Below are 229,262 nucleotides of genomic sequence, written 5' to 3'. Positions count from 1 at the left end.
CGGGGCGGTCTTGCCCTCGCGCGCGGTGAGGGTCAGCTTCTCGAGTGCGCGGGCGAGACCGCGCATGTTCAAGTCCTGCGCATCCTTGATGTTCGGGACGAGCAGGCCGCGCGGCGTCGCCGCCGCGATGCCGAGGTTGACGTAGTGGCGCACCCGGATCTCCGCGCCGTTGTCGGTCTCGACCCAGGCGGCGTTCACCATCGGGGTGCGGCGGACCGCCCACACGACCGCGCGCGCCATGATCAGCAGCGGCGAGACCTTGATGTCGGCGAAGTCGGGCGAGGCCTTCATCCGCTTGACGAGCTCCATCGTGCGCGTCGCGTCGACGTCGGTCCACACCGACACGTGCGGCGCGGTGTGGGCGGAGTCGACCATGTGCTTGGCCGTGACCTTCCGCACGCCCTTGACGGGGATCGTCTCCTCGCGGTCGTCGGCGGGTCCGGCCGACACGACGGCCGGCGGCACGGGGATCGTCTGCTCGCGCACCTCGGGTCGGGCGGGCGTCTGAAGGTTCCGGAAGACGGATGCCTGCGACGCGTGGTTCACGACATCCTCGCGCGTCACCTCACCCGCGGCGCCCGTCGGCGTGACCGAGGCGAGGTCGACGCCGAGGTCGCGCGCCAGCTTGCGGATCGGCGGCTTCGCCACGACGCCCACGGCCGCGCGAACGGGCGGCTCGGCGGGCTTGCGGCGGCGCGACTGCACCTGTCCGGCCCCGCCGTATCCGACGAGCACCGAGCCGCTCTCCTCCGACGCGTCGCCGGCGGCGGCCGGCTTCTCGGCGGGCTTCTGACCGTGCTCGGAGTTGCCGCTCGCGGCATCCGCTTCCGCCGCGGCACCGGCGATGGTGATGATCGCGGCCCCCACCTCGACCGTCGTCCCCTCGTCGACGAGCAGCTCGCCGACCGTGCCCGAGAACGGCGACGGCAGCTCGACGAGCGACTTCGCGGTCTCGATCTCGACGAGGACGTCGTTGACGGCGACCTCGTCGCCCGCGGCGACGCGCCACTGCACGATCTCGGCCTCGGTGAGGCCTTCGCCGACGTCCGGCAGGTGGAAGGTCTGGGTGCTCATGAGGGAATCCTCTCGCAGGCGCGTCGGATGGTCAGTAGGCGAGGGCGCGATCGACGGCCTCGAGGATGCGGTCGGCGTCGGGCAGGTACGCGCCCTCGAGCTTCGCCGCGGGGAACGGGACGTCGAAGCCCGACACCCGCAGCACGGGAGCCTCGAGCGAGAAGAACGCCTGCTCTGTCACCGTCGCCGCGATCTCGGAGCCCAGCGACGTGAAGCCGGGGGCCTCCTGGCCGTAGACCATGCGCCCGGTGCGGCGCACCGACTCGACGATCGGGCCGTAGTCGACCGGCGACAGCGACCGCAGGTCGACGACCTCGCACGAGACGCCCTCGCTCTCGGCGAGCGCGGCGGCCTGCAGCAGCACCGTCACCATCGCGCCGTGTCCGACGAGCGTGACGTCGGTGCCGCGGCGGACGATACGCGAGGCGTGAAGCGGCAGGGCACGTGCGGCGAGGTCGACCTCGCCCTTGGTCCAATAGCGCGACTTCGGCTCGAGGAACACGATGGGGTCGTTCGAGGCGATCGCGTCCTGGATCATCCAGTAGGCGTCGTTCGGCGTCGACGGCGAGACGACCCGCAGGCCGGCGGTGTGCGTGAAGTACGCCTCGGGGCTCTCCTGGTGGTGCTCGACCGCGCCGATGTGCCCGCCGTAAGGGATCCGGATGACGACGGGGAACGACATCCGTCCCTCGTGCCGGTTCGTCAGCTTCGCGAGCTGCGTGGTGATCTGATCGAAAGCGGGGAAGACGAATCCGTCGAACTGGATCTCGCACACCGGGCGGAAGCCGGCCATCGCGAGTCCGATCGCGGTGCCGACGATGCCCGACTCGGCGAGGGGCGTGTCGAGCACGCGCCGGTCGCCGAACTCGGCTTGCAGCCCCTCGGTGACGCGGAACACGCCGCCGAGACGGCCGATGTCCTCACCCACCATGAGGACATGGTCGTCCTGCCGCATCGCAGCGCGCATGCCCGCGTTGAGAGCCTTGCTGAACGGCAGCGTCTCGATGCTCATGCGCGTCCCTCCTCGAAGGATGCCTCGTAGTCGGCGAGCCACTTCCGCTGCCGGTCGACGAGCGGATGCTGCTCGCTGTAGACGTGCGCGAACATGCTGTCGGCCGCGGGGGCGGTGAGCTGGTTCGTGCGGACCCGGACGTCGTCGGCGTAGGCCGCGGCCGCGGCATCCACGTCGTCGAAGAAGGATGCCGACGCACCGCGGCCTTCGAGATAGGCGCGCATCCGTGCGATCGGGTCGCGCTGCGCCCAGAAAGCCTCTTCGTCGCTCGTGCGGTACTTCGTGGGGTCGTCGCTCGTCGTGTGCGCGCCCATGCGGTACGTCAGCGCCTCGATCGCACGGGGCCCCTCGCCGGAACGGGCCTCGTCGAGCGCGAGCTTGGTGACGGCATAGCTGGCGAGCACGTCGTTGCCGTCGACGCGGACCGACGGCATCCCGTAGCCGGCGCCGCGGCGCACGAGCGGGACCTTGGACTGCGTCGAGACGGGCACCGAGATCGCCCAGTGGTTGTTCTGCAGGAAGAAGACCTGCGGGGTGTTGTAGCTCGTGGCGAAGACCATCGCCTCGTGCACGTCGCCCTGGCTCGACGCGCCGTCGCCGTAGTAGACGATGACCGCTTCGTCGCGCTCGGGGTCGCCGGTGCCGGTGCGGCCGTCGAAGACCATGCCCATGCCGTAGCCCGAGGCGTGCAGCGTCTGCGAGCCGAGCACGAGCGTGTAGATGTGGGTGTTGCCGTTGCGCGGGTCGGTCGGGTCCCACCCGCCGTGCGTGAGACCGCGCATGAGTCGGATGATGTCGATCGGGTCGACGCCGCGGATCGTGCACACGACGTGCTCGCGGTATGACGGGAAGAGGTGGTCCTGGGGCCGGGCCGCTCGCGCGGATCCGACCTGCGCGGCCTCCTGCCCGAAGGACGGCGGCCACAGCGCGAGCTGCCCCTGACGCTGCAGGTTCGTCGCCTGGCGGTCGAAGGCCCGCACCGTCACCATGTCGCGGTAGAACGTCTCGAGCTCGGCGTCGCCGAGCGCCTCGATCACCGGAAGATAGCGTTCGGCTTCGGGCGACGGGTCGAGTGAGCCGTCGGCCGCGAGGACGCGGACGAGAGCGGGATCGAGTTCTGCGTCGGTCACCCTCCCACGCTAACGCCCCCGGTATGGCCCCATCTGCATGCGGTCGACAACGGATGCCGCGATTCGCGGTGGGTGCGGCACAAGCCGGGTGGGGTGGCCGTGGGGGTGTTGGTGCGTGCGGGGCCCGGATGCAAGGGATCGTGGCCGACACCCCGGCCGGGCGGCATCCGCACCGGGGTGTCATGACAGATGTCTTGCATCCGGGATGCTGCGCTGCGACCGGGACGATCGCGGGATGGGAGGATCAGCGGATGACGTCGTCGTTCGAGATCGTGACCCGCGCTGCGGTGCCGGCCGACGCGCTGTTCGACGCCTCGCGTGACATCGGGGCGCACGTCGCTTCGATGCGCGGCACCGGCGAGCGCGCGATCGGTGGTGTGACCAGCGGGCTGATCGGATTGGACGAGACGGTGACGTGGCGCGCGTGGCACTTCGGCATCCCGCTCCGGATGACATCGCGGATCACCGCGCTCGAACGACCCCACCGCTTCGTCGACGAGCAGATGACCGGGCCGTTCCGCCTCTTCCGGCACGAGCACCTCTACGTCGAACGCGACGCGACGACGATCATGACGGACCGGGTGACCCTCGCCTCGCCCGTCTTCGGCCGGGTCGCCGAACGCCTCGTGCTCGTGCCCTATCTGCGCCGTCTCCTCATCCGCCGGGCCGCGCGCCTGGTGGCCTCCGTCTCCCGCTGATCCGGCTCGTTTCGCCGCGATCGCCGCGTCGTCAAGCGGGCCCCTTTGCAAGGGTTTCTGGCCGACACCCCGCCGCGACGGCATCCATCACGGGATGTCGGCGCCGATCCCTTGCATCCACGCACGCGGCAGATCCGCCCTGCACCGCTCAGCGGGCGAGGTCGACCACGGCGGCACCGAAGGCGTCGAGCCGCAGGGTTTCGCCGTCGAGGCGCGCTCCGAACGACAGGAGAAGGATGCCGCGACCGCCGACCGCCACCTCGCACTGCCGCCCCGCGGGGTTGAGCGCGACGAGAAGCGAGCCGCCCCGCCGATAGACGAATGGGTAGCCCGTAACCTCCACCGCCGTGTGCGACCGCGCCGAGAGCCGCGGGTCGCTGCGGCGCAGCGCGATGGCCTCGCGCACGAAATGCAGGAGGGATGCCGGGTCTTCCAGCTGCTGCGCGACCGTCGGAGCGTCCGGGGCGGCGTCCACCGGCAGGTATCGCGACTCGTGCGCCCGCTGACCGAGGACCTCGTCGGCTCCCCAGGCCATAGGCGTACGCGATCCCGCCCGCTCGTAGGTCGGGCCGAGCGATGATCCCTCGAGGGGGCCGACGCCCGGCAGGTAGCGCATGCCGATCTCGTCGCCGTAGTAGATCGAGGGCATCGCCGGCCAGGTCAGCACCAGGAGGAGCGCAGCGCGGGCCTGCACGGCGTCGCGACCGCCACTGACCAGACGCGTGAAGTCGTGGTTCGCCGTCGGCAGCCCGACGATCCCGCGACTGCCGGCGGCCTCGATGGCGTCACGCGCCTCGGACCAGGCGTCGACGAAGTCTGCGGCGTCGCCCCGGCCGGCGGCATCGGCCCACGCGTCGCGCGCGGGCCACGCCTCGTGCACGGTGCCCGAGCCGTTCTCGAACAGCGACTTCAGCGGCATCCCGTCGAACTCGCCGCCGAACTGCAGAAAGAAGTCGACGTCGAATCCGGCGGGCACCGCTCGCGCCGGGTCGCCCCACTCCGAGATCAGGATGCGGCCGGGGTGCGTCCGGTCGAGGCGCCGGTGCACGTCGCGCCACAGGTTCGCGGTCTCGACGTGTCCGGGGTCGTCCTTCACGAGCGAGGCGGCCATGTCGACCCGGAAGCCCGCCACCCCGCGGTCGTACCATCGGCGGATGATGTCGACGAGGGCGTCCCGGTTGCGCAACGGCCCGGGCGCGTCGACGGCCTGACGCCACGGCTCGTCCGGGTGGGGCCGCGCGTAACCGAAGTTCAGCGCGGGCTGGAAGTCGAAGAAGTTCGGCTTGTAGAACCCGCGGCCACCCCACGGCACCGGAACGAACCCGTCGGCGGAGACGGGGCTGAAGACGTACCGGTCGCCGGCCGGGTCGCCCGCGGCGCCCGCCGACAGGGCCTCGTCGAACCAGGCATGCTCGTCCGAGGTGTGGCCGGCCACGAGGTCGAGCACGATGCCGATGCCGCGCCGCTCCGCTTCCGCGAGCAGCCGGTCCATCGCCGCGTCACCGCCGTAACGGTCGGCCACGCGGTCGAAGTCCGCGACGTCGTATCCCGCGTCGCCGAACGGCGAGACGAACACGGGGTTGAGCCACACCGCGTCGACGCCGAGCCAGGCGAGGTAGTCCAGTCGGGCCGTGACGCCGTCGAGGTCGCCCATGCCGTCGCCGTCGGCGTCGGCGAAGCTCTGCGGATAGGCCTGATACAGCACGATGCGGTCGAGGCGGTCTGCCAGGGAGACGAGGGTCATGGTGCAGCTCCTTCGCGGCGTCCCTGACGACGTCCTCGACGTCAGGCTTGATGTAACCGGTTACACCGGGCTAGAGTCCCAATGTATCCGGTTACATCGCCGGATCACAGCGCGAACCCGCGCCCGACGCCCGACACGACGAAGTGAGGTGGCCCCGTGGCATCCGACTCCCCCTCCACCCGCCCGACCATCCGCGACATCGCTCGTGAGGCCGGGGTCTCGGTCGCGACCGTCTCCCGTGTCACGCACGACGACCCGCGTGTCGTGGCCGACACCAAGCGACGCGTCCAGGATGCGATCGACAGGCTGGGCTATCGACCCTCGGCCCTCGGCCGCGCCCTGTCGTATCAGCGCACGAACACCCTCGGCATCGTGCTGCCCGGACTCGGCGGGCCGTACTTCGCCCAGCTCATCGAGGGCGCGGAGTCGGTGGCGGTCGAGCGCGGCGTCGTCATCAACGTCGTCGGAACCCACCTGCGGCCCGATGCGGTGGGCGCCGTCCGCCAGCTCGCCGAGCGTACCGACGGCCTCATCATCGCCGGCGGCACCCTGCCGTCCGACGAGGTCGCCGCGCTCGCACGCTCCGGCCGCGTGATCGTCGTCGCCGGAGAGGCCGACGAGGCGGCGACCGTCGTGACTGACGGGCGCGCCGCCGCCGCCGAGCTCACCGGTCATCTCGCCGACGTGCACGGCTTCCGCCGCATGCGTTTCGTCGGCGAGCCCTCGGGGTCGCCCGACACCGCGTGGCGCTACCAGGGCTTCCGCGAGGCCCTCGATCAGCGCGGACTCGCCGAGGCGGGCGAGCCCGTGCGCCTCGGCCTCGACGTGCGCAGCGGCGCCGTCGCCGCTCGGATGCTGCACGACGCCGCTGACCTGCCCGACGCGCTCGTCTGCGCGAACGACGAGCTCGCGATCGGCATGCTCGCGACGCTGCCGGGGCTCGGGCACCGCATCCCCGCGGATGTCGCGGTCACGGGCTTCGACGACCAGGCCCTCGCCGGCATCGCCTCCCCGCGCCTGACGACGGTGCATCAGCCGATCGCCGAGCTCGGCGCTCGCGCCGCCGCGGGAGCCCTCGGCGACGACATCCGCTCGCACACCGTCCTGGAGACCCGCCTGGTCATCCGGGAGTCGTGCGGCTGCTCGCCGGAGGGGACGCCGGACTGAGAACACGACCGGTCGACGAGCGACCGGTCTCGCAGAGGAACGAGGAGGTTCCGATGAGAAGACGCAGAACACTGGCGGCGGGAGCGCTCGCCCTGACCGCTCTGCTCACGACGTCCGCGTGCGCGAACGTGGGCCTCGAGCCCGCTCCCGAGGCGCCGCCCGGGTTCATCGACGAACTGCGGATGCCGTCGGAGGCCGGCGGCTCGGTCCAGGGGCTGCTCAACTACAACTGGCTCTCGCCCAACGCGACCGTTCAGACGTGGCTCTTCGAACCGCTCATGATCCGCGACCGGTTCACGTGCGAGGCCGTGCCGTGGCTCGCCACCGACTACGAATGGGAACGGCCGGACCGCCTCGTGCTCACCCTGCGCGAGAACGTGCAGTGGAGCGACGGCGAGCCCTTCACCGCCGCCGACGTCGTGTACACCTTCATGGCCGGCAAGGAGTTCCCCGCCGCCGACAAGTCGGGCTTGTGGGGCGACTTCTTCGGTGCGCCCGCCGAGAGGGTCACGGCGACCGACGACCACACCGTCGTGTTCGAGTTCGCCGGCCCCGCGGTGCCGAAGACCGACGCGATCCTGCAGAACACCAAGATCCTCCCGCAGCACATCTACGCCGAGCACGGCGACCCGACGCTCTTCGTCGACGAGCAGGGGGTGGGCACCGGGCCCTTCACCCCCGAGTCCTACAACGGGCGCCGCCTCGTTCTCGAGCGCAACGAGAACTACTGGAACGCCGACCAGGTGCGCGTCCAGCGCCTGTCGCTCGAGGGCCAGTACGACGCGAACTCCGGCGCACTGAAGCTGCGCAGCGGCGCGCTCGACCTCTACCGCGGCGATATCCCGAACCCCAACCGCTCGGTCGTCGCCCCCGACCCCGACAACGCCCACTTCTTCTATCCGCCCGACGCCATCACGGCCCTCGTGCTCAACAACGAGCGCCCGGTGCTGAACGACCCGAGCTTCCGCGAGGCGTTCGCCTATGCCCTCGACCGCGAGGCGCTGAGCCAGCGCGCGAGCTTCGGGATCATGGAGCCGGCGAGCCAGACGATGCTGCTGCTGCCCTTCCAGGAGCAGGCCGTTCCCGAGCAGTGGCGCGGCAAGGAGTTCATCCCCTACGACCCCGAGCGCGCGAACGAGATGCTGGATGCCGCCGGCTACGAACGCGGTCCCGACGGGCGCCGCGTCGACCAGAACGGCGAGCCGCTGTCGTTCGTCTTCAGCGTGCAGGCCGGCTGGATGGACGTCATCGCCATGGCGGACGTCGTCGCCCGCAACGCCGCCGAGGTCGGCGTCTCCGTGCGCATGGTCACGACTGATCCCAACGCGATCGAGGGGATGCAGAAGGCCGGTGACTTCGACATGACGATCGACTTCATCAGCGGCGGATGCCAGCGGGCGCGCGATCTCGGGGCGAAGCTGCAGGCCTCGCAGATCTCGACCGAGCAGGAGCTGCTCCTCAACCGGGCACGCTACGTCAATCCCGAGATCGACGCCCTCATCGCCGAATGGACCACCACCACCGACGAGAGCCGCACCGCCGAGATCGAGGGTCGGATCATCGACATCTTCATGACCGAGTTCCCCTACATCGCGCTGCAGTACGCCCCGAACCGGCTGATCTACCGCACGAACAACGCCGTCGGGTGGCCGAGCGACGACAACCCCTATCCGGTCGACCAGCTCATCCGCGTCCTGCCGAACCTGCGCCCGCCGGGCGAGGCGGATGCCGGCGAGTCGGATGCCGGCGGGGAGGGCTGAGCCGTGGCCTACTACGCCCGCAAGACCGGCTACTTCCTTCTGACCCTCTGGGCGGCGGTCACGCTGAACTTCATCATCCCGCGCCTGCAGCCCGGCGACCCGGCCGAGATCATGGTCCGTCAGCTCAATGGCCAGGGGGAGATCGATCCGGCCCAGGTCGCCGCCGTGAAGGCGATGCTCGGGTACTCGAATGACAACGTGTTCGTCGCCTACGTCGACTACCTGCGTCAGCTGGCATCCTTCGACCTCGGCACATCGTTCACGTACTTCCCCTACCCGGTCGCCGACGTCATCGGGCAAGCGCTGCCGTGGACGCTCGTCCTCGTGGGAATCACCCAGATCCTCTCGTTCGTCCTCGGCACGCTGTTCGGCGCGATCGCCGCGTGGCGACGCAACAGCCGTTTCGACGCGACGATCTCGGTCGGCTCGACGTTCGTCGGCAACCTGCAGTCGGTGTGGATCGGCCTCATCATCCTGTTCGTCTTCGCCTACACGCTCGGCTGGTTCCCGGCATCCGGCGGCTACGGATACACGACCCCGGGACTCACCCCGATCCATGTCGCCGACGTGATCTCGCACGGGTTCCTCCCCGCGCTGACGCTCATGGTGACGGCGCCGATCGGCTTCATCCTGTCGATGCGGAACACGATGGTGCAGGTGCTCGGCGAGGACTACATCCGCCTGGCCGCGGCCGCAGGGCTCAGAGAGCGCACGGTCGCCCTCGGCTACGCCGCACGAAACGCGCTGCTCCCCGTCATCACCGGGTTCGCCCTGTCGCTCGGCGTGCTCATGGGCGGCTCGATCCTCATCGAAACCGTCTTCGACTACCCCGGCATGGGCCGGCTCATGGGCGAGGCGACCTCGAACCGCGACTTCCCCCTCATGCAGGCGATCCTGCTGGCGACGATCGTCATCGTGCTGACGGCGAACTTCATCGTCGACCTGCTCTACCCCCTCATCGATCCGCGGGCCCGCCGGGCCAGAGCGTGAAAGGCAGGTGACAGACGATGTCCGATGAGACCCCCCTCCCCCAGCCGGCCTCGATGCCGCAACCGGCGCGCACCGAACCGACGCGCACCGAGCCCGTCCGGACCTTCCGGCGGCGCGTGACCGACGAGGAGGCGTCGACGAAGGAGGTCGTGGCGGTCGTCCGCCCCGCCCGGTGGTACGCCGTCATCTGGTCGAGCCGGAAGGCGCGCGTGGGCATCGTGATGCTCGCGGTGTTCCTGCTCGTCGCGGTGTTCGCCGATCTGCTGTCGCCCTATCGGCCCAACGATGCGACCTTCACGCCGTCGCAGGACCCGAGCTGGGCCCACTGGATGGGCACGAACACGCTCGGCTACGACATCTGGACCCAGCTCGTGCACGGCACCCGCCTCTCGTTCGCGATCGGGGTGCTCGGCGGACTCGCCACGATCGTCATCGCGATCGTCGTGGGGCTTCTCGCCGGATACCGCGAGGGCGGCCTGCTCGACGACATCCTGTCGTTCCTGACCAACCTGGCGCTGGTGATTCCGGTGCTGCCGCTGATGATGGTGATCGTCGCCTACAGCGAGACGCGCGGTCTCGGTCTGCTCGTCTTCGTGATCGCCATCACCAGCTGGGCCGGCGCATCGCGCGAGATGCGGTCGCTGATCATCTCGATGCGCAACCGCGACTACGTCACCGCAGCGCGGTTCGGCGGCGACGGGATGCTGCGCATCGTGTTCCGGGAGATCATGCCCAACATGTCGTCGCTGATCGTCTCGGGGTTCATCGGCGCCGCGACCGCTGCGATCGCCGCCGAGGCCGGCTTGTCGTTCATGGGCTTCGGCGACCCGAACACCGTCAGCTGGGGCCAGATGCTCGCCCAGGCCAACGCGAACGGCGCGCTTGTGCAGGGACTGTGGGTCTGGCTGGTCGCGCCCGGCATCATGCTGGCGCTGCTCATGACGTCGCTGACGTTCGTGAACTTCGGCGTCGACATGCTCAGCAACCCCCACCTTCGCGAAGAGGAGAAGTCATGAGCCCGGCATCCGATCCGAGCACGGCGCCCGTGCTCGAGGTGTCCGACCTGTCTGTGCAGTACCGACCCAAGCTCGGCGCGACGCTCGACGCGGTCAAGCGCGTGTCGCTGCGCGTCGCCCCCGGAGAGTTCGTCGGGCTCGCGGGCGAGTCGGGCTCGGGCAAGACGACGTTCGCCCAGGCGGTGCTGCGGCTGCTGCGGAGCCCCGGGCACATCACCGGCGGCTCGATCCGGTGGGGCGACCGCGACGTCACGGCACTCGGTGACGACGACCTGCGCCCCCTGCGCTGGTCGTACGTGTCGACGGTGTTCCAGTCGAGCATGAACTCGCTCAACCCGGTCGTCCGCGTTCGCAAGATGTTCGAGGACATCCTCGCCGAGCACACCGGTGCGAGCACGGCGGCCGCACGCGAACGCGCAGAAGAGCTCTTCGACCTCGTGAGCGTCGACGCGCGGTTCCTCGACATGTACCCGCACGAGCTGTCGGGCGGCATGAAGCAGCGCGTGAACCTGGCGCTCGCCCTCGCACTGAAGCCGAAGCTCGTGCTCTTCGACGAGCCCACCACAGGGCTCGACGTCGTCGTGCAGAAGTCCATCCTCGACAAGATCCGCGAGCTGCAGGAGCGCGAGCGATTCGGCGCGATCCTCATCACCCACGACATGGGCACGCTCCTCGACTTCGCCGACCGCGTCGCGGTCATGTACGAGGGCGAAGTCGTCGAGGACATGAGCGCGCAGGATGCCGTGACCACGGGGCCGCGGCATCCATACTCCGTCCATCTCGTCGGGTCGTACGCCGAGCTGCTCGGCGAAGACGTCGCCGGTTATACCGGGGCCGAGCTCGAGGCGCCCGTCGAGGTGTCGCAGGAAGCGCCGGTCGAGCACGCCCCCGTCATCGAGGTCGAGAACCTGCACCGCCGGTTCTCGAAGCGGCAGGGCTTGCGGACCGAGCACGTGGATGCCGTGAAAGACGTCTCGTTCACACTCCGCGAGGGCGAGGTGACGGCGCTCGTCGGCCAGTCGGGATCGGGCAAGTCAACGATCGCCCGCATCCTGACCCGCATCGACGATCCGACCTCGGGCGCCGTGCGCTACTACGGCCAGCGCGACGGCGAGCCGCACGACATCACCGCCTTGCACGGCCGGCTCGCCCGCGAGTACCGCCGCAACGTGCAGTACGTGTTTCAGGATCCGTATGCCGCCCTCAACCCCACGCTGACCGTCGGGTACTCGCTGTCGCGGCCCCTCGCGAACTTCCTGCACGTCGGGCGCCGCGAAGCCGTCGAGCGCTCGGCCAGCCTGCTCGAGCAGGTCGGGCTGACTCCGGCGGGTCGGTATCTCGGGCGGCTGCCGCACGAGCTCTCGGGCGGCCAGCGCCAGCGCGTCGTCATCGCCCGCGCCCTCGCGGCCGAGCCCCGGCTCGTCGTCGCGGATGAGCCGATCGCGAGTCTCGACGTGTCGATCCGCGCCGAGATCCTCGAGGTGCTGCAGTCGCTCGTCGCCGATCACGGCGTCGGGATGCTCTACATCACACACGACCTGCTGTCGGCGAAGAGCCTCGCCAATCACGCGCTCGTGCTGCGGAACGGCGAGCTCATCGAGTCGGGCCCGGCCGATCGCGTCATCGACGACCCGCAGGCCGAGTACACCCGACAACTGCTCGATGCCATCCCCAACCCGTTCGAGAGAAGGACCGCCGCGTGACCGACACCGAGCTTCCCGAGACCTACCTGCCGGAGAGTGCGCTGCCGGATGGCGTGCTGCCGGATGGCGTGCTGCCGGATGACATCCGGGAGCTGACCGAGCGGGAGGTCGACGCGTCGATCCGGTGGCTGTGGGCGCACGCGACCGGCGACCTCGACAGCCCGGGCTGCGGGCTCGTGCTCGACCGCGACGACCTGCCGGGCGTGGCGACGGTCGCGGCGACCGGCTTCGCCCTCGCGGCATGGTGCGTCGGCGTCGAGCGGGGCATCCTCGGCCGCCGTGACGTGCGTGACCGGGTCGCCGCGACCCTGCGCACGCTCGAGGAGTCGGTGCCGCATCGCGGTGGCTTCCTCGCGCACTTCGTGGATGCGGCGACCGCTGAACGGCAGGGGCGATCGGAGTACTCCACGATCGACACGACGCTCGCTCTGTGCGGTGCCGCGGTCGCGGCATCCTTCTTCGCGGCCGACGGCGACGCCGGACGGGAGATCGGCGAGCGCACCGAGCGCCTGCTGCGCCGCATCGACTGGCCGTGGATCATCGACGACGCAGGCAACCGGGCGGTCGTCCGGATGGCGTGGGTCGCCGACCGCGAGGACGACTACGCCGACGGCGCCGATGAGGCCGGCTTCGTGAGCGCCTGGTCGATGACCGCCGAGCAGCTGCCGATGTACCTCCTCGCGGCGGGGCACGAGCGAGTGTCGACCGAGCTCGCGCGTGACCTGTGGCGGGGGTTCGACAAGCCGGTGGGGTCGTACGGCGGGCACGAGTGCGTGCATGAACCGGCGGGAACCCTTTTCACCTACCACTTCCCGCTCGCGTTCTATCCGTTCCAGCGGGTGCGCGATCTCGACGGGCGCGACTGGTGGGCGAACGCGCGCGAGGCGTCGCTGGCCTCGCGCGCGTGGTGCGCCGACCAGGCCGGACGGTGGAAGACGTTCGCGAGCGGACTCTGGGGACCGGCAGCCGGCCTCGGCCCGGGCGGGTACGTCGTCAACGGCGCACGCCCGGCGCTGCGCGAGCCCCATGCCGACGGCACCGTGCCGCCCGTGTCTCTCTTCGGGGCGCTGCCGCTCGCTCCCGCGGAGGTGGCTCCGGCGCTTCGCGTGCTGCGAGATGAGCATCCTGGCGCATGGAACGAGTGGGGCGCGACCGACGGGGTCAACCTCGAGGGCGACGAGCCCTGGTACGCCGAGCCGCGCTACGGGCTCAACAAGGGAGCGACGGCGCTGCTGGGTGCCGCAGCCCTCGGCTCGACCCTCGTGTGGGATGCGTTCTCTCGGCATCCCTGGATCGCCCGCGGCGCCGACAAGCTGGGCTTCACCCCGGCTTGACGGACGCTCCGGCTCTCGGCCAGGGGGGTGTCTCGCCAGGCCAGCGGTCGAGGGCTGCACGCCCAGCGCTGACCTGGCACCTCACGCCCCCACAACCCCGGGATATGGGCGCGTACTGCCAACCCGCAGGCGAGAGCTGCGGGCCCAGCGCTGACCTGGCACCTCACGCCCCCACAACCCCGGGATATGGGCGCGTACTGCCAACCCGCAGGTCAAGGACCCGTGGCGGCGAGCGCGGGCGGTTCCGTCGGACGCCGTCCCCGGCGCAGCGCCGTGCCGCGATGCAAGGTGTTGTGACCGACGCCCCGCGACAGCGGCATCCATCACGGGGGGTCGCAGCCGATCCCTTGCATCCGCGCATCCACGCACGCGCCCGCTGGCGGGGCGGGTGGGATGCTGGTCGCATGAGCCTGCCGCACCGCGATGAGTGGAATGCCGACCCGCGAGGCTTCCGCCGATTCGAGAGGACCGTGCGCGTGGGGTCGGGGGATGCCGCGTGGCGGCGGGCCCGGACCGACCTCTTGGCGTGGCGGGTGAAGACACGCAGCGGATTCCGGGTGGTCCCCGATGTGCCGGCCGTCGTCGGTGGGCGGCACTGGCTCGAGATCGGCCGCGGCCCCCTGACGCTGCGCGAGCCGGTCGAGGTCGTCGCCTTCGTCGACGAGTCCGACCGGGTGGGCTACGTCTACCTCGCGCTGCCGGGCCATCCGCTCGAGGGAGAGGAGACGTTCCTCGTCACCCGGCGCGGCGACGACGTGCTTTTCACGCTGCGATCGCTCTCGCGGCCGGCGCCCCTGTGGTTCTGGCGGCTCGCTTATCCGGCGGTCCGCATCGTGCAGGTCATCGTGCGAACGCGCTATCTGAGTGCTCTTCGGCGCGGAGACCGCACCGCGCGCTAACGACCCGCGAGCCGCGATGCGAGGGATCGTGGCCGACACCCCGGGCGGACGGCATCCTCACCGGCGTGTCGAGCCCGACGCATTGCATCGCGGCACGCGCACCGTCGGCTCCGAGAACCCCGCTCGCGCGCCGGTCAGCCGACGACGGATGCCGCGGCCGCGACGATCCGCTCGATCGATTCCTCTTCGCCGACCGAGATGCGCACACCGTCGCCGGCGAACGCCCGCACGATCAGGCCGGCCGCGTCGAAGGCCTCGGCGATCTCGAGGGCCCGCTCACCCGCGGGCAGCCACACGAAGTTGCCCTGCGCGTTCGGGATGTCCCACCCGGCATCGCGCAACCGGTCGGCGAGTGCGTCACGTCGCACGGCGATGTGACGCACTCGCTCGAGCAGTTCGTCCTCGGCGTCGAGGCTCGCAAGCGCGGCTTCCTCCGCCTGGGCTGTGACCGAGAGGGGGATGCCGGTGCTGCGGGCCGCATCGAGAATGCGGTGGTCGCCGATGGCGTACCCGACGCGCAGTCCGGCGAGTCCGTAGGCCTTCGAGAACGTCCGCAGGATCACGACGTTGGCGTGCCCCGCGGCGAGCACGGCGGCGCCCGTCACGGCATCCGGGTCGGTCACGAACTCGGCGTAGGCCTCGTCGAGGACGATGAGGACGTCGGAGCGGACCCGCGCCACGAACGCGTCGAACGCCGCCTGGCTCACGACGGGACCGGTGGGGTTGTTCGGGCTGCAGACGATGATCATCCGCGTGCGGTCGGTGACGGCATCCGCCATCGCGTCGAGGTCGTGGCCGGCGTCGGCCGTCAGCGGCACCGCGACGGCGGTCGCGCCCGCGACAGCCGCGAGCCCGGGATAAGCCTCGAACGATCGCCAGGCGAACATGATCTCGTCACCCGGACCGCTGGTCGCCGATGCGAGCTGGTACAGGATCGACACCGAACCCGCCGCGACGTGCACGCCATCGGGGGCGACCGCGTATCGATCCGCGAGCCGCGCGCGCAACCGGCCGGCCGAGGCGTCGGGGTAGCGGTTGAAGGTCGTCGCCGCGCGCACGGCCTCGACGACGCCGGGCAGCGGGTCGAACGGGTTCTCGTTGCTCGACAGCTTGAAGGCGTCGGCGGAGGCCTGACGCCCCTGGCGGTATGCGGGCAGCGCCGCGATCTCGGGTCGGATGCGCACGGGCAGGTCGGTCACGATGCGAGTCTACGGATGCCGCCGCCTCCACCGGATGACGGATCGGAGGCCCCGTGGGAGACTGACGGCACTATGAGCCTCATCATCCGACTGATCGTCAACGCCTTCGCGGTGTGGATCGTGACGCTGATCCCGGCGCTGGAGGTGTCGGTCGTGGCGTTCCCGCCGGGCGGCGACCTGCAGCTCGTCCTCACGCTGCTGCTGATCGCCCTCATCTTCGGACTCGTCAACGCGATCGTCGGCACCGTGCTGAAGGTGCTCGCGTTCCCGCTGTACATCCTGACCCTCGGCCTGATCTCATTCGTCATCAACGGCTTCCTGCTGTGGCTCACCGGGTGGGTCACCTCGGGTTGGGACTGGGGCCTGCGCATCGGCGGCTTCTGGCTCGCGGTGCTCGCGGCCATCGTGATCGCACTGATCAACTGGGTCGCCGGCATCCTGTTCCGCCCCCGTCGCGACCGAGACCGCGACCGCCGCTGACACACGAGCAGACATACGCGCGCACCATCAGTCGGGCCTCCGCACGCGGTAGGTCGTGACCTCGGCCGGCTCGTCGCCCCCGAAGGCCGCGATGCGCTCGTGGACGTCATCGACGCGGGGGTCGTCCGAGACGTCGGCGAGCGCGGCGGTGTCGCCGTAGGCGTCGATCGAGTGGGCACCGAGCGCGACGTCCGCGATGCCGGGTGGTGGGTCGGCGACCCGTTCGACGACGATGCTGCCCGCCGCGCCCGCACGATCGGGGTGGCCGCCGGACTGCAGCGCCGGGACGAGATCGTCGGTGTGGCGCACCGTGACCTGGAGCGTGGCCTCGCCGGGATCGGCCTGCACGGGAGAGCCGAACGTCACGTTGCCCACGACGCGGAAGGGCCCGTCGACCGCGAGGCGTGACGTGATCGCGCCGCCCTGCGAGTACCCGACGGCGAGCACGGCGTCTCCCGGCCGCGCGCCTGCGGCGCGGAGGGCGCTCACCACCGATTCGTACGACGCCGAGCTGCGGCCCGCGTAGAGCTGCACGTTCGACGACATGTCGAAGGGCTCGCGGCCGCCGAATCCGAGCGGCGATCGGGTTCCCGCGACGTAGACGGCGAAACGGCGCTCGCCTCCCGCGAGGGTGTAGCCCTCGACGCGAACCTGATCGCCCTCGCGCGGGATGCGTTCCGCGAGCGCGGCGAGTGTGCCCGGCGCCGCCGCGCCCGCCTCGCGAACCGCTGACCGCGTGACCTCGACGACCTGCGGCGGCGCGGACCCGCCGCGATCGGGGGTCGCACGCCCCAGCCCCAGGGCGCCGAGAGCGGTCAGCGCGAGACCGCCCGCCGCGACGGCGGCTCCCCCGAGCAGGCCCAGTGGAACGGCGGCTCCGCCGATCTGACGCTGGAGCTCGCCGTGCCGCAGCAGCGGCCAGGTCGTCAGCAGCAGGTCGGCGCGCGCAGCGGCCGTCGGTGAACGGTCGCGGGCCGCGAAGATCCGGCGGTCGAGCAGATCCGTCGCGCGACGGTCGCCACCCTCGGCAGCCCGCCGTGCGGCTTCGAGCTCGACGATGTCGTAGACGTCTGCGGCATCCCGCAGTCTTCCGGCGAGAGCCGAGGCGTCGGCGGTGAGCGCGTCGAGGAGCTGGGTGAGGTCAGCGGCGAAGGCCGCTGCGGGCCACGCGGTCGCATCGTGCGCGGCGAGCTCGCGAGCGGCCGTCTCGAACATCGACCTCAGCACGTCGCATTCCGTCGACAGGCCGAGGAGCGCGGATGCCGCGAGGCGGAGCTGTTCCGTATCGACCGCGATGATCCCGCCGTCGCGGATGTCGAGGGAGTCGTCGCTCACGGGCCTCCCGCCACGAGCCGGGTCTGCACCCGGTGCAGTTCGTCGTCGAGGCGGTCGATGCGCATCGCCGCGTCATCCGATCGCTCACGCCACGCGGCGAGCCGCTCGCGGTACTCGCGCGCGGCGCGGGCGCGCCAGGCCGTGTCGTGCTCGAGCTCGGCCGCGCGGCGCCGGATCGCGTCCACCTCGGCGCGCAGGGCGGTCAGGCGCGGGCGCAGCGCCGCGATCATCTCGAGCGTCAGCACCGGGGCGGCATCGAGTGGCGTGGCGTTCGAAACGAGCGGCTCGGGCGGAGGCATGCCCCTCACGATGCCGGTGCGGGGAGCCGCACGGACCGCCCTCGTCCCCGCTGGGGGACGACGAACGTCGGCGATACATCTGTGCAGGAAAGGCCGCATCCTCCACAATGGGACGGTGACCCGACGCGCCGAGCCCTTCCGCGTCATGTTCGTCTGCACCGGGAATATCTGCCGCTCCCCCATGGCCGACGTGGTCTTCCGCTGGTTCATCGACCAGTCCGGGCTCGGCGACCGCGTCGTGTCGGCGAGCTCGGGAACGGGTGACTGGCACGTCGGCGAGCCCGCCGACGGACGCACGCTCGAGGCGCTCGAACGCCGCGGATACGACGGGCGGGGGCACCGGGCCCGTCGCTTCACGCTGACGGATTTCGACCGATCCGACCTCATCGTCGCGCTCGACCGTTCGCACGAGCGCGTGCTGTCGAACTGGGCGCGTACGACGGCCGACACCGACAAGCTCGGCCTCCTCATGTCGTTCGACGCGCACGCCGGCGGCGACCTCGATGTGCCCGACCCGTACTACGGCGACGCCGGAATGTTCGACGAGGTGCTCGCTATGATCGAGAGCGCGAGCCGGGCGCTCTTCCGGCAGCTCGAACCCGCGATCCGCACCACGTCCTGAGCGCCCGTTCACACTGAATGGAGCCTCGTGACCTCTCTGCCCCCGCAGCCCCTGAGCCCGCTCGACGGCCGATACGCCGCCGCCGTCGGATCCCTCGCCGACTACCTCTCCGAAGCCGGTCTGAACCGCGCACGCGTCGAGGTGGAGGTCGAATGGATCATCGCCCTGACCGACCGGAGCCTGTTCGGCAGCTCGCCCCTCGCGGATGAGCAGAAGACGCGGCTGCGCGGCCTGTACCGCGACTTCGGTCAGGCGGAGATCGACTGGCTCGCCGCCAAGGAGGCCGTCACCCGCCATGACGTGAAGGCCGTCGAGTACCTCGTCCGCGACCGGCTGTCGGCCCTCGGCCTCGACGCGATCGCCGAGCTGACGCACTTCGCGTGCACGAGCGAGGACATCAACTCGGCCTCGTACGCGCTCACCGTCAAGCGCGCCGTCGAGAACGTCTGGCTGCCGAAGCTGCACGCCGTCATCGGCGCCCTCGGCGACCTCGCCCGAGAGCACCGAGATGCCCCGATGCTCTCGCGCACCCACGGCCAGCCCGCCACCCCGTCGACGATGGGCAAGGAGATCGCCGTGTTCGCCTGGCGCCTCGCCCGCGTCGCGAAGCAGATCGAGGGCGGCGAGTACCTCGCGAAGTTCTCGGGGGCGACCGGCACCTGGTCCGCGCATCTCGCGGCAGAGCCCGACGTCGACTGGCCCGAGCTCTCGCGCTCGTTCATCGAGGGCCTCGGCATCGACTTCAACGTCCTGACCACCCAGATCGAGTCGCACGACTGGCAGGTCGAGCTCTACGACCGGGTGCGGCACGCCGGCGGCATCCTGCACAACCTCGCGACCGATGTCTGGACCTACATCTCGCTCGGCTTCTTCGCGCAGATCCCCGTCGCCGGCGCGACCGGGTCGTCGACGATGCCGCACAAGATCAACCCCATCCGGTTCGAGAACGCCGAGGCGAACCTCGAGATCTCCGGAGGCCTGTTCGCCACGCTCGCGCAGACGCTCGTCACGAGCCGCATGCAGCGCGACCTGACCGACTCGACGACGCAGCGCAACATCGGCGTCGCCTTCGGGCACTCGCTGCTGGCGCTCGACAACCTGCAGCGCGGGCTCACCGAGATCTCCCTCTCGCGCGACGTGCTGCTGGCCGACCTCGACGCCAACTGGGAGGTGCTGGCCGAGGCGATCCAGACCGTCGTCCGCGCCGAGATCGCCGCCGGCCGCTCGCAGATCACCGACCCATATGCGCTGCTCAAGGACCTGACCCGCGGTCGCCGTGTCGGCGGACCGGAGCTCGCCGAGTTCGTGCGCGGCCTCGACATCGGCGATGCCGCCAAAGAGCGCCTGCTCGCCCTGACCCCCGCGACCTACGCGGGCCTCGCCGACGACTTGGTCTCACGCCTCGGCTGACGCCGAAAACGCACCGCCCCGCCGAGAACGCTCGGGGGGCGGTGCGTTTTGGTGTGAACGGTACGCGCTCGGCGGTCGCTCAGCTCCGAGGCGACGGGCCGGATGCCGGGTCGTCGGGAGTCTCGGACTGGTCGGGGTACAGAACCGGGCGGTCGACACGCTTGCTCACCTGCGCGGGATCGACGGCGAGCATCAGCAGTGCGATGATCACGAGCGTCGCGATGAAGGCGATGCCGGCGACGACGAGGGCCACGACGACGGCACGCTCGACCGACTCGCGCGGGATCGACTGGAACGCCCCCATCGACACGAGGGTGATGACACCCGAGAAGATCGCCGCGACGAACGCGAGGCCCAGCAGCTGGACCGGGCGCATGATCTCGCGGCGGGTGGGGTGTTCGCCGCTCACGATGCGACCTCCGGATCGGACGAGGGGGATGACGGAACGGATGCCGCGGGCACGATCTCTTCGCGCCGCGGCGAGAAGCCGGCGATTCCGAGGAACACGGCGACGATCGCGGCGTAGCCGCCGAACAGTCCCACCCCGATGGTGATGCCGGTGAGCGTGAAGGCGCCGGCCTCCTCGATGACGTAGTCGAGACGGTAGGCCGGGTTCACCAGCAGCAGGCCCGCCACGAGCAGCAGGGTGATCGCGCCGATGAGCACCTCGTCGCGGGCGGCCGGGGCACCGGAGCGTCGCCCGCGGATGCCGCCGACCAGCTCGATGAGGCCCGTGACGGCGGCCCAGGAGATGACGACGGCGAAGAACCCGATCGGCGTCCGCAGCGGCGGGATGCCGGCGAGGATCGCGGCGATGAGGGTGAGTGCCCCGAGCGCGATCGGCAGCCCGCGGCGGCCCGCGGGACTCGTCAGCCAGGCTCCGACGAAGAAGATGATCGCGGTCGCTGTCGCGAAGCCGCTAAATACCGACATCCCGACGGAGGCGGAGTGATCGGGCGAGAAGGTGATCATCACGGCGGCGACGGCCGCGAAAAGGGCGCGCGCGAGCTGGACATGCCGCACCTCGAAGGTGCGGGCGGCGGATGCTGCAGACACGGCGGACTCTCGCGATTCAGAACGGGATCCCCCCGATTCTACGCTTCCGGCCCGAGACGCCGCCCTCCGGGCGGCATCCCGCCGGGGAATCCTCCGGACGGCATCGACGTTGCCCCCGCACATGAAGGCATTGACGTACAACGAGTTCGGCGGCAACGACCGCTTCGAGATCACCGAGCGGGAGATGCCCCACATCGGGCCGGACACCCTCGTGGTGCGCGTGGTCGCCGCCGGTCTGAACCCCGTCGACTACAAAGTGCGCGAGGGGTACCTGCAGGGCCTGCTCGACGTCCAGCTGCCCGCCGTCCCGGGGTGGGACGTCGCCGGAGTCGTGGAGAAGGTCGGTCTCGACACCCCGGAGTTCCAGGTCGGCGACCCGGTGCTGGCGTACGCGCGCGCCGATGTCGTGAGCGGCGGCTCGGTCGCCGAGTACATGGCGGTCCCCGTGCGAACGGCCACGCGCAAGCCGGACGGTCTCGACTTCACCGCGGCCGCTGCGATTCCGCTCACCGGCCTGACCGCGCTGCAGGCGATCGAGCGGTCGGCCGTCGGAGAGGGATCGACCGTCCTCATCCACGGCGCGGCCGGCGGAGTGGGATCGTTCGGTGTTCAGCTCGCCCGCCTGCGTGGCGCGCGCGTCATCGGCACCGCGTCGGAGCGCAACCACGACTACCTCCGCGGGCTCGGCGCCGAGCCCGTCGTCTACGGCGACGGCCTGGCCGGCCGGGTGCGCGAGATCGCTCCCGACGGCGTCGACGTCGTGCTCGACTTCGCGGGTGGCAGCTCGCTCGACTCCACGCGCGACCTGCTGCGCGAGGGCGGTGTCGTCACCTCGATCGCCGACCCGCGGGCGGCATCCGAGTTCGGCGGCAACTACATCTGGGTTCGCCCGGATGCCGCGCAGCTCGCCGAGCTCGCGCGTCTCGCCGCCGACGGTTCGCTGCGGGTCGAGGTCGCCGAGACCTTCCCGCTCGACGACGCCGCCGCCGCCTACGCCCGTCTGGAAGAGGGGCACACCCGCGGCAAGATCGTCGTCACGGTCTGACGGGTGGATGTCGGAGGCGGGCGCGATCCTGGAGTCGTGCCCGCCTCCTCGATATCCGAGATGCCGTCCGCCTGCCGCGTGTGCGGCGGACGCTCCGGCGGCATGAGCCCCGATACGGGGCACTGGGTGTGCCGGCGCTGCGGATGGCGTCTGGGTGACGCCTTCGACGCCGACCTGCCCCGCCCGGTCGTGGCCGTCGTCTACTACCTGCGATTCGGCGCCCGCGTGAAGATCGGCACGAGCGAGCGGCCACGGCAGCGGCTCGCCGCCATCCGGCACGACGAGCTCCTCGCATTCGAACGCGGCGGGCGGTCGCTCGAGCAGCAGCGGCACCGCGAGTTCGCCGCACTCCGCGAGGGCGGCGAGTGGTTCACCCTCGTGAGCCCGCTGACCGAGCACATCGAGACGGTACGGGCGGCGGCATCCGATCCGTGGCTCGCCTACGACCGATGGCTCGGCGACGCGTATCGGCGCGCGTCGTCCTGACGCCACAGCCGGCGCCCGGGCGGATACGGCGTCATCCCTCCGTGAGGAACTCGATCGCGGTCTGGCGGAACACCCGCGACCCCGGTGCGTTGAAGTGGTGCCGGTCGGGGATCTCGACGAAGCGCCCCTGCGGCGTCGCGGCGGCGAGCGCTTTCGATCCCTCGATGATGGCGTCACGAGATCCCGTGGCGAACAGCACGGGCTGCTCCGGCGCGTTCGCGGGGTCGGGATCGACGGTGCCGGAGGCGCGCATGCCGCCGGCGATCGCCAGCAGCGCCCGCAGGTCGTTGCCGGGGACGCGCTCGGTGAGCCGCACGTAGTTCTGCGTGACGGGGTCGGTCACCTCGGTGCCGTTCTCGACGAGCGCGCGCACCTGATCGATGTCGAGGCGCGCGAGCGGGATGCCGTCGGGCACGCCGCCCAGCACGCCGCGCGTGATGCGCGCGGAGAAGTCCTGGAGCACCTCCCAGCCCACACGCGCGCCCAGCGAGTAGCCGACGTACATCGCCGTGTCGACGAGATAGGTGTCGAGCACAGCTTCGACGTCGGATGCGAGCTGGTGCAGGTCGTAGTCGGCGGCACGATGCGGCTTGTCGCTCGCACCGTGTCCTCGCTGATCGAGACCGAGCACGCGGAAGCCCGCGCGCTGAAGGTCGCGCACCCACCCGGTCGAGACCCAGTTGTCCTTCGTGTTCGACGCGAACCCGTGCACGACGACGACCGTCGGAAGGTCGTCCTCTCCCCACGAGTAGGTGGCGATGCGGTGGCCGTCCTCGCCCACGAGGACGAATCGCGGTTCGGGCAGCTCGGTCAGACCTGAGGACGCGGGGATGCTCACGGCTCCATTCTCCCGCGCGGCGGAGGCCTGCTCGGCGGAGGCAGTCACTTCTTCGCGGGGTCGTGGCCCCAGTTCATGAGCGAATAGCGCCAGGCCGTCTCGGTGATGTCGCCCGAGGGGCGCTGCGCGAGGTGCCGGTTGACGTAGCCGACGACTTTCCGCATGTGCTTCAGGTCCGATTCGGTGAGCTCGTCCTTCTTGGTGCGGAGGAGGTCGACGATGCGTCGGCCCGACTGGTGGCCCGTCGACTCGCCGCCGCCGTCCTTCTGACCGACCTTCTTCGACTCGTCGGTATCGAGCCATTTCTCGAGCTCGGCGGGGCTCATGTTCACGGCGTCGCGGAACTCGTGCCGCGTCTGGTCGTCGTCGTCACTCATGGTGCGATGGTGCCCGCGGCTGCCCCCCAGCCGCATCCTCTTGACAGCAGGATGAGTCAGCTCGTCATGCCGCCTTTTCGCGGTTTCTGCTGTCGGCGGGCATGGCGATTCCTGCACAATTCGCGTACGTCGCGACTTATCCACCGTCGAACGTATATCCACCTCCGATGTCGGAGATCGCTGAGATTATGGGAACATGACATCGAACGACGGCGGAGGGCTCGGGCGCGACGGTGCCGCAGATGCGTCGCCGCACGCCGACGCGTTCTCCGTGTTCGCAAAGGCGCTCGACCAGTTCCATGCGGCTGATGTCTCGCGGGTTCGTGCGTTGGCGGAGCTGGGCTGGTCGGCCCTGCGTGAGGCGCGCCGTGATGGGGTGCGGGGGATGGCGTCGGATATGGAGCTGCGGTCGGTCGCGGCCGAAGCTGCCGGGATGGCGCGGCTCACCGACCGGCGGTTGCAGGGTGAGATCGACCACGCGATGACCGTCATCGACGACTATCCCGCGGTGTTCGACGCATGGGTTCAGCGGCGGATCGAACGCGGCCACGTCGACGTGGTCGTGCGGGTCGGTGCCGGGGTGCCGGCGGAGGTGCGGTCGGCTTACGCGGAGGCCGCGATCGGGGTGTGCGAGCGGGACGTGCCCTCCCGGGTGCGAGGCACGCTGGAGGCCCTGGCGGCCAGGTTGCACCCGCAGACGTTCACAGAGCGGCACAAGACCGCGGCGGCGGAACGATGCGTACGCGTGTTCCACGGAACCGATGGGATGTCGAACCTCGTCGCCAATTTGCCCACGGTGATCGCGGCGGGGATGCTCGACCGGCTCACGCAGATGGGACAGTCCGTGAAGGACGCTTGGGCGGAGACTGGCGCGGGCGCCGCCGGGACGGATGCTGCGGGCGCGGCCCCCGTCGCGGAGAGCGAGCCGGCCGATACGCGGACCATGGATCAACTGCGGGCCGACATCCTCGGCGACCTCGTCCTCAGTGGGACACCCGTGATCGACCCGACCTACGGGACCGACCGGCCCGGTGGGCTCGGCGCGATCCGGGCACGCGTGCAAGTCGCCGTCACCGCGGAGACCCTGATGGGGCGGGACGAGAACCCCGCCGAAGCTGTGGGCGCCGGGCTGATCGACTCCGACACGGCACGGCAGCTCGCCGGGCAGGTCAGCGAATGGGACCGGCTGTTCATCGACCCCGTCACCCGCACCCCGGTCGAGATCGACACGTACCGGCCTACCGCATCGATGAAGAAACTCCTGATGGCGCGGGATCAGCACTGCCGGTTCCCCGGATGCCGGCGAGCCGCGATCCGCTGCGAGATCGACCACACCATCGACTACGCCCTCGGCGGGCACACCCACATCTTCAACCTCGCCCACCTCTGCCAACGACACCATTCGATGAAGCAATTCACGAAATGGGAAGTCCGGCAGCTCGGCGGCGGGGTCCTCGAATGGACCTCACCCCTCGGCAGGGTCTACCGCGAAGACGTACCCATACCCGCGGTGTGCTTCACCATCGACACCGCCGATCCGCCACCGGACAGACCACCCTTCTGACCGCGCGGCGTCTGGGGCGGGTCTCATATCCGGCGCATAGGTCCACCCAACGATACGGATGGGCTGACCGGCGATGCTCGGTGGTCGAACCGACCGAGGAGTCCGACGTGAACCGCATCCCCGAACCCGACCACACGCCCGCAGGGCCGGCCTACGAGGGCCGTCTGCTCGACCGCGCCGACGACGAGGTCGTCGACCAGGGCGCCCCGTTCGACATCCGCACGCTGATGAGCCGCCGCTCCGTGCTGAGCCTCGCCGGCCTCGGACTGGGCGCCGCAGCTCTCGCGGCCTGCACTCCCACGGCGACCGCCTCGCCGTCGGCCTCGGCCACCGCGGCACCGACCGCGACACCCACCGCAACACCGTCCGCGACAGCCCTCGCGAACTCCGACCTGCCCGCCGGCGAGATTCCCGACGAAACCGCCGGCCCCTACCCCGGCGACGGGTCGAACGGACCCGACATCCTCGAGCGGTCCGGAATCGTCCGCAGCGACATCCGATCGTCGCTCGAAGGCGGGACGACGGCCGATGGCGTGCCCATGACCCTCCGGCTCACGATCCTCGACACGGCCCGGGGCGACGTCCCGTTCGCGGGTGCCGCGGTCTACGTCTGGCACTGCGACGCCGCCGGCGGGTATTCGATGTACTCGAACGGAGTCGAGAACGAGACCTACCTGCGCGGCGTGCAGGTTGCCGACGCATCCGGCGTCGTCACCTTCACCTCGGTCATCCCCGCCTGCTACACGGGCCGCTGGCCGCACATCCACTTCGAGGTGTACCCCGACACGTCGGCGATGACCGACGCCGTGAACGCCGTCGCGACATCCCAGGTCGCCCTCCCCGAGGACATCTGCACCGCCGTCTACGCGCTCCCTGCCTACAGCGGTTCCGCGCGCAACCTCGAGCAGGTGTCGCTCGCCTCCGACAACGTCTTCGGCGACGACGGCGGCGCGCTTCAGCTCGCAACGGTCTCAGGAGACACGTCATCCGGGTACGGCGTCTCACTCACGGCGCGAGTCGACACGACCACGACCCCGACGGCGGGCGCCGCTCCGGGCGGGAACTCACCCCGCCGGCCCTGAGCCGTTCACACCCCGATCACGGCCCCCGGGCACCTCCCCCGGCACGACCCGGGGCACCACCGCGACCAGCACGACCATCGCGACGAGTTCGACGAGTGTCTGCGTGATCACCACGAGCGGAGTCAGCGCGAGCGTCATCGGCAACGCGAGCGCGAGCGGGAGGACGACGAGCGAATTGCGCGTCACCGCGCTGAAGACCACCGAACGCCGTCGCGGGACGTCGAGTCGCGCGACACGGCCCACGACGACTCCCACCGCCGCCGCGCACGGCACGAAGGCCATGAAGATCGGCACGACAGGCGCCAGTTTCCACATCGCGTCCCCGACCGCTGCCGTCTGCGAGGCGACCGCGACGAACAGTGTCAGCATCATCACCGGCACCATGGCACCCAGGAGCCGCTGCGACACCGTCCGGACGCGCCGCGAGCGCCGAGCCGCGGCCTGAGCGACGGCGGCCAGCGCAAGTGGAACGACGATCAGCACAACGAACGCTTCGGCGAACGGACGCGGATCGATCGCCGCGACAGCCTGTTCCCCGGCCATCACCCACACATATGCGGGCAGGAGCAGCAGCTGCGTGATCATGAGTATCGGCGTCGCCGCCAGCAGCCGCTCACGTGACCCTCCAGCGAGGCCCGCGAAGACGATGACGTAATCGACGCAGGGCGTCAGCAGCACCAGAAGCACGCCGAGCAGCAGCGCCCGGTCACCCGCGACAAAGCGCGACAGCAGCCAGACGATCGCAGGAACCACGACGAAGTTCGCGACCATCACCGCCCCGACGAACCGAGCGTCGCGCATCGCATCGCGCATCCCGGAGAGCGGTATCGAAAGGAAGGTGAGGAACAGCAGCACGCCCAGCACGGGGGTGAGCGCCGGCTCGATCGCCTCACCGAAGCGCGGCATCGCGAGCCCCACGACCGCACCGACGCCGAGCGCCGCCAGAAACGCCGTCGCTTGGTGCCGTTCCACCACCGCGAGCGCCCGCATGATGCCAGCATGCCGCACGGTTGGCCAGGAGGGACCCGCCGGCCCTCGCATGAGGTGGAATGGGATCACCGCTACGAAGGGACAACCACCATGCGCGGAGTCATCATGCACGCCCCCGGCGACGTCCGCGTCGAGGAACGCCCCGACCCGGTCATCGAGAAGCCCACGGATGCCGTCATCCGCGTGGCGGCGGCCTGCATCTGCGGCTCCGACCTGTGGCCCTATCGCGGCGAAGACGCCATCAAGCGCCCCATCCCGATGGGGCACGAGTACGTCGGCGTCGTCGAGCAGATCGGCGACGATGTCAGCGGACTCTCCGTCGGCGACTTCGTCGTCGGCTCGTTCATCGCCTCCGACAACACCTGCGAGATCTGCCGCGACGGCTACCAGTCGCACTGCGTCGACCGCGTGCCGATGGGCCGTCTCGGCTCGCAGGCCGAACGCCTGCGCGTCCCCCTGGCCGACGGCACGCTCGTCGTCGTCCCGGGCCAGCCCACCGACGACCAGATCCGCGGCCTGCTGGCGGCATCCGACGTGCTCGGCACCGGGTGGTTCGCCGCCGTCGCCGCTCAGGCCGGCCCCGGCAAGACCGTCGCGGTCGTCGGCGATGGCGCCGTCGGACTTCTCGGCATCCTGTCTGCCAAGCAGCTCGGGGCCGAGCGCATCATCGCGATGTCGCGCCACGCCGACCGCCAGGCGCTCGCCCGCCGATTCGGCGCGACCGACATCGTCGAGGAGCGCGGCGGCGACGGCGTCGCGCGAATCAAGCAGCTCACCGACGGATTGGGCGCGCACTCGGTCATCGAAGCGGTCGGCACGCAGGAGTCGATGATGCAGGCGATCCGCTCCACCCGCGCCGGCGGTCACGTCGGATACGTCGGGGTCTCACACGACGTCGAGCTTCCCGGCGCCGAGCTCTTCGGATCGGGCGTGCACCTGCACGGCGGGCCGGCTCCCGTGCGGCAGTACCTGCCCGAGCTGATCGAACTCATCATGTCGGGGGCGATCGACCCGGGCGCCGTCTTCGACCTGGTGCTGCCGCTCGACGATGCCGCCGAGGGCTACCGGGCCATGGACGAGCGCCGCGCCACGAAGGTGCTGCTCACCCTCTGACCGGTCCCGGGATGCACGGCATCCGATCCGACACCCCGTCCAGGATGCCGCCGGCACGGCGTGTCTGCCGCGATCCCTTGCATCCGGGATCGCGGCAGACCGGGCTCAGCCCCGCGTCGTGACCGCTCGCCGGCGCACCCGCGCGACGATGAGGAGCAGGCCGACGAGGCTCAGCCCTGCGGCGAGCGCCAGCGGCGCGGGCGAGACCTGGCCTCCGGATGCCGCGAGCGAGCCGATCGCCCGGGCGTCCGAGCCACCGGCCGGCGCCCCGGCCGGACCGGTGCCCGACGAGCCTCCCGACGACCCTCCCGGCGAACCCGTGCCGCCGGGGGTTCCCCCTCCCGGCTCGCCCGTGCCCGGCTCACCCGCGCCCGGCTCACCCTCACCGGGTGCCGCCGTGACGTCAGCGAGTCCACCGTGGGTGAGGCTCAGGTACGGCGCCGAGTGGATCGTCGTCATCGGCCCTTCCTCGGCGAGCAGCGCCGCGCGCTGGTCCGTCGGGAAGTGGTTCTGCGCCAGCTCGAAGTAGCTCATGCTGTGCGCCAGGACCCCCGCGTCGCGCAGGTAGTCGATGGTTCGCACATTCGCGAGCTTCGCCGGGTCGCCCGTGTAATAGGGGAAGGATGCCGGGTCGGCGACCCATCCCGTCGCGGCGTCCGCGGCGTCGGCGAGCCCGCGCCCGTTCGCGTTGACGTGAGCGTGTACGTCGTACCCGTGCGCCGACAGCGTCTCGGCGACGAGGAAGAGCGGCAGCAGCGAGAAATGGGTGTACCAGATGCCGTAGTCTCCGACGCCGTTGTTCCGATCGACCTCGTCCGGGAGGTGCCCGTTCTCGTCGATCTGGTGCTCGAGCAGCTCGACGGCGCGCGCGTTCGCCGCGTCGAGCCCCGCCTCGTCGTCGAGGTACGCCGCCACGGCGGTCGTCGTCTCGAGGGCCCAGCTGCCCCAGTTGTTCGTGCGGTGAAGGATCGACGCCGCGACCGGCGTCGCCGTCTCGCGCAGGAAGCCGGCGAACACGGCCTCCGAGGCCGCACTCCACACCGACGTGCCGCGCAGCAGCTCGGCGGCATGGACGAAAGCCGGGAAGTGGTAGCTGAAGGCGAGCGCGGAATCTTCACGGGTGCGCACGCATTCGACCGTCGTGGTCCAGGCGTCGATGAACTGCGCGGCATGCGCACCGTAGCGGGCCTCGCCCGACAGGCGATACGCCAACGCGAGCTCGTAGGCGGTGTTCGCGTCGTTCTGCAGCCCATCCCGTGCCGCACGGTGCGCGGTCGGATCGTTGTAGAAGAACGGCACGAAGAACGTCGTCGGCGGGGCGGGCGCTCGCTCGAGACCCGCGTCGGCAGCGGTGAGCAAACGTGCGTACGCGAACGCCTGCGGCTGCTCGCCCGCCGCGATGCGCGCCGATACCGCCTCGACGCGGGCGTCGCTCACGAGCACCTCGCCGCGGCCGGCATCCGTCGCCGGCGTCCCCGACCAGCCGACGCAGTCGGTCGGCACCGGCTCGGCCCGATCGATGACGCCCGACAGCTGCACGGAGGCGGCCGACATCCGGACGTCTCGGTGCGCCGCGAGGGCGAACCCGCTGCCCGAGAAGGCGCCGTCCGTGACGTCGATCAGCGTCGTCGCCTCCCCGGCGCCGCCGAGGCCGACCCGCATCCGCTCGCCGTCGAGCGACGCCGTGACCGTGACCGGGCCGGACCCGGGGCGAGCGTCGGTCTGCGCGGTGCCGAGTACGGCGACCTGACCGTCACCGGCGGCGCGGATGACCGCCAGCTCACCGCTGTTGCGGACGAGAACGGTGTAACCGGACTGCGTGTAGTCGTCGGCTGTTCCGGTGCGACGCACCGTGAAGCCCGCCCACGCGCTGGCTCCCCCGCCCGCAGCGGAGAAGGTCACCGTCGCGGTCGCCGCCTGGTCGAGGCCGCGGCCGGTCAGCGCGAGGATCGACCCTCGTGACGACCCCGGCTGCACGACTCTCGCGACGCCGTCCGCTGCCTCCCACGTCCCGGCTGCGGGCAGCCATTCGGACGTCAGCTCGTCGAACGCCTCGTCGATCGTCGCGGGCGGTGTCGGCGCGGCGGTCGCCGGGAGGGCTGCCATCGTCAGCGCGACGACGCCGATCAGACCGAGCGAGAATCTCCATCGATTCTTCATGTCTTACCTTTCGTCGGGGTTTTCGGTGTTCACATCACGCGCAGCGAGACGATCCGCGCCTGCGCGGCACCGTTCGTGGCCGTCACCCGCACTCGCAGGCCCGTCACCCCGTCGACCTCGACCTCGTGCACGCGCTGGCGTCGGCGATTCGCCGTCACGCTGACCCGTTCGACCCAGACGCCGTCGGCGCCGCAGGTCTCCACGACGTAGTCGCGGACGAGCTCGGGGAACACGCGATCGGGTGTGCGGTGATGGTGCAGAGTGTTCAACTCGACGTCGGTGTCGTCGTCGAAGACCAGGCGCACGGTGCTGATCGACTGCGCGTCATCCCACGCGAGGGCGAGGTGCGGTGCTGCGTCGTCGGGACGCGACATCCACAGGTTCGGACCGCCGAAGAACCGCTGGTAGCCGCCGACCGCCTGCGGGGCCGCGAACGCCGCGGTGTCGGGGTGCAGGCGCACGCGCGAGGTCCGTCCCCGCATCGGGATCGCCGGCCACGCGATGACGCTCTCCGACTCGTCGACGGCGACGTTCTGATCGCCGTCGGCCTGAGGCCGGTGCGGCAGGGTCAGCACTCCCGGCACCTGAGCCTCGGCCAGCACGACGCTCACGTCGGGGTCGGCACCCAGCACCACGACGACGTTCTCGGGCTCGTCCGGTGTCCACGCCAGGGGCAACCGCACCCACTGCGGATCGGCGGCTGCCGCCACATCGACCGAGACCCGCGACCGTTCGTCGATGGGAACCGCGTTCTGCCGACGCCCGGTGGTCCACAGGGCGGCGGTGAGGGTCGTGTCGCGGGCCACCGTCAGCAGGACATCCAGGCCGTCGAGCCGCGGGTCCACGGGAACGAGCACGCCCAGGTCGGAATCGAGAGGGTGCTCAGCGACAGCGGCATCGGGAACCAGCTCGACGGGATCGACCGTGGTTGCTGCTGACGACGCCGACACGCGGGCGTGCCGCGCCAGGTCGGCCGGATCGGTGTTGCGCACGCCGAACACCGAGGCGTCCTGGCGCAGGAGCACCTGGCGCAGCTCGTCGGCGTGATCGGCCGCCAGCGCCCGCGGACGCACCCCGAGGTCGAGCGCGAGGGCGGCTCCGGTTCCCGCCGCCTCGCCGCCCGCGCCGCACGTGGCCATGACGCGGGTCGAGCCGAATGCCACGTGGCTCGCCGAGATGTCGCGGCCCGCCACGAGCAGGTTCGCGACGTTGCGCGAGTAGTAACTGCGGAACGGGATGCCGTAGATGCCGTTCGAGTACCGCTGGTGCGCCCCGGCCTCGGTGGCGTACATGCCCTCGACCGGATGCAGGTCGATCGACCAGCCGCCGAACGCGACGTCGTCGTGGTGGTCGACCTGATCGAGGATGTCGTTCTGCGTCAACACGTGGTCGCCGAGGAATCGGCGGTACTCGCGCTTGCCGGGGATCGTGCCGACCCATTCGAGGTCGAGGGTCTCGGCGTCGAAGCGGCCCGAGTTCTTGATGTAGTCCCAGATGCCGAAGATCACCGAGCGCAGCTCGTCGCGGATCGCCTCGTTGTCGTGAACGGTGTCGAGGTGGCCGCCCCACTCGATCCACCAGTAGTGCGCGCCCGAGTCGCCGGACCGCAGGATCCGCGACGTCGGGATCGGGGTTGTCGTGATGTCCTTCGCCGAGTCCGGCGCGACGAAGTCGACCGGTCTGCCCACATCCTTGGTGTAGAAGAGGATCGTCGAACCGAGGAGCTCGTCATCGGCCGTCTCGGGCGCCCACGCCTCGCCGAACTCGCCGCGGGCCTCGCGGCCGATCCGGAAGTCGGCGCCGGCCAGGTACCCGATGAGCCCGTCGCCGGTGCAGTCGAGGACGTACGGGCTGCGGAACGTCGTGGCGATCTCCGACCCCATCGTCCACCCGTGCACCGCCGTCACGACCCGCTCGCCGTCGACGTCGTCGGTGTCGATCTCGCGCACATCCGTGTTGAGGAACAACCGGATGTTGGGCTCGGCCCGCACCGCGTCGAGCACCACCTCGTCCCAGATGATCGGGTTCCCCTCCGGGTTGCGGTACTGGTTCTCGACATAGAGCTCGCCGATCACGCCGCTCTCGCGGGCGAACCGCTGGATGCCGTGCGACGTCGCGCCGACGACCCAGACCCGAACCTCCGACGACGAGTTGCCGCCCAGCACCGGCCGGTTGCCGATGAGCGCCACCCGCTTCCCCAGTCGCGCGGCGCTGATCGCCGCGCAGACGCCGGCGAGGCCGCCGCCGACGACGGTGATGTCGGATTCGATGTTCTGAGTGCGCATGGTTCCTTCAGGGCAGGGGGGACACCGGCGGGAGCGAGACGGCTCCCGCCGGTCGGATGGCGGTCTGGTCGAGCGGTGAGGCGAGCGGGCTCAGAGCAGGCGGGAGATCGCCTCCCCCGCGCTCTTCATCGCCGCAGCGGGCTGGGCCTGGCCGATGAGCACCGCCTGGACCTGTTCGGCGATCGCGGTCTCCATCTGCCCGTACGCGGGGTACTTCCACAGCGGGCTGGGCTTCGCTGTCGCGGTGATCGACGACGTGAACGCCTCGACGAAGGTGTTCGAGGTGACCGCGTTCGACGAGAGGGCGGCATCCGTCGTCGGCGGTAGGCCGAGCGCGGTGAAGTACGTCTCGCTCTGCGCGGTGTCGCTCGTGAGCCACGATGCGAAGTCGGCCGCCGTCTGCGCCCCCTCGCCGTCGACGACGACGACGAGGTGTCCCCAGAGGACGTGCTGCGGGGTCTGACCCGCCTTCAGCACCGGCCGGGCGATGGGGGTCATCTTGTCGCCGAGCGAAGCGTCGGGCGACTGCGACAGCACCGCCGACTTGCCCACGGGCGCGTCGTCGTAGAGCGCGGTCGACCCCTGTGCGAAGAGGGTGCGGGCGGCGGCACGGTCGACGTCGGGCGCGATGAGCCCCTCGTCATAGAGCTTCTTGTACCACTCGACGGCCTTGATCGACGCTTCGTCGCCGATCGCCGAGGCGTCGCCGTCGACGATCGGCGAGCCGAAGGTCTGCATCCACACGACGATGTCCTTGAGCTGCGCGGCCTTCGTGCTCGCCGCGTACGGGATCACCCCGATGCCCTTGAGCGCACGCAGGCCCTCTTCGAACTCCTCGATCGTGGCGGGGGTGAGCGACGCCCCGGCACGGTCGAACAGCTCGGCGTTGCCGATGAGACCCACGGCGCCGATCGTCCAGGGCAGTCCGAGCTGCTTGCCGTCCGACTTCCCCGCGCCCAGCGCGGCATCGGTGTATCCCTTGCCCTGCGCGAACGCCGAGAGATCGGTGAGCTTCCCCAGCGCGGCGAGCGCCGACAGCCAGGCGACGTCGAGCTGGGCGGCGCCGGCGAACTGACCGCCCCGCACCTGCAGCGTCAGCTGGTTGAGGTAGTCGTTGTACGGGTAGGCCACCGTGTCGATCGCGATGCCCTGCGCTTGCCGGAAGCCCGACAGGGCCGACTCGATCGCCGGTTTCGCCGCTTCTTCCGAGAGGCTCCACGACGAGAACCTGAAGTCGGTGGCGGTGCCGCCGCCCGGCGTCGCGGCCGGCGCACCGGAGCCTCCCGGGGCGCAGCCGGCGAGCCCGAGCACGGCCGCGCCGCCGATGCCGAACACCGAGTAACGCAGCAGCGTGCGCCGCGAGATGTCCTGGACCATGAATTCTCCTTCGAATCGGGTGGGTGGGTCAGCCCTTGACCGCGCCGGCGGTGATGCCGCCGACGAGGAAGCGCTGGAGCAGGATGAACGCGACGCATACCGGCACCGACACCACGAGGGATGCCGCCATGAGCGCGGGCCACGAGGTGCTGGCCTCGGAGATGAAGGTGTTCACGAGGCCGGGCGGCAGTGTCTGCCGATCGGGCCCGGCGAGAGTGAGCGCGAAGATGAAGTCGTTCCACCCGCGGACGAAGGCGAACAGCCCCGCCGCGACCAGACCGGGCGCGGCCAGCGGGAACACGACCGAGTGGAAGATGCGCCACGGACCGGCGCCGTCGATGCGCGCCGCCTCGATGAGGTCGTCGGGGAGCGCGTCGAAGAAGCCTTTCAGCATCCAGACGCACAGCGGCAGCGTGAACGTCGTGAACGACAGGATCAGCGCGAGGTAGGTGTTCAGGAGACCGAACTGGGCGAAGACGAGGTAGAGCGTGACGAGCAGCAGCGCCTGCGGGAACATCTGGCTCGAGAGCACGAAGTACATCAGCGACTTGCGACCGGCGAAGCGGTACTTCGAGAAGGCGTACCCCATGTACATCGACACCACGACCGACAGCACGGCGGTCACGACCGACACGATGACGCTGTTGCGGAGGTAGCCGAAGATCTGCTCGTTGCCGAAGACCGTCGCATAGTGCTCGAACGTCACCTGGGTGGGGAAGATGGCCGGCGGGAAGGCGAACACGCGGTCGCTCGGCGTGAGCGACGTCACGAGGAGCCAGTACACCGGGGCGAACCCGAACAGGACGATGACGGCGAGCGCGGTCCACATTCCCCAGCGGATGCGGGTGCGTCGGCGTCGTGTCGGACGCGGGGACTCGGGGGTCGTCGCGGCCGCTGCCACGGGCGCGGGAACGGGGGTGATGGTGCTCATCGGGAGCCTTCCTTCTCGCCGCGCTCGGAGAGCCAGACGTACACCACGACGAGTACGGTCAGCAGCGCCATCCAGACGATGCCGAGCGCGCCGGCGTGGCCCAGGTCGTACCCGCGGAAGGCGGTGTCGTACACCTCTGTCGCGAAGGTGCTGGTGGTGCCGGCGGGGCCGCCGCCGGTCAGCACGAAGATCGTGTCGAAGTGCTGGAAGTTCCAGATGAACTCGAGCAGGACCACGAGGGCCGCGACGCCGCGGATGTGCGGCCACGTGACGGCGAAGAAGCGGCGGACGACGCCGGCTCCGTCCATCGAGGCCGCCTCGTGCAGTTCGCCGGGGACCGTCTGCAGCGCGGCCAGGAGCATGACCATCACCCAGGGGAACGTGTTCCACGTCTTCGCGATGATGAGGGCGCCGCGAGCGGTGTCGGTCTGGAAGAGCCAGGCGACCGGGCTGTCGATGGCGCCGAGGCTCATGAGGATGCCGTTGAGCACGCCGTAGTTGGCATCGAAGATCCACATCCAGAGGAAGGAGACGACGACGCCGGGAATCAGCCACGGGATGAGGAAGGCGCCCCGCAGGATGCGCTGGCCCGGGAAGCGCTGGTTCAGCACGAGCGCGAGCGCGAGCCCGATCAGGAAGGGCGCGATGGTCGCGCCCACGGTGAAGATGAGGGTCTGCCAGACGAGACGACCGAAGTCGTCGGCGAGGACGGCGGACAGGTTCTCGAGCCCCACGAACTCCATGCCCGGATAGAGCAGGTTCTCGTCGAAGAACGCCGAGACGAGCGACCGCAGCAGCGGGTAGAGCACGATCGCGCAGAGCAGCACGAACCCGGGCAGCAGCAGGAAGACCAGGAAGGTGCGCTCGCTCAGCCGCGAGCCGAGTCGGCCCCGCCCGGGGCTCTCGTGAGCGGTCACGCTCGAAGAGGTCATCGTCGTCCTTCGTTTCGTCGTCCGGGCCGTCGTCTGCGACTCCCGGGGCGGCGACCATCGGCGTCGCCGAACTCAGAGTGCACGACGTGCGCACAGTGCGCAACTGTCATGCATTATGTGCATAATAGGGTGACGAACATCGGCGGCGAAAGCGAGGAAGCATGGCTGCGGAGAAGGGCGCCAATCAGAGCGTCGAGAAGGCGATCACGGTTCTCGAGACCTTCTCGGGGGGCGAGCCCATGCGCGTGAGCGATGTCGCGCGCGAAGCGGGGATCGGCCAGTCGACCGCATCCCGTCTGCTCGCGACCCTCGAGGCCGGCGGGCTGGTCGAGCGCGACCCGCAGACGTCGCTGTACTTCCTCGGCGCCGAGCTCATGACCCTCGCGGGCATCGCGATCAATCAGAACCGGGTCCACCGAGTCGGCCGTCAGATCGCGCAGAGCCTCGCCGGTGAGATCGGCCTCGGTGTCAACATCGCCCTCCTCCGCGGTGCGGAGCTGGTCTACCTCTGCAACTTCGAGGGGCCGCTCTCACCGAAGTCGCACACGCTGATGGGTCAGCGCGTCCCGTTGCATGCGACCAGCATCGGCAAGGCCACGCTCATCGGCACGAATCGCGAGAAGCGCCAGCGGTTGCTGCCGGAGCTGCCCGGATTCACCGAGGCGACCATCACGACGCACGATGACCTCGACCGCGAGGTCGCGCTGACCGCGCGACGCGGGTACGCGATCGAGGTCGAGGAGTTCGTGCTCGGACGGGCCTCGACCGCTGCGCCGATCCTCGACCGCAGCGGAAAGATCATCGCGGCCGTATCCATCTCCGGGCCGCTCACGGCGATCGATCTCGAGACGCGCGGCGCGGAGCTGGGCCGGACGGTCGTCGAGACCGCCGACCGCATCAGCTCAGGCCTGGGCTATCAGGGCCCGGCCTGAGCCTTGCGGTCCGAGCGGCGGCGCCCCGCCCGCGCGATGAAGAACAGGACCGTCCCGACCACGATGTAGCCGGCGGTACCGAGCCACACCGGGCCGGTCTGCTGGGTGAGCAGCACGATGCTGGCGATGATCGCCAGCACGGGCACGACCCGGGGCACCGAGAAGTGCTTGTGCTCGACCTTGTCCTTCTTCAGCACCAGAACGCTGACGTTGGCCGAGAGGAAGACGAGCAGAAGCAGCAGCACCGTCGTCTCGGCGAGCGTTCCGATGTCGCCGAGCACGGTGAGAAGCATCGTGGCGCCGGCGACGACGAGGATCGAGACCCACGGCGTGCGGCGCTTCGACAACACGCGGCCGAAGGCGTGCGGCAGCAGACCCGACTCGGCGAGGCCGTAACCCACGCGACTGGCCATGACCATGAAGAGGAGGGCGCCGTTGGCGATCGCCACGAGGGCGATCAGGCTGAACAGCCACGGCGGGATGGCGACGCCGCTGGCGGTCACGACATCCAGCAGCGGACCGGTCGATTCGGCCAGCTCGGCCGGCGGCACCACGATCACGGCACCGATCGCGATGAGCAGGTAGACGACAGCCGCGGTGATGATGGCGCCGAAGAGCGCCCGCGGGTACGACTTCGAGGGGTTCTTCACCTCTTCGGCCATGTTGGCCGCCGCTTCGAAGCCGAGGAACGAGAAGAAGGCGACGATGGATGCCGCGAACGCCCCCTGCAGCGGGGGCACATCCGGGGCGAACTCGAAGACGCGCGCCGGCTCGCCACCGCCGCCGGCGAACACCATCGCCGCGACGAAGATGACGATCACCAGACCCGAGACCTCGATGATCGATGCCACGAAGTTCGTTGCGAGCGACTCGCGCACACCCCGCAGGTTGATGACGGTGAGCACGGCGATGAAGGCGATCGCCACCGGGATCGGCGGGATGTCGAACAGCGCGGCGAAGTAGTCCCCCGCGAACGCGTTGGCCAGCGCCGCCGCCGTCGTGATGCCCGACGCCATCATGAGGAACCCCACGAGGAACGACAGGAACGGGATGCCGAACGCCTTGTCGACGTAGCGGGCGGCACCGCCCGCGTGCGGGTACTTCGTGATGAGCTCCGCATAGGTGCCGGCGGTGAGCAGCGCGACGACGAGCGCGATCAGCAGCGGCAGCCAGATCACGCCGCCGACGTCGTTCGCCATCGTTCCGACGAGGGTGTAGATGCCGGCGCCGAGGGTGTCGCCGACGATGAATGCGAACAGGAGGGGGGTTCCGATGGCCCGTTTCAGCCCGGGCCGATCGTCGGCGATCGGCGCACTGGTGTCGTTGGTCATCGCAACACTCCAGCGCCACATCCCGAATTCGGACAACCCCTGGCGCCGGCGCGCGATCTGTGGTTGTGAACCTGCCGCTGGCCGGTGCCCGATGCAGGCAGGATGAGAGACATGTCCGATGCCCCCGCCCGCTCGTTCCTCCGCGGCGCCGCCGACCTCGCGCGCGGCTTCGGCTTCTGGTCGCGCCGGCCGGGGGTCATGGCGCTCGGACTCATCCCCGCCGCGATCGTCGGGCTCGTCCTCCTCGGCGGACTCATCGCCCTCGGTGCCTTCCTGCCTCAGATCGTCGACGCCCTCACGCCCTTCGCGGACGCGTGGCCCGAGGTGTGGACGACGATCGTGCGCATCGCCGCGGGCACCGCCCTGCTCGGCGGGGCGATCGTGCTCGTCGCGGTGTCGTTCACCGCGCTCACCCTCATGGTGGGCGAGCCGTTCTACGACCGCATCTGGCGTGCGGCCGAAGCCGACCTCGGCGGCGCCGTTCCCGACAGCGAGGGAGGGTTCTGGCGATCGGTCGGCGATGCGATCGGGCTGATCGCCCGCGGTCTGCTGGCCGCCGTTCTGGCCGCCCTCGTCGGCCTCATCCCGGTCGTGGGCGGCGTGCTGGGGTCGGTCACCGCGGTGTCGCTCACGGGTTGGCTCCTCGCCGACGAGCTCACCTCGCGCGCCCTGTCGGCGCGCGGCATCCTGGCGGCCGACCGTCGCCGCCTGCGGCGCTCCCACCGCGCCCGGTTCCTGGGCTTCGGGATCGCGACGCAGCTGTGCTTCCTCATCCCGCTCGGGGCTCTGGTCACGATGCCTGCCGCCGTGGCCGGCTCGACCCGGTTGGCCCGCGCGGTGCTCGACGCGCGCGACTGAGGTTCAGGCGGCCGGTCTCACGCGTGCCGCATCGAGTCGGGTTCCTCATCGCGGATGTGCTCGTTCTCGATCTGGAAGGTGGAGTGCAGCACCGACACCTCGAAGTGCTCCGCGACGCACGAGCGCACCTCCTGGAGCACCTCGGCCGCGTGGCCGTCGCTGAAGCATCGGTCCTCGACGACGACGTGAGCCGTGATCGTGGGCAGCCCCGTTGCGACCGTCGACGCGTGCAGATCGTGCACGTCGGTCACATGGTCCAGACGCAGGATGTGCGCGCGCACATCGTCGAGGTCGAGCCCGCGGGGCGTGAACTCCATCAGCACCGAGGCCGTCTCGCGCATCAGCTTCACCGCGCGGGGCACGATGAGGGCGGCGATGAACAGGCCGGCGACGGCATCCGCCTGGGCGAATCCGGTCGTCGCGATCACGATCGCGGCGACGATGACGCCGACCGAGCCGAGGGCGTCGTTGAGCACTTCGAGGAACGCCGCGCGCATGTTGAAGTTCGCGCCGCGACTCGACGAGAGGACGGCGATCGCCACGATATTGGCGACGAGCCCGACGACGCCGAAGACGAGCAGCTCGATCGCGGGCACCTCCGGCGGCTCGAACAGGCGCCGGATGCCTTCGATCGCGGCGTACACGCCGACGACGAGCAGCAGCGCCGCCTGCGCGAACGCGGCGATCACCTCGATCCTGCGGAAACCCCACGTCCGGCGGGCATTCGCGGGACGCATCATGAGGTTCGCCGCGACGAGGGCGACGAGCAGACCGGAGGCATCGGTGAGGGCGTGCGCCGTGTCGGTGAGCAGCGCGAGGCTGCCCGTCACGATCGAGCCCACCGCCTGGGTCACCACGATCGCGGCGGTGATGCCGAACGCGATCCACAGCTTCACCCGGAAGTCGGCCGGCTGCCCCGCCGGGATCGCACCCGCCGGCGCGTGGCTGTGCCCCGCACCCATCAGCCGGCCACCGCGACGTCGGTCACCGGCCGCGGCCGGCGGAGGTGGGCGCACAGCGTGGCGCGGGTGCCGGTCGCGCGCAGCAGAGCCTCGGCGGCGTCGACGAGCCCCGCCGTCGCGTCGGGCTCGGCCAGGGCGTACCAGGATGAGCGCCCCTCGGGACGGAGGGTCACGAGCCCGCACTCGAGCAGGAAGGCGACGTGCTTGCTGACGGTCGACTGAGCGAGGCCGACGTGCTCGACGAGGTCGCGAACGCGGTGCTCGCCGTACGACAGGTGCTGCAGCACCGCGAGGCGGGTCGGATCGGCGAGCGCCTGGAACAGGTGCGCGTAGATCTCGGTGGCCCGCTCGTCGAGCTGCGTCGCCACCCGCGGGGAGGCCTCGGGATTCATCGTCACACGGCGATGATATCGCTGGCCAGGCGCTTCCGCCAGGGCTCGGGCGGCCCGGGCTCAGACCGCCAGGGCCCGCACCCTCCCCTCGTAGACGTCGCGATCGAGCTCCTTCCGGTCGTCTGCCACCAGCATGGCGACGAACGTGTCGCCGTTGACGTTGAGGAAGGTGCGCAGCACGCCCGCGAACCAGTCGACCGCGATGAGGAGTCCGACTCCCTCGAACGGCAGCCCGAGCGAGGTGGCGAGGAAGGTAGCGACGACGGGGAACCCGCCCGGTACCGTGATCGTGCCCATGTTGAGAAGAATCGCCAGCCCCATCCCGAGCAGGAGGGTGCCCGCGTCGAGGTGGACGCCGCCGGACTGGGCGAGGAACATCACGACGATCACATAGTTGAGCACGGCGCCGTACGACCCCATCGTCAGCCCCACCGAGAGGGTGAAGTTGGCCACGGTGCGGTCGACGCCGATCTTCTCGATCGCCGTCTTGAGCACGGTCGGGTACGTCACCGCCGAGCTCGTCGTGGTCACGGCGATCAGCGTCTGCTGAGCGAGTTTGGCCGGCAGCAAGGCGATGTTGACGCGCGTCCGCGCCCACACCACGGCGACGAAGAGGATGAGCAGGACGAGCACGCCGAGGAGGGTCGAGCCCAGATAGCCGAGCCCGCCGATCACGACCCCGAATCCGACCGTACCGGCGAGGTCGGCGAGGAGGCAGAAGACGCCGATCGGCGCGATCAGCATCACGAAACGGATCATCGTCAGGACCACCTGCTGGATCTGATCGAAGAAGTCGAGCACGAGCCGGTTGCCGCTGGCCGTCACGTAGACGTTCAGCGCGGCGCCGAACAGCAGCGAGAAGACGATGATCGGGACCATCGCGGCGCCGGACATGGCGTCGAAGATGTTCGTCGAGACGAAACCGACGATCGTGTCCTGCCAGCCCAGCGCCTCGCCGGCGGCATCCTCGAGGGACGGATCGACCGCTCCGGAGAAATCGACTCCCGACCCCGGCTGCAGGACCGAGCCGATGATCCAGGCCACCACGGCGGCCACCGCCGCGAAGACGAGCATCCACGCGAAGGTCCGCGTCGCGAGGCGGCCCATGCCCGATCCGCGGAGAGAGCCGATCGCGAAGATGATCGACGACATCACCAGCGGCACGATCGACATCTGGATGAGGCGGATGAAGATGTCACCGACGAACGCGATCGCCGCCGCCGCGTCGCCCAGCACGAGCCCGAACGCGATACCCAGCAGTGCCGCGAGTCCGATCTGCAACGCAGGGCTCTTCAATGCTCTCTTCACGGTCGTCCGTCCCTCTCGAAGCCTTCCCGCCGGACGGCGGTGACATCGACGCTAGGTCGGCGCCGATCGTCGACGCGGAGAATTGGTAGGACCGTAACGACCCGTTTACATGATCGGAACGTCGGATGACGAGGCGGCGAGCGTGACAGACTGAGCCGGCCCGCCAGATGAGGAGGATCCGCTGTGACCGACCCCGCCGGAGCGAGCCTCGGCCCCCTCCCCCGCACGCACGCGCTGATCGCCGACGACATCTCGCGACACCTCGAGCGCCTCATCGTGACCGGCGAGCTCAGCCCGGGTGCGCCGCTGCCGCCCGAGCGTGTGCTCGCGCAGACCCTCGGCGTCTCGCGCAACGCTCTCCGCGAGGCCCTGACCCGCCTCGCCGGACTCGGGCTGATCGAGCGTCGGCAGGGCAGCGCGAACCGCATCGCCCGGAGGGTTCCGCTCTCGGCGACGCTGGCCGCACGCATGAACGAGGTCTCGGCCGAGTTCCGCAACGCGGCCGAGTTCCGGGCCGTCATCGAGCCCCAGCTCGTCCGCCTCGCCGCTGCCCGCGTCGACCGGAGCCAGCTCGAGGCTCTCCGCGAGCTGCTCGAGTCCGGCGGCGAGAACGACGCCGAAGGATCGGCGGCCCTCGACATCGCGTTCCACACCGCCGTCGCACAGGCCACCGGCAACCCGCTGCTGGCGGCCCTCGGCGAGCTCACGGCGTCATGGACGGTCGCAGCCCGCCTGTACTCCCACCTCGATGCCGACGGGCGACGCCTGTCGCACGACGGCCACGCGCGCATCCTCGCGGCCCTCGCCGCGGGTGATCCCGACGCCGCCGAGTACGCCATGCGCATCCACCTGGCCGAGATCCGGCAGCTGATCGAATCGGCCGGATCGTCCGGAGCGGATGCCGCCGACGGCGCGTGAGCTCTGCCCTCCGGTAGGACCAATCTGCTCGGCATCCGCTACTGTCATCTCGAACCGGCCCGCCCCGGGCCGCTACGGAAGGCCGAACGTGCGACGCAATCCCTCGACCTCACGCCTCGCGCGTCGCGACGTGGCGCCGGCACAACGCCGGACCGCCCTCATCGCGCTCATGCTTCTGACCTTCGTGACGGGCGTGGTCGACGCGGTCGGCTATCTCGCCCTCGACCGCGTCTTCGTGGGCAACATGACCGGAAACATCGTCATCCTCGGCATGGCGGTCGCCGGCGGCGACGACCTCCCGGTTCTCGGTCCGGCGATCGCTCTGGCGGCGTTCACCGCCGCCGCCTTCGCGGCGGGGCTGTTCCTGCGGAGACGACGCAAGGAATGGGGTGGCGCGGTGACGGGCCTGCTGGCCGCGGGGGCGATCGTTCTCGCGGGTCTGGGCGTGACGTTCCTGATCCCCGGAGCCGTCGGCTCCGAGCCGGTCGTCCTCACGGCATCCACGCTCACCGCCGCCGCGATGGGCGCGCAGGCGGCCGTCGCCCGCAGCCTCGCCGTCACCGACATGACGACAGTGGTGGTCACCTCGACCCTCACGTCCCTCGCGAGCGAATCGTTCGTCGACGACGGCCTGCGCGGGATCTGGAACCGCCGCGTCGCCGCCATCCTCGTCCTCTTCCTGGGCGCACTGGTCGGAACCGTCCTGCTGCCCCTCACCCCGGGGGTCCCGCTCCTCCTGGCTGCACTGCTCACGCTCGCCGTCGTCGTGCTCGGGCATCTCCGGCTGTTCACGCCGGCGCGACGAGAAGCGGTCGTCGCGTGAGCGTGCTGCAGCCCGGCGAGGGCGATCTCCCCGGCGACCACTACCTCCCCGCCGGTCCCGACACCGTGCTGTGGGGGCGGCTGCCGTGCGCCGCCGACGCGCCGGTGCTCACGATCGCCTCGGGCACGACCGTCACGATCGACACCGTCAGCCACGAGGGAATCCTCGAGGATCAGGGCAAGGATCCCCGCGCCTACTTCGGGCGTCACGGCGTCGCCCCGGAGGCTGTCCTCGACGACGCGGTCGCGATCGCCGCGTCGCTCTCGCGCGACCCTGCTCACGACGGACCACACGTCGTCACGGGACCGATCCACGTCGAGGGCGCCCAGCCCGGCGACCTGCTGAAAATCACCGTCGAGCGCCTCGTCCCGCGCGTGCCCTATGGCGTCATCTCCAACCGGCACGGCAAAGGTGCGCTGGTCGGCGTGCTCCCGCGCGGCCCGCATCCCGTCAGCGTCTTCACCCCGGTCGAAGAACGCCCGGGCGGCCTCGTCGGCACGATGCCGCTGACCGACGACGGCCGCCGGATCGTCGAGTTCCCGCTCGCGCCGTTCCTCGGAACGATGGGCGTGGCCGTCGCCGGAGACGAGCGTCCCCATTCGGTGCCACCCGGCGACCACGGCGGCAACCTCGATGTGAAGCTGCTGACCGAGGGGGCGGCGCTCTACCTTCCGGTGCAGGTTCCCGGCGCCCTCGCCTACGTCGGCGACCCGCACTTCGCGCAGGGCGACGGCGAAGTCGCGCTCACCGCTCTGGAGGCCTCGCTGCGGGCGACGCTGCGATTCGAGGTCGTCGCGCGCACCGAGGCCCTCGCGGAGTTCGGTGAGCTCACCGGCCCACTCGCCCGCACCGACGAGTTCCTCGTGCCCATGGGGCTCGACCCCGACCTGGACGAGGCGATGCGCAAGTGCGTACGCGCGGCGCTCGACGTCATCACCGCCCGGTGGGGCATGGACGAGCACCTCGCTTACGCCTACTTGAGCGCGGCGACCGACTTCGATATCTCACAGGTCGTAGACATCGTCTGCGGCATCCACGCCCGCATCCGCGAGTCGGACTTCGGGCGGGTGCCTCAGCGCGCCGGGGTGAGCCAGGCAGTCGCCTCGCCCGGCAGCGCCCCCTCCACGACCGGGCGGGTCGACAGTGCGACCTCGCCCTCGGGCAGCGCGTAGGGCTCTTCGCCGAAGACGGTCACCACCTGCCAGCCATTCGGGCGGACGAAGTGCAGGACGTCGTCGCGATCGGTGTCGATCCATCGCAGATCCTCGCCGGTCTGGAAGAGACGCCGCAGCCGCAATGCCTCGCGGTAGAGGTTCAGCGTCGACGCCGGCGCGCCGTCGAGAGTCGCGACCGCATGCTCGGCGAACCACGCCGGCTGCGGGAGGTGCGAGCCCCCGTCGCCGAACCCGAACGCGGGCTCTTCCGCCGACCAGGGCAACGGGACACGACATCCGTCGCGTCCGATCTCCGCACCCCCGGTGCGGAAGAAGGTCGGGTCCTGGCGATCGGATGCCGCGATGTCGGCGACCTCGTGCAGCGCGAGTTCCTCACCCTGGTAGATGTAGGTCGATCCCGGCAGGCCGAGGATGAACATCGTGGCGGCCGTCGCGCGGCGCAACCCCCGATCGCGGTCCAGGCCCGCCTCGTCGCCACCGTCGATGAGCCACTGCCCGCCGTGCCGCGAGGGCATGCTCGTCTCCGCCGTCGGCGTCTTCAACCCGTACCTCGTCGCGTGCCGGACGACGTCGTGGTTCGAGAGCACCCAGGTGCTCGACGAACCCGACTGACGGGCGAGAGCGAGGTTGTCCGTGATGATCCGGCGGAAGGCCGCGGCGTCGAAGTCGGCTTCGAGCAGGTCGAAGTTGAAGGCCTGGCCGAGGCTCTCCGGGCGCGCGTACAGGTGGATGCGGGTCGGGTCGACCCATGCCTCCGCGACCGCGGTGCGGGGCGGGTCGTACGAGTCGAAGACCGCACGCCACTCGGCGTACACCTCGTGGACGTCATCCCGGTCGATCAGCGGATGATTGCCGTCGCGCGGGATGCGGTCGAGCTCGGCCCGCGAGGGAAGCGGTTCGGTGAGGTCCTTCGTGAGCATGTGCGCCACGTCGATGCGGAACCCGTCGACACCGCGATCCGACCAGAACCGGAGCGTCTCGACGAAGTCGGCTCGCACCTCGGGGTGGTCCCAGTTCAGATCGGGTTGTTCGCGGGCGAAGTTGTGCAGGTACCACTGCCCGTCCGCGACGCGTTCCCACGCCGATCCCCCGAACACCGACAGCCAGTCCGTCGGCGGCTCGGCGCCCTCCGGTCCCGTGCCCTCGCGGAAGATGTAGCGCTCACGGGCTGCGGACCCCCGGCCCGCGGCGAGCGCTTCCTGGAACCAGACGTGCTGGTCCGAGGTGTGATTGGGCACGATGTCGACGACCACATGGATGCCGCGCCGGTGCAGTGCCGCGAGCATCGCGTCGAAGTCGTCGAGGGTCCCGAGCCGCGGGTCGACGTTGCGATAGTCCGCCACGTCGTAGCCGCCGTCGGCGAGCTCGGAGGGGTAGAACGGGCTGAGCCACACGGCATCCACTCCGAGCTCCGCCAGGTAGTCGACGCGCGCCGTGATGCCCGGGAGGTCGCCCAGCCCGTCGCCGTTGGCGTCGGAGAAGCTCCGGGGATAGATCTGATAGACCACCCCCTGCCGCCACCACGGGGCGGTCTCATCACCGAGGGTGGTGTCGGCGTCGGCAGCGAGGTCGAGCGAGGTTGTCACGGAGAAGCGTCCTTTCATGGGGTTCGCGTGGTCAGCCCTTGACCGCACCCTGGGTGACGCCCTCCATGACCCAGCGCTGCGTGAACAGGTATGCCAGGATCGCGGGCGCCATCGCCATGAGGTACGAGGCGAAGGAGACGTTGTAGTTGTTGCTGAACTGGGTCTGGAACAGGTTCTGTCGCACCGGCAGGGTCTGCATGGCGGGGTCCGAGATGATCAGCGACGGCAGCATGAAGTCGTTCCAGGCGTAGAGGAAGGCGAAGATCCCGACCGTCGCACTCATGGGCGCGAGCAGCGGGAAGATCAGCTTCCAGAAGGTCTGCCACGTCGACGCGCCGTCGATGCGCGCACTCTCCTCGAGCTCGATGGGGATCGAGCGCAGGAACGCGGTGAACAGCAGCACACTGAAGCTGAGCTGGAACATCGTCGCCAGGAGCACGACGCCGACCGGATTGTCGAGGCCGAGTCGGCCGGTCAGCTGGATCTGCGGCAGCGCCACCACGGGGAACGGAATGAACATCGCCGCCAGCAGGTAGAAGAACGAGTAGCGGAACAGCCGACGGTCCCAGTTGCGGACGATCGCGTACGACGCGAAAGCGGCGAGGATGATGGTCGCGACGACGGTGCCGGCGGTGACGAAGAACGAGATCGCCGCCCCGACCGGGAATCGCGTCAGGTTCCACGCCTGCACGAACCCGTCGATGCTGAAGGGCGCCGGCAGCGAGAACGCGTTGCCGTCGACGGCCTGACCGGTCGTCTTGAACGCCATCGAGATGGTGACGTACAGCGGCAGCAGCACCGTGACGGCGCAGAGGATCAGGATGACCGTCGCCGACCAATTGACCCGCTCGCCCTTCCCGGCGCGTGACGTGCGGGATGGACGGGCACGACGGCGGGCGTCGACGGTGACGGCATCCGCCTGCTCGAAAACGAGCGCGGGCTGAGAGGTGGACATCAGAACGAGTTCCTTCCGCGCGTGAGCGAGAGCTGGAGCAGCGAGATGAGCACGGCGACGATGAAGAAGATCGTCGCGTTAGCCATCTGGTAGGCGTAGTCGCCGCCGTTGAAGCCCGCGATGATCGTCATCGCGACACTGCGGGTCGCCGTTCCGGGCCCGCCGTTGGTCAGGCCCACGATGATGTCGTAGGCGTTGAGGAAGCCCTTGAATCCGAGGATGACGTTGATGACGACATATCCCGCGACGAGCGGCACCGTGATGCGCAGCAGTTGCTGCGTCTTCGTTGCCCCGTCGAGGTCTGCCGCCTCGTAGACATCGCCGGGAACCGACAGCAGCCCGGCGATGTAGATCAGGAGCGTGCCGGGGATCGCCTGCCATGCCGTCACGATCACGATCGCGACCCACGCGAGGTCGGGGTTAGCCAGCAGGCTCGTCTCGAGCCAGGCAAGCCCGAGCGACGTGCCCGCGGCAGGAAGCGAGTTCGAGAAGAGGAAGTTGAAGACGTAGGCGATGATGATGCCCGAGATCACCATCGGGATGACGAAGATCGTGCGCAGGCCCGTCTTGAAGCGGATACGGGCGGTCAGACCCACGGCGAGCAGGAACGCGATGACGTTCACGACGATGACCGTCGCAACCGCGAAGCCGGCGGTGAACAGATAGCTCTGCAGGATCGCCGGGTCGCTGAAGAGGGCGATGTAGTTCGTCAACCCGACGAAGCGCCATTCGCCGATGCCGATCGAGTCGGTGAAGCTGAAGAAGATGCCGATGAGACCGGGCACCGTGATCGCGAGCGTGAACAGCAGCAGGCTGGGCAGCAGGAACAGGTAGTAGATCGGCTCGACCCGGCGGTGGCTCCGGCGGGCGCGACGGTCACCGCCGGTGAGAATCGTCGTCGTAGAACCCGTCGTCGCGGTCATCGCGCGCCCTCCGCCTCGTTCGTCAGCGCGGGCTGGCGGAAGGCCAGTCGCGCCCAGTCGGTGTCCATCGTGCGGAGGACGGATGCCGGGCTGTCGCCGAACACCATCGCCTGCGCATATCCGAACACCGGGATGGTCTTCGGCACCAGCACCGAGGGACCCTGGTAGACGCGCCCGGCGTCGTAGAACTCCTGCATCCCCGCGATGCGGGGATCGTCGGGCGGCGCGGCATCCGTCGTCGGGCTGAAGCCGAGCTGCGAGGCGTTGTAGGCCTCGATGATCTCGGGGCGGAACAGGTACTCGAGGAAGTCACGGGCGGCGTCCTGATGACGCGACCCCTCGGGGATCATCGCCGCAAGGTCCATGTTCACCCGTACCGCCCGATCGCTCGGGTCGTCGGTCATCGGTAGCGGGAACGTGCCGAGCTCGAGGTCGGGGGCGGTCTTGGCGATCTCACTGAACGCCCACGGGCCCTGCAGGTACATCGCCGCCTCGCCCTGGGCGAACGCGAGGTTGCCGTCGCCGTAGCCCCGGCTCGCGGCGTCGCGGTTGACGTAGGCGCTGGCGAGCTGCAGCATCCGTTCTGCGGGCTCGGCGAAGTCCTTCTCGAACGACGTGGAGGACGCGGGACCGACATCGGCGCCCTCCGTCGCGAGCCGGTCGAAGAAGTCGAGGACGTCCACCGAGCCGCCCACGGCGTAGTCGTACCAGCCCTGACCGACGGTCCAGTCGTCCTTGAAGGTCGCGTAGAACGGGGTGACCCCGGCCGCCTGCAGCGCGTCGCACACCGCGATGAGCTCGCTCCACGTGGTCGGGACCTCGAGGTCGAGTTCTTCGAAGATCGCGGTGTTGTAGATGACCGACGACGCCATGACCGAGTAGGGCAAGGCGCTCGTGCGTCCGGGGCACGTACCGTACTGATCCATGAGCGGCTGCAGGTCTTCGCGGGTGCTCGCGGCGGCGTCGGTGCCGGCGAGATCCGTCAGCGCGCACCGCTGGACGAATCGGGCGACCTCGTAGTTGTAGTTGGCCAGCATGATGTCGGGAGGATTGCCCCGGACGAAGCTCGCGGAGACGACATCCACTCCCGACGTGTCCATCTCGACGCGCACGCGGTCTTGCGAGGCGTTGTACTGCGAGACCACGTCCTGCATGAACGTCAGCGCCTCACGCTTGCTGAAGGTGAAGCGGATGGTCTCCCGCCCGTCCGCCGAGCACCCCACGAGCAGCGTCACGGCGAGCGCGGCCACCGCCGCCGACGCGACGATGCGCCTCGCTCGCCTCGCTCTGTTCCACACCGGCTCCATCACCTGGGTCCTCCGATCGCCTCATTGCGGCTCGAATCATCGCTGAGTAAATTTACTCGCCAAATCAATTGCTGAACGGCAGTATGGCAGGGCCGGATCAGAAAGGTCAACACGCATGTCGACGACGATGACGACGGTGGCCGCGCGCCCCGCGAGCCACGACGCGATCCTCGCCTTCGCCTGGACCTCGGCGGAGTTCACCGCGACCGACGTCATCGCCGCGACCGGGCTGACCCGCTCGACGACGATCGACGCTCTCGACGCGCTTGTCGAGCTCGGACTGCTGCGAGAGCTCCCCAACGCACGCCTCGCGGGCGACTACCGCAAGGGCCGTCCCGCCCGCCGGTTCGCGCTCCGCGACGATGCTGCCGTCCTGGTCGGGGTGGATGCCGGGCACGTGCACCTCACCGCGACCGTGACAGACCTCCGCTCGCGCAGCCTCGCCACCCAGCGCGCGACCCTCGTGCGCGACGGCGACGATGCCGCGACCCGCGCCTGGCGAATCATCGCCGTCATCGACGCGGCACTCGACGCCGCCGGGCGAACGCGTGGCGATGTACTCGCCGTGTGCGTCGGCGTGCCGGCACCCGTCGACGGCGACGGGCGCTCGCCTCAGCACCCCCGCGGCTTCTGGGCGCGGATGAACCCCGGCCTCGTCGACGAGCTGTCGTGGGCGCCGATCGTGCGAGTCGACAACGACGCGTCGCTGGCCGCCGTCGCCGAAGGCTCCGTCGGCGCCGCGGCCGGATGCCGCGACTTCGTCGCCCTGCTCGCGGGTACCCGCCTCGGGGCGGGCGTCGTCGTCGACGGCAATCTGCTTCGGGGACGACACGGCGGCGTCGGCGAGATGGTCGCCTTCGATCACGTCGAGGGGGTCGGGAACGCGGAGGGGCTCGGCACGCGTGCCGTCCAGTGGGCGACGGAAGCCGCGGCGAGCGGCGAGCTCTCGCCGGGGAGCCCTCTCGCTACCCCTGCGTCCGCCGACCTCGATGCCCGTGCCGTGCTCGAGCTCGCCGCCCGCGGTGACACCGATGCCCTCCGCATAGCCGAACGCGTCGGAATGACGCTCGCCCGCATCGTCAGCGTGCTGGGCAGCATGTTCGACCCGCAGCGCGTCGTCGTTTCGGGGGGCATCTCCGCGGGCATCGAGGAAGTCGTCGCCGCCGCACGCCGGTTCCTCCCCACCGACCTCGACCTGCCGGCTCCCGAGCTGGTGGCATCCGATCTCGGCGCCGATGTCGTCGTGGTCGGGGCCGTCGCCGGAGCGGCCGAAGCCGCCCGGGGCTCGGTACTCGACGTGTGGGCGGCGCGGACGGGCGCCTAACGGAGCGGCGGCGTCACTGCTGCGGGTCGATCTCGATGACGATCCGGCGCCCGGCGTCGATCACGCCCGGGCCCTTGTCGGGAGATGGCGCGGGAACCGGCAGCTCCTGCGCGACCTCCCAGGTGAGCCGGGCGTTGTGTGCCGCGGGGTGGAACAGCTCGTCGAACCCGAGCAACCCTCCCGACGACGGCTGAGATGCATCGTCACGGCGTCGGGTCGCGAACGCGGAGCCGATGAAGACCACCGGCACCGAGAGCACGAGCACGATGGTGCCCCAGCCGAAGACATCCGCCATGCCGACAGGCTAGAGCGAGTCGCTCCTCGCGGCTACCGGCGAGCGCGACGAATGCGGATCGGCCCTTTCGCGGTCGACGGGTCGACGACGGTACCGCGCTGCGTGATTTCGACCTCGCCGTCGGCGACGAGCCGTCGCGCGGCACGGCGCGCGGGCTCCATCAGGTCGCGCCACTCCTCCCCGCCGACGGCGCGTGCCGCCTCGGAGGGACAGATCGTCGCCCCCGCGGCACGAGCGCTCAGCAGTTCGAGGATCTTCTCGCTCAGTTGCGTGTCGACAGGACGGATGCCGCGACGGCGGCAGGCGTCCGAGCAGTAGCGCACCTCGTCCCAGTTCCGGGCCCACTTCGCACGCCACTGCATCTCGCGCCCGCACGACGCGCACGTCTTCGGCGGCGGGGTCGCGGCGGAGGCGGCTCGGGGCATATGTCCAGTCTGCGCGCGCTGCGGCCGTTGGGGGCGGGCTGTTGACAGGAGCCCGGGAGGTGGTCAGGCGAGAAGGCGCGTCTCGCAGCGAGTCTCGGCGACACCGGTTCTGCGAGCATGACAAACGACCTACGTTCCACGCGGCATTCGTCGCGAAGCCCGACAGGACTCGACGAGAGCAAGCAGATGCCAGCGACCTAAAAACATATGCCGCACGTGCGATAAGCGATCATCCTCGTTCGCCCCTTGACGTCCACCGAGGGGATTGCATAGAGTCTCACGAAATCAACACACATCGGCGGAGTGTCATTTGAATCGCTCAAGGACAGTCAGAATCGTTGCCTCCATAATCATCGTCGCCATCGGCTTCTATCTCGCCCTGACAACGGACGGATTCACGCGTGCTTTGGCGGTTGGGCAAATACTCGTCGGCGTAGTGATGCTAATCGGCTCCTGGAGAGCCAAGTCAAATGGACGCGATCGTCGGGCAGAGCGAAAATAGGCAACTGATACGTCATCGTGGCGCTAGGAGGAACTATGCCGAATAGGCAATAAACATACCTGGGTTTCGATGACTCATGTAGTTATTGCCGTAACATAGCAGGTGCACTTGCTCGCGCTCTAGGTGACGCAGTAGTCACTGTTCCGCTCACAGACGAGCGAATGCAAAGATGGCGCAAGGAAGTGTGGGGAGACAACGCCCCCTGGGCGCCGACCCTCATACGCGTCGGCGACGGATCGCCAGTTCAAGGGTGGACCGGCTGGAGAATCGCACCCGCGCTCACCAGAGCGGTTGGACCACAAAGAGCGATGGCCGCCCTGTCCGCACTCGGCGCCGAGGAACTCGGCCGTTCGTCGAACCGGCCAGGTAGGCAAGCGCAACCACGCAATATAACCCGGAGGACATCTCTTCAGGCGGGCCTGGCTCTGACTGCGGGCGTCCTACTCTTCAATGGCGGTGGGTTGTTCGGCCGTGGGAGTTCAGCCGCCGCCGCCCCTTCACGGCGCGCACTGTCAGAATCACGTTTAACTGGTGAAAGCGCAGACGAAGCGGTCCGAAAGATGTGGGAGTCAATCGATGTACGGAATGTTGTAAACGAGGCGGAAGCGTCAGGGTTGGTTGCGGCCGGCGACTTCGCGGGCTTGCTTGGATCGCCCCGCTTTGGGGTAGCTACGGCGCTTGCTCCCACGGTCGAGACGACCGTACTGCGGACTGACCTCGAGGGTGGGATAGAACGCCTTCTCGTGGTCGAGTACGACGAGACCAACGAGCGACTCCTCTGTTATGCGGTCTATAGCGAGCCTATCGATGGTGTGTTGTCCTCAGCTTTCGCAGTTCAGTTCAGCGGCTGGGACGCTGAGAACGCGCGACCCGAGAGGTTCCGTGTGTTGGCCAGTAGTTTCAATGGGGAAGTTCCGACACCAGTACCTGAAGCAAAGATGGCGGCCGCGCTCCGAGACGGCAAGGACCCCTGCGGGGGCTGTAACGGGGTTTGCCAAGTCGGGGGGCAGCAGCTGCGAGGTGAATGCCGAACTGGAAACGTCGTTTCGTGCGTTCTGGGCGCTGCCGGGTGCGCGCTCTGCGCGACGTGCAGCGGAACGGGGGTCTGCATCGCTTGTTTCATCGTCAGTTGCGGCGGTGCGCTCCTCTCATGCTGTGAGGGCATCCACAACGAAGCCTGCCGTCGGTGCGTCAGGGTGTGCTGAGACGCGCGTGTAGCGCAGCGTGCTCCGGATCCCGGCGCTCCTCGCCGCACTGGGCGGAGACGTGCACTGTTCCGCGGTCCTGCGGACATCCTCCGACGAAATCGCGGCCCAACGGCTCGCCCGTCGTGAGATCGGGACCGCACTCGACGAGCACATCCGCCGCAGCGAAGCCGCTGCCCGGCGGCTCGATCAAGCCGGAGACGGGATTCGCCGCATCGCCACGGACGGCCGATCCGCCGCCGAGATCGCGCTCGAGGTGCTCACCGGCGCCGGCTGGCTGCCGACTGAATCGGATCAGGCGAGAAGGCGCGTCTCGCAGCGAGTCTCGGCGACACCGTCGCCATCGCGCTCGACGGCCCACACCGCACCGTCGGCCGACTCGGTGAGCATCTCGACCGGCTCGCCGTCGATGTAGAGCACCGCTGCGCCCTCGTCGAGGCCGAACCCGTTCGGCAACGTTCCGTCGGCGATCGCGCGTTGCAGCGCGGGGCGCCGGCCGGGCTGCGAGTCGTAGTGAACCCCGACGGATCGGTCGACGAAACCGAGCGCGTCGTCGATCACGGCGACCGGGCCGAACGTCGTGGTGGGGCCGCCGACGTGCCAGCAGATCGCGCCCGCTGACGTCCCCGCCAGAACAGTCCCCTGATCCGCCGCCTCGGCGAGCACCTCGGGCAGCCCATGCACCCGCCACACGGCCAGCAGGTTCGCGACGCTGCCACCGGCGACCCAGACGAGATCGCTCGCCAGAACGGCCTCGCGGAGGTCCGGCTGGTTCCGCCCGAACAGCCGGATGTGGACGGCATCCACACCGCGCTGCTGCGCCGCAGCCAGCTCCCGGCCCTCGTCGACGCGCTGGTCACCGGCCGCCGTGTTCACGAACGCGACACGCGGGCGACGTCCGGTGACACCCGTCAGATCCAGGGCATATCGCTGCAACGGGCTGAACTCGACATCACCCCACTGCGCGGGGCTCCACCCGCCGCACGTGGCCAGGATCGTCCGCCTCTTGCTCATGAGAGCATCACCTCCGGTGCGTTCCAGGCTCGCACACGAACGCCGTCGAGCCCGTTGCCGTCCGAGCCGTCGGGCAGGGCGAAGCCGACGCGGCGCTCCTCGCCGGCATCGAGCCCGAACGCGTTGTCGTCGAGCACCGCCCCCAGCCCGTGCGGGAACCCATCGATCAGCACGATCGGCGCCGGGTGTTCGCCGACATTGCGAACGACGATGGCGTCATTCTCGACATGCGCCGACACGGCAGTCGACGGCAGCTCCGACAGGGGCGACGTCAGGTCCGCATACGGCTGCAGCAGCTCGGCAACCGGCGTCGCCGCGGCCTCGTCGAGGGGCCGCGCCTCCAGCTCGCGCAGCGCGGCGTCCTTCCGCTGGTGGTTGAACGGGTACCACTGCGACGAGATCCGCCCGCCCGCGGCATCCTGCAGCGTCACGGCGAGGACGAGTGGCTCGACCGGCCGCCCGCCGAGCGGCGCGACGATCTCGGTGACGTCCACCCGACCATCGGCCGCGACGTCGACCCTCGACTCGTTCTCGACCACGACCCGAAGATCGGCGTCGTACAGGCGCACGAACAACCGGGCGCCGGAAACCGTCGAGGGCGTGTCGTTCGACACGTGGATGCGGGCTCGGAACGTCTCGGCCACCGACCAGTCGAACTTCTCGTACGTCGCATAGGCCGACACCGGGGCGCCGAACTGCTTCGCACGGTAGTACGACAGCTTCGGCACTCCGTAGTAGTCGATGACCGCCCAGGACGCGCCCGGAAACGCTTCGCCGATCTTGTAGAACCAGTAGGCCGACGTCGTGTCGCCGCTGTGGGCGCGCATCCGCTCCGATGCGAACCGCAGCGCGTCGCCCTGCCCCAGCTGCGAATACTCGACGAACGTGCGCCAGTCGCGAATGGGCCCGTACGCGGCATATCGCGCCTGCTTGAACAGATCGAACAGCGAGAACTGCGACTGATGCTGCACGATCGCCCCGTGCTCGGGCGGCGGCCACTGCTCGAGCAGGGCTGGGTCGAGGAAGCGCGCCATGCTCGACAGGTCGCACTGGCTCGACAGGCCGTACTCGCCGAAGACCGCAGGCAGCAGGCCGGTGTACGCCTCGACGGGCATGCCCTCGTGATAGACGCCGTAGAAGTGCTCGCTGCCGCCCCAGGGGTCGGTCCGGTGGAACGGTCGTCCGGGGTCGTACTGCGCGACACGGCGCCCGATGACCGTCAGCAGATCGTCCGAGGTGATGGTCGCGGGATTCTCGTTGCCCCCGCCCCACATGACGAGCGAAGGGTGGTTTCGCAGCCGGCGCACGATGCGCGAGACCTGCTCGTCGATCGTCGCGAGATCGGCGCCCGTGGCATCGAGACCGAAGGTCAGCGGGAACTCCTGCAGGACCAGGATGCCGCGACGGTCGCACTCGTCGTAGAACTCGTCGCTCTCGATCGTCCCGCCGCCCCACGCCCGGAGCATCTGCAGATTGCCGCGCTCGACCAGGTCGAGGATGTGCCGGTCGACGTCGAACCCGCGGCGTGCCATCGGATCGGTCCAGCACCAGTTCGCGCCCTTGAGGAACAGCTCGCGCCCGTTGACGACGAACCGCCAGTCGTAGACGTCGGGACCGTGATTGCCGACGAGCGGCTCCATGCGCACCGAGCGGATGCCGAAGGTGGTGGCGAGCACCTGCCCGGCGGCCCGTAGCTCGGCGGTGTAGATCGGCTGCTCGCCGTACCCGAACGGCCACCAGAGCCGCGCATCCGGCACGTCGATCTCGACGTGATGTCGTGTGAGGTCGGGACCGACGTCGGCCGACAGCTCGAGCTCGGAGACGGCGGAGCCGTCGGGATCGCGGATCGTCACCGACACCGGAAGCGACTCCGTCAGCGGCTCCGTGCGGCTCGGAGGCGCGACGACGTCCCACTGAACGCGCACCCGTGCCGCGCCCTCCCGGGCGTCGGTGACCACGACGGCGAGATCGGCGAGCTCGACCTCGGGTACGCGCTCGAGACGGACGCCGCGCCAGATGCCCATCGAGATGAGATGACCGTAGTGCCAGCCCCAGCCCGGCGACGGCTTCATCACGCCGTGCCAGTCGTGCGGCGGCGGATCGATCCGCACGACGATCTCGTTCTCGGCCTCGAGGTCGAGCACCGCCGTCACGTCGACATCCGGGCCGCCGTACATGCCGACGTGTCGCGCGACGGGCCGGCCGTTCACGAACACGGATGCCGCGTAGTCGAGACCGTCGAACGAGAGGCGGATGCGGTCGCCCCGCCAGCCCTCGGGCACGCGGAAGCGTCGGGCGTACCACCACTCCTGCTGCTCGATCCGCGTGCGGCGGAAATACCACGACCATTTCTCGGGCACGCCGTGCTCGACGAGTTCGGCGTAGGTGTTGTCGTCGACGAGCGGGTCGGCGATGACTCCCGCCGCGGCCAGCGCGCCCTGGACGGTGCCCGGGACCGTCGCCCTCACCCAGGTCGAGCGGTCGGTGTCGGGGCGATGCCAGCCGACGGGGCTGCGGCGCGCAGCATCCGATCGGTCGCCGAGCCAGCGCTCGATCGAGAACTCCCGCCCAGGAAGCGACCCCGCGAGCAGCCACTCACCGTCGAGCGACACGACGTCGGCCTGAGAACCGGCGGGCGCCGCGGCGACCGCGTCCTCCCGCGAGACACGCGCTGCCCGAGACGGGACCGACGCGTGGTGCTCGATCCAGCGGTCTCCGAACAGCGGCGAGCTCAGCCACCGCTCCCGTTCGATGCCGTCCAGCGACGCGGTCACCGGCTACTTCACCGCACCCGCGTAGAGACCGCTGACGAAGTATCGCTGAGCGAAGACGAACAGCAGGAGGATAGGCAGGCTCATGATGAGCACGGCGGCCATGATGTTGCCCCAGTCGGCGAGGTACTGCGCTTTGAAGTACAGGACACCGGTTGTCAGCGTGCGTTTGCCCGGGTCGGTGAGCAGCAGCTGCGGCACGAGGTAGTCGTTCCACACGCCCACACCCTGCAGCACCCAGAACGTGGCGACGGCGGGACGCGCGAGGGGGAAGAAGATGCGCCAGAACAACTGGAAGTAGCCGGCACCGTCGATGACCGCGGCCTCCACGATCTCGCGCGGCACCTGCCGCATGAACGCGGCCATCAGGAAGACGCCGAAGGGTAGAGCGCCGGCGATGTAGAGGAGGATGACGCCGGCGTAGCTGTTGATCAGCCCGAGGTCGCGCACGACGCGGAACTGCGGCACGAGGGCGAGCTGCATCGGCAGGAAGATGCCGGCGGCGAGCAACAGGTAGATGCCCGAGCCGATCTTCGTGGCCTGGCGCACGATGGCGTACGAGGCGAGCGCGGCCACGAAGGTCGCGACGGTCATGCTGACGAGTGTCAGCAGGATCGAGTTCGCGAACAGGTTGGTGAAGTTCGCCTCGTTCCACGAGGTGACGAAGTTGTCGAACGTCGGCGAGATCGGCAGTCCCGTCGGGTTCGTCAGCACCTCGAGGTTGGGCTTGAACGCCGTGATCACGATGATCACGAGGGGGTAGATCATCAGGATGCTGAGGACGATCAGCAGGACGTTGACGGGAACGCGTCGCAGCAGACGCGTCGCGGTTCGGCTGTTCATCGGCCCTCCTCCTCCGCGGCGATGCGGTTGTTCAAGCGGTTCTGCACCGCGGCGATGGCGATGAGCACGATGATGACCAGCACGGCCATGGCCGAGGCGTAGCCGAAGTTGTTGTTGACCATGCCCTCCTGGAAGACCTGGGTCATATACAGCTGTGTCGAGTTGCCCGGCCCGCCTCTGGTCATCAGGTAGACGGTGTCGAACGCGCGCAGCGCACCGTTGATCGACAGCACCAGCACCAGGCCAATCGAGGGGATCATCAGCGGCAGCGTGATGAAGCGCAGGGCCTTCCAGCCGCGCGCCCCGTCGACCTTCGCCGCCTCGAGGATCTCGCCCGGGATCGTCGACAGCCCGGCGAGGAAGATGACGATGTTGAAGCCCAGACCGCTCCACAGATCGACCAGGATGACGCTGTACAGGGCGAGGTCGTAGTTGCCGAGCCAGTCCTGCGCGAGGCCGCCGAGCCCGAGGCTGCGGAGGATGGTGTTGAACGTCCCCGTGGTGGGGTCGTACATGAAGCTCCACACGAACACGATCGCGACCGGAGAGATCACCATCGGCGCGAAGAAGATCGCACGGTAGATGTTGCCTAGTCGCAGCTGCCGGTGCAGCAGCACGGCGAACAGGAACGCCAGCACCGTCTGCACGACGATCTTGAAGAAGCCGTAGATCGCGGTGTTGCCCACCGCCTCCATCAGCACGGGGTCGCCCGAGAAGATCCGTACGAAGTTGTCGAGTCCCAGGAACTCCCACGCGCGATTGAACCCGCGGGCGTCGGTGAAGCTCGCCACGACGACCTGCCCCATCGGGTACACGGTGAACACGAGGTACAGGATGAGGGCCGGCGAGATCGCCACCCAGAACTTCCCGGCCGAGCTCCGGCCGGTCCACAGGCGTTCCTTCAGCGTCGTGCGCTTGCGGAGCGCAGTCACGTTCTCCGGGTCGTCCAAGGCGAGGACGCGAGGATCTTCGACGCGCGTGCTGCTCATGTCGTTCCAATCGGGTCGGTCGGGGGAACCACGACGGCGGCGTCGCGGGGATCGATGGTGAGGATCGCGTCTGTCGCGTCGAGGTCCGTCTCAGCCGAGCCGTCGAGACGGACGACATGCGATCCGGCCGGGAGACCGGCGACGCGCACTCGCGCGGGGGCGTCACCGAAGTTGGCGACGACCACGACGCGCGAGGGGTCGCCCTGACCACGGCGCCAGACGGTGTGGCGAACCAGCGCGGCCGAACCGGAGGCACCGGCCTCCGCCACCGTGACGGCGTCGTCGGCCACGAGCTCGCCGTTCCACAGCCAGTCGGCGTACCGGCCGCGCACCTCCTCCGCGCGACGCGCTCGCTCGACGGTGACCGGCATGTCACGGGGGCGTCCCTTGAAGTTGAAGGGCTCGAGGCTCATCGCGTATGCGTCCAGCAGGCTCTGGGCGATCATGCCGCGCTCGTCGAAACCGGTCAGCGCCGTGACGATGCGGGCGCCGGGACGCAGCATCCTGCCGACGGGCCGATGGTGGGGCGATGCGCTGCGGAAGTACGACACGTCGTAGTCCTCGAACTGGGCGTCGTAAGCGCCCTCGGCAGCGATGACGAAGGTGTCGGCCGCGTCGCCGAGGCGAGCGCGCATGTCGTCGATGTACGCCGCGTCCCACGTGAAGGCGCTCGCGCCGACGGGATGGCCGTGATCGTCGGCGAAGCACAGCAGAGCGCGACCGTGGTAGAGCGACTCGTCGGCCAGGATGCCGTCGGCGCCCCAGGATGCCATCTCGGCGACCTCGTCGGCGATGCGGTCGCGCAGCTCACGCACGCCGAAGCACAGGGGCACGTACCAGGGCGTGCTGATGCCGTAGCGCTTGCGCGAGGAGTGGTAGACCGGACCGGGCTGCGCGTAGGGCTGCCCGTGGGGATCGCGCGATACGAAGCGCTCGAGCTCATTCCAGTTCGGGCCGGGCTTCTCGACCCACACGTACTTGACGTAGAGCACGGTGGCGACGTCGAGCTCGCGGGCGCGATCGAGCGCCCGCTGCAGGCCGGCGGCTCCGCCGAGCTTCGCCGCCGGGCGGTGCCACGGGACGAGGCCGTCCTGTCCGCCCTCGTTCCAACCGACGATCTGGATCGCGCCGATCCCGGTCGACGCGCACTCCTCGATGATGTCGACGAGGTCGTCGAAGTCGTAGCGGGGCTCGCCCTCGGTCGACATGAGCTGCACCTGCAGCCAGAGCCGGGGCTCCGCGAGCCAGTCCGCGCGGGAGCGCCGGGTGGGCGCCTGGTTGCGACGGTACGGCACGAGCGAACCGGTCCAGTCCCCCGCGTACGGCATGAGCGACATCGCGGGCAGCTCGATGCGGTCGCCGGTCGCGGCGGGGAAGTGGATGGCGTCGAGCGTGACGGCGGCATCGGGCCCGGCGGTGCGGGCGAGGCTGTCGGCGAACCCGGGCTCGAGCGATGCACGCCAGCCGATGAAGTCGAGCGTCGGCGCCGCGGGCATGACGGTGATGCCGCCGGCATCGGTCACGAGGGCGACGAACGGTGAGGTGGGGTTGCCGACGAGCTCGGGCCGCAGGTTGCCGCTGGCATAGTCCGGGAACATCGTGCCCCAATAGGGTGCGTTGCTGTCGAACACGGGCAGCAGGCCGACGCGCGTGCCGGTCGAGTAGTCGACCCCCCGAAGCTCGAGCTCGCGCGCCGCCGGACGCACGCCTCGTATTGACGGGAACCGTACCGCTTCGACGCCGCCTTCCTCGAGGGCGAGCGACAGCGAGACCCGGAGACCGCCCTGATCGATCGCCGCAGTGACCGTGATGTCGCCGTGAAGCGTCTCGCCGGCGGACGTGATCGGGTCGGTCCAGCGCAGCGTCACGGCGTTGCCGTCGGCGGTGAACTCGTGACCGGAGAGCGACTGCTGCGCGGTCTGGACGACGACGGTGCGGTCGCCGCCGCGCGGAATCTCGACGACGAACAGCGAACCGGCGCTCGCCTCTTCCAGCCACGAACCGACCCTGCCATCATCGAATCGCACGAGCCCACCGGTGCGGGCATCGAAGGCGATCGACAGATGCGGGTCCTCGAGGGTGAGGAGCTGGGTCACGGAACACTTCCTTGAGTTGCGTTGTGTAGCCAGACTACACGAATGACGGGCGAAGACCCCCGAAATTGCTCGATTCGAGCGAATTTCGGGGGTCTTGGGTAGCCGCGCTACCCGCTAGCTCACCGCGACGCGCGTATCTCGTCGAGCGTCGCGTCGAGCTCCGCGACAACCGACGCCGAGTCGGTCCGACCGGCGATGAGGTTCTGCATACCCACCAGCAGCGTCTCCTGCAGCTGCGGGTGGGCGGGCAGCACCATGGGGCGGAACGTCTTGCCCTGCCAGGCGGCCTCCATCTCGCCGAACAGCGGATCCACCGACGAGACGTCGATGCCCTCGGTCACGGGGAAGGCCTTCACCCCTGTCAAGAACTCGGCGTAGACGTCGTCCTGGAAGAAGAAGTCGATGAAGCGCTCAGCCGCATCGGTCTTGTCGTTGCCCGGGTTGATGCCCCACGCGACGAGGTAGCTCCCCCACATGTCGGCGACGTCGGTGTCGAGGGTAGGGAAGTTCATGTAGCCCGGCTCCACGCCCGCCGCGCGAGCGTCGGAGAGGATCCACGTCGCGGGGAACATCGCGGCGTTGCCGGAGAGGAACGCCGTCTTGGCAGCCGACTGGTTCGTGCCGACCGGGTCGGGCATGTAGTAGGGCACCAGCTCCTCGACGACATCCAGAGCACTCTCGTAGCCGGGCGTCTCAGCGAACGTCGCCTCCCCCGCGAGCAGCTCCTCGATGATGTCGGGCTTGTCCGGGAACACGTGTTCCGCCATCGCGTAGTACGCGATGAACTGCGGCCACCAACTGTCCTGAGCCGACATGGCGAACGGCACGATGCCCGCGTCCGACAGCTTCTGTGCGGCATCCTTCAGCTCGGTGTAGGTCTGCGGGACCTCGTCGATGCCGGCCTGCTCGAAGAGCGCGGCGTTGTAGATGATCCCGTTGCCCGATTGAGAGATCGGCACGGAGTAGGCGCCTTCACCGCCGGAGTCGCGCGTCGCCTCGAGTGCCGCGGCCTCGTTCAGCCTTCCGAGGAAGTCGGTCGACGACAGATCGGCGGCGAAGCCGTCCTGGATGAAGTCGGTCAGGTTCTTCGGGTCGAAGCCGTAGACGTCCGGTCCCGCTCCACCCGACAGACGCGTCTTCAGAACGTTGTCGTAGTCGTTGGTGTTGACGAACTCCGCGTTGACGGTGACGTCGGGGTTGGCCTCCTCGAAGGCCGCGATCACCTTCTCGTACGCCTTCTGGTTGTCGCCGCCGTCGCCCCACATCAAGAAGCTGAGCTGCGTGCCGCCACCGCCCGCACTGCCGCATCCGGTGAGTGCCGCCGCCGCGAGCGCGACCAGACCGGCCGCGCTCGCGAGACGGACACGGGGACCGTGCGTCATCGGTTTGCGACGTACTGCGCCAGGGCAGCGTCGAGGTCGGTCAGCACTTCCTCGGTGCTCTGACGATCACCGATGATGTTCTGCAGCCCGACCAGCAGAGTGTCCTGGATGCTGGGATCGGTCGGCGAGAACGCCGCGATGAACTGCTTGCCCTCCCACGACGCCTGCATGTCGGGGAACAGCGGGTCGACGTCCTCGCCGACCTCGACGCCCGTCGTTGTCGGGAAGAGCTTCACCTTGTCCAAGAAGCTGCTGTAAACCTCGTCCTGCATGAAGTAATCGAGGAACTTCTGGCCCGCGTCGAGCTTGGCGTCGCCGTTGTTCGGGTTCAGCCCGAAACGCACCTGGTATGTGCCCCAGATCGCGTCGGACCCCTCATCCGTGGTCGGGAAGTTCATGTAGTCGACATCGAGGTCGGCGTCGCGAGCGTCGGAGAGGATCCACGTCGCGGGGAACATCGCGGCCTGTCCGGCGAGAAACGCGGACTGCGCCGCGGTCTGGCTGGTGCCGAGCGGGTTGGGCATGTAGTACGGCGTCAGCTCGCGGACGATGTCGAGCGAGTCAGCCCACGCCTTGCTCTCGGAGAACGTGGCCTCGCCGGCCGCCATCTCGGCACCCAGCTCTTCGTTGGCCCCGTGCTCCGCGAGGGCGTAGTAGATGATGAACTGCGGCCAGAAGTTGTCCTGAGCGCTCATCGCGAAGGGCGTGATGCCGGCGGCCTTCAGCTTTTCCGAGGCGGCCAGCAGCTCGGTGTAGGTCGTCGGCTCCTCGGTGATGCCGACCTGATCGAACAGCGCCTTGTTGTAGATGATGCCGTTCCCCGAGAGCGAGATCGGCAGGTTGTAGGTGCCGCCCTCCCGCTGCGCATCCTCAGCCGCCTCGGGGTTGAGCTTAGACAGGTAGCTCTCGCCGCCGTCGGAGAGATCGGCAGCGAAGCCGTCGGCGACGAAGGTCTCGATGTTGCCGAGGTCGAAGCCGTAGACGTCCGGGCCGGCGCCGCCGGAGAGACGGGTCTTGAGGATGTTGTCGTAGTCGTTGGTGTTGAAGAACTCGGCATTGACGGCGATGTCCGGGTTCGTGTCCTCGAATGCATCGATGACGTCCTGGTAAGCCTGTTGTGCGTCGCCACCGTCGCCCCACATCAGGAAGCTGATCTCGGTCTTCCCGCCGGCTGCGTCACCCGCGCACCCGGCCAGGGTGCCGATGGTCGCGAGCGCGACTCCGACGAATGCTGTCCCCTTGAGCCACTTCTTCATGGCTTCTCCCTGTCTTCATCGATGGTCGACGCCCGCTGGAGGCGCGGCGTCCGGGTATTGGTAGCGATACTACACACGAGCCGCCGTTTAGTCTCGTGTTTACCGAAATGAGACGTTCAACACGACAATTTCGCTAGTGCCACTACTTTCTCGACCGAGATCGTGGCTAGGGTGATGCCTCATGGAATCCTCCCAGCAGCCCGACGCCATCGGCCGACGCATCACCGTCAACACCGTGGTCCGGCGCCACCAGATCGAGGCCACCCGCACCCGCTCACTGTGGGAGGACGAATCCGAGCTCCACTCCGCGGCGCTCGTCGAGCGGTTCTCCGACACCGTACGCGCGGCCATTCCGGATGCTCGCGTCACCTGGGCGCTGTCATGGGGAGCGCTCACCGACGCGTCGCCCCGCTACCGCGACGTGCGGGCCGCGGTCCGCCGCGCGGCCGAGGCGCACGGCGACGACGTCGCCTTCGTGCCCGGGGGGTTCTTCGCCAACCTGTACGGCTCACGCGAGGACGTCTCGCGCGATATCACCGACGCCGCCGACCTCATCGCGCAGGAGTTCGGCCGCGCCCCCCGATCGCTCGTCGCCGGCTTCCTCTCGGCGCACAACATCGCCGACGCACGCGCCCGCGGAATGCGGACGGTGCAGGGCAACATCTGGAGCCAGTTCGACATCGATCTGCAGGACGGCGACGGCTCGATCGCCTACCCCTACTACCCGTCGTCATCCCACTTCCTCGTGCCGGGGACAGGCGACCAGCGCATCGACGCCGTCCAGCTCGACGGCTGGACGGTCGATCTCGTCGCCGCCCGCACCGCCGGGATGTCGTCGGACTACAACTCGCGTCTCGGGCTCGGCCCCATCGAGACGCTGCACCGCCTGCCGCGCGGCGAGGCGCTCCGCGAGCTCGACGCGACGAGCGAGGCGCACCTGAACGACCGGAACGTCGAGCGCAACGGCCTCGGCTGGCTGACGGTGAACTACGAGATCAGCGAGGTCGCCCGCGGACTCGAGACCGACCCGTCGACGCTCGAGGCCTGGGGCGGCTGGCTCGGCGGCCTGCGGGAGCGCTGGCCCGACCTGAGGATGCCGACGATCGCCGAGTTCGGCGAGGAGTGGCGCACCCGGCACCCCGACAACGAGGGACTGGCGTACCTCCTCGAACAGAGCGGCAGCGGCGTGCAGGCCTCGCGCCTGGGCGAGACGGTGACCTGGTTCATGACGGCAGGCTTCCGCCTGGGCGTCGTCACGGACGCCGACGGCATCCGGGTGTTCGACTACACCGCTTACGACGGCGACGCGATCGAACCGTCAGGTCTCGGCGACCGGCGCTGGAGCCTGCTCGGCGAGATCAATCAGAAGCGCACGCGCCCGCAGGACGAGCCGGTGCCGCTGCTCCGGTTCCTGGCCGCGCATCCGACGGTCGACGCCGCCCTGAACGAGCACTACGGCGGCAGCGACGAGCTGTCGCGCCTGAAGGATGATGCATGACCGCCTTGCGCGAGCTCACCGTCGACCACTCCGCGAACCCCGTCGGAACCGGCGCGCGACCGGTCTTCGGCTGGCAGATCACGAGCGATCAGCCCGACACCCGGCAGCGGTCTCGGCGCATCGAGGTGCGGGATCTCGCCGGAAGCGTCGTGTGGGACTCAGGCGTCGTCACCGACGATCACTCGGTCGACATCGGCTACGGGGGTGCGCCGCTGCGACCGCTCGCCCGCTATCGATGGTCCATCGAGGTGGAGACGACCGCCGGGCGCGCCGAGAGCGCGGGCACGTTCGTCACCGGAGTGGTGGATGCCGATTGGCGCGGCGCCTCCTGGATCGGCGCGTCCCAGCCCACCCCCGCGGCTCCGATCGTGCGCGGCGCATTCGAGGTCGACGCTGCGCCCGACGAGGCCTACCTCGTCATCGCCGCGGGCGGCCTCGCGCACGTCGAGCTCGACGGACGACCCGTCGACGACTCCGTGCTCGGACCGGGGTTCACCGATTACGACGTCGTCACCCAGTACACCGTTGCCGACGTCACCGCGCAGCTGGCAGCGGGCACCCATGTGCTGACGGCGGAGCTCGGCCGCGGCTTCTACGGGATGCTCGGCCGCAACACCTGGAACTGGGAGACCGCGCCCTGGCACGACGATCCCTGCGTCCGGCTGCTGCTCGTCATCCGGGGAGCCGACGGTGAACAGGTCGTCGTGACGGACGACACCTGGCGCGCCGTCGACGGCGCGACCACGAGCGACGACCTGTACGCCGGCGAGGACTTCGACGCACGGCGTCGTGTCGTCGGAGCGGGCTCCGCCGGCACCGACGTCTCCGACTGGCCGCGCGTTCGGGTGGCGACCGGCCCGGCCGGCGCACCGGAGCCGCAGCGACAGCCGCCCATCGTCGTCGCGGGGCACCTCGAGCCGGAGTCCGTGGTCGAGCTCGGCGAGGGCCGCTGGGTCGTAGGCTTCGAACGGGTCGTCGCGGGCTGGGTCGAGATCGAGGCCGATGGTGCCGCCGGTGACGTGATCGAGCTCCGCTTCGGAGAGACCCTCGAGCCCGACGGGACGCCGAACCACGAAGACGAGAAGGGCTACTTCGACGGCCGCTTCCAGACCGACCGCATCATCCTCGACGACACGCGCGAGACCGGCCCGCTGCGCTGGCATCCCCGATTCACCTGGCACGGATTCCGCTACGTCGAGGTCCGCGCGCCCCGCCTTCCCCGATTGCGGGCGGCGATCGTGCATACCCGGGCCCCGCGAATCGGCCGCTTCTCGTGCTCCGATCCGCTGCTGAACACGATCCACGAGCTCACGGTGCGCACGATCCTGAGCAACCTGCACGGCATCCCGACCGACACCCCGAAGTACGAGAAGAACGGGTGGACGGGCGACGGGATGGTCGGCGCGCGGATGATGCTCCAGAACCTCGACACGCACGAGCTGCTGGCCAAATGGTCGGCCGACATCGCCCACTCCCGCCACGGTGCGGGCGCCCCGCAGGTGATCGCACCGCACGGCGGATGGCGCATGGACTGGTCTCCCGCGCCGACGTGGCACTCCGCGCTGCTCCTCGTGCCGTGGGAGGTGCACCTGCAGCGAGGCGACCGAGACGTGCTCGCGGCGGTGTGGCCCGACGCCCGCGACTACCTCCGCTTCGAGATCGACCGATCGCCCGGCGGCATCGCCGAGACGACGCTCGGCGACTGGGTCGCCCCCGACACGGATGCCGGCGGCGGCAACCCGCCCGAGGACGCGCGCATCGCCGCGACCGCCTTCCTCATCGCGATGTGCGACACCGCCGCCAGGATCGCCGTCGAGCTCGGCGAACCCGCGGACGAATGGCTCGCGGCGGCGCAGCGCAGTCGCGCGGCGTTCGTCGCGACCTTCTGGGATGCCGGTCGCGCCGAGGTGCGAGGCGTCGGCGACGACGGGTACCGGCAGGCGCATGCGGTTCTCGCCCTCGCTTTCGACGTCCTGCCCGAGGATGCCCGGCAGCCCGCCGCCGATCGTCTCGCCGCCGACGTACGCGACCGAGGCGACCACCTGTGGACCGGCGCGCTCGCGACGAAGCACATCCTGCCCGTGCTGACGCGGTTCGGGCATGCGGATGCCGCTGTCGCGATCGCGACGCAGACGACCTTCCCGAGCTGGGGCCACTGGGTCGAGCTCGGGGCCACGTCGCTGTGGGAGCACTGGAAGCCGGAGTCGCGCTCGCGCGGACACTACTTCCTCGGCACCATCGACGACTGGCTCTACGGCGACGTCGCCGGTCTGCGCCCGCTCGCACCCGGGTGGCAACGTGCCCGCATCGAGCCGGGCGTCACGGCGACCGCTCTGTCCGAGGCCGAGGGTGCCGTGCGCACGCCGTACGGCGACCTCTCGGTGCGCTGGCGACGCGGAGGCGCAGGTCTCGCTCCCGACGAGCTCGAGCTCACCTGCGAGGTTCCCGTCGGGGTCACCGCCGAGGTCGTGCTGCCCGGCGTCCGGCGGGAGGTCGGCTCAGGCGTGCACACGCTCCGCGCGCACGCCTGAGCCGGCGGTCCGCCTCACCAGGCCGAGTAGCCTCCGTCGGCGAGCACGATCGACCCGGTCAGGTACGAGGCGGCATCCGACGCGAGGAAGGCGACGAGCGACGCGACCTCCTCGGGCGCGCCGAGTCGCTGCATCGGAGTGCGCCGGATCCAGTCGTCCCACCACTCGCCCGGCACCCCGTCCTTCGTCAGGTCGGTGCCGATGTAGCCCGGCGCGACGGCATTGACCCGGATGCCGGCATCGACGTACTCGACGGCGAGCGACTTCACCGCGAGGTGGACCGCGCCCTTCGACGCGTTGTAGGCGGCCTGCCTCTGCGGCGCGTTCGCGAGCTCGCCCGACATCGAACCGATGGCGACGATCGACGCACCACGGGTCATGTGCCGGGCGGCCTCACGGGCGCACCAGAAGGTTCCGGTCGCGTTGACCGCGAGCACCGCATCCCATGCCTCGCGCGTGATCTCGGAGGAGGGCTGATGGTTGGCGATGCCCGCCGAGGTCACCAGGATGTCGAGCCGGCCGTGGCGAGCGGCGACGTCGGCGAACACCTCGGCGACCCCCGCCGCGTCGGTCACGTCGAGGTGCACGTACTCGACCCCGCCGTCGAATGATTCTGCGGCCGCGCGGCCGACGTCGTCGAGGAGGTCGGCGATGACGACGGTCGCTCCGAACTCGCGCAGCGCCGTGACGCAGGCGAGTCCGATGCCCCGGGATCCGCCGGTGACGACGGCCACTCTGCCGTCCAGTTCGAGCCGTTCGCGGTACATCTCTGTGCCCTTCGGGGGTGGTGGGGTAAGGTTTGTAGCGATACTACATGGAGGGGGGATCCGTGACCACGGACACCGCACCCGGCGCATCCGGCACCACGGCAGCACGCACGGAGGACTCGAGCGACACGCTGCTGGAGCGCATCACCCGGCAGCTTCCGAGCCTGCGGCGATCAGAACAGCGCGTCGCAGCCATCGTGCTCGACAACCCCGTCGGGGCGGTGCAGTTCACGATGGCCGGGCTGGCCGAAGCCGCCGAGGTGAGCGAGCCGACGGTGATGCGCTTCTGCGCCTCGGTCGGGTGCGAAGGGTTCCAGGACTTCCGCATCCAGCTCGCTCAGACGCTCGCGCTCGGCCTGCCCGTGACGCACTCGTCGATCACACCCGACGACTCGAGCGCCGACCTGTCGGAGAAGATCTTCGACCACACGATCTCGAGCCTCGATCGGGCTCGCCGCACGCTCGACGCCGCGGCGGTCGAAGACGCCATCGCGCTGATCCTCGACGCATCCGACATCCTGTTCGTCGGCTTCGGCGCGAGCGGCATCATCGCGCAGGACGCGCAGCAGAAGTTCCCCCTCTTCGGCGTGCCGTGCCAGGCACCCGAAGACTTCCACCAGCAGTTCATCGCCGCGACGATGAGCGGCCCGCGCTCGGTCACCGTCGCGATCTCGAACACCGGCCACACCGAGCAGACGATGATCGTCGCCGAGGCGGCGCGCAAGGCCGGCGCGTCCGTCATCTCCATCACCGGACGCCAGAGCCCGCTGTCGGAGATCGCCACAGTGCCGCTGATCGCACGCACCTTCGAGGACACCGACGTCTACACGCCGTCGACCAGCCGCCTCGCCGGTCTCGTCGTCATCGACATCCTCGCCACGGGCGTCGCGCTGCGCCGCAGCCCCGAGCACACCGCAGCCATCCGGCGGATGAAAAGCGAGCTCGCGTCGATGCGCCACCGCGACGCCGACGACGAGCAGGCCGCGGGCGGCGAGCAGGCGTCGTGACGTCGGCCGCGCGCCGCCGGGTGCTGGTCACCTCGCGGTCGTTCGGCGGCGGCGGCACCGACTTCGCCGCCGAGCTGGACGCCGCCGGCTACGAAGTCGTGCGATCGAGCCCCGCTCACGACCTCGCGGAGCTCGAGGCGCTCCTGCCCGGCGTCGACGGATGGATCGCCGGCACCGGCCCGGTCACGGCGGCGCACCTCGAGCTCGCACCCGCACTGCGGGTCGTCGCACGCTACGGCGTCGGGATCGACAAAGTGGACGTCGCGGCGGCCGCGGCGCGCGGCGTCGTCGTCACCAACACCCCCGGAGCGAACTCGAGCGCGGTCGCCGAGCACACCGTCGCCCTCCTCCTGGCCGCCCTCCGGGGCGTGCCCGCCGCCGACCGCCGCGTGCGGGCGGGCGACTGGTCGGGCTGGCAGGCACGCGAGCTGTCGGCCCTCACCGTCGGAGTGCTCGGCCTCGGGCGCATCGGACGCCTCGTCATCGAGCGCCTCGGCGGATTCCGTCCGCGCGTGCTCGGTGCCGACCCCTGGGTGCCGACCGACGACCCGATCTTCGACGAGATCGAGCGAGCGTCCGCCGACGACCTCGCCCGATCGTGCGACGTCGTCACCCTGCACGCCCCCGGGGGCCAGACCGTCGTCGACGACGCCTGGCTCGGGGCATCCGATCGTCCGGTGCTGCTGGTGAACACCGCGCGCGCCGACCTCATCGACGAGGATGCCGTCGCCGCCGCGCTGCGCTCCGGCCGCGTCTGGGCCTACGCAGCCGACACCCTGGCGACCGAGAACCATGGCGAGGGCGCCTCACCCCTCCTCGCCCCCGACCTCGCCGATCGGGTCATCGTCACACCCCACCTCGCCGCCCAGACCCGCGAGGGCGTCGACGGCATGGGTCGCATGGCGACCGCCGATCTGCGTGCCGTGCTCGAGGGCCGTGAGCCACGGCACCCGGTCGCGCCATGAGCGATGCCATGACCGGGATGCGCGGGCAGGTCCGCACGGTGACGGGCGACGTCGAGCCCGACGCCCTCGGCACCGTGAACTACCACGAGCACCTGTTTCAGCGCTCCCCGCTGCTGCCGGGCGACGACCTCGACGACGAAGACGCCTCGGGGCGCGAGGCAGCCGAGCTGCGAGAGTCGGGCTTCGCCGCGCTCGTCGACGCGACCCCGCTCGGCCTGGGACGACGACCTGACGCGATCCGCCGCATCTCGCGCGCGACGGGCCTCACCGTCGTCATGACCACCGGCGTCCACCGCCGCGAGCACTACGCCGCGGACCACCCGCTGCTCCGGGCATCCGAGGACGAGCTCGTGGCCGCATTCCACCGCGACCTGACGGTCGGTGCCGCCGAGGGGCTCTCGCCGGCGTCCCTCGACTCGGAGCCCGACCAGGATGCCGCGCCGCGCGCCGGGGTGCTCAAGGCCGGCCTCGGCTATTGGCGCATCGATGACGCCGCCCGCCGGGCGATCGCCGCGGTCGGAGCCGCTCATCGCGACACCGGCGCCCCGGTCATGGTGCACCTCGAGCACGGCTCGGCCGCCCACGAGGCCCTCGACGCCCTCGCGTCCGTCGGCGTCGCAGCCGATCGCGTCGCGCTCGCCCACGTCGACCGCAATCCCGACCCGGGCCTGCACGCGGAGCTCGCCGCGCGCGGCGCGTTCCTCGGTTACGACGGCGCTGCGCGGGCGCGCGACTGGCCCGACGCGGTGCTGATCGACTGCCTCACCGAGACCGCGCGGCGCGGCGGCGCCGACCGCGTGCTGCTCGGGGGCGACGTCGCCCGCGCGACGCGGTACCGCGCCTACGGCGGCATCCCGGGCCTGCGCTATCTCGGCGACCGCTTCGTGCCACGCCTGCGCGACGCCGCCGGCGACGACGTCGTCGATCGCGTCCTGCGACGGAACCCCGCCGCCTGGCTAGCCTGGCGCGTCTGACGCGAGCGAGCCGGCGGCGGGGACTTTCCGTCAGACGCGGACGGGGTTCAGATCGCCGGCCGAGCGGATGATGCCGGGCGCCGTGAAGACGTGCGGATCGATCCCGGCAGGGGCCGTGATGGTGAACGTCTCGCTCTCTCCGGGAAGCAGCGTCACGAGGCCGCGATCCACTCGCGCCGTCGCGTCGATGCGGTCGACCTGCAGCACGAGGTCCTTCACGAGCGATCGAGCCGTCATGCGCACCTCGTAGCCCGCATCGGTCGCGACCGCGGAGGCCTCGAACCCATCGGGCTCGAGCGCGAGCATGGGGTCCTCGGCGAAGTACCAGAGTGCGCGCTCCTCGGTCGACAGCTCGGCGGCGATCAGCTCGCGGGCCGGATCCGACGCCGTGGCGACTGTGTCGGGCACCGGCACCGTCACCGCCTGGCGGGGTGCGATGCTCACCGTGACCGGCTCGTCGGCCGAGACCGCACCCTCGAACCCGATACGCCGCAGCGACAGCGAGGCATCCCACACCGCATCCGTGTCGTTGTGCAGGACGACGGCCAGGCCCCGCTCGCGTGGCTGGATGGTGACGAAGCGGTCGGCGTACACGGCGCGCAGCGCGTGCCACAGCGGCTTGCGATGACCGTGCCCATCGACGGCGGCCCACGAGATGACCGGCCAGCAGTCGTTGAGCTGCCAGACGATCGCACCCTGGTTGAGGGGATGCAGAGACCGGAAGTGCTCGATCCCGAAGCGCACAGCGCGCGCCTGATTGAGCTGAGTCGCCCAGTGCCAGTCCTCGATCGAGCGCGGCGCGGCGATATGGGCGCCGAGGCCCCGCTCGAGCTTGCCGTTGCCGTCCTGCGCCTTCTGGTGCACGAGCATGAGCGGGCCGTACGGGTCGGCCGGCTCATCGTGGACGACGGAGAACAGCGTCGACCATGCGGGCGGACCTTGGAAGCCGAACTCGGATACGAACCGCGGGCGGTACGTGCGGTAGACGTCGTAGTCGACCTGATTCCAGACGTCCCAGATGTGCGTCGTGCCGTGCGCGGGGTCGTTGGGGTGCACGTACGAGCTGAAGCCGTACGGGCTTCCGGGCGAGTAGGGCGTCGTGGGCGCGAGCTCGGCCACGATCTCGGGGAAGAGCCGCTGGTAGTAGCCGTCGCCCCACGTCGCGCCGCGCAGCCGGGGCCGCCACTTCCAGTCGACCCAACCCCAGATGTTCTCGTTCCCGCCGTTCCAGATCACGAGACTCGCGCGACCGGTCAGGCGGGCGACGTTGTCGCGCGCCTCTGCGGCGAACTCGTCCCACAGCTCGGCGTCCTCGCTGTAGGCGGCGCACGCGAGCAGGAAGTCCTGCCAGACCAGGATGCCGCGCTCGTCGGCGAGGTCGTAGAAGTCCTCCGACTCGTAGATCCCGCCGCCCCAGACGCGCAGCAGGTTCATGTTCGCGTCGACGGCGTCGTCGAATCGCTCGGCGAGACGCTCGCGCGTCACGCGCGGAAAGAAGGTGTCCTCGGGAATCCAGTTCGCGCCCTTGATGTACACGGGACGACCGTTGACGGCGAGCGCGAAGGGGCTGCCGTCCTCGTCCGCCTCGACGTCGAGCCTCACCGAGCGGAAGCCGATGCGACGACCGGCCTCGACCTCGCCGACCGCGAGCCGCAGGTCGTAGAGCGGCTGGTCGCCGTACCCGCGGGGCCACCAGAGCTCCGCGTCCGCGGCGCGCAACGACAGGGTCGCGCGAGCGTCACCGTGCGCGACCGATGCGGCGGCACGCGCGCCCGCGACCTCGGCCACGATCTCTCGGGCCCCCGTGCCGGCGGCATCCGCGTCGAGCGCCTGCCACTCGAGCTCGACGTGCACGTCGACCCGCCGCGGGTCGTCATCGACGCCGATGACGGGACGAAGGGCGGCGATGCGGACGTCGCTCCAGCCCTCGATGCCGATGTCACGCCAGATGCCGGCCGTCACCACGGCGGGACCCCAGTCCCACCCGAAGTTGCACGCCGACTTGCGGATCGTGTTGAAGGGATGGACGTATGAGTGCGGACGCTCACCCAGGACCGCCTCCCGCTCACGGGCGTAGGCGATGGGCGACGAGAACTCGACGCGCAGGACGTTGTCGCCCTCGCGGAGCAGCGCGCCGAGCCGCCACCGGTAGGTGCGGTGCTGATTGACGGTTCGGCCCAGCTCTCGACCGTTCAGACTCACGCGAGCGACGGTGTCGAGCCCGTGCGCGACGAGGTCGTGGATCGCCTCGCCGTCGTCCGACCAGGCGAAGGTCGTCTCGTACGCCCAGTCGGAGTGACCGATCCAGGCGAGCGCCGACTCGTTGTCGTCGATGTAGGGGTCGGGGATCAGGCCGGCGGCCAGCAGATCGGTGTGCACGACTCCGGGCACCGTCGCAGGGATGCTCGAACGAGTGGTCTCGGCGAAGGTCTCCGGCACGTCTCCAGCGACGTGCGTGAGGTGCCAGCCGGAATGCAGGGCATGGAAAGTCACCCTCTAGAAGTAGCACAACTACCGGAATACCGCGCCTCCCGCCGCGCTTACGCGCGTTCGTTGCACCTCGCACGCCTATTCACGTAGTATCACTACCGATCCGAGACCCGGGTCGTGATGAATGGATGTGAGCATGTGCGCCGCTGCACGACCGGCTGAACCCGCCGCCCTCACCGTCGAGGCCCTCGCCGGAGCTCTCGCGGGTCCCACCGAACGGTACGAGAAGCACCTCGCCGACCTGCGCGGCCTCTACCGCGATGCCGAAGCCTTCGAGACCGCCGTCGCGGCCGATGACGGGACTCCCGTGTACTGGGTCGACAGCAGCACACCCGACACCGGCCGCGGAGCCCTCACGATCGGGCTCAGCGTGCTGCGCCCCGGCCGAGTCGGCGACGAATGGGCGATGACGCGCGGCCACCTGCACGCACAGGCCGAATTCGCGGAGCTGTACTTCGGCATCTCGGGGTCGGGCGTCATGCTCCTCGACAGCGTCGACGGAGAGTCTCGGGCCCTGCCGATCGCACCCGGCGTCGCCGTCCACGTGCCGGGCGGATGGGTGCACCGCAGCGTCAACGTCGGCGACGAGCTGCTCGTGACACTGTTCGCGTACGCGACCGAGGCGGGGCAGGACTACGGCATCATCGAACGCGCGGGCGGGATGAGCCAGCTCGTGGTCGCCGACGACACCGGCGGCTGGACCACCCGCCCCAATCCGGACCACGGAGGCTACCGTGCCTGACACCACCATCGCACCCGGCGCCGAGAGCGTCCTGGCCGACCTCGCCGCGCATATCGACATCAGCTGCGTCCAGGCGCAGCACGCGCGCGCCGACGTCGAGGAGCTCGCGCGGCGCGCCGTCGCGGGAGGCTTCGTCAGCGCGCATGTCCTTCCGGGGTGGCTCCCCATCATCCGCGAGCTGCTCACCGGGTCTCGCGTCCTCGCCGGATCGCCCGTCGGCTTCCCCAGCGGCGGTGCGACCACCGCGACGAAGGTCGCCGAGGCGCGCGAGCTGCTCGATCTCGGCGCGCAGGAGCTCGACGTCGTCGTGGCGATCGGCCGCCTGCGCTCGGGCGAGACCGACTACGTGACCGACGAGCTCGCCGCGGTCGCGGACGTGGTCGGCGGACGGGTGCCGCTGCGCGCGATCCTCGAGGTCGGGCACCTCGACGAGGCCGCGATCCGCCGTGGCGTGGATGCCGCCGTCGCGGCCGGAATCCCGTGGATCAAGACGGGCACCGGGTGGTCGGGCCGCCCCACGACGATCGATCACATCCGGATCATCGCCGACCAGGTCGACGGCCGCGCCGCCATGAAGGCCGCCGGCGGCATCCGCGACATCGAGACGATCCGGACCATGGCGGCCCTGGGGGTCACCCGGTTCGGCATGAACGCCGACTCGGCCGTCGCGGCGGTCGCGGCGGCGGCAGGCGAACGGGGAGACGACGCATGAGCATCATCCAGACCATGAACGCGGCCGAGCTGCGGCCGGCGCAGACCCCGACGCTCTACTTCATCGGCGTGACGACCGGCCGATCGTCGATCCAGCAGGTGTTCCCACGCTGGGCCGACGAGCTCGGGCTCGACGGCGCCGTGCTGCAGGGCATCGACCTGCCCCTCCATGCACCGCGTGAGGACTACCGCCGGGTCGTCGAGTTCATCGCGAACGACCCGTTGAGCCTCGGCGCCCTCGTCACCACCCACAAGATCGACCTCTACGCCGCCTGCGCCGACATGTTCGACGAGATCGACCCGTTCGCGCGCCTCATGGGCGAGACGAGCTGCATCTCCAAGCGCGGCGGGCGGCTCATCTGCCACGCGAAGGACCCGATCTCGAGCGGCCTCGCCCTCGACGCGTTCCTGCCCCGCGGGTACTGGGACGGCTCGGGTGCCGACGCCCTCTGCATGGGTGCCGGTGGCTCGACGATCGCCATCAGCTGGTACCTCTCGCGTCGTGAGTCGGGCGCCGACCGCCCCCGGCGCATCATCGTCACCAACCGGTCGGCGCAGCGCCTCGACCACATCCGCGCGATCCATGCCGAGCTCGATACCGACACCGTCTTCGAGTACGTCCTGACTCCGACGCCCGAAGACAACGATCGCGTGCTCGCCGGTCTCGCGCCGCGCTCGCTCGTGGTCAACGCGACCGGTCTCGGCAAGGACGCGCCCGGCTCGCCGATCACCGCCGCCGGTGTCTTCCCCGAGCACGGCGTCGCGTGGGACCTCAACTACCGCGGCGACCTCGTGTTCCTCGACCAGGCACGTGCGCAGGAGCAGTCCCGCGCACTACAGGTCGAAGACGGATGGATCTACTTCGTGCACGGCTGGACGCAGGTGATCGCCGAGGTGTTCGACGTCGACATCCCCACCTCGGGAGCGTCGTTCGACCGGCTCGGCGAGCTCGCCGGCTCGACGCGCTGACGATGACCGACCTCGGCGCGGCGCCAGACCTCGTCCTGGCCTACGACCTCGGCACCGGGGGCTGCAAGGCCTCGTTGTGGACGCCCGCGGCGACGATGCTCGCCGAGACCGTCGTGCCCTACCCGACGAGCCATCCCGCGCCCGGACGCAACGAGCAGAGACCGGCCGACTGGTGGGATGCCGTCGCCGCGTCGACCCGGCAGCTGCTGGAACACTCCCCCGGAGCACGCGAGCGCATCGCCGGCATCGCCCTGTCGGGTCAGAGTCTCGGCGCCGTCCAGATCGACGACGACGGCGAGCTCGTCGCTCCCACGACCCCGATCTGGTCCGACACCCGCGGGCGCCCGGATGCCGTCTTCGGCGGCCTGTCCGAGGCCGAGTGGTACCGGCGCACCGGCAACGGGTTCGGGGCCGCGCTGTACCCGCTGACGAAGGCCGCCGCGTTCCGCGCGGAAGACCCCGGCTCCTGGGCGCGCACGCGGCACCTCGTCGGATCGAAGGACTGGATCAACCTGCGCCTGACCGGCCAGCTCGCGACCGACCCCTCGATGGCGTCGGGCAGCGGAGCCTACGACCTCGCGACGGGCGACTACGACGACGAACTGCTCGCCGCAGCCGACCTCCATCGCGACGTTCTTCCGCGCATCGCGCCGTCGTCGGATCGGGTGGGCTCGCTCACCCGGGCGGCCGCCACAGCGCTCGACCTGCCGACCGGCATCCCCGTGTTCGCCGGCGCCGTCGACAACGCGGCCATGGCACTCGGCTCGCGCGGCACCGCCGAAGGGCGCATCTACGCCGCGCTGGGGTCGTCGAGCTGGATCACCGTCACCTCGGCGCGACCGGTCATCGATGAGCACGCGCGTCCCTACGTCTTCGCGCACGCGATCCCCGGCATGTTCGTCAGCGCCCTGTCGACCTTCAGCAGCGGCACGAGCCTCGAGTGGCTGCACGCGACCCTCGCGCCGGGCACCGACACCGCGGCGTTCATCGATCTCGCGGCCGGCAGCGTCCCCGGGGCCCGCGGCGTGAGCTTCGTCCCCACCCTCGCCGGCGGCACTCCGCTCGAGGGCGGCAGCGGTGTCCGGGGCGGCTTCACGGGTCTCCACCTGGGCGCCGATCCCGCCGACCTCGTGCGCGCCTGCCTCGAAGGCATCGCGTTCTCGCTCGACCGCAGCCTGACGCTCATGCGCGAGCTCAGCGGCTCGCACGAGGCGCTGCTCGTCACCGGCGGCGGCAGTCGTTCTCCTCTGTGGAACGGCATCTATGCCGACATCCTGCGATCTCCCCTGCAGCGCTCGGCCGTGGACCAGCAGGCCGCGACGCTCGGCGCGGCCGCCATCGCACTCGTCGGACTCGGCATCTGGGACGACTACGGGCGAACGGATGCCGCGCACACGGGCCTCGACGAGATCGTGCCGACCTCACCCGAGTCGTACGCCGGCGCCCGAGATCGATTCGACGCGGCCGTCTCGGCGCTCGCCTCCCTCACCCCGACACAGGAGAACCTCTCATGACCGACCTTCCCCTCGTCGTCATCACCGGCGCGAGCTCCGGCATCGGCGCCGCCACCGCGCGGGCCTTCGCCGCCGCAGGCCACCCCCTGCTGCTCATCGCCCGTCGCCTCGAGCCCATGGTCGAGCTCGGCCTCGAGAACGCCGAGCTCGCCGCCGTCGACGTCACCGACACCGCGGCCGTGGCCGACGCGCTCGCCCGCGCCGAGGAGCGCTTCGGCCCCGCCGACCTGCTCGTCAACAACGCGGGGCTCATGGCCCTGTCGGCGGTGGCCGAGCAGGATCCCGCGCTCGTCCAGGAGCAGTTCGACGTCAACTGCGTCGCGCTCATGAAGAACAGCCAGCTCGTGCTGCCCGGGATGCAGGCGCGCCGCCGCGGCACGATCGTCAACATCGGCTCGATCGCGGGCAAGCAGCTGTACACCGACCACACCGTCTACAACGGCACGAAGTACGCCGTCCACGCCATGACCGAGGGGCTTCGCCGCGAGAACGCCGCTCACGGCGTGCGGGTGCTGCTCGTCGCCCCGGGGATGGTCGACACCGGCCTGCTCGGCAACACCGGCGAGGGCGCCGTCCTCGACGGCTACCTCGACTACAAGAGCAGCATCGGCGGCGGCCTGCGTCCCGGCGACATCGCGCAGGCGATCCTGACCGCCTACCAGCTGCCCCAGCACATCAGCTTCCGCGAGATCGTGGTCGCCCCGACGTCGCAGGACGCCTGATGAAGCGTGGGGGCATCCCCGACGCCGGACCGCTGCGCGGCGAACCGATCGTGCCGGTCGTGGTGCTGCACGATGCGGATGACGCGCACCCTCTCGCCGACGCGCTCGTGGCCGGCGGCATCCGGTGCGCTGAGATCACGCTGCGGACCGCAGCGGGCATCGACGCCATCCGCGCGCTGCGCGATCGTGGCGACATCCTCGTGGGCGCCGGCACCGTCGTCGACCCCGACCAGGTCGACGCGGTCGTCGAGGCGGGAGCCGCATTCGCCGTCTCGCCGGGCTTCGACGCGGACGTCGTCGACCGCTGCACCGAGCGCGGCCTGCCGATCGTGCCCGGCGTCGCCACGGCCAGCGACATCCAGGCGGCGCTGCGCCGCGGCCTCCGCTATCTGAAGCTCTTCCCCGCGGGACTCGTCGGCGGCCTCGCCGCGGTCCGGGCGTTCGCCGGCCCGTTCCCCGACGTGCGGTTCCTGCCGTCGGGCGGGGTCTCGGCCGCCAACGCCGCGGAGTACCTCGCCGACCCCGCCGTGTTCGCCGTCAGCGGCTCGTGGATGGTGCCGGCCGACGCGCTCCGCGCCGGCGATTGGGATGCCGTCGAGCGCCTCTCGCGCGCCGCTCAGACCTGAGCCCGCGGACCCGCCAGCGCCTCGCGCAGCACGATCGCGGCACCGCCGAGGGCGGCTGAGCGGCTCGGGTCGGCCGAGGCCACGACCCGCACGGGGTGAGAACGGCGCGCGAAGAAGGTGTCGTCCAGGACCGAGCCGATCCGTTCGGCGAACACGGGCCCGGCGCCCGCGAACCCGGCCCCTGTGAGCACGACGAGGTCGAGGTCCAGGAGGTTCACGAGGCTCGTCACCGCGACGGCAAGCGCATCCGCCGACTGCGCAACCGTGTCGACGGCGTGGGGGTCGTCGCCCCCGCCCGCGCGCGCCGCGATGTCGATCCAATCGCGACGCTCGCCCGACACGGCGAAGTAGCGTTCCTCCGCCGCGGGCGGTGCGGCGAACAGCTCGAGACAGCCGCGGTTGCCGCAGTGGCAGCGCGGTCCGTCGAGGTCGATCGACACGTGACCGATCTCCCCCGCGTTACCGCTGATGCCGCGAAGCAGCTCGCCCGCGATCATGATGCCGGCCCCGATACCGATGCCCATGTGGATCGTGGCGAACGTCCCTTGGCCGTTCGTCGCGCGCGACCAGTACTCCCCCGCGGCAGCGGCGGTCGCGTCGTTCTCCATGACGACCGGCAGGGCGAGAGCCTCGGCGAGCGCGTCGCGAATGCTGAAGTCCGACCAGGGCAGCGATGACGGCAGCTGCACGGCGGCTCCACTCAGGATGTCGATCGGCCCCGGCACGACCATGCCCACACCCGCGACGATCTCGCGCTCGATGCCCGCCTCGGCGATGATCGAGTCGACCTCGTCCGCGATGCGCCGGACGACCTCGGCCGGCTCGAGACGGTCGGCCCCCGGCCCGGAGCGCTCGGCGACGAGCTCGCCCCACACGTTGACCACGACGTACGAGGTCGCGGCGAACCCCAGCACGATGCCGATCGCGTAGCGCGAGTCGGGCCGCGCCTCGAGGAGCGTCCGCCGTTTGCCGCCGGTCGGCTCCCCGACGCCGGTCTCGACGACGAGACCGTCGGCGATGAGGTCGCGGACGACGGTGGTCATGGTCGCGGGTGTCAGCGCGGTCGCCTCCGCGAGCTCGGTGCGGCTGATCGGGCCCGCCACCCGGATGAGCTCGAGCACGACCGCGCGGGTGGGGCGCCGCGCGGGCGCGGCATCCGGCTCAGGGCCGGGACGCATCGGCGTGCCTGTCGGCGGCCCGTCGCGGCAGCAGGGCGAGGGTCGTACCGAGCGGGTCGGGCATCACGAAGTGCCCGAACGTGTCGTTGGCGAAGAACATGACGCCGTCCAGCATCCCACTCAGCTCGCCGTAGACGGCCCGCTGGCGATGCCAGAAGTGCGGCGAGTCGAGGTAGACCCGATACCAGTACCAGGGGTCGACGAAGTCGAGCGAGTAGATGATCTCGAGCTCGCCCCCGAGGCGATCGCGCAGCGCGATCTTGCTGCGAGCCGATTCGGCGATATTGTCTTCGCGCGCGAGGACGGCGAAGTTCGACACGACGATGCCGCTCAGCGCCGCATACGCCTCGTCGGTCATGCCCCAGACGTCCTGCTCCACCTCGACGGGCCAGAACGAGTCCTGCCAGTAGATCCGCGCGCCGGCACCTGCACCCGCACCGGTGCCCGCACCCGCACCAGCGTCGAGCAGCTCGCGCAGCCGCGTGAAGAACCGCATGACCGACGCGCGCCGTTCGGGAGTCGACTGCACAGCGTGCTCGGGATGCCAGATTCCGATGAGGCCGAACTGATTCCCGAGCGTGATGCCGTCGAGCCCGAAGTCGGCGACGAACGCCGCGATCTGGCGTGCGGCGAACCGCTCGACCGGCTCGCCCGCCGGGATGCCGCTCGGATACGCCGCGTACACCTCGGTGTCGGCGTCGAGCACCGCGGCGACATCGAGGAGACCCGGGGCGATGTTGCCGCCGGCATCCACCCATCCGGACGCCGCCTCGGGGTGCCGCTCGGTCTTCCACACGCACGCGCAGAACTCCGAGCCCGGCTCGAGGTACTCGAGCAGCACGAGCGGGATGCCGCGCCGCCGCGCCTCGTCGCGGAATGATCGGTAGATCGCGGCGAGCGTCGCGTAGTCCATGGGCTGCTCGCTCAGCACGAACGCCGGACCGGCGTGGTACGGATTCCCCGCGATGACCCGGTCCTCCCGCGCGACGCGCAGCCAGTGGCCGTTGTGGTCTCGCGTCGAGACGGCGGTGCCGACGTAGGAGTTGTAGCGGCCCCAGTCGAATCTCGTCGCCCCGTGCCCGGTGCCCGGGTATGCGAGCACATGATCGCCGTTACCGGCGCAGAAGGTGACGACGACCTCGTCGACGCGGTCGAACCAATCGGCGTAGTGATCGAAGAACGCCGCGACTCCGGGCTGCGGATCGGCGAGGTCGGCGAAGATCTTCGGAGTCACCCATGTGTGCGCCCGCTGTGGGCGACGCGCCTCGCCGGTCATGAGGTCTCCGCGAAGCGGCGGTGCGGGTCGGGCGCCGCATCCGCGAGCCGCTGCGTATACGGGTGCTGCGGATGCAGGATGACGTCATCGGCCGGCCCGCGCTCGACGATCTCGCCGTGATACATCACGAGGATCTCGTCGGAGAAGTGCCGCGCGGTCGCGAGGTCGTGCGTGATGTACAGCACCGCGAGATCGTCCTGGCGCTGGATGTCGGCGAGCAGGCGGAGCACGCCGAGCCGGATGGAGACGTCGAGCATTGACACCGGCTCGTCGGCGATCAGCACCCGCGGGGACGGCGCGAGAGCGCGCGCGATGGCGACCCGCTGTCGCTGCCCGCCCGACAGCTCGTGCGGGCGCCGATGCAGGTACTCGTCGGGATCGAGCTGCACGCGTTCGAGCAGCTCGGCGGCGGCCCGCTGCACCTGGGCCCGTCCCCGCGCACGCCCCGACATCACGAGGGGACGGGCGATGTGGTGATAGATCGAATGGAACGGGTTGAGCGAGGCGAACGGATCCTGGAACACCATCTGCACCGCGGTGCGGTACTCGCGTGCTGCGCGGCCGCGCGTCGGCGGCTTCTCGCCGTCGAGCAGGATCTCGCCGCCGCTGGGCTGCTCGAGCAGCAGGAGCATCTTGGCGATCGTCGACTTGCCGCTGCCGCTCTCACCCACCAGAGCGACGGTCTGCCCGTAGTCGATCGAGAGGTCGACGCCTTTCACCGCCTCGACGGCGCCGCGCCCCGTGCCGTAGGTCTTGCGCAGGCCGATGGCCTCGATCGCGCTCATGCGCCCTCCTCCGTCGTCGAGGTCGCCGCGCCGGCATACCCCAGTCGTTCGCCCGTGAGGCTCGGGAACGCGGCGAGCAGCTCACGCGTGTACGGGTCTCGCGGCCGGTGATAGATGTCTCGCGTCGAGGCGAGCTCGACGATCTCGCCGCGCCGCATGACCGCGATCCGGTCGCTGATCTCGAGCAGCAGCGGCAGGTCGTGCGTGATGAAGATGACGGCGAAGCCCAGTTCGTCGCGCAGCCGGGTGATCTCGGCGATGATCTCGCGCTGCACGACGACGTCGAGGGCGGTCGTCGGCTCATCCATGATCATCACCGGCGGGTCGAGCAGCAGCGCCATCGCGATCATGACGCGCTGGCGCATCCCGCCCGACAGCTCGTGCGCGTACGCGTCGAGCCGCTCGGCCGGCACTCCCACGACGCGCATGAGGTGCTCGCAGCGGTCGCGGCGCTCCTGCTTCGTCATCGTCGGGCGGTGCGTCGTCAGCACGTCCTCGAGCTGCGCGCGCACGCGCAGCACCGGGTTGAGCGCATTCATCGCACCCTGGAACACCATCGAGATGCGATCCCAGCGGAACGCCCGCAGTGCCGCGCCCTCGAGCTCGTCGACGCGCACCGGCTGGTCACCGCCCAGGAAGCGGACCGCCCCGCCGACGACCTCGGCCGGCGGCTTCAACAGCTGCGTGATGCCGTAGGCGAGGGTGGTCTTGCCGCATCCCGACTCGCCCGCGATGCCGAGGATCTCGCCGCGCCGCAACTCGAAGCTCACTCCCGCGACGGCGTGGACGACGGGGTCCGAGGCGTAGTCGATGCGCAGGTCCTCGATGCTCAGCACGATGTCGTTCACGAGAGGGCCTTCCGACGGGGGCGCGCCGCGACGGGCAGACGCAGCTTGGGGTTCACGATCTCGTCGAGGGCGAAGTTGACGAGCGACAGCGCGGCACCGAGCGTCGCGATGAGCAGGCCCGGCGGCACGAACCACCACCATGCCCCGGCCCGCAGTGCCGAGTTCATCTGCGCGTCGTAGAGCATGCGCCCCCACGTGTAGTCGCCCGTCACACCGAGGCCGAGGTACGACAGCCCCGCCTCGGCGAGGATCGCCGACACGACGCCGAAGATGAAGGACGACGCGAGGATGGGCAGCAGGTTCGGCAGGATCTCGACCGTGATGATGCGGAACGTGCGTTCGCCGGCGACGCGTGCAGCGGCGACGTAGTCGCGGTTGCGCAGGCTCAAGGTGACCGCGCGCAGCACGCGCGCGCCGCCGGCCCAGCTCGTGAGCGCCAGGATCAGGGCGACGACCCCGAGACCGCGGCTCTCGACGTAGCTCGACACGACGATGATGAGCGGCAGCCCCGGGATGACCAGGGCGATGTTCGTGATGAGCGAGAAGCCCTCGTCGAACCAGCGTCCCAGGTAGGCGCCGACGATGCCGAAGAACGCCGAGAGCACGAGGCTGAGCACGCCGACGACCACACCGATGAGCAGCGAGTTCGTCGTCGACACGGCGAGCTGCGCGAAGATGTCCTGCCCCTTCTGCGTCGTGCCGAGCCAGAACTCGGCGCTCGGCGGGGTGATCCCGATCGGGCGGATGCGGAACGGGTCGCCGACGAAGAGCGGGGCGACGAGGCCGAACAGCACGATGGCGCCCGTGATCGACAGTCCGACCACCAGCTTCGTGCTGACGGGGCGACGACGACGGCGGCGCGGCGACAGCTGCGCGAGGGTGGCGGTGACCGATTGCGACGACATCCGTTACCTCCGGATCCGGGTACGGGGGTCGATGACTCCGTAGAAGAGATCGACGATGAGGTTGGCGGCGAGCACGGCCAGCGTGATCACGAGGAACAGACCCTGCATGAGCGCGTAGTCGTTGTTGTTCACCGACTGCAGCAGGGCGTATCCGATGCCCGGATACGAGAAGACCTGCTCGGTGACGAGCGAGCCCGAGACGACGAAACCGAGCGACAGGGCGAAGCCGGCGACGGAGGGGAGGATCGCGTTCCGCGCGGCGTACCGCTGCCGCACCCGCACCGGCGAGAGGCCCTTCGCCTCAGCCGTGGTGATGTAGTCCTCCGACAGCGTCGCGACCATCATGTTGCGCATGCCCAGCATCCAGCCGCCGACCGAGCTGATGACGATCGTGAGGGCCGGCAGGAAGGCGTAGTACACGGCGCTGCCGACGAAGTCGGCCGACCAGCCCGGCACCGTGCTGTAGATGTCGTACCCGCCGAAGGCGGGGAAGATCGGCCAGATCACCGCCAGCAGGTACACCAGAATGATGGCCATCCAGAAGTACGGCACCGCCTGCAGCATCGTCGTGATGGGGATGAGGTTGTCGAGCCAGCCGCCGCGGCGCCACCCGGCGATCGTGCCGAGGGTGATGCCGAGCACGAACGAGAGCACGGTCGACACCCCCACGAGCACGATCGTCCACGGCAGCGCTTGCGAGATGACGTCGACGACCGGCGTCGGGTAGTAGGTGATCGAGGGCCCGAAGTCGAACGTCAGCACGTTGCGGAGGTACCCGAGGTAGGCCTCCCAGACCGGCACGTCGGTGCCGGTTCCCAGCAGCAGCTCGAGGCTCTGCCGAGCCGCCGGGCTGACCGGACCCTTCTGCGCGAGCTTGGCGAGCATGATGTCGACCGGGTTGCCCGGCAGCAGGCGCGGGATGAAGAAGTTCAGGGTCACGGCGGCCCACAGCGCGATGCCGTAGAACGCGAGCTTCTTTCCGTAGTACTTCATCTCCGCGCCTCCCGCGCGACCCGGCGCCTCATCCCCACCGGCTCACTCCCCGACCGGCTGAAGGTTCGCCGCCACGACGCCCAGGTTCCAGATCGACCAGGCGGCGGGGAACGCGTACAAGTCGTCCTCGGTCGGCCAGCCGGTCGCGTCGTCGGTGTTGTAGTAGGTGACCGTCGGCACGACGAGCACGGGGATGTAGGGCATCGACGCCGCGATGATCCGCTGGATCTCGAAGTACAGTTCCCGGCGTCGCTCCGGGTCGACCTCGACGCGCGCCTGGTCCACGAGGGCGTCGACCTCGGGGTCGGTGTAGCGCGAGTAGCTCGTGGGAGCCTGCTCGCCCACCGGCGCCGTGGCAGCGGTCGTGTAGTAGTTCGCGTAGATGTAGTACGGATCGGCTGACGGCCCCTGGTAGACGCCGTCCATCGTGAACGAGAACTTGCCCGAGAAGCGGTTCTCGTTCCACTGTGCGCCCGGGAGTGCCTCGGGCTTCAGATCGATGCCGATGTCGGCGAGCTGCTGCGAGGCGACCTCGACGGCCGTGACGTAGGAGGTCCACTCCTGCGGGACCTGCACGGTGACGCTCAGTCGCTCGCCGTCCTTCTCGTAGATGCCGTCGGCGCCCGGAGCCCATCCGGCCTCCTGGAGCACGGCCGCGGCGGCTGCGGGGTCGGCGGACGGGGAGGTCGTGTCGCCGAGGTCCGGCGCGATGTACTCGGCGTCGCGCTCGGGCAGCAGCATGGCCGGCGAGACCGCGCCGCCGAGGCCCTCGAAGGCGATGTCGATGATCTCCTGGCGGTCGAGACCGAGGCTGATGGCGAGTCGGACGGCGGGATCCGTCTGAGGCCCGGAACATCCCAGCGAGGCATCGGCGCACGCGATCCACGCGGTCTGGTTGATGGGCGTGTTGATCTGGTTGAGCGTCGGGTGCGACTCGACCTCGTCGGCAAAGTCGGGCACCAGGCCGGTGTTCCAGTCGAGCTGGCCGTTGACCATCGCGGTGGTGGCCGCGTCGCCGCTCGCGAAGGAGACGTAGCGCAGGGTCTCGAGCGCGGGCTTGCCCTCCTGCCAGTACGAGGTGTTCTTCTGCAGGACGTAGCTCTGGGGCGTGAAGGTCGAGAGCGTGAAGGGACCGGTGCCGACGGGTTCCTCGTTGACGAAGTTGGCGACGTCGTCGAACGTCGACCAGAGGTGTTCGGGCACGATCGCCGTGCGGCCGATGAGCTCCGGGCCGATCGGCAGCGACGGCTCGTCGAATGTGACGACGACGGTGTCGTCGTCGACCGCCTCGGCCGAGCCGGTGTATCCGATGGTGTTGATCTCGGGGGTGTCGGCGATGAGGTCGAAGGTGAACGCGACGTCCTCCGCGGTCAGGGCCTCCCCATCCGACCAGGTCACCCCGCCGCGCACCTGGATCGTCAGCTCGGTCGCCTCGTCGTTCCACGAATACTCGGTGCCGAGCATCGGCTTCGGCTCACCCACGGCGAGGTTGTTGTAGAAGAACAGCGGCTCGTAGATGGCCCCGAGCGTCGGCTGGAGCACGTTCGGCGAGAACGGGTTGAAGTTCTTCGTGATGTCGCCGATCGCGCCGGTCGAGATCGAGATGCCGCGGTCGTCGCCGCTCTGCGGAGCGCAGCCGCTGACGAGCAGCAGCGCGACGGCTCCCGCGGCGAGGGGCGTCGCGGCACGGGACCAGGGGGTACGGAGGATCATCGTCGTTCCTTTCCGACACGTCGATGTGCGGGCTCGGGGCCGGGTGGTCCGGCGAAAAGTAAAGTACCTGAAATTAGCTCGGATCGGTAGCCCGACTACAAAGAATGTCGGACAATCGGGCTCTTGTGGCTCCGAACGGCACTGATATACGGTGCTCGACATCAGATGTTCGTAGTCGCACTACCTGGTGTCGCCATCGACGGTCCCGAACCGCAAGCGACTGCGCTCCATCGACGCAGATAGGAGATCCCCCCGTGAAACGACGAATCGGCACTGCGGTCGCAGCGGCCGCCACCGTGATAGCCGGCTCCGTGTCCGTCGGCGCGCTCGGACCCGTCTCTCCCGCTACCGCCGACGACACCGCGCCCGCAGAGCAGCGGACGGTCACCGTCGCACTCGATGAGACCGTGCAGGAGGACTACCTCGGCATCGGCGTGAACGTCATCCCGTGGAGCCTGCTCGAGGGCACCACGCGCCTCGGTTACGACGACGCTGACTGGGAGGTCGACGTCGAACGCATCCTGACGCTGCAGCCGAAGGTCGCTCGTGTCTGGTTCCAGATCGACTGGATGGAGCTGGAGAAGGGCCAGTACGACTTCGACAGCCCCGAGATGCGGGCCTTCTACCGGTACCTCGACGCGTTCGAGCAGGCAGGAACCGAGGTCCTCCTGAACTTCGGCTGGAAGGTCGGCGAGCGCGTCCACGACTGGTTCCTCTACCCCGGTGTGACCAAGCCCTTCGAGAGCGCCCCCGGCGACCTCGACGCCTACGGCCGCTCCGCATCGGCGCTGCTCGACGAGCTGATCAACGCGCGCGGCTACGACAACATCGACTTCCTGACCTTCTACAACGAACCCAACGGCAGCTGGGACTTCGAGGGCCCCGCCGACCAGAAGGCGTACTACGCCGAGATGGCACGCAAGGTCCACGACCAGCTGATCGCGGACGGCCTTCGCGACGAGGTGCAGATCTGGGGCCCCGAGGAGGTCAACGCGCCCGACTGGACCCAGTACATGGCCGAGAACGCGGGCGACGTCTTCGACCAGTACTCGTTCCACCTCTACGGCGAGTCGTACGAGTTCCTCGGCAACGCGATCGACCAGCGACGGTCGACGATCGGCGACGCGCCGTTGAACCTCTCCGAGATGGGGTGGACCAACCCCGGCACGAGCGTCTGGGAGACCGGCTATGCGAACTACATCATCGGCAGCGCCAACAACGGCATCCATTCCAACCTCGTGTGGCAGCTCAACGGCGTCATGACCCACGACCCGGCCGGTGACACGAACGGCTCCTACAACCTGTGGGACTCGCTCGTCCTCGGTCTCGAGCCGACAGCCGCGTTCTACGAGGCCGGCCTGCTCATGCGGTACATCCCCGAGCACAGCACCGTGCTAGGCACCGAGACCTCGCACGACGACGTCCGGGCCACCGCGTTCCGGGATCGCGACGGCGAGCTCACCGTTCTCGTCGAGACCCAGTCGGGTTCGCCGAAGGACGTACGCGTGGAATTCACCGGAGGCGACGTCACCGAGTCGTTCACGCGCCTGGCGTACTCCGACTCGATCGTCGAGCGGGAGAAGAACGCCCTGCTGCCCGCTTCGTCGGGAACGCTGACGCCCACGAGCAACGCGTTCACCGACGACGCGATCGGCGACGAGAACGCCTTCGCCATCTACACGACTTCGCCTGCGGCGACCCAGGTGGCCGTCGACCCGGTCGAATCGACCGTCGCCGGTGGCGAGCAGCTCGACCTCGACGCGCGCGTCATCGACGGCTCGGGCGACCTGACCTGGTCCGTCGTCGGCGACGACAACGGCGCGGTCGACGCGGACGGCGTCTTCACGGCACCGGATGTCACGACCGAGCGCACCGTCGCGATCCGCGCGACTCTCGACGACGGCGTGTACGGCGTCGCTCAGGTGCTCGTGACACCGGCGTCCGAACCGGGGGTCGCTGACGCCCCGGTGTTCAGCCTCGAGCCCGGGCTGTACGAGTCGGTCGAGGCAGTGAGCATCACGACCGGGACGCCCGACGCCGAGATCCGGTACACGACGGACGGCAGCGTTCCGACGGCGGATTCGACGCTCTACACGGGGCAGATCGTGCTCGCGCCGCTCAAGACCACGTACCTTCGCGCGATCGCCGTCGGCGATGGGCTCGAGGACTCGGGGGTGACCTCGCGTCTCTACAAGGTGCGCGACGTGCAGAACGCACCCGACGGGTACGCCTTCTGCCAGTACCAGGACCGCGGCGTATGCGCCTTCGAGGGCGAGGCGAGTGTCGCATTCGGCTCGGATGGCCTGTTCCGCTACGGCACCTTCACCGGCGGCGTCGACTGCACCGCGGCGAGCTTCGGAGGCGACCCGAACCCGGACGGCGACAACCGGTGCTTCGTGAACCCCGACGTTCCCGATGAGCAGCCGATCGTCACCATCTACAACGCCGGCTTCGAGCGGCCCGCCACCGGCGGGACGTCGAACGGACCGATGGTCAACGGATGGACCTTCAGCGCGCGCGCCGGCATCCAGCACAACAACAGCGTGTTCCAGCCCGCCTTCCCCGCCCCGCAGGGCGAGCGCACGGCGTACCTCAAGAGCGACTCCGGGCTCGCGAGCCGCATCGACCAGACCGTGCGCTTCCCGGCCGGTACCTTCGCAATCACCTTCGCGGCTGCCAATCGCGTGGGCTTCGGCGGCCAGCAGGAGTTCGATGTTCTCGTGGACGACCAGAAGCTCGGACACTTCGTGCCGACGCGCGATGGGAAGTACACCGCGTACGAGACCGAACCGTTCACCGTCGCGGAAGGCGAGCACACGATCTCGTTCGTCGCGACGACGACCGAGGGCGACAACACCGGTTTCGTCGATGACGTCCAGGTGATCGCGGCGGGGACGCCGGACCCCGAGCCCGACACGGTCAAGCCGGTGGTGACACTCACCGCTCCGACGACGGCCGGTCCGCATCGGTCGCTCGAGCTGAAGGTCGACGCGACCGACGACCGCGGGCTCGCGCGCATCGTGGCCAATGTCTACCGTGACGGCACGCTCGTCAAGAGCACGCAGACCGCCGTGGACGGCGCCGCAGCCGCGACGCACGCGGCTTCGGTGACGCTGCCCGACGGCACCTACACGGTCCGTTACAACGCGCACGATCTGGCCGGCAATGTCGCGCAGACGAAGACGTTCGACGTGACGATCGACGCCACCGCGCCGACCGTCACGGTGAAGGACGGGGCGTCGTTCACGGCCCGCGACGGCGACGACTACTCGCTGGTGAGCTTCAAGCTGCACGACGCGGGCAAGATCGACAAGGCCGTGCTGAACGGCGTGACGAAGGATCTGACGAACAACGCGTGGTCGGACATCAACTTCGTGAAGCCTGGGGTCTTCGGTGCCGTGTCGGGGGCGAACACGCTCGTCGTGCACGACGTCGCCGGCAACACCACGACGGTCGAGTTCACTCTGAGGTGAGCCGGGTCGTCGTCCACGAGGCGGGTCCGGTTTCGTCCGGACCCGCCTCGTGCGGTGTCGAGTGGGCGCATCGTGGGGGATGCCGCGGGATGTCGCCCCGTTACGGGTCCGCCATCGGTGCCGCGATGCGCGACCTATGCTCGCGCTACCCACCGCAGGGCCCCGCCATCCGAGGAGCATCATGTCGATCACCCCCGCCACCACCGGTACGCAGATCGCCGAGTTCAACGTCGGTTTCACCGAGACGATCGGTCCCGAGCTCAGCGCCGTCTTCGCCGGCGAGCAGGCCGACCTGCGCGCCGCCGGAGGGCCGGAGAACGCCGTGTCCGTCGGCGACGTCCTGCCGTCCGCCGAGCTCGTCGCCACGTCCGGATCGCCGATCGGACTCGACGGGCTGCTCGCGGGCCGGCCCGCCGTGCTCGTCTTCTACCGCGGCGCATGGTGCCCGTACTGCAACATCACGCTCCGGCACTACGACAAGACGCTGGCCCCCGGACTCGCCGAGCGCGGCGTCTCGCTCATCGCGATCAGCCCACAGACACCCGACGGCTCGGCCGCCGCCGTCACCAACGGGGAGCTCGGCTTCACGGTCGTGTCCGACCCGGCCAACGCGTTCGCGGGCGCCCTCGGCATCGTCACCGCGCCCAGCGCCGAGGCTCAGGACGCCCACACCGCCCTGGGCTTCGCCTTCAAGGACAGCAACGCCGACGACACCCCGGCGATCCCGTATCCCACGGTGATCGTCATCGGCGCCGACCGTGTCGTGCGCTTCGTCGACATTCACATCGACTACACGACGCGCACGGAGACTGCCGACATCCTCGCCGCCGTCGACGCGCGCTGAGGCCCGGGACTATCCGCGCCCGTTGACGAGCGGGATAACCTGCTCGGCGAAGCGCTCCAGCTCGTCGAGCGCGGGCGAGAACTGCAGCAGCAGGGTGTCGACGCCGACGTCCTGGAACTCCCGGATGCGGTCGGCGACCTGCTGCGGCGTTCCGATGAGCTCTGGGCGCAGGCCGCGGTTCGACACCGAGTACTCCCGCAGGCTGATCTCGACGTCGAGCTGCGACTTGGTCACGAAGTCCTGGTACGACTCGTAGGCCGCGCCCGAGCGCACGTCGGTGATACGCGCGAGCTCGGCCTGCGCCTCCTCCTCGGTGTCGCGGACGATCGCGAACGCCGCCATGCCGAAGTGCCGGAAGGCGGGCTTGCCGACGCGCTCGCGGCGCGCCCGCATGTCGGCGATCTTCGTCCGGAGCTCGTCAACCGTGCCGCCGTGCGTGACGTAGGCGTCGGCGAAGCCCGCGATCGCCGCCCGGCCCGCCTCGCTCTCACCGCCCGCGTAGATCAGCGGCGCCGTCACAGGCTTGGGTTCGAGGTGGGTGCCCTCGAGCGAGAAGTGACGCCCCTCGTGGCTGTACGGCGTCTGCGACCACAGCCCGTGCAGCACCTCGACGTACTCGGTCGTCAGCGCGTAGCGGTCGTCGTGGTCGGCGAACGAGATGCCGTACTGCCGCGCCTCCTCGGCCCACCACGCCGAGACGACGTTGAGCGTGAAGCGGCCCTGCGCGATCTCCTGGATCGTGGCGGCCTGCTTCGCGGCGAGCGCGACGGGGTGGTAGCTCGGCCGCAATGCGGCCATGATCTCCAGGCGCGAGGTCACGGCTGCGGTCGCGGTGGCGATGGCCCAGGCGTCGAGGGCGGGGCCGTTATGCCCCTTGATGTCGTTGAGGTTCAGCTCGGGGACGAGGGTCACGTCGAAGCCGCCGTCCTCCGCGGCCCGGGCGATGCGCGCGATGTGCTCGAAAGTCGCGGGCGTGTGCTCGTCGGCGACGTTGCGCAGCCAGCCGCCGTAAGTGGGGGTCCAGTATCCGAACCTCATGGTGCTCCCTCTCCGGCGGAACATCCGTCGGTCCGTCGATCCTCACACGCGCGGTGACGTCGGGACGCGCGGCAGTCCGCGTCGCGTCATGCTCCGTCACGCGGCCCGCGACCCGGCTCGATCGGCTTAGCCTGACGGGATGTCGACTTCGCCGCAGGTGTACGTGATCCACGAGAACCCCGAGTGGTGGGCGCCCTTCGCCGCCGCGTTCGCCGCCGAGGCCGTGCCTGCCGAGCAGTGGCTGCTCACCGACGGCTCGATCGACCTGTCGGCCGAGCCGCCGCAGGGCGTCTTCTGGTCGCGACTGTCGGCATCGGCGCACACGCGCGACCACGCGCAGTCGAAGGACTACGGCCGGGCGGTGCTGCGGTGGCTCGAGTCGTGGGGCCGCACGGTGATCGGCGGCAGCCACGTCCTCGAGTTCGAGGTCAGCAAGGTCGCCCAGCACGCCGCCCTGCGGGCGAGCGGCATCGACGTCCCGCACACCGTCGCCGTCTTCGGTACCGGTGACCTGAAGGAGCGCGCGCGCGAGTTCCCGGTGCCGTTCATCAGCAAGCACAACCAGGGCGGCAAGGGTCTCGGCGTCCGCCGCTGGGACTCCCACGACGAGTTCGACGCCTGGGTCGACGGGCCCGACTTCGAGGCATCCCCCGATGGCATCACGCTCATCCAGGAGTTCCTGTTCGCACGCGAACCGTTCGTCACGCGCGCCGAATATGTCGGCGGCGAGTTCGTCTACGCCGTCCGCGTCGACACGAGCGCGGGCAGCTTCGAGCTCTGCCCCGCCGATGCGTGCGTCGTCGACCCCGCGGCGGGCACGGGTGCCACCCCCGCCTATCCGCCCTTCGCGCTGCGCGACGAGATCACCGCCGATCATCCCCTGGTCGTGCAGCACCGCGACTTCCTGCGCACCGTCGACATCCGCATCGCCGGGATCGAGTTCGTCGAGACGATCGACGGGCGACTCGTCACCTACGACCTCAACACGAACACGAACTACAACCCCGACGTCGAGGCCTCGGCTCACGCGTCCGGACCCGGTGAGATCGCCCGGTTCCTCGGCGGACTGCTCTCGTCGTCCTCCTCCGCGGCCTGAGCCGCCGCGATCATCGCGTCGTAGCGCGCGCATCGGCTCGCCCACAAGACGGTCGCGTAGACCATCACTCCACGCCCCCGGCGTTCAGACCCTTTGCGAGAGTCGGATGGGGGCGCACGTCGCCGACCGACAGGGCACCAGGACAGGGCACGGCGATGACATCACCGCAGCCCGTATCGGCGGGCAGGACGACCGCGACCCCCGGCAGCCGTTCGCCGTCGGCCCCGCAGACGGCGAACCGGTGATCGTGGGCGCTCGAGACGCGGGCAAGCAGCCGGGCCTCGCTCCACACCGCGTACGCCGCCGCAACGAGGTCGGCGTCGACGGCGAGCGCCGTCCCGCCGTCGACGCCTCCAGCCGCCATCACGCGCAGAAGCAGCACGGTCGTCGTGGCTGTCGATGACGACATCCCGCCCGACACCGGAATGACCGCCGGTGCCGTCATGACCGCCGGCAGCCCGCAGAGCTCGACGAAGCGGTTCACGGAGATACCGCCGACGACGATGTCGTCACACGTGACGACGGTGCGCGCTGGCCACACATCCCGCGAGTGGGGCGACGGGATGCTGCGACGCAGGGTCGGGAGGATGGAGGTGAGAGTCATGGCTCAGGTCTACGCTCGACGCACCCTCCCGGCGATGTCCCCTCACGCCATCCATACGACGGACGGATGGATCCTCACGGCTTCGGCGTCGCGTCGACGCACGCGACTAGCGCAGCCCGGGCTCACGCACAAGCGATAGGACGCACCCGGGGCCGTTCCTACGCTGACACCGTGCTCCGAAACCTCGTGATCGTCCTGGGCGACCAGCTCGACCCCGACGCGAGCGCCTTCGACGAGTTCGACCCGGCGCAGGATGCCGTCTGGATGGCCGAGGTCGCCGAAGAGTCCACCCACGTCTGGAGCTCGAAGCCGCGCACCGCGGTGTTCCTCGCGGCGATGCGCCACTTCGCCGCCGATCAGCGCGACGCCGGACACACCCTGCATTACACGGAGCTCGATGCGCGGGGGAACAAGGGCACTCTCGCCGACCAGCTCGCCGCCGACCTGGAGAAGCTGAAGCCCGAGGCGCTCGTGATGACCGAGCCCGGCGAGTGGCGCGTGCGCGAAGCGCTGCAGCAGACCGCGGATGCCGCCGGCATCCCTCTCGACATCCGCGTCGACCGGCACTTCTTCTCGACCGTCGCCGAGTTCGCCGAGCACGCCGAAGGCCGGGCGTCGCTTCGAATGGAGTACTTCTACCGTGAGATGCGCAAGCGGCACAGCATCCTCATGACCACCCGAGGACAGCCCGTCGGCGGCCAGTGGAACTACGACGCCGACAACCGCAAGCCGTTCCCCAAGCAGGGACCCGGGCTCGTCCCGCCACGGGCGACCTTTCCGCCCGATGAGATCACGCGTGAGGTGATCGAGCTCGTCGAGAAGGAGTTCGGCGAGCACCCCGGTTCGCTCGACTCGTTCGCCTGGCCGGTCACCCGTGCGCAAGCGCTCGAGGCGCTCGACCTCTTCATCGACGAACGACTGCCCGGCTTCGGCGACGCTCAGGATGCGATGTGGCCGGGCGAACCCTGGCTGTGGCACGCGCACCTGTCGTCGTCGATGAACCTCAAGCTGCTGCATCCGCGTGAGGTCGTGGCCGCCGCCGAGGAGGCGTACCGCTCGAAGCGCGCGCCCCTGTCGGCAGTCGAGGGATTCATCCGGCAGATCCTCGGCTGGCGCGAGTACGTGCGCGGGATCTACTGGACGCAGATGCCCGGCTACGTCCAGCGGAACGCTTTCGAGGCGTTCGAGCCGCTGCCCGACTGGTACTGGACGGGCGACACCCCGATGGCGTGCCTGAAGGATGCCGTCGGCACGACGCTCGAGAACGGGTACGCGCACCACATCCAGCGCCTCATGGTCACGGGTCTCTACGCGATGCTGCTCGGCGTCGACCCGCGCGAGGTGCACGCCTGGTACCTCGCCGTGTACGTCGACGCGGTCGAGTGGGCCGAGCTGCCGAACACCCTCGGCATGAGTCAGTACGCCGACGGCGGGCTCATGGGAAGCAAGCCCTACGCAGCGACGGGCAAGTACATCGACCGGATGAGCCCGTACTGCAAGACGTGCCCGTTCGACCCGGCGAAGCGGGTCGGCGAGGACGCTTGCCCCTTCACGACCCTGTACTGGGACTACCTCATCCGGCACGAGCAGCCCCTCGCCGAGAACCACCGCATGGCGCTGCAGGTGAAGAACCTCGACCGCCTCGACGATGACGAGATCGCCGCGATCCGGGGCCGCGCCGACGCCATCCGGCGCGGCGACGTGACCGCACCGGAAGGAGCCCGATGACCGACGGCAACGCCGCACAGAACGACATCGCGCTCGTCACCGGCGCCCGGGGCGGGGTGGGCCGAGAGCTCGTCGCACGCCTGCGCGCTCGCGGCGTGCGTGTCGCCGCCGTCGGCCGGGACGCCGCATCGCTCGCGGACGTCGACGCCGACGCGCACATCGAAACCGACGTCACGACGCCCGACGGCGCAGCGACCGCGTTCGCGGAGTGCCGCACCGCGCTCGGCGGCCCGCCCGCGCTGCTCGCTCACGCGGTGGGCAGCACGCTCATCACGCCACTGCACCGCACGAAGACCGACGAGGCTCGCGACGTGCTGCGCGTCAACCTCGAGAGCAGCCTCTGGATCCTGCACGCCTGGCTCGACGCGACGGGCAAGGCGCCGGGCGCCGCGGTCTTCGCGAGCTCGGTCGTCGCCCGTATCGGCGTCGCGAACCACGAGGTGATCGCCGCGGCGAAGGGCGGTGTCGAGGCTCTCGTGCGCAGCGCCGCCGCGACCTACGCCGCGCGCGGCATCCGGGTGAACGCGGTCGCTCCCGGCATGACCGACACACCTCTGACCGCGGGCATGCTCGCCGCACCCATGCTGCGCGAGAGTGCCGAGAAGCAGTATCCGCTCGGCGGTGTGCAGTCCGCCGACGAGGTCGCCGTGGTCATGGACTGGCTGCTCTCCCCCGACGCCTCCCGCATCACCGGCCAGGTGATCCCGGTCGACGGCGGATTCACGACCATCCGGCCATCGGTGAAGTAGCCGTCCGGTGTCGATAGTCTGCGCGGGTGAGCAGCATCCACCGCCCCCCTCTGTCCGGCGCCGTCTGGGTCCTCGTCGGGGCCGGGAGCGCGGTCGCGGGTCTGCTGCCCTGGCTGATCACCGGCGCGCGGCTCCCCCTGCAGAATCTCGCCGCAGATCAGACCGACCTGACGACGCCGTTCTCCCTGCTGCCGTTCAGCCAGTACTTCCTCACGACGATCGTCTCACTGCTCGTCGTCGGGGGCGCCGTCGCGGGCCTCTCGGCACGCACGCTGCGCCACCGCCGCCCCCGCCACGCGACAGGCCTGCTCGTGCTCGGGGTAGCCGTGATCCAGGTCATCGCGGTCGTGCAGTCGTCGGTCGTGACGGTATCGATGCTCGAGGACTCGAGCCGCCGCGTCCTCTATGCGGCGGCCGTGATCGCGGTCATGGTCGTCTCGCTGCTGATGAGCATGCTCGTGCTGCTTCTCACCGCGCGAGGCCCCGTCCCCGGCGCCGCGATCGCTCTGTCGCTCACGGCGATCACCGTCCCCGGGTGGATCGGACTGCCGTTGCAGAGCTATCTCTCGCTCACGAACGACCCGGCTACCTCGGCTGTTCTGTTGCTGCTGCGGTGGCTTCCCGCCGTTCTCGTCGGCGCCGTCATCGCATGGTGCGGGTTCCGCACGGCCGGGCGGGTCGCGGCCGTCGTCGTCAGCCTGGCCGCGTTGTGGGTCGGACCGGCCTTCTTCACCGCCGTCTCGTCCGCCGCGGGGACGCGCGTGCTGGCGCCCTACCCGGCGGAGATGGCCGACTATGGCATCGGGGTCTTCGTGATGGCGCTGACCGCCGTCGATCTCGCCGTGCCGCCGCTGATCGTGGCGGCGTGCATCGGCGCAGTCGGCGCGCTGATCTCAACCGCTCTTCGTCGCCGAACCCGCGTCGAGAGCAGCGGAGCTGCGCCCCTTCGTCGCTGAGGTACCGTGAGGCGTGAGCATCCGCGTGAACGATGACATGCCGCGTCTGGATCGGACGGACCTCGGATGACCCCGATCGCGCGCCTCGTCCACATCTCGCGGCCCGTTCTGTGGATCAACACGATCGGCACGGGCGCGCTCGGCATGTGGCTGACCGGTCAGCTCATCGACGTCGCCGCGATTCCGCTGCTGATCTGGCTGACGCTGCCGTTCAACCTGCTGATCTATGGCGTGAACGACATCTTCGATCAGGACACGGATGCGCTGAACCCGCGCAAGGGGTCGATCGAGGGTGCGCGAATCGAGCCCCGCGAGGTGAAGCTGATCGCATGGGCAGTGGCCGTCACCAACGTCCCGTTCCTCGTCTACTTCGTCATCGCGCTGCCCATCGCGGCGGTCGGTCTGATTCTGCTCTACGCGGGCGTGTTCGTCTTCTACTCTGCTCCGCCGCTGCGGTTCAAGGCGCGACCGTTCCTCGACTCGCTGAGCAACGCCGCATACGGCCTGCCGTTGCTGATCATGCCGGTCGCTCTCGAGGCGCCGCCGGTCTGGCCCGCCGTCGTCGGACTGCTGGCCTGGAGCGTCGCGAAGCACGCCTACGACGCCGTGCAGGACATCGACGAAGACCGCGAGGCCGGCATCACCACGACCGCCGTCCTGCTCGGCCCGCGTGGGACGGCCCTGTGGAGCGGGGCGTGGTGGCTGGTCTCGACGGTGCTGTTCGCGCTCGTCAGCCTGCCCGTCGCCCTCGTCAACCTCGCCCTTGCCGGTACCCTCGTCGTCTGGATGCTGCTGCGCCCCACGCCCGCCACCGGTCGCAGGCTCTACCCGCTGTCGATCGCGTTCCCGTACATCGCGGGCTCGGTCGCCAGCGGGCTGCTGCTCGCAGCCATGTTCCTGGGGGTCTATCCATGAGCCGCATCGTCGTCGTCGGGGCGGGCCTCGGCGGGCTCGCAGCATCCGCCCTGCTCGCCCACGCCGGTCACCGCGTGACCCTGCTCGAAGCGGCCGAGACCGTCGGCGGCAAGAGCCGACGCATCGAACTCGACGGCGAGCGCATCGACACGGGCCCATCGCTCGTCACGTTCCCGTCCGTCTGGGACGAGCTGCTGCGCCGGTTGGGCGCGGGGTCGCGAACGGGCACGGATGCCGGTGGGCTCGACCTCGTGCGTCTGGATGAGGTGGGCCGCTACTACTACCGGGGCGAAGAGGTCTCGCTGCCCGTGCCCGAAGGGCACCCCTGGCACTCCGCGTGGAAGCGTTTCAGCGACGAGCACGCACCCCTCGCGGACGACGTCGCCGCGCTGCTCGTCGCCGACCCGCTCGATCGCGCGTCGCTGCCCGCACTGCGTCGGCTGCTCGCCGTATACGGACGGCACCTCAGCACCCGGGCCTACCTCGACAGCCTGACCTGGATGCCCGAGGGACTGCGCGAGATCATCGCGATCCACACCCTCAACGCGGGGGTCTCCCCCTCCCGCACCCCGGCGTTGTACGCGAGCATGCCCGCCGTCATGGCCGCCGACGGGGTGTGGGTGCCCCGAGGCGGGGTGTTCGAGATCGTCATCGCGCTGCAGCGGCTGGCGGATGCCGCGGGCGTCGAGATCCGCACCGGCGAGCGCGTCACGCGCATCGAGCGCGGACGCGTCACGACCGAGCGTGGTGTGCACGACGCGGATGTCGTCGTGAGCGGTCTCGACGCGTCACGGCTCGACGGACTGCTGGGGCGGCGCCGCGTGGTTCCCGGCTCGCCGCAGCTGTCGTGCTCGGCGGTCGCGATCTACGGCGTGCTCGAGACGCCCCTCCCCGAGCGGATCGCCGCGCACAGCGTCATCCTGCCCACGAAGCCCGACGCCCTGCACCGCAGTCTCGCCGCCGGCGATGAGCCCGCCGACACGATGGCGTTCGTCAACCACTACCGGGCCGGCGAGATCTACCCGAACGACCGCAGCACACTCGCCGTCCTGCTGACGAGCCCCGCCGACGGCCAGGGCTACTCGCTCGACCACCCGTTCGTGAGGCGCGAGCTCGAGCGCATCTCGGGCGTCATGGGCCTCGATGGACTCCTCACCGACGGGATGACCGAGACGACCGTGCTCGACCCCCGCTATTTCGGATCGTTCGGCGAACCCCACGGCGCCCTCTACGGGGCGTCGCGACCGCTGTGGATGAGCGGCCCGCTGCACCAGCCCGCGCAGCACGACCTCCGCGCACCCTGGCTCTGGCGGGTCGGCGCCTCGGTTCACCCGGGCGGCGGCATCCCCGCCGTGCTCGGCGGCGCGATGATCGTGGCAGCGAAGCTGCTCAAGCGGCATCCGGCCTGAGCGCGTTCGCGGTCCCACGCCGCACGGCCCCGGTTACATAAGTCGTAGATAAGAAAAGCCAACGCTCGTCATCGGCGGGCCGCTTAGTTTCTCGTTCGTCGGCGCTCTGTGCGCCCCGAAGGAGAGCCCATGTACCTGACTTATCTGCGCCGGGAGTTGTCCGGCCGAAAGAAGCAGACCGCCATCGTCGCAGCCGGCCTCGCGATCGCGATCGCGCTGGTCATCATCGTCAACGCCCTCGCGGCAGGCGTGAAGGACGCTCAGTCGTCGGCCCTCGCAGCCGTGTACGGCGTCGGCACAGACCTGACCGTGTCCGGCGCCGAGTCGGAACCGGGGCAGGGGGGCGGACCGAGCTTCGAGTTCGGCGGCGGTGACGCGCAGACCGGCGAGGACGGGGCCACCAACCTGAGTCAGTCGAGACTGATGACCGACTTCCGGCGCGGCACCCTCGACGGCAGCACGGTCGACGCCGTTGCGGGAACCGAGGGCGTCGCAGCGGCCGTCGGCGCACTGAGTCTCACCAACACGAACTTCGACGGGGAGCTGCCGCAGGCTCCGAGCGACGGCGTTGCGGACGACGTTCAGGGCGACGGCGAGGCCTCGGCGCAGCAGCGCGTTCCCGGCGAGGGCCAGGGCGGTCCGGGTGGAGGCTTCGGCGGCGGCTCGTTCGACATCGATTCGTTCACCGTTCTCGGCGTCTCCACCGACGCGTCCGGCGTCGGCCCCCTCTCGGCCGTCGAGGTCGCCGACGGCCGAGCCCTGGCAGCATCCGATGACGGCGAGGCTCGGGCCATCGTCGATGCCACCTACGCCACCAGCGAGAACCTGGCGGTCGGAGACACGATCGACGTCGGCGGCACGGATGTCGAGATCGTGGGCATCGTCGCGTCGGCCACCGCTGATGCCGACACCGCGGCCGACGTGTACCTGCCTCTGGCGACGGCACAGGAGATCTCCGGTGCGGGGGATGTCGTTTCGACGGTCTACGTCCAAGCGGAGTCCGCGGACTCGATCGAGGCGGTGAAGACCGCATTGGAGGCGGAACTGCCGGACGCGACCGTCAACTCGCAGTCGGACCTGGCATCGAGCGTCTCGTCGTCGCTGTCGAGCGCCAGCGCCCTCATCTCCGGGCTCGGCACCTGGCTCTCGGTCATCCTGCTCGTCGTCGCCGTCGCCCTCGCGGTCCTCTTCACGATCTCCGGAGTCTCGCGTCGCACGAGGGAGATCGGGACGCTGAAGGCGATCGGATGGTCCAACCGTCGCGTCGTCGGCCAGGTCGCCGGCGAGTCGATCGTCCAGGGTGCGATCGGCGGTGTCATCGGCACCGTAGTCGGCCTGGTGGGCGCGTTCATCATCACCGCGGTCGCACCCACCGTCTCCGTCGCCGCCGAATCGGGCCCCGCAGGGTCGGCGGGCTTTCCGGGCGGAATGGGCGGCCCCGGGTCGATGTCGGAGCAGGCGACGGTCGCGGGAGACATCGTGCTGACGGCGCCGATCGCTCCGTCGATCGTGCTGCTCGCGCTCGCGCTGGCCCTGGCTGGCGGCCTCGTCGCCGGGATCCTCGGCGGCTGGCGTGCCGCGCGACTCCGGCCCGCCGAGGCCCTGCGAGCTGTCGCATGAGCATCGACGACCCGCATTCACCCGAAGGAGAGACCATGACCGACACCCCCATCACAACGCCGCCGCGGACCGCCGGCTACCGGATCGAGAACGTGACGAAGGAGTATTCCCGCGGCGGGAGCTCCGTTCGCGCTCTCGCCGGCGTGTACCTGCAGATCGAAGCGGGCGATTTCGTGACGATCCAGGGCCCGACGGGCGGAGGCAAGTCGACGCTCCTGCAACTGCTGGGGGCACTCGATCGCCCGACGAGCGGCACCGTCCAGCTCGGTGACGCTGACCTCGCATCGGCATCCGACCGCGCTCTCGGCGCCATCCGTGCTCGTGACATCGGCTTCGTCTTCCAGGGCTTCAACCTCATACCGACGTTGACCGCATCGGAGAACGTCGACATGGGACTCGAGCCGCTCGGCCTGCCGCGCGAGGAGCGCCGGACGCGGGTGGCTGAAGCGCTCGCGCGCGTCGGCCTCGCGGAACGCGCCGACCACCTGCCCGGCGAGCTCTCCGGCGGTCAGCAGCAACGGGTGGCGATCGCGCGAGCCATCGCGAAGCGTCCGCGCGTCCTGCTGGCCGACGAGCCCACCGGCAACCTCGACGAATCGATGCGCGACGACATCCTTCGAGTGCTCGACTCGCTGCACGCCGAGGGCCTCACCCTGATCGTCGTCACCCACGATTCCGCCGTCGCCGCGCGTGCCGGCCGACGGCTACGGCTCGCGGCCGGCGTCGTCAGCGAGTCGCACCGGTAGCCACCGGCAGCCGCAGACAGCCACCGGCAGCACGCGCCGCGAATGTCTCAGCGCGTGCTGCCGTCGCTGCGCTCCTCACCACGGTGCTCGACCGCGGCGATGAGGAACGGGATGCCGACGGCCGCCGACGTGACCAGCAGCCCTCCGGTGAAGACGAGGCCGGGGAACTCCGCGACGTTGAAAGCGGCACCCATCAGGTAGATGCCACCGAGGAACAGAACCAAGAACAGCACGAACACGCTGACGCCCTCCTTCTCGTGGATATCGTTAGGCTACTAACGATATGCCCACGAAGCATCTCGGACGGCGGTGGCTACCGCATCATCGAGATGCTGCCTGCTCCTGCTCCCGCTCCCCGCGACCACGCGCCCAACGGGCCACGAAGTAGAGTCCCACGCCGACCACGATGAGGATGGCGCCGAAGATCCACACCCGCAGGGTCTGCTGGCTGAGCAGGAGCAGGCACGACGCGACGCCGAGCACGGGAACGAACGTCCACACGCGGAAGTGATCGTGATCGACGCGGTCGCGGCGCAGCACGAGCACCGAGATGTTCGCGCTCAGGAAGACGAAGAGCAGCAGCAGGACGACCGTCTCGGCGAGCAGCGCCAGGTCACCGACGAGCGTCAACAGCATCGCGACGAGCGTCGTGGCGAGGATCGCCACCCACGGCGTCTGGCGCCCGGGCAGCACCCGCGACAGAGCACGCGGCAGCAGCCCCTGCTCTGCCATGCCGTACGTGAGGCGGCTCGCCATGATCATCGTCAGCAGCGCACCGTTGGCGACGGCGACGAGCGCGATGAGGCTGAATAGCCACGAGGGGATGGCGACACCGCTCGCCTCGACCACCGCGAGCAGCGGTCCGCTCGAGCTCGACAGCTCTTCGGGCGGCAGCGCGATGCTGCTCGCGAGGCCGACCAGCACGTAAACCAGCCCGGCTGCACCGAGAGCGGCGAACAGCGCGCGCGGGTACATCTTCGAGGGTTCCTTGACCTCCTCGATCATGTTCGCCGACGTCTCGAAGCCCACGAAGGAGTAGTACGCGATGATCGCTCCGGCGAGCACGGCCGACGCGACACCGGTGCCCTCGGGAACCTGCGTGACGCGTGAGACATCCCCGCCTCCGCCGGCGAGGAGGAAACCGACCACGACCACGACGATCACCAGCCCCGAGACCTCGATGGCGGTCATGACGAAGTTCGCACCCATCGATTCCCGGATGCCGCGGGCATTGAGCGCCGCGAGCACGGCCAGGAACACGATCGCTACCGGCACCACGGGAACCTCGACGAACGTCTGCAGGTACTGACCGGCGAAGGCGATCGACAGCCCCGCTGCGCTCACGACGCCCGCGGCAAGCATGCAGAAGCCGACGAGGAACGACACGAGCTTGTTCTTGAACGCGCGCTCGGCGAAGACGGCCGCACCGCCGGCCCGGGGGTACTTCGTCACGAGCTCCGCGTACGACCCGGCGGTGAGCAGCGCCAGCACGAGGGCGGCGAGCAAGGGCGCCCACAGCATCCCGCCGACGCGCTCGGCCAGCACGCCCATGAGCGCGTACACACCTGCGCCCAGAACGTCACCGAGGATGAAGGCGAACAGCAGCGGTCCGCCCATTCCTCGCCGGAGGCGGGTAGGTGCAGGGGTATCGGTCTTGCTCATTCCGCGAACGCTAGGTCGCGGCATCCCGAAACCCGTAGCGGCTTGACAAGCTTCTGCGGTGCGGCGACGCGAGCGGGATACTCGGGGCATGACCAACGAGCACCACGCCCCCGATCGTGTCAGCGACGAGGCGATCGCCGACCTGCATGCGCGTCTCAGCCGTCGGCGTCGGTTCGCCGCGCTCCTCGGCGGGCAACCCCCGGCCGGTGTCGATCTGGATTGGCTCGACACGCTCGTCGCGCGATGGACGGACGGGTTCGACTGGCGCACGCAGGAGGACCGGATCCTCGCCCTGCCGTGGGAGCTCGTCGACGCGCCACACCCGCTTCGCGTGATCCACCAGAAGGCGGAACCGGACGCCCCCGTGGTTCTCCTCCTCCATGGATGGCCCGATTCGGTGCTGCGGTTCGAGAAGGTGCTGCCACTGCTCCGGCATGTCACGGTGGTCGCGCCCGCGCTGCCCGGCTATCCGTTCAGCGTCGACGCCCCGGCCGAGGGGATGTCGGCGAACGAGATGGCCGACGTCGTCGCCGCCGGCATGCACCGACTCGGGTACACACGTTTCGTGGTCAGCGGCGGCGACATCGGATGCAACGTCGCCGAGGCGCTGATGCGCAATCACCCCTCGATGGTCGCGGCGGCACACCTGACCGACGTGTCGCAGAGACACCTCGCCGGCGGCATCCCCGATGACCTCAGTCCAACGGAGCGCGACTACGTCGACCGCTGGAACCGGTGGCAGACCACCGAGGCCGCATACAGCCTCGAACACGCGACGAAACCCGCCACCATCGCCGCCGCGCTCACCGACTCCCCCACCGGACTGCTCGCCTGGATCGGAGAGAAGCTCTGGACCTGGACCGACCACGGCGATGACATCACCAGCGTCTTTTCGCACGACGAGGTTCTCACCTGGGTATCGGCATACTGGTTCACCAGCGCGATCGGCTCGTCGTTCGGCCCCTATGCACTGCGGACCGCGCCGCCGAACACGAAGATACCCGGCCGCATCCCGGTCGTGCTCTCGATCTTCCCGGACGACCTCGTCAACGCCCCGCGCGACTTCGCCGAGCGCCTCTTCGACCTCGAGGCCTTCGAGGAGCACCCGGTGGGCGGTCATTTTCCCTCGTGGGAGCAACCCGAGGCATACGTCCGCGACCTCGACCGCGCCATCGCGGCCGCGCTCGACTGAGTCAGCTACGGAGCCGACGAGTGCGGGGGTGGCGGGCCCGCACCACGCCGAGCTGACGCAACCGCGCGGTGATGCCGACGAGGCCCGTACTCCCGGCCACGGCGACCGCCGCCGCTCCCGAGGTCGCCGCGATGACGCCCGCAGGCGATCCGCTCACGCCCGCGACGATCGCCCAAACGATGAGGGCCAGCAGGGCGATGGCCGATCCGACCGGCAGCCAGGTCCTCGCCATCTGCAGGCAAGACGCCTCTCGCGTCGCACGGTCGGTGGGCTGGTTCGCGGTGGCGGTGCTCATGGATACGACGCTATGCACGCGCGGTTCGTCGCGCCTCCGCCGTGCGAAGGAATTCGGACGCGCCGGCATCCGGCGCACGGGTGAGGCACGGCGTCAGCGGTAGCGCCGCGGCACCGTCCAGGGGCGGCCGAACTCGGTGTTGTACGACTCCGGATCGAACGGGCTGTCGCCGCCGGCGGGAAAGCTCGTGAGCTCGCCGAAGACGACGCGACCGTCGACGTCGTACAGATCGACGCGCACGAAGTCGGTGCCCTCGCCGAGCCGCTCGGCGATGCTGATCATCTCGTCGAGATGCGCCGGCCGCGAGCGCTCGGGATCAGCCCAGGGCGGGCCGCCGCTCATAGGGATGCGGCTCCAGTCGGGTCGGAAGAAGTCCTGCGTGCGACCGCCGAAGCGTCCGCCGTCGACCTGGATGAAGTGGCATCGCCCATGGAAGACGAAGAATTTATAGTCGTCCGGTATGCCGCCGTCGGCACCGACCAGGAACTCCTCGACGATGACTCGGCGCGGCACCTGCCCGTAGACCCACTCGCGATTCGGGCCCTGACCGTAGAGCTTGGTGAGCCAGCTCGCGGCGATCGCCGCGAGGTCGTGCGGGTTCGCGAACTCCGGGCGCACGTGCCGATAGACCCACCCCCAGCGCGCTTCCGGAAGCCGGGCATCCGCGGAGGCGGCGGCCGACATGACGATCGCAGCGCCGCTCCCGTGCGTCGGCTTCACGACGTAGGCATCGGGCCAGTCGAGGTCCAGCAGGCTCTGCGGATCTTCGACGATCGCGTACGCGCGAGGCAGGTACTGCTCGCCGATGACCGCGGCGACGTGGTCGCGCACGGCGGCCTTGTCGGCGAAGGTGACGATGAGGCTGCGGCGGTCGCGCAGCATCTTGTACCGCACCTTCTCACGGAACGTCGTCGGATTGCGTGTGCGCCACAGGCGCAGCATCCGGACCAGCCGACTGCGCTCGCGCCAGCGGACGCCATGATGGCGAGGTGTCACAACTCGTCGAGGTCGTCTTCCTCGTGACTGATCGACTTCGCCTCGAGGAACGCGCAGAGCTCGGCGGCGACGTTGAATTCTGCGGCGAGCGAGTGCATCTGGATGCTGCTGAGATTGGTGAAGTCGGGCTGCGGTTCGATGGTGATCCGCCAGCGGGCATCACCGATCTCGATGGGCTCCATGAACACCGACACGGAAGAGTTCGCGAGGGGCACGACGACGAGCCCCGTGTCCGATCCCTCCGAACCGTCCTGCACGAGGACGCGGATGAGCTCACCCGCTCCCCGCTGCTCGTGGAACTCGCCGAGCCAGCGCTCGAGCGTCTCCTTACTGCGGAACGGCATCAGGCTCCCAACGGGCCGAGGGCGGATGCGCGTGATCGCGCGCACTGGACTATAACGGTCGTCGGCTGACCGTTCAGTCCATCCCCACGGCCATATCCGTGAAGCGCGAGAAGTGACCCTGGAACGCCACGGTCACCGTGTCGGTCGGACCGTTACGGTGCTTGGCGACGATCAGGTCGGCCTCGCCGGCGCGCGGGCTGTCCTTCTCGTAGGCGGCCTCGCGGTGCAGCAGGATGACGATGTCGGCGTCCTGCTCGATCGAGCCCGACTCACGAAGGTCGCTGATCGCCGGCTTCTTGTCGGCACGCTGCTCGGCACCACGGTTCAGCTGCGACAGCGCGATGACGGGAACCTGCAGCTCCTTGGCGAGCAGCTTCAGGGCACGGGAGAACTCCGAGACCTCCTGCTGGCGCGACTCGACGCGCTTACCGCTCGTCATCAGCTGCAGGTAGTCGATCACGACCATCTTGAGGCCCACACGCTGCTTGAGCCGTCGGCACTTCGCCCGGATCTCGACGAGCGTCATGTTCGGGCTGTCGTCGATGTAGAGGGGCGCGTCGTTGATACGCCCGCGCGTCGCGGCGACGGTCGTCCAGTCGCGCGAGTCGAGCGTTCCCTTGCGCATCGACTGCAGCGGCACGGCGCCTTCGGCGCTCATCAGGCGCATCGCGATCTCGCTGCGCCCCATCTCGAGAGAGAAGAAGATCGTGGGCGAGTTGTTCTTGATCGCGGCAGCGCGGGCGAAGTCGAGCGCGAGGGTCGACTTACCCATGGCGGGACGCGCCGCGACGACGATCATCTGGCCGGGGTGGAGACCGTTCGTCAGCTGATCGAGCCCCGAGAAGCCGGTCGGGATGCCGGTCATCTGGCCGTCGCGACCACGGGCGGCCTCGATGTCGTCGATGGCCGCGGTGACCGCGACCTCGAGGGGCACGTAGTCTTCGGCCTTCTCGGCGCCGGTGACCGAGTAGATCTCGGCCTGTGCGTTGTTGACGAGGTCGACCGCGTCGCCCTGGCCGTTGTAGCCCATCTGGACGATGCGGGTTCCGGCCTCGACGAGGCGGCGCAGCAGGGCGCGCTCGTTGACGATCGTCGCGTAGTAACCCGCGTTCGCCGCGGTCGGCACGATCGAGGTGAGCGTGTGCAGGTAGTCGGCGCCGCCGGCGCGCTGCAGCTCGCCGTTCTTGATGAGCTCGTCGGTGACGGCCACGACATCGGTCGGCTCACCGTGGGAGTACAGCGAGAGGAGCGCCTCGTAGATGAGCTCGTGCTTGGGGACGTAGAAGTCGGTGCCCCGGAGCGTCTCGATGACGTCGGCGACGGCATCCTTCGACAGCAGCATGCCGCCGAGCGTGCTCTGCTCGGCGAGCATGTCGTGCGGCGGGGTGCGATCGGGTTCGCGCCGTCCGCCGAGCCTGTCGTCAGAGATGTCCGCGATCGACATCCGCACCCCCGCATCCTGGCCTGTGACCGAGCCGGAGTACACGGTATGGAGGGCGTCCGACACCCGCAAACCGGCCTGTGGATAACTCTGTGGAGAGGATGCGGGAAACGCCGCGACGGTTGTGAAGAAGTCCTGTGGAAAACGCCCGGGGATACGTGGAAAGTCCACGAGTAAGTAGGCATTGATCAGGGGTTTAAGTTTCCCCAACCTGTGGATGAAGATCGTGGTTGAAGTCTCACTTGAAGGTTGTTCATCTGGGGACTCACTTGTGTAAAACGCCCGCCTTGTCAAGTCGACTCGGCGCGCCCGGCGCGGCATCCTCAGGACGGGCTCATGACGAACTCAGTGGAACCCTAGACAGTTGCCCGAGACAGGAGTATCTTTCTTCGCCAAGCAGTACCCGACGGCATGGGGTCTCCCGTGCGAACGATGTCGACGCTCTCGGGGGAGGTGATCGCTCGTCATGGCCCAGCACCGCCGTGCGCCTCGCTGGGTGCCGATCCTCGGCACCGGCGTCGGTCTCGCCTTCGCCTGGACGGCGCTCTCCCTCGCACTCGCGCCCGCGAGCTACGCGGCCGACGAAGAGACTGGGCCTCTGCAGGGCATCGTCTCCGCCGTCACCGATCCGGTCGACCGTGCCGTCGAAGACGTCGTCGCGCCCGTGCTCGAGTCCGTGGTCCAGCCCGTGGCCCGCGTCGCAGAGCCCGTCGTCCAGGCTGTCGCCCCTGTCGTCCAGTCCGCTCCTCCCGCCGTCGTTCCGGTCGTCGACCCGGTCGTTCGCGAGGTGGTCGAGCCCGTCGCGCAGAACGTCGTCGCCCCGGCCGTGCAGCCGGCTGCAGGCGTGGTCGAGCCGGTCGCCGAGGCCGCGGCTCCCGTCATCGAGCCCGTTTCGGATGTCGCGGCGCCCGTCACGGAGAACCTCGCGCCTGTCGTCGCACCGATCGTCGGCTCACTGTCTCCGGTGACCGATGCCGTCGGCGCCCCCGTGATTCCCGTGCTCGGCATCCTCGACGGCGCCCTGGCACCCGTCGTGGCGGTGCTCGCTCCGGTGACCGATGCCCTCGCGCCCGTCACGTACGCACTCACTCCCGTCATCGTCCCGATCACGGACGCCGTTGTACCCGGCGGCTCGCAGCCGCTCGTCCCCCTGCTTCCCGGCGAGACGCCGGAGCCCGGAATCGCCACCAGCTCGCCGCTGGACGCGCTCTCCACCGTCGCCCTTGGTCTGGCACGCGACCTTGCTACGTCCACGTCGACCGACGGCCCATTCGGCATTTTCGGCGTCCTGGCGACGTCGGCCGAGGTTCTCGCGCCCTCATCCGAACTGTTCGCCGCGGCGGCCAGCGAGGCACCCGCCGTCGCGGGTCATGCGCTCGCTCTGGGCGCACCGGCGTCGGGTGGCCTCGCCGTCAGCGCTCCGGGCGCGGCCTCGGCCGGCGCCGCCGCTGCCGGAGGCGGTATCGCCGCAGCCCTGTTCGCATTCGCCGGAGCAGCGTTCCTGCTCCCCGGACGTCGCGGACGCCTCATGAACTCGACGGGACCGATCTCGCCCGTCTACCCCACCGACGTCTCTCCTGACTAACGAACGGCCGGCCGCGCTCGAGCGGCACGACCACCGGCGCTCTGCGCCATCCATTCGTCATTCTCAAGGAGAGAACACTCATGAACACCATCGTCTCGCGTGCCATCTGGGGCACGCTCGTCGCCGGGGGGATCACGATCCTCGGCGCCTCGGTCGCCCACGCGGCCGACACCACGGGAGAGGACGGGCTGCTCTCGGGCACCCAAGGCATCATCTCCGTCGACGCTCCGATCACGGTCAGCGGGACGTCCGTCGCCGTCCTCGGTGACGCGCACAGCTCGACGTCGGGCTCGAGCGCACCGGAGTCGGCACCGGCGCCCAGCGGCTCGACGAGCGGCTCGGATGGCGTCGGCTCGGGGTCGCAGGCGCTCATCAGCGTCTCCGTGCCCGTGACCGTCGAGGGCACCTCCGTCGCCGTCGTCGGCGACAGCACGTCGTCGACGGACGGCGGCAGCGCGCCCGTCGAGCCGGCACCCGCTCCGGCGCAGCCCGCTCCGGCACCGGCTGCCGAAACGAACGGCGCGGATGGCGTCGCCTCGGGCACCCAGGTCGTCGCTCCGGTGACGGCGCCGATCGAGGTCAGCGGCACCGCCGTCTCGGTCATCGGAGACGCCACCACCGACACCACCACCGGTGACAACGGCGCTGGCAGCATCGGCGGTTCCTCGGCCGACGCGTCGACCGACGGCACCGAAGGCGTCCTCGGCGGCACCCAGGTGCTCGCCCCGGTCACCGCACCGATCGACCTGAGCGGCACCGCCGTCTCGGTCATCGGAGACGCGACCAGTGACACCACCACCGGTGGCACCACCGCTGGCAGCAACGGTGGCATGACGGGCACCACGCCCGAGGCGACCACCGACGGCACCGACGGCATCCTCGGCGGCACCCAGGTGCTCGCCCCGATCGTCGCACCGATCGACCTCAGCGGCACCGCCGTCTCGGTCATCGGAGACGCCACCACCGACACCACCACCGGTGACAACGGCGCTGGCAGCATCGGCGGTTCCTCGGCCGACGCGTCGACCGACGGCACCGAAGGCGTCCTCGGCGGCACCCAGGTGCTCGCCCCGGTCACCGCACCGATCGACCTGAGCGGCACCGCCGTCTCGGTCATCGGAGACGCGACCAGTGACACCACCACCGGTGGCACCACCGCTGGCAGCACCGGCGGCATGACGGGCACCACGCCCGAGGCGACCACCGACGGCACCGACGGCATCCTCGGCGGCACCCAGGTCGTCGCCCCGGTCACCGCACCGATCGACCTCACCGGAACCGCCGTCTCGGTCATCGGCGACGCGTCCAGTGACACCACCACCGGTGGTAACGGCGGCACGACGGGCACCACGAGCGGCGCGTCGACCAGCGGCTCGGACAGCATCCTCGGCGGCACCCAGCTGGTGCTCCCGATCACTGCCCCGATCTCGCTGACCGGAACCGCGATCTCGGTGATCGGCGATTCGACCACCGAGGTCGTCACCCCGGCCGGCCCGGGAACCGACCCGGGCACGGACCCCGGAACCGACCCCGGAACCGACCCGGGCACCGACCCCGGAACCGACCCGGGCACCGACCCCGGAACCGACCCGGGCACCGACCCCGGAACCGACCCGGGCACCGACCCCGGAACCGACCCGGGCACCGACCCCGGAACCGACCCGGGAACCGACCCCGGAACCACGCCCAGCACGGATGGCAACGGCGGAGCTCCCGCGGTTCCGACCGCGTCGAGCACGACGGACACCGCTGTGGTCGGCACGACGGCCTCGGCAGCGTCGGCTCGCCCGCTGATGCTCGCCAAGACCGGCGGTGAGGCTCCGATGGGTCTCGGCATCGGCGCCCTGGCGCTGACGCTGATGGGGCTCGTCCTCGTCGCTCTGCGCCGCCGCGCGACGGTCTGATCCCGACAGGAGTCAGTTTCGGATACAGCGGATGCCGCGGGCCTCGGCCTGCGGCATCCGCTCCGGCCTGCCCGCGGGGCACGCCATCGACGCGCACGCCACCGCGCCGGGATGCAAGGGATCTGCACCGACACCCCGGCGCTCGGCATCCGCTCTCGGGGTGTCGGCCCGCAAACCTTGCATCCCGGCCCGCGGCACACCCCGGAAACGACGGATGCCGCGAACCCGAAGGTCCGCGGCATCCGTACGGTGCGCCAGGGATTACTTGGCGGCGACCACCTGCAGGGTGATCACAGCGGTGAGGTCGTCACGCAGGCGAATGGTCGCCTCGTGCTCGCCCACGGCCTTGATCGGCGAGGTGATGTGGATCTTGCGCTTGTCGAGGTCGCCCAGACCAGCGGTCTTGACGGCGTCAGCCACGTCGGCGGGCTTGACTGCACCGAACAGACGGCCTTCGGCGCCGGCCTTGACCGACAGCTTGACCTTGTTCGACTCGAGGTTGTTCTTGAGGGCCACGGCCTCTTCGTGGTCGTGGATCGCGCGGGCGTCGCGAGCGGCGCGGATGGACGCCACCTGCTTCTCGCCACCGCGGGTCCAGGCCACAGCGAAGCCCTGGGGGATGAGGTAGTTGCGGGCGTACCCGTTCTTGACCTCGATGACGTCACCGGCGCTTCCGAGCCCGGCGACCTCGTTCGTGAGAATCAGCTTTGCCATGTCGGTGCTCCTTACCGGCCAGCGCCGGCGTAAGGCAGGAGCGCCATTTCGCGCGCGTTCTTGATCGCCTTGGCGATCAGACGCTGCTCCTGCACCGAGACACCGGTGATACGACGGGCGCGGATCTTCCCACGCTCCGAGATGAACTTGCGGAGCGTCGAAACGTCCTTGTAGTCGATGACGCCGACGCGGATCGCCTTCGCGGGGGCCGCGTTCTTCGCGCCCTTCCGCGGCTTGCGGCGGTCGCCGGTTGCCTTTCCAGCCATTGTTTTTCCTTACGAGAGTGATGATCGGATGCCGCTGCGCGCAGCATCCGGAATCCGATTCAGAACGGGGTGTCGTCGCCGTAGGAGGCGCCGCTGGTACCCGGTGCGCTCCACGCGTCGGGAGCCGAAGAACCCGGGGTCGCCCACGGCTCCTCCTGCACCTGCTGCTGCGGGCGCGACTGCTGACCGCCGCCGAAGCTTCCGCCGCCACCACCACCGGAGCCGGATGCGGCGCGCGTGACCTGTGCGGTCGCGTAGCGCAGCGAGGGGCCGATCTCGTCGACCTCCAGCTCGATCGCGGTGCGGTTCTGGCCCTCACGGTCCTGGTAGGAGCGCTGACGCAGGCGGCCGGTCGCGACGACCCGCATGCCCTTGGTCAGCGAACCCGCCACGTGCTCGGCGAAGTCACGCCACACGGACGCGCGGAGGAACAGCGCTTCGCCGTCCTTCCACTCGTTCGCCTGACGGTCGAAGGTGCGAGGAGTCGAGGCGATCGTGAAGTTCGCCACCGGCAGTCCGTTCTGCGTGTAACGCAGCTCGGGGTCTGCCGTGAGGTTGCCCACGACGGTGATGACGGTCTCGCCGGCCATGAGCCTTACGCCTTCGCAGCCTTAGCGGGGGCGGCAGCCTTGCGAGCGGCCTTCGCCTCGGAGCGCGCCTTCTCGGCGGCGACCTGTGCGATGGCCTCCTCGGCGCGCAGGACCTTGGTGCGCATGATCGACTCGCTCAGCTTCAGCTGGCGGTCGAGCTCCTGCGTGGTCTCGCTCGTCGCGGTGAAGTTGACGACGGCGTAGATGCCCTCGTTCTTCTTCTGGATCTCGTACGCCAGGCGGCGACGGCCCCAGATGTCGATGTTCTCGATGGTTCCGCCGTCATTCGTGATGACCTTGAGGAACTTGTCAAGGTTGGGAGCAACCTGACGCTCATCGATCTCGGGCTGGAGAATCACCATGAGCTCGTACTGGTACGTGTGCGTCACTGACCCACCTCCTTCGGACTAGAACGGCTCCCGGGCGTTTCCCGGAAGCAGGAGGGTGTGTAGCACGTGCCCGACCGAGGTCGGACAACCACAACAGCTTACCTGATCGCGCGTGATGCCGCCGACCGGTCACCGGTAGCGTGGGCGCATGGAGTGGATCGCGGATGTCTCGACCGGCGACTGGCTGCGCGAGCGCATCGACGATCCGTGGCGAGGGACGGTCCACGACGTGGTGCCGCGGGGCTTCGAGGCGTACGCGCGCATCCTGCATCCGGCATCGGTTCAGTCGCGTGCGGACGGCGCGCCACTCCCCCCGTTCGACGCGTGGGTCGAGATGCCGTGGCAGCAGTCGCAGCAGGTGGCGGCAGACCTCGTCACCGATCCCGCCACATGGGCCGAGACCGCCGCCGCGTTCGGGACGACGCTGCATCCGCTGGCGCAGTGGGACTCGATCGTGCGCTCGCCCGAGTTCGGCACGAACCAGCGCAGCGCGCCCGACGGCCGGTGGTTCGCCGCACCCGGGATGGGCGATCTCGACCCGCACCACATGGCGGTTCTCGCCCGCGAGCTGATCGGGCACACGTCGACACCGGATGACGTGACCGCGGGCCTCTGGGAAGGCCGGGGCGGCCTGCTCGGGCACCTCGGACGCGCCCCGTCGCGCACGGTCTTCCAGCCCGGCGACCCCGACGACGCGACCCTCGCCCGCCACAACCGCATGCTCGGGTCGTCGATCGGCGACCGCTTCAACAGCGTCTTCCGCAAACCCACCTGGCAGGAGGGCATCCTCTCGCGCGAGATCTCGGAAGGACCACGGCTGAGGCTGCCGGAGTGGGCGTTCGTCCTGTTCCGCGGCGCTGTCGACGAGTTCGCCGACGACGACTGGGAGCTGCGGATGCCGTGGCGCGACCTCGCCGCCGAGGCGATGGGAGCCGTGCCGACGTCGCAGAGCCCGAGCCTGCTCTGGCCCGCGGACCGCGCCTGGGTCATGGTCTCGGAAGTCGACTTCGACTCGACGATCGTCGGCGGCTCGAGGGAGCTCGTCGACGCGATCTGCCGCTCCCCCGAGCTCGAAGCCCTGCCCCTGCCGGCCGACGCATCCCTGTCGTGGGGAGCAGACGAGGTGAATCGATGAGCGTCCCGTTCGACCCCCGGCCCCTGCTCGAGCCGGTGTCGCCCGCCACCGCACGTGCGTTCCGGAAGCATCTGGCCGACAGCGGCCGGCTTCCCGGCGGGTCGGGCACCGCCGGCGTGATCATCGCGATCGTCGTCATCGTCTTCGTCGTGCTGGTGTTCGGCGGAGTCCTGTCGGCCATCGTCGGCGGTCTGGTGGTCGCCATCGGGACGCAGTCGGGTTCCGGTGCGGTGGTCTCGCTGGCGCCCGTCATCCCCCTCGTCATCCTGATCGCGCTCGCGGCGCTCATCCCGTTCTTCGTCCGCCGACAGCGCGCTGCGCAAGCCGCGGTCTGGTACCGGCTCGACGGGTTCGCGCGGGCCAACGGCATGAGCTTCGAGCCGCAGCGGCCCCAGCCCCCGCTGCCGGGCATGATCTTCTCGCAGGGGTCGGGCCGGATGGCATCCAATCTCGTCCGCGGCGACCAGCCGCGTTTCGTCGAGTTCGCGAACTACCGCTACACGACCGGGTCGGGCAAGAACCAGCAGACGCACACGTGGGGCTACGTCGCGGTGCACCTGTCGACTCCCCTGCCGCACATCGTGCTCGACGCGCTCGGCAACAACGGGCTGTTCGGCTCGAACCTCCCCGTCGCGTTCGACCGCGACCAGCACCTGAGCCTCGAGGGCGACTTCGACCGGTACTTCCGCCTCTACTGCCCGCGCGGATACGAACGCGACGCGCTGTACCTCTTCACGCCCGACATCATGGCGCGGTTCGTCGACAACGCCGCGGCACTGGATGTCGAGATCGTCGACGACTGGCTCTTCTTCTACGGAAAGCGCGACTTCTCGACCCTCGACCCGGCCACCTGGTCGTGGCTGTTCGGCGCCGTCGGCGCAATGATCGACAAGTTCGCACAGTGGGAGCGCTGGCGCGACGACCGGCTGGCGGCGCCGGCGGCATCCGGTGCGGGGGCGGCGCCGGGCGGTGCCGCGGAGGCCGCGACCGCTGGGCCGGCTGCGGCGGGACCGGGTGCGGCTGCCGGCTCCGCACCTGCGCTGCCCGTCACGCCGCCGCCGGGACTGCTGCGGCCGCCGCCCGGTGTCGCGGCCCCCGGCCAGCGGCTGAAGAAGAGCGTTCCCTGGATGGCGGTGGTCGTGGTGCTGCTCATCGTCACGGTCGGTGCCATCGGCCCAGTCATCGCCTTCATCGGCGGGATCTTCGCCGCCGTGCGCTGACCCGGTCGGCGGGGCACCCGTGTCGCGCGTTCGGTCGGTCGAGGTCCCATCTGGGCCGGGAATCACCTCCCGATACCCGGCCGAACTGGGACCTCGCCGAGCACCGCCGGGCGAATCCGCGTCAGAGGTAGGCGCGGTGGTAGCGAGGCTCGAGCGACGCCGCGCCCGTGAGAGCGAGCTCGGCACGGCGGGCCCAGTGGGGGTCGCGGAGCATCTCGCGGCCGAGGAGGACGAGGTCGGCGTCGCCGTCGGCGACGATCCGGTCGGCATGCCGCGGGTCGGTGATGACACCGACGGCGGCGGTCGGAACCCCGGCGGCTCGAACCACGGCTGATCCCGGCACCTGATAGCCGGGCGACGGGGAGTACTCTGCACCGGCGACGAGTCCCCCCGACGAGCAGTCGACGAGATCGACCCCGGCTGTGTGCAGGCGCCGCGCGAGCTCAGCACTGTCGGCGGCCTGCGACCCGCCCGGAGCGACGTCGTCGACCGACAGCCGCACGATGAGCGGCATACCCTCGGGCATCTCCGCCCGCACCGCGGCGACCGTCGCGAGCAGGAGGGCCGCCCGGTCGGCACCCCACCGGTCGTCGCGGCGGTTCGTCACCGGTGAGAGGAACTCGTGCAGCAGGTACCCGTGCGCGCCATGGAGCTCGATCGCGTCGAAGCCGGCGGCGATGTTCCGCACGACAGTGAGCTGCTCGAGCCACCGGGCGCGGGGATGATTTTTCAGAGCCTTGCGACGCTGGAGCGGCTTGAGCGCTTCGAGGTTGATGCGTATGCCAAGCCCCTCCGCGACCGCGTATTGGTCAGCAGCGGACATGCCGTCGAGGAGTATCGACACGTCGGAGAAGTCGAGAACGTCGACCAGTACCCAGATCGGGATGACACCGCCGTACTGCTCGGCATGATGGCGAATGAAGGCCGAGCGCTTCGCGGCGCGGTTGACACGCGAGCGAGCGTCGGCGAGCCAGGCCGCGTGGTCGAAGCTCTCGCGGAAGACCGCTGGGTTTTCGTGCGCGAGCGGATCACGAGCACCGAGCACATAGCTGACATGACTCCGCAGCGCGACCTCGACGCGCTCGAGACCGTCATGGACGAGCGTTCGGAGCTTCCTGTCGAACTCGTAGAGGTCGGCGATGGTGGAGAAGGTTGTCCCCGGTAGGAACTCGTCGGTGCGCAGCAAGTTGCCTTGGCCGTCGTTACCGAGCGCGCGGTAGATGTACCAATATCCGCTAAGCCGGTAGTAGTTGACCGCTCGCAGCCACCGTGCGGGATCTCCGTCGATTTCCATGCCGCGGCTGCGCAGTAGCTCGATCTGCTGATCGATCGTGAGGTACTGCTTCACAGAGGGCGACACGGGGCCATTGTCGCAGCCCGGAAAGAAATCCAGCCCACACCGGAGATCCGGGCGGGCTGAACGATTGAGTCCAACGTAACACGTCTCGGGGACATCGGGCGGGGAGAGCGACGAGCACTGGCTTGTCGGCGCCACCGGGGCTGTCCTCTTCTACCGTTCCAGCCCGCGACCACGCGCTGCCTGTCGAGCTTGCTCGGCATCGCGAGCGATGCGTGTGGCTTCCGTGTCGTGTGCAGCGCGCGCGGCGGCTTCGGGGGTGCGTCCGGAGGCCGACCGGGTCGCCGCGGCCTCCTCGGCGCTGTCCGCTGCCGCGTCGGCGGGTGCCGCGGCACGGGGGGTGGGGCGTTCGACGTCGACGCCCCACCAGGCTGCTTGCTCGCGCTGGCTGTCGGTGATGGTGCGGCGGGTTCCGACCATGCCGTCGAGGTCGCGGGCAGCGCCGCCGGCCTTGGCCGTGACGCCGCGGTCTCCGACCTCACGTTGCATCGCACCGACGAAAACTTCCTTCGCCTGCTCGGGAGTTCCGGCGACAAGGTGGAGGGTGTTGGACGCGCGGCCGCGGGTGGCGGAGACGTAGACCGCGGATGCGTTGGACGCGTCGGTGACGATGCCGTGTCCGGCCTGCACTGTTGCGCCTTGGACGCCGAACTCGGTTGCGGCGTACGCGAGGTGGGTGTGCTGCTTGACGTAGTCAGCGGGCAGCTGGACCTTGCGCTTTCCGTCGCTGACGGTGACGGACTGGTCGGGGTGCACGCGTTGGACCTTCCACACCTCGCAGTTCGCCACGCGTAGTTCGGTGTTGTTCTTGCGGGTCATGAGGCGGTCGCCGTTGCGGATGGTGAGCATGTCGCTGCCGGTGACCTCGACGGCGGGCGCGGTGGTGTGGCCGGCCTCGGCGTGGGCGCGCTGGACGAGGGCGTTGAGCGCATTTGCTTCTTCGTTGGTGGCCGTGGCGATCGCGACGGATGCGCCTGCCCGGGCCCGGGCGATCGCGTCGGCGGCGATCGTTTCGTGGGCGGCTTCCATCGTGTCGTGAACGACGAGATTGCCGCGCTCGTAGAGCCGGTCGAAGAGTTCTTCTGGTCGTTCGCGGGAACGCATCTGCAGCGTGAGCTCGGCGTACTGGCGGTCTTGGAAGCGGTGGAGGTCTGTCAGGTCCAGCGGTTGCGGGTGGGCCTCGACGGCCATGTCGAGGACACCGCCGCGGCCGACTGCCGGCAGCTGTGCGCGGTCGCCGACGAGTGCGAGAAGGGCGCCGTTCTCTTCGGCGATTTCGACCAGGGCGTGCGCGATGTCCTGGTCGATCATTCCGGCCTCGTCGACGACGATCCGGGTCTGGTCGTCGACGTGGAAACCCTCGGATGGCCCGTCGTAGGCGCGTTGCGTGAGCGGGTCGATGTCGCCGTGCTGGAGTCGCTTCCAGCGGCCGAGCGCGTCGCGCCGGAACCCGTGTTCGTGGGCGAGCTTGTGCGCGGACGACGCCGGTGTGCCGAGCGCTTCGCCGGCTTCTTGCGCGGCGCGCAGCGTGGGTGCGGCGACGACGAAGCGACGTCCGTTCTTCGCGGCGATCTTGGCCGCGGTCTTGAGCATCGTCGTTTTGCCGGCGCCGGCGGCCCCTTCAACAACGACGAGGGGAGCTTTGCCCCCGAGCGCGCGTGCCGCGTCGGACTGCGCCTGCGAGAGCTTCCCGATCGTGCGCTTCCCGAGGACGAGTTCGGACGCGCGAGCGCGCGCTGCGAAGACAGAGCGGAGCTTCGTTTCGACCTCGACAACACGGTCGGAAGTGATCCAGCGAACCCAGTCGGGGACGTCCTCGACGCGGATATCAAGGCGCCTGAGAGCGTCGGCTGTGGTGGCGGCGGTGGACTTCACCCACGCCTCGATCTCGGGGCGGGACGCGACGACACCCGACTTGCCGAGAACGACACCGATCTCGCCTTCGAGGTCCGCAACGGACCAGGCGGACTTTATCCCTTCGAGGGCAGCGACCGCATGTTCAGCGACCTGCGCACGGTCGACGTCGTCGAGCGCGATTGGCTCTTGCGGCTCGCCGCCGCCGAAGTCCTCGGTCTGCAGCCCGGCGTGCTCCAGCTCGCTGAGCCATCGATCTTCGGCGCGGCCTGGAGCGTGCACCTTCTGAGGACGGTCGATCGCCCATGCCTTCTGATCCCACTCGCGGATCAGGCCGGGGATGGGCTCTTCTCCCGGGTTGAGCTCGCGCCATTCCTGCTCGAGAAGGGAGACGTTGTTCTGCACCTGCAGCGCACGCTTGGACATCACCTCGGCGTGCTGAGCGAGCTCGACGACCTTGCCCGTCGACGCGTCGAAGGTAAGTCCTGCAGAGCGCAGCGCCTGGCGGAGACCGGCGTGCGAGTTGATGACGGCCTCCGCGATCCCGCGGAGCGCGCCCTGCTGCTTGAGAGTCGCGGCGGTGTGAAGGCCGCGCCACTTTCCGTCTGCGAAGACGCGCGTGTTCCATTGCACGTGGATGTGACGGTGGGGGTCACCGGCGCGTGAGGTGCGGTGTACGACGGCGACCTGCTCAAGCCGTTCGACGGGCACGAACTCCTGTGCACCGCGTGGCCCCACGCGGGTGACAGAGTTCTGCGCCATGTAGGTGCCCATCGTCTTCACCGCCTCGGCTTGCGCAGCATCGAGCGCGGCGGAGACTTCGGGGAAGAGGGCCGCGGCGACGGACAGCGACTTGTCGCAGTTGACCGTCATCTCAGCGAACCGCGGCGAAGCAGGCCGGACGACGACGTCGCCGTTCTTGTCGATGCGGACCTCGTCGCGAGGATCGCCCCGAACCTCTCCGGTGAGCGGGTCACGCCAGTCGACCCACGACTGGTACGCGTCGCCGTCGAGCTGCGCCTCAGCGCGCACAGTGCCGGTGGTGTCGTAGGCCGACCATTCGGCGATCGCGTCGCCGTTTTCGAGGTAGTACTCGTCGGCGTGCGAGTGATCCGATTCCAGGTACGCGCGAGCGGTGGAACCGGGACCCCGGTAGAAGACAACACCCCCACGCACGCCGCCAGAATACTATGGGCAAGCCCGTAGCATACGTGCATCTGATTTCAGGGTCTCTCGAAGAGAGGCAAGCTGGAAGCGGATCAGGTGAGATGCTGTCGAGAAGTCTTGGACTTACGGACGTGGCAATACTCGGAGCTTCGCTTCCTCTCAGAGAGAGGTTCGCGGAGATTCGACCTGCGCAACGTGCCCTCGGCAACGGCACCCCGCACCCAACCGGCATACCCAACCAGTCGCCTACAGACCTCACCGCGACGGCCACGCGCACCAGGACCAAGCCGACCGCGAGCTAGGCTGTGCTCCACCGATTTCAGCTTCCGCGGCAATGCCGCGCACCGCCTGTAGCGGGCGTTAGGTTTCGGGGTCAGGGCAGCGTGGGGCGCACCGGTTTCAGCGCCACACGGGTCGCGACGTATGGTGTCGCCCATGGAGCGCAACATCCGCGAATTTGTCGATGCACAGGTCTCCGAGAAGATCGCGAAGGGCGAAGCCCTCGCGCATCGGATGAAGACCGCCGAAGACGCAGCAGCAGCACTCGAAGAAGCCAACCGCGAGGTCACAGCAGCGCGGCGCGAAGCGCTCGCGGCCGGCTGGACCGAGAACGAGCTCAAGCGCCTCGGGCTTGCGCCCGCACGCGCGGCGCGGGCGCGCAAGCGCACCACGAAGCCCGCGCCGGCCGCGCCGAACAACGCCGCCGCCGGCGGCGGCAACGAAGAGCACCCCTACGGTCAGTAGCGTGTTGGTTTCGAGCTCACCACAACGTGGGGTGGTCGAAACCGACAAGGGAAACGGCGCGCGTCATGCGTTCCTCATCCCATCCGTGATCGCGGACAGTGTCTCGCAGACGTCGAGCACGGGCGACGCGATCGGCGCGAGGGAGCGAGGCGAATCGCTCGCTCGTGAAGCGGTTGCGGTGACGGCCGGCACGGGCGGCATCGTCCTGGTTCGCGGCCGCGTCACCGACACGCAGGTGCGACGCGGCTGGGTCGACGTCGACGTGCACGCACAGCGGCACGTCGCACCGATGCAGCAGCATCACATCCGGTGTGAGATTCACGCCGGTGAGGTGTCGGTAGAGGAACCGTTGCGGGCGCATCGTGCGCTGGCCGGCGCCGTCGCCGGCAGTCCAGAACCGGCCGTATCCGTCATCGCCGACAGCGCCGGTCCAGACCCAGCAGTCGTCGCGCCGAGGGCCGCGCACGACGTAGGACCAGAAACGGTCGACGTCGGACATTCGGCCCATGCGGTTATCTCCTCGCAGTGTCTGTACGGCCGAACCTACCGGGCTTGCGCCCGGTAGGCCGAGCCGGCCTCATGCCATCGGGTCGGGCAGCTCGAACAGCTTCCACATCGCCTGACGGAAGTCCTCGATCGACGAGTGCTTCAGCACCACCTCGTCGAACCCCTCACGGGTAGTCACCGACGTGTACCCGGTCTCCATACCGTCCGTGCGCTCGATGATGACTCGCGTCCTCGCGACCGGGCTCCACAACAGCTCCGCCATGTCCCCGTGCTGCGGGTCCATGCCGCCCTGGAAGTAGGGGATCGGCGCGGGCATCGGGGCCTCGTAGGCCCAGAAGTGGAGGGCGTCGCGCAGGGTGCGGAACGTGGTGCACATGGTGAGTCTCCTTCGTTGTTCTTGGTCGGTGTGAGAGCAAGAGAACGAAGCGGCGGAACGAAGTGCCATGACGCAGCGGTAAGCGGACTGAGGAGCGAAGCGACGAGGGAGCATTAAGGAGCGAAGTCGTGGCACGCAGAGACCGAGCGTAGTTATCGTGGCGAAGCACCGATCCAAGAACAACGAAGGAGACGGGACCTCCCACCACGAGCTCAGCGGCTGTGGAACCGTCTTCGCGGTTCTCCGAGACATCGCATGAAGCGGTCCGTATCGACTGTCTGAACGCGCTGCATCACGCCGTCTTCCACGACGTCGCATGTCGGGGCTGCTCGATAGCGTTGCCACGTGACCTGGGCAGAGAAGGAGTGGGTGGACGCCTCGGAGCGTCAGCAAAGCACGATCGCGACCGCCGTCGTAACCGCGTTTCTCGCGGTCGGCGCTGTGCTTTACGGAGTCGGGCTGTTCACCGCGGCCACGAGTGGCAAGGGGCAGCTGTTGATCGCCGGGGGCATTCTCGTACTGCTCGCGACCGCATACGCAGCAATGGCCCTCTTCTCATTCCGGCCGACGCAAGGCGCGCCGGCATCGCAGACGATCTTTCACATCTCGCCGGCTATCTGGGCGGTAGGCGACCCGGTGACGCTCGAAGTGGCCCGCTGCAGCAAGAAGCAGGCGGTCGCGGAAAGGTGGCGGCCGCGACGGGCCCGGCTGGTCTACTTCTTCCGCCAGCGCCCGACGCTCGGGCACGCGCGCGGACAGTCGTTCTCGGGCGGCCGGCACAAGCCCCGCTACCTGTACGAACTCGAGCTGCAGCACCCGATCGACGCGCTATACGGTCGTGGCGCTGTGATCGCCTCTCCCCAGGACGTGAGCGTCGTCGTGGTTGCCCGACAGGAACTCGGCTCGTCCTGGAGAGGCAAAGCTGGCCGCTGACCGAACCAAGAACGACGAAGGGACGGGACCTCCCACCACAGACTCGCCACGGCGACCATGCAATCTCGTCTCCTCGAGGTGGCTCGGAAGCATCTGAGCGGTGAACCACCACCTCAGGCTGGGGGCCCCACCCAGTAGCGATTGCTCGCTAGCTTCCGGAGCCGTTTGTCAGTCCAGAGCGCCGACGCGTCGGCCTAGCCGAGCTACCCAACCTGCCAGCCCTGCGTTCGATCACGCCCGCTAACCCCACCAATAGAGTGATGATGTGTCCATCATCCTGACCGCCGACGTGTTCACCCCGGCGAAGCTACCGACCGTCACCGACGTCGACCGCACGGACGTGTCTAGCGAACTGTCGCGCTGGGTCAACCGAGGAGGCTACTTCGTGTCGCTTCTCGGCACCACCAAGCTCGGCAAGACCACTCTGGTGAAGAGCTTTCTCGCAATGTTACCGAAGGACTCATGGTCGGTGTACCTGCCGGGGCAAAGTCTGGGTAGCGGCGCTGACGATCTCTGGTTGAAGCTTGCTCAACAGCTCCAGATTCCGACGTCGAAGGAGTCTGGTCTGGCGAGCAGTGACAAGACGAGCTGGGGCTTCCTCGCACGTCTGCAGGTGAGCTTGTTCGGTGCAGGATCTGCGGTCCAGAGCAACGTTACGAGTGAGCAGCAGGACAGCAGTTCCTCCGTCCAGAAGTTCAACGTCGACCCGTCGGTCGCCGTCACCGAGGCGGTCGAGCTGCTCCGCGCGAACAACCGGCAGGTTGTCATCGCGATCGACGATTTCCACTTCGTAACCGACGCTGCGGCACGACGAGCCATCGTGCTCGCGCTTCGTCCGCTCGCGGACCTCGGGTGCGCCGTCATCCTCAGCACGATTCCCGGGGGTGAGCTCGACACCGCGTTCTCGACAACGAACACCGGCGGGCGCCGGAAGACCGTGAGAGTACCCCGCTGGGGCGTTGACGAACTCGAGCAGATCGCGACACAGGGGCTCAAGGCGCTGCGCTTGTGGGCCGCGCCGGACTTGATCACCAACCTCGCTGAACAGAGCTTCGGCAGCCCGCAGATCATGCAACAGCTGTGTCTCGACCTCTGCGAGATGGAGAACGGCATCTACCGCAGCGACGAGCGCGCCCCTGTCGAGGAGGTCCGCGCCCCCGACGACATAGACAAGTTCTTCCGGTCCCTGGAGGACGACGAAGCGCTGGGCTGGCTAGCTAAGCTTTCCGCCGGGCCGGACCCGCGTCGTAAGCGTGAGAAGAAGTCGTACCCCACCGACCCACCAGCGGAGCTCGACGGCTATCAGCTGATCATGCAGTCGCTACACGATTTCGGCTCGCCACACGAGCTGCCGCTGTCAGAGCTGAAGCGACACGTGGGCGACCGTCTAAAGATCGACGGCAAGGAGCTCGGCCGACTCGCACTCGAATTGAAGGCTCGCAATCTCGGTCTACTCGCGTCGAAAGACACCACGTCAGCGCTGGAAGCGCAGAACCGCACCGCCCCTGAGGATGCTCTGGATGACGAGAGCGACGACGAGGAGTTCGCGTTTGCCGAGCTCGTCGCAGCAGACGCCATACCTCAGCCAGTCTTTGAGCTGCAGGGCACCGGCATCCAGGCCACGATCCGCATCTTGGACCCGCTTCTCTCATACATGATCAAGTGGCACCCGGAGAAGATCGTCGAGTCGGGACGTGGATGACCGCGAGAGCGGGCCTGCCGCAGCGGGGCAAGGCAGCGCGAAGAAGGGCGTCAGACGCGCGCACATGGTTTCTCGGGGCTACTTGAAGGCCTGGGCAGATTCCCGTGGCGTGATCGAGGTCATCGACAAGCAGAAGGGCGAGAGGTACCCCTCGTCCATCAAGAATGCGACGATCGTCAGCTACGTCTACGACTCTTCCGTTCTCACCCAGGATCTGGAGGCCGAGTTCGCTGCAGTCGAAGATGCCGGCATCCCCGCGATCGACAAGCTCCGCCGCGGCGAGACCGACCTGTCGGCCGACGACATGCACGCCCTGATTGCCTTCCTCGACATGCACCTACACCGGGGACGGTACGCCGATCGCGCCGGCGTGCGGGTCCCAGCCCAGGTCCTGAGAACCGATGGGACAATCGAGGCCGCCGAACTCGCGCTCGGCGATCTCCTGACGCTCGCGCGGGGCCTGGACGACATAGTGCAGTTGCGTGATCTCGGCCTCGAGCACTGGTACTGGCAGATCCTCCTGCAGGAGCGGCCTCTTGCCACTGGTGACGGAGCGGTGATGTTGTGGTCCCCGGCGGAGGGATCGCCCGTGTCGACGGTCACGTTCCCGTTGTCGCCTACGCAACTCCTGGTCGTGGGGGAAGCGCTCCGAGAGCACCTCCCCATTAGCGCAGCGATCGCCAAGAACAGCAAGCGATGGCTCGTGGGGCTAAGGGGAACCCTCAATCTAGCGCGGCATCAGCCTTCAAGCTGACATAAGATCCCCTATCGGTGGCCTCGGCATCGGCTCTGTGTGTCCGGAAGTGTGGTCGATCGTCGAATTGCATCGCCAGCGAACGCACGCTCCGCTGATGCGCTAGTGGCTCTCTAGGGCCGGAGGATGATCGCGGTATATCGCGGCCTCTCGGACGCATCGAGCCCAGCCATTAATGCAAAAAGCCACCGCGTGGCGAGCATGCGGTCTGTGCTGGCAACGAATCGGAAACGGCGCTCGAGCTCGCGGACGAGCGGGTCTTCGTCGCTGGCGAGATTCAGTGCAGGGCCTGGGCTGCCTGTGCCACCAGGGCTGCCCGCGCCAGGGAGTGTGTTGGGGTTCTGCCGAGCGTCAGTGAAGCCCGCGTCCACGTACGCGAACGTCTGGGGCACAACCCACGGGGCTTTGAGGACTTTACCGGCGAGTATCGCGAGGTTGGACGCCATAGCGTTCTCATCCGGGGAGATGCGGATCATCCAGCGCACCGTCGCCGAGATCCACCGCTCCAGCCGTACTCCATCCGGTGTGTGCTGAGCGGCGTGCGAGAGCATGAAGTCGCACTTCGCTTCGGCGCGGGCGCCGTCAAGGTGCTCGACTACGCTCGCGACGTTCATTGCGGCGCCGGGCCGAAGTGTCATAGCCCTGGCGAAGATGTCCTCATCGAAGTCGACATGTACGTACCGCTCGGCCACGAGGTGCGCTCGCACCTGTCTCACGATGTCGGACGCGAGCCGGCCGTCCTCCTCGAGGACGTCCAATAGTGCGGGGGTCGAGAATGTCCGTACTCCAAAGTCAGCGGCCAGGATGTTCAAAGTTCGGTCATCAGACCACAGCGCTCGTACGTCGCTCGCGACAGCTGCTGCCGCGTACCAGGTGTCGTCTTTCAGCTGCTCCGCGCGATCGCGGGTGGTCGTCCGTGGGCGCTCGTGCCGGGCCAGGGGCCGCATCAGTTCCACGAGCGCGGATAGGCGGCTGACGTCGAGACTCGCCTCGTCTGTGAAGCGGGCCCGGAGCGCGACGGGGCCGCGCATCCCACCCGTGATCGAAGTCGCGTAGCCGAATCGCTCAGCCCGCGAGAGCCCGGAGACCGCGTCGCGAAACTGATCCGCCGATACGCCCAGGCCGGCGAACACACCCGTGAGACCCAGCCTCAACTCCTCGGGCAGTGTCGCTAAGAAGAACAGCGATGTGGTGTCCGCCACCACCGAGTTGGCGAGTGCGAGACGCGCGACGTTTCGTTCGAAGTCGTCGCCTCGCGAACTAAATCTCACGCCAGAGGCATGAGTCACGACGGCCTCGGCCAGGGTGCCTCCGTGGGCGTAGCTGACGGTGCCTACGGGCAGGAGGCCGGTGAAGATCTTCGCGTCGAACTCTGAGGTGTCCGGTCGCTCTCCCACCGCGTCAATGATTTGCGCCATCAACTTCGCCCCGGCAGCGGTATCGTCGTCGTCATCCTCGTCAATGGCTTCGAGACGCTTGATTGCCCCGTCCGGGAAGTCGCGGAAGTAGTTGCTGAAGAGCGCAGCTCGCGCGAGCTGTTCGGGGTCCTGGTCTCCGCCGTCGCCGTCGGGGTGTTGCTCCCGGAGGCCGTCATCCGGTTGGTCGTGTCGGAGCTCATCTGTCGGCTTTGCTGCCGGGGCTCTGCGCGGCGCGATGAGCAGCCCGACGATGCGGCGTCGGATGTACTCGTCCTCCGCCCAGTCGTTGGCAATGGCGACGAGATCTGCGGTGGCGCCGACGAGCTCGCCGTACTGCTCGTAGAGACCCAGCCACACGTGGATCAGCTGACGGCGGACCGGCCGTTGTCTATCCGTCAGGGTGTCCCACGTTCTCAGAGCTGCCTCGAACTCGCCGGCGTAGTACTGACAGGAGATGAGCGTCCAGACCGCGAGGGGGTCGTTGCTGCTTACCCGGACGAGATTCTCGGCCGCGTCGAGCGCTTTGCTCCAGATGCCGCTTGCTGAGTACAGCTCCACGAGTAGTGCATACGTCCGGGGATAGGCACCCCACTGGTGCGGGGCGTTGGCGCGAGCTTCCTCGGCGTCGTGCAGCGCTTCGTCGGGCTCATCTCGCTGCCACCGGACACGAGCCGCGGCGAGCCAAACGTCGGAGTCGTTCATTCGAGCGGCGGCAGCTTCAAGGGTGAGAGCTTGCTTCTCGGTCTCTCCCTGGGTCTGATAAATCTCACTCAGGATGAGGCTCAGATTGGCAGACGTATGCGCCGCGGCCTGCAGCCGGTCCATACCGCCGGAGGCTCCGCTCGCGGCGTCCGCGATCAGCCGCAGATGCTCGGCGAACACCGCGTTGCCAGCAGCGCGCTGCTTCTCTGCGAAGGGGTGGAATCTCCCGAGCCGCGCCAGCGCGAGCGCGAACGTTCCCTTTTCCTGGTAGTCGTCAGTGAGGTCGAGGGCGCTTTCGAAGTGGCGGGCAGCTGCTTCGTCGTCCTCGTCGGCCAAGGCGATCAGTGCTCGGAGGTGGCTTGCCGTCGCAGGTGCGAGGTCGGGCTCGTCAACGAGTGCTCGCCCCTGCTCGAGGTCACCGTTGTCGGCGTGCAGCAACGCCGCCGAGGCGCGGATCTTCAGGCTTGCCGCCTCCATCGGGGTCGCTTCACCATTCGGCTCAGCCGTGATCAGACTCAACGCGCGCAGCGGGTCGTTCAGCAACCGCGCGATGGTAGCTGCCAGAACGATCACGTTCACTGAATCGACTTGCCATTGCCGGAAGAGATCCCGAGCCTTGATAAGCAGCGCGAACGCGTCAGCAGTATTGCCCGCATGCAGTGCCGTGGACTCGAACAGCTGCTGGGCGACAAGGGATTGCGCGGCGATGATGACCGCGGCGGGGCTTCCGGTCTCCTCGAAGAGCGGCAGGGCGAGTCGAACCGCCTCTGCGTGATCGTTCTGGTTTGCGGCAAATCGCGCCAGCAGCAGAGACCGCGTGGCGGTCTCTGCTGCTGTTCTCGGGTCCCAGGCCTCGAGTACGTCGCGCGCTTGGTCGGTATCGCCCTTGAGCTCTAGCTGCCACGCCTTCACGAGAGCGTGTTCGGTGTCGCTAGGGGACTTCTGCGTGCTCTGGTGGCTGGGCTGACTGTTGCTGTCCCGCTCGCTGCGTCTGAGCCACTCGCGTCGGATCTCCCAGTAGCCGAGCGGGTGGGCGCCGAGTGTGAGCGCCTTGTCCAGGAACACTGCAGACGAGGATGCGGCGCCGGCGTCGTCGGCCAAGTCTGCTAGCCAGCACCAGACCTGCGCCGGGGCGTCGCTGAGGAACTGTGGCTCGCGGTGTGCCCACCCATCAAGCCGTGCGCTTCGATCTGGCCCGTCGAGGAGGCCGAGCACCGTGTCGAGGCGCGGCCACACCTGCTGTGCCTCGCGCGCGGCCAGTGCTCGCAAAGGGCGCATTCCGGTCAGGCGCGTCTCCCGGAGGGTTCGGTCGTGGTCACTCGTGACGACAGCGTCTTTAACAGAATCGATGCGCTCTCGAACGGATGCAGCGTTAGTGTTCGAGGCGACGACAGCGTCAGCCCGATCGGTGGCAGCCTGCTCGATCCAGCTGAACAGCTGGTCGCTCGTGACGGAGCTGTCTGCCGTGAACGCGTCCAGCGAATCGCGGAGGGCCGGACGCGCCGCATCGTCTCGCATCCTCTCGAGAAAATGTCTCGCATACAGATGCATCCTCAGAGCTCGAGTGTTCAACTCGAGGCCGTGCTCGCGTGCGCGCTTGCGAACGATGCGGACGACGCGCATCTCATAGGTGACCCACTTGCCAAACCACAGCCCGGGTCCTAGTAGCGCCGATAGCCATTCAGGCAAGGTGCCCCCTTTGCTCGCCTGCAACCGATCATGACACCTGGTACTCCTCAGGCGGCGAGACGGCACCGCATCTGACCGTGCATGGGGCGAGGAGTCGGCCTGATTAATGCTCCCGACGCTCGGAAATGCTGAGTTCGCTGGACGGAAACAGCGCACTGCCGATGCCGCAGCGCTACCTCCATGTCACATCGACGCCTTGAGTCGCGGTCTCCTCGACGGAGCTGAGCTTCCGATCCACCGGAAGACGTCCGCGCGTCCACTGACGCCGAGTCAGCAACATGATCCCTGCGAACCAGGAAACTGACATAATCATCAATATCAGAGAAAATAGCAGGTCAGGCCAGCTATCGACCGTTCTGCTTCATTGAGGACTGTGGGCTTGTGATGGCGAACTGCCATTAGCTCACGGGTGGCCCACAGCACTCTGTCAGTCCGCGTCGGCCACAGTGTCGACTTTGTTCTCACCTAGGGAGAGTTGCCGCGCCGTGTCGAGGCTGCCGAGGAGCGTCGTGCGAGCTTCCCCCAGCCGCCACTGCGTGATCGCGGTCGCCATGTGGCCCGCGGCGCTGCCGCGGGAGGAGGCCGGTGAATTCGCGACGTGACGCCAGGTCGCAGCGAGTCGATCAGCTACCTCGCGCTCGCCTCCGCTCGTGCGCATCCGCAGGACCTCGACCGCGATCGAAACGGGTGCGGCGTGTGGGAACGTACGCGCGAGCTTCTGGTCTCTCCCCCAACGCATCATGTTGAACTCCGCGTTGTAGGCCTGCACCGCTTCCACATGGTCCGCGATGCGGTTCAGCAAAGTCTCCACCGCCCGGTCCACGTCATCACGCGCCGCTGCGCGCCGCTGCAGTCGAAAAGCCAACCAGACGCCGAACACACCAATCGCGCCGCCCACGAGAGTCGCAAGCAGCTGCGGGACGAAACTGTCGAGGAAGCTCACCCCGCAACTTTGCCACTCGGCGCGCGTCGCACGGTGGGCGGCTCTCTGACTTCGAGTGGGCACGCTACAAGCTCCCAGCTCCGCGCCCGGCGCCCGGGCTCGCATGCCGCGATCCAGCCGGGCGTCGCAAGCACGCATTGACGCCTGCCCCTCCGCGTACGCTCAGACCATCCGAAGAGCAACACCCGAGGAGCAACGAAATGAACGACTGGGCGCCTGACAAAAGGCCTTGGTTCCGATCCCCTGACAGACGTGTGACGTGCCTTTTCTGCGGCGAGGAGAGCGCTACACGGTCATGGGAGGACGAGGCCGCAGACACTGGACGGATCGAGCTCTACTGCTCCAACCAGAGTTGTCAGGCACGCGAGATGGTCGTGCTGGTCCTCAAGGACACCTATCAGGCTCACACGCGAGCAGACGTTCGCATTCTCGAGGCCCTTGACCGCGGCTCGCACGGTCTGGGGCTCGCTGAGCCTGACCTGCGGGGGCAGTCAGTCGCCGAGATGGTGTCCACCATTCGCCGTTCGCTCACTCCGATCCGCCAGAGCACGGAAGATGTCACAGTTGCAGCTCGAGGCCGTGGAGCACCCATACCCGTCGAGCGCGGCGACAGCGTGGACGACGACGAGGATTAAACGTCACTGCCATGTCGCGCAGTCTCTCTAAACTGACGCCATGATCGATGACCCCGCTAACGCGCTCGCTGACATCCTGGAGGGGTGGGCGTTCGTCGAGGCGGGGCACTCGCTCGAAGATTCCCGCGACCTCGGCAACCCGGAGGACAGCACGGAGTTCTGGGCCTTCCATGCCCGTGTCTTCGATCTGATCCGGGAAGTCGAGCGCGCGATCGTCCTGGTGGAGAGCCGGCGACCAGCCACCCACTTCCGGAGGCATATCCCGGCGATCTATGCCGCAGTCTGTGGGTACACCGTGCCGTTCCGCAGCACGGCCTCATACCGTACTGCCGTCATCGACAGGGCGGTGATCGATTCGCTCAGATCCCTCGGGGACGTGCTCCAATCGATGGACGCGTTCGTCGAGAACGACGCTGCGGGCCGACAGCGCGTCGAGAAGTCGATCCAGGCAGTGCGAGATCTTCTCGCGGACGTAGAGGACCGCGAGTCCCGGGCCTACCTCACAGCGCTCGTTGCCGAGCTCGAGCAGGCCATCGCCGATGTCGACACATTCGGCACAGCTCTTGTGCGCCGACTGAGCAATGAGCTCGCGGCAGTTTTGATCCAGCAAGGCGCGAAAGAGTCCGTGCGCGGCGAGAAGCAGAAGAGCGCACGGTTCTTCAACGTGGCGCGTGATCTCATACTCGTTGGCGCCACTTCGGCTGTCACGAAGGTGATCGATGTAGGCGTGGACCAGGCGATTGCCCAGATCACGAGCTAGCTCAGTCGCGGGACGACAGCGCCCGCCGAACGCTCGACGCCCCTACCCCGAGCACACGGCCGATGCTCTCCCAGCTATGGTGCTCGGCGCGTAGCTGCCGAGCCGTTGCGATTCGCTCCTGTGTCATCACACTTGGCCGACCCCCGACCCGGCCTTGGCTGCGGGCGTACTCGAGGCCTCGTTGGGTGTTGTCCCTGATCGTGTCGACGCACAGCTGCGCGATCTCGTGAACTGCACGGGAGAACCCAGCGCCTAGGACGTACACCGGGCGTGAGGGCTCAGATGTATTCACCACGTCATTCTCGCGCTCGCCCCTCACGATGCGCCGGCCGGAAAAGATCGTCGTCGGCTGCGTGATCTGGCTGGATGGCACCCCGTGTCACAGGTGGTCGTTATTCTCTCGCCATGGAGTGGAAGTGGGATGTCGAGAAGCCTCTCGGCCGCGGCGGCTTTGGTCATGTGTATGAAGCCTGGGGGCCGTCGGGACCCGGTGCCGCCAAGGTAGTGAAGAAGGCCGCCGGGGGCGACCGCGAACAGTTGGTGGTGTCCGGCCTGCCACCTTCGCGACACATCATCCCCGTGTTGCACGTGGAAGAGACAGAGGACTCATGGGTTCTGTTCATGCCTCGCGCCGAATTTTCACTGAGAGATCGAATGTCCAAACCAGTCTCAGTGCCGGAAGCGATCACGATCCTCAAGGACATTGCACAGGGGCTGGCTGAGGTCGCGACAGCGGCTGTTCACCGCGACCTGAAGCCCGAGAACATCCTGTTCCTAGACGGGGCGTGGGCACTCTGTGACTTCGGGATCGCAAGGTATATCGAAGCCACGACCGCTCCCGATACGCTGAAGGACTCGATGACCGCGCCCTACGCGGCCCCTGAGCAATGGCGCTTCGAGCGCGCCACTTCCGCGACAGATGTGTATGCGTTTGGCATCATCGCGTACGAGCTACTGTCGGGGCATCGCCCCTTCACTGGTACCCGAGAGCAGATACGGATGGGGCATCTAACCGAGGTCGCGCCGATGCTTGAGGGGCCGCGGAAACTGGCTTGGCTTGTCAACGAGTGTCTCGGGAAGGCAGCTGAGGCACGGCCTTCAGCGGCCAACATCACAGCCCGCCTCGCCCGTGTGGGAACCGAGGCCACCTCGCCCGCAGCTCAGGCGCTTGGGCAAGCGCAATCTTCTCTTCTCGCCGAAAGGGCAGAAGCTGAGGCGGCCGCCGCGGTGGCACGGACCGAAGCGGAGCGTCGGGAAAACTTGGTTTCGGCGGCGAGGTCGGGCCATGAGGCAGTTATCGAAGAGGTGGTCGAGTTCATCCGTGACAGTGCGCCCGACACAAGTGCGGAACGGCGCGGGGGTGGCGTCGCCCTGACGCTGGGCGGCGCTCAGTTGCGAATCACCCCGTTGCAGCCTGTTGGGTCCTCTGGGGGGACGCTGGATGTCGTTGCAGCTTCGAGCATCGAGCTTTCTGTCAGAGGTAGATCTCGCGGCCACTCGCTCTACTTCGGAGACTTCGACGAGCCCCACCACTACGTCTGGTACGAGATGGGGTTCATGCAGGGTTGGGGCGCAGACTTCGACAACGAACCTAGAGCGCTACCTGGGCCAGAAGGGCTCTCTATTCTGACCAGCCGCGCAGTTGGTGGCGGCCAACTGGGCTGGGGTATCTCCTCCCTCGATCCGGGCGACCCTGAAGACTTCGTTCAGAGGTGGGCCACCTGGTTCGGATTGGCAGCGCAAGGCAAGTTTCCGAGGTTGTCCAGCCTCCCGGACGGTCGTACGACGTACCCCCGCCGCCGCTACTGACGGCGCGACCCTACGCACATGTTCGCGGCGTTCGCCAGAAACGATCGCGAGACATAGATCGGTAGTTCACACACCCCAGCAGGCAACGCACGGGCTCGGGGCCGAGACCACGGCATCAAGGAAGCCCGCCACCCCAACGCTCGCGAAGCACCAAGCCGGAACCGGTAGCGGGTCGAGACCTGCGTGTCGCCCTGGGGCCGAGCTGGCCAAACGGCGACTTCTCACCTACCCTGAGAGCACGCCTCCAACAGTTTGAATGGACTCATATGACCATCGCCGAGACACCCCGCGCCGCGGCCGCAGCGCTACGGTACCCAGGTTCAAAATGGTCACTCGCTCAGCAGATCGTTGCTCAGTTTGGGCCCCACTTTCACTACGTCGAGCCGTACTTCGGTAGTGGCGCGGTTTTCTTCAACAAACAGCCGTCTCCGCATGAGGTTCTGAACGACCTCAACGGTCAGGTCTCTAACATGTGGCGGATGCTGCGTGACCGCACCGAGGATCTGTGTTGGGCGCTCGAGACCACCCCGTGGAGTCGAGCCGAGTACGAGCAGTCGGACAAGCCCAGCGGTGACGACCTGGAGGACGCACGTCGGTTCGTGGTCCGTGTGTGGCAAGCTCACGCCTCTGACCTCGCGAAGAAGACCGGGTGGAAGAACCGTGGAGTGCATCAGCGGGCGGGCGGGATGTCGCACAGGTGGCAAAAAGTTCCACACCAATTGCGGACCCTGGCGTGGCGGTTGTCGGATGCTGAGATCGAGAGTAGAGACGCGCTGTCCGTGGTGCGCCGGTTCAACGGGGCCGATGTGCTGATCTACGCCGACCCTCCGTATCTTCACGAAACCCGCACCCAGAAGATGTACGCGGAGGAAGTGGACCTTGACCACCATGTGCAGCTTCTCGAAGCGCTCGTGACCCACCGGGGACCGGCCGTCATCAGCGGATACGCGAATAGTCTCTACGACGAGACCCTGGTCGGTTGGCGACGCGTCGTCACAAAAGCTCCGAAGGTGGAGAAAGGAGCCGCACGGTCAGAAGTGCTGTGGGTCAAGCCTCTGTGAACCCGGCCGGCCATAGCGTCGGAAAATACTCGCGAGCGCGCTGCGTAGGCTGAACGAGAGGTGGCTCCTCCAGAGTGAACCTTGGGGTGGCCCAATCTGCCCACGCCAGCGGCGGCCACCACTTGAGTTGGCCGCCGCTGTTGGGATACCACTGCCAAAGCAGGTGCCGCCTGCCCTCGACGTCGACGAACCCGTCGATACGGGTCTTCGTAGACTCCCACTCAATGTCCCCGATGGGGTTGAAGCCGTAGAGGTCGAGCGGGAACGCTGACAACTGGAACTCTTGCCAGTTCGCACTACGACTGAGAACCGCGTACTTGCTTGCCTGCAATGACAGCCCATGAGTTTGCGCGTCGGCTTCGTGCCATGACGTCACCAACTGAACCAAGGCCGGGCCAGCCAACCCCGGCTCTGTAACCCAGTTGATCTGCCGATCGACGAGATGGGTGCGAAACTTCGCCGCAGCGTTGCTCAGTTCAACGAACGCAGCCTCCCGCGCAGCCGGCGCGAACGCCGCCATCTTGCAGGACACGCCATAGCTGGGGCCTTCGTCCGCGAGGCGCAGCACATCGAACACTCCCTTGTTCTCTGCGGCCGTCCCCCCGATGATGCTGGCAAGCCCGCGCTCAAAATCCCGAAAACCCGGCATCGAGCCAGCCTTGGTTTGGTTCTGCCCGGAGCCATCGCGGTACGTGCTCAGAACCAGTCGTAGCGCTTCGAGCTCATCCCCAGACAAAGGGCGGTCACGGAATGGAAGCGTCGTCATTCTCTCATTCAAGCAGTCCCCGTCTGCGGCGACCCAACCACAGGGACCGCCGATAGCGCATACCAGGTTGAGCCACGAGCACAGTGCGACCGCGCAGTCACAACGTGCGGCTAGTGTCGAGGTGCAACCTACATCTTCTTATCACGACCATCCGCTGGGTTTCGATACGGCTAGATTTCGTATGCCTCCGTGGCACAGCAGTCCGGCGTCCCGCAACCGATCGTTTTCAGCCGCGCGAAACGATCTGCGTTGTGCTCGACACGAGGTGACCGGCTGGAGAGATCTGCCTGTGCAGTCCGTTCTCTTCGAACACGTGGGCCGCGCCGGGGAAGGCTTCGAACGGAAGTGGGTTCAGCGCTTTCGGGTTGTGGAACACCGTGAGGCCGTCTACCCAGTCCTCTTCATAGCCGGGTCCGACGAACTGCTCGAAGTCAACCTCTACTCCGGTGTTGTCCTTCGAGTAGCGTCGGCCCCGGTGCTTCACCGTCACGCTCGGATCACCCATGTCCGCCGCGATACCCATTCGGTTGAACTTGGAGAGCGTCCCAGCCGCGTTGAACGCCACTGCACTGACATGCTCTGAGTCCGGCAGCTTGAAGAAGCCCGAAGGGAAGTCCTTCGTACCCCACTTGATCCGAGAGACCGGCACCTCGACGCGCTGCACCTTGCCATCGGACTCAACGTCCTCGATGCGCACGCCGTACAGATACTCGAAGAGGGCCGACTGGCTCCACGTCATCGACAGCTCTTGATGGAAGTCCTGGATGGCGATGACGAAGGGGATGGTCAGGTCCAAGCCTTCGCGCGTCCAGTAGCCTTTGTCGTTTAGCTTCGCCCACAGCGGTCCAGAGAAACGAGTCGGCAGATAGTTGTGTACGTACTCGAAGATCTCGTCTTCCGTCTTCGGCAGAGGAACGACCTGGTTGGCGGGCGGAGGGTTCGACGTGGTTGCTTCCACATAGAAGTCACCCACGATGCCTCGCGCCAGGAAGTCCGGTGCAGGCTTCGGCTGCTCTACCCGGTGGCCCGCTTCCCTGAGCACGGCCCATAGGTAGAGTTCCCAGACCCGCGCATCAAAGCCGGTTGTCTGAAACTGCTCGATGTACGAGCCGTCCTGGTTCTCGTACCAGCGCATCGCTACTTCGATCAGCCTCTTTGCGGCGATGGCGCTCGGACTGTCGCGAAGGTACTTGAAGCGCTCGTGCAGCTTGCTCTCCTTCGCAACCTTCGCGAAGAAGTCCACCGATGCCTTCTCATCGCCTTGTCTTCGCTCGTTGTCGTAGTCGTTGTGGACGCGAGCCATGCTCGCCGCGGTTCGCTGGACGGCTTCACGGAGGTCCGCATGGTCTTGAAGGATCTCCACACCGCGGTACCTACCGGCGAGATCCGGAGCCATGACCGCGCTGTGCAGGTCTTCGTCGGTGAGGTCCAGAAAGATCGTGGCAAGCACCCGTGCAGGCGCGATCTCCAGCCAGTCCACTTCTTTGATCGGCGGCAGCCCGCCAGGCCCGCGCGCCCAAACCACGTGAGCGTTGAATCGTCGTTCAGACACTTGCCGTATCTCGACGGGCTCTACTTCTTCGTCCCCCACCGTGTACCCCCTTGTTGGTCACTTCAGGCTAGCGGTGGGGATGACCTGGCATCGGCAGTGTCCGTTGCCTCGGTTGCGGCGTGTTCCAGAACGATCGTTATCGCGAAGGTGGCGAGCTGGGAAACTCGTCTCGTGGAAGCCATCTCCTCGAACCTTGACCGGTGTGCGGTGCACACCTGATGCACCTCGCAAGCAGAGCCCTGTTCGGGCTCGCGGGCGTTGCCGCCGCTCTGTATGTCACCTCTGTCGGCGTCACGCTCCTCGACGCCGAACACCCCCACCCCTGGCTACCGAACGCCTGGTACTGGTTGGTGCTCGGCGTGCTTGCCGTCAGCCTCGTCGGTGGCGCCTTGCTGGAGTTGCTAGCCGCGCGAAAGAAGCCCTCGCCCACCCCCGCGGACACAGGGCCGACCGCTGACACTCCCCGAACGGTCGGCGGGCAGGCGCAGCCTGCACGGGCGCGCATCAGCGGCGCCAACCAGCGGTTCGGTCGCGTCATGACCAGCCGGATGATCGGTGGCCGATACGTCTATCTCGTGAAGTGGGCCAGCAACTACAAGACGATTGGGTACCTCGCAGCGGGCAAGCGGGGCGGATTCGATGTCTACGACACCGACGAGGTGTACCTGACGTGGGTGCCAACTTTGGAGGCGGCGGCGAACCTAATGGATCTGACAGCGGAGTGAGCTACCGCCCAGCGAAGGCCGCGCAGCCTAGACCCACTCACTAACGTCCTCAGCGTCGCTAGATTTAGGCTATGGACAAGTGGATATTGCGTGGCCGCCTGATCTCCACCGGGGCCCCGGTGGAGATGGTCATCGAACGGTCGTACATCGTGTCGATGACACCACCCGACCTCCTTCAGCCCGTACCGAACTATTTGCAAGGCTTCGCCAAGCTGGGCCCCGACGACACGCTCGGTCGAGTGAACATGATCAGCGAGTACCGCCCTCTCGAAGTTACCTACGACGAGGCCATCGAAAGTAACGGCCTCCTCGTAACCGGCGATCTGTATCCATATTTTCTCGGTGGCGGGAACGGCGGATATGACGTGCTATTCGCCAACATCGAGATCACGGAGTTCGTAAGGGCGTGATCCGGTCAGCGCAGCCCCACGTCCCCCGCACGCCCGTGCCGGCCGGGCTCTGACATCACGTGAGCGGGAAGGCCCCCCAACAACAGGCCAGACCTGCCCGACAGCCTCCCCCACGGTTCGACCTCACGCGGGCATGATCACCTGGTTGCGGATCGGCCGGAGGGTTTCGGAGGCGGGCCGGTTGTTCCAGTCGCGTGCCCAGAACAGCGTGGCGATCTCTTCGTGCTCGAGCTGGTCGGTGAGTCGGAGCTCGTGGTCGCGTTCGATGTTGTCGGCGACCCGGTGGCAGGTCTCACGCGAGGCGCCGCCGATGAACTCGTCGGGCTGAGCTCCCGTCTTGTCCCCGTTCCCGGACGCGCGCAGCTCGACGGCGAGAACATCGGCCTGGGCGTCGGTCAGCTTGATGGCGTGGGGGTACATTTCGTTTCCTCTTCGTGTCGGTGCTGATTTGGGAGTCACAGTATCGGTTCGTTCTCCCTCTCGTTTTTTGCCGTGAAGGCGGTTTACCGCCGCTAGGGAGGGCGGCCGGAGTGCAACCCGGAGGGCGGAGGGGGAGAGAGTTTCGGCGCGATGTGAGGGAGCGCAGCGACCGCGTGCCGAAAGTCTCGGAGGAGCCGGCGGCGCAGCCGCTTGAACGGAGGTTGGCCGACCGTATGCTGCCGAAGGCTTCACGGCAAAAAAGGAGCATCCCAGAGGGGTGCGATCGCTGCCGGGCCGCGTGAGCGGGCCGTCCTCTTCCGCGCGCGTCGCGCCAAGGGACTCTGCGCCGCTTCGTCGGCGTCCGTTCAAACGGCGCCGCCGCTGCCGAGATTCTGGCCGTCGTTTCAACCGTTCAGATGACGCCCGAGCCTGACGTATCGGCCGGTTCGCGTTCGATCAGTTCGCCGGTGAGCCATTGGGATAGCCGGTTGATCTCGGACGCCGCCTGGTCGGGGTCGGGGTGGTCGCCTGCTGAGTCGTCGATGGTCGCGCCGGTGTCGAGGGTGAGGATGAGGGTGGCGTGGCAGACGGGCCGGCAAGGTTCGACGAGCACCAGGTGGCGGTTGTCGATGATCAGGCCGGCGACCTCGGTGATTTGGGATGGGTCGACGTCGACGACGCGGGTCCGCGTCGGCGCGTTGTGGTGGTCGCGTTCCTCGACGACCGCGAGAGGTTCGGTGTGTGACATGCCTTAATCGTCGCGGCCCCCCTGGCTGTTCAGGTTCGGTGTCCGTCGGTCTGTGGAGAGATGGGCCCCTTCGGGGGTGTGTGAGGGGGCAGGGCCCCCTCACTGCGCCCTCAGGTGGTTTCGCGGGCCGCCGCGGCGGCGTTGGCGATCGCGAGGGCTTGTTCCTCGGTCATGCCGACGACGACGATCTGTCCGCGCTTGATGCGTCGGGGCTTGTTCGACCGTGGCGCGAGAGCGGCGAGTTCTTCGGCGGTGACCGGATCGAGCGGGGCGTCGTGGGCCTGCACGGTGATGTGGCGGGCGTACCCGTGGCGCTCACGTTCGATCCATGCGGTGATGTTCGCCCAGGCCTGTGCGCGTCTCTGCCTGGTGCCTGCGAAGAACGCGTCGGCGGTCCGCCTGTTCTCCGCGCGTCGGTGGGGGGTCACCTTCGGGCCGGTGTGCCGGGGCGGGAGCTCGGCCGCGATGAGTACGCGGACGACCTCTGTGTCGGGGCGGCGGGTGAACTGCGGGTACCGTGCCCGGATCGGTGCGTTGCGCTCGCGCTTGGCGGCGTTGTATCGCTTGTCGAACCCGCGGGCGTAGAACGCGATCAGCTCGAGCTGCGCGTTCACGACCCGCTCCCCCATGAGTCGTTCGATCCGGTACGGCGTGCGCTTACGTGCGAAGAACCGGTCGGCTGGTGTTTGCATGTCCCTCTCTCCCTCTCGTTTTCGCCTGGAAGGCACGAAGTGCCGAGCAGGCGGAGAGGGGGGGGAATGCAACCCCGCAGGGGCGGTGGAGGAGAGAGTTTCGGCGCGAGATAAGGGAGCGCAGCGACCGCGTGCCGAAAGTCTCGGAGGAGCCGGCAGCGCAGCTGCTTGCACTCCCCCGTCGGAGCCGTACGATGCCGCAGGCTTCCAGGCGAAAAAACGAGCGCCCCGCAGGGGTGCGGGCACCGCGATCCGCGGAACGCGGATCGTCCACTCAGATGAGCGCAAACGGCCTGTTGTGCGGTGTTGTCGCCGATATCACTGCGATAGCGTCGGGCGCGTGGCACAGCGCAGCATCGTTTACATCACCGATGACCTTGACGGCACCGAGGACGCCGAAACGGTCACGTTCGCCTATCAGGGGCAGAACTTCGAGATTGACCTCTCCGAGGGCAACCGGGAGAAGCTCGAACAGCTTCTGCAGCCGTACATCGCCGCCGGCCGGAAGGCCGCGGGCGGACGAGCGGCCCGCAGCGGGGCGCGGCGCAGCCGCGGTGCCAGCGACCTCTCCGCGATCCGCAGCTGGGCCGCTGAGCACGGCTACGAGATCAACACGCGGGGCCGCGTCCCCCAGGCCGTCCTGGACGCGTACAACGCCGCGAACTGACGCAGCCGGCGGCGGCGCGTCCTGCCGGGTCGCGCATTGCGCGTATCGAACATATGTTCGCATCGGGCTACCCTGTGTGCAGGGAGTCGGGATGGGAACGAACAGGCGCTACGCCGCGGCGGTCGATCGCCGGATGGATGCGACGATCCTCGAGCGCATCGCGCGAGACGCCGGCCCCCTCCAGTCCCTATCCCGCGAGGAGATCGGCTTGGATACCGAGCCGGTCACGATCGACCCGAAGCCCAAGCCCGTGCGTGCGTGGGTGCGGTTCGGCGCGACTCCGGTGTGGGTCGATGGGCAGGCATGCCGGTGGACGGCGGATGCCGTGGCGGTCCGGTTCCTCGTCGGCGAGGTCGAGCACCGCGCCTGGGTGTGGGCGTCGGCGGTGACCCCAGTGGCCACTCCCCCGTCGCTGTGACCTGATTCGCTCACTCGCACGCGGACCACAGGCCCGCCCCTGCAGCTGCAGCCGCCTCCTGAGCCGCTTTGTGGACGTCCTGGCCCGCGTAGGGTGCGTCGTAGGTGTACTCGTACCCCATGCCCGCGGCAAGGGCGCTCTCTGCGATGCTGCGGCCGTCGACGAGAACGTGTCGCAGGAGTCGCCCGTACCGGTCGACGTCGTCCTGGGTGGGGTCGGGGTAGAGCTCCACGATGCGGCCGTAGAGGGCGTCGTTGACGGACCGAGCGACGCGCGGCTGCGGCGAACTCCGCGACGACGGCGTCCACCTGGTCGGCATCGAGGCGCGCGGGTTCTGCGAAGCGCCCGAAAGGCTCGCCCGATGCGCCGAGCGTGCGCCATCCGCCGGCGCTCTCGGGAACCGATCCACGGTGCTCCGGCGGGTCGCCCGGCAACCCGGCGTACTTGCTGCCCTTGCGTCCGGCGTGCGCGAGCTGTACCGCGATGCGGCCGCCGGTGCGGTGCACGGCATCGGTGACCCGTCGCCAGGCGGCGACGTGCCGGTCGTCCCACATGCCGGCGTCGTCGGGGGTCACCCGGCCCGACGGCGACACCGCCGTCGCCTCGGTGATGATGAGTCCCGCGCCCCCGAGAGCGAACTGGCCGTAGTGGACGACGTGCCAGTCGTCGACGACGCCGTCGGGAAGCGGCGCCGCGTACATGCACATCGGCGAGACCCCGATGCGATTGCGCAGAGTCACGTCGCGCAGTCGCAACGGTCGCAGCAGGGCCGGGCCGTCCGCCTCGTCGGCAGCACCGTTCGCAGCGGGGGGCGGGGAGGTCAGGGTCATGCTCCTGCTTCCTTTCGGCGGAGACGGATGACGGCGACGACGGTCGCGAGCAGCAGGGCGAGCCCCAGCCCGGCGATCGTCAGCCCGACGTCGCGGATGCCGCCGGCGACGGCGCCCGCGTCGAGCAGGTGCGCCACGACGACGGCGGCGAGCGCGGCGCCGACATACTGCGCGGTGCGGTAGATCCCGGTGGAGGCACCGGCAGCCCCGGCGGGCACCGCGTGATGGAGCAGGAGCTGGTTGCCCAGGTTGTTGAAGCCGTTGGGCACGCCGAGCAGGGCGCAGACGATCGCGAGCACCCAGAGCGGCATGTCGGCCGCACCGGTGAGTGCGAGGAGCGTGCCGGCCAGGACCATCGCCGAGGTGCCGACGGCGAGCAGGGCACGCGGGTGCCAGGTGCGCCCGAGGCGCGTGGCGACGACGGTCGAGAGGGCCCCGACCCCGAACACCGGCAGCATGAGCAGTCCCGTCACGGCCGGTCCGAGGTCGCGGGTCGCCTGCATCCACTGCGGGAGTCCGTAGAAGATGACGTAGAACGAGATGAACGTCGCGATCGCCCGCAGGCAGGTGAGGCCGAACTGCGGGTACCGGCCCAGCAGGCGCACGTCGACGAAGGGCCGCTCCGCCCGCAGTTCACGCCAGACGAACCCGGAGGCCAACGGGACCGTCACCGCCGCCGAGACCACCGCGACCGTCGGCGCCGAGTCGATGCTGAGCAGCGCCACCATGAGCGCGACCAGCGTGCCGATCATGAGGACCATGCCGGCGGGGTCGAGCGCCCGCCAGGTCTGCGCTGCGCTCGCCCGAGGGCCGCGGGCGTCGGCGGGGACGAAGGCCAGCACGAGCGTCGCGCAGAGGATCACCATCGGGATGTTGACCCAGAAAATGCCCGGCCACCCCCACGCCACCACCACGAGACCGCCGACGGTCGGGCCGAGAGCTGCCGTCGTCTGCCCGCACAGCGCGATGATGCCGATCGCGCCGGTGGGCGTGGCGCGCGCGAGGTCGGCCTGGCGGCGGATGATCGCCATCGCCGCGGGGAACTGCGCGGCGGCTCCCAGCCCGAGCACGACCCGGTCGACGATCATCCAGCCGCTGTCGGCGATGAACGGACCGGCGACCGAGGCCACCAGGATGAGCGCCAGGCCCAGGAGGTAGACGCGTCGCGGTCCGTACAGGTCGGCGAGGCGTCCTGCCGTGGGCGACCCGACCGCAGCAGCGATGTAGAGCGCGCTGATGATCCATGCGGTCGCGCTCGTGGCGACGGCCGCGTCTCCCCCGAACGACGCCACCATCGGAACGAGCGCGACCGCGATGATCGACGAGTTCAGCCCGAGGAGGATCGTGCCGCTGCCGAGCGACCACGGCAGCCGCAGCGGCAGCGAACGGCGGCCGTCCGGGCCGCCCGCAGCCGCGGGTTCCGGCGTCACTCGGCGAGCTCCGCCACCCCGCCCGGTGTCGCGAGGAGCACATCGGGGTGGGCGGCGAGCATCCGGAAGGTGCGCTCGACGACGTCGGCGAAGCACGCCTGACCCGAGACCCAGCCGAACAGGCTGAGTCCGAGGTGGCGGGCGCCGACGATGTCCGCGTCGGCGATCAGCTGGTCGACCGTCGCGGTGAGCAGCTCCTCGTAGTCGTCGGCGACGATCCCCCGGGCGTAGAGCTCGAACATGTCCTCCGTCTCCAGCGGATGCGGCACGGCGACAAGGCCGTCTGAGGCGCCGACCAGCGTCACGGGGCGCTCGTCGATCGGCCAGTCCCCGAACCAGCCGAACCCCGCCTCGCGCAGCAGGGCGGTGGTCCGCGAGGTGCCGGCGCGTTCGGGGCCGAACCATCCGGTGGCCTCGCGCCCGGTCAGACGCTGGACGGTGTCGCGTGCGCTCTCGATGTACGAGCGCTCGGTGGCGGCATCCATCTCAGGAGACAGGATGACGTTCGCGCCGGCACCTCGCACGACGATCTCGTCGGCACGTGCCGCGACGCCGCGGGCGAGCCCCGGCACAGTACGGGCACCGAACTCGTCGAGCGCGACGGCGACGGGAACGCCCGCACGGTCGGCGATGTCGAGCAGCCGCCAGATGCCGGTCGTCAGGCCGAAGTCCCACTGCGACAGTCGGGCGACCTGTCCGTGCCGGGGCTCGGAGGTGTCGCGGCCCACACCGCCCTGCATCGACGTCGGCGAGAACGCTCCCGCGGGAAGGTCGTCCTGGTACGAGGGAGCGTGCAGCAGCACCGAGACCACGAGCTTCTTCGCGCCCGGCAGCGTCCACGCCGGACGGTGCGCGTCGTAGGCGCGCGGCAGGTCGGGGGCGAACACGGTCGCGTCTGCGGGGTGGGAGATGAGGCTCATGCGCCGACCTCCGTCAGAAGAGCCGCGTGTTCGTCGGCGAGCGTGCGAGCGAAGTCGACCTGCGCGTCGTAGTGGTGGGCGAGGTAGTGGTCGCTGATCGCGCCGGCCGTCGTGGCCCAGATGCGCTCGTCGGCGCGAACGTGCGCGAACAGCTCTCGGAGAGCCCCGGCGAACCACGGCTGCCCGGCGAGGAAGGGGTGCGTCGCGAGGCAGACCACCCGCCCCTGCCCGTCGCGTTCGCTGTCGGCCAGCGAGCGGTCGATCTGCGCTTTCGCCAGGGCGATGAAGTCGGATGCGGAGAGGCTCCGCACGTGCACCATGGGGACGTCGTTGAGCATGAAGCTGTACGGCATCGACACGATCGGGGCGTCACCGACCGTTCGCAGCGGGCGGGGCTGCTCGTCGTGGATGAAGTCGGCGAAGTACTGCATGCCGTGCGCGGCCATGAGGTCGACGGTGTTGTCGGTTCCCGAGATCTTCGGGCCCAGCATCCCCTTGATGCGCCGGCCGCCGTAATAGGTCTCGCTCAGCCGTTGCGAGAGCGCGTAGAACGCGTCCTCTTCGTCGTAGGGCATGTCGTAGATCGGCCGCAGGTTCGAGATGCCGTGGCTCATGATCTCCCACCCCCGCTCGAACATGGCGTCGCGAACCTCGGGCTGCTCCTCGAGCAGCGACAGGCTGAGCGACACGGTCGACGGCATCTCGAACTCATCGACGATGCGCAGCATCCGCCACAGGCCGACACGGTTGCCGCTGTCGCGGTGCATGTAGTGCTGCGCGTCGGGGAAGGCGATCCGGCCCTGCGGTGAGCCGCCCCCGGGCGCGATCCAGTCGTAGTGCTCGACGTTCGGCGCGTGCCAGAACGCGAGCAGCTTGCCGCCCGGCCACTCCACGCGTGGCCGGGTCGCCATCGGGGCGTACCAGAGGCGCTCGTTGTTGCGGATCGTCATGCGAGCTCCGCGGTGGCCTCGGCCAGCGCCTCGGCATCGGCACCCTGCATCGCCTCGAATCGGTCGAGGACCCACTGCTTGGTCACGACGTCGCCGAAGCGGTCCTGCATGTCCCACAGCGACACCTCGCCCGACACCGTGCGGAAGTCGTCGCAGCACTCCTCGACGATGCTGATGTGGAAGCTGCGGTAGGCGGCATCCACGACGCTCGCCCGGACGCATCCGCTGGTGGAGGTGCCCGTGAAGATCAGCTCGTCGACGCCGAGCTCGGCGAGCAGGTCGTCGAGGCGGGTGCGGTAGAACGCCGACGCGACGGTCTTCTCGACGATGTGGTCGGTCGGAGCCGGCGGAACGGCAGCGCTGATCTCGGTCCACGGGTTGCCGCGTTCGCAGCGCTCGGTCAGGCTCGAGCGCACCCGCTGTGCCAGCATCCGGTCGTCGAGCGAGTCGAGGATCATCACCGCGTAGATGACGGGAACGCCCGCGGCCCGCGCCGCCTCGAGCAGCTCGTTCGTGTGCGCGAGCGCCACCGCCGTCCCGGGGCCGATCTTCTCGTGCTCGGTGAACGCGCGCTGGAAGTCGATGACGATCACGGCGGGTGACGTTCCCGGTCCGACCTTCGTGCGCCGGGCGCGCAGGTCTCGGATCGTGTCGATCTCGACGTTCCAGTCGATCGTGTCGTTCATGCGAGGTCTCCTTCGGAGGGTGGGGCGAGTCGGCCGAGAGCGCGAGTGAGCGCTCCGGGGTCGGGGTCGTGGAAGTCGTGGACGGCGCGATGGATGTCGGGGGCGCCCAAGCCCGTCGGGCGCAGCGCCTCGGTGAGCAGCGCGTCGATCCGCGCATCCGAGAAAGGAGTATCGACGGCGTCGCCCTGCGGGTGCCTGACGGATGCCGTGTGGGCGGTGCCGTCGGCGAGGTGCACGGTGACCCGCGCGGGACGCGAGGTCGCGGTATCGGGCCGCAGGTCGGCCGTGGCATCCGTTACCGCCACCACGGCGGCGATGCGCGCCAGTTGCGGGTGCGGAGGCACATCGGCCCGCTCGGCCGACACGTCACCGAACCACAGTGCGCTGGCGACGGCGAACGGGACGGAGAAGTACGCGCCGTGCCGCGAACCCCACGATGTGGCGGGCAAGGATGCCGCCGAGGCCACCCCCTCGACGCGCACCGAGACGATGTCGGCGAGGTCGACGCCCGCCGCGACCATGCGAGCGCGAACGAGGAGCGCCGCGTCGGCGGGACCGTGCGTGTAGGCGCATGCGGAGTGCTGCTTGAGGTAGCTGGTGGTGACGAGGCTCTCGTCACCGAGGCCGCGGATCACGGCATCCGGGTCGATCGTCCCGAGACCGCCGAGATCGGCGGCGAGCCCGTCGGGGTCGGCGGCGAGCCCGGCGGCTGAGAAGCGCGCCGCCGCGAGTCCGGCCAGGGCCCCCTGGCCGACCCACTGATCGCGCGCCGCCGAACCGCGCAGCACGGGCTGCCACGACGTCGCGGGAGCCATCGCGGCGCCGGTGCCGACGGCGCGCGCGACGCCGTCGGCATCCGCACCCAGGAGCACCGCGCACGCCGCCGCCGCACCGACGGCGCCGAGGGGTCCGTGGGTGTGCACGTCGGGCCGGAAGGTCGTCGCCCGCCCGACGCGCGCGGCGACCTCGTAACCGACGTAGAGGGCGTCCCACAGCCGCTCGCCCGCGATGTCCTGCGCCTCCGCGAGCGCGAGCACGGCCGGCACGGTCTGCGCCGCGGGGTGCCCCTTGCTGTACCGGTTGCCTTCGTCGCGCTCGGTCGAGACCCCGGCCACTCCGTTAAGCCACACAGCTGATTCGACGGCGACGCGGCGCGGGGATCCGACGAGGGTCGCGGGCCCGGGGCTCGGCGTCCAGGCACGCCGCAGCCGCTGCATCTCGGGCATCGCGGCGGCTCCGACGGTGACCGCGAGCAGGTTCTCGACGGCGCGGACGAGCGAACGCTTCGCATCATCCGAGGCCGTTGCGAACGGCGCCGACGCGACCCACTCGCCGAGAATCCGAGACGCTTCGCGGTGAGTCGTCATGCTCAGTGGCCCAGGTAGGCGGCCTGGACGCGCTCGTCCGAGGCGAGCGCCGAGGCGGTGCCGTCGAGCGCGACGCTGCCCGATTCGAGAACGTAGGCGCGGTCGGCGAGCTGCAGCACCTGGTGGGCGTTCTGCTCGACGATCAGCACGCCCACACCGCGATCGCGGATGGCGTTGACGGCGTGGAAGACGTCCCAGGTGAGCTTCGGCGAGAGCCCGGTCGAGGGTTCGTCGAGCATGAGCAGACGTGGCGCTCCCATGAGAGCGCGGGCGATGGCGAGCATCTGCTGCTGACCGCCCGACATCGTCTCGGCGAGCTGCTGGCGTCGCTCGCGCAGGATCGGGAACAGGTCGAGGATCTCGTCCTCCGAGAACCCCGTGCGCCCCTTCTTGCCCCAAGCGCCCATGCGCAGGTTGTCCTCGACGGTGAGCGAGCCGAAGAGCGCGCGGTGCTCGGGCACGAGCATCAGGCCGCGCTGCGCGACCAGGTGGCTGCGTCCGTAGCCGACGGCGCCGCCGTCGAAGCGGACCGAGCCGCCCTGCTGCTTCACCTCGCCAGCGATGGTCTTCAGCGTCGTCGACTTGCCGGCGCCGTTCGCCCCGACGATCGCGACGACCTCTCCGGCGTCGACCGAGAGCGAGATCCCGTGGAGGATCTCCAGTCCGTGGTAACCCGCACGCAGGTCGTCGATCTCAAGCAGCATCGCCGTACTCCTTACCGAGGTAGGCCTCGATGACTCGGGGATCTTGCAGAACGTCGTCGACCGAGCCCCGCGCGATGACGGCTCCCTGGTCCATCATCACGACGCGGTCGCTGAGTCGGCGGACGGCGGTCATGATGTGCTCGATGAAGAGCATCGTCACGCCCTCCTCGCGCCGCAGCTCGTCGAGCAGGTCGAGCACGGGAGTGCGCTCGGACGGCACCAGACCAGCCAGCACCTCGTCGAGCAGCAGCACTCGCGGACGCATCGCGAGGGCGCGGGTGAGCTCGAGACGCTTCTGGACCGCCGTCGGGAGCGAGCCCGACTCGGCATCCGCCCATGACCACAGGCCGGTGCGATCGAGGAGCGTCGCCGCCTCGTCACGCGCCGCGCGCTCGGGCCGCACGCCGCGGCTCTGCACCGCGATCGTGACGTTCTCGAGGGTGGTCATCGTGTGGAAGGGCCGCATCAGCTGGAACGTCCGCACGAGCCCCGAGCGTGCGAGCACGTGCATCTTCGCGCCGGTGATGTCGCGCCCGTCGAGCGTGACCCGCCCCGAGTCGGGCGGGAAGGCGCCCGTCACGCAGTTGAACAGCGTCGTCTTGCCGGCGCCGTTCGCGCCGATGATCCCGACGATCTCGCCCTCGTCGACGGAGATGTCGACGTCGCGCAGCGCGTGCAGGCCGCGGAACGACTTGTTGATGCCCTGAATCTCGAGAAGGGTCACTTCTTCTTCACCACCCAGTTCTTGACGGTGCCGTAGACGCCCTTGGGGAGGAGCAGGACGCAGGCGATGAGGATGACGGCGTAGATGAGGATGTCGAGACCGCCGTGGCCCTGGAGGAACGACAGCGCCTCGGGAGGGTGACGGAGGAAAGCGGCGACGGCATCCGAGAGCGGCGCCATGACGACGGCTCCGATGACGGGACCCCAGACGGTCGCGACCCCGCCCACGACGGCCGTGATGATCGCGTTGTTCGAGACGTGGGCGCCGAACGCGAGCTCGGGATCGATGAACATGTAGTACTGCAGGTAGAGCGTGCCCGCCGCGGCCGTGATGGCGGCGGAGAGAGCGACGGTGGTCAGCTTGTACCGCAGCACGTTGACGCCGATGGCCGCCGCCGCCAGGTCGTCGTCGCGCGATGCCAGGGTGAAACGACCCGTGCGGCGACGCAGGAACTCGATGACGACGACGAGTGCCAGCACGACCATGCCCACGCCGATCCACCAGTAGTTCGGCGAGCCGACGGGGAACTGGAACATCGCCCAGTCGTCGCCGCGCAGCACGGGGACGGTGAAGCCGACCGTGCGGTTGAGCGCGTCATTGCCGACGACGAACAGTCGCAGCATCTCGGCGAAGGCGAACGTCGACAGCGCGTAATAGGCACCGGTCAGCTTGTAGCGCAGGGCGAGGAAGCTGATGCCCACGGCTGCCGCTGCTGCCAGGGCCATCCCGGCGATCAGGCCGATCCACGGACTCACACCGAAGTCGACGAGCAGCACGGCCGTGACGTACGAGCCGATGCCGAAGTAGGCGGCGTGACCGAAGCTGAACATTCCGCCGAAGCCGCTCATCATGTTCCAGCCGATCCCCATGAGGGCGAAGATCAGCACGCGCATGGCGACGGCGAGCTCCGCAGCGGGAAGGACGAAGGGCAGGGCGACCCCGACGACCGCCAGCACCCCGAGGGCGACGTAGTGACGGAAGGTCGTGCGACGGTGCAGAGGGATACGCGGTGCGAGCAGGTGAGCACCCGTGGTGAAGTCGGGCGCCGTCGGGCGCGCGGGGGTGGCGACGGTCATGCGGTCCTCCCGAAGATTCCGCGGGGCTTGGCGAAGAGCACGATGAGGAAGACGACGAACACGGCCAGCAGCGGTGACTGGCCGGGCAGGATCAGCCCGCCCAGCTGCTCGGTGAGGCCGACGATCAGCCCGCCGACGAGCGCACCGGGGACGTTACCCATGCCGCCGAGGACCACGACGACGAACGCCGTCAGGTTGAACACCGACCCGGCTGTCGGTTCGATCGTGGTGAAGGGAGCAACCAGCGTGCCGGCGGCTCCGGCTGCGGCGGCGCCGAGCGCGAATGTGAGGATGTAGATCCCCTTGATGTCGATGCCCACCAGGCGGGCGCCCTCGGGGTTCGCGGCGACCGATCGGACCGCCGTGCCGACCGGGGTGCGCTGCAGGATGAGCCACAGGGCCGCGACGAGGACCAGCGCACCGACGAAGGCGTAGATGCGGCTCAGGTCGACCGTCGCGCCGAGGATCGGAACACCGGTGTTGCCGGGCAGCTGGACCGAGAGCGGGTTGGGGCCGAACACGAGCAACAGGATGTTCTCGATCGCCAGCGCCAAGCCGATCGTGATGAGCAGCTGGGTGTGGATGGGGGCGCGCATGATCGGGTTCAGCAGACCCGCCTGCGTCGCCGCGCCGAGCAGGAACATCGTCGGAACGGTGATCAGCAGCGTCGCGTAGGGGTGCATCCCGGTGAGGTTCACCAGCACGTACGTGAGGTACATCGCCAGAGCGACCATGGCCCCGTTGGCGAAGTTGATGATGTGGAGCACCCCGTAGACGAGGGTGAGTCCCATGGCGACCAGGCTGTAGATGCCTCCGGTCAGCAGTCCCGTCACGAGCGCCTGCGCCAGCACGGTCGGGCTGCCCGAGATGAACCCGGCCACCACGGGCGCGAGGGCGAGCACCCCGAGGGTCACGACCAGAGCGCGCGGCGAGGGGCCGTTGTAGCGGCGGTTGCGGACGGGCTTCTCGCCGGCCGGGGCGGTGGGCGGGGACGCCTGGATCGTCATGAGACTCACTCCTCGCTGTCAGCGGACGGGGGCCGGGTAGACGAGCGGCTGCTGAGCCAGGGCCGCCGGGTAGACCTGGGTGACTGCGCCGCCGAGCACCTGCATCGTGACGACCGAGGCGTTGACGTTCTGTCCCGTCTCATCGAACGAGACGGGACCGTCGTTGACGACGTGCGGCTCGTACGTCGTCGCGGCGATTGCATCACGGATGTCGGCGGGGTCGGCGCTCCCGGCGGCGTCGATCGCTTCGGCGATGAGCGTCACGGCGTCGTAGGTGAGCATCGCGCTCGTCCGCATCGGCTCGCCGAACTCGGCTTCGAACGCCTCGGCGACCGCGACCGCCTCATCGTTGGTGGCATCCCACCGGTAGTTCGCGTCGAAGTAGTTCTCACCCCCGTTGGGGGCGTCGGCGGTGAACTGCACCTGGTCGTATCCGCCGTTGGCGACACCGAACACGGCGTCGAGATCGGGGGCGATGGAGCTGACAGCGCGAGCGATCGCGAGGCTGTCGTTGTAGTAGCCCGAGACGGCGAGCACGTCGGCGCCGGCGGCTGCCACCTGCTGCACCTGGGTCGACAGGTCGCTCGACGAGGGGTCGTAGCTGATCGCCGGTTCGACCGTGATGCCGTACTCCTGGGCCTTCGCAGCGAACGCCTCGTAAGCCGAGGCGCCGAAGTTCCCCTGCTCGTAGAGGTAGCCGACCTTGGTCACCGGGGTGCCCGCGGCCTCGGCGATCTCGGACAGATAGGTCGCGCTCTGCTCGCCCATCATGCTCGCCGACGGCTGGATGCGAAACGAGTTGGTGTAACCCTGCTCCAGGATCGAGTCGAGTGCCGACACGTCCATGACGAACGGCACGCCGTTGCGCTCGGCGACCGAGGCGATGTTCGCGCTCGTCGCGCTCTGGTACGAACCGACGAGCGCCGCGGCGCCCTCCTGGATGAGACGCGTCGCCTCGCTCTGCCCGGTCTCCGGCTCGCCGCGGGTGTCGGCCGCCTCGAGGACGAGCTTCGCGCCGCCGAGGGATTCGATGCCGCCGGCGTCGTTGATCGCGTCGACGGCCATCTGTGCGGCGTTGCTCATCTGCTGGCCGTCGACCGCGTTCGAACCGCTGAGCGGGTGGAGGGCTCCGATGACGATCTCCTCGGGTGCCTCGCCCGAGGATGCTGCCTGGCTTGCTCCGACGGCGGATCCGGCACAGGCCGCGAGCGTGACGCTGCCGACGGCGAGAGCGGTCACGGCGAGCGTGAAGCGACTCGTGGTTTTCAACTCGACTCCTTGGAGGGTGGTGTTCCGTCTGATGGAGCTGTTTCGGTGACCGGAACGTTCGGGTTAGTCCCTGACTGGGATGTATGCGACGGTATGCCTCGGATATGCGGCGCCAGTTGCCCGCGTGTATCCGGAATGTTTCGTCTCGCCCGAATCGGGCATCTGGCGTTCCGTTCAGTGAAACGTGGCCGTACGCTTCTGCGCAGAGCGTGCCGGACGCTCATCCACGCGAGGAGAGTGCGCCATGGCCGATACTGCCCCGTCGACGACATCCCGGGTCGCCGAGGTGCTGATGTCGTTCACCGACGCGACCGCGCCGCTGGGTGTCTCGCAGATCGCGAGGTCGTGCGACCTGAGCAAAGCGGTGGTTCACCGCATCCTGCAGTCCCTCGTCGCATCGGGACTCGTCGACTATCTGCCCGACACTCGCCGCTACTGCCTCGGCCCGGCGGCGATCGCCCTGGGTCAGACGGCAGCCGCGGGCAGCCGGCTGTACTCCGCGGGGATGCCGGCGATCTCGCACCTGGCCAATCAGACCGGCGAGACCACGACGCTGACGGCCCGCCACGGACATGGACGGCACTACATCGGCCTCGTGGAGAGCATCAACCCGATCCGCATCAGCGTGCGCATGAGAGACCATGTTCCGCTGTGGTCGGGAGCGAGCGGCATCAGCATCCTGGCGTTCATGGACCCGGTCGACGTCGACTACGTCCTGAGCCAGGAGCGGCACGCGTACACCGAGGCGACCGTCATCGACGAGACGATGATCCGAGACCGTCTGGCCGAGACCCGCGAGCGCGGGTGGGCGCATACCGCGGGCGAGCGCGTGCGGATGTCGAGCAGCGTCGCGGCCCCGATCTTCGACCGTGATGGCAGCCCGGCCGGTTCTCTCTCGGTCGCCTACCTCGTCGACCGACTCGGCGACACCCAGCACCACGACCTCGCGCAGCTCGTGCTGGCCGCCGCCCGCGACGCGACCGCCAGACTCCAGTAACCCCCCGCCTGTTCGCGGCGGCGAGGGTGCGCATCTGCACGGTCCGGGGCGGCCCGCACCGTGCAGATGCGCGTTCTCGGCGTCAGCGAGAGGGCGAGACGGCGGGCTGGCGGGCGATCCAGTCGTCCATGCTCGTCTCGGGGTGGTCGAGCCAGTGGTCGCCGTAGTAGTCGGCGAAGGGCAGGTATTCGTCGAGGATGCGGCGCAGCTCCGAAATCGCATCGAGCCCCTCGGGAGCGATGTCGACGCGCAGGTCGACGTGCGCGCGCCGTTGACCGCGTGCCGTCGTGATGATCGACGACGACAGGTGCCGGCGCCCCTCACCACCGGCGGCGAGGCCGGCCTCGAGCGCCCGCATGAGACGCTCCTCGAAGAGCCCGGCGGTGTCGTTCTCGTACGACGCAGCCATCGCCTCGAGCACGCGCGGGCCGATGAGGGTGTTCCCGAGCACGGCGAAGCCGTCGCCGACGAGGTGACCGGCGTACTGCGACTCGATCACGACGTCACCGGTGTGGGCCGCGACGCGGCCGTCGTCGAGGACGATGCCGAGTTGCCGGTACCGGAACGACTCGTCGGTCTCGGCGAGCGCCGCGATGATCGTCTCGGGCGCCAGACCCGTCGTCCCGAGGTCGAGGGCGCGCTGGCCGAGCCGCCAGTCGGAGTGCCACTGGCTCGTCACCGCGACCCCTCCCGCAACATGGGGGCATCGCGAGGCGAGCGCGATCGACCCCGTGCCCTGGCAGACCCCGACCGCACCCGTGCTCGGGTCGGTGGCGATGATGCTGAACGTCATCGTGTTCTCCTTCCGGGCGCGCTCAGCGCGCCGTCATTTCCCAGCGGATGACCACGCGGCGGAGAACCCGCACGACGAGGTTGAGGACGATGCCGAGCACCGAGAGGATGATGAGCAGCGCGAAGACCGCCGCCGTCTCCATCCGGCCCTGCGCCTGCAGGATCAGCACGCCGAGGCCCTTCTGCGCCCCGACGAACTCCGCGACGATCGCGCCGATCATCGAGTTGGCGACGGCGAGCTCGAGCCCGGAGAAGATCTGCGGGAGCGCCGCGGGCAGCATCAGGCGCGTCTGGATCTGCAGCGGCTTCGCGCCGTTGACCCGGAACAGGTCGACTTGGTCGCGGTCGACGCCGCGGAACCCGTGCAGCGCGTTGACGAGCATCGGGAAGAACGCCAGCAGCACGACCACGACGACCTTCGAGGGCATCCCGAACCCGAACCAGATGATGAACAGCGGCGCGACAGCCACCTTCGGGATCGACTCGATCGCGACGATGTAGGGAAACACCACGGCGTAGACGGTCGGGAACTGCGCGAGCACGATCGCGAGCACGAGGCCCGCGACGACTCCGATGCCGAGGCCCGTGAGCACGATCGACATGGTGGATGCCGTGTTCTCGAGGTAACGCGGGAACGCGTTCGGGTCGAACAGCGCCTTCAGCACATCGCTGAGCGGCGGCACGACGTAGACGGGGGTGTTCGTCCAGCCGGGGACGAACTGCCAGCCCAGCAGCAGCAGGCCCAGCAGAGCCAGCGAGGCGATGACCCGCTTGGCGGGCGTGTTCACGACGCGTCGCGTGACGAGCCGGGTCGTGACGGGGCGGGTCCGGACGGAAGTGCTCATGCGTTCACCTCGAAGTGACGACGGATGTGGGCGGTGAGGGCCGCGAACTCGGGATCGCCGAGGAGCTCGGGGGTGCGCGTCTTTCCGAACGGGATGTCGATGATCTCGGCGATGCGTCCGGGGCGCGGGGTCATGACGACCACGCGCTCGGCGAGGAAGACTGCTTCGCTGATGCTGTGCGTGATGAGGACGGCGGTGGTGCCGGTCTCGCGCCAGATGCGGTTGACCTCGACGTTCAGGGCGTCGCGAGTCATCGCGTCCAACGCCCCGAAGGGCTCGTCCATCAGCAGCACGGCGGGATCGTGCACCAGCGCCCGGCAGATCGCGGCGCGCTGCTGCATCCCGCCTGACAGCTCGTGCGGGTGCTTGGTGGTGAAGTCCTCGAGACCCACCATCGTCAGCAGCGTCCGCGCGTGGGTGCGATCGGCGCCGGTCACCCGTCGGCGCAGGCTGAGGGGTAGCAGGACGTTGTCGAGGATGTTCAGCCACGGCAGCAGGGTCGCCTTCTGGAACACCATGCCGGCCTCGCCCCGCGGGGCGCCGATCGGCACATCGGCGATCGTGGCCGTGCCGGCGGTGTGTCCCTCGAGACCCGCGAGGATGCGCAGCAGGGTCGTCTTGCCGCATCCGCTCGGCCCCAGAACCGAGACGAACTCGCCCTCCGCGATCCCGAGGTCGACGTGCGAGAGCGCCGTGACGTCGCCCGTGCGGGTCTGATAGGTCTTCGAGAGGTCGGAGATCTCGATCAGGCTCATGGCTTCTCCAGTCCGTAGACGCGGCAGAGGTTCTCGTTGAGCACGCGCGCGGCGAGCCACTCGGCCTGAGATGTCGTCCACAGGCGATCGGCGACCCCGGCAGTGAGCGCGCGGTCGAGCGCGAGCCGGCCGCGGGCCGTCGAGGCGACGTGGAACTCGGGCTGCCCCGTGTCGGTGCCGAACATCACGCGGTCCGCAGGGAGCAGCTCGAGCCACTCCTGCAGCATCCGTTCGAGGGCGTGGTGGTGGAGGTACGGCATCCACGAGTAGTCGAGGAAGACGTTGCCGTGCGCCTGACTGAGCGCCGGGAGCAGCGACGTGTACGGGTAGCCGCCGTGGATGAGGATGATGCGCAGCCGGTTCAGCGCCGGATCCGACAGCAGGGGCTCGAGGTTGCGCGGATCGGCGCCGCTGAGCAGCAGGCCGGGCTCGGCGTGGCCCATACCGGTGTGGATCTGCACCGGCAGCTCGCGCTCCACCGCGAGCTCGGCGATCGCGAACACGAGGTAGTCGGCGAGAGCGGTGTACGCGGGCGTCTCGAGCGACGCCGCATCGGAGCGCAGCGTCGTATAGGCCGCCTCGGCCTCGTCGCGCGGGCGTCGCCGGAAGTCGAGCGCGCGCACGTAGGCCGACGCGATCTTGAGGCCGACGAAGCCCGACTCCTGACGGCGGATGATCGAGTCCCGCACGAACGCGACGTACTCGCCCAGCGTCGCCGGCGGGGCGTCGAGGCCGGCGGTCTTCAGCAGACCCTCGAGCACCGTGGCGAACACGCGCCGGAAGCGGGGCGTGTCGGAGCCGCGGCGGCGGAAGGCGGGGTGACCGAACGGGTAGAGGTAGGGGTCGATGCGGCCGATCGGCTTGTAGCGCTCGGGCGTCCAGGCGTCCGCGTCGATCCACGGCAGGTCGGTCAGCACCGCCGCCGTGCCCGAGATGTCGAGCGCCTCGCCGTACAGACCCGCGAAGTCGGCACGTCTGCGGTCGCGGCTCATCCGCACGATCTCGTCGTGACCCAGGTCGCCGTAGAGCGCGCGACTGCCCTCGACGAGCGATACGCCGTGCACGCTCGTCGACTGGAACCGGATGCTCTCGTCGAAGAGCTTCTCGATGCCGTGGGCCGCGTCGAGCCGGGCGAGCTCGTCGCGGTCGCCGCGGCCGCGGGCGGCGACGAACTCGTCGAACACACCGACGGGGAGGTTGGCCTCGACATGGCCGGCCGCGTTCTCGCGTTCGAGCGCATCGATGCCTTCGAGCTCCTCGCCGGGCCGGACGTAGCCGGCGTGGGAGTGGTGGTCGATCGCCGGGACGCCGTCGGTGTAGGTGAGGGAGGTCATTCGGCGCTCCAGTTCTGAGCCTCGGCGACGACGGCATCCGCGTCGAAGTCGTTGTACGCCTCGACGAAGGTGTTCGGGGCGGCCGCGACCGTGTCGACCTCGGAGTCGATGATTCCCGAGTCGAGCGCGAAGGTGCCCCACGCGGCGAGAGCCGACTCGCTGTACGCACCCCACGACGCGGTGTCCTGCGGGTCGTCGGCGGTGAGCAGCTCGAGGCGGCGGTTGAGCGCGACGAGGTCGATCGCCAGCTGGTCGTCGATCGAGTTGCCGGCGACGAGCGTGTCGGGGTACTCCTCGTACATGATCCGCAGGGCGGCCTCGGGGTTCGTCGCGGTGAAGAGGGTGGCCTTCGCCATCGCCCGGCCGAAGGCCTCGATCGTCTCGGCGTTGTCGGCCGCGTAGTCGCTGCTCGTGAAATAGGTCGTCGAGAAGAGCGATGCGGCTTCGTCGGTGGTGAAGTAGCGCAGCGGGGTGCCCTGAGCCTCGAACGCGGCGTACTCGGTGTCCCACAGCGACAGGGCGTCGACCTGACCGGTCGCGAGCGCCTGCAGCGCTGCGGCACCCGTCCCGACCGCGAGGTGGCTGTAGTCCACGTCGGGCGTGAGGTCGACCGACGCGAGGATGCCCTCGGACAGCAGCATGTTCGACGTGCCCAGGCTGCTCTGGCCGATGACGGCACCCTCGAAGTCGCCGAGCGAGGTGATGGGGCTGTCGTCGAGGACGGCGAGCGATCCGGTCTGCTTGCGGATGTAGTTGTAGACCAGCTGCAGCTGGCTGCCCTTCGTCATCGCCTGCCAGATCGGCTCGGGCGGGGTGCTCCCGATGTCGAGCGAGCCGGAGTCGATGCCCTGGACGATCGAGGTGGAATCGCCCGTCACGACGATGTCGACCTTCAGCCCCTCGTCCTCGAAATACCCCATCGCCTGGGCGACGGCCATCGGCGAGTTGTTCGCGCCCATGTTCGTGGGGATGCCGAACTCGACGGTGGTCGTGCCGTCGGCGGATCCGGAGTCTTCACCGGCGCAGCCGGCGATGGTGAGAGCGAGGGCGGCGGTCACGGTGACCGCAGCGGTACGGGTGAACTTCATGGTGTCTCCTAGCGCGGGTGGTTCGCGGATCGGGTCGATCCGGCGATGTGGGTGGAGCTCAGGGACAGTGGTGCGATGCCTGCGCGCAGGCGTTTTCGGCATGGCCGAACACCGGTGCCGTCCGTCGGGAGCAGGACGGCACCGGGAGCTGAGGGACGGGGTCAGTCCGTCCGGGGCGGATTCTCCGAGGGTGGCGTCACGACCCAGAGGGCCTCGCCCACCGCATCGCCGATGTTGACGATGCTGTGCGGCGTGGAGGTGCGGTAGTCGATGCTGTCGCCGGCGGTGAGCTCGAACTCCTGATCGCCGAGCCGGAACCGGAAGTCGCCGCGGAGGATGACGCACACCTCCTGCGAATCGCCGTGCGTGTAGCTGTCGCTTCCCTCACCGTGGCCGGGCTCGTACTCCGAGACGAGCACCTCGACGTTGCCGAGCGGGGGCTGCGTGATGCGGAAGTGCCGCACGTCGTTGCCCGCGGCCAGCATGGGGCGCTCCTCCTTGCGGAGCATCGTGCCGAGGGTGGGCTGAGCGCTGAAGAGCTCGGTCCACGGGATGCTGAACGCCCCGGCGATCCGGCGGACGACGTCCAGGCTCGTGTTGGCCTGGCCGTTCTCGATCTGGCTCACGTAGCCGGCGCTGATCGATGCGCGTCGTGCGAGCTCGCGCGTCGACATCTTGCGCAGGGCGCGCAGTTCCCGCACGCGGGGGCCGAGATTCGCGTCGTCCATCGCTCTCCTGGGGTGTCGGTAATCACACTGATCGGTGTCAGTAAGCAGAGCGTATACCGGGCGAGCGCGTCGGAAATTGCTGATGTGTTTCGTGTGTGTAACCGAGTTCCCGGCGCCACATACAGCAGCGAGGACGCGCACCTGCACGGTCCGGAGCCCCCGACACCGTGCAGACGTGCACCCTCGCGCCTTCAGGGCCGCGCGACCGGGCTGATCACCAGCTCGTCGATACGCACGTGCGGGGGCGCATCGATGATGAAGCGCACCGTTCGCCCGATGTCGTCGGGAGTCAACATCCGCTCGCGGGCGTCCGCATCCGGCACTTCGGGCCGGAGGCTCAAGAACTCCGTGTCGACGTCGCCCGGGCACAGGTGGCACGCGCGGATGCCGGCGGCAGCCTCCTGCGCGTTCAAGGTCTCGCAGACAGCGGCGAGCGCGCGCTTGCTGGCGCTGTAGGCGACACCCGCGACGGGCGAGAAGCGCCAGGCTGCGATCGACGACACCACGACGACGACGGCCGAACCGGATGCCCGGAGGTCCGGGAGCGCTGCGTCGATCACGTGGATGACGCCGTGGAGGTTCGTGTCGATGACCTGTTCGACCTCGCTGACCGACTGGTTCTCCCACGTCCGCCGCGGCGAGTTGAGGCCGGCGGCGAGGACGAGCTCGTCGATGCGGCCCCACCGATGACGGATCTCGTCACGCGCCGCACTCACCGCGCCCGTGTCCCGGGCGTCGAACGGCAGCACGATCGCCTCGCCGCCCGCATCCGCGACCTCGCGCGCCGTCTGGGCGAGCACGTCGTGGCGCCGTCCGCTGAGCGCGAGGCGCCGGTCGGGGGCCAGGGCCAGCGCGGCGGCGCGGCCCATCCCGCTGCCGGCTCCGGTGATCCATGCGACGCGTCGCTGGGAGGCGATGGTGGAGGTCATGCCCGGGCCGCCATCTCGTACGCGCGCTGGGGGAACTGGGTCGCGAACTTGCCGCCGCTCACATCGAGCAGCGTGCCCGTGACGTAGCGCGAGGCATCGCTCGCGAGGAAGCAGACGGCGTCCGCCACCTCGCGCGGGTCACCCCAGCGCCGCAGCGTGAGCGTGTCGAGCAGGCGACGCTGCTCGTCGTGCGGCTTGTCGGCGAAGCCGTTCATGTCGGTGGGGATCATGCCCGGAGCGTACGCGTTCGCGGTGATCCCCCAGGGGCCCAGTTCTCCCGCGAGTGTTCTGGTGAACTGGACGACAGCGGCCTTGGATGCCGCATAGGCCGCACCGCCGACACTGGGGACGATGGCCGCGAACGAGGCCGCGTTGACGATGCGGCCCCCGCCCTGCCGCTTCATCGCGGGGATGACCGCATGGCAGGTGCGGAACGTGCCGGTGACGTTGACGTCGAAGACGCGGTTCCAGGTCTCGGCATCGGCGTCCTCGATGAGCCCGTCACCCAGGATGCCGGCGTTGTTCACCAGCACGTCGACGCGTCCGAACCGGCTCAGCGCAGCATCCACGGCCTGCCGCACCGAAGCGGACGACCGCACGTCGCACGCCAGCGAGGCACCGTCGAGTTCCGCGTCGCGGCGTGCGTCGTCGGCCCAGGCCACCGCATCTTCGGCGATGTCCGTCGCGACGACGACGGCGCGCTCGCGCATGAACGTCTCGGCGATGGCGCGGCCGATGCCGCGACCCGCTCCGGTGACGACGACGACCTTGCCGTCGAGATCCCACTGCATCGTGCTCTCCTCCGATCGGGGCCGCGCCTACGCGGCTCTCCTCGATGATGTCGCAGCGCGGCGGCGTTCGGCACCGACGAGCGACACGACGACGAGCCCGGGCGCGATCACGATGAGGGGCGGCAGCATCCATACGACGGTCGCGCTCACCCCGAGGCCCACCAGCACCAGCGATGTTCCGATCGGGTCGTCGACGACAATGCCGCGCCCCTCCCGCCAGAGGTCGATCCACCGCGCACCCGGCGTCCAGAGCGCCGCGGTTCGCAGCATCGCGACGGCGACCACGACCGCCAGTCCGCCGCTGATGATCGCGAAGACCGTCCCGCCGGGAAGCGCCCCCTGTGCCGCCCCGACCGCGTTCAGGGCGAGGAGCGCGATGACCACGGCGCAGGCCGCACCGAACCACCAGCCCGAACGCACTGCCTGGAGGCCGCGCAGAGCGAAGAGTCGGATCGAGTCGGGCTCGTCGTCGAGGTGTGCGCGGAAGTGCTGCACCCCTGCGCCGAAGGCCGGAGCCAGGGTCACGAGCGGCAGCGACAGGAGCGTCACCCCGATGCCGACCACGAACATCTCGCCGAACCCGGCGACGCCCGAGCCGCCGAAGACCGCGCGGCTCTCGGGCGATCCGTCTGTCCTGCGCGCGGAGGTCATCCCTTGAGCCCCTCCGTCGCGACGCCCGCCACCAGGTACCGCTGGAAGGCGAGGAAGAACAGCACCACGGGCACCAGGGCGAGGATCGCCATAGCCATCTGTGCGCCGTAGTCGCTGGTCGAGGTCTGGTCGACGTAAAGGCGCAGAGCCAGCGGCATCGTGTACATGCCCGGATCCTTGAGGTACAGGAGCGGCCCGAAGAAGTCGTTCCACGACCAGATGAACGCGAAGATCGAGCTCGTGACGAGCGCGGGTCGCATGAGGGGCAGGATGACGGCGGTGAAGGTGCGCGCATGGCCGGCGCCGTCGATGCGCGCGGCCTCGTCGAGATCGCGCGGCAGACCCCGGATGAACTGGATCATGAGGAACACGAAGAAGGCGTCGGCCGCGAGGAACTTCCCCAGCAGCAGCGGCCAGTAGGTGTTGATCATGTCGAGCTGATTGAACACGATGTACTGCGGAATGATCACGACGTGGAACGGCAGGAGCATCGTCGCGATCATGCACAGGAAGAAGACCTTGCTGCCGCGGAACCGGATGCGGGCGAACGCGTACGCCGTGACCGAGCACGAGAGCACGACCCCGACGACCGAGGCGACCGCGAGGATGAGGGAGTTCACGACGAACGTCCAGAACGAGACTCCCCCGATGCCGGCGAAGGCGGTCGCGTAGTTCTCGAGGGAGAAGCTCTCCGGCACGAGACTCACCGAGCCGATGATCTCGTTGCCCGGCTTGAACGACGACATCACCATCCACGCCGCCGGATAGAGGATGACGACGAGCACGGCGATCGCGAGCACGTGGAAGACCGCTGCGCTCCCCCGCGTGCGCCAGCCCCGCCCTCCCGCGTGCTCGCGGCCGCGTCGCCGCGACGACGAGTCGGTCGTGATGAGCTCGGTCTGGGTGATCGTGTTCGTCATCGTTCGTCCCCCGCATAGTGAACCCACGCCCGCGATGTGCGGAACAGCATGAGCGTGACCAGCCCGACGGCGATCACGAGCACCCAGGCCATCGCCGAGGCGTAGCCCATCTGGAAATCTCGGAATCCCCGCAGGTAGAGGTAGAGCGTGTAGAAGAGCGTCGACCCGGCCGGCCCACCGCTGCCGTTGGAGATGATGTAGGCCGAGTTGAACACCTGGAAGGCGTGGATCGTCTCGAGGAGCAGATTGAAGAAGAGCACGGGCGACAGCATCGGGATCGTGATCGAGAGGAACCGGCGCACCGGTCCGGCGCCGTCGACGGAGGCCGCCTCGTACAGCTCGGGCGGCACCTGCTTCAACCCCGCGAGGAAGATCACCATCGGCGCGCCGAACTGCCACACCGTCAGCAGGATGAGCAGCGGCAGCGTGCGCGCCGGGTCGCCCACCCATCCGCCCTCCGAGGCGGGTGGCCCGCCGAAGAACGAGCCGATCTGCGCGACGATGCCGTCGTCGATGAACATCGCCTTCCACACGATCGCGATCGAGACGCTGCCGCCGATCAGCGAGGGCAGGTAGAACGCCGACCGGTAGAACCCCTGGCCCCGGCGCGGTGCGTTCAGCAGCAGCGCCACACCGAGCGCGGCAACGAGCTTCAGCGGCGTACCGACCAGCACGTAGATCCCGGTGACCTTGACCGCCTGCAGGAAGTTCGGGTCGGAGAACATGCGCGTGTAGTTGTCCACGCCGATGAACTCGGGATCGTTGAACAGGTTGTAGTCGGTGAACGACAGCACGAGCGAGGCGACCATCGGCCCCGCGGTCAGGGCGAAGAACCCGATGAGCCACGGGCTCAGGAAGAGATAGCCGGCACGCGTCTCGCGTCGAGCCCGCACGGTCGAGCCCGCACGAACCGGGACGACGGCTGCAGCAGTCATGGCTTGTTCCTTTCTCCTGCGAACCGGCGTCTCGGCCGTACGGCAGGGTCGTGCGGAGCGGTCAGGAGCCGAGCACCAACGAGATCTCCGAGAACAGCTCCTGCGCGAACTGCTTCGTGGTCAGGTCGCCGTACCTCAGCTGCTCGTGCAGCTCTCCCCACTTGGCCTCGATGGTGCCGTAGCCCGCGGGGAGGATCGGGTAGCTCGCCGTCAGCTCATCGTCGATGGATGCGAGGTAGTCGAGGTTGACGGTGTCGGCTGCGGTCTGATCGATCGCATCACGTCCAGCCTCCGTCGGCGGTGTGCCGAGCGACGTACCGAAGATCGTCGCGACCTCGGGCGAGGTGGTGAGGAAGTTCACGAAGGCAGCAGCGGCCTGCTGCTGGTCGGAGTTCTTCGCCACGCTCAGCAGCATGCTCGGCTTGGGCGCGAGCACATGCTCGTCCTGGCCCTTCTCGAGCGGCGGCTGCACCATGCCGATGTTCTCGGTGCCGGCATCCGTCATGCCCTGCAGCACCGTCGTCGAGAAGTTGAACCAGATCGCCGTCTCACCGGCGAGGAAGCCCCCGCTGGGCGAGAGGGCGACGCTGCGCTCGACGGGGTAGAAGTCGCCGTCGTCGCGGAGGTCGGCGGCAGAGTCGAGGTACTCGATCACATCGTTCTCGTCGAACGCGGGCGCACCGTTCTCCTCGAAGACCGGGTTGCCGTCCTGCATGAGGTGGTAGATGAAGTTCGGGAGGCCGCCCGTGTAGTCCTCCGCCCCGTAGATCCGGGGTTCGGATGACGCTCCCGCCGCGTTGACCTCGAGGACGAAGTCGTTGAACTCGTCCCAGGTCATGTCGTCGGTCGGATAGTCGATGCCGAACGAGTCGAGGATGTCCTTGTTGTACATCATCGACCAGGCGTTCGTGCCCAGCGGGACGCCGACGAGTTCGTCGTCGACGGTTCCCGATCCCAGCACCTGATCGTTGACGCCGTCGAGCGGGAGCAGTGAGTCGCGGTAGGGCGAGAGATCGGCGAGCAGACCCTTGCTGGCGTATTCGCCGAGGTAGCCGGCATCCATCATCACCACGTCGGGAAGCGACTTTCCCGCCGCCTCGGTGTTGCGCGCAGTCCAGTAGTCGCCCCAGGCGTTGAAGTTGCGCACCACCTCGACGTTCGGGTACTGCTCGTTGAAGAGCGCCACGACCTCTTCGAAACGGGCGGCACGGTCTTCGTTCCCCCACCACGAGAAGCTGATCTTCGCTGCGGTCTGGTCGTCGAAGGTGATCTCCTCGGGGGCGGCGTTCGAGCCGCTTCCCGTGCCGCAGCCGGCGAGCAGAAGTGCTGCGGCTCCGACGAAGGCGAGCGATGCGGGCAGTCTCTTGATCATGATTCCTCCTCATTGAGCGGGCATGGGCCCGGGGTGTCGATGGCGGTGGCCGGTCGAGAGCCGGCCGAGGTCAGTCGGTGTCGGTTCCCTGGACGAGTGAGCGGATCGTCTCGACGGGCAGCTTGGGTTTCCGGGCTTCGGTGAGCAGGCCGTTCCGCTCCTGCATGGTGTCGGTGAGCTGCGTCCAGCACCAGCCGGCGAGCCCGTCGGGTCGGCCGGTGAAGCCTCGCGTGCCCGACTGCACCGCGCGGAGGATCGCCGCGACCATCCGGCCGTACTCCTCGGCGCCGCGCGCTTCGGAGTAGCCCCAGGAATCATCCGGGCTCGCATCAGCCGCCCACTTCACCCCGCCGAACTCGGTCAGCATGACCGGCTGTCCGCTGTCGGCCGTTCCGGGCAGACGCACGCGGCGACCGGCCGGGCCGATGCCCGAGACGAGCTTGCGCAGCTCGACCGCGTCGACGTCGTAGCGGCGGGCGAGGATGCCGCCGTCCGCCTCGTAGTCGTGCAGGGTCCACAGGTCGGAGGTACCGAGCTCCCACCCGTCGTTGGAGATGACGGGCCTGGTGGGGTCGAGCGCCTTCGTCAGGTGGAACAGCGCTTCGGCGAAAGCCCGCTGATCCGAGCGCGAGGCGATGTGCTGCACGCCCCAGCTCTCGTTGAGCGGCACCCACGTGATGATGCTGGGGTGCGCCCGGTCGCGGAGCACGGCTTCCGTCCACTCCGCGGTCGTCCGCTGCACGGCTCGCTCGTCGAACGTGTACGTCGCGGCCATCTCGCCCCACACCAGGAGTCCGAGCCGGTCCGCCCAGTACAGGAACCGGTCGTCCTCGACCTTCTGGTGCACGCGCACCGAGTTGAAGCCGAGCTCGGCGATCAACTCGGCCTCGCGTCGCAGTGCGTCGGGCGAGGGGGCCGCGAGGTGAGACTCGGGCCAGTACCCCTGACTGAGAACCGACCGCAGCGTCACCGGGCGGTCGTTGAGCAGCAGCGCGCCGTCGCTCCAGGAGACGCTGCGCAGACCGAGGTAGCTCGCGACGGCATCCGTTCGGCCACCGTCATCCGTCAGTTCGATCCAGGCGTCGAGCAGGGTGGGCCGGTCTGGGCTCCAGAGCAGGCGTTCGTAGTTCTGACCGTTTCGCTGTCCGTCCAGGGCGATCGTCAACGTCGCCCTCGTGCCGCTCGTCCGCATGGTCGCGGCGGCGAGCTCCCGACCTTCGTGCGCGATGCGGACGCTCGCGCTCGCGCGACCGGGCCGGCTCAGTCGGAGCTCGAGGGTCACCGTGCCGTCGGTGAGGTCGTTGGTCCAGTTGAGCGCGGTGATGTGCTGCGGCGCGACGGACTCGAGCCACACCGACTGCCAGATCCCCGTCGTGCGGTGGTACCAGATCGAGTGGGGCTGTTCCTCCCAGTCCTGCTTCCCTCGAGGCTGCGCGAGGTCGTGCGGGTCGTCCTCGGCGCGCACGACGATGACATGCTCGCGAGCGTCACCGTCGAGCGCGTCGGTGATGTCGACGGCGAAGGGGGTGTGGCCGCCCTCGTGGCTGCCGACCATCTGCCCGTCCACCCAGACGGTGGCCCGATAGTCGACGGCACCGAAGCGCACAATCGCACGCTGCTCCGACCGGTGTCCGGCGGCGGCGAGGTCGGCGTCGGTCAGCGTCCGGCGGTACCAGACGATCGGATGGAACCCCGTCTCGCCGACGCCCGAGGCCGGCGACTCGGGCGGGAAAGGCACGAGGATGCTGCCGGCCAGGTCACGGCCGTCGAACCACCGCTCGGCGACGCCTCGGTCGTCATCGTCGTGAGCGAACCCCCACTCCCCGTCGAGCAGGAGGAACGAGTCGCGCACGAGCTGCGGACGCGGCCGCGCCGGTTCGAGCGTGCTCGCACGCACCGTGTCGGGCTCTCGACCGGCATCCTGCTCCACTGCATTGACTCCCTCTGCCGGCATCGATGCCGGCGTTGTCACTGACCCGCCCGCAGACGGGATGGAAACCGCTTTCCGTCCCACGTTGAACTACACGATAGTTCCACGCTGAACTAGAGTCAACAGCGACCCTAGGAACTGCTCGACAGGAGCCTGCATGACCCGCGTCACACTCGCCGACGTCGCCGCTCGTGTCGGCGTGAGCGCGAAGTCCGTCTCCAACGTCGTGAACGGAACGGGATGGGTCGGCGACGAGATGCGACGGCGCATCCTCGCTGCGATCGACGAGCTGGGGTACCGACCGAACCTCGCCGCACGGCAACTGCGGAACGGGCGCAGCGGACTGATCGCGCTCGTCCTCCCCGATCTGCGAGAGCCCTACTTCGCCGAGTTCGCGTCGCAGTTCGTCACCACCGCGCAGACCCGGTCATTGACGGTTCTCATCGCGCAGACGGGCGGCGCCCGTGCCGCGGAGCTGGCGATGATGGCCGGCGAGGGCTTCCCCGCGCTCGACGGGATCGTGATGAGTCCGCTAGCCCTGACCGCCGACGATGTGCGCGACCGGCCGAGCGTTCCTCCGCTCGTGCTGATCGGAGAGCAGGCCGAAGAGCTCGTGAACCCTTCGGTGCATCACGTCGGCATCGACAACGTCTCGGCGGCGGCAGCAGCCACCACGCAGCTCATCGAGCAGGGGCGACGTCGCATCGCCGCGGTAGGCGTGCAGGAAGCCGGGCCCACTGCCACCTCTCGACTCCGATTCGAGGGGTACCGGCGAGCGCTGGCCGCAGCGGGCATCGCCGACGACCCGGCGCTGTACGCCTCGGTCGATCAGTTCAACCGCGCCGAAGGATCGACGGCAGTCGCACGCCTTCTCGCGAGCGGAACCGATGTCGATGCGTTGTTCTGCTTCAGCGACAGCCTCGCCCTCGGCGCGCTGTACACCCTCGGCACCCACGGCATCTCCGTGCCGGACCGCGTGCAGGTCATGGGCTTCGACGACATCGAAGAGGGGCGCTTCCACATCCCCGCGTTCTCGACCGTCGACCACGGTGTCGAGCAGGCGGCGGCGTCGATCCTCGACATCCTGAGCGACGCGACCACGCAGGCCGGCGTGCACCATCAAGTGCCGTACCGCGTGATCACCCGCTGATCCCCCACCGAGGTCCCACTTCGGCCGGGAATTCCGGCTCGGTAACCGGCCCAACCGGGACCTCGGATGCGAAGGATGCAGGGGGCCCGGCGGATGCAGCGAGGGTCAGGGCGCGGCGGCGAGGATGCGTTGCGCAGCCTTGACCATCGCGATGTCGATGAAGGTGCCGTCGTCGAGCACGAACGCGCCCGTGCCGTCGGCGGCCGCCGTGCGCACCCGCTCGACGATGCGCCGCGCGCGCTCCACCTCGTCGGCGTCGGGGGTGAAGACCCGCCGGATCACCTCGATCTGCCGCGGATGGATGGCCGTCCGCCCCGCGTAGCCGAGCGCACGACCGACCCGGCAGCTCGCCTCCAGGCCCTCGAGGTCGGCGACGTCCGCCCACACCGCCATGAGCGGCAGCGGCAGACCGGCCGCCGCCACGGCGTTCACGACCCGCGCGCGCGACCACGCGAGCCCGGGCTCCCCCTCACGCCCGGCGGGCACGCCGATCTCCGCGCGCAGGTCGGCCTCGCCCACCGCGACCGACGCGACCCCGGCCTGCGTGATCTCGAACGCCCGCTCGATCGCGAGCGCCGACTCGAGCAGGGCATGGATCTCGCGCCCGGGTGCGGCGGCTCGGACCGCCGCGACGTCATCCGCCGACTGCGTCTTCGGAAGGCGGATGCCGAACACCGCGGGCAGATCCGCGACAGCAGCGACGTCCTCGTCGTGCGTCCGTGCGCCCCGAGCGTTCACCCTGACCTGCACTGCCGGCGCGGCAGCCCCTCGCGACGCCCACGCCGCGGTGAAGTCGGCGAGCGCAGCCCGCGCCGATGCCTTGCGCGAGGGTGCCACGGCGTCCTCGAGGTCGACGATGACGGCATCCGCTCCGGCATCCAGCGCCTTCTCGAAGCGCTCGGGGCGGTCGGCGGGCGCATACAACGCGACCACGATCGGGCGGGTCATGCGACCGATCCCTCGGCACGCATGCGGGCGATGTCGTCGTCGGTGTAGCCGAGCGAGGCGAGCACCTCGGCGGTGTCGGCGCCGTGAGCCCGACCGGTGAACGCGATCGTCGACTCGTCGCGCGACATCCGGAACAGCGGTCCCTGCATCGCCATCTCGCCGAGATCGGGGTCGTGGATGCGGTGGACCGTGCCCAACGCCTGGAACTGCGGGTCCGCGACGATGTCGGAGGGGTCGTACACCGGGGCGACGGCGGCCTGCGCCGCTTCGAACGCCCCGATCACCTCGTCGCGCGTGCGCTGCGCGATCCAGCTGCCGACGGCCTCGTCGAGCTCGTCGGCGTGCTGGGCCCGGCTCGACCCGCTGGCGAACCACGGCTCGGCGGCGAGGTCGGGACGGCCGACGAGGGTCACGACCCGTTCGGCGATCGACTGCGCGCTCGTCGACACGGCGACCCACGAACCGTCGGCCGTGCGATACGTATTGCGCGGCGCGTTGTTCGCCGATCGATTGCCGGTGCGGGGCTGCACGGTCGCGAGCTGATCCCAGCGCGTGATCTGCGGGCCGAGCATCGCGAGGATCGGCTCGATGATCGCGACATCCACCTCCTGCCCGCGGCCGTCGCGGTCGCGGGCGTGCAGCGCGGTCATGATCGCGTAGGCGGTCGCGAGTGAAGCGATGCCGTCGGCGAGGCCGAACGGCGGAAGGGTCGGCGGCCCGTCGGGCTCGCCCGTCGCGGCGGCGAACCCGCTCATCGCCTCGGCGAGCGTGCCGAATCCGGGGCGACTGCGGTACGGCCCGATCTGCCCGAATCCGGTGACGCGGGCGAGTACGAGGCCGGGATTCTCGGCAGACAGCTCGTCGTACCCGAGTCCCCAGCGCTCGAGGGTTCCGGGGCGGAAGTTCTCGACGACGACGTCCGCGGTGCGGGCCAGGCGCAGGAACGCCTCGCGCCCGTCGGCGGTGTGCAGGTCGATCGCGACGGTCCGTTTGTTGCGGCCGAGCGTCTTCCACCACAGGTTCTGGCCGTCCTTGCTCGGACCGTGACCACGTGCCGGGTCGGGCTTGGTCGGATGCTCGACCTTGACGACCTCGGCTCCCATGTCGCCGAGGTGCATCGCCGCCATCGGGCCGGCGAAGAGGGTCGAGGCGTCGATGACGCGCAGTCCGTCGAGCGGGGTCACGAGCGGTCCTCCCAGCAGACGCGGAATCCGATCGAGGGCGACGCGTCCTGGCCGAGTCCCGGCAGGAGAAGCTTGGCCGAGAACTCCGGCGTCTGCACGCCGCCGTCGAAGTACCAGTCCGAGCCCTCGCTGCGGTGGGCGCTGCCGCCCTTGAGCATGACGAAGCGGGTGCGGCCGTCGGAGTGCTCCGACTCGGTCCAGTTCCACACCTCCGGCGTGCGCCGCCGGAACGACGGATCGGATGCCGCGAGCTGCCACTCGTCCTCGGTGGGGAGACGTCCGCCGACCCATGCGGCGTACTCCCGGGCCCGCGCGAAGGTCACCCGCGTCGCCGGACGCTCGGGGTCACGGGCCTCCGCGTCTTCGCCGATCGCGTCGAGGAACCGCGCGTACTCGGCCTCGGTCACCTCGGCCGCCCCGACGCGCACGGGATGCCGCACCTCGACGATGCGTTCGAGCGTCCGCTGATCGTGCAGGCGGGGCGGCAGCGGCTTCCACTCGTCGACGTAGGGTGCGCCCTCGTACATCCCGGTCTCGCGCGCACGGAACCGCACCGTGAGCAGGTGCGTTCCGGGCGTCACGGTCACTGTCTGGACCTCATCCCGCACGCCGGTGTCGCGCATCGGCCCGGCCCACGCCGGAGCGGTGAGGCGCCGAGCTCGGCGGTGCGGGAACGACCCGTCCGCCACCGGCGGCTCATCGCGCAGCGCGGCCTTTACCTCCGCGACGACCGGCGGCACGTCGGCGTCCGCCGTGTCCGCGGCATCCCCGGCCATTCGGACTGCGGCGGCGACGCCACCGGCCGGCACCGTCACCGACGACACCCGATCGCCGGGCTCGTGCAGCGGCACCCACCGGCCCCCCGACTCGAGCTCGAACTCGACGTCGGCGCCCGACGTGTTGACGAGGCACAGCAGCGTCACCCCGTCGAGCTCGAACGCCGACCCGAATACCGGCGCGTCGTGCACGGCAAGAGGCGTCCACTCCCCCTCGACCAGCCAGCGGTGCATGCCGCGCTGCACGGGCAGCATCCGTCGAAGGGTCGCGGCGTCGCGGTCGCTCCACCCGACCCAGACGCCGAAGACGACCTCCCACACCATCACGCCGACGCCGTTGAGCCATGCCGAGCGCAGCTCTTCTGCGTGGTCGCGGTGCCACCGGCGGATGTGGTGCTGCATGTGTCGGCGCTCGAACCACCGGGCGCGCAGCACGCCGGGCACCTCCGAGTCGGCGAACCACTGCGCCCACGACAGGGTGTGGTCGGCGATGCGCTCGGTCGCGAGCTTCGACTCGCCCTCCAAGCCGATGCCCGGGCGCGCAGCGTCCAGGGCCGCGACGAGATCGGGGTCGGCCTTCCGCAGCGTGTCGAGGAAGACGCCGTCTGCGCCGAGGCGCCGCACCGTCGCGGCGAGCTCCGCGGCGTCGCCTCCCGAGCGCCGCGTGCCGACGTCCCACGGGTTGTAGTCGACGAACACGGCCACACCGGCAGCGCGCAGCGCCTCGGCGGCTTCGACGAGCCCCGGCACGGCGTAGAAGTCCCACTGGTTGCGGTCGTCGATGCCGATGACGGGGTAGGCGTGCCACAGCACGATCCCGTCGAGACCGCCGAACCGGCGCTGCGCGTCGGCGATGAAGCGTTCCGGCGTGAAGCGCTGCTCGTCGAAGTCGAAGAACAGCTCGTCCCAGAGCCAGACCTGGGCGACCGTGAAGCACCGGCTCGCCCACGCGGACTCGGGCTGTTCGTAGCGGGTCGGCACGCCGTGCCGTTCGCGAGCGCCTTCGCGCCACGTCGTCAGCTGGGCACGCCATGCACCGAGGTCGGCCGGATCCGTCGGCGCGACGAAGATCTTCGCGTCGTCGAGCACGACCGCGGCGTCGCCCGAGCGCACGTCGGCATCGAGCGGCACCGGCGTCGGGCGGTCGATCTCGCGCGGGACCAGGGGATCGAATCCACCGCTCACGGTCGGTTCTCCTTCCGGAAGGCGGCGACCTCGTCGGCTGTGGGCACCGCGTCCTGCGCACCGGGGCGCGTGACGGCAAGGGCGGATGCCGCAGCACCGGCGCGCGCGGCATCCGCGAGCAGACGGAGATCGACGGCGTCGGGGCGGCGTCCGGAGGCGGCGAGCGCGGCGGCCAGCACACCGCAGAAGGTGTCGCCGGCGCCCGTCGTGTCGACCGGCGTCACGACATGGGCCGGCACCTCGGTGCGCTCGTCACCGCAGACGACCAGGCAGCCGCGAGAACCGAGCGTGACGACGAGTCCGCGCACCGTGCGGGCGAGGTCGGCGATGGCCTCGTCGAGGTCTCCGACGCCCGCCGCCTCGAGGGCCTCGTGCTCGTTCACGACCAGCACGTCGGTGGCCGCGAGCAGTTCGTCGCGGCGGGCGGCGAAGGGTGCGGACGGCGCAGCGTTCAGCACGTGCCAGGCTCCCTCGCCCCGGGTCGCTGCGGCGTCGCGTACCAGAGCCACCGGAATCTCGAGCTGCGTGAGCAGAACCGAGGCTGAGGCGACGACGGCGCGTTGCGCGTCGCTCAGGGAATCGCGCGCGGCGTTGGCGCCGGCGGCGACGACGATGGCGTTCTCGCCCGATGCATCGACCGAGATGAGCGCTGTTCCGGTCACCTCGTCGACCTGCACCACTCCCGAGACGTCGATGCCGTCGGCCTCGAGCGCCGTGCGCAGCGCCTCGCCCACGGCATCCGTTCCCACCGCGCCCACGAAGGCGACCTCCGCTCCCCCGGCACGCCGGGCGGCGACGGCCTGGTTCGCACCCTTCCCCCCGCCGGTCCGGACGAGCGACGATGCGAGCAGCGTCTCGCCGGGAGCGGGGATGCGGGCGACGCGGGCGACGACGTCCTGGTTGATGCTGCCGACGACGACGACGCTCACGAGGTTCCCTCCGCGAGCGCGACCGTCCGCTCGGCGAGCTCGCGGATCGATCGCTGCGGTCCGCCGGGCATCGAGGTCGCGATGCTGTCGTTCAGCGGCGCGGTCCAGGCAGGCCCGACGCCGTCCGCTCCGAGCAGGCCGCCGAGCACCGAGCCGACCGTGGCGCCGACCGAGTCGGTGTCCCAGCCGCCGGCGACGGCGAGCGCGACGGCGGCACCGAAGTCGCGATCGTGGGCCTGCAGCGCACAGGCGGTGAGCGCGGCGTTGTTCAGCGTGTGCACCCAGTGCATCCCGGCGAACTCGCCGTGCAGGGCGTCGAGCGCACCCGCCGTCGTGAGCTCGCGCGTGGCGAGCGCTCGGCCGGTCTCGCGTCCGAACCGTACGGCCGCGGCCAGGCGGGAGGCGGGCGGCACGACGGTGTCGGCGGCATCCAGCACGGCATCCGTCGAGTCGGCGACGAGGGATGCCGCGCAGAGAGCGGCCGCCCACATGGCGCCGTACAGGCCGTTGCGGGTGTGGCTGAGCCGCGCATCGATCCACGCCGAGTGGGCCGCGGCCCGGACATCGCCGGGGTGCGCCCACCCGTGCACGTCGGCGCGGATGAGGGCGCCGATCCACTCGCGGAACGGGTTGCGGTGGGTCGCGGTCTCGGGCACCGGCCGGGCGTCGAGGATGTTGCGGTACGCAGCGCGTTCGGCGGTGAACACCCGCCCCGCCGGCAGGGCCGCGAGCCAGGCCTCGGCGACATCATCGGTCGTCAGCGCGGAGCCGTGCCGCTCGAGCAGGTCGAGGGCGAGGAGCGGGAAGTTCAGGTCATCGTCCTCGGGCATCCCGGCGATGTTCTCGACGAGCGAGGTCGGGGCGGAGCGGCGGTTCCAGGGCCAGCGCTCCGCGACATCGGCGGGCAGGCCGCGCGCGGTGAAGTAGCCGCTGATCGGCCAGTTCCCCGTGGCACGCGCGATCTGCTCGATGCCTTCGCGCGGGATCTTCTCGACCGGCTTGCCGAGCAGGCACCCCGCCGATCGGCCCAGCCACGCGCCGTGTACGCGGTCGAACGCAGCGCCGCGGTCAGCGCTCGGCTCGGGTTGTGCGGGAAGCAGTGCTTCGATCGCTTCCCACTCATCGGGTTCGTCAGCGCTCGGGCGCTGCAGTGCCTGCAACTCATCGAGCACGCGACGCGCCGCCGCGCGCAGTTCGGCGGATGCCGGTGTCGCGCTGGCTCCGGAGGGAGCGAGGACCGTCGCTCCGCCGGCATCCGCCCAGCGCCGTTCGATCGCCGACAGCTCGTCGTCGGGCACCCCCTGCTCGCGCAGCGCCGCGAGTTCCGCCGGCACCAGGTCTTCGGGCTGAGCCCACGTCAGTCTCACGCCTCTGCCCCCACCGACAGCAAAGACGTCAGCGACTCTGCACGCGCGGCAGCCCGCTCGGCATCGGCACGGGCGACGTCGCGCACGACCTCGACCATCGTGGTGACGACGCCATCGAGGTCGAGGCGGCTCGCGGTCACGACCTCGCGCACCCACTCCTCGGGAACGGCGGCGCTGCCGTGGAGCCCACCGCAGATCGCGCCCGCCATCGTGGCGATCGAGTCGGCGTCGCGGCCGTAGTTCACCGCGTCCAGCACGGCGGCACGCAGGTCGCCGTCGTGGGCGACGACGAAGCCGAGCGCGACGGGGAGCTCCTCGATGGCCTTCGTCCGCGAGGGAAGACGCGCGTCCATGGCCGGTGACCGGTAGGCCTCGCCCACGGTGTCGAAGGGCCGCACCGCGTCGCGGATGATGCGACCGAGCTCACGCGGATCGTCGGATCCGCCGGCGGCGCGGAAGGCGTCGACGGCCTCGAACACGGCGCGGATGGCGGCGGCGGTGCCGTCGTGCGCGACATCCATCACCGCCCGTCGAACATCGTCGACCGTTGCTCCCGGAGTGGCGGATGCGGCGACGGCGGCCGCGAACACGCCAGCGGCCTCGCGACCGTACGACCATTGGTGCGCGCCGGTGATGTCGACGGCCTCGGCATACGCGCCGCGCGGGTCGCCGATGTGCACGAGGCCGACGGGGGCCATGTACATCGTCGCGCCGCAGTTGACGACGTTGCCGACGCCCGCCTCACGGGGGTCGGCGTGGCCGTAGTGCAGCTTCATGACGAGCCACTTCTCGGCGAGGAACACGCGCTGCAGGATGAGCGCTTCGTCTTCGAGCTCAGGGATCCAGCGGCGCTCGCCCATCATGAGGGGCACGAGGTCGCTCGCGACGTCGTACGCGTCGAGGTGCCGGCGCTGCTTGGCGTACACCTCGATGAGCGCGTGGGTCATGAGGGTGTCGTCTGTGACGTGTCCGTCGCCCTTGTGGTACGGCGCGATGGGGCGAGCCGTGCGCCAGTCGGGCAGGAAGGGACCGACGATCCCCTCGACACGTCCGCCGTGCCGCTCCTCGATCTGCTCCGGGGTCCAGCCCTCCGTCGCACCGCCGAGCGCATCGCCCACGGCGGCTCCCGCCAGTACTGCTGCCACCCGATCGTGCAACACGTCCATTACGTCCCTCTCTTCGTTCGAGCGTGTGAGGCGGGGGCGGATCGGATCGACCCGCCCCCGCGGATCGTCAACCGGCGACGTCGGTCCAGCCGTCGCTGAGCTGCGCGGCGAGCTGGTCGCGGTCGATCTGGTTCGCCAGGTACTGCTGGAACGCCGGCGTCGCGATCGTGTCCTTCCACTCGGTGTACTTCGACACCTTCAGGAACGGCGGACCTTCCAGGCCCTCGCCCGACGCCAGCACCTGCTTCCAGGCAGCGTCGTCGCCGGCGAGCTCGGCGACCTGCGTGCGCGCGGCACCCGACGAGGGGATGAGCGCATCGGCGTAGGCGATCTTCGCGAGGTTCTCGCCGTCCATGAAGAAGTTCAGGAACTCCGCCGACTCCTCCACGTGCTCCGAGTCGATGTTCACCGAGTACGTCTGCGGGTTCGCGGCCTGGATGGCACCGGCCGATCCTTCGAGCGGCGGAAGCGCGACCCAGTTGAGGCCCTCGGGAGCGTCCGCTGCGATGTTGGTCGCCTGGAACGAGCCCTGCACCGTCAACGCGACCTTGCCGCCGTAGAACGACGGGAGCACGTCCGAACCCGACTGCGTGAGCGAGGTCGGGTCGATCGACCGGTCGGTGTAGGCCATCTCGTGGATGCGCTCGGGCACGGCGAGCTCGTCGTCGCCGACCTCGATCGTCACGTCGTCGCCCTCGCCGTCGAAGTAGCCGCCGTCGAAGCCCATCGACAGGCTCATCATCGTCGCGGTGGGCGAACCGAGACCCCAGCCGAGGCCGTAGTGGTCTGCCGTCGTCGTCGCCTTCGCGATCTCCTGGAGCTGATCCCAGGTCATCGTGTCGCCCGTGGGTACCTCGACCCCGGCCTCGGCCAGCAGGTCGGCGTTCGCGAACGCCATGTACGACTGGAGCGTCGAGGGGTACGCGACGATCTGACCGTCGTGGGTCACCGACTCCCAGATGCCGTCGGAGATGTCCGACTTCAGCTCGGGGTCGATGAGGTCGGTCAGGTCGGCGAGGTAGCCGTCGGCCGCGAACGACACGATCGAGCTCGCCTCGAAGTGGATGATGTCGGGCGCGGTGCCGCCCGAGAACTGGGTGATCAGCTTGTCGTAGGTGCCGTCCCAGCCGGCCTGGATGATCTTGACCTGGACGTCGTCGTGCTCGGCGTTCCAGGCGTCGACGATCTCGCTGATGGCTGCCTGAGTCGCGGGCTGGTCCGAGAGCGACTGGAACTGGAGGGTGACGACGTCGCCGTCTCCCCCGCTGTCGTTCGCGCTGCCCTGCTGGCATCCTGCGAGCGCGACGGCTGCGATGCCCACGAATGCGACGGCGCCGATGCCGCGGATTCTTCTCATGGTGTGGCCTTTCTGGTTTTCGGGTTTCGTCGTCACGGGGAGGTCAGCCCTTGACGGCACCGGCGAGCATGCCGCCGGTGAGCTTCTTCTGCAGGATCCCGAAGATGATGAGCGACGGGATCGTGGCGAGGATGGCGCCGGCGGCCAGCGGCCCCAGCTGGGTCTGCCCCTCGGCGCCGAGGAACGAGCGCAGCGCGATGGGCAGCGTGTACAGCTCCGGGCTCTGGATGAGTACGAGCGCGAGGAAGAACTCGTTCCAGGCCGAGACGAAGGTGAACATAGCCGTGGCGACCAGGCCCGGCATCAGCAGAGGCAGGATCACGGTGCGAAGGATCGTGAACCGGCCGGCGCCGTCCATCTCGGCCGCTTCCTCGAGCTCCGGTGGGATCGCCGCGACGTACCCCTGCAGCATCCAGAGCGTGAACGGCATCGTGAAGGTGACGTAGACGAGGATGAGGCCGAAGAGGGTGTCGTTCAGCTGCAGGCTCCGCAGCACGAGGAACAGCGGGATGATGATGAGGATCGTCGGGAACACCTGGCTCACGAGGATCCACACCGTGCCGGCCGCGCGCAGCCGGCCCTTCAGCCGGGCGAGCGCGTAGGCCATCGGCATCGACAGCAGCACCGCGACGATCATCGTGACGATCGAGACGAGCACCGAGTTGCCGGCCGCGGTGATGAGGTTCTGCCGCTCGAGCGCGGCGATGTAGTTGCCGAAGTCCCACTGCTGCGGGATGAGGTTCACCGCGAGCGAGTTCAGCTCGCGTGTCGACTTGAACGACGCCGACAGCAGCCACAGCAGCGGAAAGCCCAGGAAGATCAGGTAGCCCGCGAGCGCCAGGTACATCAGGACGGTCGCGTACAGGGGGCGCTTGGTGGTCACTTGCGGGCCCCCTTGTTCTGCCGGAACTGGTTGATCAGGTACAGCGAGAGGATCACCAGGATCGCGACGACGAGGACGTTGCCCATCGCCGACGCGTACCCGATCTCGCGGTTGCGGAACGCCTCGAGGTAGGTGAACAGCGGCGGGATCATCGTGCGGCCGCCCGGGCCGCCCTCGGTCAGCACGTAGATCAGCCCGAACGAGTTGAACTGCCAGATGAAGTCGAGCGCGGTGACCGCGATGATGACGGGCCGCAAGGCGGGCAGCGTGACGTGCCAGAACCGGCGGACGACTCCCGCGCCATCGACGGCCGCAGCCTCGTGCTGCTCGGGGGCGATCGACTGCATGCCCGCGAGGAGCAGCACGGTCGTCTGCGGGATGCCTGCCCAGACGCCGACGACGATCACGGCCGGGAGAGCGGTCGAGAAGTCGCCGAGCCAGTTCACTCCCGGGATGCCGAGCCAGCCGAGCACGCCGTTGAGCGGGCCCGAGTTGGGGTTGTAGATCATCCGCCAGACGATCGCGATGACTACCGGCGGCATCGCCCAGGGGATGAGTGCGAGAACGCGGGTCAGGCCCTTCAGCCGCAGGTTGCTGTTGAGCAGCAGAGCAAGGCCCATCGCGCTCACCAGGGTGAGGAGGGCGACCGACCCCGCCCACACGATGCCGATGCCGAACGACTGCCAGAACCGACGGTCGCCGGCGAGCTCGATGAAGTTGTCGAGCCCGATGAACGAGATCTCGGCGTTGCGCGCGAGCGTGGCATCCGTGAATCCGAGGAGCACTCCGCTGACGAGCGGGATGACCGAGAAGATGATGATCGGCAGGAGCGCGGGGGCGACGAGGGCGATCGCCTCTTTGCGCTGCGCGCGGGCGCGCGGTCCGATCTGCCGGACGCGGGGTGGGCGCGAGGACGTCTTCGTCTCTGCGAGCGCGGTCATCCGTGTGCCCTCTCCTCATCGATGGGCTCGGGGCGCTGGAGCGCCGCGGGGACGGACGCCGACGTCGACCCGCGCACGACCAGCGCGGGCGGAACCGTGACGGTGCGGGCCGGCCGGGTGTCGTCGGCGATCCGGGCGAGGAGCATCTCGGCAGCGGCGCGACCGCGCTCCTTGGCGCCGAGGTCGACGCTCGTGAGCCCGGGGCGGACGACCTCGGCGAGCTCGGTGTTGTCGAGGCCGGTGACGGCGAGATCGGCCGGGACCCGCAGGCCGAGGTCTTCGGCGGCACGCAGGACTCCGACGCCGATCAGGTCGTTCGCCGCGACCACCGCTGTCGGCCGGTCGGGCCGGTCGAGAAGCGGGAGCGCCCCGTCGTAGCCCGCGGCGATCGTGAAGTCGGCGGCGTCGACGTGCCGCGTCCGCAGGTCGTCGTACCGGTCCACCGCCGCGATGAAACCGTCGCGGCGCATGACGCCCGGGGTGGTGTCGGTCGGGCCGTTGATGAACGCGATGTCGCGACGCCCGTGGGCGACGAGGTGGTCGACGACGAGCCGCATCGCCGTCGGAGAGTCGGCGCGCACGGTGTCGAAGTCGGCCGAGGCGGGCAGCCGGCCGAGGACGACGAACGGGATCGGAGCGGCGGCGAGTGCGGTGAGCAGCTGATCGGTGACGCGCAGGGGCGACAGGATCAGCCCGTCGACATAGCCGCGACCGAGGTCGCGGACGACATCCACCGAAGACGACGACGTGCCGGTCGACGACAGCAGCAGGCGGTATCCGGATGCGGAGACCACCTGTTCAACCGCGGCCATCATCTCGACGTAGACCGGGTTGCCGATGTCGGCGACGGCGAAGCCCAGCTGCAACGTGCGGCCCCGCTTCAGCGATTGCGCCGTGGCATCGGCGACGTAGCCGAGTTCACGCGCAGCATCCCGGACCTTCGCCGCGGTCTCGGGACTCGCGACGAGTCCGTTCAGCGCTCGCGACGCACTCGCGACGGAGACGCCGGCGCGGGCGGCGACCTGCGTGATCGTGACGCGGACCATGGCTCTCCCTCGAGCGGTTGTAAACGTTTCCAACGCTGGACGTTGTAAACGTTCTCACCCCCGACCCTCGCCTGTCAAGCATTCGGACCATCAGACCCTGGATCCGAGCCTGAGGTCGCGGCCGGCTCGCGCCGCGGGAGAGAACGCTGGCACGGGGATGGGAACAGCCCGGAGATCTATAGCCCTGGGGGGGTATACGGGGACCACGACGACGCGTCCTACGTAACCCGAGGGGCACGCGACGCCCGCTCGCACTGACCGCGGCCCGAATGACGCGAACGCTGGGGCGCATCCGGCCAGGCGGTTCCGATAGGACAGCGCGACGAACACAGCCATCACGCCGCGGACGAGACCACGGCGATGCGCTCACCACGGCACATGACCACGCGACGATGAGCCACGATCACGTCGGACACGGCGATCATGTGGGCCAGTTCCGGCAGTCGTTCCGGATCATACTGATCCTCGCGGGGATGTCGTGGTGGTGCGCCCCGGCGGACGCGTTCCCGCGGATGGGCGCATCGTGCAGGGCTCGGCCAGCATGGACGAGTCGATGATCACCGGGCAGGCCCGATCGGTGCGTCGCAGCGACGGCGACCCGCCGATCGCCGGCACCTCCGACCGAACCCAGGCCACCGTGGGTGACCTGATGCTCGTCGACCGCCGTCGTTACCTGAGCGCGAGGCTCACCCGCAGAGGCAAAGACACCCGATGTGGTGTTCGTCGACGAGTTCGCCCAGCCCACATCGACGAACAGCGACTCCGGCGATATCGCCGCATCGATGTCCGAAACTGCCCGGTCGGCGGGCCTCGGACTATGACTTGCCACTCAGTCCGTCGCCGGCTCGCAAGCGGCGCTGCCCTGATCGTGGGCCGTTCAAAGCCCCCGAGGACATTGTGACCTTCGCCGGCACGGCGATGCGGCGCGAGTCGTCGGGCGCGGCCACCGGCGAGGAGCTGCGATCGGCGCGAGCTCAACGCACCTACGGCATCCCACCCGACGACGTACGTCGCGCAGCCGTGGGCAATTCTATAGATCGTCCAGGGCGGCGCAATTGCACCATTCCGGAATTAGCGACCCTGTGTTGCGGCGGTGTCGTTTCAGGGCACCGCCGCAACCTCGTCTATGTCACCATGAAGCGCGAACAATACGTATTGCGTCGTCCAACGAAATATCGCTTCTTTTGCTTGCCGCGATGAGGTTACGAGCTGCTTTGACTACCACGATCGGCGGTGCGGGTGCGGCTTCAGAGACACGAGTCCCCGAACCGACACGGGTTTCGATGAGCCCCTCTCCCTCTAGAGTGCGATAGGCCTTCGCGACTGTGGCTGGTGATACAGCAAGGTCGCGTGCCAGCTGACGGACCGTGGGCAGTGATTCTCCGGCTGCAAGCTGGCCTGAGACGATGAGGCCACGGATCTGACTTCGAATCTGCTCGGACGGCGATCCTTCGCCTGAGGTGATCCCGATTCTCATGGCTGCGCGGCCGGTCGGCTCGTAACTAACATGCCCCTTACGGCCACGTACATCCAGCAAGCTAGCCCGGCTGTGGTAGCTGCCAGCCCCATGAACGCGAGAGCTTCGGCCAGCGCAGCGAACGTAGTCCCCGTCGAGAGGTTGGTATCCCCCTCAATTTCGACCCGTACAGATGAAGTGGCGCTAAGCGACTGGAAGACGAAACCAAGATGTAGCAGCAGGGCGCCGCTGGCGATAAGAACGGCGTTCCGACCCCGACCGAATCTAGCGGTTTGATCTGCGTCTCGGTCAGATCCCCAGGCTGGTCGAGCGATGCGGCGCATGTAGACATATAGTCCGGCGACCATGAAAAGAGCAAGGGCAAGCGCTGGCACCGAGTAGTGCCAACCGTAGATCTCAACCCGCGTCGTCGCCTCGCCGAACGACACATTGAAAACGCGGTACGCGCCCGCCTCATCGGGCTCCGAGACACCGCCGGCGGTAAGGGCAAGCACGACCATCAGCGTGAGAGCTGCGCCAAGACCGATGAACGCACTACGTGGGGCGAAGGTCCACACATGCCTCGGAGTGAGGTCGACGGTTGCACCAGGTGAGGCGCCTCGGTAGGAGACAAGCAAGACGACTACGGCGACGACTCCGCACATGATCGGATAGCCGAATCGTGCTTCCCATAGTGCGTCCGACAATCCGCGATGCGCGGCCATCGCGCCCATCCACAGCGCAACCAGTGCCAACGCCGCCACTGCGATGACGCTATCTACGCGTGACGCCGCCGTGGGCTTGTGTGGTCCAGATCGACGGGATCCGGCTACGAGCACGCTCACCAGCAGGGCCGCCAGGATCCAGGGGAGCCAGAGCCGGATGAAGATGAGCCAATCCATGGCTTCAGTGTACTAGGCATGCCGTACAAAGTGTACTAGCTGCTTAGAACAATAACTCCGGCGAGCTTCAGACTCGAGATTGATCGGCTGTCGCGGTCGAGCTGTCGGCACACCCGTCGACGCGCTGCCGCCGCCGCACAAGAATCTTGATCGTCAGACCGTGCCGGCATCCATTCTCTGAGGCCCTTCGTGAGGAGCGAGAGGATGGGCTGCATGGCGGTGGGCGACTTCGATCTGACGGTGGACGAGCTGCGAGCGGTTGTTGGATTCGCAGCTGCGTGCGCTACGCGCGTTTTACCGGAGTTTGCAGCAGCCGCGCCTGATGACTCTCGTCCGCAGGAAGCTCTGGACGCGGCGCACGTGTTCATTGCGGGCAGCCCGCGGTCGAACCTGCAACGGGTCTCGGCTTTCGCAGCGCACCGGGCCGCGAAAGAAGTCGAAGGCGAGGCGGCACAGCTCGCCGCGCTCGCCTGCGGCGATGCCGCCGCGTATCTTCACCCCATCGCGACGGCAACCCAGGTCGGCCACATCCTTCGAGCTGCCGCGTGCGCCGCACGAGTTTCCGAGTTGCGAACCGGCGCAGCCGACATCGGCTCTTTGGCTGGTGTGGTCAGCGAGCCGGTGCCGGCTATCCTCCGCCGGTACCCGGCGGCTCCAAGCGGGTCTTCCCGGCTCTCGCGGCTCATGGCCGAGCTCGACGTCGCGATCCGAGGCCAGGCCTGAGGCGCAATCACCGCCCTACGACGACGGCGATGCCGGCGCCAGCCCGAACGCCACCAGCTCGGCGTGGTCGAGCATGCGGGAGCGGATGATGAACCGCATCCCGGTCGGCCCTTCCACGCTGAAACCGGCACCGCGACCCGGCACCGCGTCGATCGTGATGTGCGTGTACTTCCAGTACTCGAACTGCGCGAGCGAGATGAACACCTCGATCGGGTCGTCGAGGCCGACATCCAGCTCACCGAGCTTCACATCGGCGGGGCCGGTCAGGAACATCCCGACCGGATAGCACATGGGGGCGGAGCCGTCGCAGCATCCGCCCGACTGATGGAACATCAGCGGCCCGTGCTGGGCGGTGAGGTCGCGCAGCAGGGCCGCGGCGGCGTCGGTCACCGCGACCCTGCTGTACGTGTCGTTCGACATGTCGATGAGTGGATGCGGCTCAGAAGAAGCCCATCGCGCCTTCGGCGTACGACACGAGGAGGTTCTTCGTCTGCTGGTAGTGGTCGAGCATCTTGAGGTGGTTCTCGCGACCGATGCCCGACTGCTTGTACCCGCCGAAAGCGGCGTGCGCGGGGTACTGGTGGTAGGTGTTCGTCCACACGCGCCCCGCCTCGATCGCCCGGCCGGCCCGGTAGGCGGTGTCGCCCGAGCGGCTCCAGACGCCGGCGCCGAGTCCGTAGAGGGTGTCGTTCGCGATGCCGATCGCGTCGTCGAAGTCGTCGAAGCTCGTCACCGAGACGACCGGGCCGAAGATCTCCTCCTGGAAGATGCGCATGTCGTTCGTGCCCTCGAAGACCGTCGGGGCGACGTAGTACCCGCCGCTCAGCTCGCCGCCGAGGTCGACCCGATCGCCGCCGGCGAGCAGCTTCGCTCCCCCGGCCTTGCCGATGTCGATGTACGACAGGATCTTCTCGAGCTGATCATTGGATGCCTGCGCACCGATCATCGTCGCCGGGTCGAGCGGGTTGCCCTGCACGATCTTGCCGACGCGGTCGAGGCCGTCGCCGAGGAACGAGTCGTACACCGACCGCTGGATGAGCGCCCGCGACGGGCACGTGCACACCTCGCCCTGGTTGAGCGCGAAGAACGTGAACCCCTCGAGGGCCTTGTCGTAGTAGTCGTCGCGCTCGCGCGCGACATCCTCGAAGAACACGTTGGCGCTCTTGCCGCCGAGTTCGAGCGTGACGGGGATGAGGTTCTGCGAGGCGTACTGCATGATCAATCGCCCCGTCGTCGTCTCGCCCGTGAACGCGACCTTGCGGATGCGGCGGTGCTGCGCGAGCGGCGCGCCCGCCTCGATGCCGAAACCGTTGACGATGTTCACGACGCCGGCGGGCAGCAGGTCGCCGATCAGTTCGAAGAGGAACAGGATCGACGCGGGCGTCTGCTCGGCGGGCTTCAGCACGACGCAGTTGCCGGCGGCGAGCGCGGGCGCGAGCTTCCACGTCGCCATGAGGATCGGGAAGTTCCACGGGATGATCTGCCCCACCACGCCGAGCGGCTCGTGGAAGTGATAGGCGACGGTGTCTTCGTCGATCTGGCTGAGCGAGCCCTCCTGGGCGCGCAGAACCCCCGCGAAGTAGCGGAAGTGGTCGATCGCGAGGGGGATGTCGGCGGCGAGCGTCTCGCGGACGGGCTTGCCGTTCTCCCATGTCTCGGCCACCGCGATCTTCTCGAGGTGCTGCTCCATGCGGTCGGCGATCTTGTTCAGGATGACGGCGCGCTCGGCCGGCGTGGTCTTCTTCCACGACGCGAACGCCTGCCAGGCGACATCGACGGCGCGGTCGATGTCTTCGACGGTGCCGCGACCCACCTCGCAGAACGGTTTTCCGGTGACGGGCGTGATGTTCTCGAAGTACTGCCCCTTGACGGGTTCGACGAACTCGCCGCCGATGTAGTGCCCGTAGCGGGCTCGATACTCTGCGACGGCTCCACGCTGACCGGGAGCGGCGTAGACGCTCGAGACGCCCTCTTCGACGATGGTCATGTCATCTCCTCGACTCCCCGCAGCGCCGGTGCTGCGGTGGTGTCGGGCACGCTACGCCGCGCCACGTTGCAACGCGTTGCACGGCTCGTCCGGCAACGGCGAGGAGGCGCATCCGCACGGTTCTGGGGGGTCAACACCCTGCAGATGCGCGTCCTCGGCGTCGGCAGGGCCGGATGCCGCGCACTGGCGCTGCGGCAATTGTGAGCGCTAACATTTCAGCGTCGTCAGAGCTGACGGCCGTGCAACGTCGCATACGAGAGGTTCCCCCGTGCCCGCATCCACTCGCCCGGCGCCCTGGCGCCGACACCATCCCTGGACGCTCGCTGTCCCGCTCGTCGCTGCACTCGTGGCCGCGCCGCTCGTCGTTCCCGCCGCAGCTCAGGCTGCCGGACCACTTCAGCATTCCGGGCAGGTCGCGCTCGTCGATACCCCCGACGATCAGGTCGCGCAGGCCGCCCTCGACGCCCTCACCGTCACGAACATCGACGACGTGCGCGGCAACCTCACGCTGCCGACGACGTCGCGGGGACTCGACGTGACCTGGTCGTCGGCCGACACGAGTGTCATCACCGCTGACGGCATCGTCACGCGTCCCGGGGAAGACACCACCGTCGCGCTGACGGCATCCGTGACGAAGGGCGCGTCGACGCTCACCCGCTCCTTCCCGGCCGCGGTGCGCAAGGCCGCGAACATCGGAGCCTTCGAGGGCTACACCTTCGCCTACTTCACGGGAAACTCCGTGGCGGGCGAGAACATCTACTTCGCCGCCAGCAACGGCAACGACGCGCTGTCGTGGACCGAGCTCAACGGTGGCCAGCCGACGCTCACCTCCACGGAGGGCGAGCGGGGCCTGCGCGACCCGTTCCTCATCCGCTCGCCCGAGGGCGACACGTTCTACCTCATCGCCACCGACCTCTCCATCGGGCGGAACGGCGACTGGGGCCGAGCGCAGACGCAGGGTTCGAAGTACCTCGAGGTGTGGGAGTCGCACGACCTCGTCACCTGGAGCGAGCAGCGCCACGTCCGCGTCGCCCCCGACAACGCGGGCAACACCTGGGCGCCCGAGGCGTACTACGACGAGGCACTCGGCGAGTACGTCGTGTTCTGGGCATCGTCGCTCTTCGGCGAGGACGACCCGAACCACACGGGCAGCTTCTACCAGACCATGATGTTCGCGACCACGCGCGACTTCACGACGTTCAGCGAGCCGAAGGTCTGGCAGGACTTCGGAGCATCGCGCATCGACTCCACGGTGCTCGAGGACAACGGCACGTACTACCGGTTCACGAAGGATGAAGCCAGCACGACCGGATGCCGCGACATCATCCAGGAGTCCTCGTCCAGCCTGACCGCCGTCGACGATCGCAACGCTCCCGGCTGGAACGCCGCCGACCCCGCCTGGAAGCTGATCGACAGCTGCATCGGTCGCGATGCCGGCCTCGGCGCCGTCGAAGGTCCCACCATCTTCGCGGCGAACCCCGGCGACACGTCGGGCTCTAACTACTACCTCTTCGTCGACGAGTACGGCGGACGCGGCTACATCCCGCTGGGAACGGACGACCTCGACGCGCCGGACTGGCAGGTGCCGGCGAGCTACCGCCTTCCGGCGAGCCCGCGCCACGGCACGGTCATGCCCGTGACCGCCGCCGAGCTCGAGGCGCTGCGTGCCGACCTGCCGCAGCCCCTCGCGGCCAACGAGAAGGGCGAGCTGCTGCGCTACGACTTCACGGATGCCGCAGGCACCGTGCTGCACGACCGTTCCGGCGCCGGGCGTGACGCTCAGGTGCGCGGCGGAGCGACGTTCGCCGACGGCGCGCTCGCCTTCGACGGCACCGACGACTACGTCGACCTGCCCGACAACGTCCTCGTCGGCGTCGACGACATCACGGTCGAGGCGGAACTGCGGATCGACCCGGCCCAGCGCACTCCGTACTTCCTCTACGGCTTCGGCAACACCGGCGGCGACGGTGCCGGCAACGGCTACCTGTTCTCGACGGGCGACCAGTACCGCGCGGCACTGACCACCGGCAACTGGAGCGGCGAGCAGAACGTCACGTCAGGCGCGGCCCTTCCGCGCGACCGCTGGGTGCACCTCACCTACACGCTGAGCGGGAACACGGCACGGCTGTACCTCGACGGTCAGCCGGTCGCCGAGAAGACCGACGTGACGGTGCGCCCCGGGGACATCGGCGGCGGCAGCACGCTCGCGAACTACCTGGGCAAGTCGGTCTACGACGCCGACAACCTCTTCCGCGGGCAGATGCGCGAGTTCGCGCTGTACAACCGCGCTCTGAGCGCCGAAGAGATCGTGCAGAACTCCGGCAACACCTCAGCGCTCGGGGCCGTCAGCCTGCAGGATGCCGGTGCCCTCAAGGTCGCACCGCTGGTCGACACCGACGCCCGCACGGTCATGTTCCCGGTAAACCGCGGCACGGATCTCACGCAGCTGCGCCCCGTGTTCACCACAGCATCCGGCACCACCGCCACACCCGCGTCGGGCACCGTGCACGACCTGAGCACACCCGCCACGGTCACGCTCACCACACCGGGACAGCCCGACGTCGTCTGGACGCTCGAGGCTGTGGAGATGAAGAGCCCGGTGCTGCCGGGGCTGTACGCCGATCCGAACATCGCCGTGTTCGCTGACACCTATTACATCTACGCGACCACCGACGGCACCCCTGGGTGGGGCGGCAACACGTTCTACGTCTGGACGTCGAAGAACCTGATCGACTGGACACGGTCGGCCGAGCCCATCCTGACGCTCGACGGCGCGAACGGGAACGTGCCGTGGGCCACGGGAAACGCCTGGGCTCCGACGATCATCGAGAAGGGCGGGAAGTGCTACTTCTACTTCAGCGGGCATGAGCCGAACGCGAACCGCAAGATGATCGGCGTCGCCGTCGCCGACAGTCCCGAAGGACCGTTCACCGCGCAGCCGGAGCCGATGATCACCAACGCCGAGGCCGTCAACAGCGGTCAGGCGATCGATCCGGCCGCGTTCACCGACCCCGAGACCGGCAAGTCGTACCTCCTCTGGGGCAACGGACGACCCGTCTACGGCGAGCTGTCAGACGACATGCTGAGCGTCGAGGAGGGGACGATCCGGCCCATCGACGGATTGCCCGACTTCCGCGAGGGACTCTTCCTGAACTACCGCGACGGGACGTACCACCTGACGTACTCGATCGACGACACCGGTTCGGAGAACTACCGCGTCGGCTACGCGACGTCGACGAGCATCGACGGGCCGTGGACCTACCGCGGCATCCTCTTGCAGAAGGACCCGTCGCAGGGCATCCTCGGCACCGGCCACAGCTCGATCGTCAACGTCCCGGGAACGGACGAGTGGTACATCGCCTACCACCGGTTCGCGATCCCCGGCGGCAACGGCACCAACCGCGAGACGACGATCGATCGCCTCGAGATCGGTGAGGACGGACTGTTCCAGACGGTGACGCCGACGCTCGCGAGCGTCGACCCCCGCGAGGTGCCCGGCACGACCGAGCCCAACCCGACCGAGCCCAACCCGACCGAGCCCAACCCGACCGAGCCCGGCACCACGGCGCCGGTCGTCTCGGTCTCGGCGACGACGGTCGAGCGCGGGCAGTCCGTGCGGGTGACGGTGACCGGACTCGACTCCGGCGAACAGGTGGCCGCTGAACTGCGGAGCGACCCGATCCGGGTCACCGGCATCCCCACCGCCGATGCGAACGGGCGCGTCGCGTTCGACGTCCGCATCCCTGCCGATCTGGCTACGGGCAGTCACACGATCGTGGTCTTCGGCGCCGACGGTCAGGTGATCGGCAGCGTGCCGATCACCGTGACCGCCTCCGGACAGCTGGCCGTCACCGGCGCTCAGGCGCCGCTCGGCGCCGCGTTGCTGGCTGCGCTCCTGCTCGTCGCGGGAGGCGTCCTGTGGTCGATCCGACCCGCACGCCGGGCCGGCATCGCCTGACACCGGCGCACGCCGTCGTGAACGGGCGGCGGCCTTCTCTCCCGAAGGTCGCCGCCCGTTTCACCAGCGCTCAGCGCCGGCTGCGTCGCGTGACGAAGCCCTCCGCCTGCTTCGACTCGTGAGCCACGCGCACGCCGTAGCGGTAGGCGAGCTTGCCGCCGAGCCATCCCGACGCGCTGAGGATCAGCAGGCTCACGGCGCTGAAGATCACCCCGGCGATGGGGATGTCGTCGGTGGAGGTCCGCAGGAAGAGCTGGAACAGATACGCACCGCACACCACGAAGTTGAGTCCCATGTGGATCGTGGCGGTGCTCGACGAGCGCGTCCGATCGGGGATGCGGAGGTAGTCGAAGATGCCGAGCACGATGGCGACGAGGCTGCCGACGAGACCGATCCCGATGAGGACGCGCGAACCCACGGCGTACGGGGTGGGGTCGGCGACGATGAGGCCGATGATGTCGAAGACGAAGCTCGCGATCCACGCCCCGATCGGAATCGTGACGGCGATCGGGTGGAACGGGTGTCCGTAGGGACCTGCCAGGGGGTTCGCAGGCCGCTTGTCGGGACGGGTGTCCAGGTCGGTCATCATCTCTCCTCGGTCAGGGCAGCGGTTCCAGGCCCTCGGCCTGGGTCGTCTCGGTCGCGACGCGGACGCCGAAGGTGTGGGCGAGCTTGCCGCCGAGCCACCCCGACACCGACAGCAGGGCGAGTCCGGCGAAGCTCGCGATCATCGCGAGGGTCGGAACCGTCTCTTCGTCGACGCGCAGGGCGAGGCTGCCGGCGAACACCGCCATCGCGATGAGGTTCAGGATCATGTGGGTCAGCCCCGTGGCCCGCGCGGGGGTGTCTCTGGGGATGCTGCTCCAGTCGATCAGCCCCAGCACAGCGGCCACGACGGCACCCAGAAGACCGATCGCGATGAGGATGCGGGCGCCGAGGGCGAAGACGGCGGCATCCGGACTCGCGACGGCGATGACGTCGAAGACGGATGCCGACACCCAGGCGCCGATCGGCAGGATGATCGCGATCGCATGGAACGGGTGCCCGTAGGGCCCCGCGATGAGCGACCGCGGGTACTTCGCCCGCGTGAGGGGTGCGGTGTCGACCATGGCGTCTCCTCTCGTTCGACGCCCTGACCGTACGGGCGATGCCCGGTGTCGCACGTACCGGGTTGACAAGCCCGGCGCACGACCTCTACGAGACGGAGCGCAGCGCCCGCTCCACGGCGTCGACCAACGAGCGATATCGCGGAAGCGACGCGAGCTCGTCGAGCATCACCGCCCGCCCGGCAGCATCCGCCAATGGCACCTGCCAGTTGGGATACTCGTCGTCGGTTCCCGGCTGATTCTGCACGCGCTTCTCGCCGACGGCGTCGACGAGCGAGACGCCGAGCAGCCGCGAGGGCGATGCGGCGAGGAAGACGTGGAGCGCCTCGACGACCTCCTGCTCGCTCGCGCCATCGGAGATCAGTCCGCGCGAGCGCAGCTCCGCCAGCATCCGGTCGCGCTCGCGCTCGAAATCCGCGAGCTCGTCGTCGACCGACCGCGTGAGCAGACCGAGCCGTGCGCGCAGCGCGACATGTTCGCCGTCGAGATATCCGGCCGTGGGCGGCAGATCATGCGTGTTGACGGTGGCGAGCACGTCGGTGCGGTACCGCTCGGGAGCGAGTGGCCCGCCGTCGTCATCGGTCTCGAACCACAGGACCGACGTTCCGAGGATGCCGCGCTCCGCGAGATAGTCGCGCACCCACGGCTCCACGAGACCGAGGTCCTCGCCGATGACGAGTGCTCCGGCCCGGTGCGCTTCGAGAGCGAGAACGCCGATCATCGCCTCGTGGTCGTATCGGACGTAGGTGCCCTCCCCCGGGCCGAGCCCCTCGGGGATCCACCACAGGCGGAAGAAGCCGAGGATGTGGTCGATGCGCAGGGCGCCCGCATGGCGCAGAAGCGACCGGAGCATGTCGCGCAGGGGCGCGTAGGCGTGCTCGCCGAGGGCTTGCGGCAGCCACGGCGGCTGATTCCAGTTCTGACCCTGCTGGTTGTACATGTCGGGGGGTGCGCCCACGACGACGCCCGGGGCGTAGAGGTCGCGCAGCGACCATGCGTCGGACCCGGCCGTCGAGACGCCCACCGCGAGGTCGTGCATGATCCCGATCCGCATTCCGGATGCTGATGCCGCCGCGGCGGCATCCGAGAGCTGCTCGTCGACGACCCATTGCAGCCACACGTGGAACGCGATGCGGTCCGACAGTCTGTCACGCAGCTCCAGCACCGCGGGATCGTCGATCGCGATGCCCTCCGGCAGCCGGTCGCCGGTCGCCGCCTCGTGCTCGCGGACCGCGCACCACAGCGCGAAGTCGGCGAGGGCGGCGCCCTGGGAGCGAGCGAAAGCATCGTGTCGAGCGCGTCGCGCCGGCGAGAGGGGTACGTCATGGATGAGCCCGAGCGCCTCGCGCTTGGCGGTCCAGACGAGGTCGCGGTCGATGCGCTCGGGATCTCCGTCGGTCGAGCTGGCGGTCCGGTTCAGCTGCATGAACCGTTCCCGTGCCCGATTCGAGAGGTATGCCGATTCGGGAATGAGCTCGGGGCGGATGTAGAGCGGAGCGAGGAACCGCCGCGACGACGGCAGGTACGGTGACGGCTCGATCGGTGTGGTCACCTCCGCGGCGTGCACCGGGTTGATCAGGAGGTAGTCGGCACCGGATTCCCCCGCGATAGCGGCGAGGTCGGCCAGGTCGGCGAAGTCCCCCATCCCCCACGACCGATGCGAACGCACCGAGTAGAGCTGAGCCATCAGGCCCCACGAGCGGCGTCCCGACTCGGCCGGGGGCGGTGTCAATCGCGGTGGCGTGACGATGAGCGTGCCGCTCGCGAGGAGCTCATCTGCTCCGCCGTACTGCCGCGCCTGCACCGTGTGCCACCCCAGCGGGACGTCGGCGGGCACGGCGACCCGCACCCGCCAGCGCGTCCGGCCGTCGACGCTGCGGGCGACCGGTTGCTGCTCGGCTATCGGCAGGGGACGGATCGAACCGTCCTCCAGCACGAGCACGACCTCGACGTCGGAGCCGTCGGCGACGTGCAGCTCGATCGACCCGGTGCCCTGACGCACGACCGTCGACGCCGCCACGAGTCGTCGCCATGGTTCCGCCGCGCGCTCGGCGAGGGCGCGCTCGACGGCCTCGTCGTCGTCCGCCACGACGCCCATCGCGGCGAGCACCGCGCGCAGGGTCGTGCCGGGCACGTGGACCTGCTCGCCGGAGAACGACCAGTACTCCGTCGCGATCCCGTAGGCCTCGGCCAGTGAGACGAGCGCCTCGCCGGGGGCGTCGTCGGCAGTGGGCGCGTCGCTCATCGTCATGTCCTCGTCTCCTCGCTCTGTGCGGCTCTCACGAACCCGTCACCCGCTCGAACAGGCCGGGGTAGCTGAGCACGAATCCGTCCGCGTCGACAGTGAGCGTGCGTCGGAACTCGCGGTCGCGAGACTCGAAGCAGTATGCGCGCGGGCCGACGCGGGTGTAGCGCTGCCGCCCGAGCCGCACCTCGAGCGACGGAACCTGCACCCAGGCCACCTCGATGTCGGCGCGGCTCCCGACGGCGAGTCCGAGGCGCCGGATCGGGAGCGCATTGGTGGCGGGGGTCGCGGTGATGTCGACGTCGGTCGCGCCGGCGAGGTCGGGTCGCTCCTCACCGTCGACCGTCCAAGCGCCGTCGACATGCTCGATCTGCGTCGTGCGGTCGCCCGATGCGATCGTCGCGTGGCGGAGGGTGCCGTCGGGCGCGAGACTGACGGCATACCGACACGGCTCGTCGCCGCCGTCGACCTCTCCGATGATGCGGATGCCGTCATCGGAATATTCCGTGGTGCATCGCTCGATCGTCTCGACGGACCCGATGCCGGTCCATGAGATCCGTGTCGTTCTCACGCGTGCCTCCTCCCGATGTTTCACGTGCAACATCGCGTCGCCATCCTGTCAGCGGCTCGGCGGCGACGGAACGGTCACTCGTCGGGGTTGCCGAGCGCGGTCAGCCGTGCGACGATGCCCGCCCGCTTCGGCGACCGCGCCGGCAGCAGTCGCAGGCATAGCTGCAGAATCTCCGCGTCGTCGGTGGCCTCGTCCGTCTCGAGGTATGCCAGGAGAACGTCCACCGATGCTTCGGCCATCAGCGCTTCGCGGAGCGACGCCCGGAGGCGGTTGCGCACCTCCTCGGTTCCGGGAGCGCACGAGTCGGGCAGGACGGGGCCCGGATACGCCGCGAGCGCGACGCGGTGCGCACCACGGTCGAGCAGCGACGCCACCTGCTGCGCATCGGTCTCGAGGTCAGCGGGCAGACGGTAGGGCCGCGACAGCGGTACGAGATGCGGCGCAGCTCGTTCGAGCACCCGCCGCAGCCGCACCATCTCAGGGCGGAGGGTGTCGGTGGCGTCGGGACCGTAGACGAGCTCGGCGAGCCGCTCCGCCGACAGGCCCTGCCGGTGCGTCGCGAGCATGAGCAGGATGTCGGCGTGCCGGGACGACACCTCGACGGCCCGCTCACCGCCGACGCCGGCGATCTCGAGGAGCGCACGGTCCCTGCCGAGAACGCGGAGAGTCGACGCCGTCGGCACCGAACCCACGCGACTCCGGGATCGCGTGAAGCCGCGCGGACGCTCTGCACGAGAGCGCAGCCGGGCGACGAGAACCTCGCTCTCGATCGCACGTGCCGTCGCGTCGACGAGCAGCCGTGCCTGCGGACTCGCGGCCTCTGCACGGCCGGTCACGTCGATGACCCCGAGCAGTCGGCGGGTCTCCGGGTCGTGCACGGGAGCGGCCGTGCAGGACCAGGGCTGCACGAGACGGTTGAAGTGCTCGGCGCCCCGGATCTGCACCGATCGGTCGAGCTGCAGGGCCGTCCCCGGTGCCGAGGTGCCCACGGCGGACTCCGACCAGTTGGCCCCCGCGACGAAGCCCATGTCGCCCGTCAGGGTTCGGACGCTCGTATCGCCCTCGACCCAGAGCAGTCGGCCGGCGGCATCCCCGACGGCGACGACGACCCCGGAGTCCGGGCTCGGGACGAGCAGCGCACGGACCATGTCCATGACACCGGCGAGCGGGTGGGCGCTGCGGTAGGCGGCGAGGGCGCGCTCGTCGAACTCGAGCGGGGGCAGCGCCTCGGCACCGACGAGGTTCGCCATCGACCGGCGCCACGAATCGCGGACGAGCGACCGCACGTCCTGCAGACGGCGCTCGGCATCGGTTCCGGCCAACAGCTCGTCGTGCGCGCGCTCGATCAGCAGACGGGACGACTCGGGTGCGACATCCCACTGCGCGGACCACGACGAGGACACGGGCGACTCCGATCGGCGGTGAAGGAGCGCCCTCAGCCTAAGCCGGACGGGCTCGTCGCGGTAGGGCTCGTCGACTCGTCACGCGTCGGAGCGCACGGTCCACCACTCCCGCAGGCGACGCTCCGCGGCATCCTCACCGATCATGCCCTCGTCGAGCCGGATGTCGAGCAGGAACCGGTACGCCTCGCCCACCTCGCGGCCGGGGCCGATGCCGAGGATCGCCTGGATGCGGTTGCCGTCGAGTTCCGGGCGCATGGCGCCGAGCTCTTCCGCGGCCGCCAGCTCGTCGATGCGTCGCTCGATGTCGTCGTACGCCGACTTCAGGCGAGCGGCCTTGCGCTTGTTCCGCGTCGTGACGTCGGCGCGCGTGAGGATGTGCAGTCGCTCGAGTTCGTCACCCGCGTCTCGGACGTAGCGCCTGACGGCCGAATCCGTCCAGGCGCCTTCCGAGTAACCGAAGAACCGCAGGTGCAGTTCGACGAGGCGACTCACCGACGAGATCGTGTCGGAGTCGAAGCGCAGGGCCTGCAGGCGCTTGCGCGCCATCCGGGACCCCTTGATGTCGTGGTGGTGGAAGCTCACTCCCCCGCCGGGCTCGAGCTTGCGCGTCGCGGGCTTGCCGATGTCGTGGAGGAGCGCCGCGAGGCGCAGCACCACGTCGGGCTCCGCGCCGGGGTTACGCTCGTGCTCGAGCTCGATCGCCTGGCGCAGCACCGTCAGCGAGTGCTCGTAGACGTCCTTGTGGTGATGGTGCTCGTCGATCTCGAGGCGCAGCGCCGGCACCTCGGGCAGCACGAGCTGCATGAGGCCGGTGTCGACGAGCAGCCGGATGCCGCGTGCGGGGTCGTCGGTGCGCAGCAGCTTCACCAGCTCGCCCTGCACCCGCTCGGGGCTCACGATCGAGAGCGTCTCACGCAGCTCGGTCATCGCCTGCTCTGTGGCGGGATCGAGCGAGAAGCCGAGCTGAGAAGCGAAGCGGGCGGCACGCAGCATCCGCAGCGGGTCGTCGCCGAAGCTCACGGCGGGATCGCTCGGCGTCCGCAGCGTCGTCGCGACGAGATCCTCGACCCCGCCCGTCGGGTCGACGAGCGAGGGTCCCGGAACACGCAGCGCCATGGCGTTGACGGTGAAATCCCGGCGCGCGAGATCCTGCTCGAGCGTGTCACCGAACTCGACGGTCGGCTTTCGGGTCACGCCGTCGTAGCTGTCCGCTCGGTAGGTCGTGATCTCGATCTGCTCGCCGCGCACCTTCGCACCGATCGTGCCGAAGGCGCGGCCGATGTCCCACGTCGCGGTCGCCAGGGGCTCGACGATGCGCAGGATGTCGTCGGGTCGGGCGTTCGTCGTGAAGTCGAGGTCGTTGGTCGCGCGCCCCAGCAACGCATCTCGTACGGGACCGCCGACGATCGCCAGCTCGAAGCCCGCACGCTCGAAAGCGCCGGCGAGTGTTGAGACGACCGGAGATGCTGCCAGGGCGCCCAGGCGCGCGACACCCTCGGCCATGTTCAGCATGCGTCCGAGCCTACCGGGCTCGTCCGCCCCTCCCCCAGCCCGGGATCAGCCGGCGAAGTGCAGGAAGCCCGTGAACAGCAGCTCGCGCACGCGCGGCAGCAGGTCGGCGCGGAGCGCTGCCGCATCCACCTCGAGCAGGTCGGCGATCGCGGCGACGAGCACGCCGACGGGCAGGTCGCCGTCACTGGCCCCGACGAGCGCGGCGAGGGCCGGATCGACATCGAGCACGCGCCCGAATCCCGCGCCCTGACGCAGCTCGATGACCTGGGGGTCCTCCACGCCCGGAGTGTGATGGCGTGCCTCGGTCACATCGGGGGCGACCCGCAGCACCGCGGCATCCAGGTCGGCGTCGGTCATGCTCGAGAGGCGCTGCCAGGCGTCGAGCGACTCGCCGATGTGGGGGCCGAGGCCGCCGGGAATGCTTCCGACGATGCGTTCGTAGCGGGCGAGCGTCGGGATGACGGCCGGGCGGTGCAGCGTGATGTAGCCGAATCCGACCGCGGTGACCCCGCGAGCGGCGAAGTCGTCGAGCCACGCCTGCACGAGCGGCGCGTAGGCGGGCGAGCCGGGCGCGGTGCCGCCGTCGCGGACCCACAGCTCGGCGTAGGCGAGCGGATCGAGCTGCTCGCGCTCCACGACCCACGCATCGAGGGCGACGGACGACTCCGATACCCACGAGCGCACCCGGTCCAGCCCGTCCTCGCCGGCGCGGTACTCCCAGTTGCCGAGCAGCTGGGCGACGCCGCCCGGAGCCAGCACCGAGCCGACCTCGCGCACGAAGGCGGCGACGAGGTCGTCGCCCGACATGCCACCGTCGCGGTATTCGTATGCCGGTACGCCCTGGACCCGGGGAGTGATCACGAACGGCGGGTTGGACACGACCCGCTCGAACTGCTCGCCGGCGACCGGCTCGAACAGGCTGCCGAACCGTGTCTCGATTCCATCGACGTCGTTGAGAAGGGCATTCAGGCGCGTGAAAGCGAGGGCGCGTTCCGAGACGTCCGTCGCCACGACGCGGTCCCCCGCGCGCCGCGCACGGAGAGCCTGGATGCCGCATCCCGTGCCGATGTCGAGAACGCGTCCCACCTGCGACGTCAACTGCAGCCCCGCGAGCGTCAGCGACGCGCCGCCGACCCCCAGGACATGCCCTGTGGGCAGTGGTCCGCCCACCGCGGCCTCGTCGAGGTCGCTCGCGATCCACCAGTGGCCCTCGCCTGCGGCATCCGAGATGTCCTGCGGTCGCACGAGGGCGTCGGGCACGACGAGGTCGCCGTCGAGGTGGGCCAGCCCCAGCTCCGTGAGGCCCGCAGCGCCGAGCGAGGGAAGCGCGGCGTCCACCGAGGCGCGGGGAGCCGGCCCTCCCAGGAACAGCAGGCCCGCCAGCACGGCCAGCGCGTCGGTGCGTCCGGCCAGCACGCGCCGCGCGGGTTCGATGAGGCCGTGACCCACCGCGGTGTCGACCATCCCGCCCCAGAGCGCACGCACGGCGTCGGCGCGGTAGCCCGCGGCATCCAGATCGGTACGGAGCGCCGCGCAGCGGCCGGCGTCGGGATGCAGGGTCACTCCCCCATTCAACCGTGCGGGCCACCGAATAGCCGCATGGCCCGGCCCGCCTCGGATGACGCACAGCGGGCCCGCCCTAGACTCTGTGCGACCCTGCGGTCGGGTATCGCAGCGGGTCGAGAACCGCCATGACCGACATTTCCCCTGCCACCGCCCGCGCCCGTCGCGGCCGTCGCGGTGCCCGCGTGCTGAGCTGGCTCGCGGCCGCAGCGATCGTCGTGGCACCGCTGGCGTCTCCCGCGTCCGCTCTCGCCGAGACGTCGCCGAGCTCCAGCTCGACGCCGGACGTCAGCCCGACGCCGGGGACCCCGGGGATCGCCTCGCTCATCGCCGCGCCGGCCAACGGCGGAACCGTCGCGACCGGCACCGACGCGCTCATCTCGGTGGATCAGCGGAACGGGTCGCCGCGCCCCCTTCCCGCCGGCACCGTCTCGGTCTCGCTGTCACGGTCAGCCCTGGCGTCGCAGCAGGCGGTCGTCGACTGGCTCCGCCCCGGCGACGACGCGGAAGAGGCGCTTCCGGTCTTCGAGGAGGTCGCGCGCGCCGATGTCGCCGAGCTCGCGGCAGGTGACGAACGCGCCACGAACGTGTCGATCTCCGCGACGGAGAAGGACCTCGTCGGCCTCGCCCCCGGGGTCTACCCGGTCGCCGTGTCCGGTCCGGGTGGTTCATCGCGGACGGTCATCACGGTGCCCCGTACCGACGCCCCGCCGCGCTCGACCACCGTCATCGTCCCGATCACCGCGGGAGCCCGCACCTCGGGACTGCTCACGGCGACGGAGCTCACGGAGCTCACGGCCGAGAACGGAGCCCTCAGCGCGACGCTCAACGCTGTCACGGGCACCCCGGCGGTGCTCGCGGTCGACCCCGCGATCGTCGCCTCGATCCGCGTCCTGGGCTCGAGCGCACCGGCCACCGCCACGGGCTGGCTCGCGAGCCTCATGGCTCTGCCCAATGAGCGCTTCGCCCTGCAGTTCGGCGACGCCGACCTCGCGACGCAGGTGCACGCCGGTCTGATGGCGCCGCTCGAGCCCACGACCCTCGCCCCGTACGCCGATCCGGCGAACTTCAGCGCCGCCGGTTCCACCACTGCCGAGGGCGTACCCGATCTGCGGCAGCTGCTGGCCGTGGGCACGGCGGCGAACACCGTCCGCGACATCTTCTGGCCCGCCGGCGGCACCGCGGGACCCGACGTCGTCGCGGCCATCGACGCGCAGGCCGGGGCGGACGCCGATGCGCTCACCCTCGTCCCGTCCGACACCGTCTCCGGCGGTGACGGCGGCGTCCGCGCCGCCACGGGCGACGCGGATCTCCTCGTGTACGACGACCTGGTCTCCGCCGAGCTCGCACGCGTTGCGGCCGCCTCCGACGACGCGCCGGTCCGCAGCGCGGAACTCGCCGCCGCCACGGCGCAGGTCGCCCTGAGCGGCGAGGGCCCCCTCGTCGCAACGATCGATCGTCCCGCGACGACCTCGCGCGCCGGTGTGAGGACGGCCATCACCGCGATCACGGGCGCTGCGGGCGCCGCGCCGACGTCGCTGCAGGATCTGCGTGCCGCCGCGCCCGGGCAGGTCGCCGTCGCCGACATCCCCGCCGATGCCGACCGCGTCGCGGCCCTGCAGCGTTTCCTCGCCGACGAAGAGCGCCTGGCGACCTTCGCGACCGCCCTGGTCGAACCCACCCAGCTGACGGCACGCGAACGCACCGCCATCCTGCAGCTGATCGGCGACGCGTGGCTGACCGAGCCGACCGCGTGGGCAGCTGCCGTCGCGCAGCACGAGGAGAACACCGAGAGCACGCTGGATGCCGTCGGCATCGCGAACCCCGGCACCATCAACTTCCTCGCCACGAGCGCCCCGATTCCCGTCACGGTCCGCAACGACCTGCCCTGGCCGGTCTCCCTCGTGCTGTTCGCCGAGACCGGGGACCCCCGCCTGATCGTGCAGAAGGCGACGGTCGTCGAAGCGGGCGCGCAGCAGAACACGCGTGTCGACGTGCCGGTCGAGGCACGCGTCGGAAGCGGCGAGACGACACTCAGCCTGCAGCTGCGGAGCACCTCGGCAGTGCCGATCGGCGCACCCGAGGCCATCGGCCTCACGGTGCGCGCGGAGTGGGAGTCGGTCGGGATCACAGCGATCATCGTGATCGTCGTCGTCCTCATCGCGGGCGGCGTGATCCGAACGATTCTGAAGCTGCGGCGTCGGCGGAGCGAGACCGCCTCCGAACAGAACGACATCCCCGAACAGCAGGAGAGCATCGAGTGAGCGGAATCGGCCGGGCAGGAGCGGTCGTCGCCGCGGGAACACTCGTCTCCCGGGTCACGGGCCTCGTGCGCAACATCGTGCTCGCGGCGGCACTGGGTACCGTGGGCGCCGGCGCGGCGGACGCCTTCACGCTCGCCACGCAGCTGCCCAACAACATCTATGCGATCATCTCCTCCGGCCTCCTGGCCGGCGTGATCGTCCCCCAGATCATCCAGGCGGCCAAGCACCGCGACGGCGGCAGTGCCTTCGTGTCCAAGCTGCTGACCCTCGGGGTGATCGCCTTGGCGGTGACGACGGCGCTGGCGGTCATCGCCGCCCCGTTGCTCGTGGTCGCGTACGGCGACAAACTCGCGCCCGAGACGCAGGCGCTGGCGCTGGCATTCGCCTACTGGTGTCTCCCCCAGCTGCTCTTCTACGGCTTGTACGCGCTGCTCGGCGAGATCCTGAACGCCCGTCGGGTCTTCGGGCCGTTCGCGTGGTCACCGATCATCAACAACGTCGTCTCGATCGTGGGCTTCCTGGTGTTCATCTGGATGTTCGGCGTCCGTGAGGATGCCGCGGGCTGGACCCCGACGATGGTCGCGATCATGGGTGGCACCGCGACGCTCGGCATCGTGTTCCAGGCCCTCGTCCTGCTGCTCTTCTGGCGTCGTGCCGGACTGCGCGTTCGGCCGGACTTCCAGTGGCGCGGCATCGGACTCCGGCACATAGGACGATTGGCCGGATGGACGTTCCTCATGGTCGTCGTCGGTCAGATCGCGGGGCTCATCCAGACCAACATCGTCGGCTCGGCGTCATCGAGCGGTCCGTCGATCGCCGTCCTGTCATACGCCTGGCTCGTCTTCATGCTCCCCTTCTCGGTGATCGTGCTGTCGATCGGCACGCCATACTTCACGCGCCTCAGCGAACACGTCTCCGCGAACCGGCCTGACGCACTGCGGGCCGACCTGGATTCGGCGACCCGCACCATCGGGATCTTCATGGTCGGTGCCCTCGCGGCAATCGTGGCCGCGATCGTTCCGATCTCCCGCGTCTTCACGAAGACCCCGGATGCCGCCCAGGCGTTCGCCTGGGTGCTCGCGGCGTACCTGGTGGCCCTCCTGCCCCTGTCGTTCCAGTTCGTGCTCCAGCGGACGTTCTACGCCCACCAGGACACCCGCACCCCGTTCTTCTTCACCCTCGCCCAAGCGGTGCTCGTCGTCGTCACCGCCCTCATCGCCGCCGCGATGCTGCCCCTCGAGCACCTCGCTGTCGGCATCGCCCTCGGTCAGTCGCTCGCGAACGTCGTGCAGCTCGCTCTCGCCGTCATCCTGCTGCGACGCAAGATCGGCCCACTCGGCCTCGGCGGAGCCGTCCGCGCGGTCGTCCGCTTCATCGTCGCCGGCATCCCGGCCGCCGCCGTCGGCTGGCTCGTCTTCGCCCTTCTCGGCGGCAGTGCGGGCTGGGTCACCGGCGGCTACCTCGGAGCCCTGTTCGGCGGCGCCGTCATCGGCCTGGCGACCCTCGCCGTCTACGTCATCCTCCTCGCGCTCCTCCGCGCGCCGGAGCTCGGCACAGCCGTTCGCACGGTGCGCCGCATCCTCGGCCGCTGACACCTCTCCCTCACGGCCGCCGGGGAATGCCCCGCGGCTACCATGGGTTGGACGTGTCGGGGTATCCGCGACGCGGATTCCAGACCCCAGAAAGGGATGTCGACGTGCGACAGGTCATCATCATCGGATCCGGCCCGGCCGGCTACACGGCTGCGATCTACGCGGCACGCGCGAACCTGAAGCCGCTGCTGATCGCGAGCTCGGTCGAAGCGGGCGGCGAGCTGATGAACACCACCGAGGTCGAGAACTTCCCCGGCTTCCCCGAGGGCATCATGGGGCCCGACCTCATGACCAAGATGCAGGAGCAGGCCGAGAAGTTCGGCACCGAGGTCCTCTACGACGACGTCGTCGAGCTCGACATCGACGGCCCCGTCAAGAAGGTCACCCTCGGCAGCGGCGCCACCCACGAGGCCGACAGTCTCGTCTTCGCGACCGGTTCGGCCCCGCGCAAGATCGGCATCGAGGGCGAGAGCCGCCTCTCCGGACGCGGGGTGTCGTACTGCGCCACCTGCGACGGCTTCTTCTTCCGCGAGCGCACGATCGCCGTCGTCGGCGGTGGCGACTCGGCCATGGAGGAGGCGACCTTCCTGACGAAGTTCGCCTCGAAGGTGTATGTCATCCACCGCCGGGACGAGCTGCGCGCCTCGAAGATCATGCAGAACCGCGCGATGAACAACGACAAGATCGAGTTCATCTGGAACAGCGAGGTCGCCGACATTCTGGGTGAGGATGCCGTCACGGGCGTCGTCCTCCGCGACACGGTCGACGGCTCGACCCGCGAGCTCGCGCTCGACGGCATCTTCGTCGCCATCGGGTACGACCCGCGCACGCACCTCGTGCACGGTTCGCTCGACCTGACCGAGCACGGCACCGTGTGGGTCGACGGTCGTTCGTCGCGCACGTCGGTCCCCGGTGTCTTCGCGGCCGGCGACGTCATCGACCCGACCTACCGTCAGGCGGTCACCGCTGCCGGAAGCGGCACGGTCGCAGCCCTCGACGTCGAGCACTACCTCGCCGCCCTGGGTGAGGCATCCGAGCCCGCCGCTGACAGCTCGCCGCTGCGCGGCCGCCCCGACGAAGGACTCGAGTCGCTCGTCGCCGAGACCGAGACGGCCTGACGGAACAATTCCCACGCCCGCGTCGTTGACGTAGGCGACACCCTTTCGAAGGAGATCACCATGACCGCCAAGGCCACGACCGAGAGCACCTGGCAGCAGGACGTCCTCGACGCCGATGGACCCGTCCTCGTCGACTTCTGGGCCGCGTGGTGCGGTCCCTGCCGCATGGTCGGACCCATCCTCGACGAGATCGCTACCGAGCACCCCGAGAAGATCACCGTGCTCAAGCTGAACGTCGACGAGAACCCCAACCTTGCCATGCAGTACCAGATCACCTCCATCCCCGCGATGAAGGTCTTCAACAAGGGCGAGGTCGAGAAGACGATCATCGGTGCCAAGCCGAAGTTCGCTCTCGAGCAGGACCTCGCTTCGTACATCGGCTGACATCCAGACGAAACAAGCCCCGGTCAGATCATTGATCTGACCGGGGCTTTTTCTATCAGCGCAAGTTCGCTGTGCGGCTCAGGATGCGTCGGCTGTCGTCGCAGCATCCCACCGGCGGTGCGGTTCGCTGCCGAGCAGACGCCACACGGCACGGGTCAACTCGGGGTGATCCATCGCGATCTGTCGCAGCACGCGGTAGTTGCGAGCCGCGCTGGGACGCCCACCGCCGTAGGCGGCGATGTTCTCGGCCCGCAGCATGAGGACGACGAGCTCGTCGACCGACGGCAGCTCCTCCATGAACTCCCACGGGTCTTCACCCGCACGAAGACGCTCCTCGACGAGCACCGACAACTCGTCGGCGGCCTCAGCGCGCAGCAGCTCGACGCTGGCTCGCTTGGGGTTCTGCTCGTCGTTCACCGAACAAGCCTACGTCGCGCCACCGACACCGGCGTCAGCGTGCGCCGTACGCGTTCTCGCCCAGCTCCGCGAGGATCCGGTTCAGGTCCTGGATCGTCGCGAAGTCGACGACGATCTGGCCCTTCCGCGCACCGAGCGAGATCTTCACCTTGGTGTCGAGACGATCGCCGAGGCGTCCCGCCACTTCGTCGAGGTGCGCCCGAACTCCCCCCGCCTTGGGGGTGGGGCGTCGGGTGCCGGCTGCCTCGATGGTCTTGGCGGCGGCCTCGGCGGCCCGAACCGAGAGGTCTTCGTTGACGATCTTGTCCGCCAGGCGCTGCATCGCATCGGCGCCGTCGACAGAGAGGATCGCGCGGGCGTGACCCGCACTGAGAACACCCGCCGCGACACGTTGCTGAACCGGCACCGGCAGCCGCAGCAGGCGAATGGTGTTGCTGATCTGCGGGCGCGACCGTCCGATCCGGGTCGCGAGCTCCTCCTGCGTGATCCCGAAGTCCTCGAGCAGCTGCTGGTACGCGGATGCCTCTTCCAGCGGGTTCAGCTGGGAGCGGTGCAGGTTCTCGAGCAGCGCGTCGCGGAGGAGATTCTCGTCCGACGTGTCGCGCAGGACGGCCGGGATCGCCGTCAGACCGGCCTCGCGAGCGGCGCGGGTGCGGCGCTCACCCATGATCAGCTCGTACTTGCCGTCCTCGTTCGTGCGGACGACGACCGGCTGGAGGACGCCGAACTCTCGCACACTGTGGACCAGTTCGGCGAGGTCGTCACTGTCGAAGTGGGTGCGCGGCTGCCGCGGGTTGGGCACGATCTCGTTCGGATCGACCTGGATGAGGGCGGTTCCGGGGATCGAGACGAGCTCGGGAGCATCGTCTTTCGCCGCGTCAGGGGATGCCGGGGGCTCGACGGTGGTCGTCGCACCCTTGGCACCGGGGAAGAAGACGTCGACGGGGCGCGCCTCCGTCGCCTCCGACGTGGGGATGAGTGCGCCGATTCCTCGGCCCAATCCGGTGCGCTTGGCCATCAGGCTTCTCCCTTGTTTCCTCGTGCTGCGGCAGTCGCTCGCTGAGCGATCTCGACGGCTGCCTCGCGATACGCCACCGCGCCGGCCGACTGCCCATCGTAAGCGATCACGGTCTGACCGAAGCTCGGTGCTTCCGAGACACGCACCGATCGCGGGATCACCGTACGAAGCACCTCCTTCGGGAAGTGCGAGCGCACCTCCTCCGCCACCTGCTGCGCCAGACGCGTGCGCCCGTCGTACATCGTCAGGAGGATCGTCGAGAGGTGAAGCCGGCTGTTCAGATGCTTCTGAATCATCGAGACACTGCCGAGGAGCTGGCTCAGGCCTTCCAGCGCGTAGTACTCGCACTGGATCGGGATCAGCAGTTCGTGCGCGGCGGTGAAAGCGTTGATAGTCAGAAGCCCGAGAGAAGGCGGGCAGTCGATGATGACGAAGTCGATGCGCTCCTCGGTAGACGCGAGATAGTCCTCGACGGCCGTGCGGAGGCGATGCTCCCGCGCAACCTGCGAGACCAGTTCGATCTCGGCGCCGGCCAGATGGATCGTGCTCGGCGCGCAGAGGAGATTGGGTGACTCCGGACTCACCTGGACGATGTCCGACAGGGGGAACTGATCGATCAACACGTCATACACGCTGGGGATATCGGCACTGTGCGGGACCCCGAGTGCCGTCGAAGCATTCCCCTGGGGATCGAGATCGATAACGAGGACGCGAGCGCCGAGCGAAGCGAGAGAAGCCGAGAGATTGACTGCCGTCGTCGTCTTGCCCACGCCACCCTTCTGATTCGACACGGTGATGACACGCGTATCGCCGGAAAAATCGATCGATACGGCATCCAACGCGCGCCGGCGCGACGACAGATCGGCCAGTTCACGCGCCAGGGGAGAATCGAACGTCAGCGACGCGCGGCCCGATTCCGGTTCTGCCATTCGTTCAACTCCTCAGTTCCTGATCTCACTCTACGGATGCCCTGCGACGTTTCACGTGAAACGGGGCGGCGACGTTTCAGGTGAAACGCGGGTGGTGATGTTTCACGTGAAACGTGGGAGGGTCTGGCCGACGTTTCACGTGAAACATCACCTCACGGTCGCGCGAATGACGCGCGTGGGTTCCGTGAGTACCGACTCCCCCACGGTCTCGACGCGAACATCCTGGAGCCGGAACCGACGAATCGCCTTCTCGGCGGCAGCAATCTCCGCCTCGGCATTGGCACCCTTCAACAGGATGAGCTCGCCACCGTCACGCACAAGCGGAGCGGTGATCGGAACGAGCGTGCGCAGCGCACTGACCGCGCGCGCGGTCACAGCGTCCAGGGCGCCGGCGTCGCTCCATTCCTCGGCTCGCGTGCGAACGATCTCAACGTTCTTCAGTCCGAGGGCGGAAACCTGCTCCGTAAGCCACGCGACGCGACGCTCCATGGTCTCGATGAGAACCCATTCGACGTCCGGTCTTGCGATGGCCAGGACGAGGCCCGGAAGACCGGCGCCCGAGCCGACATCTCCGACGCGTCCGCTGAAGAGGGGCGCTGCGGCCGCGCAGTTCAGAACGTGCCGCGTCCAAAGTCGCGGGAGCTCGAGTGGACCGATGAGCCCGCGTTCCTCACCGTGCTCCGCAAGAGATGCGGTGTAGCGCCGCGCGAGGTCGGCGTGCGACCCGAAGAGCACCTCGACCGCAGCGGTGGGCTCTTGCTCGATCACGGGTGTTTCACGTGAAACGTCAGCCATGACGGATGACGGTGTGGCGATCCGCGCCCTCGCCGTACGACTCGGAGACGACCCCACGCTCGGAGGCGATGTCGTGCACCAGCTTGCGCTCGTAGCTCGACATCGCGGGCAGCGACGCCTGCGATGCGCCATCGTTGAGACGCTCGACCGCACGGTCGACCAGACGCTCGAGTTCGCGCCGGCGGGCGTCGCGCGACCCTCCGATATCGAGGATGAGGCGCGAGAAGCGTCCTGTCTTCGTCTGAACGGCGATCCGAGTCAGCTCCTGCACCGCTTGCACGACATCCGGATCCGACAGCACGCGGAGCGAGTTCGGGTCGTCGGCTTCCACCGACACGTAGGCACGGCCGGCTCGCACATCGAGATCGAGGTCACCATCGATGTCGGCGATGTCGAGCAGACCCTCGAGGTAGTCAGCAGCGATGTCGCCTTCGCGCTCGAGCTCTTCGACCGTGGCGTCGGGGCGTTCGGTCGTCGGGGACTCGGTGGGGTTCGTCATGATTCCTCGCGTGGTTGGATCTGTGCGATGCGGATGCCGGCAGGGTCAGCCCTGCGAGCCGTCCTTGTTCGACTGCTTCTTCGCGCGCTGCTTGCTCAGCGGCTGCTGACGCTTCGGCTGAGCCGCGCGGGCACGCTCGGCCTCTTCGAGGAGCCGCTGCTGCTCGGCTTCGTACTTCTCCATCGACACGACGCGGCCCTTGGAATCGAGGGCCTTGCCCTTGCGCGCGAGCCGCTCCTCGCGGGCCTTCGCCGCCTCCGAACCGGGGGTCGGAAGGTTGCGGATGACGATGAACTGCTGGGCCATGGTCCAGATGTTCGAGGTGAACCAGTACATGACGACGCCGAGCGGGAAGAAGACGCCCGAGAAGATGAACGCCAGCGGAAGGACGTAGAGCATGATCTTCTGCATCTGGTACGCCTGACCGGTCTTGGCCTCGGGCGACAGGTTCTTCGAGATGATCTGCAGCTGGGTGATGAACTGCGACGCGATCATCAGCACGACCAGGATCACGAGGATCGTCACGGTGGCCGTCTGCCCGAGGTTGATCGCCTCGATCATGTTCGTGTGAAGCGGCGCCACATCGAACAGCTGCGCATCGTAGAACTGCTTCGTCAGGTCGACGTTGAGCAGACCCACGCCGCCCACGCCCCACTCCGCGTGCTTCTTGACGTCGCTGAGCGTGTAGAACATGCCCAGGAGGATGGGCATCTGCACGAGGAGCGGCAGACAGCTCGACACCGGCGTCGTTCCGTGCTTCTTGTACAGCGCCATCGTCTCGCGGCTCATGGCCTCTCGAGACAGCTGGTCGCGCTTGCCGCGGTACTTCTCCTGGATCTTGCGCATCTCGGGCGCGAGCTCCATCATCTTCCGCTGGCTCTTGATCTGCCGCACGAACAGCGGGATCAGCGCCGAGCGCACGACGATGACCAGGCCGATGATCGACATGACCCAGGTGGCGCCTGCCGCGGCCGGCATCCCGAGAGCCGTCAGGACCCAGTGCCAGAACACCAGGATCGCCTCGACCAGGAACTTGAACGGCCACATGATCGTGCTGAAGAAGTCAGCACCGCCGGGAGGAGGAGTCGTCGGGGTCGGCACGACGGGAGTCGGCGTGGCGAGGAAGAGATCCAGCACGGGATCAGTCCTTTCTCGGCGGCACGACGAAGCCGTGCCTGGTCAGGGTGTGGCGGAAGTCCCGGTGGGTGGGAACGTCGTCGACGCCCCCCGCTGCCCACGGGTGGCATCGGGCGAGCCGAGCGGCGGCGAGGGCGGAGCCCTTCGCGAGACCGTGCTGCTGCACGGCTCCCACCGCATACGCGGAACAGCTCGGGTAGTACTTGCAGACGTCGCCGTACAGCGGCGATACGACGGACCGGTATGCGTGGAGCAGCGCGATCCCCGCGTTGCGAGGAGCGAGGGGGATGGCGCGGAGAACGGATGCCGCGGTCAGGTGTCCATCGCCGACGGAGGCCGTCGGGAGCGTCGACCAGCTCATACCGCCGCACGTCGTCGCAGACACCGCTCCACCTCGTCTCTCAGATCCGCGAAATCCGAGCGCGCCGCAGAGGGGAGCGCTCGGATGACGATGTCGGCGCCCTCGCGGACGTCGGGAAGGGCCTGCGCGCAAACGGCCTTCAGCCGTCGGCGCACTGTATTGCGCACGACGGCTGATCCGACTTGCTTGCTGACGATGAAACCGAAGCGGGGAGCTCGGCTCGCACCGGTGGACACCACGTAGGTCACGGTGTGCGCACCGGCACAGCGAGCACCCCCGCGGACGACGGCCTTGTAATCCGCCCCGCGCGTGATCCGGTTTCCGCGCGCCAGCACAGAAGAGGCTGTGTCAGGCCGACAGCTCGGTGCGGCCCTTGCCGCGGCGAGCCGACAGGATGGCGCGACCGGCGCGGGTGCGCATGCGGGCGCGGAAGCCGTGCTTCTTGGCGCGGCGGCGGTTGTTGGGCTGGAACGTGCGCTTGCTCATAGGGATCACTCCGGATCGGCGGTCACCGGAACGCTTCAGACCGGGGACACGGGGGTACAGGACTGCCCTCGCGGGCATAAGTCAACCGACTAAGGGTACGTCGCGTTCTCCTGTAACTCAAACCGGAGCGATGGGAACCCGCAATTATCCACCGCTGTGCACAGGCCCTGGCGGCGACACGCGGGCCGGAACTACAGTGGATTTGGCGCTCCCGACACCGCATGACTAGCGTGTCACGGGCAGTTATCCACAGCTATCCCCAGTTTGGCGCGTAGCTGTGTGGACAAGCATCGATCATCCGCGGGGGAACTCTTGGCTCAGCACGATCTCCCGGACGTCCCGGTGTGGAACGCGGTCCTCGACCTGCTCGCCGACGATGACCGGGTGACCCCCCAGATGCAGGGGTTCCTGAGTCTCGCCGTCGCACAGGGTGTCATGGGAGGAACGCTCTACCTCGACGTTCCGAACGACCTCACCGCCGCTCAGCTCAACAAGCGACTGCGTCAGCCCATCATGGAGGCCCTCGCGCACGTGCACGTCGAGCCGGGCGCCTCGAGCTACCGCGTCGTCGTGAATCCCGAGCTCGCCGACGCCCACCTGACGGCCCCGATCCCGGTCCAGTCCGCGGCCGCGCCCGCGCCGCTGCGGCCGGCCGGCGAAGAGTACGTCGAGGCCCCCGTCTCGACCTCCCGCCACGACACCCGGCTCAACCCGAAGTACACGTTCGACAACTTCGTCATCGGCCAGTCCAACCGCTTCGCCCACGCGGCCGCCGTCGCCGTCGCCGAGGCTCCGGCCAAGGCGTACAACCCGCTGTTCATCTACGGCGACTCGGGGCTCGGCAAGACGCACCTGCTCCACGCGATCGGCGACTACGCGCTCAACCTGTACACCGGCATCCGCGTGCGGTACGTCTCGAGCGAAGAGTTCACCAACGACTTCATCAACTCGATCGCCAACAACCGCGGATCGGCCTTCCAGGCGCGCTACCGCGAGGTCGACATCCTGCTCATTGACGACATCCAGTTCCTGCAGGGTCGCGCCGAGACCCAGGAAGCATTCTTCCACACCTTCAACACGCTCCACGACCACGACAAGCAGGTCGTGATCACGAGCGACGTGCCCCCTCGCCACCTGACCGGCTTCGAAGACCGCATGCGCAGCCGCTTCGAGTGGGGCCTGATCACCGATGTCCAGGCGCCCGACCTCGAGACCCGTATCGCGATCCTGCGGAAGAAGGCGCAGTCCGAGCGTCTCCTCGTCCCCGACGACGTCCTGGAATACATCGCCACGAAGGTCTCGTCGAACATCCGCGAGCTCGAGGGCGCCCTCATCCGGGTGTCGGCGTTCGCGAGCCTCAACCGCTCGAACCTCGACATCTCCCTCGCGCAGACCGTGCTGCGCGACATCGTGGATCAGGATGACGCGAACGTCATCTCCCCCACCGACATCATCAACGCGACCGCGCAGTACTTCCGCCTTTCCGTCGACGACCTCTACGGCTCGAGCCGATCGCAGGCCGTGGCGACCGCCCGGCAGATCGCGATGTACCTCTGCCGCGAGCGCACGAGCCTGTCGCTGCCGAAGATCGGTCAGCTCTTCGGCAACCGCGACCACACGACCGTGATGTACGCCTACAAGAAGATCAGCGAGCTCATGAAGGAGCGCCGCTCGATATACAACCAGGTCTCCGAGATCACCTCGCAGCTCGGCCGTCGCTGAGCTCAGCTTGACAGGGGTCGCACGACGGCCCATCATGCGGTTCTGCACAGTGTGGAAAACCTGTGGATAACTTCGATTCGTCGTCGAAGAGTTGTGAACGAATCACACATCTCCTGTGGATCGCCGCTCGAGCCGCATCCGTCGGCGCTCGACGTCATCCCACGCTCATCCGCAGCCGGCTCACAAGTTACAAACGTGTGGTTCCCCTCTCTCGACTGGGATCGAGCGAGTTGTCCACAGTTTCCACAGCGGAGATGAAGAAGACAGTTACATCTAGAGATTTTGCGATTCGATCACCTCGACGGCGGTGAGGCCGGTCGCAACGGTGCTTCAGGAACCGCTCGGGATGGGCACTAGCATGGGAGAGCTTTCATCCACGACAAGGGAGCGCCAGTGAAGTTCCAGGTCAATCGCGACGTCTTCAGCGAGGCTGTGTCGTTCGTCGTGAAGCTCCTCCCCCAGCGCAACCCGCAGCCGATCCTCGCGGGTGTGCTCATCGAAGCCACCGACACCGGTCTCTCGCTGTCGGCTTTCGACTACGAGGCGTCCGCACGCACGACCATCGAGGCCACGGTCGACGAACCCGGCACGATCCTCGTGCACGGCCGTCTGCTGTCGGAGATCGCCAGCCGTCTGCCGAACGCGCCGATCCAGATCGCCGTCGACGACGACGGGATCCTGCTCACATGCGGCTCGGCGCGCTTCACGCTCGCGTCGATGCCGGTGCAGGAATATCCCGCGATCCCCGAGGTCTCGGGCGAATCCGGTGTCGTGCCCGCCGAGGACTTCGCCACGGCGATCTCGCAGGTCGCCTTCGCGGCATCGCGCGACGACGTGACTCCCGTTCTGACCGGTGTCCAGCTCGAGGTGACCGGAACGCAGCTCAGCCTCGTCGCCACCGACCGCTACCGCGTCGCGCTCCGCGACATCCCGTTCGACAGCGGGATCGTCGCCGACGAGAACACGACCACGGCTCTCGTCCCGGCGCGCACCCTGACCGAGGTGGGCAAGACGTTCGCCCACTCGGGTGACATCACCGTCTCGTTCTCGGGATCGGGAGACCGCGAGATCATCGCCTTCACGGCCGGCAACAAGACGGTCACGTCGCTGCTGATCAAGGGCAACTTCCCGCCGGTTCGGCGCCTGTTCCCCGAGGCGACCGATCACCACGCGGTCGTCAACACGGGTGAGCTCATCGAGGCCGTGCGCCGCGTGGCCCTGGTGCTCGATCGCTCCGCTCCGCTGCGTTTCACGTTCGGTGCCGACGGGGTATCGATGGATGCATCCGGTACCGAGCAGGCGCGCGCGACCGAATCGGTCGACGCGACGCTGACCGGCGAGGAGGTCGTGATCGGCCTCAACCCGCAGTACCTGCTCGAGGCGCTCGCGGCGGTCAAGAGCGAGTTCACGCGTGTCACGTTCACGTCGAGCGAGAACGCGAACAAGCTCAGCCCGATCCTCATCACGCCCCAGACGTCGGGCGGCGTCGAGTCGTTCAAGTACCTCCTGCAGCCCAACCTGCTCCTGCGCTGATCGTCCGGGGCAGGGCCCACCGCGGTGGGCTGTCGGAGACGCGAACTAGGGTGATCTGATGATCGTGGAGCAGTTGAGCCTGGTGGACTTCCGCAACTACGCGGCCGCCGAGCTCTCTCTCGCTCCCGGGGCGAACGTGTTCGTCGGCCGTAACGGTCAGGGCAAGACCAACCTCGCCGAGGCGATCGGGTATTTCGCGACGCTCGGTTCGCACCGGGTCTCGCAGGACGCGCCGATGGTGCGCGACGGCGCGGATGCCGCCTTCGTCCGGGCCCGGCTCGCCCACGGACAGCGTCGGGTGCAGCTCGAAGCGCAGCTCAATCGCGCCGGGTCGAACAAGGCCCGCGTCAACGGATCACCGGTGCGCACCGCTGAGCTCCCCCGATACGCGCAGGTCGTGCTCTTCGCGCCCGAAGACCTGCAGATCGTCCGAGGCGATCCCTCGGCTCGTCGTCGCTTCGCCGATCAGCTCCTCATCCAGCGCGCACCGCGTCTGGCGGGTGTGCTCGCCGACTACGACCGGGTCCTGAAACAGCGCAACGCACTGCTGAAGTCGGCCCGCGCGCGCGGCATCCGGGGCGACGGCCTCTCGACGCTCGAGGTGTGGGACGACAAGCTCGTCACCCTCGGCACCGACGTCATCCGCGCCCGCCTGCGGCTGGCGGCCGAACTCACCGGCCCCGTCGCTCGCGCCTACGCCGCCATCGCCGGTGCCGATCACCGCCCCCAGCTGCAGTGGGCACTGTCGGTGGGCGGCGCCGACCCGGAAGAGGACGACTCCCCCGCCGAATCCGGTGTCGCCGACGCCGCGGCGATCGAGCAGCTCTTCCGTGCCGCCCTCGCCGATCGTCGCAGCACCGAGCTCGAGCGCGGCATCACGCTCGTCGGCCCGCATCGCGACGATCTGATCCTGCGCATCCGCGATCTGCCGGTGAAGGGCTACGCGTCACACGGCGAATCGTGGTCCGTCGCGCTGTCGCTGCGGCTCGCATCGGCCGAGCTGCTGCGCGCCGAGTCCACGCTGGGTGATCCGATCGTCATCCTCGACGACGTCTTCGCCGAGCTCGACGCCGATCGTCGCTCGCGGCTGGCGGGCATCGTGGCCGACTACGAGCAGGTCATCGTCACGGCGGCGGTCGCCGAAGACGTTCCCCTCGGTCTGCGGGCCCGCACCGTCCGGGTCGAGGCGGGCACGCTGCATGAGGATTCCGATGCTGCCGTCTGACGAGGCTCCCGAGACCATCTCCACCTATCTCCGCCTCCGCGGGCTCGAACCGTCGGGGCGGTGGAAGAAACGCAGGCGGCAGCGGACCGACGACGACGAGAACCAGCCCTTCACCTCCGGGCGCGATCCGAAGGGGCTCGGTGACGTGATCGCCGACCTCACTCGTCAGGCCGGATGGGACGCGCAGCTCTCGCGCGAAGACCTCGTGCTGCGGTGGGCGGAGGTCGCCGGCGAGGAGACCGCGCGGCACGCCTCGCCGGTTGCGCTCTCCGACGGCGTTCTGACCGTGCAGTGCGACTCGACGGCGTGGGCGAAGAACCTTCACCTCATGCGGACCGTCATCACGACGCAGCTCGTGAAAGCGTTCCCACAGTCGGGCGTGCAGTCGGTGCGTTTCGTAGGCCCGGACGTCCCCTCCTGGAAATGGGGCCCCAGAGCCGTTCCAGGCCGTGGCCCTCGCGATACCTACGGTTGAGCCACGTCCCCAGTCGTCGAATCCGACTTTCGTTCGCCATACGGGCGCTGAGCGCCGCGTGAGAGCGCCTGAAAGGGTAGACTGGACGGGACTGACCGAACCGATGTGGAGCGCTCGAAACCTATGACGTCTCAGAATCCCGACAGCGTTCCCGAAGACCCCGAAACCCCCGACGCGGCCGAGGCGACCTCGGCCAAGGTCCCGAACGAGTACGGCGCTGACGCGATCCAGGTGCTCGAGGGCCTCGAGGCGGTCCGGAAGCGTCCGGGAATGTACATCGGATCCACCGGTGAGCGTGGCCTGCACCACCTCGTCTACGAGATCGTCGACAACGCCGTCGATGAGGCGCTGGCCGGCTACTGCGACACGATCCACGTGACGATCCTCGAAGACGGTGGTCTTCGCGTCGTCGACAACGGCCGCGGCATCCCGGTCGATCCGCACGCCTCCGACCCGACGAAGTCGACCGTCGAGGTCGTGCTGACCGTGCTGCACGCCGGTGGAAAGTTCGGCGGCGGCGGGTACGCCGTCTCCGGTGGGCTCCACGGCGTCGGATCGTCGGTCGTCAACGCGCTTTCGACGCGCTTCGAGGTCGAGATCAAGCGTCAGGGCTCGGTGTGGCGTCAGACCTTCGCCGACGGCGGCAAGCCGCAGGCTCCCCTCGCCAAGGGCGAGGACAGCGAAGAGACCGGAACGACGGTCACCTTCTGGCCCGACGGTGACATCTTCGAGACGATCGCCTTCGACTACGACACGCTTCGCACGCGCTTCCAGCAGACGGCGTTCCTGAACAAGGGGCTGCGCATCACGCTGACCGACGAGCGCCCCGAGGCGGCCGTCGTCGTCGACCTCGAGGAAGGCGGATCCGAGTCGCAGCAGCGTCACGACGACTTCCACTACGAGCGGGGCCTCGTCGACTACGTCGAGTACCTCAACAAGCTGCGCAAGAGCGAGGTCGTCAACGACGAGATCATCGAGATCGAGTCCGAGGACACGGTGCGTCACATCTCGCTCGAGCTCGCGATGCAGTGGACCACGAGCTACACCGAGAACGTGTTCACCTTTGCGAACACGATCAACACCCACGAGGGCGGCACGCACGAAGAGGGTTTCCGGGCCGCGCTGACCACGCGCGTCAACGCCTACGCCCGCGAGAAGGGCCTGCTCAAGGAGAAGGACGACAACCTCACGGGTGACGACATCCGCGAGGGTCTGACCGCCGTCATCTCCGTCAAGCTCTCCGAGCCGCAGTTCGAGGGCCAGACCAAGACGAAGCTCGGCAACACCGAGGCGAAGGCATTCGTCCAGAAGATCGTCGGCGACCAGCTCACCGACTGGCTCGACCGGAACCCCGCTCAGGCCAAGCGCGTCATCATGAAGGCCGTGGATGCCGCGACCGCGCGCCTCGCGGCTCGCAAGGCGCGTGAGACCGCCCGCCGCAAGAGCGTCTTCGAGTCGGCGTCGATGCCCGACAAGCTCAAGGACTGCACGAGCAAGGACCCGTCGATCTCCGAGATCTTCCTCGTCGAGGGCGACTCGGCCGGCGGTTCGGCCGTGCGCGGCCGCGATCCCGAGACCCAGGCGATCCTCTCGCTCCGCGGCAAGGTGCTCAACGTCGAGAAGGCGCGGCTCGACCGCGCCCTCGGCAACAACGAGATCCAGGCGATCATCTCGGCGTTCGGCACCGGCATCGGCGAGGACTTCGCCGTCGAGAAGGCGCGCTATCACAAGATCGTGCTGATGGCCGATGCCGACGTCGACGGGCAGCACATCACGACGCTGCTCCTGACGCTCCTGTTCCGTTACATGCGCGGGCTCATCGAAGCGGGCTACGTCTACCTCGCGATGCCGCCGCTGTACCGGCTCAAGTGGACCAACGCCGATCACGAGTACGTGTTCAGCGACAAGGAGCGCGACGCGCTCCTGGCCGACGGGCTCGCCAACGGCAAGCGCATCCCGAAGGAGTCGGGCATCCAGCGCTACAAGGGTCTCGGCGAGATGAACCCGAAGGAGCTGTGGGAGACCACGATGGACCACAGCACGCGCACCCTGCGCCAGGTGACGATCGACGACGCGGCTGCCGCCGACGAGATCTTCTCGGTGCTCATGGGCGAGGACGTCGAGTCCCGCCGCACCTTCATCCAGCGCAACGCCAAGGACGTCCGCTTCCTCGACATCTGATCGAGCCGAGCGACATCGAGAAACTGAGAACGTATGTCTGACGAAGAACGTCCCGACCTCACTCCTGCCCACAACCACGGCAACATCGACCAGGTCGACCTCCAGGTCGAGATGCAGCGGAGCTACCTCGACTACGCGATGAGCGTCATCGTGGGACGAGCGCTCCCCCGCGTCGAGGACGGCCTCAAGCCCGTGCACCGACGTGTCATCTACGGCATGTACGACGGCGGATACCGCCCCGACAAGAGCTACTCGAAGTGCGCCCGCGTCGTCGGCGAGGTCATGGGTCAGTACCACCCGCACGGCGACAGCGCGATCTACGACGCGCTCGTCCGCCTCGTGCAGCCGTGGTCGCTGCGCTACCCGCTTGCAGACGGGCAGGGCAACTTCGGGTCGCCGGGCAACCAGGGCGCCGCGGCCCCCCGGTACACCGAGACCAAGATGGCGGCTCTCGCCATGGAGATGGTCCGCGACATCGACGAGGACACCGTCGACTTCGAGGACAACTACGACGGCAAGACGCAGGAGCCTGTCGTCCTGCCCTCGCGCTTCCCGAACCTGCTCGTCAACGGTTCGGTCGGTATCGCCGTCGGCATGGCCACGAACATCCCGCCCCACAACCTGCGCGAGGTCGCCGAGGGCGCGCTGTGGTCGCTCGAGAACCCGGACGCGTCGCGTGAGGAGCTCCTCGAAGCGCTGATGTCGCGGATCCACGGTCCCGACTTCCCCACCGGGGCACAGATCCTCGGCACGAAGGGGATCCGCGAGGCGTACCGGACCGGTCGAGGCTCGATCACGATGCGCGCCGTCATCGAGGTCGAAGAGATCCAGGGTCGCACGTGCCTCGTGATCACCGAGCTGCCGTACCAGGTGAACCCCGACAACGTCGCGCTGAAGATCCGCGACCTCGCGCGTGACGGGAAGATCACCGGCATCGCCGACATCCGCGACGAGACCAGCGACCGCACGGGCCAGCGTCTCGTGGTCGTGCTCAAGCGCGACGCCGTCGCGAAGGTCGTGCTCAACAACCTGTACAAGCACACGCAGCTGCAGGAGAACTTCGGCGCCAACATGCTGGCGATCGTCGACGGCGTGCCCCGCACCCTCCCGCTCGACGGCTTCATCTCCCACTGGATCACCCACCAGATCGAGGTCATCGTCCGTCGCACGCGCTACCGCCTCAACGAGGCCGAGAAGCGCATGCACATCCTGCGCGGATACCTCAAGGCGCTCGACGCACTCGACGAGGTCATCGCGCTCATCCGCCGCTCCCCCACGGTCGAGGAGGCGCGAGAGGGACTGAAGACCCTTCTCGACATCGACGACCTGCAGGCCGACGCGATCCTGTCGATGCAGCTGCGCCGCCTCGCCGCGCTCGAGCGTCAGAAGATCATCGACGAGGCGACCGAGCTCGAGCTGAAGATCGCCGACCTCAACGACATCCTCGCCACCCCCGCACGCCAGCGCTCGATCATCGGCGAGGAGCTGACCGCGATCGTCGACAAGTACGGCGACGAGCGGCGCACGCACATCCTCCACGGGTTCGACGGCGACATGTCGATGGAAGACCTCATCCCCGAAGAGGAGATGGTGGTCACGGTGACACGTGACGGCTACATCAAGCGCACGCGGAGCGACAACTACCGTTCGCAGCACCGCGGCGGCAAGGGCGTCAAGGGTGCCCAGCTGCGCGCGGATGACGTCGTCGAGCACTTCTTCGTCACGACGACGCACCACTGGCTGCTGTTCTTCACGACGAAGGGCCGCGTCTATCGCACCAAGGCGTACGAGCTTCCCGAGGCCGGTCGCGATGCGAAGGGCCAGCATGTCGCGAACCTCCTCGCCCTCCAGCCCGGTGAGGAGATCGCGCAGATCCTCGACATCCGCGACTACGCCGCTGCGCAGTACCTGGTGCTCGCGACCCGTGACGGCAAGGTCAAGAAGACCGCGCTGACCGAGTACGACACCAACCGCCAGGGCGGTGTCATCGCGATCCGCCTGCGCGGTCAGGACGACGAGACCGGCGGCGACGAGCTCGTCAGCGCTCTGCTCGTCGACGAAGGCGACGACATCCTGCTCATCACACGCAAGGGGATGTCGCTGCGCTTCGCGGCCACTGACGACGCGCTGCGTCCGATGGGCCGATCGACCGAGGGTGTGAAGGGCATCTCGTTCCGCGAGGACGACAGCCTGCTGTCGGCATCGGTCGTGCGCGACGAGGGCTACGTGTTCGTCGTCACCGACGGTGGCTATGCCAAGCGCACCTCGGTCGACCAGTACCGCACCCAGAGCCGAGGCGGCCTGGGCATCAAGGTGGCCAAGCTGAACGACGATCGAGGCGTGCTGGCGGGCGGTCTCATCGTGTCGGAGACCGACGAGGTCCTCGTGGTTCTTGCCAGCGGCAAGGTGGTACGCTCCTCCGTGGCCGAGGTCCCGGCCAAGGGTCGCGACACCATGGGCGTCGTCTTCGCCCGGTTCGGTGACGACGACCGCATCCTCGCCATCGCCCGGAACGGCGAGCGTGGACTGACCGAAGACGCGGCATCCGAGGATGCCACCGCCCCGGATGCACCCCCGTCCGCGGATACCGAAGAGAGTGGTTCTGACGCATGAGCACGGTCGCCGACAAACTCGCCAAGAAATCCACGAGCAAGACCAGCGCCAAGCAGGTCCGCCTGCGCCTCGTCTACGTCGATTTCTGGTCTGCCGTGAAGCTGTCGTTCCTGGCGGCCGTGGCCCTGGCGATCGTCACGGTCGTCGCGACCTTCCTCGTCTTCATGGTGCTCAGCACCACCGGTCTCATCGACCGGGTGGACGAGCTCTTCGTGGCGTTCTCGAACGGCGACTTCTCGATCAAGCAGTTCCTGAACCTGCCGCAGGTCATGGCGTTCGCGGCGGTCGTGGCCATCCTCAACCTCATCGTCATCACCGTGCTCGGCGCTGTCGTCGCGGGCATCTACAACGTGATGGTCAAGGTCACCGGCGGCCTGCTCGTCGGCTTCACCTCCAATTAGTAGATTCCCGGATCATCGGGTAAAGTCTTGGAGGTTGCCGGCGCGTGAAGCGCGTCGGTACGGGGCTATAGCTCAGGCGGTTAGAGCGCTTCACTGATAATGAAGAGGTCCCAGGTTCAAGTCCTGGTAGCCCCACCCCGAACCCCCTCGGGGCCTTAGCTCAGCTGGTAGAGCGCCTGCTTTGCAAGCAGGATGTCAGGAGTTCGAATCTCCTAGGCTCCACAGATAAGACGCCGGGTATCCGTTCCAACGGATACCCGGCGTCACTGTTTCGCCGGCGCGTACGTCAGCGCGTGAGCAGCCTCAGACCGTACGCCTGCAGGATCTCGTTCACCGGCTGGAAGTACGTCGTGCCGCCGGTGCTGCAGTTGCCCGATCCACCGGAGGTGACGCCCTGCGCCTGGTTCCCGGCGAGCAGCGAACCGCCGGAGTCTCCGCGCTCGGCGCAGACCGACGTGCGGATGAGGCCCGAGACGATGCCCTCCGCGTAGCGGACGCTGCTGTTGTAGGCCTGCACCTGACCGCAGTGCCAGCCGGTCGTGGATCCGGAGCGGCATACGGTCGCGCCGACGGCTGCGGGCGTCGATCCGGCGACGGCGACGGCGCCGCCCGCGTAGTCGGAGACGGTCGCGACGGGGGTGTGCGACGGCGTCGCGACCCAGGCGTAGTCATCGCCCGGGAAGCTCGAGCCGCGGAACGTCCCGTAGTTCGTCGACGCCCCCGCCCGGCCGCAGTGGCCGGCGGTCACGAACCCGCCCTCGACGGCGAAGCCGACCGAGCAGCGCGAGGTGCCGTTGATCGTGTAGGCGATCCCGCCCTGGATGGTCGCGAACGTCTCGGGCGCCTCGGCCGTGGTCTCCACGCGCACCGCGTCCGCGGGGGCTCCGATCTGCGACGCGACCTCGGATGCCGCCGCATCCCCGAGAGTCTCGACGACCACCTGATTGGTGGTCACGTCGATCCACCACGACGTCACGTCGCCGACGGGTCCGCCTTCTGACAGGCGGGCGGAGATCGCTTCGAGATCGTCGATCGAGTATGTGACCTCGACGGGGACGGCGCCCGCATTCTCGGCTGCCTGCCGCGCGTCAGCGGTCGTCACCGCCGTATAGACGGTGCGGGTCGACTCGTCGAGCCACGAGCCCGCATACGCGGCCCCCGTCTCATCGGCGAGTGTGGCGGTCGTTGCGTTCGCGGTGTCCTGAAACGCGAGGACGTCGAGGGCGCCGGCGGTGTCCGTGCCGAGTTCTTCTGCCATCGCGGAGAGCAGGCCAGGATCGACGCCGCCAGAACCATCGTCGGGCCCGGGTGTCTGAGCCGACGCCGGAGCCGTCATGATGCTCGTGAATGCCAGGCTCAGGGCGGCGATGCCCAGAGCCGAACGGGTCGTTGATTTCACGGGATGTCCTTCCATCGGGGGGAATGAATGGTGGGTACCCACTGGCATCAAAGCATCCTGAGAGCGTTTTGCGAAGGGCCTGCTCGGAAACTTGGACGGAATGTAACAACCCGCGCAACAATCGCGGAAAGTCAGGAGTGCGCGTGGTTCTCCGCGCCCGTGCTGAGGGCGATCCCGTCCATGACCACGGCCACCACCTCTTCGGCCAGCGTCGGCGTCACCGGCAGGTGCCCGAACAGCATCCGGTAGTAGACGGGCGCGGCGAGCATGTCGAGGATCAGCGGGATGTCGACATCGGGGCGGATGTCGCCGCGCTCGATGCCTCGTCGCAGCGCCGCTTCGCTGGAGGCGCGGCGGGGATGGAACAGTCGGTCGAAGAACTGCGTCTCGAGCTCCGGGTCGTGCGCGAGGTCCGCTACGAGCGCCGGAAGGACCGAGCGACCCATCTCCGCGTCGAAGGACGGGCTGAGAGAGCCGATTCCCTCGATGAGGTCGCACCGGGTGCATCCCGTGTCGGGTGTCGGTGCCGCGCCCAGCCGGTCCAAGAGCGCGCTGACGATGAGGTGCTGTCGCGATCGCCACCGGCGGCGAAGCGCCGGGGTGTTCGTCCCCGCCCGCGCGGCGACGTCTTCGAGCGTCAGGCCGCTGTAACCGCGCTCGGCGAGAACCTCGAGCGTCGCACGCCGGATCGCCTCGTCGATGCGCGGATCTCGAGGCCGGCCGCGGCTGGGGCGGACGTCGCGAGCATCGGAAGCGGAGGAAGCCACGGTCACACGATAGTCGTTTATATTGTGTTCTGACATTAAACATAAATCGGTCGAGGGGTTCAGAGATGCCGGAACATCGGGGAAGCGCGTCGTCGCCGTCGTCCACTGCGCGGAGCGGGGTCTTCGATGCCCGCCACCGCGGGCTCACCGCGGGCATCCTGCTCTCCGTGGGGATGGTCGCTTTCGAGTCGCTCGGTGTCGCGACCGTGCTGCCCGTGATCGCCCGCGACCTCGACGGGCTCGGCGCCTACGGGTGGGGGCTGTCGGCGCTGATGCTCGCGAACATCGTGGGAACCGTGACCGCGGGCCACATGGCCGATCGGCGGGGAGCGGCGCGTCCGCTGGCGCTCGGCATGCTGGTCTTCCTGACGGGGTGCATGATCGCCGGTGTCTCGGGCTCGTGGTCGCTCTTCCTGCTCGGGCGGGTGGTCCAGGGAATCGGCGTCGGGGCGGTGATGGCTGCGAGCTACACCGCGATCGGGCGCGCATATCCGGAGTCGCTCCGAGCGCAGATGTTCGCGTTGCTGTCGTCGGCGTGGACCATTCCCTCACTCGTCGGGCCGCTCCTGGCGGGGATAGCCGCCGACCTCGTGGGCTGGCGGTGGGTGTTCGTCGCGATGGTCCCGTTGATCATCGCGGCCATGGCGCTCACGCTCCCGCGACTGCGCCGGGTGGCGGACGCCGGCCCGGCTCACGCGCAGAAGACGACCGCCCGTGGAGCGCGGTGGTGGCGTGGGCCCCTCGCCAGCTCGCTCCTGCTCACCCTCGGAACGGCGCTGCTGCTCCAGGCTCTGCTGCTCGCAGACCTCGTGCTGATGGCGGTCGGTGCGATCCTGGGGCTCGGCGTCGCGCTCGTCGCGTTCCGCCGGGTGACGCCGGAGGGAACGCTGTCCGCCCGCGCCGGTCTCGGAGCCGGCGTGATCGTTCGCCTGCTCCTCAGTGGCGCCTACTTCGGCAGCGAGGCGTTCCTCCCGCTCGCGTTCCAGGAACTGCGCGGGCAGACTCCGGCAGCGGCGGGCCTGGCGCTCTCAGCGGGCGCCCTGACCTGGGTGGCCGGTTCGCTGCTCCAGGCCCGGTGGGACCGTCGCCATCACGGGCGCCGTTCGCGCGCGGTTGCCGGGGGAGCGGCTGTTCTCCTCCTCGGCACAGTCGCTATCGCCGTCACCGCTCTGGTGGACGCGGTTCCCGGGTGGTGCGCGATCGGTGGCTGGGCCATCGGGGGACTGGGCATGGGCATCGCCTTCAATGCGTCGACCACGGACACGATGGAACAGGCCCCCGACGGACAGCAGGGCCAGGTCAGCAGTGCGCTGCAACTGGCTCAGACGCTCGCCACCGCTGTCATCGCGGGCGTGGGCGGAGCGATCGTCGCGTCAGCGGCCGGCGCGGCCGAGAGCCTTCACGCAGCGATCGCGACCGTCTTCGCCGTGACCGCCGCGCTCGCTGCACTCGCGCTCGCACTGTCGGGGCGACTGCGATCTGCGGCGGGGCGATCCGACACAGTCAGCGCGAACGCTGCTCGGTGATGTCGGCGACAGTCGCGCCGTAGGCGGCGATGAGAGCATCGGCGTCGACGAACAGGCTGTACCCGTGCGCGCCGGCACCCATCGCGATGCGTCGGCCCGCGATGGACGAATCGGCGAAGACCGGCCAGTCGTGAGTGCTGCCGATGGGCACGATCGTGCCGCGTTCGTAACCCGTGGCCGCCAGGGCGAGCTCAGGCTCGGGCAGGCGCAGCTTGTTGACTCCCACGAGCGCCCGGAGCTTCGGCCAAGAGATCACCCGGTCGCCCGGGACGAGCGCGAACAGGTAGGTGTCGTCGCTGCGCTTGACCACGAGAGTCTTCACGATGTCGTCGGGCTCGAGTCCGAGGAGCGCTGCGGCCTCATCGAGGCTGGAAGCGTCCGGACGCGGTCGCACGACGACATCGAGCCCACGCTCGGCCGCAGCGAGGCGGACCCGAGACGTGGGCTCGATGTCGTCGGTCATCCGATTCAGGCGTCGGGAGCGCGCAGCGGGTCGTCGGCAACCCACAGCTCGTCGTCGGCGCGGAGCGTCTGCCATGCGGCGTAGAGCACGCCGGCGGCGGCAGCGACACCGAGGACCAGGGCGATGACGCCACCGGCGCCACGCTTCTTCTTCGGCTCGGGCAGTGCGGCACGCGACTGGAACTTCTTCGTCGCCTTCTTGCCGTACTTGGCGGCCTTCTTCTTGACCGACGTCAGGTCGAGGTCGACGCCGCGGCCGTGGGCGAGGCGCTCACGCGTGTCGTTCGCGGCATCCCACACCGAGAGGGCGCCGCCCACGACGGCACCAGCGGCGGGGATGAGGGCGCCGTTGTACACCTTGCGGGTGGCGCGGACGCTCTTGTCGACGTACGGCGCCGCGTACTGCTCGTAGGTGTTCTGAACGGCGGGCTTGACGTGCTCGCGGTTGTAGTTGCCCAGCTGGTGGCCGGCGTCGCGTGCGACTTTGGCGGCCTCTCCCATCAGGACCTGCTGCGACTCCCACAGGGTGTTCGCCTGCTTCTGGAGCTTGCGGAGTTGCTTCTTGCGCTTGCGGCTGAGGCTCACGTGGGCCCTCCCTGCATCGTGGGACGTTTTCCCTCATCTTGCCAGAGAGCGCTCCAGCCAGCAGGGCATTGACAGGTGCGAGAATGGCACACATGCCTCAGCACACCGCAGTAGCGACGATCCACACCAACCACGGCGACATCGTCGTCAACCTTTTCGGCGACCAGGCCCCCCGTACGGTGAAGAACTTCATCGGCCTCGCCGACGGTTCGCAGGAGTGGACCGACCCCGCCACGGGCAAGCCCGGCGAGGGCGCGCTCTACACCGACGTCATCTTCCACCGCATCATCCCGAACTTCATGATCCAGGGCGGCGACCCGCTCGGCCAGGGCATCGGCGGCCCCGGCTACAACTTCGACGATGAGATCAGCCCCGAGCTGGACTTCCAGAAGCCCTACATCCTCGCCATGGCCAACGCCGGACTGCGCCGCAACGCGATCACCGGCAAGGCCGAGGGCACGAACGGCTCGCAGTTCTTCATCACCACCGACCCGACCCCCTGGCTGCAGGGCAAGCACACCATCTTCGGCGAGGTCGCGGATGACGCGTCGCGTCAGGTCGTCGACACGATCGCCTCGGTGAAGACCGGCGCGCAGGACCGTCCGGTCGACCCGGTGGTCATCTCGTCGATCGACGTCGTCACGGTCTGAGGCGGTACGTGAGCGCGTCCGAGCTGCGGAGCAACCCCGACAACTTCTGTTACCGGCATCCCGATCGACAGAGCTTCGTGCTCTGCCAGCGGTGCCTGCGCACCATCTGCGCGGAATGCCAGACGCAGATGCCCGTCGGTGTGATCTGCCCCGAATGTCTGCGTGATCAGCAGAAGAGCTCGGGCGCGCCGCGTCCCCGCCGTGCACCGCGCATCCTGCGTGCGGTGCGCTCCGACGATTCCCGGCCGTTGGTCACGTACGGGATCATCGGCGTGACGTTCTTCGCCTTCGTCGTGGGACTCATTCCCGGCGCGGGCGCGGCGGTGCAGTCGCTTCTGGCGCTGTACCCGCCGCTGCTCTACCCGCAGTTCAGCGGGACCTTCCAGCCATGGCGGCTGTTCACGGTGCTGTTCGTGCACAGCGGCTTCTGGCACGTCGGGCTCAACATGCTCGCGCTGTGGATGCTGGGGCGCAGCCTCGAACCGATGCTCGGACGCAGTCGTTTCCTGTGGCTCTACGTGCTCAGTGGCCTCGGGGGATCCGTCGCGGTCGTCCTGTTCGGCTTCACGTCCGCGGTCGTCGGAGCATCGGGCGCGATCTTCGGACTCTTCGGCGCCTTGCTCGTGATCGGCCGTCACATCGGCGCGAACATCACAGGCATCGCCGTCGTCCTCGGGATCAACCTCGTCATCACGTTCCTGCCCCTGCTCACGAGCGGGCTCGGCGGCGGGGGCGGCGTCCAGATCTCGTGGCAGGCGCATGTGGGCGGACTGGCTGCGGGCGCTCTGGTCGGACTGATCTACGCGCGCACCCGGACGATCCGGCGCCGGAAGCTCCAGATCTGGTTGCTCGGCGCCACCGCGGCGGCCTTGGTCGCCCTGCTCGCCGTGCCCCTCGCGCTGTACTGACGAAAGTTATCCACAGGTCTATCCCCAGGTGGGGATGGAATCACACCGGTGTGATTCACCCGATGTGGAGAACTGGTCAGCGCCACCGCGTGGTCATGAGGAAGCCCACGAAGGCGATTCCGAAACCGATCACCAGGTTCCAGCCGCCGATGCCGGGAACGGGGAGGGTGGAGTTGCTCAGGTAGAAGACGAGCACCCACACGAGTCCGATGAGCATCAGTCCCAGCATGATCGGCTTGAACCAGACCGGGTTAGGTGCGTCATCTGCGGGGCGTCGCTCCACGGTCGGGTCGTCGTGGTCGCTCGAAGATGCCATGGGAGAATCCTAGCCGTCGGACCTCGAAGCGCCCGGGCTCACCCGTCAGGACTCCCACAGGCCCGCCGTGAGAAAGTAGGGGAGTGCTCCGCCTCGGTGACGGCATGCCGAATCGAGAGGGGCCGATATGCCCGCATGGTGGGAACAGATCGTCCACGCAGTAACCGGTCGCGTCAGCCGGCACGATGACCTGCCGGATCTTCGGCAACTGCCGTCGCGGGCGGTGAGACTGGAACGTACCCACTATCTGGTCAACGACCGCGAGCGACAGAGCCGTCATCCGCGTGCCTATGTCCTGCGTACCGAGGTGGACGCATCCCGGGGCAGCGGCAACGTCGCCGCCTTCTCGAACGGCCGTGGCGTCGGATACCTGCCGCAGTCGATCGCGGCCGAAATGCATCCGCTGCTCGATGACCTCGGAGGAGCCGCCGTCGTGAACGGCGCAGGTGCCAGAACCGGCAGCATCCGGCTCTGGATCGACGTGCCGACGCCCGGTTCGGTCCGTGGGCTCGTCGCCACAGTGAGATCTTCCAGGGCCGAGGGATAAACTCTGCGACTGTGCAGAGCACCCGTACGCCGACCCTACGCTCACGTCGGTCGCAGGTGCGTCCGCGGCGACGCGCGAGTGTGATCAGCGTGTTCGGCGAGCTCCTCCTCACCGCCGGTGTCGTGATGCTGCTCTTCGTGAGCTGGCAGATGTGGTTCGGCGACATGATCATCGGATCGCAGAAGCAAGCCGAGGCCGCCGCGCTGGCGCAGCAGTGGCAGACGCAGGCGCAAGAGGCTCCGACGCCCACCGGAGAATCCGGGCCGGCAGACCCTGCGGCGATTCCCGTGATGGCCGAGCCCGAACCGGGCGCCGAGTTCGGCATCATGTATGTCCCGCGCTTCGGTCCCGACTGGCAGTTCACGATCGCCAACGGCACGGGCAAGAAGGCGATCCTCGACCAGGGGCGCATCGGTCACTACGAGGGATCGGCGATGCCGGGCGCCGACGGCAACATGGCGGTCGCCGCGCACCGCTGGACTTCCGGTGCGCCCTTCGACCCGGTCGACCGGCTCGTCGTCGGCGACGCGATCGTCATTCAGACCCAGGACGGCTGGTACACCTACCGCTTCCGGAACGTCGAGTACGTGCAGGACACCGCCATCGAGGTGCTCAACCCGGTTCCGCAGCAGGTGGATGTCAGTGCCAACGGCAAGTACCTCACCCTCACGAGCTGCGCGCCGAAGCTCAACATGCTCGAGCGCATCATCTCGTATGCGGTCTTCGAAGAGTTCACCCCGACCTCGGCGGGACCGCCGGCGTCGCTGACAGAGGGAGTCTCCGCCTGATGTACGGAGCGCTGTGGCGAGTTCTCCCCGGGCCGTGGTGGCTCCGGGTGGTCTTCCTGCTCATCCTCGCGGCCGCGGCCGTCTACGCACTCTTCTTCTGGGTGTTCCCCGCCGTCGCGCCGTTCTTCGCCCCCGGCGAGGAGTCGACGGTAGGGTGACCGCCGTCCTCGTGATCGACAATCACGACAGCTTCATCCACACCCTCGTCGGCTATCTGCGTGAACTCGGCGCCGAGACCGAGATGGTGGAGTCGGATGCCGTCCTCGACCCCTCACGCGTCCTGACAGGCTACGACGGCGTCCTCGTCTCGCCCGGGCCCGGGACTCCCGAGGACGCGGGTGCATCGATCGCCGTCGTACGGGCGGCCGCGGCATCCGCGGTTCCCCTGCTCGGGGTGTGTCTCGGTCATCAGGCGATCGCCGTCGCCTTCGGTGCCACCGTGGGCGAGGCGCCGGAGCTCATGCACGGGATGACCTCGGACGTGCGGCACGACGGGTCGTTCCTCTTCGACGGACTGCCCGACACCTTCACGGCGGGCAGGTACCACTCCCTCGCCGTCGACCCAGCGACGCTGCCGGCCGAGCTGCGGGTGACCGCGCTGGCCCCGGGCGGCACCGTCATGGCGATCGCCCACCGAGTCGCACCCATCGTCGGCGTCCAGTTCCACCCTGAGTCCGTGCTGACTCAGGGCGGATACCGGATGCTGGGAAACTGGCTGGGCTCGCTCGGGCTGATCACCGCGCGGGAGCGTGGCGCCCGGCTGCATCCGCATCGACGGGATGTCGGCGCTGCCTGATCGGACGAGGCGCTGCTCTCAGCTGCCGGTGCAGACCCGGAGGGTGACCGTCGATCCGATCGGCACCTCGCCCGGTGCAAGCGACTGCGACGAGACCGTGCGTCCGCCGGCATCCGCGGCACAGCCCGGATCCTCGACCACCTCGGGGATCAGCTGACGCGACTCCTGCTGGAGCTCGCGCTCGGCTGCCTCGACGGTGTACCCGGTGAGGTCGACCAGGGTCACGGTGCCGCTCGCGACCACGAGGTTCACCGACGATCCCATCGCGAGCGCTGAGCCCTCGGGAGCGGAGGCCTCGATGACCGTGCCGGCGGGCAGGGTCGGATCGTTGCGGGATCGCACGGTTCCCAGTTGCAGTCCGGCGCGCTGCAGCGCCTCGGTCGCTTCGGTGCGTGAGAGGTTCTGCAGCGTCGGGACGGTGGCCATCTCCTGGCCGGTCGAGACGTAGACGGTGACGCGCTGTCCGGGGGACAGGGTGATACCCGCGGCCGGTTCGGTGCCGATGACGTCGCCTGCCGGCACCGCGTCGTCGCTGCGGTCGGAGCGGACGGGATCGAGCTCCGCCTCTTCGATCAGGTTCTCCGCGAGGTCCCAGGACTTCCCGGAGACCTCGGGGACGGTGCGCGAGGTGCTGGGAACGGTCGTCCCGGTGTCGCGGAAGGCGAGCACCCAGATGAGCACCGCGATCAGCAGCGCCGCCAGTACTGCAACGCCGGCCCAGATCCAGCTCACGGGCGGGCCGGACTGCGTACGGCGCATGGTGTTGTCGGTGCTGAGCTGACGCAGCGACCGCGCCGTCTCGGCCGCGTGACGCGGATCCGGTCCGTACAGCTCGCTCGCAAGAGCGCCCATCTGACGCTTCGTCGGCTGCTTGCCGCCGACCGCCTGGTCGAGCGCGGCCCGGAACTCCGTGGCGTCCTGGAATCGCTGGAACGGACTCTTCGCGAGGGCACGCAGCACGACCGCATCGAGCGCCCGCGGTACCTCGTCGACGATCTCCGACGGCGGCAGCGGCGCCTCGCTGACGTGCTGGTAGGCGACCGCCACCGGCGTCTCGCCCCGGAAGGGCGCGCGGCCGGTGAGCAGCTCGTAGAGCACGACACCCGTCGAGTAGAGGTCGGCGCGCGCGTCGACGGGCTCGCCCTTGGCCTGCTCGGGGGAGAAGTAGGCGGCCGTGCCGATGATCGCGGTCGTCTCGGCGACCGTGGACGACGAGTCCGAAACTGCACGGGCGATGCCGAAGTCCATCACCTTGACGTTCCCGGCGTCGGTGATCATGACGTTCCCGGGCTTGATGTCGCGGTGCACGACCCCGGCGCGGTGCGAGTACTCGAGGGCCTCGAGGATGCCGTCGACGTAGCGCACGGCATCCTCCTCGGAGAGCGGTCCGGCTTCGACCATGTCCTTGAGCAGGCGGCCCGTCACGAGCTCCATGACGATGTACGGCACGGAGTGCTCGCTGCCGTCGGGGTCGATCTCGGTATCCTCCCCGGCGTCGAACACGCGCACGATCGACGGGTGGGCCATCCGCGATGCCGCTTGGGCCTCCAGACGGAACCGCATGCGGAAACCGGGGTCGTCCGCGAGCTCGCGCTTGAGCACCTTGATGGCCACGTCGCGCCCGAGGGTCACGTCGTATCCCCGATACACGCTCGCCATTCCGCCGCGCCCGATGGGCTCGTCGATGCGGTAGCGCCCTGACAGCACACGTTGCTCTGCCGACACGTCACTCCCTGCGTTCGACTCGTACTCGGATGTGGGACTCATGGTCGAACCGGGTCAGTCGTCGTTTCCGCCGTTGCCGTTTCCGCCACCGTTGTTGCCGCCGTTGCCGTTCTGGCTGGGGGTCGGAGAAGGCGCCGTTTGAATCGTGGCGGCCGCCTCGGGGGAGGCGGGCGACGTGCGGTCGCCGCTCTCACCCGCACAGGTCACGGTGTAGGTGACGGAGAGCGCGCCGGAGTCTCCGACCGTGACCGGCGCGGGACGCTGGTTCAGGCTGAAGCTCGAGGTGGTCTGGCCGTTGCCGAACGTGCCGCCCGAGACCGTGAAGCGGTACTCCGAAGGCGTGAGACCTGCCGGGCAGGAGTAGCTCGACCACATCACCTGCACGGTGGAGCCGGCGGTGACGCTGGTGGCGGTCTGACCGTTGGACTGGATCGTCGGAGCGGAGGGTGCGCCGAGCGGGCTCTGCTCCGCGTAAGAGGTCAGGGTCACCGAATCGGTGGCCTTGACGTTGCCGAGCGGGACGACGTCGTAGACCTGTCCGACCTGGTCCTCGCTCGGAGCGGGGTTCCCGGGTGCGCAGGTGACGTTCTCGAGGCCCGCGCGAGCGGCGACCGCGAGGGCGTCCTCGCACGAACGCCCCGTCAGCCCCAGCCCGTCGACGTTGATCGTCGTTGCCGCGCTCGGACTCGCCGGGGTCGACGGCGTGTTGGCCGGGGTCGAGGGCGCCGACTCGGTCGGCGTCGTGGGAGCGGGCTCGGGGTCGCCGTTGCCGGACAGCAGGGCGAACAGGGTGCCGCCGAGCACGATGACGAGCAGGGCGATGAGAGCGACGAGGGGCCACGTCCACCGGCTGCGCTTGCGCTTGGGGGTCTCGGTCAGGTTGTCGTCCACGGCGGCCGCTTCGGACGCGGCGCCCGCCGAACCCGCGGCCGCGAGCCCGGCACCGGCCGCGGCGGCCCCGGCCGGGAGCAGCAGCGTCGCGGTGTCGCCTCCTTCGGCGGGGAGCAGCTGCGTGACATCGCTCGTGCCGGCACCGGCCACGATCGCCGGGACAGCGGCGTGGGCGGCGGCCAGATCGCCGCGGCGGAGAGCGGATGCCGCGCGCGCGACGGCCGACGCGGAGGCCGGACGGTCGTCGGGCTTCTTGGCGATCATCGCGAGGATGAGCCTCTGCACCGGGTCGGAGACGGTGGCGGGAAGCGGCGGGGGCTGCTCGTTGATCTGCGCCATGGCGATCGCGACCTGCGACTCGCCCGTGAACGGGCGCTTGCCCGCGACGGACTCGTACGCGACGATGCCGAGCGAGTAGATGTCGGTCGCCGGGGATGCTGGGTGCCCCGAGGCCTGCTCGGGGGAGAGGTACTGCACCGTGCCCATGACCTGACCGGTCGCAGTCAGCGGCACCTGGTCGGCGATGCGCGCGATGCCGAAGTCGGTGATCTTCACGCGACCGTCGGGCGTGATGAGCAGGTTGCCCGGCTTGATATCGCGGTGCACGAGGCCCGCCGCGTGAGCGGCCTGCAGGGCCGACGCGGTCTGGGCGACGATGTCGAGCGTCTTGTCCGACGACAGCGAGCCTTCACGCTCGAGGATCGTGGACAGTGCCTCACCGGGAACGAGCTCCATCACGAGGAACGCGCT

The 229,262-nt window shown here is 69.0% G+C and carries 209 protein-coding genes, 2 tRNA genes and 2 pseudogenes (2 of these 213 only partly in view); 85 read left to right on the top strand and 128 right to left on the bottom strand.

Annotated elements, in window-relative coordinates; all coding sequences use genetic code 11:
* The 3 genes in view from CBF90_RS02630 to CBF90_RS02620 are tightly spaced (at most 31 nt apart) and all read right to left on the bottom strand, a layout consistent with a single transcriptional unit that may run on beyond the window.
* Nucleotides 1-1,074, bottom strand: the 5' portion of a protein-coding gene (locus CBF90_RS02630; RefSeq protein WP_023953642.1) for a dihydrolipoamide acetyltransferase family protein. It extends 273 nt beyond the left edge of the window; only the first 1,074 of its 1,347 coding nucleotides appear in the window; it begins with the start codon at nt 1,072-1,074; its stop codon lies off the left edge, out of view.
* Nucleotides 1,075-1,105: 31 nt separating this feature from the next.
* Nucleotides 1,106-2,086, bottom strand: a complete 981-nt coding sequence (locus tag CBF90_RS02625) for an alpha-ketoacid dehydrogenase subunit beta (RefSeq protein WP_088379841.1) — start codon at nt 2,084-2,086, stop codon at nt 1,106-1,108.
* Complete coding sequence (locus CBF90_RS02620; RefSeq protein ID WP_088379840.1) at nt 2,083-3,216, bottom strand: thiamine pyrophosphate-dependent dehydrogenase E1 component subunit alpha; 1,134 nt, start codon at nt 3,214-3,216, stop codon at nt 2,083-2,085. Before CBF90_RS02620 ends, CBF90_RS02625 begins: the two co-directional genes overlap by 4 nt.
* A 251-nt stretch (nt 3,217-3,467) precedes the next feature.
* On the opposite strand from CBF90_RS02620, the gene CBF90_RS02615 reads away from it, so the two are divergent.
* Nucleotides 3,468-3,914: an SRPBCC family protein gene (locus CBF90_RS02615; protein ID WP_088379839.1), complete on the top strand. Its 447-nt coding sequence runs from the start codon at nt 3,468-3,470 to the stop codon at nt 3,912-3,914.
* Between the two features lie 148 nt (nt 3,915-4,062).
* On the opposite strand, the gene CBF90_RS02610 is transcribed toward CBF90_RS02615, so the two are convergent.
* Nucleotides 4,063-5,658, bottom strand: a complete 1,596-nt coding sequence (locus tag CBF90_RS02610; protein ID WP_088379838.1) for an alpha-amylase family glycosyl hydrolase — start codon at nt 5,656-5,658, stop codon at nt 4,063-4,065.
* Nucleotides 5,659-5,814: 156 nt separating this feature from the next.
* Between CBF90_RS02610 and CBF90_RS02605 the strand changes: the two genes are divergently transcribed.
* From CBF90_RS02605 to CBF90_RS02575, 7 genes are all read left to right on the top strand, one after another.
* The gene (locus tag CBF90_RS02605; protein ID WP_023953637.1) at nt 5,815-6,825 is read left to right on the top strand and encodes a LacI family DNA-binding transcriptional regulator; all 1,011 of its coding nucleotides are present in this window, start codon (nt 5,815-5,817) and stop codon (nt 6,823-6,825) included.
* A gap of 53 nt (nt 6,826-6,878) precedes the next feature.
* Nucleotides 6,879-8,585, top strand: a complete 1,707-nt coding sequence (locus CBF90_RS02600) for an ABC transporter substrate-binding protein (protein ID WP_141097127.1) — start codon at nt 6,879-6,881, stop codon at nt 8,583-8,585.
* 3 nt (nt 8,586-8,588) lie between these two features.
* Entirely contained in the window at nt 8,589-9,575 is a 987-nt protein-coding gene (locus CBF90_RS02595) for an ABC transporter permease (RefSeq protein ID WP_023953635.1), read from the top strand.
* Nucleotides 9,576-9,592: 17 nt separating this feature from the next.
* The gene (locus tag CBF90_RS02590) at nt 9,593-10,591 is read left to right on the top strand and encodes an ABC transporter permease (RefSeq protein ID WP_242435569.1); all 999 of its coding nucleotides are present in this window, start codon (nt 9,593-9,595) and stop codon (nt 10,589-10,591) included.
* Nucleotides 10,588-12,294, top strand: a complete 1,707-nt coding sequence (locus tag CBF90_RS02585; RefSeq protein WP_088379835.1) for an ABC transporter ATP-binding protein — start codon at nt 10,588-10,590, stop codon at nt 12,292-12,294. Before CBF90_RS02590 ends, CBF90_RS02585 begins: the two co-directional genes overlap by 4 nt.
* A complete protein-coding gene (locus CBF90_RS02580; protein ID WP_088379834.1) occupies nt 12,291-13,628 on the top strand; it encodes a glucoamylase family protein in 1,338 nt (445 codons plus the stop codon). Before CBF90_RS02585 ends, CBF90_RS02580 begins: the two co-directional genes overlap by 4 nt.
* Nucleotides 13,629-14,032: 404 nt before the next feature.
* Nucleotides 14,033-14,527, top strand: a complete 495-nt coding sequence (locus CBF90_RS02575) for a DUF1990 family protein (protein ID WP_088379833.1) — start codon at nt 14,033-14,035, stop codon at nt 14,525-14,527.
* Nucleotides 14,528-14,661: 134 nt separating this feature from the next.
* On the opposite strand, the gene CBF90_RS02570 is transcribed toward CBF90_RS02575, so the two are convergent.
* Nucleotides 14,662-15,726, bottom strand: coding sequence for a histidinol-phosphate transaminase (locus CBF90_RS02570; protein WP_071918918.1), 1,065 nt, complete (start codon nt 15,724-15,726; stop codon nt 14,662-14,664).
* Between the two features lie 72 nt (nt 15,727-15,798).
* On the opposite strand from CBF90_RS02570, the gene CBF90_RS02565 reads away from it, so the two are divergent.
* Nucleotides 15,799-16,206: a phage holin family protein gene (locus CBF90_RS02565; protein ID WP_023953629.1), complete on the top strand. Its 408-nt coding sequence runs from the start codon at nt 15,799-15,801 to the stop codon at nt 16,204-16,206.
* 27 nt (nt 16,207-16,233) lie between these two features.
* Here CBF90_RS02565 and CBF90_RS02560 read toward each other — a convergent pair whose 3' ends face one another.
* Together CBF90_RS02560 and CBF90_RS02555 are read right to left on the bottom strand one after the other, a co-directional pair.
* Nucleotides 16,234-17,541 carry a hypothetical protein gene (locus tag CBF90_RS02560; protein ID WP_088379832.1) on the bottom strand — a complete coding sequence of 436 codons (1,308 nt, stop codon included), beginning with the start codon at nt 17,539-17,541 and terminating at the stop codon, nt 16,234-16,236.
* Nucleotides 17,538-17,840, bottom strand: a complete 303-nt coding sequence (locus tag CBF90_RS02555) for a hypothetical protein (RefSeq protein WP_088379831.1) — start codon at nt 17,838-17,840, stop codon at nt 17,538-17,540. The genes CBF90_RS02560 and CBF90_RS02555 overlap by 4 nt, the downstream gene beginning before the upstream one ends.
* A 145-nt stretch (nt 17,841-17,985) precedes the next feature.
* On the opposite strand from CBF90_RS02555, the gene CBF90_RS02550 reads away from it, so the two are divergent.
* Together CBF90_RS02550 and purB are read left to right on the top strand one after the other, a co-directional pair.
* The gene (locus CBF90_RS02550; protein ID WP_036305536.1) at nt 17,986-18,462 is read left to right on the top strand and encodes a low molecular weight protein-tyrosine-phosphatase; all 477 of its coding nucleotides are present in this window, start codon (nt 17,986-17,988) and stop codon (nt 18,460-18,462) included.
* Nucleotides 18,463-18,489: 27 nt separating this feature from the next.
* On the top strand, nt 18,490-19,872 hold the full coding sequence (purB, locus tag CBF90_RS02545; RefSeq protein ID WP_088379830.1) for an adenylosuccinate lyase: 1,383 nt from the start codon (nt 18,490-18,492) through the stop codon (nt 19,870-19,872).
* 79 nt (nt 19,873-19,951) lie between these two features.
* Here the strand turns inward: purB and CBF90_RS02540 are convergent, their stop codons facing one another.
* Nucleotides 19,952-20,281, bottom strand: a complete 330-nt coding sequence (locus CBF90_RS02540) for an amino acid transporter (RefSeq protein ID WP_088379829.1) — start codon at nt 20,279-20,281, stop codon at nt 19,952-19,954.
* The gene (locus tag CBF90_RS02535; RefSeq protein ID WP_023953623.1) at nt 20,278-20,928 is read right to left on the bottom strand and encodes a hypothetical protein; all 651 of its coding nucleotides are present in this window, start codon (nt 20,926-20,928) and stop codon (nt 20,278-20,280) included. The genes CBF90_RS02540 and CBF90_RS02535 overlap by 4 nt, the downstream gene beginning before the upstream one ends.
* 121 nt (nt 20,929-21,049) lie before the next feature.
* Between CBF90_RS02535 and CBF90_RS02530 the strand changes: the two genes are divergently transcribed.
* On the top strand, nt 21,050-21,973 hold the full coding sequence (locus CBF90_RS02530; protein WP_023953622.1) for an NADP-dependent oxidoreductase: 924 nt from the start codon (nt 21,050-21,052) through the stop codon (nt 21,971-21,973).
* Nucleotides 21,974-22,075: 102 nt separating this feature from the next.
* Entirely contained in the window at nt 22,076-22,459 is a 384-nt protein-coding gene (locus CBF90_RS02525) for a GIY-YIG nuclease family protein (RefSeq protein WP_242435568.1), read from the top strand.
* Nucleotides 22,460-22,490: 31 nt separating this feature from the next.
* On the opposite strand, the gene CBF90_RS02520 is transcribed toward CBF90_RS02525, so the two are convergent.
* Nucleotides 22,491-23,297 (bottom strand): alpha/beta fold hydrolase, encoded by an 807-nt coding sequence (locus CBF90_RS02520; protein ID WP_023953620.1) that lies wholly within the window; start codon nt 23,295-23,297, stop codon nt 22,491-22,493.
* A gap of 44 nt (nt 23,298-23,341) precedes the next feature.
* Complete coding sequence (locus tag CBF90_RS02515; protein WP_023953619.1) at nt 23,342-23,674, bottom strand: DUF3140 domain-containing protein; 333 nt, start codon at nt 23,672-23,674, stop codon at nt 23,342-23,344.
* Between the two features lie 196 nt (nt 23,675-23,870).
* Here CBF90_RS02515 and CBF90_RS02510 point away from each other — a divergent pair, with 196 nt between their 5' ends.
* Together CBF90_RS02510 and CBF90_RS02505 are read left to right on the top strand one after the other, a co-directional pair.
* Nucleotides 23,871-25,238 carry an HNH endonuclease signature motif containing protein gene (locus tag CBF90_RS02510; protein WP_088379827.1) on the top strand — a complete coding sequence of 456 codons (1,368 nt, stop codon included), beginning with the start codon at nt 23,871-23,873 and terminating at the stop codon, nt 25,236-25,238.
* Nucleotides 25,239-25,345: 107 nt separating this feature from the next.
* A complete protein-coding gene (locus CBF90_RS02505; RefSeq protein ID WP_088379897.1) occupies nt 25,346-26,320 on the top strand; it encodes an intradiol ring-cleavage dioxygenase in 975 nt (324 codons plus the stop codon).
* Here the strand turns inward: CBF90_RS02505 and CBF90_RS02500 are convergent.
* The gene (locus CBF90_RS02500) at nt 26,303-27,310 is read right to left on the bottom strand and encodes an arsenic resistance protein (protein WP_088379896.1); all 1,008 of its coding nucleotides are present in this window, start codon (nt 27,308-27,310) and stop codon (nt 26,303-26,305) included. The two genes, CBF90_RS02505 and CBF90_RS02500, sit on opposite strands and share 18 nt — an antisense overlap.
* A gap of 90 nt (nt 27,311-27,400) precedes the next feature.
* Here CBF90_RS02500 and CBF90_RS02495 point away from each other — a divergent pair, with 90 nt between their 5' ends.
* A complete protein-coding gene (locus CBF90_RS02495; RefSeq protein ID WP_088379826.1) occupies nt 27,401-28,423 on the top strand; it encodes a zinc-dependent alcohol dehydrogenase family protein in 1,023 nt (340 codons plus the stop codon).
* Nucleotides 28,424-28,528: 105 nt separating this feature from the next.
* On the opposite strand, the gene CBF90_RS02490 is transcribed toward CBF90_RS02495, so the two are convergent.
* From CBF90_RS02490 to CBF90_RS02470, 5 genes are all read right to left on the bottom strand, one after another.
* Nucleotides 28,529-30,583, bottom strand: coding sequence for an alginate lyase family protein (locus CBF90_RS02490; protein ID WP_088379825.1), 2,055 nt, complete (start codon nt 30,581-30,583; stop codon nt 28,529-28,531).
* Between the two features lie 29 nt (nt 30,584-30,612).
* Complete coding sequence (locus CBF90_RS02485) at nt 30,613-32,868, bottom strand: FAD-dependent oxidoreductase (RefSeq protein WP_088379824.1); 2,256 nt, start codon at nt 32,866-32,868, stop codon at nt 30,613-30,615.
* Nucleotides 32,869-32,958: 90 nt separating this feature from the next.
* The gene (locus CBF90_RS02480) at nt 32,959-34,245 is read right to left on the bottom strand and encodes an extracellular solute-binding protein (protein ID WP_088379823.1); all 1,287 of its coding nucleotides are present in this window, start codon (nt 34,243-34,245) and stop codon (nt 32,959-32,961) included.
* A 28-nt stretch (nt 34,246-34,273) separates the two neighbouring features.
* On the bottom strand, nt 34,274-35,176 hold the full coding sequence (locus tag CBF90_RS02475) for a carbohydrate ABC transporter permease (RefSeq protein WP_023953612.1): 903 nt from the start codon (nt 35,174-35,176) through the stop codon (nt 34,274-34,276).
* Nucleotides 35,173-36,108: a carbohydrate ABC transporter permease gene (locus CBF90_RS02470; protein ID WP_023953611.1), complete on the bottom strand. Its 936-nt coding sequence runs from the start codon at nt 36,106-36,108 to the stop codon at nt 35,173-35,175. Before CBF90_RS02470 ends, CBF90_RS02475 begins: the two co-directional genes overlap by 4 nt.
* Before the next feature lie 161 nt (nt 36,109-36,269).
* Here CBF90_RS02470 and CBF90_RS02465 point away from each other — a divergent pair, with 161 nt between their 5' ends.
* Nucleotides 36,270-37,040 carry an IclR family transcriptional regulator gene (locus tag CBF90_RS02465; protein ID WP_023953610.1) on the top strand — a complete coding sequence of 257 codons (771 nt, stop codon included), beginning with the start codon at nt 36,270-36,272 and terminating at the stop codon, nt 37,038-37,040.
* On the opposite strand, the gene CBF90_RS02460 is transcribed toward CBF90_RS02465, so the two are convergent.
* Nucleotides 37,025-38,371 carry an APC family permease gene (locus tag CBF90_RS02460; RefSeq protein WP_064955841.1) on the bottom strand — a complete coding sequence of 449 codons (1,347 nt, stop codon included), beginning with the start codon at nt 38,369-38,371 and terminating at the stop codon, nt 37,025-37,027. The genes CBF90_RS02465 and CBF90_RS02460 overlap by 16 nt on opposite strands.
* A gap of 111 nt (nt 38,372-38,482) precedes the next feature.
* On the opposite strand from CBF90_RS02460, the gene CBF90_RS02455 reads away from it, so the two are divergent.
* Nucleotides 38,483-39,229, top strand: coding sequence for an EI24 domain-containing protein (locus CBF90_RS02455; protein ID WP_242435567.1), 747 nt, complete (start codon nt 38,483-38,485; stop codon nt 39,227-39,229).
* A 17-nt stretch (nt 39,230-39,246) separates the two neighbouring features.
* On the opposite strand, the gene CBF90_RS02450 is transcribed toward CBF90_RS02455, so the two are convergent.
* The 3 genes from CBF90_RS02450 to CBF90_RS02440 are packed head-to-tail and all read right to left on the bottom strand — an operon-like array spanning nt 39,247 to nt 41,891.
* Complete coding sequence (locus CBF90_RS02450) at nt 39,247-40,191, bottom strand: cation diffusion facilitator family transporter (RefSeq protein WP_023953607.1); 945 nt, start codon at nt 40,189-40,191, stop codon at nt 39,247-39,249.
* Nucleotides 40,191-40,583, bottom strand: coding sequence for a helix-turn-helix transcriptional regulator (locus tag CBF90_RS02445; RefSeq protein WP_064955871.1), 393 nt, complete (start codon nt 40,581-40,583; stop codon nt 40,191-40,193). Before CBF90_RS02445 ends, CBF90_RS02450 begins: the two co-directional genes overlap by 1 nt.
* A gap of 60 nt (nt 40,584-40,643) precedes the next feature.
* Nucleotides 40,644-41,891 (bottom strand): dicarboxylate/amino acid:cation symporter, encoded by a 1,248-nt coding sequence (locus tag CBF90_RS02440; protein ID WP_036304738.1) that lies wholly within the window; start codon nt 41,889-41,891, stop codon nt 40,644-40,646.
* 183 nt (nt 41,892-42,074) lie between these two features.
* Between CBF90_RS02440 and CBF90_RS02435 the strand changes: the two genes are divergently transcribed.
* The 3 genes from CBF90_RS02435 to CBF90_RS02430 all read left to right on the top strand — a co-directional run bounded on the left by CBF90_RS02435 (nt 42,075) and on the right by CBF90_RS02430 (nt 44,804).
* A complete protein-coding gene (locus CBF90_RS02435) occupies nt 42,075-42,809 on the top strand; it encodes a FadR/GntR family transcriptional regulator (RefSeq protein WP_088379821.1) in 735 nt (244 codons plus the stop codon).
* 88 nt (nt 42,810-42,897) lie between these two features.
* On the top strand, nt 42,898-43,632 hold the full coding sequence (locus tag CBF90_RS18560; RefSeq protein WP_023953603.1) for a DUF1275 family protein: 735 nt from the start codon (nt 42,898-42,900) through the stop codon (nt 43,630-43,632).
* On the top strand, nt 43,629-44,804 hold the full coding sequence (locus tag CBF90_RS02430; RefSeq protein WP_197690556.1) for an acetamidase/formamidase family protein: 1,176 nt from the start codon (nt 43,629-43,631) through the stop codon (nt 44,802-44,804). Before CBF90_RS18560 ends, CBF90_RS02430 begins: the two co-directional genes overlap by 4 nt.
* Here CBF90_RS02430 and CBF90_RS02425 read toward each other — a convergent pair.
* The 4 genes from CBF90_RS02425 to CBF90_RS02410 all read right to left on the bottom strand — a co-directional run bounded on the left by CBF90_RS02425 (nt 44,705) and on the right by CBF90_RS02410 (nt 49,521).
* A complete protein-coding gene (locus CBF90_RS02425) occupies nt 44,705-46,315 on the bottom strand; it encodes a glycoside hydrolase family 13 protein (RefSeq protein WP_242435571.1) in 1,611 nt (536 codons plus the stop codon). The genes CBF90_RS02430 and CBF90_RS02425 overlap by 100 nt on opposite strands.
* Before the next feature lie 109 nt (nt 46,316-46,424).
* Complete coding sequence (locus CBF90_RS02420; RefSeq protein WP_071918904.1) at nt 46,425-47,348, bottom strand: carbohydrate ABC transporter permease; 924 nt, start codon at nt 47,346-47,348, stop codon at nt 46,425-46,427.
* On the bottom strand, nt 47,348-48,271 hold the full coding sequence (locus tag CBF90_RS02415) for a carbohydrate ABC transporter permease (RefSeq protein ID WP_088379818.1): 924 nt from the start codon (nt 48,269-48,271) through the stop codon (nt 47,348-47,350). Before CBF90_RS02415 ends, CBF90_RS02420 begins: the two co-directional genes overlap by 1 nt.
* The gene (locus CBF90_RS02410) at nt 48,268-49,521 is read right to left on the bottom strand and encodes an ABC transporter substrate-binding protein (RefSeq protein ID WP_242435566.1); all 1,254 of its coding nucleotides are present in this window, start codon (nt 49,519-49,521) and stop codon (nt 48,268-48,270) included. Before CBF90_RS02410 ends, CBF90_RS02415 begins: the two co-directional genes overlap by 4 nt.
* Before the next feature lie 172 nt (nt 49,522-49,693).
* Here CBF90_RS02410 and CBF90_RS02405 point away from each other — a divergent pair, with 172 nt between their 5' ends.
* The gene (locus CBF90_RS02405) at nt 49,694-50,902 is read left to right on the top strand and encodes an ROK family protein (protein WP_088379816.1); all 1,209 of its coding nucleotides are present in this window, start codon (nt 49,694-49,696) and stop codon (nt 50,900-50,902) included.
* Between the two features lie 13 nt (nt 50,903-50,915).
* Here CBF90_RS02405 and CBF90_RS02400 read toward each other — a convergent pair whose 3' ends face one another.
* From CBF90_RS02400 to CBF90_RS02360, 9 genes are all read right to left on the bottom strand, one after another.
* Nucleotides 50,916-51,197, bottom strand: a complete 282-nt coding sequence (locus tag CBF90_RS02400; protein WP_088379815.1) for a hypothetical protein — start codon at nt 51,195-51,197, stop codon at nt 50,916-50,918.
* A gap of 32 nt (nt 51,198-51,229) precedes the next feature.
* Entirely contained in the window at nt 51,230-51,622 is a 393-nt protein-coding gene (locus CBF90_RS02395; RefSeq protein WP_023953600.1) for a DUF2256 and DUF3253 domain-containing protein, read from the bottom strand.
* 2,001 nt (nt 51,623-53,623) lie between these two features.
* Nucleotides 53,624-54,343 (bottom strand): peptidase E, encoded by a 720-nt coding sequence (locus tag CBF90_RS02390; protein ID WP_088379814.1) that lies wholly within the window; start codon nt 54,341-54,343, stop codon nt 53,624-53,626.
* Nucleotides 54,340-57,117 carry a sugar-binding domain-containing protein gene (locus CBF90_RS02385; RefSeq protein ID WP_088379813.1) on the bottom strand — a complete coding sequence of 926 codons (2,778 nt, stop codon included), beginning with the start codon at nt 57,115-57,117 and terminating at the stop codon, nt 54,340-54,342. Before CBF90_RS02385 ends, CBF90_RS02390 begins: the two co-directional genes overlap by 4 nt.
* 3 nt (nt 57,118-57,120) lie before the next feature.
* Nucleotides 57,121-57,957: a carbohydrate ABC transporter permease gene (locus CBF90_RS02380; RefSeq protein WP_023953596.1), complete on the bottom strand. Its 837-nt coding sequence runs from the start codon at nt 57,955-57,957 to the stop codon at nt 57,121-57,123.
* Entirely contained in the window at nt 57,954-58,946 is a 993-nt protein-coding gene (locus tag CBF90_RS02375) for a carbohydrate ABC transporter permease (RefSeq protein ID WP_023953595.1), read from the bottom strand. Before CBF90_RS02375 ends, CBF90_RS02380 begins: the two co-directional genes overlap by 4 nt.
* Nucleotides 58,943-61,042, bottom strand: coding sequence for a DUF6259 domain-containing protein (locus tag CBF90_RS02370; protein WP_088379812.1), 2,100 nt, complete (start codon nt 61,040-61,042; stop codon nt 58,943-58,945). The genes CBF90_RS02375 and CBF90_RS02370 overlap by 4 nt, the downstream gene beginning before the upstream one ends.
* 119 nt (nt 61,043-61,161) lie before the next feature.
* Complete coding sequence (locus CBF90_RS02365) at nt 61,162-62,424, bottom strand: ABC transporter substrate-binding protein (protein ID WP_088379811.1); 1,263 nt, start codon at nt 62,422-62,424, stop codon at nt 61,162-61,164.
* Nucleotides 62,421-63,680, bottom strand: coding sequence for an ABC transporter substrate-binding protein (locus CBF90_RS02360; RefSeq protein WP_088379810.1), 1,260 nt, complete (start codon nt 63,678-63,680; stop codon nt 62,421-62,423). The genes CBF90_RS02365 and CBF90_RS02360 overlap by 4 nt, the downstream gene beginning before the upstream one ends.
* Nucleotides 63,681-63,861: 181 nt before the next feature.
* Between CBF90_RS02360 and CBF90_RS02355 the strand changes: the two genes are divergently transcribed.
* Both CBF90_RS02355 and CBF90_RS02350 read left to right on the top strand, forming a co-directional pair.
* Entirely contained in the window at nt 63,862-65,178 is a 1,317-nt protein-coding gene (locus tag CBF90_RS02355; protein WP_088379809.1) for a DUF3863 domain-containing protein, read from the top strand.
* On the top strand, nt 65,175-67,709 hold the full coding sequence (locus CBF90_RS02350; RefSeq protein ID WP_088379808.1) for an alpha-L-rhamnosidase: 2,535 nt from the start codon (nt 65,175-65,177) through the stop codon (nt 67,707-67,709). The genes CBF90_RS02355 and CBF90_RS02350 overlap by 4 nt, the downstream gene beginning before the upstream one ends.
* Before the next feature lie 14 nt (nt 67,710-67,723).
* Here the strand turns inward: CBF90_RS02350 and CBF90_RS02345 are convergent, their stop codons facing one another.
* Complete coding sequence (locus CBF90_RS02345) at nt 67,724-68,476, bottom strand: SDR family NAD(P)-dependent oxidoreductase (RefSeq protein WP_023953589.1); 753 nt, start codon at nt 68,474-68,476, stop codon at nt 67,724-67,726.
* A 62-nt stretch (nt 68,477-68,538) separates the two neighbouring features.
* On the opposite strand from CBF90_RS02345, the gene CBF90_RS02340 reads away from it, so the two are divergent.
* The 3 genes from CBF90_RS02340 to CBF90_RS02330 are packed head-to-tail and all read left to right on the top strand — an operon-like array spanning nt 68,539 to nt 71,422.
* Nucleotides 68,539-69,483, top strand: a complete 945-nt coding sequence (locus CBF90_RS02340; protein ID WP_233494918.1) for an SIS domain-containing protein — start codon at nt 68,539-68,541, stop codon at nt 69,481-69,483.
* Nucleotides 69,480-70,448 (top strand): NAD(P)-dependent oxidoreductase, encoded by a 969-nt coding sequence (locus CBF90_RS02335; RefSeq protein WP_023953587.1) that lies wholly within the window; start codon nt 69,480-69,482, stop codon nt 70,446-70,448. The genes CBF90_RS02340 and CBF90_RS02335 overlap by 4 nt, the downstream gene beginning before the upstream one ends.
* Nucleotides 70,445-71,422: a phosphotriesterase gene (locus CBF90_RS02330; RefSeq protein ID WP_242435565.1), complete on the top strand. Its 978-nt coding sequence runs from the start codon at nt 70,445-70,447 to the stop codon at nt 71,420-71,422. The genes CBF90_RS02335 and CBF90_RS02330 overlap by 4 nt, the downstream gene beginning before the upstream one ends.
* A gap of 30 nt (nt 71,423-71,452) precedes the next feature.
* Here the strand turns inward: CBF90_RS02330 and CBF90_RS02325 are convergent, their stop codons facing one another.
* Nucleotides 71,453-73,915 carry a glycoside hydrolase family 2 protein gene (locus tag CBF90_RS02325; protein WP_088379807.1) on the bottom strand — a complete coding sequence of 821 codons (2,463 nt, stop codon included), beginning with the start codon at nt 73,913-73,915 and terminating at the stop codon, nt 71,453-71,455.
* Nucleotides 73,916-74,048: 133 nt separating this feature from the next.
* Between CBF90_RS02325 and CBF90_RS02320 the strand changes: the two genes are divergently transcribed.
* Genes CBF90_RS02320 through eda form a run of 6 tightly spaced genes read left to right on the top strand, consistent with a single transcriptional unit; the run spans nt 74,049 to nt 79,196 of the window.
* A complete protein-coding gene (locus CBF90_RS02320; protein ID WP_023953584.1) occupies nt 74,049-74,654 on the top strand; it encodes a glucose-6-phosphate isomerase family protein in 606 nt (201 codons plus the stop codon).
* A complete protein-coding gene (gene deoC, locus CBF90_RS02315; protein WP_083990555.1) occupies nt 74,647-75,366 on the top strand; it encodes a deoxyribose-phosphate aldolase in 720 nt (239 codons plus the stop codon). Before CBF90_RS02320 ends, deoC begins: the two co-directional genes overlap by 8 nt.
* A complete protein-coding gene (locus tag CBF90_RS02310) occupies nt 75,363-76,334 on the top strand; it encodes a shikimate dehydrogenase (RefSeq protein ID WP_197690555.1) in 972 nt (323 codons plus the stop codon). The genes deoC and CBF90_RS02310 overlap by 4 nt, the downstream gene beginning before the upstream one ends.
* A gap of 2 nt (nt 76,335-76,336) precedes the next feature.
* Entirely contained in the window at nt 76,337-77,848 is a 1,512-nt protein-coding gene (locus tag CBF90_RS02305) for an FGGY-family carbohydrate kinase (RefSeq protein WP_088379805.1), read from the top strand.
* A complete protein-coding gene (locus tag CBF90_RS02300) occupies nt 77,845-78,570 on the top strand; it encodes an SDR family oxidoreductase (RefSeq protein ID WP_023953580.1) in 726 nt (241 codons plus the stop codon). The genes CBF90_RS02305 and CBF90_RS02300 overlap by 4 nt, the downstream gene beginning before the upstream one ends.
* Nucleotides 78,570-79,196, top strand: coding sequence for a bifunctional 4-hydroxy-2-oxoglutarate aldolase/2-dehydro-3-deoxy-phosphogluconate aldolase (gene eda / locus CBF90_RS02295; RefSeq protein ID WP_023953579.1), 627 nt, complete (start codon nt 78,570-78,572; stop codon nt 79,194-79,196). Before CBF90_RS02300 ends, eda begins: the two co-directional genes overlap by 1 nt.
* Here the strand turns inward: eda and CBF90_RS02290 are convergent.
* From CBF90_RS02290 to CBF90_RS02265, 7 genes are read right to left on the bottom strand one after another with little or no spacing between them, the layout of a single operon-like run.
* Nucleotides 79,187-80,374 carry an ROK family transcriptional regulator gene (locus CBF90_RS02290; protein WP_023953578.1) on the bottom strand — a complete coding sequence of 396 codons (1,188 nt, stop codon included), beginning with the start codon at nt 80,372-80,374 and terminating at the stop codon, nt 79,187-79,189. The genes eda and CBF90_RS02290 overlap by 10 nt on opposite strands.
* The gene (locus CBF90_RS02285) at nt 80,358-81,608 is read right to left on the bottom strand and encodes a hypothetical protein (protein WP_141097125.1); all 1,251 of its coding nucleotides are present in this window, start codon (nt 81,606-81,608) and stop codon (nt 80,358-80,360) included. The genes CBF90_RS02290 and CBF90_RS02285 overlap by 17 nt, the downstream gene beginning before the upstream one ends.
* Before the next feature lie 38 nt (nt 81,609-81,646).
* Nucleotides 81,647-82,435 carry an ABC transporter ATP-binding protein gene (locus tag CBF90_RS02280; RefSeq protein WP_088379803.1) on the bottom strand — a complete coding sequence of 263 codons (789 nt, stop codon included), beginning with the start codon at nt 82,433-82,435 and terminating at the stop codon, nt 81,647-81,649.
* Nucleotides 82,432-83,283 carry an ABC transporter ATP-binding protein gene (locus CBF90_RS18375; protein WP_023953575.1) on the bottom strand — a complete coding sequence of 284 codons (852 nt, stop codon included), beginning with the start codon at nt 83,281-83,283 and terminating at the stop codon, nt 82,432-82,434. Before CBF90_RS18375 ends, CBF90_RS02280 begins: the two co-directional genes overlap by 4 nt.
* Nucleotides 83,280-84,188, bottom strand: a complete 909-nt coding sequence (locus tag CBF90_RS18370) for an ABC transporter permease (protein ID WP_023953574.1) — start codon at nt 84,186-84,188, stop codon at nt 83,280-83,282. The genes CBF90_RS18375 and CBF90_RS18370 overlap by 4 nt, the downstream gene beginning before the upstream one ends.
* A 3-nt stretch (nt 84,189-84,191) precedes the next feature.
* Complete coding sequence (locus CBF90_RS02270) at nt 84,192-85,181, bottom strand: ABC transporter permease (RefSeq protein ID WP_064955819.1); 990 nt, start codon at nt 85,179-85,181, stop codon at nt 84,192-84,194.
* A 42-nt stretch (nt 85,182-85,223) separates the two neighbouring features.
* Complete coding sequence (locus CBF90_RS02265; RefSeq protein ID WP_172407773.1) at nt 85,224-86,894, bottom strand: ABC transporter substrate-binding protein; 1,671 nt, start codon at nt 86,892-86,894, stop codon at nt 85,224-85,226.
* 254 nt (nt 86,895-87,148) lie between these two features.
* On the opposite strand from CBF90_RS02265, the gene CBF90_RS02260 reads away from it, so the two are divergent.
* Nucleotides 87,149-90,367 carry a chitobiase/beta-hexosaminidase C-terminal domain-containing protein gene (locus tag CBF90_RS02260; RefSeq protein WP_141097124.1) on the top strand — a complete coding sequence of 1,073 codons (3,219 nt, stop codon included), beginning with the start codon at nt 87,149-87,151 and terminating at the stop codon, nt 90,365-90,367.
* A 181-nt stretch (nt 90,368-90,548) separates the two neighbouring features.
* On the top strand, nt 90,549-91,211 hold the full coding sequence (locus tag CBF90_RS02255; protein WP_088379800.1) for a peroxiredoxin-like family protein: 663 nt from the start codon (nt 90,549-90,551) through the stop codon (nt 91,209-91,211).
* A 9-nt stretch (nt 91,212-91,220) separates the two neighbouring features.
* On the opposite strand, the gene CBF90_RS02250 is transcribed toward CBF90_RS02255, so the two are convergent.
* Nucleotides 91,221-92,249, bottom strand: a complete 1,029-nt coding sequence (locus tag CBF90_RS02250) for an LLM class flavin-dependent oxidoreductase (protein ID WP_023953569.1) — start codon at nt 92,247-92,249, stop codon at nt 91,221-91,223.
* A 139-nt stretch (nt 92,250-92,388) separates the two neighbouring features.
* On the opposite strand from CBF90_RS02250, the gene CBF90_RS02245 reads away from it, so the two are divergent.
* Nucleotides 92,389-93,345: a RimK family alpha-L-glutamate ligase gene (locus tag CBF90_RS02245; RefSeq protein WP_088379799.1), complete on the top strand. Its 957-nt coding sequence runs from the start codon at nt 92,389-92,391 to the stop codon at nt 93,343-93,345.
* 64 nt (nt 93,346-93,409) lie between these two features.
* On the opposite strand, the gene CBF90_RS02240 is transcribed toward CBF90_RS02245, so the two are convergent.
* Complete coding sequence (locus CBF90_RS02240) at nt 93,410-93,949, bottom strand: hypothetical protein (protein WP_052007666.1); 540 nt, start codon at nt 93,947-93,949, stop codon at nt 93,410-93,412.
* A 171-nt stretch (nt 93,950-94,120) separates the two neighbouring features.
* Here CBF90_RS02240 and CBF90_RS02235 point away from each other — a divergent pair, with 171 nt between their 5' ends.
* The 7 genes from CBF90_RS02235 to CBF90_RS02205 all read left to right on the top strand — a co-directional run bounded on the left by CBF90_RS02235 (nt 94,121) and on the right by CBF90_RS02205 (nt 102,072).
* Nucleotides 94,121-95,677, top strand: coding sequence for a cryptochrome/photolyase family protein (locus CBF90_RS02235; RefSeq protein WP_023953565.1), 1,557 nt, complete (start codon nt 94,121-94,123; stop codon nt 95,675-95,677).
* Nucleotides 95,674-96,426, top strand: coding sequence for an SDR family NAD(P)-dependent oxidoreductase (locus tag CBF90_RS02230; RefSeq protein ID WP_023953564.1), 753 nt, complete (start codon nt 95,674-95,676; stop codon nt 96,424-96,426). Before CBF90_RS02235 ends, CBF90_RS02230 begins: the two co-directional genes overlap by 4 nt.
* Nucleotides 96,427-96,452: 26 nt before the next feature.
* Nucleotides 96,453-97,382 (top strand): hypothetical protein, encoded by a 930-nt coding sequence (locus tag CBF90_RS02225; protein WP_088379798.1) that lies wholly within the window; start codon nt 96,453-96,455, stop codon nt 97,380-97,382.
* A gap of 66 nt (nt 97,383-97,448) precedes the next feature.
* Nucleotides 97,449-98,297: a UbiA family prenyltransferase gene (locus CBF90_RS02220; protein ID WP_088379797.1), complete on the top strand. Its 849-nt coding sequence runs from the start codon at nt 97,449-97,451 to the stop codon at nt 98,295-98,297.
* On the top strand, nt 98,294-99,706 hold the full coding sequence (locus tag CBF90_RS02215) for an NAD(P)/FAD-dependent oxidoreductase (protein ID WP_088379796.1): 1,413 nt from the start codon (nt 98,294-98,296) through the stop codon (nt 99,704-99,706). Before CBF90_RS02220 ends, CBF90_RS02215 begins: the two co-directional genes overlap by 4 nt.
* Before the next feature lie 129 nt (nt 99,707-99,835).
* Entirely contained in the window at nt 99,836-101,326 is a 1,491-nt protein-coding gene (locus tag CBF90_RS02210; RefSeq protein ID WP_088379795.1) for an ABC transporter permease, read from the top strand.
* Nucleotides 101,327-101,361: 35 nt separating this feature from the next.
* Nucleotides 101,362-102,072 carry an ABC transporter ATP-binding protein gene (locus CBF90_RS02205; protein ID WP_088379893.1) on the top strand — a complete coding sequence of 237 codons (711 nt, stop codon included), beginning with the start codon at nt 101,362-101,364 and terminating at the stop codon, nt 102,070-102,072.
* A 47-nt stretch (nt 102,073-102,119) separates the two neighbouring features.
* On the opposite strand, the gene CBF90_RS02200 is transcribed toward CBF90_RS02205, so the two are convergent.
* Together CBF90_RS02200 and CBF90_RS02195 are read right to left on the bottom strand one after the other, a co-directional pair.
* Nucleotides 102,120-102,311, bottom strand: coding sequence for a hypothetical protein (locus CBF90_RS02200; RefSeq protein ID WP_064955809.1), 192 nt, complete (start codon nt 102,309-102,311; stop codon nt 102,120-102,122).
* 82 nt (nt 102,312-102,393) lie between these two features.
* Nucleotides 102,394-103,734, bottom strand: coding sequence for an APC family permease (locus CBF90_RS02195; RefSeq protein WP_071918881.1), 1,341 nt, complete (start codon nt 103,732-103,734; stop codon nt 102,394-102,396).
* 88 nt (nt 103,735-103,822) lie between these two features.
* Here CBF90_RS02195 and CBF90_RS02190 point away from each other — a divergent pair, with 88 nt between their 5' ends.
* Nucleotides 103,823-104,926 (top strand): epoxide hydrolase family protein, encoded by a 1,104-nt coding sequence (locus CBF90_RS02190; RefSeq protein WP_023953556.1) that lies wholly within the window; start codon nt 103,823-103,825, stop codon nt 104,924-104,926.
* A gap of 1 nt (nt 104,927) precedes the next feature.
* On the opposite strand, the gene CBF90_RS02185 is transcribed toward CBF90_RS02190, so the two are convergent.
* From CBF90_RS02185 to dnaB, 4 genes are all read right to left on the bottom strand, one after another.
* Nucleotides 104,928-105,221, bottom strand: a complete 294-nt coding sequence (locus tag CBF90_RS02185) for a hypothetical protein (RefSeq protein ID WP_023953555.1) — start codon at nt 105,219-105,221, stop codon at nt 104,928-104,930.
* A gap of 93 nt (nt 105,222-105,314) precedes the next feature.
* The gene (locus CBF90_RS02180) at nt 105,315-106,163 is read right to left on the bottom strand and encodes an ATP-grasp fold amidoligase family protein (RefSeq protein ID WP_064955806.1); all 849 of its coding nucleotides are present in this window, start codon (nt 106,161-106,163) and stop codon (nt 105,315-105,317) included.
* 50 nt (nt 106,164-106,213) lie between these two features.
* Entirely contained in the window at nt 106,214-106,561 is a 348-nt protein-coding gene (locus tag CBF90_RS02175; protein WP_088379794.1) for a hypothetical protein, read from the bottom strand.
* Nucleotides 106,562-106,634: 73 nt separating this feature from the next.
* Entirely contained in the window at nt 106,635-108,005 is a 1,371-nt protein-coding gene (gene dnaB, locus CBF90_RS02170) for a replicative DNA helicase (protein ID WP_036304736.1), read from the bottom strand.
* A 463-nt stretch (nt 108,006-108,468) separates the two neighbouring features.
* Here dnaB and CBF90_RS02165 point away from each other — a divergent pair, with 463 nt between their 5' ends.
* Together CBF90_RS02165 and CBF90_RS02160 are read left to right on the top strand one after the other, a co-directional pair.
* On the top strand, nt 108,469-109,587 hold the full coding sequence (locus CBF90_RS02165; protein WP_088379793.1) for a hypothetical protein: 1,119 nt from the start codon (nt 108,469-108,471) through the stop codon (nt 109,585-109,587).
* 80 nt (nt 109,588-109,667) lie between these two features.
* The gene (locus CBF90_RS02160; RefSeq protein WP_088379792.1) at nt 109,668-111,491 is read left to right on the top strand and encodes a chaplin family protein; all 1,824 of its coding nucleotides are present in this window, start codon (nt 109,668-109,670) and stop codon (nt 111,489-111,491) included.
* A 261-nt stretch (nt 111,492-111,752) separates the two neighbouring features.
* Here CBF90_RS02160 and rplI read toward each other — a convergent pair whose 3' ends face one another.
* The 4 genes from rplI to rpsF are packed head-to-tail and all read right to left on the bottom strand — an operon-like array spanning nt 111,753 to nt 113,423.
* A complete protein-coding gene (gene rplI / locus CBF90_RS02155) occupies nt 111,753-112,205 on the bottom strand; it encodes a 50S ribosomal protein L9 (RefSeq protein ID WP_023953547.1) in 453 nt (150 codons plus the stop codon).
* Between the two features lie 11 nt (nt 112,206-112,216).
* The gene (rpsR, locus tag CBF90_RS02150) at nt 112,217-112,471 is read right to left on the bottom strand and encodes a 30S ribosomal protein S18 (protein ID WP_023953545.1); all 255 of its coding nucleotides are present in this window, start codon (nt 112,469-112,471) and stop codon (nt 112,217-112,219) included.
* Between the two features lie 59 nt (nt 112,472-112,530).
* On the bottom strand, nt 112,531-113,061 hold the full coding sequence (locus tag CBF90_RS02145; RefSeq protein ID WP_023953543.1) for a single-stranded DNA-binding protein: 531 nt from the start codon (nt 113,059-113,061) through the stop codon (nt 112,531-112,533).
* A 5-nt stretch (nt 113,062-113,066) separates the two neighbouring features.
* Nucleotides 113,067-113,423 carry a 30S ribosomal protein S6 gene (rpsF, locus tag CBF90_RS02140; protein WP_036305492.1) on the bottom strand — a complete coding sequence of 119 codons (357 nt, stop codon included), beginning with the start codon at nt 113,421-113,423 and terminating at the stop codon, nt 113,067-113,069.
* Nucleotides 113,424-113,598: 175 nt separating this feature from the next.
* Between rpsF and CBF90_RS02135 the strand changes: the two genes are divergently transcribed.
* Nucleotides 113,599-114,585 carry a hypothetical protein gene (locus tag CBF90_RS02135; protein WP_088379791.1) on the top strand — a complete coding sequence of 329 codons (987 nt, stop codon included), beginning with the start codon at nt 113,599-113,601 and terminating at the stop codon, nt 114,583-114,585.
* On the top strand, nt 114,582-115,805 hold the full coding sequence (locus CBF90_RS02130; RefSeq protein WP_088379790.1) for a hypothetical protein: 1,224 nt from the start codon (nt 114,582-114,584) through the stop codon (nt 115,803-115,805). Before CBF90_RS02135 ends, CBF90_RS02130 begins: the two co-directional genes overlap by 4 nt.
* Nucleotides 115,806-115,926: 121 nt before the next feature.
* Here CBF90_RS02130 and CBF90_RS02125 read toward each other — a convergent pair whose 3' ends face one another.
* Both CBF90_RS02125 and mobF read right to left on the bottom strand, forming a co-directional pair.
* The gene (locus CBF90_RS02125; RefSeq protein WP_141097122.1) at nt 115,927-117,165 is read right to left on the bottom strand and encodes an Abi family protein; all 1,239 of its coding nucleotides are present in this window, start codon (nt 117,163-117,165) and stop codon (nt 115,927-115,929) included.
* Nucleotides 117,166-117,315: 150 nt separating this feature from the next.
* Nucleotides 117,316-120,192, bottom strand: coding sequence for a MobF family relaxase (gene mobF, locus CBF90_RS02120; RefSeq protein ID WP_088379788.1), 2,877 nt, complete (start codon nt 120,190-120,192; stop codon nt 117,316-117,318).
* A 426-nt stretch (nt 120,193-120,618) separates the two neighbouring features.
* Between mobF and CBF90_RS02115 the strand changes: the two genes are divergently transcribed.
* Nucleotides 120,619-120,927, top strand: a complete 309-nt coding sequence (locus CBF90_RS02115; RefSeq protein WP_088379787.1) for a hypothetical protein — start codon at nt 120,619-120,621, stop codon at nt 120,925-120,927.
* 16 nt (nt 120,928-120,943) lie between these two features.
* Here CBF90_RS02115 and CBF90_RS18365 read toward each other — a convergent pair whose 3' ends face one another.
* Both CBF90_RS18365 and CBF90_RS02105 read right to left on the bottom strand, forming a co-directional pair.
* The gene (locus CBF90_RS18365) at nt 120,944-121,435 is read right to left on the bottom strand and encodes a hypothetical protein (protein WP_172407772.1); all 492 of its coding nucleotides are present in this window, start codon (nt 121,433-121,435) and stop codon (nt 120,944-120,946) included.
* Nucleotides 121,436-121,504: 69 nt separating this feature from the next.
* The gene (locus CBF90_RS02105; RefSeq protein ID WP_088379785.1) at nt 121,505-121,810 is read right to left on the bottom strand and encodes a hypothetical protein; all 306 of its coding nucleotides are present in this window, start codon (nt 121,808-121,810) and stop codon (nt 121,505-121,507) included.
* 345 nt (nt 121,811-122,155) lie between these two features.
* Between CBF90_RS02105 and CBF90_RS02100 the strand changes: the two genes are divergently transcribed.
* From CBF90_RS02100 to CBF90_RS02090, 3 genes are all read left to right on the top strand, one after another.
* Nucleotides 122,156-122,743, top strand: coding sequence for a hypothetical protein (locus CBF90_RS02100; RefSeq protein WP_088379784.1), 588 nt, complete (start codon nt 122,156-122,158; stop codon nt 122,741-122,743).
* A gap of 265 nt (nt 122,744-123,008) precedes the next feature.
* On the top strand, nt 123,009-124,445 hold the full coding sequence (locus tag CBF90_RS02095) for a hypothetical protein (protein ID WP_088379783.1): 1,437 nt from the start codon (nt 123,009-123,011) through the stop codon (nt 124,443-124,445).
* On the top strand, nt 124,438-125,199 hold the full coding sequence (locus CBF90_RS02090) for a DUF4238 domain-containing protein (RefSeq protein ID WP_141097120.1): 762 nt from the start codon (nt 124,438-124,440) through the stop codon (nt 125,197-125,199). Before CBF90_RS02095 ends, CBF90_RS02090 begins: the two co-directional genes overlap by 8 nt.
* Before the next feature lie 113 nt (nt 125,200-125,312).
* Here CBF90_RS02090 and CBF90_RS02085 read toward each other — a convergent pair whose 3' ends face one another.
* Nucleotides 125,313-128,942 (bottom strand): lipopolysaccharide assembly protein LapB, encoded by a 3,630-nt coding sequence (locus CBF90_RS02085; protein WP_141097119.1) that lies wholly within the window; start codon nt 128,940-128,942, stop codon nt 125,313-125,315.
* A 493-nt stretch (nt 128,943-129,435) separates the two neighbouring features.
* Nucleotides 129,436-129,951: a hypothetical protein gene (locus CBF90_RS02080; protein ID WP_088379780.1), complete on the bottom strand. Its 516-nt coding sequence runs from the start codon at nt 129,949-129,951 to the stop codon at nt 129,436-129,438.
* 368 nt (nt 129,952-130,319) lie between these two features.
* Between CBF90_RS02080 and CBF90_RS02075 the strand changes: the two genes are divergently transcribed.
* The 4 genes from CBF90_RS02075 (at nt 130,320) to CBF90_RS02055 (ending at nt 134,216) form a co-directional block, all read left to right on the top strand.
* Entirely contained in the window at nt 130,320-130,586 is a 267-nt protein-coding gene (locus CBF90_RS02075) for a hypothetical protein (RefSeq protein WP_141097118.1), read from the top strand.
* A 40-nt stretch (nt 130,587-130,626) separates the two neighbouring features.
* A complete protein-coding gene (locus CBF90_RS02070; RefSeq protein ID WP_088379778.1) occupies nt 130,627-131,346 on the top strand; it encodes a hypothetical protein in 720 nt (239 codons plus the stop codon).
* Between the two features lie 405 nt (nt 131,347-131,751).
* Nucleotides 131,752-133,155 carry a serine/threonine-protein kinase gene (locus CBF90_RS02060; RefSeq protein ID WP_172407770.1) on the top strand — a complete coding sequence of 468 codons (1,404 nt, stop codon included), beginning with the start codon at nt 131,752-131,754 and terminating at the stop codon, nt 133,153-133,155.
* A 266-nt stretch (nt 133,156-133,421) separates the two neighbouring features.
* Entirely contained in the window at nt 133,422-134,216 is a 795-nt protein-coding gene (locus CBF90_RS02055) for a DNA adenine methylase (RefSeq protein WP_088379776.1), read from the top strand.
* On the opposite strand, the gene CBF90_RS02050 is transcribed toward CBF90_RS02055, so the two are convergent.
* Both CBF90_RS02050 and CBF90_RS02045 read right to left on the bottom strand, forming a co-directional pair.
* Nucleotides 134,203-134,982 (bottom strand): hypothetical protein, encoded by a 780-nt coding sequence (locus CBF90_RS02050; protein WP_141097117.1) that lies wholly within the window; start codon nt 134,980-134,982, stop codon nt 134,203-134,205. The two genes, CBF90_RS02055 and CBF90_RS02050, sit on opposite strands and share 14 nt — an antisense overlap.
* A gap of 226 nt (nt 134,983-135,208) precedes the next feature.
* On the bottom strand, nt 135,209-136,573 hold the full coding sequence (locus CBF90_RS02045; protein ID WP_141097116.1) for a hypothetical protein: 1,365 nt from the start codon (nt 136,571-136,573) through the stop codon (nt 135,209-135,211).
* 161 nt (nt 136,574-136,734) lie between these two features.
* On the opposite strand from CBF90_RS02045, the gene CBF90_RS02040 reads away from it, so the two are divergent.
* Nucleotides 136,735-137,259 carry a hypothetical protein gene (locus CBF90_RS02040; RefSeq protein ID WP_141097115.1) on the top strand — a complete coding sequence of 175 codons (525 nt, stop codon included), beginning with the start codon at nt 136,735-136,737 and terminating at the stop codon, nt 137,257-137,259.
* A 71-nt stretch (nt 137,260-137,330) separates the two neighbouring features.
* Nucleotides 137,331-137,669: a hypothetical protein gene (locus CBF90_RS02035; RefSeq protein ID WP_088379772.1), complete on the top strand. Its 339-nt coding sequence runs from the start codon at nt 137,331-137,333 to the stop codon at nt 137,667-137,669.
* A gap of 123 nt (nt 137,670-137,792) precedes the next feature.
* Here the strand turns inward: CBF90_RS02035 and CBF90_RS02030 are convergent, their stop codons facing one another.
* The 3 genes from CBF90_RS02030 to CBF90_RS02020 all read right to left on the bottom strand — a co-directional run bounded on the left by CBF90_RS02030 (nt 137,793) and on the right by CBF90_RS02020 (nt 139,529).
* Nucleotides 137,793-138,089: a hypothetical protein gene (locus CBF90_RS02030; protein ID WP_088379771.1), complete on the bottom strand. Its 297-nt coding sequence runs from the start codon at nt 138,087-138,089 to the stop codon at nt 137,793-137,795.
* Nucleotides 138,090-138,501: 412 nt separating this feature from the next.
* The gene (locus CBF90_RS02025; RefSeq protein ID WP_088379770.1) at nt 138,502-138,837 is read right to left on the bottom strand and encodes a hypothetical protein; all 336 of its coding nucleotides are present in this window, start codon (nt 138,835-138,837) and stop codon (nt 138,502-138,504) included.
* A gap of 110 nt (nt 138,838-138,947) precedes the next feature.
* The gene (locus tag CBF90_RS02020) at nt 138,948-139,529 is read right to left on the bottom strand and encodes a hypothetical protein (RefSeq protein WP_141097114.1); all 582 of its coding nucleotides are present in this window, start codon (nt 139,527-139,529) and stop codon (nt 138,948-138,950) included.
* 340 nt (nt 139,530-139,869) lie between these two features.
* On the opposite strand from CBF90_RS02020, the gene CBF90_RS02015 reads away from it, so the two are divergent.
* Together CBF90_RS02015 and CBF90_RS02010 are read left to right on the top strand one after the other, a co-directional pair.
* The gene (locus CBF90_RS02015) at nt 139,870-140,196 is read left to right on the top strand and encodes an Lsr2 family protein (protein WP_064955887.1); all 327 of its coding nucleotides are present in this window, start codon (nt 139,870-139,872) and stop codon (nt 140,194-140,196) included.
* Nucleotides 140,197-140,287: 91 nt separating this feature from the next.
* Nucleotides 140,288-140,614, top strand: a complete 327-nt coding sequence (locus CBF90_RS02010; protein ID WP_088379892.1) for a hypothetical protein — start codon at nt 140,288-140,290, stop codon at nt 140,612-140,614.
* Between the two features lie 10 nt (nt 140,615-140,624).
* On the opposite strand, the gene CBF90_RS02005 is transcribed toward CBF90_RS02010, so the two are convergent.
* From CBF90_RS02005 to CBF90_RS01955, 12 genes and pseudogenes are all read right to left on the bottom strand, one after another.
* Nucleotides 140,625-140,933: a thermonuclease family protein gene (locus tag CBF90_RS02005; RefSeq protein WP_088379768.1), complete on the bottom strand. Its 309-nt coding sequence runs from the start codon at nt 140,931-140,933 to the stop codon at nt 140,625-140,627.
* Nucleotide 140,934: 1 nt separating this feature from the next.
* A pseudogene (locus CBF90_RS18925) lies at nt 140,935-141,321 on the bottom strand (NADH:flavin oxidoreductase/NADH oxidase); the annotation flags it as partial.
* A 119-nt stretch (nt 141,322-141,440) separates the two neighbouring features.
* Nucleotides 141,441-142,874, bottom strand: a complete 1,434-nt coding sequence (locus CBF90_RS01995) for an MFS transporter (protein WP_172407769.1) — start codon at nt 142,872-142,874, stop codon at nt 141,441-141,443.
* Nucleotides 142,871-143,794, bottom strand: a complete 924-nt coding sequence (locus CBF90_RS18360) for a hypothetical protein (RefSeq protein ID WP_172407768.1) — start codon at nt 143,792-143,794, stop codon at nt 142,871-142,873. Before CBF90_RS18360 ends, CBF90_RS01995 begins: the two co-directional genes overlap by 4 nt.
* A complete protein-coding gene (locus CBF90_RS01990) occupies nt 143,791-144,744 on the bottom strand; it encodes a polysaccharide deacetylase family protein (protein ID WP_023953536.1) in 954 nt (317 codons plus the stop codon). The genes CBF90_RS18360 and CBF90_RS01990 overlap by 4 nt, the downstream gene beginning before the upstream one ends.
* Entirely contained in the window at nt 144,741-145,430 is a 690-nt protein-coding gene (locus tag CBF90_RS01985; RefSeq protein WP_023953534.1) for a cysteine hydrolase family protein, read from the bottom strand. The genes CBF90_RS01990 and CBF90_RS01985 overlap by 4 nt, the downstream gene beginning before the upstream one ends.
* Complete coding sequence (locus tag CBF90_RS01980; protein WP_088379766.1) at nt 145,427-146,797, bottom strand: MmgE/PrpD family protein; 1,371 nt, start codon at nt 146,795-146,797, stop codon at nt 145,427-145,429. The genes CBF90_RS01985 and CBF90_RS01980 overlap by 4 nt, the downstream gene beginning before the upstream one ends.
* A 2-nt stretch (nt 146,798-146,799) precedes the next feature.
* A complete protein-coding gene (locus CBF90_RS01975; protein ID WP_023953530.1) occupies nt 146,800-147,501 on the bottom strand; it encodes an ABC transporter ATP-binding protein in 702 nt (233 codons plus the stop codon).
* Entirely contained in the window at nt 147,491-148,225 is a 735-nt protein-coding gene (locus CBF90_RS01970; protein WP_064955320.1) for an ABC transporter ATP-binding protein, read from the bottom strand. Before CBF90_RS01970 ends, CBF90_RS01975 begins: the two co-directional genes overlap by 11 nt.
* Nucleotides 148,222-149,301, bottom strand: coding sequence for a branched-chain amino acid ABC transporter permease (locus CBF90_RS01965; RefSeq protein ID WP_088379765.1), 1,080 nt, complete (start codon nt 149,299-149,301; stop codon nt 148,222-148,224). The genes CBF90_RS01970 and CBF90_RS01965 overlap by 4 nt, the downstream gene beginning before the upstream one ends.
* Nucleotides 149,298-150,308 (bottom strand): branched-chain amino acid ABC transporter permease, encoded by a 1,011-nt coding sequence (locus CBF90_RS01960; protein ID WP_197690553.1) that lies wholly within the window; start codon nt 150,306-150,308, stop codon nt 149,298-149,300. The genes CBF90_RS01965 and CBF90_RS01960 overlap by 4 nt, the downstream gene beginning before the upstream one ends.
* 18 nt (nt 150,309-150,326) lie before the next feature.
* A complete protein-coding gene (locus CBF90_RS01955; RefSeq protein ID WP_064955318.1) occupies nt 150,327-151,577 on the bottom strand; it encodes an ABC transporter substrate-binding protein in 1,251 nt (416 codons plus the stop codon).
* Nucleotides 151,578-151,821: 244 nt separating this feature from the next.
* On the opposite strand from CBF90_RS01955, the gene CBF90_RS01950 reads away from it, so the two are divergent.
* The gene (locus CBF90_RS01950; protein ID WP_088379764.1) at nt 151,822-152,574 is read left to right on the top strand and encodes an IclR family transcriptional regulator; all 753 of its coding nucleotides are present in this window, start codon (nt 151,822-151,824) and stop codon (nt 152,572-152,574) included.
* 82 nt (nt 152,575-152,656) lie between these two features.
* Here the strand turns inward: CBF90_RS01950 and CBF90_RS01945 are convergent, their stop codons facing one another.
* From CBF90_RS01945 to CBF90_RS01885, 13 genes are all read right to left on the bottom strand, one after another.
* Nucleotides 152,657-153,367, bottom strand: a complete 711-nt coding sequence (locus CBF90_RS01945) for a DUF1028 domain-containing protein (protein ID WP_088379763.1) — start codon at nt 153,365-153,367, stop codon at nt 152,657-152,659.
* Nucleotides 153,368-153,389: 22 nt separating this feature from the next.
* On the bottom strand, nt 153,390-154,211 hold the full coding sequence (locus CBF90_RS01940) for an ABC transporter permease (RefSeq protein ID WP_023953517.1): 822 nt from the start codon (nt 154,209-154,211) through the stop codon (nt 153,390-153,392).
* Nucleotides 154,208-154,966 carry an ABC transporter ATP-binding protein gene (locus tag CBF90_RS01935; protein WP_064955316.1) on the bottom strand — a complete coding sequence of 253 codons (759 nt, stop codon included), beginning with the start codon at nt 154,964-154,966 and terminating at the stop codon, nt 154,208-154,210. Before CBF90_RS01935 ends, CBF90_RS01940 begins: the two co-directional genes overlap by 4 nt.
* On the bottom strand, nt 154,963-156,300 hold the full coding sequence (locus CBF90_RS01930) for an amidohydrolase family protein (RefSeq protein ID WP_088379762.1): 1,338 nt from the start codon (nt 156,298-156,300) through the stop codon (nt 154,963-154,965). Before CBF90_RS01930 ends, CBF90_RS01935 begins: the two co-directional genes overlap by 4 nt.
* Nucleotides 156,297-157,388, bottom strand: coding sequence for an ABC transporter substrate-binding protein (locus CBF90_RS01925; RefSeq protein WP_172407767.1), 1,092 nt, complete (start codon nt 157,386-157,388; stop codon nt 156,297-156,299). Before CBF90_RS01925 ends, CBF90_RS01930 begins: the two co-directional genes overlap by 4 nt.
* Nucleotides 157,389-157,549: 161 nt before the next feature.
* Nucleotides 157,550-158,116: a helix-turn-helix domain-containing protein gene (locus CBF90_RS01920; protein ID WP_064955313.1), complete on the bottom strand. Its 567-nt coding sequence runs from the start codon at nt 158,114-158,116 to the stop codon at nt 157,550-157,552.
* A gap of 191 nt (nt 158,117-158,307) precedes the next feature.
* A complete protein-coding gene (locus CBF90_RS01915; protein WP_088379760.1) occupies nt 158,308-159,045 on the bottom strand; it encodes an SDR family oxidoreductase in 738 nt (245 codons plus the stop codon).
* Nucleotides 159,042-159,836, bottom strand: coding sequence for an SDR family NAD(P)-dependent oxidoreductase (locus CBF90_RS01910; RefSeq protein WP_088379759.1), 795 nt, complete (start codon nt 159,834-159,836; stop codon nt 159,042-159,044). The genes CBF90_RS01915 and CBF90_RS01910 overlap by 4 nt, the downstream gene beginning before the upstream one ends.
* Nucleotides 159,837-159,863: 27 nt before the next feature.
* A complete protein-coding gene (locus CBF90_RS01905; RefSeq protein WP_088379758.1) occupies nt 159,864-160,487 on the bottom strand; it encodes a hypothetical protein in 624 nt (207 codons plus the stop codon).
* Nucleotides 160,484-161,407 carry a carbohydrate ABC transporter permease gene (locus tag CBF90_RS01900; protein WP_023953506.1) on the bottom strand — a complete coding sequence of 308 codons (924 nt, stop codon included), beginning with the start codon at nt 161,405-161,407 and terminating at the stop codon, nt 160,484-160,486. The genes CBF90_RS01905 and CBF90_RS01900 overlap by 4 nt, the downstream gene beginning before the upstream one ends.
* Nucleotides 161,404-162,342, bottom strand: a complete 939-nt coding sequence (locus tag CBF90_RS01895; protein WP_023953505.1) for a carbohydrate ABC transporter permease — start codon at nt 162,340-162,342, stop codon at nt 161,404-161,406. The genes CBF90_RS01900 and CBF90_RS01895 overlap by 4 nt, the downstream gene beginning before the upstream one ends.
* Nucleotides 162,343-162,403: 61 nt before the next feature.
* The gene (locus CBF90_RS01890) at nt 162,404-163,714 is read right to left on the bottom strand and encodes an ABC transporter substrate-binding protein (protein WP_023953503.1); all 1,311 of its coding nucleotides are present in this window, start codon (nt 163,712-163,714) and stop codon (nt 162,404-162,406) included.
* Nucleotides 163,715-163,784: 70 nt separating this feature from the next.
* Nucleotides 163,785-165,668 carry a glycoside hydrolase family 2 protein gene (locus tag CBF90_RS01885; RefSeq protein ID WP_088379757.1) on the bottom strand — a complete coding sequence of 628 codons (1,884 nt, stop codon included), beginning with the start codon at nt 165,666-165,668 and terminating at the stop codon, nt 163,785-163,787.
* A gap of 133 nt (nt 165,669-165,801) precedes the next feature.
* Here CBF90_RS01885 and CBF90_RS01880 point away from each other — a divergent pair, with 133 nt between their 5' ends.
* Entirely contained in the window at nt 165,802-166,794 is a 993-nt protein-coding gene (locus tag CBF90_RS01880) for a LacI family DNA-binding transcriptional regulator (protein ID WP_071918861.1), read from the top strand.
* A gap of 105 nt (nt 166,795-166,899) precedes the next feature.
* On the opposite strand, the gene CBF90_RS01875 is transcribed toward CBF90_RS01880, so the two are convergent.
* From CBF90_RS01875 to CBF90_RS01830, 10 genes are all read right to left on the bottom strand, one after another.
* Nucleotides 166,900-167,742: a CoA ester lyase gene (locus CBF90_RS01875; protein WP_088379756.1), complete on the bottom strand. Its 843-nt coding sequence runs from the start codon at nt 167,740-167,742 to the stop codon at nt 166,900-166,902.
* Nucleotides 167,739-168,926, bottom strand: coding sequence for a CaiB/BaiF CoA-transferase family protein (locus tag CBF90_RS01870; protein ID WP_172407766.1), 1,188 nt, complete (start codon nt 168,924-168,926; stop codon nt 167,739-167,741). The genes CBF90_RS01875 and CBF90_RS01870 overlap by 4 nt, the downstream gene beginning before the upstream one ends.
* Complete coding sequence (locus CBF90_RS01865) at nt 168,923-170,887, bottom strand: SUMF1/EgtB/PvdO family nonheme iron enzyme (protein WP_088379755.1); 1,965 nt, start codon at nt 170,885-170,887, stop codon at nt 168,923-168,925. Before CBF90_RS01865 ends, CBF90_RS01870 begins: the two co-directional genes overlap by 4 nt.
* A complete protein-coding gene (locus CBF90_RS01860) occupies nt 170,884-171,816 on the bottom strand; it encodes a ribokinase (RefSeq protein ID WP_088379754.1) in 933 nt (310 codons plus the stop codon). The genes CBF90_RS01865 and CBF90_RS01860 overlap by 4 nt, the downstream gene beginning before the upstream one ends.
* Nucleotides 171,813-173,183 carry an ADP-ribosylglycohydrolase family protein gene (locus tag CBF90_RS01855; RefSeq protein ID WP_088379753.1) on the bottom strand — a complete coding sequence of 457 codons (1,371 nt, stop codon included), beginning with the start codon at nt 173,181-173,183 and terminating at the stop codon, nt 171,813-171,815. The genes CBF90_RS01860 and CBF90_RS01855 overlap by 4 nt, the downstream gene beginning before the upstream one ends.
* Nucleotides 173,180-174,349 (bottom strand): ADP-ribosylglycohydrolase family protein, encoded by a 1,170-nt coding sequence (locus tag CBF90_RS01850; RefSeq protein WP_088379752.1) that lies wholly within the window; start codon nt 174,347-174,349, stop codon nt 173,180-173,182. The genes CBF90_RS01855 and CBF90_RS01850 overlap by 4 nt, the downstream gene beginning before the upstream one ends.
* A gap of 67 nt (nt 174,350-174,416) precedes the next feature.
* Nucleotides 174,417-175,706 carry an ABC transporter substrate-binding protein gene (locus tag CBF90_RS01845; protein ID WP_088379751.1) on the bottom strand — a complete coding sequence of 430 codons (1,290 nt, stop codon included), beginning with the start codon at nt 175,704-175,706 and terminating at the stop codon, nt 174,417-174,419.
* A 43-nt stretch (nt 175,707-175,749) separates the two neighbouring features.
* Nucleotides 175,750-176,589 (bottom strand): carbohydrate ABC transporter permease, encoded by an 840-nt coding sequence (locus CBF90_RS01840; protein ID WP_023953487.1) that lies wholly within the window; start codon nt 176,587-176,589, stop codon nt 175,750-175,752.
* Complete coding sequence (locus tag CBF90_RS01835) at nt 176,586-177,530, bottom strand: carbohydrate ABC transporter permease (protein ID WP_088379750.1); 945 nt, start codon at nt 177,528-177,530, stop codon at nt 176,586-176,588. Before CBF90_RS01835 ends, CBF90_RS01840 begins: the two co-directional genes overlap by 4 nt.
* Entirely contained in the window at nt 177,527-178,576 is a 1,050-nt protein-coding gene (locus CBF90_RS01830) for a LacI family DNA-binding transcriptional regulator (protein WP_088379749.1), read from the bottom strand. Before CBF90_RS01830 ends, CBF90_RS01835 begins: the two co-directional genes overlap by 4 nt.
* A gap of 469 nt (nt 178,577-179,045) precedes the next feature.
* Between CBF90_RS01830 and CBF90_RS01825 the strand changes: the two are divergent.
* Nucleotides 179,046-179,192 (top strand): annotated as a pseudogene (locus CBF90_RS01825) (hypothetical protein); the annotation flags it as partial.
* A gap of 513 nt (nt 179,193-179,705) precedes the next feature.
* Here the strand turns inward: CBF90_RS01825 and CBF90_RS01815 are convergent.
* Nucleotides 179,706-180,053, bottom strand: coding sequence for a GntR family transcriptional regulator (locus CBF90_RS01815; protein WP_083990461.1), 348 nt, complete (start codon nt 180,051-180,053; stop codon nt 179,706-179,708).
* Nucleotides 180,050-180,934 carry a hypothetical protein gene (locus CBF90_RS18165; protein WP_141097113.1) on the bottom strand — a complete coding sequence of 295 codons (885 nt, stop codon included), beginning with the start codon at nt 180,932-180,934 and terminating at the stop codon, nt 180,050-180,052. Before CBF90_RS18165 ends, CBF90_RS01815 begins: the two co-directional genes overlap by 4 nt.
* 213 nt (nt 180,935-181,147) lie before the next feature.
* Here CBF90_RS18165 and CBF90_RS01810 point away from each other — a divergent pair, with 213 nt between their 5' ends.
* The gene (locus CBF90_RS01810; RefSeq protein WP_088379889.1) at nt 181,148-181,657 is read left to right on the top strand and encodes a putative immunity protein; all 510 of its coding nucleotides are present in this window, start codon (nt 181,148-181,150) and stop codon (nt 181,655-181,657) included.
* Between the two features lie 15 nt (nt 181,658-181,672).
* Here the strand turns inward: CBF90_RS01810 and CBF90_RS01805 are convergent, their stop codons facing one another.
* Nucleotides 181,673-182,077, bottom strand: coding sequence for a DUF779 domain-containing protein (locus CBF90_RS01805; protein WP_088379748.1), 405 nt, complete (start codon nt 182,075-182,077; stop codon nt 181,673-181,675).
* Nucleotides 182,078-182,096: 19 nt separating this feature from the next.
* Nucleotides 182,097-183,644, bottom strand: a complete 1,548-nt coding sequence (locus CBF90_RS01800; RefSeq protein ID WP_023953468.1) for an aldehyde dehydrogenase family protein — start codon at nt 183,642-183,644, stop codon at nt 182,097-182,099.
* Between the two features lie 268 nt (nt 183,645-183,912).
* Between CBF90_RS01800 and CBF90_RS01795 the strand changes: the two genes are divergently transcribed.
* Complete coding sequence (locus tag CBF90_RS01795) at nt 183,913-187,602, top strand: family 43 glycosylhydrolase (protein WP_088379747.1); 3,690 nt, start codon at nt 183,913-183,915, stop codon at nt 187,600-187,602.
* 70 nt (nt 187,603-187,672) lie between these two features.
* Here the strand turns inward: CBF90_RS01795 and CBF90_RS01790 are convergent, their stop codons facing one another.
* The 7 genes from CBF90_RS01790 to CBF90_RS01760 form a co-directional block, all read right to left on the bottom strand.
* Nucleotides 187,673-188,188, bottom strand: coding sequence for a DUF2231 domain-containing protein (locus CBF90_RS01790; RefSeq protein WP_023953464.1), 516 nt, complete (start codon nt 188,186-188,188; stop codon nt 187,673-187,675).
* A gap of 13 nt (nt 188,189-188,201) precedes the next feature.
* Nucleotides 188,202-188,711 (bottom strand): DUF2231 domain-containing protein, encoded by a 510-nt coding sequence (locus CBF90_RS01785; RefSeq protein WP_023953462.1) that lies wholly within the window; start codon nt 188,709-188,711, stop codon nt 188,202-188,204.
* Nucleotides 188,712-188,796: 85 nt separating this feature from the next.
* A complete protein-coding gene (malQ, locus tag CBF90_RS01780; protein WP_088379888.1) occupies nt 188,797-190,953 on the bottom strand; it encodes a 4-alpha-glucanotransferase in 2,157 nt (718 codons plus the stop codon).
* A gap of 34 nt (nt 190,954-190,987) precedes the next feature.
* Entirely contained in the window at nt 190,988-191,524 is a 537-nt protein-coding gene (locus CBF90_RS01775; protein WP_197690551.1) for a putative glycolipid-binding domain-containing protein, read from the bottom strand.
* A 74-nt stretch (nt 191,525-191,598) separates the two neighbouring features.
* Entirely contained in the window at nt 191,599-192,927 is a 1,329-nt protein-coding gene (locus CBF90_RS01770; RefSeq protein ID WP_088379744.1) for a GAF domain-containing protein, read from the bottom strand.
* Nucleotides 192,928-193,005: 78 nt separating this feature from the next.
* Nucleotides 193,006-194,439, bottom strand: a complete 1,434-nt coding sequence (locus CBF90_RS01765) for a CCA tRNA nucleotidyltransferase (RefSeq protein ID WP_088379743.1) — start codon at nt 194,437-194,439, stop codon at nt 193,006-193,008.
* A 45-nt stretch (nt 194,440-194,484) separates the two neighbouring features.
* Complete coding sequence (locus tag CBF90_RS01760) at nt 194,485-196,002, bottom strand: methyltransferase (protein ID WP_242435564.1); 1,518 nt, start codon at nt 196,000-196,002, stop codon at nt 194,485-194,487.
* 128 nt (nt 196,003-196,130) lie between these two features.
* Between CBF90_RS01760 and CBF90_RS01755 the strand changes: the two genes are divergently transcribed.
* From CBF90_RS01755 to trxA, 4 genes are all read left to right on the top strand, one after another.
* The gene (locus CBF90_RS01755; protein WP_088379742.1) at nt 196,131-198,266 is read left to right on the top strand and encodes a DUF6049 family protein; all 2,136 of its coding nucleotides are present in this window, start codon (nt 196,131-196,133) and stop codon (nt 198,264-198,266) included.
* Nucleotides 198,263-199,858: a murein biosynthesis integral membrane protein MurJ gene (murJ, locus tag CBF90_RS01750; RefSeq protein WP_088379741.1), complete on the top strand. Its 1,596-nt coding sequence runs from the start codon at nt 198,263-198,265 to the stop codon at nt 199,856-199,858. Before CBF90_RS01755 ends, murJ begins: the two co-directional genes overlap by 4 nt.
* 104 nt (nt 199,859-199,962) lie before the next feature.
* Complete coding sequence (gene trxB / locus CBF90_RS01745; protein ID WP_064955292.1) at nt 199,963-200,976, top strand: thioredoxin-disulfide reductase; 1,014 nt, start codon at nt 199,963-199,965, stop codon at nt 200,974-200,976.
* A gap of 60 nt (nt 200,977-201,036) precedes the next feature.
* Nucleotides 201,037-201,360 carry a thioredoxin gene (gene trxA / locus CBF90_RS01740; protein ID WP_023953450.1) on the top strand — a complete coding sequence of 108 codons (324 nt, stop codon included), beginning with the start codon at nt 201,037-201,039 and terminating at the stop codon, nt 201,358-201,360.
* A gap of 78 nt (nt 201,361-201,438) precedes the next feature.
* Here trxA and CBF90_RS01735 read toward each other — a convergent pair whose 3' ends face one another.
* The 9 genes from CBF90_RS01735 to rpmH all read right to left on the bottom strand — a co-directional run bounded on the left by CBF90_RS01735 (nt 201,439) and on the right by rpmH (nt 207,002).
* Complete coding sequence (locus tag CBF90_RS01735; protein WP_023953449.1) at nt 201,439-201,777, bottom strand: hypothetical protein; 339 nt, start codon at nt 201,775-201,777, stop codon at nt 201,439-201,441.
* A gap of 34 nt (nt 201,778-201,811) precedes the next feature.
* Nucleotides 201,812-202,795, bottom strand: coding sequence for a ParB/RepB/Spo0J family partition protein (locus tag CBF90_RS01730; protein WP_071918842.1), 984 nt, complete (start codon nt 202,793-202,795; stop codon nt 201,812-201,814).
* Nucleotides 202,795-203,724 carry a ParA family protein gene (locus CBF90_RS01725; protein WP_023953447.1) on the bottom strand — a complete coding sequence of 310 codons (930 nt, stop codon included), beginning with the start codon at nt 203,722-203,724 and terminating at the stop codon, nt 202,795-202,797. The genes CBF90_RS01730 and CBF90_RS01725 overlap by 1 nt, the downstream gene beginning before the upstream one ends.
* Nucleotides 203,725-203,871: 147 nt before the next feature.
* The gene (gene rsmG, locus CBF90_RS01720; RefSeq protein WP_088379740.1) at nt 203,872-204,519 is read right to left on the bottom strand and encodes a 16S rRNA (guanine(527)-N(7))-methyltransferase RsmG; all 648 of its coding nucleotides are present in this window, start codon (nt 204,517-204,519) and stop codon (nt 203,872-203,874) included.
* Nucleotides 204,512-205,018, bottom strand: coding sequence for a R3H domain-containing nucleic acid-binding protein (locus tag CBF90_RS01715; RefSeq protein WP_023953444.1), 507 nt, complete (start codon nt 205,016-205,018; stop codon nt 204,512-204,514). The genes rsmG and CBF90_RS01715 overlap by 8 nt, the downstream gene beginning before the upstream one ends.
* Nucleotides 205,019-205,063: 45 nt before the next feature.
* Complete coding sequence (gene yidC / locus CBF90_RS01710; RefSeq protein WP_036305434.1) at nt 205,064-206,152, bottom strand: membrane protein insertase YidC; 1,089 nt, start codon at nt 206,150-206,152, stop codon at nt 205,064-205,066.
* Nucleotides 206,153-206,159: 7 nt separating this feature from the next.
* Nucleotides 206,160-206,516 (bottom strand): membrane protein insertion efficiency factor YidD, encoded by a 357-nt coding sequence (gene yidD, locus CBF90_RS01705; protein ID WP_023953440.1) that lies wholly within the window; start codon nt 206,514-206,516, stop codon nt 206,160-206,162.
* Nucleotides 206,513-206,851 (bottom strand): ribonuclease P protein component, encoded by a 339-nt coding sequence (gene rnpA / locus CBF90_RS01700; protein ID WP_023953438.1) that lies wholly within the window; start codon nt 206,849-206,851, stop codon nt 206,513-206,515. Before rnpA ends, yidD begins: the two co-directional genes overlap by 4 nt.
* A gap of 13 nt (nt 206,852-206,864) precedes the next feature.
* Complete coding sequence (gene rpmH / locus CBF90_RS01695; RefSeq protein WP_036304730.1) at nt 206,865-207,002, bottom strand: 50S ribosomal protein L34; 138 nt, start codon at nt 207,000-207,002, stop codon at nt 206,865-206,867.
* Between the two features lie 342 nt (nt 207,003-207,344).
* On the opposite strand from rpmH, the gene dnaA reads away from it, so the two are divergent.
* The 9 genes from dnaA (at nt 207,345) to CBF90_RS01650 (ending at nt 217,374) form a co-directional block, all read left to right on the top strand.
* On the top strand, nt 207,345-208,724 hold the full coding sequence (gene dnaA, locus CBF90_RS01690) for a chromosomal replication initiator protein DnaA (protein WP_023953434.1): 1,380 nt from the start codon (nt 207,345-207,347) through the stop codon (nt 208,722-208,724).
* Nucleotides 208,725-209,117: 393 nt separating this feature from the next.
* Nucleotides 209,118-210,257, top strand: a complete 1,140-nt coding sequence (gene dnaN, locus CBF90_RS01685) for a DNA polymerase III subunit beta (RefSeq protein WP_023953432.1) — start codon at nt 209,118-209,120, stop codon at nt 210,255-210,257.
* Between the two features lie 58 nt (nt 210,258-210,315).
* Complete coding sequence (gene recF, locus CBF90_RS01680) at nt 210,316-211,482, top strand: DNA replication/repair protein RecF (RefSeq protein ID WP_023953431.1); 1,167 nt, start codon at nt 210,316-210,318, stop codon at nt 211,480-211,482.
* Nucleotides 211,469-211,957 (top strand): DUF721 domain-containing protein, encoded by a 489-nt coding sequence (locus CBF90_RS01675; protein ID WP_023953430.1) that lies wholly within the window; start codon nt 211,469-211,471, stop codon nt 211,955-211,957. The genes recF and CBF90_RS01675 overlap by 14 nt, the downstream gene beginning before the upstream one ends.
* A gap of 123 nt (nt 211,958-212,080) precedes the next feature.
* Entirely contained in the window at nt 212,081-214,138 is a 2,058-nt protein-coding gene (gene gyrB / locus CBF90_RS01670; RefSeq protein ID WP_023953429.1) for a DNA topoisomerase (ATP-hydrolyzing) subunit B, read from the top strand.
* Nucleotides 214,139-214,171: 33 nt separating this feature from the next.
* Nucleotides 214,172-216,751, top strand: a complete 2,580-nt coding sequence (gyrA, locus tag CBF90_RS01665) for a DNA gyrase subunit A (RefSeq protein WP_023953428.1) — start codon at nt 214,172-214,174, stop codon at nt 216,749-216,751.
* Complete coding sequence (locus CBF90_RS01660; RefSeq protein WP_023953427.1) at nt 216,748-217,152, top strand: DUF3566 domain-containing protein; 405 nt, start codon at nt 216,748-216,750, stop codon at nt 217,150-217,152. Before gyrA ends, CBF90_RS01660 begins: the two co-directional genes overlap by 4 nt.
* A 61-nt stretch (nt 217,153-217,213) precedes the next feature.
* A tRNA-Ile gene (locus tag CBF90_RS01655) sits at nt 217,214-217,287 on the top strand.
* Nucleotides 217,288-217,301: 14 nt separating this feature from the next.
* Nucleotides 217,302-217,374: transfer RNA gene (locus CBF90_RS01650), tRNA-Ala, on the top strand.
* A 64-nt stretch (nt 217,375-217,438) separates the two neighbouring features.
* Here the strand turns inward: CBF90_RS01650 and CBF90_RS01645 are convergent.
* Together CBF90_RS01645 and CBF90_RS01640 are read right to left on the bottom strand one after the other, a co-directional pair.
* The gene (locus CBF90_RS01645; protein ID WP_242435563.1) at nt 217,439-218,551 is read right to left on the bottom strand and encodes a S1 family peptidase; all 1,113 of its coding nucleotides are present in this window, start codon (nt 218,549-218,551) and stop codon (nt 217,439-217,441) included.
* Nucleotides 218,552-218,682: 131 nt separating this feature from the next.
* A complete protein-coding gene (locus CBF90_RS01640) occupies nt 218,683-219,318 on the bottom strand; it encodes a TetR/AcrR family transcriptional regulator (protein WP_197690550.1) in 636 nt (211 codons plus the stop codon).
* Nucleotides 219,319-219,383: 65 nt separating this feature from the next.
* Between CBF90_RS01640 and CBF90_RS01635 the strand changes: the two genes are divergently transcribed.
* On the top strand, nt 219,384-220,844 hold the full coding sequence (locus CBF90_RS01635; RefSeq protein WP_088379738.1) for an MFS transporter: 1,461 nt from the start codon (nt 219,384-219,386) through the stop codon (nt 220,842-220,844).
* On the opposite strand, the gene CBF90_RS01630 is transcribed toward CBF90_RS01635, so the two are convergent.
* On the bottom strand, nt 220,822-221,307 hold the full coding sequence (locus CBF90_RS01630) for an aminoacyl-tRNA deacylase (RefSeq protein WP_023953421.1): 486 nt from the start codon (nt 221,305-221,307) through the stop codon (nt 220,822-220,824). The genes CBF90_RS01635 and CBF90_RS01630 overlap by 23 nt on opposite strands.
* A 5-nt stretch (nt 221,308-221,312) precedes the next feature.
* A complete protein-coding gene (locus CBF90_RS01625) occupies nt 221,313-221,891 on the bottom strand; it encodes a hypothetical protein (RefSeq protein WP_023953420.1) in 579 nt (192 codons plus the stop codon).
* A 92-nt stretch (nt 221,892-221,983) separates the two neighbouring features.
* On the opposite strand from CBF90_RS01625, the gene CBF90_RS01620 reads away from it, so the two are divergent.
* A complete protein-coding gene (locus tag CBF90_RS01620) occupies nt 221,984-222,541 on the top strand; it encodes a peptidylprolyl isomerase (RefSeq protein ID WP_036304728.1) in 558 nt (185 codons plus the stop codon).
* 8 nt (nt 222,542-222,549) lie between these two features.
* Nucleotides 222,550-223,449: a rhomboid family intramembrane serine protease gene (locus CBF90_RS01615; RefSeq protein WP_023953416.1), complete on the top strand. Its 900-nt coding sequence runs from the start codon at nt 222,550-222,552 to the stop codon at nt 223,447-223,449.
* 76 nt (nt 223,450-223,525) lie between these two features.
* On the opposite strand, the gene CBF90_RS01610 is transcribed toward CBF90_RS01615, so the two are convergent.
* On the bottom strand, nt 223,526-223,765 hold the full coding sequence (locus tag CBF90_RS01610; protein WP_023953414.1) for a cell division protein CrgA: 240 nt from the start codon (nt 223,763-223,765) through the stop codon (nt 223,526-223,528).
* Between the two features lie 127 nt (nt 223,766-223,892).
* Between CBF90_RS01610 and CBF90_RS01605 the strand changes: the two genes are divergently transcribed.
* The 4 genes from CBF90_RS01605 to CBF90_RS01595 all read left to right on the top strand — a co-directional run bounded on the left by CBF90_RS01605 (nt 223,893) and on the right by CBF90_RS01595 (nt 225,896).
* The gene (locus CBF90_RS01605) at nt 223,893-224,312 is read left to right on the top strand and encodes a hypothetical protein (protein ID WP_088379737.1); all 420 of its coding nucleotides are present in this window, start codon (nt 223,893-223,895) and stop codon (nt 224,310-224,312) included.
* A gap of 80 nt (nt 224,313-224,392) precedes the next feature.
* Nucleotides 224,393-225,100 (top strand): class E sortase, encoded by a 708-nt coding sequence (locus tag CBF90_RS01600; protein ID WP_306460392.1) that lies wholly within the window; start codon nt 224,393-224,395, stop codon nt 225,098-225,100.
* Complete coding sequence (locus CBF90_RS18160; protein WP_023953408.1) at nt 225,100-225,258, top strand: hypothetical protein; 159 nt, start codon at nt 225,100-225,102, stop codon at nt 225,256-225,258. Before CBF90_RS01600 ends, CBF90_RS18160 begins: the two co-directional genes overlap by 1 nt.
* Nucleotides 225,255-225,896: an aminodeoxychorismate/anthranilate synthase component II gene (locus tag CBF90_RS01595; RefSeq protein WP_023953406.1), complete on the top strand. Its 642-nt coding sequence runs from the start codon at nt 225,255-225,257 to the stop codon at nt 225,894-225,896. Before CBF90_RS18160 ends, CBF90_RS01595 begins: the two co-directional genes overlap by 4 nt.
* 18 nt (nt 225,897-225,914) lie before the next feature.
* Here the strand turns inward: CBF90_RS01595 and pknB are convergent, their stop codons facing one another.
* Together pknB and CBF90_RS01585 are read right to left on the bottom strand one after the other, a co-directional pair.
* A complete protein-coding gene (pknB, locus tag CBF90_RS01590) occupies nt 225,915-227,663 on the bottom strand; it encodes a Stk1 family PASTA domain-containing Ser/Thr kinase (protein ID WP_172407765.1) in 1,749 nt (582 codons plus the stop codon).
* Nucleotides 227,664-227,675: 12 nt separating this feature from the next.
* A protein-coding gene (locus tag CBF90_RS01585; protein ID WP_071918825.1) for a serine/threonine-protein kinase crosses the window boundary here: on the bottom strand, nt 227,676-229,262 show its 3' portion. Its footprint extends 252 nt past the window's final position; 1,587 of the gene's 1,839 nt are visible here — the last part of the coding sequence; its start codon lies beyond the right edge, outside the window; its stop codon occupies nt 227,676-227,678.

This window comes from Microbacterium sp. AISO3, assembly GCF_002204305.1.
Classification (GTDB): domain Bacteria; phylum Actinomycetota; class Actinomycetes; order Actinomycetales; family Microbacteriaceae; genus Microbacterium; species Microbacterium arborescens.
This window is presented reverse-complemented; position numbering and strand designations above follow the sequence as displayed.

What these genes read in the sequence shown, in the direction of transcription:
- CBF90_RS01920 (WP_064955313.1), bottom strand. Translation starts at nt 158,116, where the DNA reads ATGGACGACGCGAATCTCGGCCCCCGCGTGCGGGAACTGCGCGCCCTG.
- CBF90_RS02365 (WP_088379811.1), bottom strand. Translation starts at nt 62,424, where the DNA reads ATGACGCACGGTCCCCGTGTCCGTCTCGCGAGCGCGGCCGGTCTGGTC.
- CBF90_RS02130 (WP_088379790.1), top strand. Translation starts at nt 114,582, where the DNA reads ATGAGCGTCCCGTTCGACCCCCGGCCCCTGCTCGAGCCGGTGTCGCCC.
- CBF90_RS02615 (WP_088379839.1), top strand. Translation starts at nt 3,468, where the DNA reads ATGACGTCGTCGTTCGAGATCGTGACCCGCGCTGCGGTGCCGGCCGAC.
- CBF90_RS02020 (WP_141097114.1), bottom strand. Translation starts at nt 139,529, where the DNA reads ATGCAAACACCAGCCGACCGGTTCTTCGCACGTAAGCGCACGCCGTAC.
- CBF90_RS02400 (WP_088379815.1), bottom strand. Translation starts at nt 51,197, where the DNA reads ATGGCGGATGTCTTCGGCTGGGGCACCATCGTGCTCGTGCTCTCGGTG.
- CBF90_RS01925 (WP_172407767.1), bottom strand. Translation starts at nt 157,388, where the DNA reads ATGAAGTTCACCCGTACCGCTGCGGTCACCGTGACCGCCGCCCTCGCT.
- CBF90_RS02185 (WP_023953555.1), bottom strand. Translation starts at nt 105,221, where the DNA reads ATGAGCACCGCCACCGCGAACCAGCCCACCGACCGTGCGACGCGAGAG.
- CBF90_RS01990 (WP_023953536.1), bottom strand. Translation starts at nt 144,744, where the DNA reads ATGACGATCCGCAACAACGAGCGCCTCTGGTACGCCCCGATGGCGACC.
- CBF90_RS01945 (WP_088379763.1), bottom strand. Translation starts at nt 153,367, where the DNA reads ATGACGTTCAGCATCATCGCCACCGACCCGAGCACGGGTGCGGTCGGG.
- CBF90_RS01900 (WP_023953506.1), bottom strand. Translation starts at nt 161,407, where the DNA reads ATGACGAACACGATCACCCAGACCGAGCTCATCACGACCGACTCGTCG.
- CBF90_RS18360 (WP_172407768.1), bottom strand. Translation starts at nt 143,794, where the DNA reads ATGAGCCTCATCTCCCACCCCGCAGACGCGACCGTGTTCGCCCCCGAC.
- dnaB (WP_036304736.1), bottom strand. Translation starts at nt 108,005, where the DNA reads ATGTCGATCGCGGACATCTCTGACGACAGGCTCGGCGGACGGCGCGAA.
- CBF90_RS02585 (WP_088379835.1), top strand. Translation starts at nt 10,588, where the DNA reads ATGAGCCCGGCATCCGATCCGAGCACGGCGCCCGTGCTCGAGGTGTCC.
- eda (WP_023953579.1), top strand. Translation starts at nt 78,570, where the DNA reads ATGAAGCGTGGGGGCATCCCCGACGCCGGACCGCTGCGCGGCGAACCG.
- CBF90_RS02190 (WP_023953556.1), top strand. Translation starts at nt 103,823, where the DNA reads ATGACCAACGAGCACCACGCCCCCGATCGTGTCAGCGACGAGGCGATC.
- CBF90_RS02320 (WP_023953584.1), top strand. Translation starts at nt 74,049, where the DNA reads ATGTGCGCCGCTGCACGACCGGCTGAACCCGCCGCCCTCACCGTCGAG.
- CBF90_RS02010 (WP_088379892.1), top strand. Translation starts at nt 140,288, where the DNA reads ATGGGAACGAACAGGCGCTACGCCGCGGCGGTCGATCGCCGGATGGAT.
- CBF90_RS01960 (WP_197690553.1), bottom strand. Translation starts at nt 150,308, where the DNA reads ATGACGATCCAGGCGTCCCCGCCCACCGCCCCGGCCGGCGAGAAGCCC.
- CBF90_RS02005 (WP_088379768.1), bottom strand. Translation starts at nt 140,933, where the DNA reads ATGCCGACCAGGTGGACGCCGTCGTCGCGGAGTTCGCCGCAGCCGCGC.
- CBF90_RS01660 (WP_023953427.1), top strand. Translation starts at nt 216,748, where the DNA reads ATGAGCACGGTCGCCGACAAACTCGCCAAGAAATCCACGAGCAAGACC.
- CBF90_RS01605 (WP_088379737.1), top strand. Translation starts at nt 223,893, where the DNA reads ATGCCCGCATGGTGGGAACAGATCGTCCACGCAGTAACCGGTCGCGTC.
- CBF90_RS02305 (WP_088379805.1), top strand. Translation starts at nt 76,337, where the DNA reads ATGACCGACCTCGGCGCGGCGCCAGACCTCGTCCTGGCCTACGACCTC.
- CBF90_RS02115 (WP_088379787.1), top strand. Translation starts at nt 120,619, where the DNA reads ATGGAGCGCAACATCCGCGAATTTGTCGATGCACAGGTCTCCGAGAAG.
- CBF90_RS02300 (WP_023953580.1), top strand. Translation starts at nt 77,845, where the DNA reads ATGACCGACCTTCCCCTCGTCGTCATCACCGGCGCGAGCTCCGGCATC.
- CBF90_RS02220 (WP_088379797.1), top strand. Translation starts at nt 97,449, where the DNA reads ATGACCCCGATCGCGCGCCTCGTCCACATCTCGCGGCCCGTTCTGTGG.
- CBF90_RS01975 (WP_023953530.1), bottom strand. Translation starts at nt 147,501, where the DNA reads ATGCTGCTTGAGATCGACGACCTGCGTGCGGGTTACCACGGACTGGAG.
- CBF90_RS02450 (WP_023953607.1), bottom strand. Translation starts at nt 40,191, where the DNA reads ATGGGTGCGGGGCACAGCCACGCGCCGGCGGGTGCGATCCCGGCGGGG.
- CBF90_RS01810 (WP_088379889.1), top strand. Translation starts at nt 181,148, where the DNA reads ATGGCGGTGGGCGACTTCGATCTGACGGTGGACGAGCTGCGAGCGGTT.
- malQ (WP_088379888.1), bottom strand. Translation starts at nt 190,953, where the DNA reads ATGAGCGACGCGCCCACTGCCGACGACGCCCCCGGCGAGGCGCTCGTC.
- CBF90_RS01635 (WP_088379738.1), top strand. Translation starts at nt 219,384, where the DNA reads ATGCCGGAACATCGGGGAAGCGCGTCGTCGCCGTCGTCCACTGCGCGG.
- CBF90_RS02360 (WP_088379810.1), bottom strand. Translation starts at nt 63,680, where the DNA reads ATGAAGAAGTGGCTCAAGGGGACAGCATTCGTCGGAGTCGCGCTCGCG.
- rpsF (WP_036305492.1), bottom strand. Translation starts at nt 113,423, where the DNA reads ATGGTGATTCTCCAGCCCGAGATCGATGAGCGTCAGGTTGCTCCCAAC.
- CBF90_RS02255 (WP_088379800.1), top strand. Translation starts at nt 90,549, where the DNA reads ATGTCGATCACCCCCGCCACCACCGGTACGCAGATCGCCGAGTTCAAC.
- CBF90_RS01835 (WP_088379750.1), bottom strand. Translation starts at nt 177,530, where the DNA reads ATGACCGCGCTCGCAGAGACGAAGACGTCCTCGCGCCCACCCCGCGTC.
- rplI (WP_023953547.1), bottom strand. Translation starts at nt 112,205, where the DNA reads ATGGCAAAGCTGATTCTCACGAACGAGGTCGCCGGGCTCGGAAGCGCC.
- CBF90_RS01630 (WP_023953421.1), bottom strand. Translation starts at nt 221,307, where the DNA reads ATGACCGACGACATCGAGCCCACGTCTCGGGTCCGCCTCGCTGCGGCC.
- CBF90_RS02415 (WP_088379818.1), bottom strand. Translation starts at nt 48,271, where the DNA reads ATGACCGCGACGACGGGTTCTACGACGACGATTCTCACCGGCGGTGAC.
- CBF90_RS01725 (WP_023953447.1), bottom strand. Translation starts at nt 203,724, where the DNA reads ATGGCAGAACCGGAATCGGGCCGCGCGTCGCTGACGTTCGATTCTCCC.
- CBF90_RS01845 (WP_088379751.1), bottom strand. Translation starts at nt 175,706, where the DNA reads ATGAGAAGAATCCGCGGCATCGGCGCCGTCGCATTCGTGGGCATCGCA.
- CBF90_RS02390 (WP_088379814.1), bottom strand. Translation starts at nt 54,343, where the DNA reads ATGAGCAAGAGGCGGACGATCCTGGCCACGTGCGGCGGGTGGAGCCCC.
- CBF90_RS01800 (WP_023953468.1), bottom strand. Translation starts at nt 183,644, where the DNA reads ATGACCATCGTCGAAGAGGGCGTCTCGAGCGTCTACGCCGCTCCCGGT.
- yidD (WP_023953440.1), bottom strand. Translation starts at nt 206,516, where the DNA reads ATGAGCTGGTCGACGCTCCCGACGGCCTCCGTCGGCGATGGACACCTG.
- CBF90_RS02205 (WP_088379893.1), top strand. Translation starts at nt 101,362, where the DNA reads ATGACCGACACCCCCATCACAACGCCGCCGCGGACCGCCGGCTACCGG.
- CBF90_RS02165 (WP_088379793.1), top strand. Translation starts at nt 108,469, where the DNA reads ATGGCCCAGCACCGCCGTGCGCCTCGCTGGGTGCCGATCCTCGGCACC.
- rpmH (WP_036304730.1), bottom strand. Translation starts at nt 207,002, where the DNA reads ATGAGCAAGCGCACGTTCCAGCCCAACAACCGCCGCCGCGCCAAGAAG.
- CBF90_RS18365 (WP_172407772.1), bottom strand. Translation starts at nt 121,435, where the DNA reads ATGGGCCGAATGTCCGACGTCGACCGTTTCTGGTCCTACGTCGTGCGC.
- CBF90_RS02465 (WP_023953610.1), top strand. Translation starts at nt 36,270, where the DNA reads ATGGCTGCGGAGAAGGGCGCCAATCAGAGCGTCGAGAAGGCGATCACG.
- CBF90_RS01830 (WP_088379749.1), bottom strand. Translation starts at nt 178,576, where the DNA reads ATGGTCCGCGTCACGATCACGCAGGTCGCCGCCCGCGCCGGCGTCTCC.
- CBF90_RS02550 (WP_036305536.1), top strand. Translation starts at nt 17,986, where the DNA reads ATGTTCGTCTGCACCGGGAATATCTGCCGCTCCCCCATGGCCGACGTG.
- CBF90_RS01895 (WP_023953505.1), bottom strand. Translation starts at nt 162,342, where the DNA reads ATGACTGCTGCAGCCGTCGTCCCGGTTCGTGCGGGCTCGACCGTGCGG.
- CBF90_RS02600 (WP_141097127.1), top strand. Translation starts at nt 6,879, where the DNA reads ATGAGAAGACGCAGAACACTGGCGGCGGGAGCGCTCGCCCTGACCGCT.
- gyrB (WP_023953429.1), top strand. Translation starts at nt 212,081, where the DNA reads ATGACGTCTCAGAATCCCGACAGCGTTCCCGAAGACCCCGAAACCCCC.
- CBF90_RS02035 (WP_088379772.1), top strand. Translation starts at nt 137,331, where the DNA reads ATGGACAAGTGGATATTGCGTGGCCGCCTGATCTCCACCGGGGCCCCG.
- CBF90_RS02375 (WP_023953595.1), bottom strand. Translation starts at nt 58,946, where the DNA reads ATGAGCAGCACGCGCGTCGAAGATCCTCGCGTCCTCGCCTTGGACGAC.
- rsmG (WP_088379740.1), bottom strand. Translation starts at nt 204,519, where the DNA reads ATGGCTGACGTTTCACGTGAAACACCCGTGATCGAGCAAGAGCCCACC.
- rpsR (WP_023953545.1), bottom strand. Translation starts at nt 112,471, where the DNA reads ATGGCTGGAAAGGCAACCGGCGACCGCCGCAAGCCGCGGAAGGGCGCG.
- CBF90_RS01730 (WP_071918842.1), bottom strand. Translation starts at nt 202,795, where the DNA reads ATGGCCAAGCGCACCGGATTGGGCCGAGGAATCGGCGCACTCATCCCC.
- CBF90_RS01790 (WP_023953464.1), bottom strand. Translation starts at nt 188,188, where the DNA reads ATGACCGACCTGGACACCCGTCCCGACAAGCGGCCTGCGAACCCCCTG.
- CBF90_RS01930 (WP_088379762.1), bottom strand. Translation starts at nt 156,300, where the DNA reads ATGACCTCCCTCACCTACACCGACGGCGTCCCGGCGATCGACCACCAC.
- CBF90_RS02380 (WP_023953596.1), bottom strand. Translation starts at nt 57,957, where the DNA reads ATGAACAGCCGAACCGCGACGCGTCTGCTGCGACGCGTTCCCGTCAAC.
- CBF90_RS02210 (WP_088379795.1), top strand. Translation starts at nt 99,836, where the DNA reads ATGTACCTGACTTATCTGCGCCGGGAGTTGTCCGGCCGAAAGAAGCAG.
- CBF90_RS02345 (WP_023953589.1), bottom strand. Translation starts at nt 68,476, where the DNA reads ATGTACCGCGAACGGCTCGAACTGGACGGCAGAGTGGCCGTCGTCACC.
- CBF90_RS02135 (WP_088379791.1), top strand. Translation starts at nt 113,599, where the DNA reads ATGGAGTGGATCGCGGATGTCTCGACCGGCGACTGGCTGCGCGAGCGC.
- CBF90_RS01915 (WP_088379760.1), bottom strand. Translation starts at nt 159,045, where the DNA reads ATGACCTCCACCATCGCCTCCCAGCGACGCGTCGCATGGATCACCGGA.
- CBF90_RS02270 (WP_064955819.1), bottom strand. Translation starts at nt 85,181, where the DNA reads ATGAAGTACTACGGAAAGAAGCTCGCGTTCTACGGCATCGCGCTGTGG.
- gyrA (WP_023953428.1), top strand. Translation starts at nt 214,172, where the DNA reads ATGTCTGACGAAGAACGTCCCGACCTCACTCCTGCCCACAACCACGGC.
- CBF90_RS02610 (WP_088379838.1), bottom strand. Translation starts at nt 5,658, where the DNA reads ATGACCCTCGTCTCCCTGGCAGACCGCCTCGACCGCATCGTGCTGTAT.
- CBF90_RS01785 (WP_023953462.1), bottom strand. Translation starts at nt 188,711, where the DNA reads ATGGTCGACACCGCACCCCTCACGCGGGCGAAGTACCCGCGGTCGCTC.
- CBF90_RS02395 (WP_023953600.1), bottom strand. Translation starts at nt 51,622, where the DNA reads ATGCCCCGAGCCGCCTCCGCCGCGACCCCGCCGCCGAAGACGTGCGCG.
- CBF90_RS02510 (WP_088379827.1), top strand. Translation starts at nt 23,871, where the DNA reads ATGACATCGAACGACGGCGGAGGGCTCGGGCGCGACGGTGCCGCAGAT.
- CBF90_RS18165 (WP_141097113.1), bottom strand. Translation starts at nt 180,934, where the DNA reads ATGGATTGGCTCATCTTCATCCGGCTCTGGCTCCCCTGGATCCTGGCG.
- CBF90_RS02310 (WP_197690555.1), top strand. Translation starts at nt 75,363, where the DNA reads ATGAGCATCATCCAGACCATGAACGCGGCCGAGCTGCGGCCGGCGCAG.
- CBF90_RS02215 (WP_088379796.1), top strand. Translation starts at nt 98,294, where the DNA reads ATGAGCCGCATCGTCGTCGTCGGGGCGGGCCTCGGCGGGCTCGCAGCA.
- CBF90_RS01890 (WP_023953503.1), bottom strand. Translation starts at nt 163,714, where the DNA reads ATGATCAAGAGACTGCCCGCATCGCTCGCCTTCGTCGGAGCCGCAGCA.
- CBF90_RS02180 (WP_064955806.1), bottom strand. Translation starts at nt 106,163, where the DNA reads ATGCTGCGCCTGTGGCGCACACGCAATCCGACGACGTTCCGTGAGAAG.
- CBF90_RS02590 (WP_242435569.1), top strand. Translation starts at nt 9,593, where the DNA reads ATGTCCGATGAGACCCCCCTCCCCCAGCCGGCCTCGATGCCGCAACCG.
- CBF90_RS01910 (WP_088379759.1), bottom strand. Translation starts at nt 159,836, where the DNA reads ATGCAGTGGGATCTCGACGGCAAGGTCGTCGTCGTCACCGGAGCGGGT.
- CBF90_RS02290 (WP_023953578.1), bottom strand. Translation starts at nt 80,374, where the DNA reads ATGCGTCCCGGCCCTGAGCCGGATGCCGCGCCCGCGCGGCGCCCCACC.
- CBF90_RS02525 (WP_242435568.1), top strand. Translation starts at nt 22,076, where the DNA reads ATGAGCCCCGATACGGGGCACTGGGTGTGCCGGCGCTGCGGATGGCGT.
- CBF90_RS01950 (WP_088379764.1), top strand. Translation starts at nt 151,822, where the DNA reads ATGGCCGATACTGCCCCGTCGACGACATCCCGGGTCGCCGAGGTGCTG.
- CBF90_RS02495 (WP_088379826.1), top strand. Translation starts at nt 27,401, where the DNA reads ATGCGCGGAGTCATCATGCACGCCCCCGGCGACGTCCGCGTCGAGGAA.
- CBF90_RS02245 (WP_088379799.1), top strand. Translation starts at nt 92,389, where the DNA reads ATGTCGACTTCGCCGCAGGTGTACGTGATCCACGAGAACCCCGAGTGG.
- CBF90_RS02565 (WP_023953629.1), top strand. Translation starts at nt 15,799, where the DNA reads ATGAGCCTCATCATCCGACTGATCGTCAACGCCTTCGCGGTGTGGATC.
- CBF90_RS02050 (WP_141097117.1), bottom strand. Translation starts at nt 134,982, where the DNA reads ATGACGACGCTTCCATTCCGTGACCGCCCTTTGTCTGGGGATGAGCTC.
- CBF90_RS02445 (WP_064955871.1), bottom strand. Translation starts at nt 40,583, where the DNA reads ATGAATCCCGAGGCCTCCCCGCGGGTGGCGACGCAGCTCGACGAGCGG.
- CBF90_RS02240 (WP_052007666.1), bottom strand. Translation starts at nt 93,949, where the DNA reads ATGACTCTCACCTCCATCCTCCCGACCCTGCGTCGCAGCATCCCGTCG.
- CBF90_RS02230 (WP_023953564.1), top strand. Translation starts at nt 95,674, where the DNA reads ATGACCGACGGCAACGCCGCACAGAACGACATCGCGCTCGTCACCGGC.
- CBF90_RS02055 (WP_088379776.1), top strand. Translation starts at nt 133,422, where the DNA reads ATGACCATCGCCGAGACACCCCGCGCCGCGGCCGCAGCGCTACGGTAC.
- CBF90_RS01850 (WP_088379752.1), bottom strand. Translation starts at nt 174,349, where the DNA reads ATGGACGTGTTGCACGATCGGGTGGCAGCAGTACTGGCGGGAGCCGCC.
- CBF90_RS02265 (WP_172407773.1), bottom strand. Translation starts at nt 86,894, where the DNA reads ATGATCCTCCGTACCCCCTGGTCCCGTGCCGCGACGCCCCTCGCCGCG.
- CBF90_RS02475 (WP_023953612.1), bottom strand. Translation starts at nt 35,176, where the DNA reads ATGAGCACCATCACCCCCGTTCCCGCGCCCGTGGCAGCGGCCGCGACG.
- CBF90_RS02025 (WP_088379770.1), bottom strand. Translation starts at nt 138,837, where the DNA reads ATGTCACACACCGAACCTCTCGCGGTCGTCGAGGAACGCGACCACCAC.
- trxA (WP_023953450.1), top strand. Translation starts at nt 201,037, where the DNA reads ATGACCGCCAAGGCCACGACCGAGAGCACCTGGCAGCAGGACGTCCTC.
- CBF90_RS02330 (WP_242435565.1), top strand. Translation starts at nt 70,445, where the DNA reads ATGAGCGATGCCATGACCGGGATGCGCGGGCAGGTCCGCACGGTGACG.
- CBF90_RS02060 (WP_172407770.1), top strand. Translation starts at nt 131,752, where the DNA reads ATGGAGTGGAAGTGGGATGTCGAGAAGCCTCTCGGCCGCGGCGGCTTT.
- CBF90_RS01675 (WP_023953430.1), top strand. Translation starts at nt 211,469, where the DNA reads ATGCTGCCGTCTGACGAGGCTCCCGAGACCATCTCCACCTATCTCCGC.
- CBF90_RS02250 (WP_023953569.1), bottom strand. Translation starts at nt 92,249, where the DNA reads ATGAGGTTCGGATACTGGACCCCCACTTACGGCGGCTGGCTGCGCAAC.
- CBF90_RS02490 (WP_088379825.1), bottom strand. Translation starts at nt 30,583, where the DNA reads ATGAAGAATCGATGGAGATTCTCGCTCGGTCTGATCGGCGTCGTCGCG.
- CBF90_RS02350 (WP_088379808.1), top strand. Translation starts at nt 65,175, where the DNA reads ATGACCGCCTTGCGCGAGCTCACCGTCGACCACTCCGCGAACCCCGTC.
- recF (WP_023953431.1), top strand. Translation starts at nt 210,316, where the DNA reads ATGATCGTGGAGCAGTTGAGCCTGGTGGACTTCCGCAACTACGCGGCC.
- CBF90_RS02075 (WP_141097118.1), top strand. Translation starts at nt 130,320, where the DNA reads ATGGTCGTGCTGGTCCTCAAGGACACCTATCAGGCTCACACGCGAGCA.
- CBF90_RS02485 (WP_088379824.1), bottom strand. Translation starts at nt 32,868, where the DNA reads ATGCGCACTCAGAACATCGAATCCGACATCACCGTCGTCGGCGGCGGC.
- CBF90_RS01805 (WP_088379748.1), bottom strand. Translation starts at nt 182,077, where the DNA reads ATGTCGAACGACACGTACAGCAGGGTCGCGGTGACCGACGCCGCCGCG.
- CBF90_RS02030 (WP_088379771.1), bottom strand. Translation starts at nt 138,089, where the DNA reads ATGTACCCCCACGCCATCAAGCTGACCGACGCCCAGGCCGATGTTCTC.
- CBF90_RS01875 (WP_088379756.1), bottom strand. Translation starts at nt 167,742, where the DNA reads ATGACCCGCCCGATCGTGGTCGCGTTGTATGCGCCCGCCGACCGCCCC.
- CBF90_RS01905 (WP_088379758.1), bottom strand. Translation starts at nt 160,487, where the DNA reads ATGACCTCCGCGCGCAGGACAGACGGATCGCCCGAGAGCCGCGCGGTC.
- CBF90_RS02280 (WP_088379803.1), bottom strand. Translation starts at nt 82,435, where the DNA reads ATGAGCGCGATCGAGGCCATCGGCCTGCGCAAGACCTACGGCACGGGG.
- CBF90_RS01935 (WP_064955316.1), bottom strand. Translation starts at nt 154,966, where the DNA reads ATGAGCCTGATCGAGATCTCCGACCTCTCGAAGACCTATCAGACCCGC.
- CBF90_RS02405 (WP_088379816.1), top strand. Translation starts at nt 49,694, where the DNA reads ATGTCGACGACGATGACGACGGTGGCCGCGCGCCCCGCGAGCCACGAC.
- CBF90_RS01940 (WP_023953517.1), bottom strand. Translation starts at nt 154,211, where the DNA reads ATGAGCACTTCCGTCCGGACCCGCCCCGTCACGACCCGGCTCGTCACG.
- CBF90_RS02455 (WP_242435567.1), top strand. Translation starts at nt 38,483, where the DNA reads ATGTCCGATGCCCCCGCCCGCTCGTTCCTCCGCGGCGCCGCCGACCTC.
- pknB (WP_172407765.1), bottom strand. Translation starts at nt 227,663, where the DNA reads ATGAGTCCCACATCCGAGTACGAGTCGAACGCAGGGAGTGACGTGTCG.
- CBF90_RS02085 (WP_141097119.1), bottom strand. Translation starts at nt 128,942, where the DNA reads ATGCGCGTCGTCCGCATCGTTCGCAAGCGCGCACGCGAGCACGGCCTC.
- CBF90_RS02420 (WP_071918904.1), bottom strand. Translation starts at nt 47,348, where the DNA reads ATGTCCACCTCTCAGCCCGCGCTCGTTTTCGAGCAGGCGGATGCCGTC.
- CBF90_RS01765 (WP_088379743.1), bottom strand. Translation starts at nt 194,439, where the DNA reads ATGCTGAACATGGCCGAGGGTGTCGCGCGCCTGGGCGCCCTGGCAGCA.
- CBF90_RS02355 (WP_088379809.1), top strand. Translation starts at nt 63,862, where the DNA reads ATGGAATCCTCCCAGCAGCCCGACGCCATCGGCCGACGCATCACCGTC.
- CBF90_RS01620 (WP_036304728.1), top strand. Translation starts at nt 221,984, where the DNA reads ATGCCTCAGCACACCGCAGTAGCGACGATCCACACCAACCACGGCGAC.
- CBF90_RS02500 (WP_088379896.1), bottom strand. Translation starts at nt 27,310, where the DNA reads ATGCGGGCGCTCGCGGTGGTGGAACGGCACCAAGCGACGGCGTTTCTG.
- CBF90_RS01985 (WP_023953534.1), bottom strand. Translation starts at nt 145,430, where the DNA reads ATGAACGACACGATCGACTGGAACGTCGAGATCGACACGATCCGAGAC.
- CBF90_RS02530 (WP_023953622.1), top strand. Translation starts at nt 21,050, where the DNA reads ATGAAGGCATTGACGTACAACGAGTTCGGCGGCAACGACCGCTTCGAG.
- CBF90_RS02195 (WP_071918881.1), bottom strand. Translation starts at nt 103,734, where the DNA reads ATGAGCAAGACCGATACCCCTGCACCTACCCGCCTCCGGCGAGGAATG.
- CBF90_RS01715 (WP_023953444.1), bottom strand. Translation starts at nt 205,018, where the DNA reads ATGACGAACCCCACCGAGTCCCCGACGACCGAACGCCCCGACGCCACG.
- CBF90_RS02070 (WP_088379778.1), top strand. Translation starts at nt 130,627, where the DNA reads ATGATCGATGACCCCGCTAACGCGCTCGCTGACATCCTGGAGGGGTGG.
- CBF90_RS01980 (WP_088379766.1), bottom strand. Translation starts at nt 146,797, where the DNA reads ATGACGACTCACCGCGAAGCGTCTCGGATTCTCGGCGAGTGGGTCGCG.
- CBF90_RS02575 (WP_088379833.1), top strand. Translation starts at nt 14,033, where the DNA reads ATGAGCCTGCCGCACCGCGATGAGTGGAATGCCGACCCGCGAGGCTTC.
- CBF90_RS02175 (WP_088379794.1), bottom strand. Translation starts at nt 106,561, where the DNA reads ATGCCGTTCCGCAGTAAGGAGACGCTCGAGCGCTGGCTCGGCGAGTTC.
- CBF90_RS01815 (WP_083990461.1), bottom strand. Translation starts at nt 180,053, where the DNA reads ATGAGAATCGGGATCACCTCAGGCGAAGGATCGCCGTCCGAGCAGATT.
- CBF90_RS02625 (WP_088379841.1), bottom strand. Translation starts at nt 2,086, where the DNA reads ATGAGCATCGAGACGCTGCCGTTCAGCAAGGCTCTCAACGCGGGCATG.
- CBF90_RS02480 (WP_088379823.1), bottom strand. Translation starts at nt 34,245, where the DNA reads ATGGTCCAGGACATCTCGCGGCGCACGCTGCTGCGTTACTCGGTGTTC.
- CBF90_RS01755 (WP_088379742.1), top strand. Translation starts at nt 196,131, where the DNA reads ATGACCGACATTTCCCCTGCCACCGCCCGCGCCCGTCGCGGCCGTCGC.
- CBF90_RS02555 (WP_088379831.1), bottom strand. Translation starts at nt 17,840, where the DNA reads ATGCCTCCGCCCGAGCCGCTCGTTTCGAACGCCACGCCACTCGATGCC.
- CBF90_RS02145 (WP_023953543.1), bottom strand. Translation starts at nt 113,061, where the DNA reads ATGGCCGGCGAGACCGTCATCACCGTCGTGGGCAACCTCACGGCAGAC.
- CBF90_RS02470 (WP_023953611.1), bottom strand. Translation starts at nt 36,108, where the DNA reads ATGACCTCTTCGAGCGTGACCGCTCACGAGAGCCCCGGGCGGGGCCGA.
- CBF90_RS02515 (WP_023953619.1), bottom strand. Translation starts at nt 23,674, where the DNA reads ATGAGTGACGACGACGACCAGACGCGGCACGAGTTCCGCGACGCCGTG.
- CBF90_RS02460 (WP_064955841.1), bottom strand. Translation starts at nt 38,371, where the DNA reads ATGACCAACGACACCAGTGCGCCGATCGCCGACGATCGGCCCGGGCTG.
- CBF90_RS01885 (WP_088379757.1), bottom strand. Translation starts at nt 165,668, where the DNA reads ATGCCGGCAGAGGGAGTCAATGCAGTGGAGCAGGATGCCGGTCGAGAG.
- CBF90_RS02160 (WP_088379792.1), top strand. Translation starts at nt 109,668, where the DNA reads ATGAACACCATCGTCTCGCGTGCCATCTGGGGCACGCTCGTCGCCGGG.
- CBF90_RS18370 (WP_023953574.1), bottom strand. Translation starts at nt 84,188, where the DNA reads ATGTCGTCGCAATCGGTCACCGCCACCCTCGCGCAGCTGTCGCCGCGC.
- CBF90_RS01880 (WP_071918861.1), top strand. Translation starts at nt 165,802, where the DNA reads ATGACCCGCGTCACACTCGCCGACGTCGCCGCTCGTGTCGGCGTGAGC.
- CBF90_RS01610 (WP_023953414.1), bottom strand. Translation starts at nt 223,765, where the DNA reads ATGGCATCTTCGAGCGACCACGACGACCCGACCGTGGAGCGACGCCCC.
- CBF90_RS01965 (WP_088379765.1), bottom strand. Translation starts at nt 149,301, where the DNA reads ATGACCGTCGCCACCCCCGCGCGCCCGACGGCGCCCGACTTCACCACG.
- CBF90_RS02105 (WP_088379785.1), bottom strand. Translation starts at nt 121,810, where the DNA reads ATGTGCACCACGTTCCGCACCCTGCGCGACGCCCTCCACTTCTGGGCC.
- CBF90_RS18160 (WP_023953408.1), top strand. Translation starts at nt 225,100, where the DNA reads ATGTACGGAGCGCTGTGGCGAGTTCTCCCCGGGCCGTGGTGGCTCCGG.